The organism is Streptomyces sp. NPDC057280 (genome assembly GCF_042668605.1).
In the GTDB taxonomy this organism is placed as follows: domain Bacteria; phylum Actinomycetota; class Actinomycetes; order Streptomycetales; family Streptomycetaceae; genus Streptomyces.
The window spans coordinates 109,842-333,602 of the sequence record NZ_JBHUYR010000003.1 but is presented as its reverse complement, the minus strand read 5'-3'; the positions used below and the strand labels follow the sequence as shown (position 1 = coordinate 333,602).

Sequence of the window (223,761 nt, the reverse complement as noted above, 5' to 3'; positions counted from 1 at the left end):
CGGGAAGGGTCAGCGTGGCGGGCGAGTTGGCGATGTGCCGTACCTCGGGGCGGACGCCGGCCTGCTCGGCGTACGCGAGCATCTCCCGGAACGTCGAGAGCTGGGCGGCGATGGAGGGATGGCCGGGTTCGTCGGCGCAGGCGAAGTGCGACCAGACCCCGGTGATCCGGATGACTCCGTCGCCCTCGGCGCGCAGGGCCTCGGCGACCAGCTCGGCCCAGTCGGCACCCGGCTGACAGCCGTTGCGCCCGAGCCCGGTGTCGCCCTTGAGCTGCACCCGCGCGGTCTTCCCCACGGCACGGGCCGCGTCGACGACCTCCCGCAGCGCCCACATCCCGCTCACGGACACGTCGAGACCGGCCTCGACGGCCTCCCGCCAGGGCCCGCCCGGCGTCCAGAGCCAGCACATGATCCGTACGCCGTCGATCCCGGCGGCGCGCAGCGCGAGGGCTTCCTCCGGCGTGGCGGTACCCAGCCACTCCGCCCCCGCCTCGACGGCCGCGCGGGCACACGGCACCGCCCCGTGGCCGTACGCGTCGGACTTGACCACGGCCATCAGGGCCGCGCCCGGCGCGAGGGCGCGCAGGGTCCGCACGTTGGCCCGCAGGGCGGCCAGATCGATCTCGGCGCGGGCGCGCAGGGGCGCGCTCGACTGGGCAGCTGTCTCACTCATGGCGCCCCCAGTGTCTCAGAGGGGTCGGACACCCCTTCGTACGCCTACGTCCCGGACCGCCGCCCCCACACGAACACCCGGTCGCCGGTCTTCAGCACGCCCCACAGTTTCCGGGCGTCACCGAGGCGGAGGTTGACGCAGCCCATGGAGCCGACGGTGGTGAAGATGGAGCCGTAGACGGCGTGGAAGGCCTGTCCGCCGTCGAAGAACTGCGCGTAGGGCATGGGCTGGTGGTACAGCGTCGAGACGTGGTTCTTGTGCTTCCAGTAGATCTTGTGCCAGCCGCCCCGGGTCGGGTACGCGGTCCGCCCGCTCCGCATCGGCACGGGCCCGTAGACGACCTTCTTCCCCTTCTGCACCCAGGTGATCTGCCGGGTGAGATCGACGCAGGCGACGCGATACGACCGCACGGGGCACTTCTTGGCGGCGTTGGGATTCTTCCGGGCCGACAGGTACTGCATCCGCGCCCAGGTGACAGGACCCGCGAACCCGATGGCGGGCGTGATCTTCTGCTTCTTCTGAAAGGCGCGGATGGCCTTGCAGTCGGCGGCGGACTGCTTCCCGTCCACCTTCCGCTTCAGCCACTTCTCCACCTGCCGCTGAAAGGGCCCGGTCGACTTCGTGCACGTCACGCGTGCGACGGCGTCCCGGAGCGGCACGTACTCGACCAGGTCGTACGCCCCCACGGCGGCGTCGGCCGGCTCGACGGCGTCCTCGGCGACGCTGGGCGTGTACACCTTCGGCGCGAGCACCTGATCGGGCGTGTCGATCTGCCAGGGCTGATAAACCCCGGGCACCAGCTCCCCCTCGGGCCCGGCAGCGGGCGGCGGCGGTGACTCGGCGGCGGCGACACCGACGGGCAGGAGAGCGACGGCGACGATCATGACGGCCAGGCTTCGACGGGCGAAATGTCTACTGATCATGCGATCAGAGAAACGTGCGCGGGGGTGGTGGCGGGGGCGCCGCGCGGCGGGGTCACTCTTTTTGAGGAGCGGCGGGCGTCAACCACCACCCGCCGCCCCGCGCCCTACCCGCCTACCCCCTCACATCCCGCCAGGCCGCCCCCACCGCCCCCGCCACGTCCCCGGCCCCCACCGGCCCCCCGTCCGCCGCGAGCCGTCCGGCCAGCCCGTGCAGATACGCCCCCACACTCCCCGCGTCCAGCGCGGAGAGCCCCGCCGCCAGCAGCGACCCCGTCAGCCCCGACAGCACGTCCCCGCTCCCCGCCGTGGCCAGCCACCCCGTGCCCGTCGGATTCACCCGCACCGCGCCGCCACCGGAGTCGGCGACCAACGTGGTCGACCCCTTCAGCAGCACCGTCGCCCCGTACCGCCCCGCCAGCTCCCGCACGGACTCCAGCCGAGCCCCCTCGACCTCCTCCCGGGCGACCCCCAGCAGCGCCGCCGCCTCCCCCGCGTGCGGAGTCATCAGCGTCGGGGCGCCGCGCCCCCGCACCGCGTCCCGGTCCGCCAGCCGCAGCCCGTCCGCGTCGATCAGCACCGGCACCTCCGCCTCCAGCACCTCCGCCACGGACGCCGCGTCGTCCCCCGCGCCGGGCCCGACCACCCACGCCTGCACCCGCCCGGCCTTCGCCGGCCCCTGGTCCGACACGAGCGTCTCGGGAAACCGTGCGATGACCGCGCCCCCGGCCGGCCCGACGTACCGCACGGCCCCCGCCCCGCCCCGCAGCGCTCCCGCGACGGCCAGCACCGCGGCGCCCGGGTACCGGGCGGACCCGGCGGCGATCCCGACCACCCCCCGCCGGTACTTGTCGCTCTCGGCCCCCGGCACCGGCAGCAGCTCGGCGACGTCCGCGTGCTGCAAGGCCTCGATCTCCGCCTCGCCGGGCAGGGACAGCCCGATGTCCACCAGCCGCACCACTCCGGCGTACTCCCGCGCCGGATCGATCAGCAGCCCCGGCTTGTGCGTCCCGAAGGTGACGGTCAGATCGGCCCGTACCGCCTCCCCGCGCACCTCCCCGGTGTCCGCGTCGACGCCGCTCGGCAGATCGACGGCGACGACGGCGGCCCGCGACCGCTCGACGACGGCGACCAGTGCCGCCGCGTCCGCCCGCAGCCCGCCCTTGCCCCCGATCCCGACGATGCCGTCGAGCACGAGATCGGCCCGCAGGATCGCTTCCTCCGCGCGCCCCGCCGGCACCACGGAACCGCCGGCCCGCCGCAACGCCGCGAGGCCGCCCGCATGAGCCCGCTCCGGAGCGAGCAGTACGGCGCTCACCCCCGCCCCGCGCCGCGCGAGCCGCGCCCCGGCGTACAGGGCGTCGCCCCCGTTGTCCCCGCTCCCGACCAGCAGCACCACCCGGCTGCCGTACACCCGCCCCAGCAAGTCCGCGCAGGCGACGGCGAGTCCGGCCGCCGCCCGCTGCATGAGCGTTCCCTCCGGCAACCGGGCCATCAGCTCCCGCTCGGCCGCCCTGACCGTCTCCACGCTGTACGCAGTACGCATGGGGTCGAGTCTCCCCGGACTAGGGCCTGTCCGGCGACTCATGTCGCAGACGCGGGGTCTCACCAGCGTCAATAAGGGGCCGCAGCTGTCCTGCGACCTGATCCGCCGGACAGGCCCTACCCCTCCGCCACCACCACGGCGGAGGCCACGCCCGCGTCATGGCTGAGCGACACATGCCAGGACCGCACCCCGAGCGCCGCGGCCCGCGCCGCCACCGTCCCCGTCACCCGCAACCGCGGCTGACCGCTGTCCTCGACGTACACCTCGGCGTCCGTCCAGTGCAGCCCGGCCGGCGCGCCGAGCGCCTTGGCGAGCGCCTCCTTGGCCGCGAAGCGGGCGGCGAGGGAGGCGATCCCCCGCCGCTCACCGCTGGGCAGCAGCAACTCGCTGTCCAGGAACAGTCGTTGTGCCATCCCCGGCGTCCGCTCCAGCGCCGCCTCGAACCGCTCGATCTCCGCCACGTCGATCCCGACGCCGATGATGCTCATGCCGAGCACCCTACGAGGAGGCGACCGCCCCGCTCACTCCACCGTCACCGACTTCGCCAGGTTCCGGGGCTGGTCCACCTCGTTGCCCCGGGCCGTCGCCAGCTCGCACGCGAACACCTGCAAGGGAACGGTGGCGACCAGCGGCTGGAGCAGGGTCGGGGTGGCCGGAATCCGGATCAGGTGGTCGGCGTACGGCACCACCGCGTCGTCCCCCTCCTCCGCGATGACGATCGTCCGCGCCCCGCGCGCCCGGATCTCCTGGATGTTGGAGACGATCTTGTCGTGCAGCACCGAGCGCCCGCGCGGCGACGGCACGACCACCACGACCGGCAGATCGTCCTCGATCAGCGCGATCGGCCCGTGCTTGAGCTCTCCCGCCGCGAACCCCTCGGCGTGCATGTAGGCGAGCTCCTTGAGCTTCAGGGCGCCTTCGAGGGCCACCGGATAGCCGACGTGCCGGCCCAGGAACAGCACGGTGTTCTTGTCGGCGAGCGACCGCGCGAGGGCCCGTACCGGCTCCATCGTCTCCAGGACCTTCTCCACCTCGCCGGAGATCTTCGACAGGTCCCGGACGACGGCCACGATCTCGTCGCCCCACTTGGTGCCCCGCACCTGCCCCAGATACAGGGCGACCAGGTAGCACGCCACCAGCTGCGTCAGGAACGCCTTCGTCGAGGCGACCGCGACCTCGGGACCGGCGTGCGTGTAGAGCACCGCGTCGGACTCGCGCGGGATCGTCGAGCCGTTGGTGTTGCAGATGGCCAGCACCTTGGAGCCCTGCTCGCGCGCGTGCCGCAGCGCCATGAGCGTGTCCATGGTCTCGCCGGACTGGGAGATGGCGATCACCAGGGTCCGCGGGTCCAGGATCGGGTCGCGGTAGCGGAACTCGCTCGCCAGCTCCACCTCGCAGGGGACGCGCGTCCAGTGCTCGATGGCGTACTTGGCGATCAGCCCCGCGTGGAAGGCCGTACCGCACGCCACCACCACGACCTTGTCGACCTCGCGCAGCACGTTCGTCGGAATGCGCACCTCGTCCAGCGTCAGGGTGCCGGCCGCGTCGATGCGCCCCAGCAGCGTGTCGGCGACCGCCTTCGGCTGCTCGGCGATCTCCTTGAGCATGAAGTAGTCGTAGCCGCCCTTCTCGGCGGCCGAGGCGTCCCAGTCGACGTGGTACGAGCGGACGTCGGCCGGCCGGCCGTCGAATCCGGTGACCGTCACCCCGTCGCGGCGCAGCTCGACGACCTGGTCCTGCCCGAGTTCGATCGCGGAGCGCGTGTGCGCGATGAAGGCCGCCACGTCGGACGCGAGGAACGCCTCTCCCTCCCCGACCCCGACCACGAGCGGCGAGTTCCGCCGGGCCCCGACCACCACGCCCGGCTCGTCCGCGTGCACGGCGACCAGCGTGAACGCCCCCTCCAGGCGCCCGCACACCAGCCGCATCGCCTCCGCGAGATCCCCGCAGGAGGAGAACTCCTCGGCGAGCAGATGCGCGACGACCTCGGTGTCCGTCTCGGACGCCAGATCGTGGCCGCGCTCGGTCAGTTCGGCCCGCAGCGCGGCGAAGTTCTCGATGATCCCGTTGTGGACGACCGCGACCCGTCCCGCGTTGTCGAGGTGCGGATGCGCGTTGGCATCCGTCGGCCCGCCGTGCGTGGCCCAGCGCGTGTGCCCGATCCCGGTCCCGCCGGTGGGCAGCGGCCGGTCGACGAGCTCCTTCTCCAGGTTGACCAGCTTCCCGGCCTTCTTCCCGGCGGCGAGCCCCCCGTCGGCGAGGACGGCGACACCCGCCGAGTCGTAGCCCCGGTACTCCAGCCGCTTCAGTCCGGCCATCACGACCTCGAGCGCCGACTGCGACCCCACGTATCCCACGATTCCGCACATGCGCGGCAGCCTACGCACCCCCGCCCGGCCGAAAGGGCTTCCGCGTGCCCGATATCGGAAATTCCCACGGCCATACGAACGCGGGCCGCACACGGGTACGGCCACCGGCGTACGGGTCTCGGTCGAGCGTGACGGACCCCACCCGCCATCCCGTTCAAACTCCGTTAACAATGGACTGTGATCTCTCCGGTCTCCTCGACCCCCCGGAGCGCCCACCGGAACAAGCCGGAGGCGACTCCCTACGTCGACCTCACCCGTTCCGAGTGGAGCGCGCTGCGCGACAAGACGCCCCTGCCCCTGACGGCGGAGGAGGTCGAGCGGCTGCGCGGCCTCGGTGACGTCATCGACCTCGACGAGGTGCGGGACATCTACCTCCCGCTCTCCCGCCTCCTCAACCTCTACGTCGGCGCCACGGACGGCCTCAGAGGCGCCCTGAACACCTTCCTCGGCGAGACCGGCGCCCAGACCGGTACCCCGTTCGTCATAGGGGTCGCGGGCTCGGTCGCGGGCGGCAAGTCCACGGTCGCCCGGCTCCTCCAGGCCCTGCTCTCCCGCTGGCCCGAGCACCCGCGCGTCGAGCGCGTCACTACCGACGGCTTCCTGCTCCCCACCCGGGAGCTCCAGGCGCGCGGCCTGATGTCCCGCAAGGGCTTCCCCGAGTCGTACGACCGCCGGGCCCTGACCAAGTTCGTCGCCGACATCAAGGCCGGCAAGGACGAGGTCACGGCACCCGTGTACTCGCACCTCATCTACGACATCGTCCCCGACGAGAAGCTGGTGGTGCGCCGCCCGGACATCCTGATCGTCGAGGGCCTCAACGTCCTCCAGCCGGCGCTCCCCGGCAAGGACGGCCGCACCCGCGTGGGCCTCGCCGACTACTTCGACTTCAGCGTCTACATCGACGCCAATCCCGACGACGTCGAGCGCTGGTACCTCAACCGCTTCAAGAAGCTGCGCCAGACGGCCTTCCAGGACCCCAACTCGTACTTCCGCAAGTACACCCAGGTCTCCGAGGAAGAGGCCCTCGACTACGCCCGCACCCAGTGGCGGACCATCAACAAGCCGAACCTGATCGAGAACATCGCCCCCACCCGGGGCCGCGCCACCCTCGTCATCCGCAAGGGCCCGGACCACAAGGTCCGCCGCCTCAGTCTGCGCAAGCTGTGAACAGGTGACCGACGCCTGTTAAAAAGGGCGTCATGCTGCATCTGCGTCTGATCACGCCGTCCGACACGACGGACGACGTGGTCCGCCTGATCGAGAAGACCGTCGGCACCACGCACCTGGTCGTGGTGCCGGGCGCCGCCCGCAACCCGGTCGGGGACGTGGTGATGTGCGACGTGGCCCGCGAGGCCGGCGACGAACTCATCAGCTCATTGCAGGAGTTGGGGCTCGACAGGACCGGCTCGATCGCGGTCGAGAACATCGACCTGTCCGTGTCCAAGCGAGCGGACAAGGCCGAGAAGGAGGCCCCGGGCGAAGGCGCCGACGCGGTCCTCTGGGACCACCTCACCGACGCCACCCACGAGGAGTCGACGCTCTCCGTCACCTACCTCGCCTTCATCACCCTGGCCACGATGATCGCGGCCTGCGGTGTGGTCCTCGACAACGCGATCCTGATCGTCGGCGCCATGGCCGTCGGCCCGGAGTTCGGCCCCCTGGCCGCCTTCAGCACGGCCATCGTCCAACGCCACCCCCGACTGGCGCTGCGCTCCCTGATCGCGCTGCTGGTGGGCTTCGCGGTGGCGATGGTGGTGACGGTGGGCTTCAGCTTCTTCATGGACGCCGTGCACCTCTTCAGCGACGAACAGCTGGACGCGCCGCGCCCGAACACCAACTTCATCTACCGGCCGGACTGGTTCTCGTTCGTCGTCGCGGTCCTCGCCGGCTGCGCGGGCACGTTGTCCCTCACCTCGGCCAAGTCGGGCGCCCTGGTGGGCGTGGCCATCTCGGTGACGACGGTCCCGGCAGCGGCGAACGCGGCGGTGGCCTTCAGCTACAGCGAGTACAAGCAGGCGTGGGGCTCGACGGAACAACTCCTGCTGAACCTGCTGGGAATCGTCCTGGCGGGAACACTTACGTTGCTTCTTCAAAAGTGGCTGTGGCGACGTACCTGAAGGGGCGCGGGGAACTGCGCGACCAGCCACGACGCACCCGCAGCCCGCAACACACAGAACCCCCCACCCCGAACCCGGAACAGTCCTAGCCCAGCGCCGACTTCACGGCATCAGCCAACCGCCCGGCCACAGACCGCGCCTGATCGATATCCGCGGCCTCGACCATCACCCGCACCAACGGCTCGGTCCCGGAAGGCCGCAACAACACCCGCCCGGTCGCCCCGAGTTCCCGCTCGGCCTCGGAAACGGCAGCAGCAAGCTCAGCCGACTCCCCGACCCGGGACCGGTCCACGTCCGGCACATTGATCAGCACCTGAGGCAACCGCTCCATCACCCCGGCCAGCTCCCGCAGCGACCGCCCGGTCTCCGCGACCCGCGCCGCCAGCATCAGCCCGGTGAGCGTCCCGTCCCCGGTCGTGGCGTGGTCCAGAATGATCACGTGCCCGGACTGCTCGCCCCCGAGCGCGTATCCGTGCTCCTTCATGGACTCCAGCACATACCGGTCCCCCACAGCCGTCTGCACCAGCGTCAGCCCCTCCCGCTCGAGCGCCAGCTTGAACCCGAGGTTGGACATGACGGTCGCGACAACGGTGTCGGCCCGAAGCGCGGAGCGCTCCCGCATGGCCAGCGCGAGGACGGCCATGATCTGGTCCCCGTCGACTTCCTCACCGGTGTGGTCGACGGCGAGGCAACGGTCCGCGTCCCCGTCGTGCGCGATGCCGAAGTCGGCCCCGTGCTCGACGACCGCCGCCTTCAGCAGCCCGAGGTGCGTGGACCCGCAGCCGTCGTTGATGTTGAGCCCGTCCGGGTCGGCCCCGATCGTGATGATCTCGGCACCGGCCCGCGAGAACGCCTCCGGCGACACCCGCGCCGCGGCACCGTGCGCCTCGTCGAGGACGATCTTCAGCCCGTCGAGGCGGTTCGGCAGGACGGCGATCAGATGGGCGACGTACTGGTCGAAGCCCTCCAGGTACTCCCGTACCCGTCCGACGCCCGCCCCGGTCGGCCGCTCCCAGGGCTCGCCGTGCCGGTGGGCCTCGTAGACCGCCTCGATCCGGTCCTCCAGCTCGTCGTCGAGCTTGTGCCCGCCGCGGGCGAGGAACTTGACGCCGTTGTCGGGCATCGCGTTGTGGCTGGCGGAGAGCATGACGCCGAGGTCGGCGCCGAGGACGCCGGTGAGATAGGCGACGGCCGGGGTCGGCAGCACGCCGACCTTCAGGACGTCGACGCCGGCGCTCGCCAGGCCCGCCACCACGGCGGCCTCCAGGAACTCCCCGGACGCGCGCGGGTCCCGTCCGACCACCGCCGTCGGCCGGTGGCCCTCGAAGGTACCCGCCTCGGCCAGCACGTGGGCCGCCGCGACGGACAGACCGAGCGCCATCTCGGCGGTCAGGTCCGCGTTGGCGACGCCGCGCACGCCGTCCGTGCCGAAGAGTCGTCCCACTTGTCCTCCTGATGAAGCGTGATGAAGCTTGATGAAGCGTCACTTTCGAGATCACCGTCGGAGATCACCCAGGATCACCCGATCGCACAAGCCTTTGAGCGTCTTGTGCCGTTATACGCCCACGGCTGTGATAAACGAACGCCCCGGCGGCACTGTGGCGTGCCGCCGGGGCGTTCGGACGTACTGCGTACTGCGAACGTATGCGAGTACGGGCTGCAGGCAGCGAAGCTTAACGCTTGCTGTACTGCGGAGCCTTGCGGGCCTTCTTCAGACCGGCCTTCTTGCGCTCGACCGCACGGTCGTCGCGGCGGAGGAAGCCGGCCTTCTTGAGCGGGCCGCGGTTGTTGTCGACGTCGGCCTCGTTCAGCGCGCGGGCGACACCGAGACGGAGCGCACCGGCCTGACCGGAGACACCGCCACCCGCGATGCGGGCGATGACGTCGTAGCGGCCTTCGAGCTCGAGCACCTTGAAGGGCTCGTTGACTTCCTGCTGGTGCACCTTGTTCGGGAAGTAGTCCTCGAGGGTGCGACCGTTGATCTTCCACTTGCCGGTGCCCGGGACGATCCGGACGCGGGCGATGGCGTTCTTGCGACGGCCCAGGCCGGCGGCCGGCTGCGGGTCGCCGAAGCGGGACGCGAGCGACTCGGAGGTGTACTCGCCCTCGACGGGGACGTCCGACTCGGTGGTGTAGCTGTCGATGTCGACCAGCTCGGTCTCTTCGACCGGCTGCTCAGCGGTGGTCTCGGCCACGATGCTCCTCAGATTTCTTTTCTGTCTTAGGGGGTGGCCGGAACTACTGCGCGACCTGGGTGATCTCGAACGGCACCGGCTGCTGGGCAGCGTGCGGGTGCTGGTCGCCCGAGTAGACCTTCAGCTTCGAGAGCATCTGACGGCCCAGGGAGTTCTTGGGAACCATGCCCTTGATGGCCTTCTCGACGGCCTTCTCCGGGTTGTCACGGAGCAGGTCGTCGTAGCGGACCGAACGCAGACCGCCCGGGTAGCCGGAGTGGCGGTACGCCAGCTTCTGGGTCCGCTTGTTGCCGGACAGGTGCACCTTGTCGGCGTTGATGATGATGACGAAGTCGCCCATGTCCATGTGCGGGGCATAGGTCGGCTTGTGCTTGCCGCGGAGGAGGTTCGCGGCGGTGGTGGCGAGACGGCCCAGGACGACGTCCTGAGCGTCAATGACGTGCCACTGGCGAGTCACATCGCCGGGCTTAGGGCTGTACGTACGCACTTCTCAGCCTTCTTCTTCAGGGATGGGTGCTGACACAAGGCATCCTTGAAGCGATCGTGCAGCTGGGGACGACAGAAGCCGGGAAACGCTGCCCGTATGCCGCCCACTGGTAACTGCTCCAGGGAACCTACGTAAGGGCTTCTGGCGTAAGTACGACCTAGCCAATACGCATAACAAACTGGAAGGGTACTAGCGCTACCCCGGACGGGTCAAAACGAGCGGCCTCGGCGGCCCCACCCGTCCCCCCTCTATGATGCGCCCCATGAGCTTTGGGCAGCAGGGGGGACCCCAGTCCCAGTGGGATCCCTGGAAACCGAATTCCCAGCAGCCGTGGAACGGCGGCACCGACGGCCAGACCCCGGACTGGGCGGCCCTCGCCGAGGCATCGGAGACCCGTAACAGGCGGCGCAAGCTGCTGTTCATCGTCGGCGGCGCCCTCGCCACCGCGGCGATAGGCACCGCCGTCGCCATGGCCGTGGTCTCCGCCGACGGCGGCGGCGACGAGGCGTCCACCACGTCCTCGCTGCCCGCGACGGCGGACATCCCGAGCCAGTCGGCGACGGACCCGTCCTTCGCCCCGACCAGCGCCCCGCCGCCGCTGGACCCGAAGGACTTCATCTCCAGCCGGACCAAGGACACGGCCCCGCTCAGCGCGGAGATCCTCTTCCCCGGCACGCAGCTGACCATGGGCGAGACGGTCTACAAGAAGGGCGCCACGGCCGACACCAAGAAGTGCGCCTCGGCCGCCAACGCCAACGGCACCCTCGGCAAGGTCCTCAGCGCCAACGGCTGCACCAGCGTGATGCGGGTGTCGTACATGAAGGACGGCGTCGCCGTGACGGTCGGCGTGGCCGTCTTCAACACCGAGGCCGAGGCGCGGAAGGCCAAGGGCCAGGCCGACGACAAGAGCGTCATCGCCTCCCTGTCCGGCGACGGGATCAAGCCGTTCTGCAACGCCGCGGTGTGCCGTACGACGACCAATTCCTACGGCCGCTACGCCTACTTCACCACCGCCGGTTTCCTCAACGGCAAGGACGTCACGACGAAGAGCACCCAGGTGGAGAAGACCGGCAACGACCTGGCCGAGTTCACCTTCCGCCAGATCCGCCGCCGCGGCGAGGCCCAGGCCTCGGCGGCGGCGAACCAGTAGGCGCTACCGGGTCTCCACCTGGTCTCTACCTGGTCTCCCAAGAGGCTTCCAGGGAGGTGGTCTCCCAGGAGGTCTCCCAGGGGACGCTCCGCACCGGCTCGGCGGTCGCCGCCCCACCCCGCGCCACCGGCTCGGGGTGTTCCGGCCGCCGGGCCACGGCCCTGAAGACCCACGTCCGGTACGACCAGAACCGGAACAGGGTCGCGACGCCGATGCCGAAGAACTTGCAGACGTTCGTGGCGAGCGTGCCGTCGAGGCCGAGGCCGTACGTGGTGACGTAGAGCACCCCGTTCTCGATGACCAGCCCGATCGCGCTGAAGAAGAGGAAGAGCCCCATCTCCGTGCGCCGGCGCATCGTCGTCTCCTGGTCGCGGTCCCGGTAGGTGAAGTACCGCAGGCCCAGGTAGTTGGTCAGGATGGCGACGGCCGTCGCCAGGACGCCCGCCCGCACCGGCGGCCAGCCGAGGACGCCCGTGACGATGTTGAAGACCCCGAGGTTGACCACGAACCCCGAGGCCCCCACCAGGCCGAACTTGGCCACCTCGCGGTACAGCTTGCCGAACCGCGAGGGAATCGCGTGCCGTCCGCTCATGATCCGCGCTCAGCCCCGCCGGTTGCGCATCCGCAGTCGCAGCGGCACCAGGGCCGACTCGATCTGCGTGGACAGGTTCATCTTGGAGACGCCTTCGGTGCGCTCCTCGAAGCGGATCGGGATCTCGACGGCGCTGTGTCCGGCCCGCACGGCCTTGAACTTCAGCTCGACCTGGAAGCTGTAGCCGGCGCTGTCCAGGGTGGCGAGGTCCACGTCCCGCAGGGTGGCGGCGGACCACAGGTTGAAGCCGGCCGTGATGTCCCGGATCTTGGTGCCGAGCACGGTGCGCGCGTAGCGGTTGGCGAAGCGGGAGAGCAGCACGCGGTGCTTGCCCCACTCCTCGTCCAGCGAGCCGCCCTCGACGTACCGGCTGCCGACGACCAGGCCGACGCCGGAGGCCACGGCCGTGCCGAGCATGCGTGGGACCGCTTCCACGGGGTGGCTGCCGTCGGCGTCCATCTGGACGACGTACGCGGCCCCCTCGTCGAGCGCGGCGGTCATGCCCGCGACGTAGGCCCGCCCGAGCCCGTCCTTCTCGGTCCGGTGCAGCACGCTCATCCGGCGCCGCCCGTCCCAGTTGTACTTCTCGGCGAGCTCCTCGGCGATCCGCCCGGTGCCGTCGGGGCTGGAGTCGTCGACGATCTTCAGATGCAGCCCGTCGATGGGCAGGCCGAGGACCAGCTCCGCCATCCTCGGCAGGTTGGCCGCCTCGTTGTAGGTCGGCATCACGATGGTGACCGGGACGCCGGGGTATCTGTCGTAGCCCGTCATGATCCTTCTTCTTCCCTCCCCTAGAGGCCCCGAAGGGACCTCTCCCCAGCCGGGGCCGGTCTGCCCAGCGCCCGGAACTGCCAGCCCGCCGCGGACCAGCGGCCCCCGTCGAGTACCCCCCGGCCGTCGACGATCCGCGGACGGGCCACGAGCCGTGCCGCCCACTCCGGGTCGATCTCCCGGAACTGCGGCCACTCGGTCAGATGCAGCACGAGGTCGGCTCCCCTGAGCGCCTCCTCGGCGGACATCGCGTACCCGAGGAGCGGGAACGCCTTGCGGGCGTTGTCCAGCGCCTCGGGGTCGTACACCGTGACGTCGGCGCCGTCGAGCCGCAGCCGGGCGGCCACGTTCAGCGCAGGCGAGTCACGGATGTCGTCGGAGTCGGGCTTGAAGGCCGCTCCGAGCACGGTGATACGGGCCCCCAGGACCGCACCCCCGCACAGCTCGCGCGCCAGCTCGACGACCTTGTCGCGGCGGCGCATGTTGATGGCGTCCACCTCGCGCAGGAAGCCCAGGGAGACCCCCAGCTCGTCGGCGCGGTGCGCGAAGGCGCGGATGTCCTTGGGCAGACAGCCGCCGCCGAATCCGACGCCGGCCCGCAGGAACTTCCGGCCGATCCGGTCGTCGTACCCGATCGCCTCGGCGAGGACACCGACGTCGCCGCCCGCGGCCTCGCAGACCTCGGCCATCGCGTTGATGAAGGAGATCTTGGTGGCGAGGAAGGCGTTGGCGGCCGTCTTGACCAGCTCGGCGGTCGGGAAGTCGGCGGTGACCAGGGGGGTGCCGGCCGCGAGGACGGGCGCGTACACCATCCGGAGGATCGTTTCCGCATGTGCGGATCGGACACCGAACACCAGCCGGTCCGGCCGCAGCGTGTCCTCGACGGCGAAGCCCTCGCGCAGGAACTCGGGGTTCCAGGCGACCTCGGCGCCGAGCGTGTCCGCGAGCCGTTCCGCGGTCCCCACGGGCACCGTGGACTTGCCCACCAGCAGGGCGTCCTCGCCCGCGTGCTCGGCGATCGCCGTGAAAGCCGCGTCGACATAGGTCAGATCGGCGCCCTCGGAGCCCTTGCGCTGCGGGGTGCCGACGCACACGAAGTGCACCTCGCCGAAGGCACCGGCCTCGGCGTAGTCGGTGGTGAACCGCAGCCGGCCGCTCGCCGTGTGCTTGGCGATCAGCTCGGGCAGCCCGGGCTCGTGGAACGGCACCCGGCCCGCCTGCAACGCGGCGACCTTGTCGGGGTCCACGTCGACCCCGAGCACCTCGTGTCCGAGCTCCGCCATGCAGGCGGCGTGGGTGGCACCGAGGTAGCCGGTGCCGATGACTGTGAGCCGCATCCAGCGGCCTCCTTCGTAAATCTGTGTCAGCCGGCTACGTGCGCTCGAGCACCTGGACCACGACGTGGTTCAGCTTCACCGTGCGCCCGGCCTTGAAGGACTTCTCGATCGCGTCGGCCGTCTTCTCGTTCATGCCGGTCAGCAACGGGCGTCCGTCGCTGATCGTGGAGACGAGCCACAGCCGGTCGACGCCCTTGAGACAGCTGTCCGGCCTCTTGCACTCACTCGCGCCGTAGGAGCCGTTCTGCTGCGGGGTCCACTCCATGAGCACGTCCTCGGGCGCCTTGCGGTCCCGCAGCTCGTAGGCCATGGCCCGGCGTTCCGACATCCCGCCGTTGAAGATCATCCCGTCGCCGGGCTTCTCGCCGTCGGCGATCACATCGGCGGCGGCCCGGAAGTCCGGCTCCATCGGCAGGTCCTTCTTGGCGTCGCCGACCCCCGGCCAGGCCACGAAGGCGTACCCGGCCGCGACCGCCGCGACCAGTGCCCCACCGAGGACCTGGACGCCGGTGCCCCGGCGGGCCTCGGGATCCAGCCGGCCGACGAGCCGGGTGAGCGCGGCGGCCACCAGCAGCGTCCAGGCCGGGATGGTGAACAGCAGATACCGCGGCAGGAAGAGGTGGAGCTGGTTGGCGGTGACGAAGGTGAGGACCGGCGGCAGCACCGCCCAGGCGGCGAGCAGCACCGAGTACCGCCCGGCCACCAGCAGACCGATCGCGCCGAGCGCCATCACCGCGCCACCGGTGATCCACGAGCCGAACAGGTTCTCCGGGAACGACGTCAGATCCTTGGTCGTCGTGACGTTCCAGGCGATCTGACCGCTCTGCCCGGTGCCCTGGGCAACCATGGGGAACGTGATCGACAGCCCCAGCAGGGCCGCCCCGGCGAAGGCGTAGTGGGCGATGCGGTCGCCGCGCTTCTTGGCGAGGAACACCAGCCACAGGTGCCCGGCGAGCACCGACATCGCCACCAGGTGACTGAACCCGGTGGCCGCGATCGCGAGGGCGTACAGCGTCCAGGTGCGCAGGCTCGGCTTGTCCAGCGCCCTCATCAGCAGCAGGGTGGCCAGCAGCGCGAACATCGTGGCGAAGGCGTACGGCCGGGCCTCCTGCCCGTACCGGGTGATCGCCGGGACCACCGCGAACAGCAGCCCCGCCAGCAGCCCGGTGCGGACCGCGAACATCCGTCGTCCGAGGAGCCCGACCAGACCGGCCGAGACCGCCATGGCGAGCGCCCCCGGCAGCCGCAGCGCCGCCGGCGAGTCACCGGCGACGGCGATCCACAGGTGCATGGACGCGTAGTACGGCGTGAAGACCACGTCGATGTTGTCGATCAGCCGGCCGAGGTCGTGCCAGGACAGCGAGGACGCCCACCAGGTGGCGTGCTCGTCGCGCCACAACTGGCGACCGCCGAGGCCCGGCAGCACACAGGCCGCCGCGGCCAGCGCGGGCAGCAGGAAGACCAGCCACGCGGCAGCCCTGCCGGGCCCGTCCCCGGTCCCGCGCCGCTCGGCGCGCGGACCGCCCTCGTCGGTCGCCCGGTCCCGGGTCTCGTCGACCGATGGTGTGTACGCCGTCATCGCTTCACCCAGATCCGGTACGTCTCCTGCCCGGCGCTCTTGCCGGAGGGCCGGAGCACGGCCAGCAGCCGGTAGTCCTCGTTGCCGCGCAGCGCGTCGGGCACGGTGGCCGTCCGCAGCACGATCGCGTCGTAGGTCCCCTTCTTCACCGCTCCCGCGAGGGCCTCGCCGCGCTCCGCCTGATGCCACTGGGCGGGCCGGGTCTGGGCGCGCAGGTAGTACGCGGAGATCTCCGGGTCGTCGGTCAGGTAGTCGCCCTTGGTGTCCACGACCTCGCGCAGGGCGCCGATCATGCGGGCGGAGTCCGGCGGCCGGTACAGCTCACGGGTCTGCGCCATGCCGATGACCAGCGCGGCGACGTAGATCATGATGCCGATCTGCGGGTACCGGAAGTGGGCCCCCATCATGCGCGAGACACCGAGGCCCGCCATCGGCACCGCGAAGAGCAGTCCGAAGCCGACATGGATGTGCAGCGAGCTGCCGTTGCCCAGCCACGCCTGGTAGAGCGGGGCGAGCAGGGCGGTGGCGCACATGGTCAGGCCCAGCAGGGAACGCCGGACCGCCCCGGGCGCATCGCCCCCGGCCCACGGCATCTCGCCCATGCGGGCCCGCCGGATGTAGCCGACGGCGCCGATCACCGCGACCAGCAGGACGACCCCGCCCCACTGTGCGCTGTCCTTCAGCAACTGCAGGGCACTGTCGGTGCCGTGCGCGTTCCAGCCGCTCGGGCTGCCGGCGAGCTGGACGCCCACGAAGCACAGGGCGCCGGTGGCGGCCGCGAACAGCGCGCCGCGCACGAAGGCGCCGGCGCCGCGGAAGCGGTAGGCGGTCAGCACCGCGAGCACGGTCAGCGTCGGCAGGTACAGCGCCGCCGAGTACGCGGCGAACGGCGCCAGCGCCGCGAAGGGAGCCGCGAGCAGCACGGCCACGGGGCTCGCCTGCCGGGTTCTGGCCAGCAGCCACAGCGCGGCGGCGAGCAGGAAGAGCGACAGGGAGTGCAGGGAGGCGTACCGGCCGGTGAAGGCGGTCGACTCCAGCACGGAGTACATGGCGGCGGCGGCGAGACCGGCCCGGGAGTTGAACAGCATCCGGGTCGCGCCGAACAGCAGCGCGGTCGCGCCGAGCGCCCACGCGAGGCTGAGTGCCCGGACCCCGGACAGGCCGAACTGGGCGACCAGGCCCGACAGCTGCCCGTCGGACATCAGGAACTTCGCCTCCTGGGCGAAGGCGCTCCCGTCGAGCCGGTACGACAGCCCCGCCTGCACGAGCAGGATCAGGACCAGTGCGCCCCGGCTGATCCACGCCGAGCGGCTGTTGTCCACGGACCAGGACGACACCGGGACCTCGGGAAGCACATAGCCCGGTTCGGGCTCCGGCTCCGGCTCCGGCTCGACGACGGTGTACTCCGGGACGTAGTACTCGGCGTCGGCGTACTCGTCGGGCGGTCGCTGGTAGCGCACCTGCGGAGGGGTGTACGCGTGCTGCTGGGCCGTGGGCTGCTGCGGGATGTACGCCTGCTGGCCGTAGCCCTGCTGGTCGCCGTACGTCTGCTGCCGGCCGTAGTACGCCTGGGCCTGCTGGTCGTAGCCCTCGTACCCGTCGTGCCCCTCGTACCCCTGCTGTTGCTGCTCGCTGTACGGCGGGTAGTGCTGCTGCCAGTCCTGCCGGTCCTGGCCCGCCCAGCGCCCGCCGCCCTGATGGTGGGTGTTCACGAGCGCGGCACCTCGAATCCGAAGTCGTCGTCCGCGATCAGTCGCTTGAACTCGGCCAGGGCGAGCGGGCTGCTCTGGATGCGCCAGTCGGCCCGCTTGGGGATGTTGAACCACAGGAAGCCGATGACGTCCTTGTCCTGCTCGACCCCGCCGAGCAGCGCGCGCACATCGGCCCGCCGCCGTTCACCGGGCTCCGAGGAGGTCTCGCTGATCAGCACCGGCTTGTCGGTGAACTCGGCGATCTGGCGCCGTGTCGGCCCGTACAGAGTGTCGAAGGTGTGGGCGCCGGTCTGGGTCCAGTAGCCGACGACACCGACCCAGTCGACGTAGGCGTCGCCGGGCCAGTACGGCTCCAGCTTCACGGACTTCACCGGGTTGATCACGTTCGGGCTCCACACCCAGACGACGTTGGTGGCACCGATCTCCTGGAAGACGTCGTGGATGTGCCGCCAGGCCTTCACGAAGGTCTCGGGCGTGGTGTCCTTGGTGCCCCACGGGTACCAGTGGCCGTTCATCTCGTGGCCGAAGCTGATCGCGACGGGGACGTTGGTCTTGCGGATGCTCTGCGCGTACTTCTTGATGTACGTGTCCTGCGAACCGTTCGCGATCTTGTCGAGACCGGGCTTGAAAGGCTCCCACGACACGTAGAGCAGCCCGCCGTCGTCGAAGACGTTCTGGGCGCCGGTCGCGTTGAAGCCGTCGCCCCACGCCGAGTACGAGCCGACCAGGTTCGGCTTCTTGCCGACGGTCTTGGCGAAGGTGTCCACCGGCTTCATCGAGCTGGGCGCACCTTCGACCGCGACGCCGAAGTACTCCTTGTCGGGGTGCAGCAGCGGCGCCACGTCGTAGGGCAGCTCCTCCTCGGGAGCCTCGGAGGAGTGGGCGGCCGGCTGCTTGGCGGCCTGGGCCGCGGGGTCGTCGTCACCGCCGAGGAGGCCGCAGCCGGAGACTCCCGCGAGGGCCGTCAGCGCCAGGCACAGTGGAAGGAGGGTCTTGCGGATCATGCGGCGTCACCTGCTGAGTGGTGCTCCTTAGGCTGGATCAGCGCTCGGGCCACGACCAGCGCGTAGAACAGTCCGGAGGACAGGACGAGGGCGAAGTCCGGCGGGTAGCCGGTGAAGAGCCGGTACACGGCGGCACCGACCCAGACCACGGCGGTGCCGCCGCTCCAGATCCACAGGCCCAGCCAGAACCGGCGGGTCTTGTTCTTCTTCGCGCCCTTGGAGCCGGTCGGCTGCCAGCCCATGCGCTGCTTGCGCAGGATGTCCCAGATGGCGAAGACATGGGCCCAGCCGTACATCATCCGGGCCGACCAGGCCTCCAGACGGTAGGGGGCCTTGTGCCACATGGGGAAGATCAGGGTGGTGTAGATGATGCTGGGCAGCACCCACACCAGGTGCTTGACCTGGAGCATCTCGGGGCTGGTCAGCAGCAGCATGACGGGGACGAGCGGCGCGAAGAACGTGAACAGCGCCGTGTGGATGTAGTAGAAGAAGCCGGACATGTAGCAGAGCCGGCTGGAGAAACGTATCGGCGCGTCCCAGAACTTCTTGCTGCCGAGCAGCGACATCGAACCGGAGCACCAGCGGTACTGCTGGTTGAAGAAGGCCCCGGCGGTGTCCGGGCACACGCCCGTGGACAGGGCGACCGGGACGTACTTCAGGTCCCAGCCGAGCCCGCGCAGGTCGAACCCGGTGTGCACGTCCTCGGAGTGCTCGATGAGGGTTGTACCGCCGTTGGTCTCCAGCGCCGCGCGCCGGTAGATGGCGCAGGATCCGACGCAGATGGCGCCGTCACTGTTCTGCCGGGACACCTGGACGGACCGGTAGAACAGCTCCTGCACAGCGCCGGCCCCGCGCTCGATCCAGTTCTGCGAGTCGAGGACGCGGAAGTACTGCGGCGACTGCACGATCCCGATGCGTTCGTCCGCCTCCATGTACGGCAGCAGCTCCTCCAGGAGGTCGGAGCGCGGCGTGAAGTCGGCGTCGAGGATGAGGATGTACTTGCCGTCCGACTGCCCGAAGCCGAAGTGCAGGTTGCCCGCCTTCTTGAACCAGCCGCGGTTCTCCCGGGTGCCGTAGCGGAACCCGAAGTCCCGGGCCATGGCGGCCAGTTCGGGGCTCGCCCCGTCGTCCAGGACGAACGGCACGCACCTGCCCGGGTACCGGTCGGCCAGCTGCCGCACATGGGTCCAGGTGTTGTGCAGCACCTCGATGGGCTCACCGCACACCGGCAGGAAGACGTCGACCGTGGGATACACCGCGGGCCGCCAGCCGCGCACCAGCTCCTGGTGGTACTTGAAGTCGAAGTCGCGGGTGAACCCGTTCACCCGAAGCGACACCAGGTAGTAGACGATGGTGAAGAACAGCGGCGGCGCGAAGATCCACATCAGCGGACTGGCCTTCGCGAGCGCCACCTGACTGACCGTCAGACAGCCGAAGCTGACGATCGACGCGAGCGTCAGCACCCACAGGCGCCGCTTGACGTACGAGTACTTCTCCGCATGCGAGGGCGGCGCGGGCAACAGCCCCATCGGCGCCTGCTCGGCACCACGCCTTCCTCCGTGCCGTGCCGACCGGCGCCCCCCGGCGCCCGCCTCTCCGGCCATGCGGGCAGAGTCAATGGATGACATTCCTACCCTCCGGGCCTCCGGCCCGCGTGTTCCCCACCCCAAAGAGCCCCTTTCGAACAAAGGGGCTAGATAGGGAAGGTTATCCGAGAGATGTGAATGCTGTAAGAGATGTGAGGAGACTTAAGTCCTATAAGTCCCTTTGGCGCCTTTACGTTCACCGAAAGTCTGTGTAACCAACAGGTTTCCCACCTGCGTGTCCCGGGCAGAGGGCCCAGGTTGTGCGCTTCTCATCACACTTTTGACGTGTGAATACTGGCTGTCGATCACCGAGCAGCCCAGGGGGGGCACATCTTGACCAGTTCGAACTCACGCCGTTCCGTCCTCAGATCGGCCCTCGCCGTGGGCGGAGTCGCCGTCTCCGCCACCGTGGTCTCCGCCGGCGACGCCGCCGCCGTGGCGGCCGACGCCGGCTGGGTGAACGTGAAGGACCACGGCGCCAAGGGGGACGGCACCACCGACGACACCGCCGCGATCCAGGCGGCACTCGACGCCTGCCAGGCCGGCAACGTCACCGTCCTCCCGGCAGGGGTGTACCGCACGAGCGCTCCCCTGCGCATCGGCCCCTACGTGACCCTCCAGGGCTCGCACGCCGGCGGAGAGGCCCAGCCGGGCGCCGAGAACCCGGTGGTCGGCATCCGCCCCCTCCCGTCGTTCAAGGGAAACGCGGTCGTCGAGATCCTGGACCAGCAGCTGGGCGGCTACTCCCGCGCGGCCAACGCGCAGCGCATCTTCTCCCTGAGCATCGACGGGTCCGACCTGCCCCGCTCCGGGGCGGAGATCGACGGCATCCGTGCGACCGGGCAGATCCAGCACCTTCAGCTCCGGGACGTCCATGTCCGCTCCGTCACCGGCATCGGGATCAACACCTGGTACAACTTCAACGCCACGGGCGGCCCCCAGGCCCCGTTCTGCCTGCACTACGACCGCGTCTCCGTGCTGTGGACCGGCTCCCACGGCATCGTCCTGAACAACTCCACCGACTCCGTCTTCCACGACGTGTACGTCCTGGGCGCCGGCGGCTGCGGCTGGTGGATGTCGGGCGCGGGCAACTCCTCCTTCACCAGCTGCCGGGCGGAGTGGTCGAAGCAGCACGGATTCGACCTCGAGTCCGTGCCGGGAGTGATCCGGATGGTCGCGTGCTCCACCGACCGCAACGGCTGGTACGGCATGTACGTCCACGCGACGGACACCACCGGGGTCCTCATGCTGTCGGCCACCCAGCTCACCCGGGACGGCAAGAACAACGGCACCGGTGGCGGCGGCTACGCGGGCCTGGGCGTGGCGAGCTCACAGTGCAAGGTCATCGCCGACGGACTCGTGGTCCTCACGGGCAAGGACGACGACGGAACGGGCGTGGCGAGCCCCCAGTACGGCGTACGGGCCGACTACTCCGCCTACGTCGTGGTCAACTCGGGCCATCTCCAGGGAGTCTCGTCCCCCTGGCAGAACGGCACCGGCAACACGAAGTTCGTCAAGGGAACCCTCGTGGGCACGGGCTGACCAGACGCCCTGCCGGGAGCGGCCGTTCAGCAGCAGCCCGCTCCCGGCAGCGTCCGCCGGTTCCGCGCCTCCTTGTTCCGCGCGGCCAGCAACTCGTCGGCCGGATACCCGACCTCCTCCAACGTCAGCCCATGCGGCCGTACGACGTGCACGGCGGAGTCCCTGACCCCCGCGGCCAGCACTTTCCCCGGCCAGTCGCTCGCCCGATGTCCGTCCCCCACGAACAGCAGCGCCCCGATCAGCGACCGCACCATGTTGTGGCAGAAGGCGTCCGCGCGCACGGTGGCGGTGATGATCCCGTCCTCGCCCTTGCGCAGGCTCAGTTCCTGGAGGGTACGGATCGTCGTCGCCCCCTCCCGCTTCTTGCAGTACGCGGCGAAGTCGTGCTCCCCCAGCAGCCGTTCGGCGGCCTCGTTCATGGCGTCGACGTCAAGCGGCCAGTCGTGCCAGAGCACGTGATTGCGCAGCAACGGATCCACCCCACCGGGGTTGTCGGTCACCCGGTACGCGTACCGCCGCCACACCGCCGAGAACCGCGCGTTGAACCCGCTCGGCGCCTCCCGCAGCGCCCACACCCGCACGTCCTTCGGCAACCGCCCGGCCAGCCGCTTGAGCAGCTTCTCGTGGTGCTCGCGCCAGACGGCCTCCGGCAGATCGACATGGGCCACCTGCCCCCGGGCGTGCACCCCGGCGTCGGTCCGCCCGGCCACGGTCAGCTCGTACGTCGTCCTGCCCGACCGCGTCACCGTCCGCAGGGCATCCTCGATCTCCCCCTGCACGGTCCGCCGGCCCCCGGCCTGCTTGGCCCACCCGGAGAACTCCGTCCCGTCGTAGGACAGGTCGAGGCGGACACGGACGTAACCGGGCGCTGCTTCATCACTCACGTACAGATCCTCTCAGGTACACGAAAGCGGGCCCGCTCCCCGAAAGGAACGGACCCGCTCAACGCTCAGGCAGAGCCTCAGGCGTCCTTGGACTCCTCGGCGGCAGCGTCCTCGGCCTCGTCGGCCTTGGTCGTGTCGACCTTGGTCTCCTCGGCAGCCGGAGCGGCCTCGGCGTCCTTCGCGGCGCGCTTGGTGGCGGCCTCGGCCTCACCCGTCGCCTGCTGCGCGACCGTCAGCGCCTCGACCAGCTCGATGACAGCCATGGGCGCGTTGTCGCCACGGCGGTTACCGATCTTGGTGATACGGGTGTAGCCACCCGGACGGTTCTCGTACCGCGGGCCGATCTCGGTGAAGAGCGTGTGCACGACGCTCTTGTCCGTGATGACCTGGAGCACCTGGCGGCGGTTGTGAAGGTCGCCCTTCTTCGCCTTGGTCACCAGACGCTCGGCGTACGGCCGCAGACGGCGGGCCTTCGCCTCGGTGGTGGTGATGCGGCCGTGCTCGAAGAGCGACTTCGCGAGGTTCGCGAGGAGCAGCTTCTCGTGCGCGGCGCTGCCGCCCAGACGGGCACCCTTGGTGGGCTTCGGCATTGTTCTTCTCCTGTGTGTCTGCCCCGGCCGTATCAGGTACCGGGGTCAGGAACCCGATGAGCGGATGCTCACCGGCAACGACCGATCACGTACTGATCAGTACTGCTCGGTCTCCACGAAACCCGCGTCCGCGTCGTCGTCGGCGCCGAAGGCGTCGGCGGCGGCCGTGGGGTCGAATCCGGGCGGGCTGTCCTTGAGGGCCAGGCCCATGCCGGCCAGCTTCGCCTTGACCTCGTCGATGGACTTCGCACCGAAGTTGCGGATGTCCAGGAGGTCGGCCTCGGAGCGGGCGACGAGCTCACCCACGGAGTGGATGCCCTCACGCTTGAGGCAGTTGTAGGAGCGGACCGTGAGCTCCAGCTCCTCGATCGGCAGCGCGAGGTCGGCGGCCAGGGCGGCGTCCGTGGGGGACGGGCCCATGTCGATGCCCTCGGCGTCGATGTTCAGCTCGCGGGCGAGACCGAACAGCTCGACCAGCGTCTTACCGGCGGACGCCATGGCGTCACGCGGCCGCATGGCCTGCTTGGTCTCGACGTCGACGATCAGCTTGTCGAAGTCGGTGCGCTGCTCGACACGGGTCGCCTCGACCTTGTAGGTGACCTTGAGAACCGGCGAGTAGATGGAGTCGACCGGGATGCGGCCGATCTCCTGGCCCACCTGCTTGTTCTGCACGGCGGAGACGTAACCGCGGCCACGCTCGACCGTCAGCTCCATCTCCAGCTTGCCCTTGCCGTTGAGCGTGGCGAGGACCAGGTCGGGGTTGTGCACCTCGACACCGGCCGGGGGCGCGATGTCGGCGGCGGTGACCAGACCCGGGCCCTGCTTGCGCAGGTACATCACGACCGGCTCGTCGTGCTCCGAGGAGACGACCAGCTGCTTGATGTTGAGGATCAGGTCGGTGACGTCCTCCTTGACGCCCGGCACGGTGGTGAACTCGTGCAGGACGCCGTCGATGCGGATGCTGGTGACAGCAGCGCCGGGGATCGACGACAGGAGGGTACGGCGCAGGGAGTTGCCGAGGGTGTAGCCGAAGCCCGGCTCCAGCGGCTCGATCACGAACCGGGAGCGGAACTCGTCGACGACCTCTTCGGTCAACGAGGGACGCTGAGCGATCAGCATGTTGCGTTCCTTCTGTCAGGGGCGCCCGCTATTTGACGCCCTGATATGGGACAAGGGTACGGGCGATACGGCCCCGAAGAGCCGTACCGCCCGAAAACCTCAGACCAGGCAGCCGTGCGTCAGACGCGGCGGCGCTTGGGCGGACGGCAGCCGTTGTGCGGGGTGGGCGTGACGTCCTGGATGGAGCCGACCTCGAGACCGGTCGCCTGAAGCGAACGGATGGCGGTCTCGCGACCGGAACCCGGACCCTTCACGAAGACGTCGACCTTGCGCATGCCGTGCTCCTGCGCGCGGCGGGCGGCCGACTCGGCGGCCATCTGCGCGGCGAAGGGGGTGGACTTGCGCGAGCCCTTGAAGCCGACGTGGCCGGCGGAGGCCCAGGAGATCACGTTGCCCGAGGGGTCCGTGATCGAGACGATCGTGTTGTTGAACGTGCTCTTGATGTGCGCGTGGCCGTGAGCGACGTTCTTCTTTTCCTTGCGGCGCACCTTCTTGGCAGCGCCCTGACGACCCTTGGGGGGCATCTACAAACTCCTACGGGGAGGTGGTCGGTCCTACAGCGAAGACCGCTGATGAAGCGTTGTCCGCTGAGGACTACTTCTTGCCCGGCTTCTTCTTACCGGCGATGGCGCGACGCGGGCCCTTGCGGGTGCGGGCGTTCGTGCTCGTACGCTGACCGCGGACGGGCAGACCACGACGGTGACGGAGACCCTGGTAGCAGCCGATCTCGACCTTGCGGCGGATGTCGGCCTGGATCTCGCGACGGAGGTCACCCTCGGTCTTGATGTTGTTGTCGACGTACTCACGAATCGCGACGAGCTGCTCCTCGGAGAGGTCGCGAACGCGGGTGTTCGGGTCGATACCGGTCTCGGCCAGCGTCTGCTGGGAGAGGGTCCGGCCGATGCCGAACACGTAGGTGAGGGCGACCTCCACGCGCTTGTCGCGCGGGATGTCAACACCGGAAACGCGTGCCATTCAATGGCTCCTGGTGATCTTCGGAGGTCTTCCGCAGAACCGGCTCCCAGCCGCCGTACCAGGTACGAACTGGGTCCTCGGCCTCCGAACCGAGGGTGTCAGACGACGTACGCCGCCTGGGTCCTGCGTATGAACAAATTCAGCTCGCGTCGCGCGAATCTCTGCGATGTCGATGCAGAGGGATTGGTCGTGCGTCAGCCCTGGCGCTGCTTGTGGCGCGGGTTCTCGCAGATGACCATGACCCGACCGTGACGGCGGATCACCCTGCACTTGTCGCAGATCTTCTTGACGCTCGGCTTGACCTTCATTGGTGAGGTTCTCCGGGTCAGTGCCACCACCCCGTCCGAGGACGGGATGCGGGCAAGATCTACTTGTAGCGGTAGACGATCCGGCCACGCGTCAGGTCGTACGGAGACAGCTCCACCACGACCCGGTCGTCAGGGAGGATGCGGATGTAGTGCATACGCATCTTGCCGCTGATGTGTGCCAGGACCTGGTGGCCGTTCTGGAGCTCGACCTTGAACATGGCGTTCGGAAGAGACTCGACGACAGTGCCCTCGATCTCGATGGCACCTTGCTTCTTGGCCACGCTTCGCCCTTCGAATCGACTACCTTGATCGACTCCCGCACCTTTTCCCTTACGGGTGCATGCGGACATGCGGGTGCACGAGAGCCGACGAGTCAGTCTACGTCAGCGCACCCGGAAAGACGAATCGAGGAAGAATGCCCCGGCGAGGAGATCCTTAAGCACGCCGGGTACGCAGACGCCGGTAAGGGGCGCGGGGAACTGCGCGACCAGCCCCCACGCACCCGCAGCCGTCATACGACCTATGCGAGCGGATCCGGAGCAGCAACCACGCCATACTCCGCCAGCTTCGCCTTACCCCCGTCGGGAGCGGTAAGCACCAGCGGCCCATCCACCGTGAGCGCCACCGAGTGCTCCCAGTGAGACGACCACGTGCCGTCCGTGGTGATGACCGTCCAGTCGTCCGACAGCACCTCGGTCCGAGGCGTGCCCAGCGACACCATCGGCTCGATCGCGAGGCAGAACCCGGGGACCAGCTTCGGGCCCTTGCCCCGGCGCCGGTCGACGTAGTTCAGCAGGTGCGGGTCCATGTGCATCTCGGTGCCGATGCCGTGGCCGCCGTAGTCCTCGATGATCCCGTACTTGCCGCCGCCCGGCTTCGGCTGGCGGCGGATGTACGTCTCGATGGCGCGGGAGACGTCGACGAGGCGGTTGCCCTGCTTCACGGCGGCGATACCGGCCCACATCGACTCCTCGGTCACCCGGGAGAGCTCGATCAGCTCCGGGGCGTGACCCGAGCCCACGAAGGCCGTGAAGGCCGCGTCGCCGTGCCAGCCGTCGACGATCGCGCCGGCGTCGATGGAGATGATGTCGCCGTCCTTGAGGACGACCTCGTCGGAGGGGATGCCGTGGACGACGACCTCGTTGACGGAGGTGCAGATCGTCGCGGGGAAGCCGCCGTACCCGAGGAAGTTCGACTTCGCGCCGTGCTCGGCGATCACCTTGCGCGCGACCTCGTCGAGGTCCTTGGTGCTGGCGCCGGGGACCGCGGCCTCACGCGTGGCCGCGTGGATGGCGGCGACGACAAGGCCCGCCTCACGCATCTTGGCGATCTGCTCGGGGCTCTTGATCTGCACCATGGGGTCCTGCGCTCTCCGTGACTCGACGGGTTCGGGTTACCTACACAACAGTACGGCCGTGCAGTCCCTCAGGACTCCACGGCCGTACCTGGACGACGACTACTGGTCGTCGCCCTCACGCTTCAGCGCGGCCAGCGCACGAGTGGTGACCTCGTCCACCGGACCCATGGCCTCGATCGTCACCACCAGGCCCTGGGCCTTGTAGTAGTCGATGATCGGCTCGGTCTGCGTGTGGTAGACCTCCAGCCGCGTCCGGACGGTGGCCTCGGAGTCGTCGTCACGCTGGTACAGCTCGCCGCCGCAGACGTCGCAGACGCCTTCCTTTGCGGGCTTCTTGTACGAGACGTGGAAGACGTGCGCGGAGTCGTTGCGGCAGATGCGCCGGCCGGCGATCCGCTTGACGACCTCCTCCTCCGGGGCCTCCAGGTCGAGCACGGCGTCCAGCTTGATGCCCTCGGTGTTCAGCAGCTCGTCCAGCGCCTCGGCCTGCGAGACGTTCCGCGGGAAGCCGTCCAGGAGGAAGCCGTTCTCGGCGTCCGCCTGCTCCATACGGTCCTTGGCCATCGCGATGGTCACCTCGTCGGGGACGAGGTTGCCGGCGTCCATGTAGGACTTCGCGAGTTTGCCGAGCTCCGTCTGCTGGCTGATGTTGGCGCGGAACAGGTCGCCCGTGGAGATGTGCGGGACACGCAGTTTCTCGGCGAGGCGCGTGGCCTGCGTTCCCTTTCCGGCACCAGGCGGCCCGACGAGGACGATTCGCATCAGCGGAGGAACCCTTCGTAATTGCGCTGCTGGAGCTGGCTCTCGATCTGCTTCACCGTCTCGAGACCGACACCCACGATGATCAGGATGCTGGTACCGCCGAAGGGGAAGTTCTGGTTTGCCCCGAAACCAACCAACGCCATCGTCGGGACGAGAGCAATCAGGCCCAAGTACAGCGAACCCGGCCAGGTGATCCGGTTGAGCACGTACGACAGGTACTCAGCGGTCGGTCGGCCAGCCCGGATGCCCGGGATGAAGCCACCATACTTCTTCATGTTGTCGGCGACTTCCTCGGGGTTGAACGAGATAGCCACGTAGAAGAAGGCGAAGAAAACGATGAGCAAGAAGTACATCGTGATGTAGATCGGGTGGTCGCCCTTGGTCAGGTTGGTCTCGATCCACGTCTTCCAGCTCGACGTTCCACTCGAGAACTGCGCGATCAGAGCCGGGATGTAGAGCAGCGACGACGCGAAGATGACGGGGATCACACCCGCCTGGTTCACCTTCAGCGGGATGTACGTCGACGTGCCGCCGTAGGCGCGGCGGCCGATCATCCGCTTCGCGTACTGAACCGGGATGCGGCGCTGGGCCTGCTCGACGAAGACCACCAGGCCGACCATGACCAGGCCGACCGCGATGACGGTGCCGAACTCGATCCAGCCGTCGGCCAGGGTGCCGGACTTCTTGATGGCCCACAGCGCGGACGGGAAGGTCGCGGCGATCGAGATGAACATCAGGATCGACATGCCGTTGCCGATGCCGCGGTCGGTGATGAGCTCACCGAGCCACATGACGACGGCCGTACCCGCCGTCATGGTGACGACCATGACGATCGTGGTGAAGATCGAGCGGTCCGGGACGATGCCCGAAGCGGCCGTGCAGCCGGAGAAGAGGGCGCCGCTGCGGGCGGTGGCGACGAGGCCGGTGCCCTGCAGGATGGCGAGCGCGACGGTCAGGTAACGCGTGTACTGCGTGATCTTCGCCGTACCGGCCTGGCCCTCCTTCTTGAGGGCTTCCAGACGCGGGATCACGACGGTCAGCAGCTGCAGGATGATGCTCGCCGTGATGTACGGCATGATCCCCAGCGCGAAGATCGTGATCTGCAGCAGCGCGCCACCGCTGAACATGTTGACCAGACCGAAGAGGCCCTGGTTCGCGGACGCCTCGTCCACGCACTGCTGGACGGACTTGTAGTCGACGCCCGGGATCGGGATGTGGGTACCGACCCGGTACACCACGATGATGCCCAGCGTGAAGAGGAGCTTCTTGCGCAGGTCGGGCGTCTTGAACGCCCGGGCGAACGCGGTGAGCACGGTGCCTCCTGCGACCCCCGCGCTACTGCGTCAAGGGTGACGGTCTTGAGGTTCGACGGATACAGACGAATGCATAACGGTCAACTGCCGCTCAGGGTGCCTCAAGTGAAGCGCCCTGTGAAAGTGGGCAGTGCAGGCCACCTTACCGGCGAGACTGCCACCCTAGGAACGACCAACCGGGGATACCCCTTTTGTGGGGTATCCCCGGTCGGGATCGCTCAAGTCATCGAGACGCCTGAGTGGTTCAGACGAGCTCGGTGACGGTGCCGCCGGCGGCGGTGATCTTCTCCTTGGCGGAGCCGGAGACGGCGTCGACCGTCACCTGCAGCGCCACGGAGATCTCACCCTGGCCGAGGACCTTGACGAGGCTGTTCTTGCGAACGGCACCCTTGGCCACCAGACCCTCGACCGTGACCTCGCCACCCTCGGGGTAGAGCGCGGCCAGCTTGTCGAGGTTCACGACCTGGTACTCGGTCTTGAACGGGTTCTTGAAGCCCTTCAGCTTCGGAAGACGCATGTGGAGCGGCATCTGGCCACCCTCGAAGCGCTCCGGAACCTGGTAACGGGCCTTCGTACCCTTGGTACCACGACCGGCCGTCTTACCCTTCGACGCCTCACCACGACCCACACGGGTCTTGGCGGTCTTGGCGCCCGGGGCGGGACGGAGGTTGTGGATCTTGAGCGGGTTGTTCTCCGCCATGATCAGTCGACCTCCTCGACCGTCACGAGGTGGCGGACGGTGTGCACCATGCCGCGGAACTCGGGGCGGTCCTCCTTGACGACCTGCGTGTTGATGCCCTTGAGACCAAGGGAACGCAGGGTGTCGCGGTGGTTCTGCTTGCTGCCGATGTAGGACTTGACCTGCGTAATCTTCAGCTGAGCCATGATTACGCACCCGCCCCGGCACGCGCACGGAGCAGAGCCGCGGGGGCGACATCCTCGAGCGGCAGACCGCGGCGGGCCGCGATCTCCTCGGGACGCTGCAGGCCCTTCAGGGCCTCCACGGTCGCGTGCACGATGTTGATCGCGTTGTCGGAGCCGAGCGACTTCGACAGCACGTCGTGAATACCGGCGCACTCGAGCACGGCACGCACCGGACCACCGGCGATAACACCGGTACCCGGGGACGCGGGCTTGAGCAGCACGACGCCGGCAGCCTTCTCACCCTGGATGGGGTGCGGGATGGTGCCCTGGATACGGGGGACCTTGAAGAAGTGCTTCTTGGCCTCCTCCACACCCTTGGCGATGGCGGCCGGCACCTCCTTGGCCTTGCCGTAACCGACACCCACGGTGCCGTCACCGTCGCCCACCACGACCAGCGCGGTGAAGCTGAAGCGACGACCACCCTTCACAACCTTGGCGACACGGTTGATCGCGACAACGCGCTCAACGTAAGCGGTCTTCTCGGCGGCAGCTGCGCCGCCGTCACGGCCCTTCCGGTCCCGCCGCTCGCCGCCACCGGCACCGCCACCGCGGCGCTGGGGTCCAGCCATTGGAATTACCTCTCTCTTTTTCCGCTAGCTACGAACGGCTCAGAACTTCAAGCCGGCTTCGCGGGCGGCGTCCGCCAGGGCGGCGATGCGCCCGGCGTACTGGTTGCCACCACGGTCGAACACGACGGCCTCGACACCGGCGGCCTTGGCACGCTCGGCGACCAGGGCGCCGACCTGCTTGGCCTGCGCGGACTTGTCGCCCTCGCCACCGCGGACCGACGTGTCCAGGGTGGACGCCGACGCCAGGGTGTGACCCTTGATGTCGTCGATCACCTGGGCCACGATGTGGCGGTTCGAGCGGGTAACGACCAGGCGGGGACGCTCCGCCGTACCGGAGATCCGCTTGCGGATCCGGATGTGACGGCGCTTGATCGCGGCGCGCTTGTAGGCGTCGCCCTTCAGGATCTTCTGTCCGTATGCCATGGCTTACTTACCCGCCTTTCCGACCTTGCGGCGGATGACTTCGCCCTCGTACTTGACACCCTTGGCCTTGTACGGGTCGGGCTTGCGCAGCTTGCGGATGTTGGCCGCAACCTCGCCGACCTTCTGCTTGTCGATGCCCTCGACCTGGAAGCGGGTCGGGGTCTCCACCTTGAAGGTGATGCCCTCGGGCGCCTCGACGGTGATCGGGTGGCTGTAGCCGAGAGCGAACTCGAGGTTCGAACCCTTGGCCGTCACGCGGTAACCGACACCGCTGATCTCGAGCTTCTTCACGTAACCCTCGGTCACGCCGGTGATCATGTTCGCCACCAGCGTGCGGGACAGGCCGTGCAGGGCCTTGTTCTGACGCTCGTCGTTGGGGCGGGTGACGTTGAGAACGCCGTCCTCACCCTTGGCGATGTCGATCGGCGCAGCGACGGTGTGGGTCAGCGAGCCCTTGGGGCCCTTGACCGAGACCGTACGGCCGTCGATGGTGACGTCCACGCCGGCGGGAACCGTGATGGGGAGCTTGCCAATACGCGACATAGCTGTTTCCTCCGTTCCCTTCCGCTACCAGACGTAGGCGAGGACTTCCCCACCCACGCCCTTCTTGCCGGCCTGCTTGTCGGTCAGGAGACCGTGCGACGTGGAGATGATCGCCACGCCGAGGCCACCGAGGACCTTGGGCAGGTTGGTGGACTTCGCGTACACCCGGAGACCGGGCTTGGAGATCCGCTTGATGCCCGCGATGGAGCGCTCACGGTTGGGGCCGAACTTCAGCTCCAGGACGAGGTTCTTGCCGACCTCGGCGTCCTCGACCTTCCAGCCCGTGATGAAGCCCTCCTGCTGGAGGATCTCCGCGATGTGAGACTTGATCTTGGAAGCGGGCATCGTCACGGAGTCGTGGTATGCCGAGTTCGCGTTCCGCAGACGCGTAAGCATGTCTGCGATCGGATCAGTCATGGTCATGAATTGGCCTTCGGCCTCTCTCGCCGGGGTTTCCTGATGCGCCATCCCTCTCCCCGATCCGAGACGGGACGGGTGCGGCGCGGTGGACCTACGGCGTAGTAAGTCGTACGGGCAGTCGTCAGACGCCCAACCCTCCCAGCCTAAGCCATGGAGAGGAGGGCGTCTGACACGCCCATTGCTTACCGAGAGCTTCGGGAATCCCTAAAAGCGGGGATTACCAGGAGCTCTTGGTCACGCCCGGCAGCTCGCCACGGTGAGCCATCTCACGAAGGCACACGCGGCACAGGCCGAACTTGCGGTACACGGAGTGCGGGCGGCCGCAGCGCTGGCAGCGGGTGTACGCACGCACACCGAACTTGGGCTTACGAGCAGCCTTGGCAATCAGAGCCTTCTTCGCCATCTCGCTCACGCCTCCTTGAACGGGAAGCCGAGGTGACGAAGGAGGGCACGGCCCTCGTCGTCGTTGGTCGCCGTGGTGACCACGGTGATGTCCATACCCCGGACGCGGTCGATCTTGTCCTGGTCGATCTCGTGGAACATGACCTGCTCGGTGAGACCGAAGGTGTAGTTGCCACGGCCGTCGAACTGCTTGGGGGACAGACCACGGAAGTCGCGGATGCGCGGCAGCGCGAGCGACAGGGTGCGGTCCAGGAACTCCCACATGCGGTCGCCACGGAGCGTGACGTGGGCACCGATCGGCTGACCCTCACGCAGCTTGAACTGCGCGATGGACTTGCGGGCCTTGGTGACGGCCGGCTTCTGACCGGTGATCGTGGTGAGGTCGCGGATGGCGCCCTCGATCAGCTTGGAGTCGCGGGCGGCGTCGCCCACACCCATGTTGACCACGATCTTGACGAGGCCGGGAACCTGCATGACGTTCTCGTACTTGAACTCGTCACGCAGCTTGCCCGCGATCTCCTCGCGGTACTTCGTCTTGAGACGCGGAGTGGTGGTGGTAGCCATCAGATGTCCTCACCCGTCCGCTTGGCAACGCGGATCTTGTTGCCCTCGTCGTCGAAGCGGTAACCGACACGCGTGACGACCTTGTTGCCGTCCTTCTCAACGACCAGCTGGACGTTGGAGACGTGGATCGGCGCCTCGGTCGTGACGATGCCGCCGGCCTGGGAACCGCGAGCGGTCGGGCCGGCCTTGGTGTGCTTCTTGACCCGGTTGACACCCTCGACCAGGACGCGCTCGTCGCGCGGGTAAGCGGCAATGACCTTGCCCTGCTTGCCCTTGTCCTTACCGGTGATGACCTGGACCAGGTCGCCCTTCTTGATCTTCATGCTTACAGCACCTCCGGCGCGAGCGAGATGATCTTCATGAACTTCTTCTCGCGCAGCTCTCGGCCGACGGGGCCGAAGATGCGGGTGCCGCGAGGGTCGCCGTCGTTCTTCAGAATGACGGCGGCGTTCTCGTCGAAGCGGATGTACGAGCCGTCCGGACGGCGGCGCTCCTTGACGGTGCGAACGATGACCGCCTTGACGACGTCACCCTTCTTCACGTTGCCACCGGGGATCGCGTCCTTGACGGTGGCGACGATGACGTCACCGATGCCCGCGTAGCGGCGACCGGAGCCACCGAGCACACGGATGCAAAGGATTTCCTTCGCACCAGTGTTGTCGGCGACGCGCAGTCGCGACTCCTGCTGGATCACGTCTATCTCCTGTTTGTCTGCCGGTTCCCCGGGAGCCGCTCAGCGAGCGGCTCCCGGAGCCTGGCGGAACTGTCCTGCGGGTTTGCCCGCAGGCGTACTTGTTGGAATTCCCTTGCGGGAATTACCTACTTGGCCTTCTCGAGGATCTCGACGACGCGCCAGCGCTTCGTCGCGGACAGCGGCCGGGTCTCCGCGAGGAGGACACGGTCGCCGACACCCGCGGCGTTCTGCTCGTCGTGCGCCTTGAGCTTGTTCGTACGGCGGATGACCTTGCCGTACAGCGCGTGCTTCACGCGGTCCTCGACGGCGACGACGACGGTCTTGTCCATCTTGTCGCTGACGACGAGACCCTCACGGGTCTTGCGGAAGCCGCGGGCCTCTGCGTTCTCAGTCACGTTGCTCTCGCTCATGCGTTCTCCACCGTTTCGATGCCCAGCTCACGCTCGCGCATCAGGGTGTAGATCCGCGCGATGTCCTTACGGACGGCCTTCAGCCGACCGTGGTTTTCGAGCTGACCCGTGGCCGCCTGGAAGCGGAGGTTGAACAGCTCTTCCTTGGCCTCGCGGAGCTTGTTCAGCAGCTCCTCGTTGCCCAGCTCGCGCAGCTCGGACGCCTTGGTACCGGCCGACATCACGCTTCACCTGCCTCGCGCTTGACGATCCGGCACTTCATCGGCAGCTTGTGGGCCGCACGAGTCAGCGCCTCACGGGCGATCTTCTCGTTGGGGTACGACAGCTCGAACATCACGCGTCCGGGCTTGACGTTGGCGATCCACCACTCCGGCGAACCCTTACCGGAACCCATGCGGGTCTCGGCAGGCTTCTTGGTGAGGGGACGGTCCGGGTAGATGTTGATCCAGACCTTGCCACCACGCTTGATGTGACGCGTCATGGCGATACGAGCGGCCTCGATCTGGCGGTTCGTCACATACGCCGGGGTGAGCGCCTGGATGCCGTACTCGCCGAACGCAACCTGCGTGCCGCCCTTGGCAGCGCCGGAGCGCTTCGGGTGGTGCTGCTTGCGGTGCTTGACCCTACGGGGGATCAGCATGTCGGTCAGGCCTCCGTTCCGGTGCTCTCAGCAGCCGGAGCAGCGGCCTCGGCCTGGGGGGCCTCGGCGGCGGGAGCCTGCTGCTGCGGCTTGCGACCGCGCCGCTCGCCACCACGGCCACCACGGGCCGGGCGGTCGGCACCACCACGGGCCGGGCGGTTACCCGCACGGGCCGCAGCGTTCTCGGCGCGGACCTCGGCGATGTTCTTGACGTCGCCCTTGTAGATCCAGACCTTCACACCGATGCGGCCGAAGGTCGTCTTGGCCTCGAAGAAGCCGTAGTCCACGTTCGCGCGGAGCGTGTGCAGGGGCACACGGCCCTCGCGGTAGAACTCCGAGCGGGACATCTCGGCGCCACCGAGGCGGCCACCGCACTGGATCTTGATGCCCTTGGCGCCGGCCTTCATCGCCGACTGCATGCTCTTACGCATGGCGCGACGGAAGGAGACGCGGGAGGAGAGCTGCTCGGCAACGGCCTGAGCAACCAGCTGAGCGTCCGTCTCGGGGTTCTTGACCTCGAGGATGTTCAGCTGGACCTGCTTGCCCGTGAGCTTCTCGAGGTCACCGCGGATGCGGTCGGCCTCGGCGCCACGGCGGCCGATGACGATGCCCGGACGCGCGGTGTGGATGTCCACGCGGACACGGTCACGGGTGCGCTCGATCTCCACCTTCGAGATGCCGGCGCGCTCCATGCCGGACGTCATCATCCGACGGATGGCGACGTCTTCCTTGACGTAGTCCTTGTACAGCTTGTCGGCGTACCACCGGGACTTGAAGTCCGTGGTGACACCGAGCCGGAACCCATGCGGGTTAACCTTCTGGCCCATTACCGGGTTCCTTCCTTGCTGCTGACGACCACGGTGATGTGGCTGGTCCGCTTGCGGATCCGGTAGGCACGGCCCTGGGCGCGCGGCCGGAACCGCTTCAGGGTCGGACCCTCGTCGACGTACGCCTCGGAGATGAAGAGGCTGTCGGCGTCGGTGTGGTCGTAGTTGTGCGCGGCGTTGGCGATGGCGCTGTCGAGCACCTTGCCGACCGGCACGGAGGCTGCCTGCGGAGCGAATCGCAGAACAGCCTGAGCCTCCGTGGCATCCATGCCACGGATCAGGTCCACCACGCGGCGGGCCTTCATGGGCGTGACGCGGATGTACCGCGCCTGGGCCCTGGCTTCCATGGTTGTCCCTCTCAGTTACTTACGTGTCTGAAGTGCGATCCGCTGCTAGCGGCGCTTCGACTTCCGGTCTTCCTTGACGTGACCCCGGAAGGTACGAGTCGGCGAGAACTCGCCGAGCTTGTGACCGACCATCGACTCGGTGACGAACACCGGGATGTGGGTCTTGCCGTTGTGCACCGCGAGCGTGTGGCCGAGCATGGCCGGCACGATCATGGAGCGACGGGACCAGGTCTTGATGACGTTCTTGGTGCCGGCTTCGTTCTGGGCGTCCACCTTCTTGATCAGGTGGTCGTCGACGAAGGGCCCCTTCTTGAGACTGCGCGGCATCTAAACCCGCTCCTAGCGCTTCTTGTTCGTCTTGCGGCGGCGGACGATGTACTTGTTCGAAGCCTTCTTCGGCGAACGAGTACGACCCTCCTTCTGACCCCACGGGGAGACCGGGTGGCGACCACCGGAGGTCTTGCCCTCACCACCACCGTGCGGGTGGTCGACCGGGTTCATCGCGACACCACGGACGGTCGGGCGAACGCCCAGCCAGCGCTTACGGCCGGCCTTACCCCAGTTGATGTTGCTCTGCTCGGCGTTGCCGACCTCGCCGACGGTGGCGCGGCAGCGCACGTCGACCAGGCGGATCTCACCGGAAGGCATGCGGAGGTGAGCCATCTGGCCCTCCTTCGCGAGCAGCTGCACGGAGGCACCGGCGGAGCGGGCGAACTTGGCGCCGCCACCGGGACGGAGCTCGATCGCGTGGATCGTGGTACCGACCGGGATGTTGCGGAGCGCCAGGTTGTTGCCCGGCTTGATGTCGGCCCCGGGACCGTTCTCGACGCGGTCACCCTGCTGCAGGTTGCGCGGGGCGAGGATGTAGCGCTTCTCGCCGTCGGCGTAGTGCAGCAGCGCGATGCGCGCGGTGCGGTTGGGGTCGTACTCGATGTGCGCGACCTTCGCCGGCACGCCGTCCTTGTCGTGGCGACGGAAGTCGATGACACGGTAGGCGCGCTTGTGTCCGCCACCCTGGTGGCGAACGGTCACACGACCGGCGTTGTTACGGCCGCCCTTGCTGTGCAGGGGGCGGACCAGCGACTTCTCCGGCGTGGACCGCGTGACCTCGACGAAGTCGGCGACGCTGGAACCACGACGGCCCGGCGTAGTCGGCTTGTACTTGCGGATTCCCATTTCTCAGTCCTCGTCCGATATCGGACGATCCGGACCGCCCTTAGGCGGTCGGACCGCCGAAGATGTCGATACGGTCGCCCTCGGCGAGGGTCACGATCGCGCGCTTGGTGGCCGCACGCTGGCCGAAGCCGGTGCGGGTCCGCTTGCGCTTGCCCTGACGGTTGATCGTGTTGACCCCGGTGACCTTGACCGAGAAGACCGCCTGGACGGCCTGCTTGATCTGGGTCTTGTTGGCGTTCGGGTCGACGATGAACGTGTACTTGTTCTCGTCCAGGAGCGCGTAGCTCTTCTCCGACACGACCGGCTTCAGCAGCACGTCACGGGGGTCCGTGTACGCCTTGCTGGGCGCGGTGATGACGGTGTTCTTGCCCTCGGCGGCGTGGCGGCGGGCCTTGGCGACGCGCGCGGCCTTGGCCTTCTTCGCAGCCTTGGAGGCAATCGCGGGGTGACGGATGGCCATCAGACCTCAGTCCCTTCGGTGTCGTTGGCCTTCGGGCCGGCGACGAAGGACTCGAGAGCGGCCTGGGTGAAGACCACGTCGTCCGAGACGATCACGTCGTACGTGTTCAGCTGGCCCGGCTCCAGGATGTGCACCTGGGGCAGGTTGCGGGCGGACAGCCACGCGGCCTCGTCGGCGCGCTCGACGACCAGGAGCAGGTTCTTGCGCTCCGAGATCTTGCCGAACAGCGACTTGGCGGCCTTCGTGGAAGGAGCGTCGCCCTCGATCACGCCGGTGACGACGTGGATGCGGTTGTTGCGGGCCCGGTCGGTGAGGGCGTGACGCAGCGCGGCAGCCTTCATCTTCTTCGGGGTCCGCTGCGAGTAGTCACGCGGCACGGGACCGTGCACGACGCCACCACCGGCGAACTGAGGGGCGCGGGTAGAGCCCTGGCGCGCACGGCCGGTGCCCTTCTGACGGTAAGGCTTCTTACCGCCACCACGAACCTCGCCGCGGGTCTTGGTCTTGTGGGTGCCCTGGCGGGCAGCCGCGTTCTGCGCAACGACGACCTGGTGGATCAGCGGGATGCTGACCTTCTCCACGCCGAAGATCTCCGCGGGGAGTTCGACGCTTCCGGTCTTCTCGCCGGCAGGCGAAAGGATGTCAACAGTGCTCATCGGTACCTCAGGCCCCCTTGGCCGCGGTGCGGACCAGGACGAGGCCGCCGTTCGGACCGGGGACGGCGCCCTTGATGAGCAGCAGACCCTTCTCCGCGTCAACGGCGTGGACGGTCAGGTTCTGGGTGGTGACGCGCTCGTTGCCCATGCGACCTGCCATGCGGAGGCCCTTGAACACGCGACCCGGGGTGGCGCAGCCACCGATCGAGCCCGGCGAGCGGTGCTTGCGCTGGGTGCCGTGTCCGGCGCCGAGGCCCTTGAAGTTGTGACGCTTCATGACACCGGCGAAGCCCTTGCCCTTGCTCTTGCCGGTCACGTCGACCTTCACGCCGGCCTCGAACACCTCAGCGGTGATCTCCTGGCCCAGCGTGTACTCGGAGGCGTCCGCGGTGCGGATCTCGACGAGGTGGCGACGGGGGGTGACGTCGGCCTTGGCGAAGTGGCCCTTGAGGGGCTTGTTCACCTTGCGCGGGTCGATCTCGCCGAAGGCGATCTGGACCGACTCGTAGCCGTCGGCGTCGTTCGTACGGACCTGGGTGACGACGTTCGGGCCGGCCTTGACGACGGTGACCGGAACAACACGGTTGTTCTCGTCCCACACCTGCGTCATGCCGAGCTTCTCGCCCAGGATGCCCTTGATCTGCTTAGCCATTCTCAGCTCACCGACCCTCAGAGCTTGATCTCGATGTCGACACCGGCCGGGAGGTCGAGTCGCATCAGAGAGTCAACGGTCTTGGGGGTGGGGTCGAGAATGTCGATCAGGCGCTTGTGCGTGCGCATCTCGAAGTGCTCGCGCGAGTCCTTGTACTTGTGCGGCGACTTGATGACGCAGTACACGTTCTTCTCAGTGGGCAGCGGCACCGGGCCCGCGACCGACGCACCAGTGCGGGTCACCGTCTCGACGATCTTCTTCGCCGAGGAGTCGATGACCTCGTGGTCGTAGGCCTTGAGCCGGATGCGGATCTTCTGTCCCGCCATGGCTACTCAGTAGTCCTTTGTCTCGTAACGCTCTGGTACCCGGTGTTCCTGACCCTCGCTCCGACCCACGCGGTCGGGCGTGTCGCGCTTTCGCTGACACAGATGTCCCTTGTTCGAACATCCCTTGCCTGAGAAAGAGAATCACCGGGCGCCTGGCCGGTGCCGCACCTTGCTTCCCGAAAGATTCCCGTACGTCCGCCCCAGCGCTGCCGTGGTGGCAGTTAGGGCGACGAGTACTGTGGGACTCGCTTCCGGTCCTCCCGGCGGGAGGCGCGCAGCATCAACACTCGACCGAGCAACTCGGACAGTCTGCCATATGGGGTGGGCGGCTGGCCAATCGAAGCCGAGGATCGTACCCCGGGAGTGACGCAGGTCAAACAAGGGGCGCGATCAGATCCTCCAGCGCATGGGCGTACGCCCTGCGCGCCTCCTTCTCCCCCTGTGGTGCCGGTACGTCGGGGCGCAGCACGTTCGGCAGGAAGGCGACCCGCCACATCCGGAACGTGTCCCCCAGCCCCTGTTCGGCATCGCCTCCCAGCAGCGCACGGGCCCCGCGTACGACGCCGGCGACAAGACCCGACGCTTCTTCCGGACCCGGGCCCCGCAGAACCGCCGTACCCACCAGGGCGTTCATGAGGACGGCCGACTGGAGGTCGCCCCCCATGCGCAGCATGCGCCGCAGCACCACGGGGTCGTCCGTGTCGGGCGGGTAGCCCTCGATGCAGCCGGAGTACATCATCAGGTACTCCGGCGTCACCTCGCGGCCCGTGTTCCATCCGCCCTGCCGCTCGAAGATGGACATGCTGTCAGCGGAGAAGTCGCCGATGACGCGCACCGATTCCAGAATGCCGTCCAGCTCCTCCCGCCGGGCGGCCACGAAGCCCTCGAGGGAGACCTCCCCGAGCGACTGCTCCCCCGACGCGGCGACCGCGGCCAGTTCGAGAATTCCCCACAGCGGCGCGAACACGTCGTACGCGAGTCCCGACTCGGATACCGGCGCAAATCTCTCCGTCATGCCAAGTACCTCACTTTTTCACCACAGGCCGGCAAAGAATTTCCCGGTAGCCTCTCGGGTCGGGAGAATTTCGGTGATTCCATTGTTCAGGATTTCCAACCCTTCGGGAGTGTTCACGAAGAACTCTGGTTGATTGTGGTTCGGGCCGCCCAGCTGGAAGATGGACTCCGCGAATTCCTTCGGCACCTTGACCCGCACCATGTGCCCGTCCCGACCGTACGCCGTCGCGGCCCTGGTGAAGTCGTCCGTCAGGTATACACCGGCGTTCGGGGTGCCCGCCCGTTTCGCCTCCTCGGATATGTTCAGCGCGAACTGCGTCCCCTGCCAGTTGTCCGACCCGTGGTAGAGGATCTGGTAGGGGGAAAGACCGAAGGGATCGATCCGGCGGTACGGATTGGGCACATATCCATAGGGATTCGGTGCCGGTTCCAGTCCGAGCGGATCGACGGAGCAATACCGAGCGGTCTCCGGATCGTAATAGCGGTGGTAATTGTAGTGGAGCCCTGATTCGGGATCGTGGTACTGGCCGGGGAACCGCAGGGGTGTATGCGCCGTGCTGTCGGCCTGCCAGGTGGTGAGGCCCCAGAGGGTTCTGCGGGAGCGCCAGGCGATGTCTCCGCCCACGTCGACGAGTTCCGTGGGCGTACCGACCAGGTCCGTGACGATCGCGAAGAATCGGGAGTCGATCTCCTCCTGGGTGGCCCGGTCGGTAAGACGTTCGGTCTGGGCCACCGGGTACAGGCCGTCGTGGTCCCAGGTGAGGGTCACGGGGTGGGGAAGCGTGGAGGCGGTGGTGGTCTGCTCGGCGAGGTTGAAGCCGTCCCACGTGAAGAGGGTCTCCTCCACCACCGTCGCACCGTCTCCGGCAAGGCGCTGCTTGGCCGTTCGGCGGCCGAAGGGGTCGTAGAGATAGCGCCACACCGTCCCGTCGGGCGTGGTCACCGACGTGAGACGGTCCTCCGCGTCCCAGGTGTACCGCCAGACGTCGGGCGTCCGCGACAGCCGGGTCTTCCGGCGCGTCACGATCCGCCCCGCCGCGTCGTACTCGTAGCGGACAGAACCGGCGTGCACGAGCCGGTTGCCCGCGTAGCCGCGGTCGCCCTGTGTCTCCCGGCCCGGGTGACGGCCGGGCCACACCGCCTGCACCTGGTTGCCCGCCGAGTCGTAGGCGTACGTCTCGGTCCAGTCGCGGGCGCTGACCTCGGTCACCCGGCCGACGGCGTCGAGGGTCATGCCGATCTCGCCCCGCAGCGGATCGTCGATGCCGACGAGTGTGTCGTCCGGCCGGAAGGCGTAGGCGCGACGCTGGACCGTGCCCCGCGCGTCGGTCACCGTCTGGTCCGTGGGGCGGCCCGCGGTGTCCCAGCTCTGGGAAAGGCGGAGAGAACCGTCCACCAGGCGGGAGATCTCACGGCCGCCGGCGTCGTGGCTGAAGTCGAGGACGTGATCGGAGGTGAGCAGGGAGGTGGTGTTGCCCGAGGCGTCGTAGCCGTAGACGGCGCGGGCGCCGACGGGCGTCGTCCGTTCGACGCGCCGCCCCGTGGCGTCGTAGCGGAAGGAGAGCCTGCGGCCGTTCACCGTCTCCGCGACGGTCCTGCCGCTCGCGTCCCGCTCCCAGAGCATCTCGCAGTCGACGCTCGCAGCGCGCAGCCGCCGCCCCACACTGTCGTAGGCGTACGAGGTGACCGCGCCGTCCACGCTCTTGGAGACCAGCCGGCCCATGACGTCGTACCCGTAGGTGACCGACTGCCCCAGCGGGTTGGTGCGGGAAACCGCGCGCCCCGCGGCGTCGCGGCGGTAGGTGACCCTGCGGCCGTCGAAATCGGTCTCCGCGACCAGTCGGCCGACCGGGTCGTAGGTGTACTCCCACGTCAGGCCTTGCGGGGCGGTGACCTTGGTCAGGCGCAGCGAGGGGTCGTACGCGAACTCGTAGCGGGCCCCGTCCGGCTGGGTGCGCGCGATCAGCAGGTCGAAGTGGGTGTATTCGTACGTCGTGACACCGCCCGCCGCGTCCGTGTGCCGGACGCGGTTGCCTTCGCCGTCGTACTCCCACGACTGTTCCGCCCCGTCCGGTCCCTGGACCCGGGCGAGCTGTCCCTCCACGGTCCACCAGCGCCGGGTCCGTGCTCCCAGCGCGTCGACGACCAGGTCGACCCGGCCAAAGGCGTCGCGGTGCGCGGTCCTGCGATGGCCCAGGGGGTCGGTCACCTCGACGGCCAGCCCGGCGGCATCGCAGCACACCAGCGTGGTGGCGCCGAGGGCGTCGATGACGCTCGTCAGCCGGCCGGCCGCGTCGTAGGTGAAGCGGGTCGTGGCGCCGGACGCGTCCGTTTCGGTCGTGCGGTTGCCGCGCTCGTCGTAGCCGAACCACCGGCTCGATCCATCGGGCAGCGTGAGTGCCGTGGGGAGCCCGAGTTCGTTGTACGCGATGCGGGTCACCGTTCCGTCGGGGTGCGCGACGGTGTGGGGGCGACCGGTCACGTCGTTGGTGTAGGCGGTGGTGTGCCCCAGGGCGTCCGTCGAGGACACGACGTGGTGATGGATGTCGTACGTGGTGCGGGTGACGCCACCGCATGCGTCGATCTCGGCGACGACCTGGCACGCCTCGTTGATCACGAATCGGCTGGCGGCGCCTTCGGCGGTGGTGAGGGTGGTGACACGGCAGCCGGGCCAGTCGGAGTCGGTGCCGTCGTAGTCAAGGGTGAGGGCGATGTGACCGGCCTCGCCGCCTTCGGCGATGCAACGGTCCTGCTCGTCGTAGGTGTAGGAGTAGCTGCGACGGTTGGTGTCGGTCCAGGAGGTGACACGCAACCGCCCGTCGTACGTGAACTTCAGCGGCAGTCCGGAGGAGTTGATCACCTCGGTGAGGTTGCCGTCGGTGTAGCCGTAGCGCTTGATGACGACGTCCGAGCCGTCCTCGGCCGCACCGGCAAGGCTCAGCGCGGTGACCCGGCCCTCGTCCGTGACGATCTTGAGGTGGTAGCCCCCGGAGTGCCGGATGCCTGTCGGGGCGCCCTGGTCGTCGTAGTCGAAAGTGATCGTGTGGCCGTTGCGGTCGGATATCCGCTCCAGCAGCGCCAGCCCGCCGGAGGGCGGCATGAAGCGGCGGGTGTGCCCGGTCATCGGGTCACTGACCGTGTAACCACCGCTTGCCGAGCGGGTCAGCGGCCAGCGCGGGCCGGTCTCCGGGAGCACCGGTGAGTCCACCGCGTCCGGGTGCGGATAGGCGAGGAGCAGCCCGTCCTCGGTGACGAACACGACACCTTCGGCATCGACCTCCAGTCTCTGGTCCACCGTGGAAGACCAGGACGGGCCGAACCACCAGCCGGTCGCGTACCCCGACTCCACCCGGCGCACGAAAGCGAGCGGAAGGAGTCCCGGAAGCTCGGTGTCGACCAGCGGCAGGAACATCTTGCCGGTGGCCATGTCGACCGGGTCACTGCCACCGCGGCGAACCACGCCCGCAAGACGGTCGAACGCGCCCTTGGCCCCATTGGCGAGCATGCCCCGAGCGCTCTTGCCCAGCCCGCGGACCGCCAGGCTCATGCCCTTCAGGCCGCCCTTGATGCCCTTCATCGCCGCCAGGCCACCCTTGAGCCCCTTGGCGAGACCGCCGAGGGTCGTAAGCCCCTTCATGCCGGGTATGCAGTCCAGCGCCGCAAGTCCCACATCCCACAGGGAGGCCTGGCCCTTGGAATACTTGTAGAGCGTGTCGGCGAGCACGACGAGCGCCGCGATCAGCACGATCGCACCGAGGATCGGCCCACCGATGATCATCGCGATCACGCCGACGACCGCTACGACGATCTTGCAGACGGCGACGATGCTGTCCCAGTTGTCCGTGAACCAGTCCCCCACCTCCTCCCACCACGACCGGTTCTGAATACCCGCATCAGACGCCTCGTCGATCTTCGACTTCGCGGTGTGCGCGGCCTCCTCACGCATCTTGCGCGCGTCCTCGGCCATCTTCTTCGCCGCCGCCAGCGCACCCTGCGCGCTGTCGACGTCCGACTGGGCGCTGGTCTGCGCGGACTTGGCATGCTGGGCATCACGGGTGGCAGCCCGGACCTTGCCCTCGTCCGGCTTGTCACCACCCGACTTGCTGCCGGTCGGGTCGTCCTTGTACTTGTCGGCTTCCTTGTTCGCCCGCGACACCCATGAATCGGCGGACGCCAGGCGGGAGTTGGCGGAGGAGAGATCGCTCTGCGCCTCACGGCCCTTGGCCAGCGCCCGGTCCGCCAACGCCTGCGCCCGCTCCAGCTTCGGCCAGAAGTCGGCGAGCGCGTCGCCGCACAACTCGTAGGACTTCTTCAGCTTCTTGAGGTTCTTCGGGACGTCCCCGAACTCGTCCTTGAAGACCTCCGCGGACTTGCCGGCCCACTCCAGCAGGGTGTCCTCACCCGCCATGCCGTTGACCAGGCGGAGAGCGTCGGACACGTCATCGGCGAAGTCGTGAAGTGTCTTGGCCAGCAGCTTGATCCGGTCCGGATCACCCGGCGTCGGATCCTTCTCCAGATCCAGGACATGCCAGTCCGTGGGCCGATGCCCCGCCATACCGCAACCCCCGTCACGCGCACATCGTCAACAACCGTATGCACACGCGAACTTACCTGGAACGGCCGTTCGGGGAAAAGGTCAGCCGGTCGCTGGGAATCGGTTCGGCGGGTGCAGGTGGATGTCAGCCATCGGCGAGCAGCGCTTCCAACTCCTCGCTGTACGCCCGAAACCCCGCCTTGCCGTGCTCAGGAGCGTCCGACTGCGGGCGCAGAATGCCTGGTAGATGGGCGACCCGCCACGTCCTGTACACCTGTTCCGGTACGACGCCGCCCGTCGCGTCGGCGAGGTCGCAGGCGATCGTGAGTACGTCGGCGATCGCCGCCGCGCCTTGCCGGGGGTCCGTCCGCGCGGCGACGCCAGCCGTGATCACGGCGTGCAGGAACTCCGTGAGTTGCAGGTCCGCCGCGATGCGGCAGATGCGCCGGATCAGGGACGGTTCGTCGAGTCCTTCGATCGGTTCCGGGACTCCCATGACGCCCGCGGACCACAGCAGCAGATGCGCCGCCTCCACCTTGTAGTCGCGGAACCAGCCGACCTCGTCCGCCATCCGCATGGCCGCGTCATCGAATGCGCACGCCGTGCGGACCCCGTCCATCAGCCGCTCGACGTCAGCGTGCCGCCGCGCCAGGAACTCCCCCACAGAGACATCGGCAAGCACCCATGTGCCGATGGCGTTGACCGCCCCGACCTCGACCACTCCGCCGAGCGGCGCGAAGACCTCCCGCGCGAGCCTCATGCTTGTCAGCGGTTCCAGGGGGCGCCCTGCCTGCCGTAGCTGCTCATGACGCCCTCCAAGCCGGCGAGCGGTCGCACGCCGTGAAATCCCTCGACCACAGCTCGTACGTCGAACAAGCCCCCTCACCCCTTCGGACACAGCACTGTACGACCTCGTACGACCACCCGCACCAGCAGCACATCCAGTGACCGACCCGAACCGCCCCCCGTCAGGGACCCTGGACCCCCGAGACCCCCTCCACCACCTGCGCCACCACGTTCAGCACCCCGTGCCCGAACGCGGTCGGCGCCACCAGCACCCCGAACACCAGCGCAAGCCCCACCGTCACGCCCTGATCGGACCGGCTCCGCGCATGCACCGTCCGCCGCAACCGCAGCACGAGGATGACGGCCAACAGCACCGCCACATCGACCGTCAGCATCATCGGGCGAGTCCCTTCCGTCGGCGCAGTCCGCTGAGCCCCAGCCATGGGCGACACACACCGTAAGCAGCCCGCCTAGCGCCCGACTCGCGTCTTGCCCAAGCCACCGGACCACCCTCATGATCACGCCCATGTACCAACGAAGACGCGCCCTCGGCGCCTACCTCGGCACGGTCCTCGCCGCCGCACTGCTCCCCGGCATACGGCCGATCGGCGACAACGTGTTCTGGGCGGCCCTGCTGCCCGCCCTCGTCTTCCTCGTCGTCAACCAGCTGATCTCCAGCTATCCCAGCGGCATCCGCACCGCGCCCCCGATCGCGCTGCTGATCCTCGGCGCGGTCGGCGTCGTCCAGGACACCCTCATCTGGCTGCTCGTCTCCTGGCTCGGCGCGCAGATGGGTTCCGGCCTCGACGTCGACGGGTTCCTCGCCGCGCTGCTCGGCGGAGTCGTCGTACGGCTGACCGTCCTCGCCGCCATGGCCCTCGGCCCGCAGCCGACACCCGAAGCCGCCGTATGACAACGCGAAAGGGCCCGCACGACCGAAGTCGTACGGGCCCCTCACAGAGACCTACCGGTCAGCCCTGTCGGGCCAAGATCACTTCGTGATCTTGGTGACCTGGCCGGCGCCCACGGTCCGGCCACCCTCACGGATGGCGAACTTCAGGCCCTCTTCCATGGCGACGGGCTGGATGAGCTCCACCTTCATCTCGGTGTTGTCACCCGGCATGACCATCTCGGTGCCCTCGGGGAGGGTCACGACGCCGGTCACGTCCGTCGTACGGAAGTAGAACTGCGGACGGTAGTTGTTGAAGAACGGCGTGTGGCGGCCACCCTCGTCCTTGGACAGGATGTAGGCCTGGGCCTCGAACTCGGTGTGCGGGGTGACCGAACCGGGCTTGATGATGACCTGGCCGCGCTCGACGTCCTCGCGCTTGATGCCACGGAGCAGCAGACCGACGTTCTCACCGGCCTGGCCCTCGTCGAGCAGCTTGCGGAACATCTCGATGCCGGTGACCGTGGTGGTGGTCTTCTCGGTCTTGATGCCGATGATGTCGACGGTCTCGTTGACCTTGAGGACACCACGCTCGATACGACCGGTGACGACGGTGCCACGACCGGTGATCGTGAAGACGTCCTCGATCGGCATCAGGAACGGCTTGTCGACGTCGCGCTCGGGCTCCGGGATCGACTCGTCGACGGCCTTCATCAGGTCGAGGACGGTCTGGCCCCACTCCTTGTCGCCCTCAAGGGCCTTCAGAGCGGAAACCTTGACGACCGGCAGGTCGTCGCCCGGGAACTCGTACTCGGAGAGCAGCTCACGGACCTCGAGCTCGACGAGCTCCAGGATCTCCTCGTCGTCCACCATGTCGGCCTTGTTCAGGGCGACGACGATGTACGGAACGCCGACCTGGCGGGCCAGGAGCACGTGCTCCTTGGTCTGCGGCATCGGGCCGTCGGTGGCGGCGACCACGAGGATGGCGCCGTCCATCTGGGCAGCACCGGTGATCATGTTCTTGATGTAGTCCGCGTGACCGGGGCAGTCGACGTGGGCGTAGTGACGGGTCTCCGTCTGGTACTCGACGTGCGCGATGGAGATGGTGATACCGCGCTGGCGCTCCTCGGGAGCCTTGTCGATCTGGTCGAACGCCGAGGCCTCGTTCAGGTCCGGGAACGCGTCGTGCAGCACCTTGGTAATGGCGGCCGTGAGGGTCGTCTTACCGTGGTCGATGTGACCGATGGTGCCGATGTTGACGTGGGGCTTAGTCCGCTCGAACTTCGCCTTCGCCACTGGGTCCTCCTGTGGAGTGGTTCTGGTACGCCTTACTCATCGGCGCCAGGTGATCTTTGCTGGGATGCCGCCCGCCGGGGTTCTCCCGTGCCGGGCGATCCCCGGCGGTCGGTGTCAAGCCTAAAGCGTGTAACGGGAGTGTGTTACTCGCCCTTGGCCTTCGCGATGATCTCCTCGGCGACGTTCCGCGGAACCTCGGCGTAGGAGTCGAACTGCATGGAGTAGCTCGCACGGCCGGACGTCTTGCTGCGCAGGTCGCCGACGTAACCGAACATCTCCGAGAGGGGCACGAGGCCCTTCACGACGCGGGCACCGGCCCGCTCCTCCATGGCCTGGATCTGGCCACGGCGGGAGTTGATGTCGCCGATGACCTCACCCATGTAGTCCTCGGGCGTGGTGACCTCGACGGCCATCATCGGCTCAAGGAGCACGGGGGACGCCTTGCGCGCGGCCTCCTTGAAGGCCTGCGAACCGGCGATCTTGAACGCGAGCTCGGAGGAGTCGACCTCGTGGTAGGCACCGTCGAGAAGCGTGACGCGGACGCCCGTCATCTCGTACCCGGCGAGGATGCCGAACTGCATGGCCTCCTGCGCACCGGCGTCCACCGAAGGGATGTACTCCTTCGGGATACGGCCACCGGTCACCTTGTTCACGAACTCGTACGAGGCGTCGCCGCCCTCGATCGGCTCGATCGCGATCTGCACCTTGGCGAACTGGCCGGTACCACCAGTCTGCTTCTTGTGCGTGTAGTCGACGCGCTCGACGGCCTTGCGGATCGTCTCGCGGTAGGCGACCTGCGGCTTGCCGACGTTGGCCTCGACCTTGAACTCACGGCGCATACGGTCGACCAGCACCTCGAGGTGCAGCTCGCCCATACCACCGATGATGGTCTGGCCCGTCTCCTCGTCCGAGTGGACCTGGAACGACGGGTCCTCCTCGGCGAGGCGCTGGATCGCGACGCCCAGCTTCTCCTGGTCGCCCTTCGACTTGGGCTCGATGGCGACCTGGATGACCGGCGCCGGGAAGTCCATGGACTCCAGGATCACCGGCTGCTTGTCGTCGGACAGCGTCTCACCGGTGGTGGTCTGCTTCAGGCCCATGACGGCGACGATGTCGCCGGCGCCCACCGACTCGATCTCCTCACGCTTGTTCGCGTGCATGCGGTAGATCTTGCCGATGCGCTCCTTCTTGCCCTTGACGGAGTTCAGCACGGCGGTGCCGGACTCCAGGCGACCGGAGTAGATCCGGACGAAGGTGAGCTTGCCGAGGTGCGGGTCGCTCATGATCTTGAACGCCAGCGCCGACAGCGGCTCGTCGTCGGACGGCTTGCGCTTGATGACGACCTCGGGGTCCTTCACGTCGTGGCCCTCGATGGCCTCGACGTCAAGCGGGGTCGGCAGGTAGCGCACGACCGCGTCGAGCAGGGGCTGGACGCCCTTGTTCTTGAACGCGGTACCGCAGAACACCGGGGTGACCGTGGTGTCCTTGGACTTGCCGGAGGCGATGGTGATACGACGGATCGCGGCGTACAGCTGCTCCACGGAAGGCTCCTCGCCCTCCAGGTACAGCTCCATGATCTCTTCGTCGTTCTCGGCGACGGCCTCGATGAGCTTGCCGCGGTACTCCTCGGCAGCCTCGGTGTGCGTGGCCGGGATGTCGACGACGTCGTACATCTCGCCCTTGGCCGCCTCGGCGGACCAGACCAGGGCCTTCATCGTCACGAGGTCGACGACGCCCTTGAAGTCGGCCTCGGCGCCGATCGGGAGCTGCATGACGAGCGGCTGGGCGCCCAGGCGGTCCGAGATCATGTCCACGCAGCGGTGGAACTCGGCGCCGGTACGGTCCAGCTTGTTGACGAAGCAGATGCGGGGCACGCCGTAACGGTCGGCCTGACGCCACACCGTCTCCGACTGCGGCTCCACACCGGCAACGCCGTCGAACACCGTCACGGCACCGTCGAGGACGCGGAGCGAACGCTCCACCTCGACGGTGAAGTCGACGTGACCCGGCGTGTCGATGATGTTGATGGTGTGGTCGACACCCTCAAGCGGCCAGTGACAGGTGGTGGCAGCAGAGGTGATCGTGATGCCACGCTCCTGCTCCTGCTCCATCCAGTCCATGGTGGCAGCGCCGTCGTGGACCTCACCGATCTTGTACGAAACGCCGGTGTAGAACAGGATCCGCTCGGTGGTGGTCGTCTTGCCCGCGTCGATGTGGGCCATGATCCCGATGTTGCGGACCCTGGCCAGGTCAAGCGAAGTGGTAGCCATAAGGCTTCAGTCTTCTCTCGGTCTCGATGTGGACTGCGACTACCAGCGGTAGTGCGCGAAGGCCTTGTTGGACTCGGCCATCTTGTGCGTGTCCTCGCGCTTCTTGACGGCCGCACCGAGGCCGTTCGAAGCGTCGAGAAGCTCGTTGAGGAGGCGCTCGGTCATGGTCTTCTCGCGACGGGCGCGGGAGTAACCGACCAGCCAGCGCAGCGCCAGGGTGTTGGCACGGCCGGGCTTGACCTCGACCGGCACCTGGTAGGTCGCGCCACCGACACGGCGGGACTTGACCTCAAGCGTCGGCTTGATGTTTTCCAGAGCGCGCTTCAGCGTGATGACCGGGTCGTTGCCCGTCTTGTCACGCAGGCCCTCCATGGCGCCGTAGACGATGCGCTCGGCGGTGGAGCGCTTGCCGTTCAGCAGCACCTTGTTGATGAGCGACGTGACCAGAGGAGAACCGTAGACCGGGTCGATGATGACCGGGCGCTTCGGGGCGGGGCCCTTACGAGGCATTCTTACTTCTCCTTCTTGGCGCCGTAGCGGGAACGGGCCTGCTTGCGGTTCTTGACACCCTGGGTGTCGAGGGAGCCACGGATGATCTTGTAGCGAACACCCGGCAGGTCCTTCACACGGCCGCCGCGCACGAGCACGATGGAGTGCTCCTGCAGGTTGTGTCCCTCACCCGGAATGTAAGCGGTGACCTCGATCCCGCTGGTCAGACGCACACGCGCGACCTTACGCAGGGCCGAGTTCGGCTTCTTCGGGGTGGTCGTGAACACACGCGTGCAGACGCCACGACGCTGAGGGGAACCCTCGAGTGCGGGCGTCTTGTTCTTCTCGACCTTGTCCTGCCGGCCCTTACGGACCAGCTGCTGGATCGTAGGCACTACTTCTCCGGTTTCTGTGTGCCGATGGGTACAGCTAACCTGGAACGTCGCCGACCCACGCGGTCGGGTGTGTCGAATCCGGCAGACTCTCGCCGCGAAGCGAAAAGGGCGCAGATTACGGCGGCCGTGTCACGGCTCGCGATGCGGCTGAAGACACGCACGAGAGCCAGGGCACACCCCAGGCACAAGGTCTGAGCGTACCTACCTCATGGACTTCGGTCAAAACAAATGAGACGGGGTGCGACGCGCCGGAATTATCCCCGTTGCCCGCGGCTCCCGACGATCTTCTTCCTGTCCACATCTGTGAATGTTGGTGAACCCCGTTCAGGGCGCCGACGGGTTCAGTACGTTGATGGGTCGCTGCGCAGAGTGACGAGCGCGGTGTCAGGGAGACGGGGGGCTTTCATGACCGCGGCCGACTTACCGGGGGAGAACGGGCTGGACGACCGGGTGCCCTTCCTGGCCCGGCTGGAGCGGGAGGACCGCGAGGCCCTGCTCGCACTCGGCCGCGAGCTGCGCTTCCGCACCCGTGCCGTCCTGCTCCACCAGCACGAACCCTCGTCGTACGTCCTCTTCGTCACCCACGGCTGGACCAAGGTCACCGCCGCCGCCGTCAACGGCTACGAGGCACTCCTCGCCCTGCGCGGCCCCGGCGACATCGTCGGCGAGTCCGCGGCCCTGACCGGTCGGCCCCGCTCGGCGACGGTGACGGCGCTGGAGCCGGTCCGCGCGGTCGCGGTGGACCGGGACCGGTTCACGGTGTTCCTCGCCGACTCCCCGGCCGTCTCGTACGCCCTGCTCGGCCTCACCTCCGACCGGATGCGCGCCGCCGACCAGCGCCGCATCGAGTTCGCCTCCCTGCACGTACGCGAGCGCCTCGCCGTCCTCCTGCTGGAACTGGCCCACACCAACGCCCGCTACACCGAGACCGGCGTCGAACTCCTCGTCCCGCTCAGCAAGCAGGAGCTGGCCGGTTCGGTGGGCGCCTCCCGCGAGATGGTCCAGCGCCTGCTGAAGGACCTGCGGGACCGGGGTGTGGTGGTCACCGGCCGCCGCACGATGCGGATCGTGCGCATGGACGTGCTGCGCAGGATCGCGCGGGCGGATTCCTGAGGCGTACGGGCTTCCGCGCGACCTCTGTGCACACGGTCACAGTTCCAGTGCGTCATCCGCCCTCTCGCCCACCCCGTCCCGAAGGCCACTCTTCTCGCCGTACGCCCGACCCGAAAGGCCACCATGACCGACCCCGTGAGCCGCACGATCCTGCTGCTGGACATCGAGAAGTTCAGCGACCGGGACGACGTGGAGCAGGCCTACTTACGGCGCATGCTCTACGACGTCACCGACCGCGCCCTGGAGAGCGCCGGCATCGAGGAGACGCTGCGACTGCGCGCCGACCGGGGTGACGCGGTGATGGAGCTGATCGACGCGAACGCGTCCGTGACCGCGCTGCTGCGCGCCCTGCTGAGCGAGGTCCCGGCGCAGCTCCGCTCGGTCAACCGCATGGCGTCGAAGTCGGCGCAGATCCGGCTGCGCGGGGTGGTCGCCGCCGGGTACGTCGCCGTCGACGAGCACGAGGGCTGGGTCGGCTCCGACCTCAACCACGCCTGCCGTCTCCTGGACGCGGCCCTCCTGCGCGCGGCCCTGCGCGAACGCCGGGACGACTTCGCCCTGTGCGTCTCGGACGCCGTGCACACCGGGATCGTCCGCCACGACCACCCCGGCATCCCGGCGGACGCCTTCCACGCCGTGACGGTGGACAGCAAGAACGGCCCGCTGACGGCCTGGCTGCACGGGCCGGTGCCCGCGCGGACCGACGACCACAGTGGAACGGGGGCCGGGGGAGCCCCGGTGCCGGGTGCCTCGGGGGACGGCCCGGCACCGGGGCAGGCCCCGCCCGCGGTGTTCCACTTCACCGGGGGTTCCCCCTCCTTCGGCGGCAGCCTCGTCGCCGGGGACCAGCACGGGGTGTCCGGCGGGCAGGTCACCGGGAACGTGCACCTCGGCGGGGGCGGGAACGGGACCGGGGGTGACGCGGCATGACGGTGCCCACCCCGGAGGAGGCGCCGGAAGCCGATCCGGCACCCGGCGAGCCCGAGGAACGTACGCAGGAGGCGCGGGCCGCGCAGCGCGAGCTGTTCGCGCACACCCCGGGGTTCATCCTCGGCTCAGGGGCCGGCTTCGGCGGCAGCCTGGTCGGCGGCGCGCAGCACGGGGTGTCCGGCGGGCAGGTCACCGGGGACGTGTTCCTCGGCGGCAAGACGGAGATCCACCACCACGGTGACCGTTCGGCCGCGTACCGGACCCCGTCCGGGGAGATACCGCGGGAGCACCTGGAAGCGCTCGCGAAGGTCTTCGTCGACGGCCCCGTCTTCGAGACCGCGCTGCGCCGGCTGCGTGAGGAACGCGTCCTGGTCCTCTCCGGCGCCCACGCCTGCGGCCGGTACGCGGCCGCGCGGATGCTGCTGTTCCGCCTCGGCGTAGCGGCCGTGCACGCCCTCTCCTCGGAGACCACGCCCTCCACCCTGACCGCCCAGCTGGACCGCCCCGGCGGGCACGTCCTGCGAGACCTGCCCCTGACCCGCAACCGGCCACTCCGGGAGAACCACCTCTACGCCGCCGTCGACCGGCTGAAGCAGACCGACGGCTATCTGGTGATCACGGTCGAGCGGTCGCCGTTCCTGCCCGGGGTGCCCCCGCTGGCCTGGGAACCCCCGGACGCGGCGGACGTCGTACGGGCTCATCTGCGTCATCGCGAAGACGCGGGCCGGCTGCTCGGCCTCGCCCCGGTGCGGGAGTTCCTCACCCGCGGGCCGCACCGGCCGGTCGAGGCCGCCGAGTTCGCCGAGGTGCTCGCGGGATACGACGGAAGCGCCGCCGCTCAGGCGCGGCTCGCGGACTTCGGGCAGACCGCGGTGGTGAAACAGTGCCGGGACCGGCTCAGCGACACCGGCACCGATCTGCGGGACAAGGCGTTCCTGATCGCGCTGGCCGTCTTCGACCAGGCCCCGTACGTCCTGGCCGCCGAGCTCGCGGACAAGCTGTTCGTGCACTTCCAGCGGCTCCAGGAGCCGGAACAGCCGCCCGAGATCCCGGTGTTCGGCCCCAGCGCCGAGGAGCGGCTCGAACGGGCCGGCGCCGAGGGCGAGGTACGGGACGAGAGCACCGAGTGGGGTCCGGTGCCGCAGTTCACCGCCTACTTCCCGCGCGAGGACACCCCGCATGTGCTGCTGTCGGAGGTGTGGACGGGGCATCCGTCGGCGCGTCCCGCGCTGGTGACCTGGCTGCGCGAGCTGGCCCGGGACGGCCGCCCGGTGGTCCGCACCCGGGCCGCCGCCGCGGCGGCCGTGCTCGCCCGCGCGGACCTGCCCTCGGCCGTGGCCCTGCTGATCGACGGCTGGGCGGTGTCCCGCGCCTTCGGCCCCCGGGTGACCGCGGCGAACACCCTGGTCCTCGCCCAGCTCCTGAACGCCCCGGTCGTGCTGCGGCTGCTGACCGAGTGGTGCACGGACCACCACTGGGCCCGCCGCTGGACCGCGATCCGCGCCCTGGGCCTGCTCGCCCCGCTCCGCCCCGACCTGGCGGCCCCGGCGCTGAGCGCGCTCGCCGCCCGCGCCCGGGTGGACGACAGCAAGCCGGCCGAGAGCGACAACCTCGTCGAGTCGACGGCCCTGCTGCTGTCGGTGGGCTCCCGCCGCGGCGAGATGCTCTCCGAGCTGGTCCGCCTGCTGCAGCACGACACGCCCTCGGTACGGGCCCTCGCCCTGGCCGGCTTCATACGGGCCTGCGACAACGCCGACGAGGGCGCGCTCGTCGAGTGGTACGCCGACACCGGAATGTACGAGACCGACTCGGCCCGCGATGTCGCCGCCCTGTGGCGCGCCGCTCTCGGCGACCGCGCCCACACCCGGCAGGCCCTGAACGCCCTGCGCACCTGGACGCATGTCGCCCAGCGCCGCCCGGACGCCGCCCACGCCCTGGAGCTGCTGCTGCCCGCCCTGATCGTCACGGCGGCCGACCGCGACCGCCTGGACCACGAACTGCGCACGATGCGAGCGGAGGACGGCGGCCCGCGCCCCCTGGTGGCGGACCGCCTGCTCGCCGCACTGCACCCCTCCACACCAGCTCAGCCTAGGAGTTGACCCATGGCGGACTTCCGCCGACAGCCGGAGTGGCAGCAACAGGCCGACCGGCACAGCACGTTGATCGACCCGGTCCTCACCGTGAAGCCCATCTCACGGTTCGACTGGACCGCGCGCCGCCAGATCACCGCGATCGACCACGCCCTGGTCTTCGCGACGGCGGGCGGGGCGTACGACGTCTACGTCCCGCCGCACCGCCCCAGCCGCACGGACGCCGCGACCCGCCGCTACACCTCGGTCTACGAGGTCGACATGGGCAGCCACCCGGTGCGCCTCGACCTCCAGCTGCCCAGCGACGACGACGCGTTCGCCTTCGGCGCGACGGCCGACCTCACCTGGCGGGTGCACGATCCCGAGGCCTTCGTCCGCAGCGGCGAGCGGGACGTGCCGACCCGTCTGACGCGAGAACTCCAGCAGTTCGCCCGTCCGGTCAGCCGCGGCTTCTCCATCGAGGACAGCGCGACGGCGGAGGCGGCGGTGCAGCAGGCCCTGTCCGTCGGCTCCTTCGCGGCCGGCATCGGCCTGACGGTCACCTGCGTCCTCCGGCTCAGCCTCGACGACGAGGCGATCGCCCACCGGCGCCGGCAGCGGGCGCTGCGCTACGAGACGGACATGCTCGACCCCGAGCACGCGTACCGGATGCGGCTGGCACAGCAGAGCTTCGAGCTGGAGGCGCTGCAGCAGCGTCAGCAGCAGCAACTGGTGGCCGAGAAGATCCACTTCTACCAGTACTGGCTCCAGCACGGCGGGGTCGGCGCCTGGGCCCTCCACCTCGCCGCCCACCCCGAGGACACCCAGCTGGTCATCAACAACATCCACCAGGACCAACTGACCTTCATCAAAACCCAGTTGGAACTGATCGGCGGCGACGACCTGGAGGACTACCAGAAGGCCGAGTCCCTGAAACAGATCCGCCAGGAGGTCGACGACCTCCTCCACCGCAGAACCCAGCCCCCAGCCCCCACACCCGGCGAACTCCCCGCCGCCCCCACTCCCCCACCGGGCCCCGCCTACCCGGGAGACACGGCGACACCGGCAACCCCGACACCGGGAACACCGGGAACACCGGGAACACCGGGAACACCGACACCGGCATACGGCCCGCCACCAGGGATGCCGTATGTGCCGGGAGCACCGACGTACGGGCCGGGACCAGGGCCGACACCGGCAACGCCGACACCGGCATACGGCCCGCCGCCGGGGATGCCGTATGTGCCGGGAACCGCCCCGGCACCGGGAGCGCCGTACCCGCCCGTCCCGAGCCCGCCGCATGTGCCGGGCGCCGGTCCGGCCCCCGCCCCGGGCGCGACGCAGCCGCCCGGGACCGGGCCGATACCCGGAACGACGCCTTACGTGCCCGCCCAGGCCCCGGGGACGGCAGTCCCGCCCTCGCCGTACGCACCCACCGGCCCCGTAGGTAGCGGCGGTCCGGTCCCTGGCGGCGCCCCCACGCCCGGGCCGGCGTCCGCCCCGTACGCATCGCCCGCGCCCGCCGCCGGCCCCGCGCCGCACGTCGCAGGCGGCCCCGTGCCGGTGACGCCCCCCGCGCCGGGGTCGTACCCGCCGCCCCCACCCGGCACCTCCGCCCAGCCGGAGCCGCCCGCCGCCGACGCGGACCCCACATGACGGCGCCGGTCACCGCTCCCCCGGGCCGGCCGGTGGCCGAACGTCTCCTCGGCGAGATGCGCGGGGAGATAGCCCGTGCCGACAGCAAGGCGTCCGTGCTGGTCGCGGCGCTCGGCATGACCGCGGGGGTGTTCAGCGGACTCGTGGCGGGGCGCCAGTGGAGTCCCCAGTCGCTCTCGGTTCCCGGTGCCGTCCTGTGGTGGGCCGGGGTCGCCGCGTTCACCCTGTCGCTGTTCGCCCTGCTGCTCGCCGTACTGCCCCGCTACGGCAACGGCGCATGGGCCCCGGGGCGCCCCCTGTGCTACTTCGGCGACGTCCAACGCGCCGCACGCGAAGGCCGGTTGGCCGAGGCCCTCGCCGACACCGAACGCGACCCGGCCGCCGGCCTCACGGCGTCCCTCACCGAGACCAGCCTCATCGCCGCCCGCAAGCACCAGTGGATCCGCGCCGGCCTGATCGCCTTCTGCGCGGGCGCGCTGCTGCTCCCTGCGGGCCTGCTGACCGGCTGAGCCCGCCCCCACACACGTACCCCACCCTCACGCGCGCAGAAGGAGCCCCGTGTCCCAACCACCAGAACCAGCCGCCACTCCGGAACGACAGCACCCCACAGAGCCGCCCCCACCTCTGTACCCCACGGCCGCACCACCACCCCAGTACCCGTCGGCCGCACCACCACCGCAGTACCCCGCGAGCCCAGCACCTGCGTACTCGCCGCCCCCTCCCTCATACCCCACGGCACCACCCCCGCAGTACCCGACAGCGCCCAACGCCCCCTACCCCGCCGACACCGCCCCGCAGTACCCCACCGGACCCGACACCCCCTACCCCGCCGCCGCCACCCCGCAGTACCCCACCGCCCCATCGGCCCCGTACCTCACCACGCCGACGACCCCTGACCCGACCGCCGCACCACCACCCCCGTACCCCACCGCCCCGACGGACGTCCCACCCCCGTACGCGGCCTCCCACGCCCCGTACATCCCCCCGCAGCCCGCTCCCGCCCCGGAACCCGCCCCCGACGACCTCGACTACCGGCACCTCGGCTCCCGGGTCCACGTCGCCGCGCACCAGCGCGGCGCCGACGCCACCGCGATAGGGAGCCTGCTCGTCCACGTGCCGAGCCTCGTCGTGAGCGCGGCCGTGGTCGGCGCGATCGCGTTCGCGCTGTTCGGCACGGCCGGCGGCTGGATCGTCGTCCTCGCCTGGCTGGCCACCGGAGGTCTCGTCTTCCACCGGCCCACCGAGCTCGCCTTCGCCCGCCGTGTCCTCAAGCTCCGCGCCCCGCGGCCCGAGGAGCAGGCCCGGCTCGACCCGATCTGGCGTGAGGTCACCGCCCGCGCCGGCATCGAGGCGCACACCTACGAGCTCATGGTGGAGAACAGCCCCGAGCTCAATGCCTCGGCGGTCGCGGGACATGTCGTCAGCGTCACGACGTACGCCCTCAACGAGATCCCCAGCAGCAACCTGGCCGCCGTACTCGCCCATGAACTCGGCCACCACACCGGCGGTCACGCCTGGGCCGGCCTGCTCGGCTACTGGTACTCCCTGCCCGGCCGGATCGCCTGGACGGTCACGAAGTTCGTGGCGCGGATCGCCCTGGCCATCGCCGCCGTGCTGTCCTGGCGGGCCTACTTCCTGGTCGCGTTCGTCATCGGCATGTGCCTGGTCGGCGGGTTCATGGCGGCCTGGTACCTCACCCTGCCTCTCGTCCTCGCCCCCTACCTGCTCGCGTTCATGGGCCGCAAGGCCGAGCTGCGCGCCGACCAGCAGGCCGCGGTGCTCGGTTTCGCCGGGCAGATGACCCAGGTGCTGCACCAGCTGCAGGCGGAGGAGGACCGCGAGAAGGCACAGATCGTGGCGGCCGGCCACCACCTCAAGGAGCCCGGCACCTTCGCCCGGCTGCTCTCCACCCACCCCGACCACCACACCCGCATCCAGGCCCTGGAGCCGTACCTGCGCACCGGCCTCTGAACCCGGACACGCCGAAGGGCGGTCACCCCGTACGAGACGAGGTGACCGCCCTTCAGAACTTCAGGACTTCAGACCTTCAGAACCAACTACTACTGGTTGTACGGCCCGTAGTCGTAGTCCTCCAGCGGAACGGCCTGGCCGGAGCCCGTGCCGAACGGCGAGTAGTCGATGTCGTCGTAGCCGACGGCCGAGTACATCGCGGCCTTCGCCTCCTCGGTGGGCTCCACCCGGATGTTGCGGTAGCGGGACAGACCCGTACCGGCCGGGATGAGCTTACCGATGATGACGTTCTCCTTGAGGCCGATGAGGCTGTCGGACTTGGCGTTGATCGCCGCGTCCGTCAGGACTCGGGTCGTCTCCTGGAAGGAGGCGGCCGACAGCCAGGATTCCGTCGCCAGCGAGGCCTTGGTGATACCCATCAGCTGCGGACGACCGGAGGCCGGGTGACCGCCCTCCTGGACCACACGACGGTTCTCGGTCTCGAACTTCGAGCGCTCGACCAGCTCGCCGGGCAGCAGCTCGGCGTCGCCGGACTCGATGATCGTCACGCGGCGCAGCATCTGCCGGATGATGATCTCGATGTGCTTGTCGTGAATCGACACACCCTGCGAGTTGTAGACCTTCTGGACCTCGCCGACCAGGTGGACCTGGACGGCACGCTGGCCCAGGATGCGCAGCACGTCGTGCGGGTTGGTGGCACCCACGGTGAGCTTCTGGCCCACCTCGACGTGCTCGCCCTCGCTGACCAGAAGACGCGCGCGCTTCGAGATCGGGTACGCCGTCTCGTCGCTGCCGTCGTCCGGGGTGATGACGATCTTCTTGGTCTTCTCCGTCTCCTCGATGCGAACGCGGCCGCTCGCCTCGGAGATGGGAGCAACACCCTTCGGGGTACGGGCCTCGAAGAGCTCGACGACACGCGGCAGACCCTGGGTGATGTCGTCACCGGCCACACCACCGGTGTGGAAGGTACGCATCGTCAGCTGGGTGCCGGGCTCACCGATGGACTGGGCGGCGATGATGCCGACCGCCTCACCGATGTCGACCAGCTTGCCGGTGGCCAGGGAGCGGCCGTAGCACATGGCGCAGGTGCCGACGGCGGACTCACAGGTCAGGACCGAGCGGGTCTTGACCTCGGAGACACCGTGCCGGACCAGCTCGTCGATGAGGACGTCGCCGAGGTCGGTGTTGGCCGGGGCCAGCACCTTGCCGTCGACGGTGATGTCCTCGGCCAGCGCACGGGCGTACACGCTGGTCTCGACGTTGTCGGCCTTGCGCAGCACACCGTCCGCGCCGACCTCGGCGATCGCCAGCTTGAGACCGCGCTCGGTGCCGCAGTCCTCCTCGCGGATGATGACGTCCTGCGAGACGTCCACCAGACGACGGGTCAGGTAACCCGAGTCGGCGGTACGCAGGGCGGTGTCGGCCAGACCCTTACGGGCACCGTGGGTGGAGATGAAGTACTCCAGGACGGACAGGCCCTCACGGAAGGACGCCTTGATGGGACGCGGAATCGTCTCGTTCTTGGCGTTCGACACCAGACCACGCATACCGGCGATCTGCCGCATCTGCATCATGTTTCCTCGGGCACCCGAGTCAACCATCATGAAGATGGGGTTCGTCTTGGGGAAGTTCTCGTTCATCGCCTCGGCGACCTCGTTGGTCGCCTTGGTCCAGATCGCGATGAGCTCCTGAGTGCGCTCTTCCTTGGTGATCAGACCGCGCTCGTACTGCTTCTGGACCTTCTCGTCCTGCGCCTCGTAGCCCTTGACGATCTCCTTCTTCGCCTCGGGAACGACGACGTCGGAGATGGCGACGGTGACACCGGAACGGGTCGCCCAGTAGAAGCCGGCCGCCTTCAGGTTGTCGAGCGTCGCCGCCACGATGACCTTGGGGTAGCGCTCGGCGAGGTCGTTGACGATCTCGGAGAGCTGCTTCTTGCCGACCGAGTAGTCGACGAACGGGTAGTCCTCGGGCAGCAGCTCGTTGAAGAGCGCGCGGCCCAGGGTCGTACGCAGCCGGAAGCTGTCGCCCGACTGGTACTCCGGCTCGCCCTCCTCGGCCGCCGGCGGCGTCCAGCCACGCGGCGGGATGGTGCCCACCGGGAAGCGGATGTCGACCTGCGACTGCAGCGCCAGCTCGCCGGCGTCGAACGCCATGATCGCCTCGGCCGTGGAGCCGAACGCACGGCCCTCGCCCTTGGTGTCACGCAGCTCACCGTCGGTGGTGAGGAAGAACAGACCGAGGACCATGTCCTGGGTCGGCATCGTCACCGGACGGCCGTCGGCGGGCTTGAGGATGTTGTTCGAGGACAGCATCAGGATGCGGGCCTCGGCCTGCGCCTCCGCGGACAGCGGCAGGTGCACGGCCATCTGGTCACCGTCGAAGTCCGCGTTGAACGCGGTGCAGACGAGCGGGTGGATCTGGATGGCCTTGCCCTCGACCAGCTGCGGCTCGAAGGCCTGGATGCCGAGGCGGTGCAGGGTGGGAGCACGGTTCAGCAGCACCGGGTGCTCGGCGATGACCTCTTCGAGGACGTCGTACACGACGGTGCGGCCGCGCTCCACCATGCGCTTGGCGCTCTTGATGTTCTGCGCGTGGTTGAGGTCCACGAGCCGCTTCATCACGAACGGCTTGAAGAGCTCCAGCGCCATCGCCTTGGGCAGACCGCACTGGTGCAGCTTCAGCTGCGGACCGACGACGATCACGGAACGCGCGGAGTAGTCCACACGCTTACCGAGCAGGTTCTGACGGAATCGACCCTGCTTACCCTTCAGCATGTCGCTGAGGGACTTCAGCGGGCGGTTACCGGGACCGGTGACCGGCCGGCCGCGACGACCGTTGTCGAAGAGGGCGTCAACAGCCTCCTGAAGCATGCGCTTCTCGTTGTTGACGATGATCTCGGGCGCGCCGAGGTCGAGGAGCCTCTTCAGACGGTTGTTGCGGTTGATCACACGGCGGTACAGGTCGTTCAGGTCGGAGGTCGCGAAGCGGCCACCGTCCAGCTGCACCATCGGGCGAAGGTCCGGCGGGATGACCGGGACGCAGTCGAGGACCATGCCCTTGGGGCTGTTGGAGGTCTGCAGGAACGCAGACACGACCTTCAGCCGCTTCAGCGCACGGGTCTTCTTCTGGCCCTTGCCGGTACGGATGATCTCGCGGAGCTTCTCGGCCTCCTCGTCGAGGTCGAAGGACTCCAGGCGCTTCTGCAGCGCCGCGGCACCCATCGAGCCGTCGAAGTACGTGCCGAAGCGGTCACGCAGCTCGCGGTAGAGGAGCTCGTCGCCCTCGAGGTCCTGGACCTTGAGGTTCTTGAAGCGGGTCCACACCTCGTCGAGACGGTCGATCTCGCGCTGCGCACGGTCGCGCAGCTGCTTCATCTCACGCTCGGCACCCTCGCGCACCTTGCGGCGCACGTCGGCCTTGGCGCCCTCGGCCTCCAGCTCGGCCAGGTCGCTTTCCAGCTTCTTGGCGCGGGCCTCGAGGTCGGCGTCCCGGCGGTTCTCGATCTGCTGGCGCTCCACGGAGACGTGCGCCTCCAGGGAGGGCAGGTCGCGGGTGCGGCGCTCCTCGTCGACGTACGTGATCATGTACGCCGCGAAGTAGATGACCTTCTCCAGGTCCTTCGGGGCGAGGTCGAGCAGGTAACCCAGCCGCGACGGAACGCCCTTGAAGTACCAGATGTGCGTGACGGGGGCGGCCAGCTCGATGTGGCCCATCCGCTCACGGCGCACCTTGGCGCGAGTGACCTCGACGCCACAGCGCTCACAGATGATGCCCTTGAAGCGGACGCGCTTGTACTTGCCGCAGTAGCACTCCCAGTCCCGGGTCGGACCGAAGATCTTCTCGCAGAAGAGTCCGTCCTTTTCGGGCTTGAGGGTGCGGTAGTTGATGGTCTCGGGCTTCTTGACCTCGCCGTGGCTCCACTGACGGATGTCGTCAGCGGTGGCCAGACCGATCCGGAGCTCATCGAAGAAGTTGACGTCGAGCACTATGCGTCAATCCCTCTCAGGGTTGTAAGTCTTGGGGTCTGAAACGGGGGTCCTGGGGCCGGCCGGAGGTTCCTCACCAGTTCCTCCGGCCGGACTCCCGTCAGACCTCTTCGACGCTGCTCGGCTCGCGCCGGGACAGGTCGATGCCGAGCTCCTCCGCAGCGCGGAAGACATCCTCGTCGGTGTCGCGCATCTCGATGGACATGCCGTCCGAGGACAGCACCTCCACGTTGAGGCACAGGGACTGCATTTCCTTGATGAGCACCTTGAAGGACTCGGGAATGCCGGGCTCGGGGATGTTCTCGCCCTTGACGATGGCCTCGTAGACCTTCACGCGGCCGGTGACGTCGTCGGACTTGATGGTCAGCAGCTCCTGGAGGGCGTACGCGGCGCCGTATGCCTCCAGCGCCCACACCTCCATCTCACCGAAGCGCTGGCCACCGAACTGAGCCTTACCACCCAGCGGCTGCTGGGTGATCATCGAGTACGGACCGGTCGAGCGGGCGTGCAGCTTGTCGTCGACCAGGTGGTGCAGCTTCAGGATGTACATGTAGCCGACCGAGATCGGGTCCGGGAACGGCTCACCGCTACGGCCGTCGAACAGCCGCGCCTTACCGGTCGGGAGCACCATGCGCTCGCCGTCGCGGTTCGGGATGGTGTGGTTCAGCAGACCCGCGAGCTCGTCCTCACGCGCACCGTCGAACACCGGGGTGGCGACGTTGGTGCCGGGGGCGACCTGGTCGGCACCGATGTTCTGCAGGCGCTGCGCCCACTCGTCGGCGAGACCGGAGACGTCCCAGCCGCGGCTGGCGAGCCAGCCGAGGTGGATCTCCAGGACCTGTCCCGGGTTCATTCGGGACGGCACACCGAGCGGGTTGAGGATGATGTCGACCGGGGTCCCGTCCTCGAGGAACGGCATGTCCTCGATGGGCAGGATCTTGGAGATGACACCCTTGTTGCCGTGTCGGCCGGCGAGCTTGTCACCGTCCGTGATCTTGCGCTTCTGCGCCACGTAGACACGAACCAGCTGGTTCACGCCCGGCGGCAGCTCGTCGCCTTCCTCACGGTCGAAGACGCGGACGCCGATGACCTTGCCGATCTCGCCGTGCGGCACCTTCAGGGAGGTGTCACGGACCTCGCGCGCCTTCTCACCGAAGATCGCGCGGAGCAGGCGCTCCTCGGGGGTCAGCTCGGTCTCACCCTTGGGCGTGACCTTGCCGACGAGGATGTCGCCGGCGACGACCTCGGCACCGATCCGGATGATGCCGCGCTCGTCGAGGTCGGCGAGGACCTCCTCGGAGACGTTCGGGATGTCCCGGGTGATCTCCTCGGGGCCGAGCTTGGTGTCACGGGCGTCGACCTCGTGCTCCTCGATGTGGATCGAGGAGAGGACGTCGTCCTGTACGAGGCGCTGCGACAGGATGATCGCGTCCTCGTAGTTGTGACCCTCCCACGGCATGAACGCCACGAGCAGGTTCTTGCCCAGCGCCATCTCGCCGTTCTCGGTGGCCGGACCGTCGGCCAGGACCTGGCCCTCGATGATCCGGTCGCCCTCGTTGACGATGACCTTCTGGTTGACCGAGGTGCCCTGGTTGGAGCGGGCGAACTTGGCCAGGCGGTACGTGATGTACGTGCCGTCGTCGTTGGCCGTGGTGATGTAGTCCGCGGAGACCTCCTGGACCACACCCGCCTTCTCGGCCTTGACCACGTCGCCGGCGTCGACGGCGGAGCGGTACTCCATGCCGGTGCCGACGAGCGGGGACTCGGACTTAATCAGCGGCACGGCCTGACGCATCATGTTCGCGCCCATGAGGGCACGGTTGGCGTCGTCGTGCTCGAGGAACGGGATCATGGCGGTCGCGACCGACACCATCTGGCGCGGCGAGACGTCCATGTAGTCCACGTCGTCACCGGGGACGTAGTCGACCTCGCCGCCACGACGGCGGACCAGGACGCGGTTCTCGGTGAAGCGCATGCCCTCGTCGAGGGTGGCGTTGGCCTGCGCGATGACGAATCGGTCCTCTTCGTCGGCCGTCAGGTAGTCGACCTCGTCGGTGACGACACCGTCGACGACCTTGCGGTACGGCGTCTCCACGAAACCGAACGCGTTGACGCGGCCGTAGGAGGCGAGCGAACCGATCAGACCGATGTTCGGGCCTTCGGGCGTCTCGATCGGGCACATACGGCCGTAGTGAGACGGGTGCACGTCACGGACCTCGAAGCCGGCCCGCTCACGGGACAGACCACCAGGGCCCAGCGCCGAGAGACGACGCTTGTGCGTCAGACCCGACAGCGGGTTGTTCTGGTCCATGAACTGCGACAGCTGGCTGGTGCCGAAGAACTCCTTGATGGAGGCGACGACCGGCCGGATGTTGATCAGGGTCTGCGGCGTGATCGCCTCGACGTCCTGGGTCGTCATGCGCTCGCGGACGACTCGCTCCATACGCGCCAGACCCGTACGGACCTGGTTCTGGATGAGCTCGCCGACGCTGCGCAGACGACGGTTGCCGAAGTGGTCGATGTCGTCGGTCTCGACGACGATGTTCGCGCCGCTGTCGCCGACCGTCTCGGTCTCGCCCGCGTGCAGCTTCACCAGGTACTTGATCGTCGAGATGATGTCCTCGACGGTCAGGACGCCCGCGTCGAGCGGAGCCTCCGCACCCAGCTTCTTGTTCACCTTGTAGCGGCCGACCTTGGCGAGGTCGTAACGCTTCGGGTTGAAGTAGAGGTTCTCCAGCAGCGTCTGCGCGGCCTCACGCGTGGGGGGCTCGCCTGGACGCAGCTTGCGGTAGATGTCGAGCAGCGCGTCGTCCTGGCCCTGGGTGTGGTCCTTCTCCAGGGTGGCGCGCATGGACTCGTACTCGCCGAACTCCTCCAGGATCTGCTCGGTCGTCCAACCGAGAGCCTTGAGCAGGACGGTCACGGACTGCTTGCGCTTGCGGTCGATGCGCACACCGACCATGTCGCGCTTGTCGATCTCCATCTCCAGCCAGGCACCCCGGGACGGGATGATCTTGGCGGAGAAGATGTCCTTGTCGGACGTCTTGTCGATCGAGGAGTCGAAGTAGACACCCGGCGAACGGACCAGCTGCGACACCACGACACGCTCGGTGCCGTTGATGACGAAGGTGCCCTTGTGGGTCATGAGCGGGAAGTCGCCCATGAAGACCGTCTGGGACTTGATCTCGCCGGTCTCGTTGTTGGTGAACTCAGCCGTCACGAAGAGCGGGGCCGCGTACGTGAAGTCGCGGTCCTTGCACTCGTCGATGCTGTTCTTCGGCGGCTCGAAACGGTGGTCGCGGAACGTCAGCGACATCGACCCGGAGAAGTCCTCGATCGGGGAGATCTCCTCGAAGATCTCCTCCAGACCGGACTTCGTGGGGACGTCCTGACCGGACTCCAGAGCCTCCTCGACCCGACTCTGCCAGGCGGTGTTCCCGAGCAGCCAGTCAAAGCTCTCGGTCTGCAGCGCGAGCAGGTTCGGAACCTCGAGAGGCTCCTTGATCTTTGCAAAGGAAATGCGCAGCGGGGCGGTGCTGGCGCCGTTGTTCGTATTCGCGGTCGAGGCGTTGCGCGAGGCGGCCAAGAGGGGGTCCTTCCGAGGGCTCGGACTCACTACGCGCGTACCGGTCCCTCTCCGGCGCACGAGGACAGGCTCCCCTGATTTGGCTTTTGGGCCAGGTCAGGGCGTTCCGGTCGTCGTTGCTGAGGCGAGGGCAGACCCCTGGTGACGGGCAGGGGGCAGCTAACAGGCAGCGCAAAGGGTCAGTGTAGCCACTTGGCGCACTGATGTCCAGCCCCGATTTTCTTTGACCCTCGTCACCCTCAACGCCTTCGGCACGCCTGCCCTCAACGCACGTTGATACTGCCCTCTTCGTCGCCGATCCATGCCTCGGATTCGGACCGTTCTGGCGACGCGTCCTGAGAATTGCGCGCTGCGTGCGGTTCGTCAAGGCCTGTCTCGCCCAAACCGGTCGCCACCTGGGGTGCTCGGAGGCACGGCGAAGATCACCATACCCCTCAGGTCCTCGGGTACAACTCAGCCGCCACTGGAACCCCGGGAACGCCGAAGAGCGACCACCCGGATGGATGATCGCTCTTCAGCGCTACTGCGTTACAGGCCAGTCAGGCCTGCGAAAGGTCTTACTTGACCTCGACGGACGCGCCCGCGGCCTTGAGGGACTCGGCGGCCTTGTCAGCGGCCTCCTTGTTGACCTTCTCGAGGACCGGCTTCGGGGTGCCGTCGACGAGGTCCTTGGCCTCCTTCAGACCCAGGGAGGTCAGCTCACGCACGACCTTGATGACCTGGATCTTCTTCTCGCCGGCGCCGGTGAGGATGACGTCGAACTCGTCCTTCTCCTCGGCGGCCTCGGCGCCACCGGCGGCACCGCCGGCAGCCGGGGCGGCGACAACGGCGGCAGCGGCGGCCGTGACGTCGAACTTCTCCTCGAACGCCTTCACGAACTCGGAGAGCTGGATGAGGGTCATGCCCTCGAACTCGGCGAGCAGTTCGTCCTGGGTGAGAGCCATGATGGCTTCCTTCCAAATCAATTCGGCTGGTGCCGGATGTACATGTCTGGCGGGCGTACGTTCGGCCCGCTACGACCACTTCCTGGGGCGGAGCGCCTCAGGCGGCGGTCATGATGCGAGCCGAGTTACTCGGCACCGCCCTGCTCGTCCTGCTTGGCGCGAAGGGCGTCCACGGTGCGGACGAGCTTCGTCGGAAGCGCCTGGAAGAGCTGAGCAGCCTGCGTCTGCTTGCCCTTCAGGGCGCCCGCCAGCTTGGCGAGCAGAACCTCGCGGGACTCGAGGTCCGCAAGCTTCTTGATCTCGTCGGCGGACAGCGCCTTGCCGTCAAGGACACCGCCCTTGATGACGAGGTTCGGGTTGTCCTTGGCGAAGTCACGAAGACCCTTCGCCGACGTCACCGGGTCACCGGTGATGAAGGCGACCGCCGTCGGACCGTTGAACAGGTCGTCGAGCGTGTCGATCCCGGCCTCGTTGGCCGCGATCTTGGTCAGCGTGTTCTTCACCACGGCGTACTGGGCGTCTTCACCGAGCGAACGACGCAGCGTCTTGAGCTGCGCCACGGTGAGACCCCGGTACTCGGTCAGCACGGCGGCGTTCGAGCTGCGGAACTGGTCCGCGAGCTCGGCTACCGCGGCAGCCTTGTCGGGCCTTGCCATAAGCGTGGCCTCCTTCCGGGTGATGAGGACCGCTCAGAAGGAGCTGCGAAAAACGAAACGCCCCGGCGCAGGCGCACGGGGCGTAGCTCTACCACGCGGACGAATCCACACGGGAGCAACTTCCACAGTCACCTGCGCGGGTCGTCCGCGGTAATCAGCGGATCCTTCGGCCACCGCGCCCTCTCACGAGCACACGGCAACGACCAGCGGTCTTTGGCTTCTGAAGGAGAGTACGCGACCGGATCGCCGCGAGGCAAATCCGGTCGTACGGTGATCAGCCGCTCTGGGCTTCCTTCATCATCTCGGCGAGGTCGACGGTGTCCTTGGCGGGCGGCGCCGTGACCGTGACCGGCTTGTTGATGTCGAGGAAGGTGATGGTCAGGTCGAGCGTGCCCTTGTCGGCGGCGCCCTTCATGCGGAACTGCTTGGTGTGGTCCTCACCGTCGATCCACATGTCCATCGCGAGCTTGTCGACGCCCATCTTCTCGTACTGCTCGACGCTCTTCTCGCGCTTCTCGCGGGTCGCCTTGTCCTCGTCCTTGAAGGAGTCGCGGAGCGCGTCGAGGGTGAGGGTGCCGGTGTAGTGCGTGGTCTCGACTCCGTCGACCTTCTCGGTGCCGACCTTCTTCACGTCCTTGGCGCCGGTCATGAAGGTGGACTCGGCGGCCGGGTTCTGCTCGGCCTGTCCGGCGCCGGCGGCGCCCCCGCCGAGCTGCTCGTCGCTCAGCGCGGACATGTCGAACTTCATCCAGGTCTTGCCGTCCATCTCCTTGGCCATCTCGGGGTTGCCCCCGATGTACATGGCCTTGTCGACGAGCCGGATCTCCGCGGAGCCGTCCTTGCCCTGGTCCAGCGCCGTCATCTTCATGCTCATGGCGACGGTGGGCTTGATCCGCATCGAGGCCTCGGCCTTGATGCGCCCCTGCTCCGGGTACTCACCGGTCATCCGGTAGCGCAGGGACGAGATGTCGTCCGAGTTCTTCGCCGCCTTGGCCACCGCGGCGGCCGGCGACATCTTCGGCGACTCCTCGGAGGACTCCCCCTTGGAACAGCTCACGGCACCGGCGGCGAGGGCCACGGCGGCCAGACCCACGCCGACCGTCCGACAGCGTGCGGACCGGCAAGAAAGTCGTACAGAAATCCCCATCGATTCCCCCCAAAGGAACGCAAGAAGTGCGACGACCACAAGGAACACATGGTCGATTCACAGCGGGATCGCGAGCCTAACCGATGGGGCGCAAGCGGTCTTGTGAATTCCGTGTGGCTCAGGAGGTGGTGCCGGCGACGCTGCCGCCCTGCTTCTCCAGGAGCGTCTTGAAGTCCTCCGTGTCGCTCGCCGGGGGCTTCTCGGCGGAGACCTTCACGCCGTAGTCGCTGTAGTAGGCGGTCTGGGTCAGCTCTCCGGTGGCCATCTGGCCCTTCTCCACCTTCTTGACCAGGAGGTCCTGGTCGTCGACCCAGATGTCGACCGTCTCGGTGGTGACCCCGGCCTGTTCGAGCTGCTTCTTCAGGTCGGCGAGCTGGCTCTCACTGAGGCTGGAGTTCTTGCCGGCGAGGTCGGCGACGTCGACGGTGCCCGAGTAGTGCGTGGTGTCCTTGCCGCGGACCTTCTCCTCGCCGACCTTCTTCACGTCCCCCGAGGCCAGCAGGAGCTTCACCGACTGGTTGGGGGTGGCGTTCTGCATCTGGTCCTTGAGGTACGCGCCGGAGCCGCCCGCGAGGTCCGCGAGGTCGTCGTAGTCGTACCTGATCCAGTGCTTGCCGCCGGCCTGCTCGGCGAACGCGTCGCCCATCTTCGCGTAGTAGGCGTCGGAGAGGTACCGGGCCTCCATCTTGGTGGTGCCCAGCTGGCGCATGGTGTCGGTGAGCGTGCCGCCGGTGTACTCGATGGTGACGGTGCCGGAGATCCCGTCGGCCCAGCCGAGGGCGCCGTCGGCGGTCATGGACATCATCGAGCCCATGACGGTCGTGGACTCGACCTTGGCGGAGTCGGCGGCGTCGGTGGACTTCTCGGCGGAGCGCAGCGCGGCTATGGGGCTGACCTTGGTGGCGCTTTTGCCGGTTCCGGAGGTCCGGTCGTCCTTGTCGGAGCCCCCCGAGTCCCCCGCCGACGAACAGGCCGCGAGGCCCGTCAGCGCGGTCGTCGCGGCGATCGCGAGAGCCATCCGGCGCACACTCGTGCTCTTCATTCGTCCCACCCCTATGTGATTCCTGTCCCGCACGTTAGCGCGGGCCACTGACACACGTACCCGGATATGGGACGGGCCCCGCACCTCGAAAGGTTGCGGGGCCCGTGACCTGACTTCGGTGAGCCTCAGGCTCAGACCGCCGCCGGGTCCTCCTCGACGAGGAGGTTGCGGGTGCGGTTCGGGTCGACCGGAATGCCGGGGCCGATCGTGGTGCTGATCGCGGCCTTCTTGATGTAACGACCCTTGGCGGCGGACGGCTTCAGACGGAGGATCTCCTCCAGCGCGGCGCCGTAGTTCTCCACCAGCTTGTCGTCCTCGAAGGACGTCTTGCCGATGATGAAGTGCAGGTTCGAGTGCTTGTCGACGCGGAACTCGATCTTGCCGCCCTTGATGTCGTTGACAGCCTTGGCGACGTCCGGGGTCACGGTGCCGGTCTTGGGGTTCGGCATGAGACCACGGGGGCCGAGGACGCGGCCGAGACGGCCGACCTTGCCCATGAGGTCCGGGGTGGCGACGACGGCGTCGAAGTCCAGGCGGCCCTTCGAAACCTCGTCGATGAGCTCGTCGGCGCCGACGATGTCGGCGCCCGCGGCACGCGCGGCCTCGGCACGGTCGCCGGTCGCGAAGACCAGGACCCGGGCGGTCTTACCGGTGCCGTGCGGAAGGTTCACGGTGCCACGGACCATCTGGTCGGCCTTGCGCGGGTCGACACCCAGACGGAAGGCGACCTCGACGGTGCCGTCGAACTTGGTCGTGGAGGTCTCCTTGGCGAGACGGACGGCCTCGAGCGGGGCGTAGAGCTTGTCCCGGTCGACCTTGGCGTCCGCAGCGCGGAGAGACTTGCTGCGCTTGCTCACTGCTTCTCCTGGTGAGTCTTAGGAGTCGTGGTCCGGGCCGAGCAGGCCCTGCCACTTCTGCTTGATGTACGGGTGTTGGGGCTCAGCCCTCGACGACGACGCCCATGGAACGCGCGGTGCCGGCGATGATCTTCGCGGCGGCGTCCAGGTCGTTGGCGTTGAGGTCGGGGAGCTTGGTCGTGGCGATCTCGCGGACCTGCGCCTCGGTGATCTTGGCGACCTTGGTCTTGTGCGGCTCGCCGGAGCCCTTCTCGATACCCGCGGCCTTGAGGATCATCTTCGCGGCCGGCGGCGTCTTGGTGATGAAGGTGAAGGAGCGGTCCTCGTAGACCGTGATCTCCACCGGGATCACCCAGCCACGCTGCGACTCGGTCGCGGCGTTGTAGGCCTTGCAGAACTCCATGATGTTGACGCCGTGCTGACCCAGCGCGGGGCCGACCGGCGGAGCCGGGTTGGCCGCACCGGCCTGGATCTGGAGCTTGATGAGCCCCGTGACCTTCTTCTTCTTGGGAGGCATGCTCTCTCCGGGTCCTTACTGAGAGTTGGTTACCACCTGCGTCATTCGGATGAATCATCAGGCAGATGGCATACCGCACCACGATAGCCGCTCTTCCCTCAGGACATGAAATCGGCAGCTCAGGAAGGCTGGGGCGACGACCAGGGCGAGAACGGCGGCCGCCCCCGCAGGACGGCGACCAGGGTGCCCACCCCGAAGATCAGCAGGATCACGACGGGCAGCGAGAGCGCGGCGGTGATGGCACCGACGTACCCGTACCCGTCCTCCTCGGCCGCCCGCGTCGGGTCCGAGGGCAGGTACCGCACGACGATCTCCTCGCCGTCCCGCGAGACCTTGTTCTCCCGGGTCTCGGTGAGGGCCGGAAGGTCGGCCTCCACCCGCTTGCCGCCGGCCTCGAACTCGACCCAGCAGCGGTGCCGCCAGCAGTTGGCGCCGTCGGCGTGGAAGGTCCCCACCGCGCGGACCCCGCCCTGCACCTCGGCCACCCGCTGCCACTGCGTGATGCCCACGGAGAGCGGGGCGGCGGCGAAGACGGCCGCCAGCACGAAAAAGACGAGAGGCCAGCGGAAACGCCGAAGGCGCCCCTGCCCGGAATCCACCGGCGGGGCGCCCTCACTGCTTATGTCGGCCGGCAAAGGGCCTGACTCAGTTCTTCTGGATCTGGTCGAAGGACAGCTCGACCGGGGTCTCGCGGCCGAAGATCTCGACGAGGCCCTTGACCTTCTTGGAGTCGGCGTTGATCTCGTTGATCGTGGCCTGCAGCGTGGCGAACGGGCCGTCGGTGACGGTGACCGAGTCGCCGACCTCGAAGTCCAGCACCTGGACCTCGACCTTGCGCTGCGGAGCGGGCTTGCCCTCGGCCTCGGCGGCCTCGCGGGCGGCCTTCTCCTCGGCCTCCGGGGCGAGCATCTTGACGATCTCGTCCAGGGTCAGCGGGTACGGGTCGTAGGCGTTGCCGACGAAGCCGGTGACGCCCGGCGTGTTGCGGACGACACCCCACGACTCGTTCGTCAGGTCCATGCGGACCAGGACGTAACCGGGCAGCTTGTTCTGCTTGATCGTCTTGCGGTCGCCGTTCTTGATCTGGACGACCTCTTCCTGCGGCACCTCGGCCTGGAAGATGTAGTCCTCGACGTTCAGCGAGACGGCGCGCTGCTCGAGGTTGGTCTTCACGCGGTTCTCGTAACCGGCGTAGGTGTGGATGACGTACCACTCGCCGGGGAGGGTGCGCAGTTCCTCACGCAGGGCGACGACGGGGTCGACCGGCTCGGCCGGCTCCTCCTCGACAGCCTCTTCCTCGTCCTCGACGGCCTCGACGTCGCCGCCGGACTCGTCCTCGGCGTCCTCGTCGGATTCGTCCTCGACGTGGAGGGCGGCTTCCTCGGCGGGGTCGCCCGCCTCGTCATCGGCAGCCTCGACCTCGTCCAGGTCCTCGTCCGCGCCCTCGACGATGTCGAGCTCGTCTTCCACGGACTCGTCCGGCTCGATGGCGTCGTTCAGGTTCTGGTCAGACACGGTGGCTGCTTCTTCCTGGATACATAGGGGTGGAACATGCGAAAGGGGCGCCGGTAACCACGGCGCCCTTCGCAACATTGCTCAGCCGAAGACGTACTTGGCAGCGTGGTTGAGTCCATAGTCAATCACGGTGACCAGGCCGATCATGACGATCACGAAGACGATCACCACGGTCGTGTAGGTCGTCAGCTGGCTGCGCGTAGGCCAGACGACCTTGCGAAGCTCTGCGACGATCTGCCGGTAGAAGATGCCGAGGCGCTTCAGCGGGCCCTTCTTGGCACGCTTGCCACCCTTGCGGGCCTTCTTCTTCGACTCCTGCGCCTCGTCCTGGGCATCAGGCGTGTCGATGGAGCCCACGGCGTCCGCCATTCGTCCTCACCTGTTCCCGGGTCGTGGCCGTGCCGCGCCCGGTCTGAGCCGCACGGCGGTGCATTGCTGTACGTACATGCGCACACATCCTGGCGAAGGTGTGTGTAGCAGGGCCGGAGGGACTTGAACCCCCAACCGCCGGTTTTGGAGACCGGTGCTCTACCAATTGAGCTACGACCCTTTGTGGTTCCTCCCAAACGTACCGCATCCGTCCGAGTGCTCGGTGTGCATCGGATGAGTGCGGCCGTTGTGAGGCCAACGAGGTGAGAGTGTACGTGCTCCGGAGCCCAGCGTCGAACAGAAAGGGCCTGTGGAGACCGCGACGGCCGAAGATCGTCCCGCGCACGGCCGCCCGGGCGCCGAAGATCACCCAGGCCACCGCGCCAATACCCCGGTGAATCCGGACGGTTGTTCAGTGGTTGTTCAGTCTGTGAAACCCGCGTGCCGGGGGCGTTTCCGGTCTGAAACGATGGGCCCATGAGCGCTGCAACCTCTCCCACCGAGCGCCGGGTCTCCGCCCGAGTCGGCGCGATCTCCGAGTCCGCCACCCTCGCCGTGGATGCCAAGGCCAAGGCCCTGAAGGCCGCCGGGCGCCCGGTGATCGGCTTCGGCGCCGGTGAGCCGGACTTCCCGACCCCGGACTACATCGTCCAGGCCGCCATCGAGGCCTGCTCCAACCCGAAGTACCACCGGTACACCCCGGCCGGCGGTCTCCCCGAGCTGAAGGCCGCCATCGCCGCGAAGACGCTGCGCGACTCCGGCTACGAGGTCGACGCGAGCCAGGTCCTCGTCACCAACGGCGGCAAGCAGGCCATCTACGAGGCCTTCGCCGCGATCCTCGACCCGGGCGACGAAGTCATCGTCCCGGCCCCGTACTGGACGACGTACCCGGAGTCGATCCGTCTCGCCGGCGGTGTCCCGGTGGAGGTCGTCGCGGACGAGACCACCGGCTACCGCGTGAGCGTGGAGCAGCTGGAGGCGGCGCGCACGGAGAACACGAAGGTCCTCCTCTTCGTCTCCCCGTCCAACCCCACCGGCGCCGTCTACACCCGCGCGCAGATCGAGGAGATCGGCCGCTGGGCGGCCGAGAAGGGCCTGTGGGTCCTGACCGACGAGATCTACGAGCACCTGGTCTACGGCGACGCCGAGTTCCACTCGCTGCCGGTGGTCGTGCCCGAGCTGGCCGACAAGACCATCGTCGTGAACGGTGTGGCGAAGACGTACGCCATGACGGGCTGGCGCGTGGGCTGGGTCATCGGTCCGAAGGACGTGGTCAAGGCCGCGACGAACCTCCAGTCGCACGCCACCTCGAACGTCTCCAACGTCGCCCAGGTGGCCGCGCTGGCCGCCGTCTCCGGCGACCTGTCGGCCGTCGAGGAGATGAAGGAGGCCTTCGACCGCCGCCGCAAGACGATCGTGCGCATGCTCAACGAGATCGACGGCGTCCTGTGCCCCGAGCCCGAGGGCGCGTTCTACGCCTACCCGTCGGTGAAGGCCCTGATCGGCAAGGAGATCCGCGGCAAGCGTCCGCAGGACTCGGTCGAGCTGGCCGCGCTGATCCTGGAGGAGGCCGAGGTCGCGGTCGTCCCGGGTGAGGCCTTCGGTACGCCGGGCTATCTGCGGCTGTCGTACGCGCTGGGCGACGAGGACCTCGTCGAGGGCGTGAGCCGCATCCAGAAGCTGCTGGCGGAGGCACGGGACTGACGTTCCGCCATGAAGGGCCACCTACCGGGGACGGTAGGTGGCCCTCTGTCGTTTGTGCGAGCAAGACCACGTTCGGGGAAAGCGCTACCGGGACGGCGGTGGCGTACGGCAGGATCGGCGAATGGAGCGTGTACGTGATGTCTCTGAGCTGCCGAAAGCCCATCTGCACCTGCACTTCACCGGGTCCATGCGGCCCGGGACGGTTCTGGAACTGGCCGACAAGTACGGCGTACGGCTGCCCGACGCGCTGACGGAGGCGCTGACCAGCGGGGAGCCGCCGCGGCTGCGGGCCACGGACGAGCGGGGCTGGTTCCGGTTCCAGCGGCTCTACGACGCGGCGCGTTCGTGCCTCAGGCAGCCCGAGGACATCCAGCGTCTGGTGCGGGAGGCGGCCGAGGAGGACGTCCGGGACGGCTCGGGGTGGCTGGAGATCCAGGTCGACCCCACGTCGTACGCCCCACGCCTCGGCGGGCTGATCCCGGCGCTGGAGATCATCCTCGACGCGGTGGAGACGACCTCGCGGGAGACCGGGCTCGGGATGCGGGTGCTGGTCGCCGCGAACCGTATGAAGCACCCGCTGGACGCGCGCACGCTGGCCCGGCTGGCCGTGCGGTATGCCGACCGGGGGGTGGTCGGCTTCGGGCTGTCCAACGACGAACGCCGGGGCATGGCGCGGGACTTCGACCGGGCCTTCGCCATCGCCCGGGAGGCCGGGCTGCTGTCGGCGCCGCACGGCGGGGAGCTGGCCGGGCCGTCGTCCGTACGGGACTGTCTTGACGACCTCGACGCGCACCGGATCGGGCACGGAGTGCGGGCCGCGGAGGACCCCAGGCTGCTCAAGCGGCTGGCCGACCGGGGTGTGACCTGCGAGGTCTGTCCGGCCTCGAACGTGGCGCTCGGGGTGTACGAGAAGCCGGAGGACGTGCCGCTGCGGACGCTGTTCGAAGCGGGGGTGCCGATGGCGCTCGGCGCCGACGACCCGCTGCTGTTCGGCTCACGGCTCGCGGCCCAGTACGAGATCGCCCGACGGCATCACGGTTTCACGGACCGGGAGCTGGCGGAGCTGGCCCGGCAGTCGGTACGGGGCTCGGCGGCGCCCGAGGACGTGAAGGCGAAGCTGCTGGCGGGGGTCGACGACTGGCTCAGCGGCCCGGTGTCCTGAGGTCGCGGTCGCGCGGCCCTGGTCCTTTGGGGGCGCCCGGCCTCTTGAAGTGGGTGTAGGGCGGATACGGCTTGAAGCAGATGTCCACCTCCAAGGGGTGCCCGCCGGTTCCGGGCGGCTCGGCGAGCGTGAAGGCCGTCATGAACGCCATGTGCCCTGTGACGGCGTGCTTGTGCAGCGGTCCCCAACCGGCCGCGTGGGCGAACGCGGTGGCCATCTCGACGAAGAGGTCCCTGGTGCCGAAGAGGAACAGCGTCCGCGCGTGGGTGGCGTGCCGCAGTTCGCTGCGGGCGTCCGCGTGGGACCGGCGGGTGCGCCAGGACTCCATGTCCCGCGCGGTGCGGGCCTCGTCGGTGCGTACGGTCAGCGGGGCGCCGCGGGTGAGACGGCGGCGCAGCTCCGGCCACTGACTCGCGCGCAGGCCGGCGCTGTCGTGGGCCAGGACCAGGTCGACGCGCTCGCCCCATCCCTCGTCGGGCGGGACGCCGTCGCGCAGCGGGACGTGGACGATCGTGCGGCGCGAGTAGGCGGCGAAGGAGCAGAGGCCGGCGAGCCGGTTCAGCCCGTCGTGATCACCGAGGAGCAGGCCGATGGGGTCGGGGGCGCTCAGTGAGGTGTGGCGCAGGGGGGTGCGGGGGCGGACGACGCGGTGGGAGTGGGGGCCGATGCGGGGGGTGAACTCGGTGAGTCGCAGGCGCATCGCTCAAGCGTTCCGGGTGGTTGCCGGGCCCGGCAACTGAGATTCCGCGGGGCTACGGGAGTGCAGGGCTGCGGGCCTACGGACCGGACCTACGGGCCTACGGGCCTACGGGCCTACGGGCCTACGGGCCTACGGGCCTGCTAAAGGGTCACGCCGACCGTCACCGGTTCGTTGACGAGGGTCACGCCGAAGGTGCGGTGGACTCCGGCGACCACCTCCCGGGCGAGGGCGAGGAGGTCCTCCGTGGTCGCCTCGCCGCGGTTGGTGAGGGCGAGGGTGTGCTTGGTGGAGATGCGGGCGGGGCCGGTGCCGTAGCCCTTGGTGAAGCCGGCCTTGTCGATCAGCCAGGCGGCGGAGGTCTTGGTGTGGCCGGGGCCGGCGGGGTAGGCGGGCGGTTCGGCGTCCGGGCCGAGGTGCTGCTTCACGCGCGCGTGGAAGGCGGCGAAGTCGCTGTCGCTGAGGATCGGGTTGGTGAAGAACGAGCCGGCCGACCAGGTGTCGTGGTCGTCGGGGTCGAGGACCATGCCCTTGCCGGAGCGCAGCTTCAGCACGGTCGCGCGGGCGTCGGCGAGGGGGACGCGGTCGCCGGGTTCGACGCCGAGGGCGCGGGCGGTCTCGGCGTACTTGAGGGGCGCGGAGAGACCGCCGGCGTCCTCGAGTTCGAAGCGGACGCGGAGGACGACGTACCGGTCGGGGTCGGCCTTGAAGCGGCTGTGGCGGTACGAGAAGGCGCAGTCGGCGTTGGTGAGGGTGACGGTGTCGCGGGTGACGCGGTCGTAGGCGATCACGTGGGTGATCGTGGCGGAGACCTCCTGGCCGTAGGCGCCCACGTTCTGAATGGGGGTGGCCCCCGCGGAGCCGGGGATGCCGGCGAGGCACTCGATACCGGCGAGCCCGGCGTCCACGGTGCGGGCGACGGCGTCGGTCCAGACCTCACCGGCGGCGAGCTCCAGGCGGGTGCCGTCGAGCTCGATGCCCTTGGTGGCGATCAGGAGGGCGGTGCCGTCGAACCCCTTGTCGCCGATGACGAGGTTCGATCCGCCGCCGATGAGCAGGAGGGGCGTACCCGAGTCGTCCGCCTCGCGCACGGCGTCGATCACCTCGGCGTCGGTGGTGGCGGTGACCAGCCGGGTGGCGGGGCCGCCGAGACGGAAGGTGGTGAGCGGGGCGAGGGGGGCGTCGTGTCGTTCCTGCACGGGTCAAGGGTACGTGGGCGCTGCCGCTGGGCTGAGCGCGGTTCGGCGCGTTGTGGGTCGGGGCCGCGCCGGGGGGTGTCCGTCCTCGGAACGGCGCGGAACGGGTCTCCTAGAAAGGGCGCCCGTGTTGACGCGCCAACCGCTGCGGGCGGACACCCCCCGACACGTCCCCTCACCGCCATACGCGGGTGCCGCGCCGCGGGGGTGCGCGCCTCCTGTCACGCCGGGGACTGCAACGCCCTCAGGGGCGCGGGGAACTGCGCGACCAGCCACAACGCACCCGCAGCCGACCGACTGCCGTCCCCCTCATGCCTCCGACGGCCCCGCCCCCACCAGAGGGACGGAGCCGTTCGCACGGTCAGGCCGCGACCGTTTCGCGTACGGACGTCGTGTCGTCCAGGGTTACGTCCCGTCCGGCACGCGCCCGGGGAATCATCAGCGCCGCGACACCCGCCAGCGCCACAACCCCCGCCCCGGTCACCAGCGCGGGCCGCAGCCCCTCGACGAACGTCTGGCCGGTCTCGTAGCCGCCCTGCGCCGAGAAGATCGACCCCATGATCGCGATTCCGAGCGCGCCGCCCACCTCACGCAGCGCGTTGTTCGCCCCGGAAGCGATCCCCTGCTCCGAACGCCGCACGCTGGACATGACCAGGTTGGAGGCGGGTGCGAAGAACAGCCCCATGCCGATGCCGCTGATGATCAGGCCGGGCAGCTGGACGCCGTACGACGCGTCGACGGTGATGACCGACGCCAGGTACGCGAGCCCCGCCGCCTGGAAGAAGAGGCCGGTGGCGACCACGGGGCGGCCGCCGATCCGGTCGGAGAGGATGCCGGCGATCGGCGCGACGAGCATCGGCATGCCCGTCCACGGCAGCATCCGCAGCCCCGCCTCGGTCGGCGAGTACCCGAGCACTCCCTGCATGTACTGGCTGAGCAGGAAGATCGACCCGAACATGCCCAGGAACATCAGCAGACTGGCCGCGTTGATGCCGGAGAAGGCCCGCGAGCGGAACAGCCGCATCGGCAGCATGGGGTTCTTGGCGCGGGTGCTGTAGATCACGAAGCCGGCCAGGAGGGCGGCGCCCGCGAACAGGGCCGTGAGGACCAGGCCGTCCGTCCAGCCGTCCGCCGGGCCGCGGACCAGGCCGTAGACGATCCCGAAGAGGCCGCCGCTGGCGAGCAGCGTGCCGGGGATGTCGAGCGGGGCGCCGGTGCCGTACGACTCGGCGAGGCGCAGTCGGGCCAGCGGCAGCAGGGCGACGCCCAGCGGAACGTTCAGCCAGAAGATCCACTGCCAGGAAATGTGCTCGGTCAGGCTCCCGCCGATCAGCGGTCCGGAGGCCACGGCGAGTCCGTTGACCGCGCCCCAGATGCCGTACGCCATCCCGCGCTTCGCGGCCGGCACGGCGGCGGTGAGCAGGGTGAGCGTCAGCGGCATCATGATCGCCGCCCCCACGCCCTGGACCGCGCGGGCGGCGATGAGGCTGTCGATGCCGGGTGCGAGGGCCGCTCCCGCGGAGGCGAGGGTGAAGATCATCACGCCGGTGAGGAAGAGCCGTCGGCGGCCGAAGCGGTCCCCGAGAGCCGCGCCGAACATGAGCAGGACGGCGAAGGTGAGGGTGTAGGCGCTCACCGTCCATTCCAGGTCGTGCAGTCCGCCCCCGAGGTCCTCGCGGATGGAGGGCAGGGCGGTGGTGACGACGAGGTTGTCGAGGGCCGCCATGAACCCGGCGACGCTGGTGATGACGAGGGCCCAGATCATTCCCCCGCGTGACGTCTTGTCTGCGACTGGCTGTGACATTGCTCCCCCAAGAGCTGCCTAGGTAGTTATGGATTACTAACTTTCGCGCTCATGAAAAGGCGCCGCTGACGCCTTGTGACTCACTTCTCCAGCAGACCCGTGTCCCCCGCGGACGGGTACATCCCCTCCCACACCCGGTGCCCGGGCGGAAAGCCCATCGCGACCAGGCAGTTGATGAGCATCCCGTGCGCCAGGAAGTCCGTCGTCTGACCGACGTCGGCACCGAGCGGCAGATGGACCGTGTCCCACAGCCGCATCCACCCCTCCCGTACCGCCGCCCCGAACTCGTGGTCGCCCTCTCCCTCGGCGGCGCCCACGGCGACGTACATCTGCATCTGCATCAGCAGCCGCTCCGGATGCTCCGAGATGACCCTGGTGTACGCGTTCGCCATGGCCAGCAGGGCCTCTTCGCCCTGGAGCCCCTTGGAGGCCTCCTCGAAGGTGCGGATGGTTTCCTCCACACACCGCTCCGACGCCGCCAGGAAGATCGCCTTCTTGCCGGAGAAGAGCCGGAAGAGATACGGCTGCGAGACCCCGACCCGCTTGGCGATCGCCTCGGTCGAAGTGCCGTGGTAACCGCCGCGGGCGAACTCGATCGTCGCCGCGCGGATCACGCTCTCGCGCCTCTCCTCTGCGCTCATCCTGGCCATGAAGAGAAAGTTAGTACTCAATCACTAACTAAGTCAAGGGCTTCCCCGTAACTCAGTCCTGGGTCCTCTCGGACAGTCACGGCTCGGCTCCCTCGGACAGTCACGGGTCCCTCGGAACGACTTCACCGCACCGGCCGTTCGGGCCGGTAGGGGGCCTCACACCAGTAAGGGGCGCCCCACCATGGAGGGCGCCCCTTACCCACGCATGCTGCCCGTCAGGCCAGTCGTACGACCGCCCGGGACATCCCCAGCACCTTCTGTCCGGCGCTGGTCGCCGTCAGGTCCACGCGGACCGTGTTGTCGTCGAGCTTGGCCGCTACCTTGCCGCTGACCTCGATCACGGCGCCCTGGTCGTCGTTCGGGACGACGACGGGCTTGGTGAAGCGGACGCCGTACTCGGCGACGGCCCCCGGGTCGCCGACCCAGTCCGTCACCACGCGGATCGCCTCGGCCATGGTGAACATGCCGTGCGCGATGACGTCCGGCAGTCCGACCTCCTTGGCGAACTTCTCGTTCCAGTGGATCGGGTTGAAGTCCCCGGAGGCACCCGCGTACTGGACGAGGGTGGCGCGGGTCACGGGAAAGGTCTGGGCGGGCAGCTCGGTGCCGACCTCGACGTCGTCGTATGCGATCTTCGCCGTCATCGTCTTCCTCACGCCTCCTCGGCCGCGCGCGCGACGAGCTTGGTCCAGGCGGTCACCACGTGCTCGCCGGCCTCGTCGTGGACCTCGCCGCGAATGTCCAGGATGTCGTTGCCCGCCAGGGACTTGATCGCCTCGATGGTGGAGGTGACCGTCAGCCGGTCGCCCGCGCGGACCGGGCGGCTGTAGGCGAACTTCTGGTCGCCGTGCACCACACGGCTGTAGTCCAGGCCCAGTTGCGGGTCGGCGACGACCTGGCCGGCGGCCCTGAACGTGATCGAGAACACGAAGGTCGGCGGAGCGATCACATCGGGGTGACCGAGCGCCTTGGCCGCGTCCGGGTCGGTGTACGCCGGGTTGGCGTCCCCCACGGCCTCCGCGAACTCACGGATCTTCTCCCGGCCCACCTCATAGGGGTCGGTGGGCGGGTAGGTCCGCCCCACGAAGGACTGGTCGAGCGCCATGGACTCGGCACCTCCTGATCGCTGGGTCATCGCAGTACTGGCCGGTATCGGCCCATGAACGACGCGAGGCCGCCCCCCTGACTGCTGGGGGCGGCCTCGCGTACGAGCCTGATTTATCGCGTTTCGCGGTGCGCGGTGTGCGCGTTGCAACGCGGGCAGTGCTTCTTCATCTCCAGTCGGTCCGGGTTGTTACGCCGGTTCTTCTTGGTGATGTAGTTCCGCTCCTTGCACTCCACGCAGGCCAGCGTGATCTTCGGGCGGACGTCGGTGGCAGCCACGTGAGTGCTCCTTGACGAACGGATAGGACTGATTTAACGCAAAGAAGAGTAGCCGATCGAAGGACCGACCCCACAATCGGCTACTGTCAGTAGCGGTGACCGGACTTGAACCGGTGACACAGCGATTATGAGCCGCTTGCTCTACCGACTGAGCTACACCGCTGTGATGCGATCCGTCCCCGCCTTGCGACGGGAACCTCACACACCAGAGCCCCAATACGGAATCGAACCGTAGACCTTCTCCTTACCATGGAGACGCTCTGCCGACTGAGCTATTGGGGCGAGCGATGAAGACATTACACGGTCCGCAGCGGTTCACCCAAATCCGTTTCGAGGCCCCGCCCGCGCCCGCTCCGGCACCCTCCCCACCAGCCTCCGAGGCCCCTCCCGTACGGCGGACCACACCCGGACCACACCGGTACGACTATTGCGCTCCTCCGCGCCGTGAGCGGATCGCCACCCTAGGCTCGACTCACTCTGCGTGATCTTGCGTCCCCGCCACGAGCCTTGACCTTGAGCCCCTGGAGCGCGATGCCCGACAGCCAGCCGCAGCCGCACCCCTCGTCGTCCTCGTCCGGCGCCTCCGACACCACCTCTCTGCTGCTGTGCGGGGCACAGCTGACCGACGGCAGGACCGTGGACGTGCGGCTCGGCGGCGGGCGCATCGAGGCGGTGGGCACGGCGGGCAGCCTGGCGGCGGGCGGCACGCGCGCGTGCGGGACACGCGTGGACCTGAGCGGCTATCTGCTCCTCCCGGCCCCCGCCGAGCCGCACGCCCACGGCGACACCGCCCTCTCCGCCGACACCGGCGGGCCGGTCTCGTACGACCCCCAGGACGTCCAGCGCCGGGCGACCGAGGCCGCGCTGCTCCAACTCGGCCACGGGGCGACCGCGTTGCGGGCCCATGTGCGGGTGGGCGACGTCCAGGGGCTGGGCGCGCTGGCCGCCGTGCTCCAGGCCCGGCGTTCGCTGCGCGGGCTCACCGAACTGACGGCGGTGGCGATGCCACGGCTGCTGACCGGCGTGGCCGGGGCGGAGGGGCTCGCGATGCTGCGGGACGCGGTGAAGATGGGCGCCTCGGTGGTCGGCGGCTGCCCGGACCTCGACCCGGACCCCACCGGCTATGTGCAGGCGGTCCTGGACGTGGCCTCGGAACACGGCTGTCCGGTCGACCTCCACACGGACGCCGGCGACCCCGCCCGCCTGTCCCGCCTGGCCGCCATGGCCGGCGGCCTGCGCCCCGGCGTCACCCTGAGCCCCTGCGGCAGCCTCGGCCGCCACCCCTCCGAGATCACCTCCCGCACCGCCGACCAGCTCGCCGCGGCCGGCGTGACGGTCGTATGCCTGCCGCAGGGCGGCTGCGGAGGCGTGGAACGGCGCGCCACGGCTCCCGTACGGCTGCTGCGCGCCGCCGGTGTGCGGGTGGCGGCCGGCAGCGGCGCGCTGCGGGACGTCTCCAACCCGGTGGGCCGCGGCGACCCGTTGGAGGCGGCGTACCTCCTGGCCTCGCGGCACGGCCTGCGTCCCGAGGAGGCGTACGACGCCGTCAGCATGTCCGCGCGCGCCGCGCTGGGGCTGCCGGAGGTGCGCGTGGAGGCGGGTTTCCCGGCCGAGCTGCTCGCGGTGCGTGGGGAACGGCTGGCGGGGGCGCTGTCGCTCGCCTACAGCCGCATCGTGGTACATCGGGGGCGGGTGGTGGCGCGGACGAGCGCGGTACGGGAGTTCTGCGACTCGGCGGCTGCTGTGGAGTTGGGGCTGCCTCGGCAGGGGCGGGTTGAGCCGTCTTGAGGGGCGCGGGGACGTGTCCGGCACGGAGGCGCGGGGGTCTCCGGCGGGCGTGAGCGTGAGTTGGTGGCGGCGGGGGCCGATCCGGCTGGGCCGGGGGCCCGGGGCGGCGGGTGCCGTCGCGATGGCCGGATCGGAGCTCAACTCTCCCGGCCGGCGCGGTCGTACGCCTGATACCGGCGCGTGCCGGACACGGTCGTACGGCGGATGTCGGCGTACGGGCGTACGGTCGAAGTCATGCGCATCGTCATCGCTGGTGGTCATGGTCAGATCGCGTTGCGGCTGGAGCGCCTGCTCGCCGCGCGTGGGCACGAGGTCGCGGGCATCATCCGCAAGGCGGAACAGGGTGACGCCCTGCGGGAAGCCGGTGCCGAACCGGTTCTGCTGGATCTGGAGTCGGCCTCCGTCGAGGAGGTCGCGGCCCATCTGCAGGGGGCGGACGCGGCGGTCTTCGCGGCGGGCGCGGGTCCGGGCAGCGGCGTGGCCCGCAAGGACACGGTGGACAAGGGCGCCGCGGTGCTGTTCGCGGACGCGGCGGTCCGGGCTCGCGTACGGCGTCACGTGGTCGTGTCGTCGATGGGCGCCGATCCCGAGCACAAGGGCGACGACGTCTTCGACGTCTATCTGCGGGCCAAGGGCGAGGCCGACCGCTACGTCCGTGGCCTGGACGCCCTGGACTGGACGATCCTGCGCCCCGGCCAGCTGACGAACGACGCCGGCACCGGTCTGGTGCGGCTGGAGGCCCACACCGGCCGTGGCCCGATCCCGCGCGACGACGTGGCCGCAGTGCTGGCGGAGCTGCTGGAGACTCCGGCGACGGCCGGCCTGACGCTGGAACTGGTCGCTGGGTCGGTGCCGGTGTCGGTGGCGGTGAAGTCGGTGGCCGGGAACTGAGGGCGGGGGCGGGACCTGGGGCGGCGGTGCGTGCGGGGTTTGTGCGCGAGCCGTACCGCGGCTAGAACAGCGGCATCTGCCCGGGGAACTCGGGAACGGCGTACCCGTCCAACGCGGGCTGCGCGGCTCCCAGTTGGGCCTGTCGGCGGGAGCCCGCGCAGGAAGTGAGCTCGCCGCTCTCCCGGGCCCCGGGCGGGTCGTGCCGCGCGAAGCGCCCGGCGACCACGGCGATCTCGCGCTGACATTCGGGGCAGTTTCTGCGACGGCTGGACATGGGGTCAGTGTGCCCCGGACGAGCGTTCGCCCCACATCGTGAGGCACATCACCACTCGCTTTCCTCACGTTGCCCAGGAATACGAAGAGACCCCCTCCGCGCTGCGTTTCCGCAGTTCGGAGGGGGTCTTCCCCAGTGTGGCGGCGCCAGGATTCGAACCTGGGAAGGCTGAGCCGGCAGATTTACAGTCTGCTCCCTTTGGCCGCTCGGGCACACCGCCGGGGTTTGCTGCCCTTCGAACCGCTTTTCGGCGGTGCTCCGTGGCAACGACGTAAACAATACCCGATGGAGCGGGGTGCTTCGCCACCCGATTGATCAGCGCTCGGGGGCGGCGGGGTGGCTAGGCTTGTCCGGATGCGGCCCGGGGACTGTGCCCGGCTCGGCGGCAGCCCCGCGCACGCCGAAACGCACCCGGTACGCACCCCGATACGCACCCCGATACAAGGAGCCACAGGACATGGCCGACTCCAGTTTCGACATCGTCTCGAAGGTCGAGCGGCAGGAGGTCGACAACGCCCTCAACCAGACCGGCAAAGAGATCTCCCAGCGCTACGACTTCAAGGGCGTCGGCGCCTCCATCTCGTGGTCCGGCGACAAGATCCTGATGGAGGCGAACTCCGAGGACCGGGTCAAGGCCGTTCTCGACGTCTTCCAGTCCAAGCTGATCAAGCGCGGCATCTCGCTCAAGGCCCTGGACGCCGGCGAGCCGCAGCTGTCCGGCAAGGAGTACAAGATCTTCGCGTCGATCGAGGAGGGCATCTCCCAGGAGAACGCGAAGAAGGTGGCGAAGATCATCCGCGACGAGGGCCCGAAGGGCGTGAAGGCCCAGGTGCAGGGTGACGAGCTGCGCGTCAGCTCCAAGAGCCGCGACGACCTTCAGGCCGTCATCAGCCTGCTCAAGGGCAAGGACTTCGACTTCGCCCTGCAGTTCGTGAACTACCGGTAGTCCACGGCCGGTTCACGGCTCGTGCCGTGTCGTACGAGGAAGGGTGGGCACCTGGCCGGCGCCCACCCTTCTCGCCTGCTGGCCGCGGTCCGGGGTGGATCAGTCGCGCGAGTTGCCGAACAGGATGCGGTAGCCGATCAGGAGCACGAGAGAGCCTCCGATCGCCGCTGCCCAGGTGGTGCCGTCGTAGAAGTCCTTCGTGATCGGGTGGTCCAGCCAACGGGCCGAGATCCAGCCGCCGATGAACGCGCCCGCGATGCCGATGAGGGTCGTGCCGATGAAGCCGCCCGGGTCGCGGCCCGGCAGCAGGAACTTGGCGATGGCTCCGGCCAGAAGCCCCAGGATGATCCAACCGATGATGCTCATGCCCTGAACCTGCCCTTCCGCACTGTGCCTGCACTGTTCCGGCCCTGTGATCTACGTCCGGTCGGACTGTGCGCCTGGGCGGATGCGCGAGTGCGTCCCCACCTCGGCGGCAGCGCGAGTTCGTGCCGTGTTGATGAAGAGGACGTCACGGGTGCACCGGTTGGTTGCACTGCTCAGTAGGGTGCGGCGCATGGCACCTTCCCCACCCCGTTCCAGCTCGGATTCGGAACTGCGACGCACCCTCGGCGTGGGTGACGCCGTCGTCATCGGGTTGGGCTCGATGGTCGGGGCCGGCATCTTCGCCGCGCTCGGCCCCGCGGCGCGCGCGGCCGGCTCCGGGCTGCTGATCGGGCTGGCGGTCGCCGCGGTGGTCGCCTACTGCAACGCCACCTCGTCGGCCCGACTGGCCGCGCTGTATCCGGCTTCCGGCGGCACGTACGTGTACGGCAGGGAGCGGCTCGGGCCTTTCTGGGGTTATCTCGCGGGCTGGTCGTTCGTGGTCGGGAAGACGGCCTCCTGTGCGGCGATGGCACTCACCGTGGGCGCGTACGTCTGGCCGGGGCATGCGCACGCCGTGGCGGTGGCGGCGGTCGTGGCGCTGACCGCGGTGAACTACGGCGGTGTCCAGAAGTCCGCTCTGCTCACGCGGGTGATCGTGGCGGTCGTGCTCGCTGTCCTCGCTTCCGTCGTGGTCGTGTGCCTGGGGTCGGGGGCTTCCGATGCCGGGCGGCTGAGCAGCGGGGCCTCGGGCGGTGCGGGCGGCGTGCTGGAGGCCGCCGGTCTGCTGTTCTTCGCGTTCGCGGGGTACGCGCGCATCGCGACCCTCGGGGAGGAGGTGCGGGATCCGGCGCGCACCATCCCCCGCGCGATCCCGCTGGCTCTGGGGATCGCGCTGGCCGTGTACGCGTGTGTGGCGGTGGCTGTCCTTTCCGTGCTGGGGGCCGAGGGTCTGGGGCAGGCCGGTGCGCCGCTGACCGACGCCGTGCGGGCGGCCGGGGTGCCGGGGCTGGTGCCGGTGGTGCGGGTCGGTGCTGCCGTGGCCGCGTTGGGCTCGCTGCTCGCTCTGATCCTGGGTGTCTCACGGACGACGCTGGCCATGGCACGTGACCGGCATCTGCCCGGCGCCCTGGCGACTGTGCACCCACGTTTCCAGGTGCCCCACCGGGCCGAACTGGCCGTGGGTGCGGTGGTCGCGGTGCTGGCCGCCACGGTGGACGTGCGGGGCGCTATCGGGTTCTCCTCCTTCGGGGTGCTGGCGTACTACGCGGTGGCCAACGCCTCGGCCTGGACGCTCGATCCGGCTCCGGCGGCACGGGCGGTACCGGCGGTGGGGCTTCTCGGGTGCGTGGTGCTGGCGTTCGCCCTGCCGGGGGTGTCGGTGGTTGTGGGCGCGGGTGTTCTGGTCGTGGGTGTGGTGGCGTACGGCGTGCGGCGACGGGTGGGCGGGGCGTCGCGGTAGCAGGGCGGTCGCAGGGCCCGCCGATGCTCCCGCACGAAGGGCGTGGCCCGGATCGGCGTTCAGCGCCCTGGCTGGGCTGATACGGCCGTGGCTCTGGCGGCCGTGGTCCCCTCAGTCCCTCGTGAAGTGCGGGCCTGCAGACGGGCATTGCACATCCTGGCTGCCCCCTGTGCCCGCGTCTGCTCGTGCGCGGTCATGTGTTCATGGTGCAGGCGGGCACTGACAATCGGGGCGAGCTGTGGATAACCGTCCCGCTGTGGACAACCGCCGGACCGTGAGCAACCGGCGCGGTGGCCGGGAGCTCTACCGAGTCCTACCAGCCCGACGACGCGAACGGCCTGTCGGTCGAGACGATTTCGCGGCCCAGCGGGAACAGCGAAACCGGGATGAGCTTGAAGTTGGCGATGCCGAACGGGATGCCGATGATCGTGACGCACAGCAGGAGACCGGTGACGATGTGGCCGAGGGCCAGCCACCAGCCCGCAAGGATCAGCCACAGCACGTTGCCGACGCAGGACGGGGCGCCCGCGTCGCGGCGCTCGACCGTCGTGTACCCGAAGGGCCACAGGGCGTAGATGCCGATGCGGAAGGCGGCGATACCGAAGGGGATGCCGATGATCGTGATGCACAGCAGCACGCCGGCGGCGAGATAGCCGAGGAACAGCCAGAAGCCGCTGAGGACGAGCCAGATGACGTTCAGGATTGTCTTCACTGGTGGCGACCTGCCATCTTCTCGAGGCGGGCAATGCGTTCCGCCATCGGCGGGTGCGTGGAGAACATCTTCGAGAATCCCTGGCCCGGGCGGAAGGGGTTCGCGATCATCATGTGGCTCGCGGTCTCGATGCGGGGCTCCGGGGGCAGCGGCAGCTGCTTGGTGCCGATCTCGAGCTTGCGCAGCGCGCTGGCCAGGGCGAGGGGGTCCCCGGTGAGTTGGGCGCCGGAGGCGTCGGCCTCGTATTCGCGGGAGCGGCTGATGGCCAGTTGGATCAGGCTCGCGGCGAGCGGGCCCAGGATCATGATGAGCAGCATGCCGAAGATGCCGGGGCCGTCGTCGTCGTTGGAGCGGCCGACCGGGATCAGCCAGGCGAAGTTGACGAGGAACATGATGACGGAGGCGAGGGCTCCGGCGACCGACGAGATCAGGATGTCGCGGTTGTAGACGTGACTGAGCTCGTGGCCGATGACGCCGCGCAGTTCGCGCTCGTCGAGGATGCGCATGATCCCTTCGGTGCAGCAGACCGCGGCATTGCGTGGGTTACGGCCCGTCGCGAACGCGTTCGGTGCCTCCGTCGGAGAGATGTACAGGCGCGGCATGGGCTGGCGGGCCTGCGTGGAGAGCTCCCGGACCATGCGGTACAGCGCGGGGGCCTCGAACTCGCTGACAGGGCGGGCGCGCATCGCGCGGAGCGCCAGCTTGTCGCTGTTCCAGTACGCGTACGCGTTGGTCCCCAGGGCGACCAGGACCGCGATCACGAGCCCCATACGGCCGAAGAAGCTGCCGATGACGATGATGAGTGCGGACAGTCCCCCGAGGAGTACTGCGGTCCTGAGCCCGTTGTGCCGGCGGTGCACGGTACGCCCTCCAAGTCGTGCAGCAGGGGAACCCTTTGCTTGCTGATCTGCGGTCCTTCTGGTGTATGTCCAGTGGACCCTCCCGTTCTGGTCAACGCCAGGCGAGAGCCGCTAGTTCCCTTGTGCGTGCGGGGCGGGGTGTGAGCCGTCCGGGTGAGGGTCCGGAAGCGGCCTGGTCGTGCGGTGGTGGGTGCCCTCAGAAGAGTCCGGTGTCGGCGAAGCGCAGGACCAGTTGGGGAACCCCCGACAGGGCGATGCCGAGGACGCCGGTGAGGGCGAGTGCGGCGGTGAGGGGCGCGGGGACCCTGTGGCGTACGGCTTCGCCCTCGGGCGCGCGGAACAGCAGTGCCGTCCACTGGAGGTAGTAGTACAGCGCGATCACGACGTTGGCGGCCATGACCACCGCGAGCCAGCCGAGACCGGCGTCGACGGCGGCCGAGAAGACGGTCACCTTGGCGAAGAGGCCGATGATGCCCGGCGGAAGTCCGGCGAGGCACAGCAGGAAGAACGCCAGGAGGAGCGCGGCGAGGGGGTTGGTGGCGTACAGGCCCCGGTAGTCGCTGAGGCGGTTGCGGGACTTGGTACGGCCCACCAGTGCGGCCACCGCGAAGGCGCCGAGGTTCACGGCGGCGTACATGAGGGCGTAGGCGACGGTGGAGCCGATGGAGTGCTCGGCGTCGTCGGAGTAGGCGGCCGCGGCGATCGGCACCAGCAGGTAGCCGGCCTGGCCTACGGAGGACCAGGCGAGGAGGCGTACGGCGCTGTACGCGCGCGTGGCCTGCTGTCGGAGGGCGCCGACGTTGCCGACGGTCATGGTGAGGGCGGCCAGGGCGGCCAGTGCCGGGCCCCACACGTCGGCGTAGGAGGGCAGGGCGACGACGGTGAGGAGGATCAGGCCGGAGAAGCCGACCGCCTTGCCGACGACCGACAAGTAGGCGGCGATCGGGAGGGGCGCCCCGACGTAGGTGTCCGGAACCCAGAAGTGGAAGGGCACGGCGGCCGTCTTGAAGGCGAAGCCGATGAGGGTGAGGACCACGCCGGTCTGGGTGAGGGTGTGGAGCTGACCGTCGACGTGCTGGACGCGGTCGGCGATCTGGGTGAGGTAGAGGGTGCCCGTGGAGGCGTACACGAAGCTGATGCCCATGAGGCTGACCGCGGTCGCGGTGACCGAGGACAGGAAGAACTTCAGGGCCGCTTCCGAGGACTTGCGGTCGCCTTGGCGCAGGCCTACGAGGGCGAACGCCGGCAAGGAGGCGACTTCCAGGGCGACGATCAGGGTGGCCAGGTCGCGGCAGGCGGGCAGGAGGGCGGCACCGGCGGCGGAGGAGAGCAGCAGGAACCAGTACTCCCCTTCGGGGAGTCCCTTGTCGGCGTCCCTGAGGGCCGTGACCGACAGGAGGGCGGCGAGCAGCGCTCCGCCGAGCACCAGGAGCTGGAGGACGAGGGTGAAGCGGTCCGCGGTGTAGCTGCAGACGTCTGCTTCGCCGGACAGGCAGAAGGTGGCCCGGTCGCCGTCCAGGAGGGGCAGCAGCATGAGCGCGGAGGCGGCCAGGCCCGCGACGGACAGCCAGCCGAGCAGTGCCTTCTTCGCGTCACCGACGAAGAGATCCGCTACGAGGACGGCAAGGCCGACGACCGCCGCGATGGTGGGCGGTGCGATGGCGAGCCAGTCGACCGACTGGACGAGGTTCGCGGCCAGGGAGCTCATCGGGTGCCTCCTGCGAGGAGCTGCTGCACGGCCGGGTCGGTCAGGCCCAGGAGGGCCTTCGGCCACAGGCCGGCTACGACGGTGAGGGCGACGAGCGGCGTCCAGGCCGCGAACTCGTACGCGTGGACGTCGGCGAGCTTCGGCGCGTCCTGCGGTACGGCGCCCATGCAGACGCGACGGACCACGGCGAGGAGGTAGGCGGCCGTGAGGAGGGTGCCGAAGGCCGCGATCGCCATGAAGGTGAGGAAGGCGGGGCGGCTGAGGTCGTCGGCGGGGTCGAACGCGCCGAACAGGGCCAGCATCTCGCCCCAGAACCCGGCGAGGCCGGGCAGGCCGAGGGAGGCGACCGCGGCGAACGCGAGCAGGCCGCCGAGCCGCGGGGCCTTGCCGTAGAGCGCGGCGCCGGTCTGTTCGGCAAGGGTGTCGAGGTCGGTGGTGCCCGTGCGGTCCTTCAGGGCGCCGACCAGGAAGAAGAGCAGGCCGGTGATGAGGCCGTGGGCGATGTTGGCGAACAGGGCGCCGTTCACGCCGGTCGGGGTCATGGTGGCGATGCCGAGGAGGACGAAGCCCATGTGGCCGACGGAGGAGTAGGCGATGAGGCGCTTGAGGTCGCCCTTCGCGCCCTGCTTGGCGAGGGCCAGGCAGGCGAGGGATCCGTAGATGATCCCGACGACGGCGAAGGCGGCGAGGTAGGGCGCGAAGTCGGCGAATCCGTCGGGCGCGATCGGCAGCAGGATCCGGACGAACCCGTACGTGCCCATCTTCAGCAGGACGCCGGCCAGCAGGACCGAGCCGACGGTCGGCGCGGCGGTGTGGGCGTCGGGCAGCCAGCTGTGCAGCGGCCACATCGGGGTCTTGACCGCGAGTCCGAGCCCGATCGCCAATACGGCGATGACCTGCACGGATGTGGTCAGCGACCGGCCGTTGTCAGTGGCGAGTGCCACCATGTCGAACGTGCCCGCCTTGATTCCGATCAGGAGCAGGCCCAGCAGCATGACGACCGAACCGAGCAGCGTGTACAGGATGAAACGCCAGGCGGCCGCCGTCCTGCCCTCGCCACCCCAGCGGGCGATGAGGAAGTACATCGGGATGAGCACCATCTCGAACGCCAGGAAGAACAGCAGCAGATCGAGAACGGCGAAGGTCGCGAGGGTGCCGGACTCGAGGACGAGCAGCAGTGCGACGAAAGCCTTCGGGGTGGGACCCGCAGGCATCTTGAAGTACGAGTAGAGCGCGCAGAGGAAGGTCAGCAGCGCGGTCAGGACCAGAAGGGGGAGGGAGATGCCGTCGATGCCGAGGTGGATGCGCACGTCGAGTGCGGGGATCCAGCTGATGTCGGTCGTGGCCTGCATCTTCGACGGATGGTCGTGGTCGAAGCCGAGCGCGAGGACGATCGCGGCGACGAGAATCGCGCCGGTCACCGTCACACCGTGCCGGAGCACGGCCTGCTCGGGCGACTTCCCCTTCAGCCCGGGCGGTGCGGGCAGCAGGGCGGCGACGGCACCGAGGAGTGGGCCGACGACGACGAACGCCAGAAGGAACTGCATCACGGACTCGTTGATATCGATCACGCCTGCTCACGCTCCCGTGGCGACGAGGACAGCGGCGACCGCCAGGACGACGGTGCCGGCGAGCAGCGCGCTCACATAGGTCTGCACATTGCCGGTCTGTGCCCGCCGTACGGCCCAGCCCAGCGCCCGGGGCGTGGCCCCGGCGCCGCGTACGTAGGTCTCGACGACCGCGCGGTCGAGGAACCGGACGAGGGTGGCGCCGGCCTGGACCGGGCGGACGAAGAGGGCCGAGTAGACGGCGTCGAGGTGGAAGCCGACGGCCGCGTGCCGGTGCAGCGGGCCGAGCAGGAGCCGGCCGGGATCGGCGGGGTCGGGCGCGTAGGCGATGTCCCCGTACGCCGGCTCGTGACTGGCGATGGCCTCGGCTTCGACGAGGGCGGCGTCGCCCTCCGGGTGGGCGGCGACCGCGCCCAGCGGCACGCGGGCCGCGAGGGCGGTGGTGTGCCGCCAGGCGGCGTAGGTGACGATGCCGCCGACCAGGGCGACTCCCGTGCCGACGACGGACGTGGTGAGGGTCGGGGTCAGGTCGCGGCCGTCGAACCAGTCGGGGAGCACGCGGTAGGCGAATCCGCCGACGGCGAGGGACGGGACGGCGAGCACCCACAGGACCACGTTCATGGTGAGGGGCTGGCGGCCGTGGTCGGGGGCCTCGACGCCCTGGCCGCGGAAGGCCAGCAGCCACAGGCGCGTCGCATAGGCCGCGGTGAGGAGGGCCGTGAGCAGGCCGGCGACGAGGACGACCCAGCCCGCAGCGCCGGGGGCGAGCTCGGTGTGGCCGGTGGCGGCGTGCTCGGCGGCGCCGAGGACGGACTCCTTGGAGAAGAAGCCGCTGAACGGCGGGATCGCGGCGAGCGCGAGGAGTGCCACGGTCATCGTCCAGTAGGCGTCGGGTACGCGGTCGCGCAGGTGGCCCATGCGGGACATGGCGGCCAGTGAGTTGGTGCCGGCGGCATGGATGATCACGCCCGCCGCGAGGAACAGCAGCGCCTTGAAGACGCCGTGCGACAGGAGGTGGAAGACGGCGGCACCGCGGTCGCCGACGGCGAGGGCGCCGGTCATGTAGCCGAGCTGGCCGATGGTCGAGTAGGCGAGAACGCGCTTGATGTCGTCCTGGGCGAGCGCGGCGAGCGCCGAGCCCGTCATCGTCACGGCTGCCATGACGGCGAGGACGACCATCGCGGCCTGCGAGGCCTCGAAGACGGGGAGGAGACGTGCGACGAAGTAGACACCGGCGGCCACCATCGTCGCGGCGTGGATCAGCGCGGAGACGGGCGTGGGGCCCGCCATCGCGTCCGGGAGCCAGGTGTGCAGCGGGAACTGCGCCGACTTTCCGGCCACGCCCGCGAGGAGCAGCAGGGCGATCAGGGTGGGGTGGTCCAGTCCTCCGCTCGCGACGGCGTCGAGCACCTTCGTGATGCGGAACGACCCGGCGTCGGTGGCCAGCGCGAACAGGCCGATGAGGAAGGGGACGTCACCGAGCTTGGTGACCAGGAAGGCCTTGATGGAGGCGGCGCGGGCCTCCGGGGTCTCCCAGTAGTGGCCGACCAGGAAGTACGAGCAGATGCCCATGACCTCCCAGCCCACCAGCAGCACCATCAGGTCGCCGGAGTAGACGACGAGGAGCATCGCGGAGGTGAAGAGGGAGACCAGAGCCGCGTACGACGGGTAGCGCGGGTCGTCGCGCAGATAGCCGGTCGAGTAGATCTGCACGCAACTCGCGACGAGCCCGACGAGCACGGCGACGAGGGCGGCGAAGCCGTCGATGTGCAGGGCGAGTTCGATCGGGACCGAGCCGGTGGGCGTCAGCTCGGTGGCGGCGTTCACCGCCTCGTCCCCACCCTGGCGTACGGCGACGATCGCGGCCAGTACGAGAGAGGCGAGCGTCGGCATCACCGCGAGCGGGCGGACGAACCCGGGGGCCGTGCGCCCCAGGAGCAGGCCGGTGGCCGCGCCCAGGAACGGAAGGAGGGGGACGAGGACGGCGAGGGTGGTGGTGGTCACGCGGTGGCCTCTGCCTTCTCGGCCGCGGGGGCGTCGCCTTCGGAGTCGTCGGAGTCGGGGCCGTCGGACTCGTGGCCCTCGGCGGTGTCGCGGAGCCTGTCGATGTCCGAGGTGCCGCGGTTGCGGTAGACGGCGAGGACGATCGCCAGGCCGATGCCGATCTCGGCGGCGGCGATGGCGATGGTGAACAGGGTCAGGGCCTGGCCGGAGTGCAGGGTCTCCTCGGCGGTCCGGCTGAGCCAGACGTCGAAGGCGACGAGGTTGAGGTTGACGGCGTTGAGCATCAGCTCGACCGACATCAGGACCAGGATCGCGTTGCGGCGGGCGAGGACGCCGTACAGGCCGGTGCAGAAGAGGAGGGCGGAGAGTACGGCTGGATAGGCGAGGTGCATCAGCGGACGCCTTCCTGCTCGGCCGACTCGGCTGCCGGGCCCGGCGTGGTTCCGGCGGCGGGCTCGGCTCCCGTGGCGGGTCCCACGCCTGTGGCGGTCCCCGTGCCTGTGGTGGATCCGGTGCCTGGCGCGGACCCGCTGCCTGGCATGGATCCCGTAGATGCGGTGGATCCAGTACCTGTGGTGGGCCCGGTGGCTGCGGTCGATCCGGTGGCTGCGGTAGCTCGAGTTCCCGTGACCGGCTCTTTTCGCCGGATCGGGTGATTGCGGGAATCCGGGACGGATGGGGAACCACCGGACACGGGCCGGGAGTTCACAGGGGGCGAGGCCGACTCCGCCTTCGCCTTGCGGGACAGGACGATCGCGCCGACCAGCGCCGCGAGGAGCAGGACGGAGAGCGCCTCGAAGGGGAGCACCCAGTTCTGGAAGAGGCTCGCTCCGGTGGCCTCCGTCGAGCCGGCGGCGGGGCCGTCCAGATCGATCCAGGTCGCGCGGAAGGCGTCGACGACGACCCAGATCAGGGCGGCGGCCGAAGCGACGGCGACGGTCAGGGCGGCCCAGCGGTTGCCTGAGTCGGCGTCCGGGGAGCGGCCGATGGGGGCCTTGGTGAGCATCAGACCGAAGAGGAGGAGCACGACGACGGAACCGACGTAGATGAGGACCTGCACCCAGGCGATGAACTCGGCCGTGAGAAGGAGGTATTCGACGGCGAGACCCCCGAGGGCCACCACCAGCCACAGGGCGGCGTGCACCAGCTGCCGGGTGGTGACGGTGACGAGGGCGGCGCCGAACGTCACCAGTCCGACGAGGAGGAAGGCGATCTCCACACCGGTCGGGGAGAGGAAGCCGTGCGTTTCGGCGGCGAGGCTCACGACTCTCCCTCCTGCTGTTCCGCCTGGGCAGCCAGCTTCTCGGCGGTCTTGCGGGCGGCGGCGATCTCCTTCGGCTCCTCGGCGGCGGGGTCGAGGGCCGGCGGGGCCGGGACGGTCCACATCCACTCGCGGAGCTTGTCGCGTTCGTGGGTGAGGTCGCGGATGTCGGTCTCGGCGTACTCGAACTCCGGGGACCAGAACAGGGCGTCGAAAGGACAGACCTCGATGCAGATACCGCAGTACATGCACAGGGAGAAGTCGATGGCGAAGCGGTCGAGGACGTTGCGGCTGCGCTCGCGGCCACCGGGGGCGGCGGGCGGGACCGTCTCCTTGTGGGAGTCGATGTAGATGCACCAGTCCGGGCACTCCCGGGCGCAGAGCATGCAGACCGTGCAGTTCTCCTCGAACAGGCCGATGACGCCGCGGGTGCGGGGCGGGAGGTCGGGCTGGACGTCGGGGTACTGCTCGGTGACGGTCTTCTTCGTCATCGTGCGGAGGGTGACGGCCAGGCCCTTGGCGAGGCCACTGCCAGGAATGCGGGGCCGGGTGGGCGGGAGAGGCTCAGCCATGGTTACTGGATCACCACCTTGACGATGCCGGTGAGGGCGATCTGGGCGAGAGAAAGGGGGACGAGGAGGGTCCAGGAGAACTTCTGGAGCTGGTCCTCGCGGAGCCGGGGGTAGGTCACGCGGAGCCAGATCACGATGAAGGCGAGGACGGCCGTCTTCAGGAGGGTCCACACCCAGCCGAGGCCGTCGGCGCCCCAGGGGCCGTGCCAGCCACCCAGGAAGAGGACGGTGGTCAGGCCGCACAGGACGATGATCCCGGCGTACTCGGCGAGGAGGAACAGAGCGAAGCGGAGGCCGGTGTACTCCGTGTACGCCCCGAAGATGATCTCCGAGTCGGCGACGGGCATGTCGAACGGCGGGCGCTGGAGTTCGGCGAGGCCGGCGACGAAGAAGACGATCGCGCCGACGATCTGCCAGGGCAGCCACCACCACTCGAAGGCGTCGACGATGCCGGGGAGGGAGACCGTGCCGGCCGCCATGGCGACGGAGGCGGCGGTCAGCAGCATCGGGAGTTCGTAGGCGAGGAGCTGAGCGGCGGTGCGGAGGCCGCCGAGGAGGGAGAACTTGTTGGCGGAGGCCCAGCCGGCCATGAGGGAGCCGAGGACGCCTACGCCCATGACGGCCAGGACGAAGAAGACGCCGGCGTCGATGACCTCGCCGACGGCGCCCTCGCCGGGGCCGATGGGGATGGCCAGGAGGACCAGGAGGTAGGGCAGGAGGGCTACGGCGGGGGCGAGTTGGAAGATGCGGCGGTCGGCGCCCGCGGGTACGACGTCTTCCTTCTGCGCGAACTTCACGCCGTCCGCGACGAGCTGGGCCCAGCCGTGGAAGCCACCGGCGTACATGGGGCCGAGGCGGCCCTGCATGTGTGCCATGACCTTGTGCTCGGTCTGGCCGACGATCAGGGGGAAGGTGAGGAAGACGACGAAGACGATCAGGAGTCGCAGGGCGACGTCGAGAGCGTCGTTCACTGCGGGCCTCCTGCGGGGTCTTCGGGGGTGTTGCGGGTGTTGCGGGCGTTGGGGGAGCTAGGGGCGTCAGCGGTGCTGGGAGTGTCGGGGACTTCGGTGGTCCCGGGAGACTCGGGGGCGCCGGAAGACGCGGGGTGGCCGGGAGGCTCGGAGTCATCGACGGGGGTGCCGCGTGTCTCCGGGGCTTCAGGCGCCGCTTCGGGGGCGGGGGGCTGATCGGCCTGAGCCTCGCGGCCTGGGCCCGGCTCGGATTCCGGGCGGGGCTCGGCCTGGGCCTCGGGGCGCGGTTCGGCCTCGGGCTCCGGCCGCTGCTCGGCGCCGGATTCCCGCCCGGTGTCCGTCCCAGGCTCCGCTTCCCTTCCGGTGTCGGACTCGGCATCCCGTCCGGATTCGGGTTCGTCGAAGGCTGGGCGGGCGTGATGCCACGGAGCGTCGGCGCTGCGGGGAGCGCGCGAGGTGGGCTTCGGGGGCGTGGCGGCCGGGGTCGGCGCGTCAACCTGCTCGTCGGCCGGGGTGGTGCCGGAGGGCATGGGGTCAGGTGCCGGGCGCTGGCTCGCGGAGCCTTCCGAGGCGCTGCGGGAGCGACGCGGGCCGGTGGTGGCGGAGCCAGTGCCAGGGGCGCCGGCGGCCGAGCCCTCGCTCGGAGTGGCGGCGCCGCCGTCCGCCGTCTGGCTCGCCGAGCCTTGGGCAGCCGAACGCGACCGACGCGGACCGGCAGCCGGAGCACCCGGCACCGCCGAGGTCCCAGCCCCCTCCACCTGACTCGCCGAACCCTCGGCCGCCGAACGGGAGCGGCGCGGACCGGCAGCCGGAGCACCCGGCACCGCCGAAGTCTCCGCCCCCTCCACCTGACTCGCCGAACCCTCGGCCGCCGAACGGGAGCGGCGCGGACCGGCAGTCGGAGTGGTCGGGGGGGCTACCCCCTCCACCTGGCTTGCCGAACCCTCTGATGCCGTGCGGGTTCGGCGGATGGGGCGGTCGGTTGTTGCCCTCGGGGCTGTTGGGCGGGTGGGGCGGGTTGGGGCAGGGGGGAGTTGGCCCTTTTGGGGGCCCCAGTCGTTGGGGTCGGGGACGCCTGGGGGGAGCATCTGGCGGCGCTTGGGGCCGCCGTGGTCGGACTCGCCCGGTTCCTTCGCGCCGGGCCAGGCCTTGGCGACGCGGGCGGCCAGGACGAAGTCCTTGCGGAGGGGGTGGCCTTCGAAGGTTTCCGGGAGGAGGAGGTGGTCCAGGGCCGGGTGGCCCTCGAAGACGACGCCGAACATTTCGTGCGTCTCGCGTTCGTGCCAGGCCGCGCCGGCGAAGACGTGGACGGCGGTCGGCAGGGTCGGGGCGTCGTGCGGGACCGTCGTGCGCAGGAGGAGGCGGCGGACCGGGGAGAGGGCGGCGAGGTGGGCGGCGACGCGGAAGCCGGTGCCGGGTTCGTCGACGGCGCTGAGCCAGTCGAAGTAGGTGCAGCCCAGTTCGTCGCGGGCCGTCTGGAGGGCGGTGGTCCAGGAGGCAGGGGGGACGTCGACGGTGAGGACGTCGTAGGACTCCTCGGCGGTGGCGTCGGAGCCGAAGAGGTCCTCGGTGGGGGCGGGCAGCCAGCCGGTCGTGGTCATCGTTCCTCCCCCGGGGCGGGAGAGGGGGCCTTCAGCAGGTCGCTCTGGAGGGCGGCCGGGGAGGGGCGGGCGCCGGTGCCGTTGCCGTAGCGCTCCCCCAGCGACTCGCGGGCGATCTTCTCCTGGAGCTTGAGGATGCCCTGGAGGAGGGCCTCGGGGCGGGGCGGGCAGCCGGGGACGTAGACGTCGACGGGGATGATCTGGTCGACGCCCTTGGTGACGGAGTAGGAGTCCCAGTACGGGCCGCCGCAGTTGGAGCAGGCGCCGAAGGAGATGACGTACTTGGGTTCCGGCATCTGTTCGTAGAGGCGCTTCACGGCGGGAGCCATCTTGTCCGTCACCGTGCCCGACACCACCATGAGGTCTGCCTGCCTCGGGCCCGGCGCGAAGGGGATCACGCCGAGGCGGATGAAGTCGTGGCGGGCCATCGACGCGGCGATGAACTCGATCGCGCAGCAGGCGAGGCCGAAGTTGAAGACCCAGAGCGAGTAGCGGCGGCCCCAGTTGAGGACCACCTTCATCGGCTCGGGGGCCAGGCGGGCGAGGGCGCCCAGGCGCTTGGGCTCCGGCAGCAGCACGGGCTCCGGCGGGGTCGGGCCGGGAGCCGCTTCAGCGGTCGCGTCAGGAAGCGATTCGGGAGTCACGTCCGGCGTCACGTCCATGTGAGGACGCCCTTCTTGTAGGCGTACAGCAGGCCCACGGCCAGGAAGCCGAGGAAGATGAACATCTCGACGAGGGTGGTGGCGCCGTATCCGGGGGCGGCGAAGATCGTGGCCCAGGGGAACAGGAAGATCGAGTCGACGGCGAAGATGACGTAGAGGAAGGCGTAGACGTAGTAGCGGACCTGGGTGTGGGCCCAGCCCTCGCCGACGGGGTCGACGCCGCACTCGTACGTCAGGAGTTTCTCGGGGGTGGGGACCACCGGGCGCAGCAGTCGTCCGGCGCCGAAGGCGACCGCGACGAACAGCACGCCGACGACGGCGAGCAGCCCGACGACGGAGTACGACTGGAAGTAGTCCGAGTAGTCCGACGCCACGACAGTGGTCGGTTCTCGCACGTCCGCCCCTCGCTCCCTGTGATCTACCTCGTTCGACGATCTGTACGCACGGGAGTCTAGGGCCTGCTAAAGAGCGCGTAAGCAGCCCGTCACTGCTTGAGATGCCTCTATGAGAGAGCAAGGGGGGCAGGGTGGGGTTTTCCCCCGGGCGGCGCGGCGGTCCACCTCATGGCGCCGCGGCGCGCCGCGCGGCACGCTAACCCATATGACCGAACGCCCCAGCCCTTCACCGGCCACGACCTACCGGGACGACGCCTTCGACGGCGGTCCCGAGCCCCTGCCGCCCGTCCGGTTCGCTTATGACGCGCACACCTGGAAGGAGATCGCGCATCTCCTGCTGAACCTTCCGGCGGCGTTGCTCGGGTTCGTGTATGTCACGACGGTGCTGTTCACCGGTTTCGGGATGACCGTGACGGTGGTCGGGTTCCCGTTGCTGGCGGCCGGGCTGATGGGGGCGCGGAAGCTGGGCGCGCTGGAGCGGTGGCGGGCCCGGGCGTTGCTGGGGGTGCGGATCGACGAGCCGAGTCCGCTGCCGCTGAAGTCCGGCAACGCGGGCTTCTTCCAGAAGCTGTGGATGATGCTGAAGGACCCGGTGGGCTGGCGGACGGTCCTGTACGACTTCATCCGGCTGCCCTGGGGGATCCTCACCTTCACCGTCACGCTGACCTCGCTGTTCGTGCTGTGGCCGGTGCTGCCCTACCTGGCGCGGGGGCTGACCAACGCCGACCGGGCGATGGTGCGGGGACTGCTGTCGCCGTCGGACGAGCTGGAGCGTCGTATCGCGGAACTGGAGTCCGACCGGGGGGTCGTGGTCGACACGGCCGCGGCGGATCTACGGCGGATCGAGCGCGACCTGCACGACGGGGCGCAGGCCCGGCTGGTCAACCTCGCCATGGGTCTCGGGCTGGCGAAGGAGAAGCTGCTGGAGGACCCGGAGTACGCGCAGGCGATGGTCGCGGAGGCGCACGGCGAGGTGAAGCTGGCGTTGCAGGAGCTGCGGGATCTGGCCCGCGGCATCCATCCGGCGGTGCTGACGGACCGGGGGCTGGACGCGGCGCTGTCGTCGGTGGCGTCGCGGTGCACGGTGCCGGTGAAGGTGACCGCCGACCTGGGCTCCCGGCCGGCCGCGGCGATCGAGGGCATCGCCTACTTCACCGTCTCCGAGCTGCTGCAGAACATCAGCAAGCACAGTGGGGCGAGGTCGGCGTCGGTGGAGGTGTGGCGGTCGGGCGACCGGTTGCTGATCCAGGTGTGGGACGACGGCCGGGGCGGCGCCCGGCTCGACGGCGGCACGGGTATGCGAGGGCTCGCGGAGCGGCTGGACGCCGTCGACGGATTGTTCGTCATCGACTCGCCGGTGGGCGGGCCCACGACGGTGACGGCGGAGCTGCCGTGGCGGGACCGGTCGCAGGACGCCGGTCGACGCTGAGGCGTCCGGCGGACACACCGGGGTAGGGAAAACCCCCCTTCCAAGACGCCGACGGCCTCCATGGTCCGCTGACCTGCGGTCGAGCAGGGTGGAGATACGACAGGCAACCGGTACGACACCCAGGCGCGGGACGAGAGAAGGACGACGTCGATGGCCACGGATTACGGACAGAGCTACGGGTTCCTCGAGGAGCCGCGGCGGCGTCGGCTGCCGGCCGGGCTGCGGGCGCCGTTCGAGGGGCGCACCTGGCGCGAGTTCGGATATGTGCTGCTCAGCCTGCCGGTCAGCATCCTGCTGTTCACGTACGGCGTCACGATGGTCTCGATCGGTGCCGGGCTGCTGGTGACGTTCCTCGGGGTTCCGGTGCTGGCGGCGGGGCTGGCCGGGTGCCGGGGGCTCGGGGCGATGGAGCGGGCGCGGGCGCGCGGGCTGCTGGGCCTGGAGGTCGCGGACCCGGAGCCGCTGCGGATGCGGGGGCACGGGTTCCTGGCGTGGATGGGGGCCGTGTTGAAGAACGGTGCCTCGTGGCGGGCACTGCTGTACGCGGTGATCCAGTTGCCGTGGTCGGTGTTCTCGTTCGTGGTCGCGGTGAACTTCTGGGCGTACGGGTGGGCACTGCTGACGTATCCGCTGTGGTTCTGGCTGTTCCCGGCGTACGGCGGGCAGGACGGGCTTCAGCTGTACGGCGACGAGACGCATCACATCTATCTCGACAACCCCTTCGAGATCGGCGTGACGGCGTTGGTGGGGCTGTTGTTCACGCTGGCCACGCCGTGGATCGTGCGGGCGCTGACCCAGGTCGACCGGGTGCTGGTGCACGGGCTGCTGGGGCCGTCGCGGCTGGCGACGCGAGTGGTGGAGCTGGAGTCGGACCGGGGGGTCGTGGTGGACACGGCGGCGGCGGACCTGCGGCGGATCGAGCGCGACCTGCACGACGGGGCGCAGGCCCGGCTGGTGGCGCTGGCGATGGATCTGGGGCTGGCGAAGGAGAAGCTCACGGAGGATCCGCAGGCGGCGGCGCGGATGGTGGACGAGGCGCACGGTGAGGTGAAGACGGCGTTGCAGGAGCTGCGGGATCTGGCGCGCGGGATTCATCCGGCGGTGCTGACGGACCGGGGGCTGGATGCGGCGCTGTCGGCGGTGGCGTCGCGGTGCACGGTGCCGGTGCAGGTGGAGGTGGACCTGGTGGAGCGGCCGGCGCCGGCGATCGAGGGGATCGCGTACTTCACGGTGTCGGAGCTGCTGCAGAACATCAGCAAGCACGCGCGGGCGACGTGGGCGGGCGTGGATGTGTGGCGGGTGGAGAACCGGCTGATGTTGCAGGTGGTGGACAACGGGGTGGGTGGCGCGAGTGCGTCCGGCGGGTCGGGGCTGGCGGGGTTGGCTGAGCGGCTCGATGCGGTGGACGGGATTCTGGTGGTGGATTCGCCGGTGGGGGGGCCTACGCGGATCACTGCGGAGTTGCCTTGGCGGGGGGAGCGGGGCTGAGGGGGTTCAGCCGGGGGGAGCGTGGCTGAGGGGGTTCAGGGCCGGAGGGACCGGGCCTGAGGGGGTTCAGGGCCGGGGGGGGGAGCGTGGCTCAGAGGGCTTAGGTCCGTGGGGGCCGGCGTGGGGCTCTTCTCGCCCCCGCCGCCCCTACCCGTCCCATCCTCCAGGGGCTGCCGCCCCTTCGACCCCGCGTCCCTGGGGGCTCCGCCCCCAGACCCCCGTCGGCCCAGAAAGGGCCTCGTCCTCAAACGCCGGACGGGCTGGATGACGCGGGCCGACGATGAAGGGGCGGCGGGCTGGATGACGCGGGCCGACGATGAAGGGGCGGCGGGCTGGATGACGCGGGCCCACGATGAAGAGGCGGCGGGCTGGATGACGCGGGCCCACGATGAAGAGGCGGCGGGCTGGATGTCGCGGAGCGGCGATGACGGCCGGACGTCAGTCTCGGGATGCGCCGACCCTCAGGACCGTCTTCCCCCCCTGTTCCGGCCCTCCCCCAGCAGGCGGTGGGCCTTCGCCGCGTCCGTCAGGTCGTGTTCCTCCGTGATGTCCAGCCGTACCGCTCCCTCGACCGCCAGGCTCAGTGCGTTCAGAGCGTGGGTGCGCAGGGTTTCGGGGGCTCGGCGGGCCAGGTCGCCGATGTTGTAGCCGGTCAGGGTGCGGTTGTTCTTCCAGAGGGGGAGGACCGGAAGGTGCAGGTCCGGGTGGCGGGCCGCCTCGCCGTAGACCGCGACCCGGCCGAAGGGGGCCAGCACGTCGAGGCTCGCCAGGCGGGTCGGGCCGCCCACCGGGTCCAGTACGACGTCGACGCCGCGTCCCGAGGTCGCCGCCGTCACCGCCGCCGGGAAGCCGTCCCGGACGAAGACCTCGTCGTAACCGAAGGCGTCGCGGGCGTACGCGGCCTTCTCCGGCGTGCTCACCGTGCCGTACACCGCCCGCGCTCCCAGCGCCCGGGCCAGCTGTGCCGCCACGCCCCCGACACCGCCCGCGGCGGCGTGGATCAGGACCGTGTCGCCGGGCGCGAGACGGGCCGCCCCGGCCAGTACGCCGTACGCCGTGGTCAGTACGAGCGCGGCGGCGCCGCCGGTGCGCAGGTCCAGGGCGTCGGGGAGCGGGAAGGCGAAGGCGGCGGGGACGACGACGTACTCGGCGTAGCCACCGCCGTCGGGGAGATACGCGGCGACCCGGTCCCCGACCGACAGGCCCACGGCCGCCCTCTCCCTCACCGGCACATCCGCAGCCGCCCTCTCCCCGACCGGCAGACCCGCGCCCCCAGCCGCCCCCTCCCCCACCGGCAGACCCGCGCCCCCAGCCGCCCCCTCCCCCACCGGCAGGCCCGCGCCCGGAGCCGCCCTCTCCCCCACCGCGGCCACCACCCCCGCCGCCTCCAGCCCCGTCACCGTCTGCCCCTCCGGCTCGCCAAAGTCTCCGAGGCGGTGCTGGATCTCCCCGTAGTTGACCCCGGCGTACGCGACGCGCAGGAGGATCTCGTCGGGGCCCGGGGTGGGGGTGGGGAGGTCGACGAGGTGCAGTACCTCCGGTCCGCCGGTCTTGTCGAACGCCATCGCCCGCACAGGGCCTCCCCCTCGCTCGCCGGGCGCCTCTCGCCCGTGACGAAGGCGCGAACCCTCCCCTGAGCTGCCTGCATTCCCCGCCCACCCGTCACCCTGGCACTTTTCACACCCCGTTCATCGGCCTCGAATCCCGTCGCTCCGGCACGAGTCGCTGGGAATACTGGAATGCTGGACTTTGCCTCGTCGGGGAGACGGGTGCGGAGTCGGGCTGTCGGGGGGCCGAGGATCGTGGAGGACAGGGTGCGGGTGGTCATCGCCGAGGATTCAGTGCTGCTCAGGGAGGGGCTGACCCGGCTGCTGACCGACCGTGGGCTTGATGTCGTCGCGGGGGTGGGGGACGGTGAGGCGCTGGTCAAGACCATCACCGAGCTCGATGCCCAGGGCGAGCTGCCGGACGTGGTGGTGGCGGATGTGCGGATGCCTCCCACCCACACCGACGAGGGGGTGCGGGCCGCCGTGCAGCTGCGCAAGGCCCATCCCCGGCTCGGGGTGCTCGTCCTGTCGCAGTACGTCGAGGAGCGGTACGCGACCGAACTTCTCGCCGGGTCCAGCCGTGGCGTCGGCTATCTGCTCAAGGACCGGGTAGCCGAGGTGCGTGAGTTCGTGGACGCGGTGGTACGGGTCGCCGAGGGCGGTACGGCGCTGGACCCGGAGGTCGTCGCGCAGCTGCTGGGGCGCAGCCGCAAGCAGGACGTGCTCGCGGGACTCACCCCGCGGGAGCGGGAGGTGCTGGGGCTGATGGCCGAGGGGCGGACCAATTCGGCGATCGCCCGGCAGCTGGTGGTGAGCGACGGGGCGGTCGAGAAGCACGTCAGCAATATTTTTCTGAAGCTGGGGCTGTCTCCCAGTGACGGGGATCACCGCCGGGTGCTCGCGGTCCTCACCTACCTGAACTCCTGATGAGCTGACACCGTGTCAGCCATATGGGTGTAGCGGTCAGCGAGGCCGGTACCGACGACAGAACCGAACGGGAGCACCGCGCGTCTTGTAGGGAAGCGCCGGGGGGCGAGTAAGTCATGACAAGTCAGGGCAACGGGGCGTCTCAAAATCGTGTCCATCATGCGATTGGCCACAGGAAGGCGACCCTTACGGACGTAGGGTTGATCCAGGGAAGGCCTGCGGGAAGGCCCGTCCCGGACAGCCGCCTCGAGGGAGGTCCAGTTCAGTGACCAGCCAGGTCAGTAGCCCAGCGGAGCAGGCCGACGAAGCCGTCGTGGGAGAGCAGCGCAAAGCAGCAGGGACGAAGGACGTCCGCCGCCTCGACCGGGTGATCATCCGCTTCGCGGGGGACTCGGGCGACGGCATGCAGCTCACCGGCGACCGCTTCACCTCCGAAACGGCCTCCTTCGGCAACGATCTGTCCACTCTCCCCAACTTCCCCGCCGAGATCCGGGCGCCTGCCGGAACGCTTCCGGGTGTCTCGTCCTTCCAGCTGCACTTCGCCGACCACGACATCCTCACCCCGGGTGACGCGCCGAACGTCCTGGTCGCGATGAATCCGGCGGCCCTGCGGGCCAACATCGGCGATCTGCCGCGCGGCGCCGAGATCATCGTCAACACCGACGAGTTCACCAAACGGGCGATGCAGAAGGTCGGGTACTCCGAGAGTCCCCTGGAGGACGGGTCGCTCGACGGGTACAGCCTCCACCCTGTACCGCTGACGACACTCACGGTGGAGGCACTCAAGGAATTCGACCTGTCCCGCAAAGAGGCCGAGCGCAGCAAGAACATGTTCGCGCTCGGCCTCTTGTCGTGGATGTACCACCGGCCCACCGAGGGCACGGAGCGGTTCCTGGCCTCGAAGTTCGCCAAGAAGCCCGAGATCATGAAGGCGAACCTCGCCGCCTTCCGCGCGGGCTGGAACTTCGGCGAGACGACCGAGGACTTCGCGGTCTCCTACGAGGTCGCCCCGGCGGCCACCGCCTTCCCTGTCGGCACCTACCGCAACATCTCCGGGAACCTGGCGCTGTCCTACGGGCTGATCACCGCGTCCCGCCAGGCGGACCTGCCGCTGTATCTGGGCTCGTACCCGATCACCCCGGCGTCCGACATCCTGCACGAGCTGAGCAAGCACAAGAACTTCGGTGTCCGCACCTTCCAGGCGGAGGACGAGATCGCCGGCATCGGCGCGGCGCTGGGTGCCGCGTTCGGCGGCAGCCTGGCGGTGACGACGACGAGTGGTCCGGGGGTGGCGCTGAAGTCGGAGACGATCGGTCTTGCGGTCTCCCTGGAACTGCCGTTGCTCGTCATCGACATCCAGCGCGGGGGTCCGTCCACCGGTCTGCCGACCAAGACCGAGCAGGCGGACCTGCTCCAGGCGATGTTCGGCCGCAACGGCGAGGCACCGGTCCCGATCGTCGCCCCCCGCACCCCGGCCGACTGCTTCGACGCGGCGCTGGAGGCGGCCCGGATCGCGCTGACCTACCGCACCCCGGTGATGCTCCTGTCGGACGGCTACCTGGCCAACGGCAGCGAACCCTGGCGCATCCCGGAACTCGACGAACTCCCGGACCTGACCGTGCAGTTCGCGCAGGGACCGAACCACACCCTGGACGACGGCACCGAGGTCTTCTGGCCGTACAAGCGCGACCCGCAGACCCTCGCCCGCCCCTGGGCGGTCCCGGGCACGCCCGGCCTGGAACACCGCATCGGCGGCATCGAGAAGCAGGACGGCACGGGGAACATCTCCTACGACCCCGCCAACCACGACTTCATGGTCCGCACCCGGCAGGCCAAGATCGACGGCATCGACGTACCCGACATCGAGGTCGACGACCCGCACGAGGCGCGCACCCTCGTCCTGGGCTGGGGATCGACGTACGGGCCCATCACCGCCGCCGTCCGCAGACTGCGCGCGGCCGGCGAGTCCATCGCCCAGGCCCACCTGCGCCACCTCAACCCCTTCCCGAAGAACCTCGGCACGGTTCTGCAGCGCTACGACAAGGTGGTGATCCCCGAGATGAACCTCGGGCAGCTCGCCACGCTGATCCGGGCGAAGTACCTGGTGGACGCCCACTCGTACAACCAGGTCAACGGAATGCCGTTCAAGGCCGAACAGCTCGCCACGGCTCTCAAGGAGGCCATCGATGGCTGAGACGTCCACGGAAGGCACGGGCACGATCGAGGCGCTTTCCCTCGTCCCCAAGGCCGAGGGACGCCAGGCGATGAAGGACTTCAAGTCCGACCAGGAGGTCCGCTGGTGCCCCGGCTGCGGGGACTACGCGATCCTCGCCGCCGTCCAGGGCTTCATGCCCGAACTCGGCCTGGCCAAGGAGAACATCGTCTTCGTCTCCGGCATCGGCTGCTCCTCCCGCTTCCCGTACTACATGAACACGTACGGCATGCACTCCATCCACGGCCGCGCCCCCGCCATCGCCACCGGACTGGCCACGTCCAGGCGGGACTTGAGCGTGTGGGTGGTCACGGGTGACGGCGACGCGCTGTCGATCGGCGGCAACCACCTCATCCACGCCCTGCGCCGCAACGTCAACCTCAAGATCCTCCTGTTCAACAACCGGATCTACGGCCTGACCAAGGGCCAGTACAGCCCGACGTCGGAAGTCGGCAAGATCACCAAGTCGACGCCGATGGGTTCGCTGGACGCCCCGTTCAACCCGGTGTCCCTGGCGCTCGGCGCGGAGGCGTCGTTCGTCGCCCGGACGGTGGACTCCGACCGCAAGCACCTCACGGAGGTGCTGCGCCAGGCCGCCGCCCACCCGGGCACGGCACTGATCGAGATCTACCAGAACTGCAACATCTTCAACGACGGCGCCTTCGAGGTCCTCAAGGACAAGCAGCAGGCGGAGGAGGCGGTGATCCGCCTCGAACACGGGCAGCCGATCCGCTTCGGCGCGGACGGCGCGAAGGGCGTCGTCCGGGACCGCCTGACGGGCGACCTGAAGGTGGTGGCGGTGACGCCCGAGAACGAGGCGGACGTCCTGGTGCACGACGCCCACGCGGCGTCCCCGACCACGGCTTTCGCCCTCTCCCGCCTGGCCGACCCCGACACCCTGCACCACACCCCCATCGGTGTGCTGCGGTCCGTGGACCGCCCGGTGTACGACACGCAGATGGCGGACCAGCTCGACACCGCGATCGAACAGAACGGCAAGGGGGATCTGGCGTCCCTGCTGGCGGGTGGGGACACCTGGACCGTGGTGGGCTGACGGCGTCCGGAGTTTCGGGGCCTGGGTGCGGATCGCGCGCCCAGGCCCGTCGGCCGGATCAGGCGTCGGGGATGTCCCGCTTGGCCCTGATCAGCGTCTCGCGGGTGATGACGACGATGCGTTCGTAGTCGGCGCGGGCGGCGTCGGAAGGAAGGTGGGGGTCGAGTTCGGCGGTGGCCTCGGTGCCGATGACGGCGAAGTTGCCGTCGGTCAGTTCGAAGACGTCGGGGCAGGTCTCGCCGGTCACGCTGCCTCGCTGGCGGGGGGTCCAGCCCAATCTTCGGGAGATGAGACGGACTTGGGGTTCGTCGAACACCACGGTGGGCTCCTCTGGGGGTGCAATGCACGACTCGGCAGCGACAAGATCGTCACATAGGCGGACCTGACGCTGGTTACTCATAGATGACCCGCCAAACCTCGCTTTAGACCCACTCGTTAGCGTGATCACATCAGCGGCGAACCCACCACCCACCACTCGTCCGGGTCATCCACCCGCTCTTCCAGGAAGGTGTCGACCTCCCGCCCGGCCCTCGCCCCGAACGAGTCCTCGGGCAGCGGGCGGCGGTGCTCGGCGGTCCGTTCCCAGTACTCCGCGAAGGCGCCACCGCGGCACAACACCCGCAGATTGCCGAGGAGTTCGTCCCGGTCGACCGAGCCGATCCGGCAGGAGAGCAGGGTGGCCGCGTACCAGCGGTTCACGAACATGATCTGGCGGCACCGTTCCTCGGACACCCCGGTCAGCGAGCCGCCCGCTCAGAGCTCAGGCACGGGTCTTCGTCTCGTCGTACACCTGCCGCGCCTTCTCCACGTCCCCCATCCGCCGCTCCGTCCACGCCGCCAGCCCCCGCACCTGCTCCGCCGCCTCGCGGCCCAGGTCGGTGAGGGAGTAGTCGACCCTCGGGGGGATCACCGGGTGGGCGTCGCGGTGGATCAGGCCGTCGCGTTCCAGGGTCTGCAGGGTCTGGGTCAGCATCTTCTCGCTGACGCCCCGGCCGTAGCCGCTGACCGCGCGGCGCAGTTCGCTGAAGCGGTACGGGCGGTCCATGAGCTCGATGAGGATCAGGACGCCCCATCGGCTCGTGACGTGTTCCATGACGAGGCGGTACGGGCACATCGCCTCGGCATTCGTCGCCTCGGCACGCGTCACGGCCGTCGCCTCGGTGTTCGTCCTGGTATTTGCCTCTGTAGCACTTACTGCCATGCAAGTACCTTACTTCAAAGTGGGTACTTTCCAGCAGTTAGCGCTTCTCCTACGGTTAGTGCCATCCGCACCCCACAAGGAGAACGCAGATCATGAGCATCGTCGTCACCGGAGCCAACGGCCACCTGGGCCGCCACGTCATCGAGCAGCTGCTGGAGAAGGTGCCGGCCGACCAGGTCACCGCGGTCGTGCGCAGCGCGGAGAAGGGCGCCGACCTCGCCGCGAAGGGTGTGAAGCTCGCCGTCGCCGACTACAACGCCCCGGAGACGTTCGACACCGTCTTCGCCGCCGGCGACAAGGTGCTCCTCATCTCCGGCAGCGAGGTGGGCAACGACCGCCCCGGCCAGCACACGGTCGTGATCAACGCCGCCAAGGCCGCCGACGTCGCCCTGCTCGCCTACACCAGCGCCCCCGGCAGCCTCAGCGCCGCGCTCGCCGACGACCACCGCGCCACCGAGAAGGTGCTCCTCGCCTCCGGCCTGCCCTACGTGCTGCTGCGCAACGGCTGGTACCACGAGAACTACACCGAGAACCTCGGCCCGGTCCTGGAGCACAACGCCGTCGTCGCCGCCGCCGGCGAGGGCCGGGTGTCCTCCGCCGCGCGCGCCGACTACGCCGCCGCCGCGGTCGCCGTCCTCACCGGCGAGGGGCACGAGAACAAGACGTACGAGCTCGGGGGCGACACCGCGTGGAGCTTCGCCGAGTACGCGGCCGAGCTCAGCAAGCAGACCGGCAAGGAGATCGCCTACAACGACGTGCCCGCCGAGGTCCTCGTCGGCATCCTGACCGGTGCCGGGCTGCCCGAGCCGGTCGCCGCGGTCTTCGCCGGTGTGGACGTCTCCATCTCCAAGGGCGAGCTGGTCGTCGACTCCGGTGACCTCTCCCGTCTGGCCGGCCGTCCCACCTCGCCGATCTCCGACGCGATCGCCGCCGCGCTCAAGGGCTGACCCGCCGAAGGGCCCCGCGAACGGCCTCCGAAAAGCCCTCACCCCCGCCTGTCATGACCGTATGGCGATACGGGCATGACAGGCGGGGGTGCTCGGCGTTACCTTCGTGCAGGCGATACAGGCGATTGCGTGCGAGAAGGAGGGCCTGTGACCGGGAAGCCGAGCGGTGAGCGGCGTATAGGACTGCTGAACGGCTTCGCGGCGTACGGGATGTGGGGGCTGTTCCCCCTGTACTTCCCGCTGCTCAAGCCCGCCGGACCGTTCGAGGTGCTGGCCCACCGGATGGTGTGGTCGCTGCTCGTCGTGGTCCTGGCCCTGCTCGTCCTGCGTCGGTGGAGGTGGGCCGGCGAGCTGCTGCGCCAGCCCCGCCGCCTCGCGCTGATCGCGGTCGCCGCGGCCGTCATCGCCGTCAACTGGGGCGTCTACATCTGGGCCGTGAACAACGACCGGGTCGTCGAGGCCTCGCTCGGCTACTTCATCAACCCGCTGGTCACCATCGCGATGGGCGTGCTGCTCCTCAAGGAGCGGCTGCGGCCCGTGCAGTGGGCGGCGGTCGGGGTCGGCGCCGGCGCGGTGGTCGTGCTCACGGTCGGGTACGGGCGGCCGCCGTGGATCTCGCTGATCCTCGCCTTCTCCTTCGCGACGTACGGCCTGGTGAAGAAGAAGGTCAACCTCGGCGGCCTGGAGTCGCTGGCCGCCGAGACCGCGCTGCAGTTCCTGCCCGCGACCGGCTATCTGATCTGGCTGGCCTCGCACGGCGACGCCACCATCCTCACCGAGGGCCCCGGCCACGCCGCGATGCTCGCCGGGACCGGCCTGGTCACCGCGCTCCCCCTCATCTGCTTCGGTGCCGCCGCGATCCGCGTGCCGCTGTCGACGCTGGGGCTGCTCCAGTATCTGGCGCCGGTCTTCCAGTTCCTGCTCGGCGTCCTCTACTTCGGCGAGGCCATGCCGCCCGAGCGCTGGGCAGGCTTCGCGCTGGTCTGGCTGGCGCTGTCGCTGCTGACCTGGGACGCCCTGCGTTCGGCCCGCAGGCTGAGGGCGGAGATCGGCAGGTCCGCCGCCACCCTCGCGACCGGCACCGGCACCGGCGGCGCCGCGCGGACGGCCGGGAGCCTCGCCGCCGCACCCGACCCGGTCGCCGCCAAGCCGTCGGCACCGGTCACCGCCGGCGACGCCACGCCGTAGACGGCGGTCACCGGCGAGATCCCGATCGCCGAGCCGAACTGCGTCGACCGAGGCCCTTTAGGACAGCTCCTGGCCGCGGGCGGCGCTATAAGTGGCCGTATGACATCGACATCGACCACCCCCGCCCCCGCCCCCGTGCACTGGAAGCTCGTGATCGACTGCGCGAACCCGCAGTCCCAGGCCGACTTCTGGGCCGCCGCGCTGCACTACACGATCGAGGACAACGACGCCCTGATCCAACGGCTTCTGGAGCTCGGCGCGCTGCCGCGCGAGGCCACCGTCGAGTTCCACGCCCGGCTCGCCTTCCGTGACCTGGTGGCCGTACGGCATCCCGCGGACCCGTACGACAAGGACAGCGGGACCGGGCTCGGGCGGCGGCTGCTGTTCCAGCGGGTGCCGGAGGAGAAGACCGTGAAGAACCGGCTCCATCTCGACCTCCACCCCGGTGACGGGCTGCGGGAGGCCGAGGTCGGGCGGCTGACCGGGCTCGGCGCGCGCGTGCTGCGGGAGGTGAAGGAGCCCTCCGGGGCATGGGTGGTGATGGCGGACCCGGAGGGGAACGAGTTCTGCGTGCAGTGACCGACCACAGGGACGCAGCCCGGTATACGAACACCCCTGTCCTGATACCGCTCTTGACGGAGAGTCAGCCACAGCTTCACCATCCAGGCACCCCATTCACTGTGGAATCCCTGTGATTCCCACGGAATTCGGAGCCCCCCACATGAAGCTCTCGGTTCCCGGACGCGCCACGGCCACCGCCGTCACCGCGGCCGCGACACTCCTGGTCGGCGGATCCATAGCCGGGGCGGCCCCCGCCCCGCACCCCGCGGTGGCCGCCGCCCCGGACATCCCCGTCGCCAACGTCAAGGCGCACCTCACCCAGCTCCAGTCCATCGCCACCGCCAACGGCGGCAACCGCGCGCACGGCCGCGCCGGCTACAAGGCCTCACTCGACTATGTGAAGGCGAAGCTCGACGCCGCCGGATTCACCACCACGATCCAGCAGTTCACGTCCTCCGGCCGCACCGGCTACAACCTGATCGCGGACTGGCCGGGCGGGAACACCAACCAGGTCGTCATGTCCGGCTCGCACCTCGACAGCGTCACCGCCGGGCCCGGCATCAACGACAACGGCTCCGGCTCGGCGGCCGTCCTGGAGACCGCGCTGGCCGTCTCCCGCGCCAACTACCAGCCCACCAAGCACCTGAGATTCGCCTGGTGGGGCGCGGAGGAGCTGGGGCTGGTCGGCTCCCGCTACTACGTCAACAACCTCTCGTCGACGAACAGAGCGAAGATCAGCGGCTACTTGAACTTCGACATGATCGGCTCCCCCAACCCCGGCTACTTCGTCTACGACGACGACCCCACGATCGAGAAGACGTTCAAGGACTACTTCGCCGGCCTCGGCGTCGCCACGGAGATCGAGACCGAGGGCGACGGCCGCTCCGACCACGCCCCGTTCAAGAACGCCGGGGTGCCGGTCGGCGGGCTGTTCAGCGGCGCCGACTACACCAAGACGGCGGCGCAGGCGGCCAAGTGGGGCGGTACGTCGGGGCAGGCCTTCGACCGCTGCTACCACTCGTCCTGCGACACCACGTCCAACATCAACGACACGGCGCTGGACCGGAACAGCGACGCGATCGCGTACGCGGTGTGGGCGCTGTCCTCGTAGCCCGCCCTGCTCACTGACCGAGCTTGCGGGCGCGGTCGGCGAGGCGGTTCATCCGGGCGTGGGCGGACTCCAGCTGCTCGATGTCCTCGGCCGCCGGACCCTCCTCGCGCGTCAGCTCGGTCCACAGCCCGATCAGGTCCACGCCCATTCGCAGGCCCAGCTCCGGGTCGCGTACGGCACGCCAGGCGGTCGCCGCGCTCTGGACGTTGCCGTACGCGGCCTCCGCGTCCCGGGCCCGGCGGCGGGTCCTCGCCAGGTCGAGGGAGAGTCCGAAGGCACGCACCGGCTCGCCGGCCAAGTAGGCGATGTAGGCCGTGAGTTCGAGCAGCCGCAGCACTTCGGGGTGCTCGGCGCCGAGTGCTGCGGTGGCCTGCGCCACGGTCTGCTCGGACAGCCGCGCGGCCTCCTCCGTGCGGCCCTCCTTGACGGCCTCGTTGATCCGGGTCATCGGCTCGGCGAGGATCGCGGTGCCGCCGCCGTCGTAGGCGGTCGCCGGATCGTCCCCGAGGACCGCCTCGGCCACGGCGTCGAAGCCGCGCGGAGGGGTGGGCTTGGGGTCGGGGTCGTCGAGACGGGCGGACGCGCCGAGGTCGAGGAGGGGCTTCGGCGCGGCGGACGCGGAAGGTGCGAAAGGCGCTGAGGACGCGGAAGGCGCTGAGGACGCGGAAGGTGCGGAGGACGCGGAGGACGGCTGGGGTTCGGCGTCCGCCGGGGATACGCCAGTCCGCGGCGCGTCCATCACCGGCGGGGGGCCGAACTGTCCCGTCGGGGGCGCGACCATGCCGGGCGCCGCGTTCTCCACCCACTCGGGTACGGCCCGCAGCCGGAACGTCGGCGCGGCGTCGCGGGGCGCGTGCCCCTCACCCTCCGCCTCGCCGTCCGCCTCGCCGTCCGTCGCGGCCTCCTCCGGGAGGGATCGCAGCAGGAAGGTCGGCGGCTCGGAGGGGGCGCGCAGGAGGTGGGTGGGCTTGTCGCGCTGGGGCCGGTCATCGGCCACGGGCGTGTGCGGCTGGGGCCGGCCGTCGGTCATGGGCACGGGCGCGGGTGGTGCGACCGGTGTCACGGGCGCCACGGGTGCCGTGGGCACCGGAGCCGGCTCTTCCTGCCCCGCCGCGGTCGGCCACGCCGTCTGTCCCACCCCGGTCGGCGGAGCCGTGGGCCGCGGCTCCGCCGTGAACTGGCTGGAACCGTCCCGCTCGATCCGCAGGGCGACGACATAGCCGATGCGCTCGTCGCGGACCGTCGCGTGGACGGGATGACCGGTGGCGAGGGCGATACGGTGCAGGTGGTTCAGGACGGTCTGCTGGATCTCCTCCCCCGCGACCGCTCCGACCGGCACCCCGCCGACCGTGGCACCGCCGGGTCCGACGAGCACGTCGAGCGGCGCCGCCGCGAGCACGGCACTCTGCTGTTCCCGCTTCTCGCGGCCAAGTCGCGACATCGTTCCCTCACTCGGTGCGTCGGGGAGTGGGCGGACGGCGTGTTCGCGTTCCATGGTGCTCCCTCCGGCCGTCGGCCATCCGCTCCCCGGCGTCAAGAGCCGGTCGTACACGTACTGTTGAGTAGTCTCTCCGCTCGCTCCCGGTACTCACGTCACCGTGGCGTCACAGACTCGTCCCAGGCGGGCCGGGAGAGTCCTCTGGAAGGAGACCGTACGTGCAGCAGGGACCGGAGATCTGGATCCGCGGGCCGGTGGCCGTACCGCAGGACCCACCGCCGGAGCCCTCCCCTGCCCCCACGGCACGGCGTTTCTCCTGGGTCGGCACCCACGGCGGGGCCGGCACCTCCACTCTCTCATTCGTCTACGGCGGCCACGACTGCGGCCGCGACTGGCCCGGCCCCGCCGATCCCCGGTCGGTGCTGCTGGTGGCCCGCACCCATGCGGCGGGGCTGGCCGCCGTGCTGGGTGCCCTGGAGGTCTTCCGGCGCGGCGCGGCTCCGCAGGGGCTCGACCTCGACGCGGTGGTGCTGGTCGCGGACGCCCCGGGCCGGCTTCCGAAAGCGCTCGCCCAGCATGTGAAGGTCATCGAGTCGGTGATCGACGTGTACCGGGTGCCGTGGGTCCCGGCCTGGCGGCTCGGCGACCTGTCCGGGCATCCGCCGCGCGAGACGGCGTCGTTGGCCAGGCTGACGGGCGCGGGTGCGCGGGTGCGCTGAAAACCCCCTTGGACAATTGCTTGCGCGTGCATATGATGCAGGTGCAGGTAATCGTCGTACGCCACTACCGCCTGGAGTCCTCATGACCCGCAGCTTCCTGTTCCTCCTGGCCAGCAGCCGCAGCGACGGCAACACCGAGCTGCTGGCCCGGCGGGCCGCCGAGCAGCTGCCCGCGGACGTCGAGCAGCGCTGGATCGACCTCGCGCGGCATCCGCTGCCCGACTTCGAGGATCTGCGGCACGACAGCGACCATGTACGCCCGACGGACGGAAACACGGGGCTGCTCTTCGACGCCACGATCGCCGCGACGGACATCGTGATCGCGTCGCCCCTGTACTGGTACTCGCTCTCCGGCCAGGCCAAGCGCTACCTCGACTACTGGTCGGGCTGGCTGCGCACTCCCGGCATCGACTTCAAGGCGACGATGGCGGGCCGCACCCTGTGGGGCGTCACCGCCCTCGCCCACGAGGAGTTCGAGGTCGCCGACCCGCTGGTCGGCACCCTCAACAACTCGGCGGCGTACATGCGGATGCGGTTCGGCGGAGTACTGCTCGGCAACGGCAGCAAGCCGGGTGACGTGCTGCGGGACACGGAGGCGCTGGCGCGCGCGAAGACGTTCTTCGCGCAGGAGGCACCGCTCGCGCGCTTCCCGTACGAGACCCACTAGGGGCCCGTAGGGGCTCAGGCCGTGATGTCCTTCGTCGTGAACCTCGCCCACGCCGCCGAGCCGAACACCGCCGCGTACAGGGCCTGGAGGCCGAGGTTCTTCTGGAGGTCGTCCCAGTAGACGGGCTCGCGCATGAGGTCGGCGAAGGACAGCCAGTAGTGCGAGAAGAAGTACGGCTGGAGCGCGTGCAGTTGGGGGATCTGGTCGAGGATCTGGACCGTGATGAGCAGGCCCACGGTCGTCGCCATCGCCGCGATGCCGCTGCCGGTGAGCGTCGAGACGAACAGGCCGAGGGCCGCCACGCCGGTCAGTGACGCGGCGACGACCAGGGCGATGAGGAGGGCCCGGCCCAGCCCTTCGGCGAAGGTGATCCGCGTACCGGAGATGGTCGTCAGATCGCCCAGCGGGAAGAGGAGGGCGCCCACCGCCAGTGCCGAGATCGCCACGACCAGGGTGGCGACCACGCAGAACGTCATCACCGTCGCGTACTTGGTGAGCAGCAGGCGGGTGCGGCCCGCCGGGGCGACGAGCAGATAGCGCAGGGTGCCGGCGTTGGCCTCGCCGGCGATCGCGTCGCCCGCGATCACGCCGATGGCCATGGGGAGGAAGAAGGGGAGGGTCGCCGCCAACGCCGTGAAGACCAGGAAGAGGCCGTTGTTGGTGACCTGGGAGATGAAGGCGGGGCCTTCTCCGCCGCGGCCCTGTCCCACGCCGCCGCCGTCGCTGGTCTCGATCTTGATGGCGATGCCCACGAGGATGGGGACGGCGGCGAGGACGGTGAGCAGGGCGAGGGTGCGCCAGCGGCGGAAGGTGGTCAGTAGTTCGTTGGCGAAGAGGGTGCCTCGTAGGGTTGTTCGGCGACTGACGGTGCGTTGGGGCTGGTCGCGCAGTTCCCCGCGCCCCTTGAGGTCCGTCATGTCAACCTGCGACATCGAAGCCCTCCCCCGTCAGGGCCACGAAGGCCTCTTCCAGGGAGGCTCGTTCGACTGCGAAGCCTCGTACCCGAACTCCCGCCTCCACCAACGCGGCACTGACGTCCGCCAGTTCGCCCTCCGGCGGGTCTGCCGTCACCCGGTCCTCCGCCACCACGACGTCACTGACCCCCTGTTCCTTCAGGACCCTCGCCGCCTCCCCCGTGTCCGGTGTCGTCACCACCAGGCGGCTCTTGGCCGCCAGGTCCGTCACCGGGCCCTGGGTGATCAGGCGGCCCTGGGCCATCACCGCCGCGTGGGTGCAGACCTGCTCGATCTCGTCGAGGAGGTGGGAGGAGAGGAAGACCGTGGTGCCGTCGGAGGCCAACTCGCGGACCAGGGAGCGGATCTCGCGCATGCCCTGGGGGTCGAGGCCGTTGGTGGGCTCGTCCAGGACCAGGAGTCTGCGGGGCTGGAGGAGGGCTGACGCCAGGCCCAGGCGCTGTTTCATGCCCAGCGAGTACGCCTTCGCCTTCTTGCCGGCCGCCGCCGACAGGCCCACCCGGTCCAGGGCCGTGGCGACGCGGGCGCGCCGGGTGCGGGGGTCGGCGGTCGGGTCGGCGGCGTCGTAGCGGATCAGGTTGTCGCGGCCGGAGAGGAAGCCGTAGAGGGCCGGGCCCTCGATCAACGCGCCCACGTGCGGAAGTACGGCGCGGGTGGCGCGCGGCATGGGGCGGCCCAGGACGCGGGCCGTGCCCGAGGTGGGCTCGATCAGGCCCATCAGCATGCGGATGGTCGTCGTCTTGCCGGAGCCGTTGGGGCCGAGGAAGCCGAAGACGCTGCCCGCCGGGACGGTCAGGTCGAGACCGTCGACGGCGAGCTGCCCGCCGCGGTAGCGCTTGGTGAGCGCGCGGGTGTGGATGACGCTGTCACCCGCGCCCTCGGGATGCGGCTCCGTGGCGGGCGGTTGGTCCATCGGCTCCCTCTCTTCGTCCCCGGGCGGTGCGTACGGTGGCTACTGCGCCGCGTCCGCCGCCTTCACCAGCGCGTCCTTGGTCACGGCACCGACGTAGACCTTGCCGTCGTCCGTGATCAGGGCGTTGATCAGCCGCGTCTTGAAGACGGTGCCCTCGCCGAACTTGCCGCTCGCCTTGTCGCCGAGCGAGTCGAGGAAGCCGCCGAAGTCGCCGCCGACCTCGGAGCCGGACGGGATGCCCTGGCCGCCGGTGTCGAAGGTGGCGATGGAGTCCCAGCCGTCCCCGATGACGTTCAGCCCGTCGAGGCCGCCGAGACCGCCGAGCCCCTCCGGTCCGCGCTTGTCCCGCGGGGCGGCGGTGCCGTCGCTGTCCTCCTCCGTGACCTTCGCGCCCTTCGGCGGGGTGAAGTCGAAGGTGGAAGCGGCCGGCTTGGCGAAGCTGACCTGGGTGAAGCCGGCGTCGACGACGGCCGCGCCGCCGCTCGACGGGGTCAGCGTGAACTTCAGCGGCAGCCCGGTCCCGGCGTCCACGGCGACGGTGATCTGGCCGATCGTGGACCCGTCGTCCTTGGGCTTGATGACGAGCCGGTAGGCGTCCCGGCCGGCCACCTGCGCGGTGCCCTCGACCGTCACGGACGTGGTGTCGTCGACCGCCTTGAGGGCGTCGTCGGCGAAGTCCTTGGGCGTGGCCGGTGCTTCCTCGTCGTGCTTCGCGCTCTCGTCGGCGGTGCCGTGGAAGACCTCGTTGGACTTGCTGTCGTAGCCCCAGACGTCCTTGCCGTTGTGGATGAGGCTGTACTCGGCCGCGTCCTCCAGGATCGAGACCTTCTGCTTGTCGGGGCCGTCGGAGGCGACGCGCAGGGTGTGGGTGCCGGTGGCGAGTTCGGTCAGCTTGGTGGACGGGTCCGCGGACGACCCGTCGCCGCCGGAGCGCGCCCCGCCGCCGGTGAAGGCGTCGCCCAGGCCGCCGAAGTCGGGCAGCCCCAGATCCGTGGTGATCTTCACGGTGCCGGACAGCTGCTGTACGTCCGACGCGGCGATCTTCTCGACGAGTTCCTGTGCGCTGATCTTCGGCAGGTCGGGGTCGCCGGAGTCGGCGAGTGCCGGGACGAGCCCGATGGTCGCCGCGGCCACCCCCACGACCGCGACCGGGACGACGTACCGCGCGGCCTTGCGGCGCCCGGCGCGCAGGTCGTCGGCCTCCTCCGCGAGCGTGCTGTCGTCGGATTCGTACGGTGCCATGTGTGCCTTACCTCCGTCGTCGGCGGCGGCGTCCTCTGAGGCTCCCCCTGTTGGGAGGTGCTCACTCGTCCATCCCGTAGCCGCCATTCTCACCCGAATCGGTGAGGATTGGTGTTTTCCCGTGGTTCCCATCTGACCAAATCGGCGGGGTCCGGGCGTCAGCCCGCGGGCTCAACTCCGCGTACACCTGGGGTATGACACACGGAGGCGGCGCCTCCCCCGACCCGTAGGGGTCGTACGGAGGACGCCGCTCCGGTCGGACGCGTCAGTCGCGCAGGAACACGTAGTCCGCGTGGTACGGCACCCCGACGATCTCCCCCGGTGTGCAGGAGCCGGCCGGGGCGACACCGCCGACGGTGTTGAGGCGCAGGATCTCGGTCGTACGGGCCAGCAGGCCGTGGTGCCTGCCGGACTGAGTGGCCTTCAGGTCCAGCTCGGCGATGTTGCCGTCGCCGTTCGGGGTCCGGGACAGGACGGCACCGGTGACCGCGCTGCGGTCGGGCGCGACCCACTGCGGCGTGCCGGAGTTGGGGGCCACGAACGAGTGCGCGATACGGCCGCCGAGCACGGCGCTGACGTCCCGTTGGGCGAACGCCCAGCCGCCGCCCGTGGCCGCCTTGCACTCGTAGATCTGCTCGCCCTTCACCACGGACGCCTGGAAGTTCTTCAGCGCGCCGCGGAAGTCGAACCCGGCGACGGTGACCTTGTGGAGCTGGCCGCGGACGGCACCGGCGGGGAACTGCTTGGTGTGCAGGTTGGCGTAGAACGACCCCGGGTCGGACTTCAGCGCGTCGAGCAGCGCCGCGTCCTTCACCGTCACCGTGCCGGTGACGCTGTGCCGCTTGGCCTTGCCGAGCACCTTCGTGAAGTCGACCTTGACGCCACCGTTGGTCCCCTTGGCGCCCTGGTGGATGTGCAGGGCGGTGGGCCGGTCGAGCCCCCGCCACTTCACGGCGACGGAGACCTGGTCGCCTTGCACCTTGACGAACTCGAGCGCGGCCCCGTCCGCGTCCCCGGCGGGCACCTCGTTGGCACCGCGCAGGCTGGTGGCGAGGACGGTGGCGGTTTCGGTGGTGCCGCCCCCGCCGGTGGCGAGGGCCGAGCCGGGAACAGCGGCAACGGCCAGGGCAACGGCACTGACGATCAGCGTCTTGCGCATGAACTTGTCTCCCCGTTTCGAAGAGCCGGCACCCCCTGCGCCGGCTTCCATGGAGACATACGGAACGGATCTCAGCTTGGACTCAGTCCAGCTATGTGAGTGGCGTCACACCCGCCAACGAACACCAAGCGGCAGAACCTACCCCGCCCGATGCACCACGGCGTCACAAAGCTCCGTCAGCGCAGCCTTCGCATCACACTCCGGCAACGGAGCAAGCGCAGCCCGCGCCTCCTCCGCGAAGCGGACCGTGTCCCGCCGCGCCTGCTCCAACGCGGGATGCGCCCGCAACGCGGCCAACGCCTCCGCGAGCCGCTCGTCGTCCGCGAGGTCGGAGTCCAGCAGCTCGCACAGCGCCGCGTCCTCGGCCAGCCCCAGCCGCGCGGCGCGCTCCCGCAGGCGCAGCACCGGCATCGTGGGGATGCCCTCACGCAGGTCCGTGCCGGGCGTCTTGCCCGACTCGTGGCCCTCGGAGGCGATGTCGAGGACGTCGTCCGCGAGCTGGAAGGCGACGCCCAGCCGCTCCCCGTACTGGGTGAGCACGTCCACCACCGACTCGTCGGCGCCCGCCATCATCGAGCCGAACCGGCAGGAGACGGCGATCAGCGAGCCGGTCTTGCCGGCGAGGACGTCGAGGTAGTGCTCGACGGGGTCGCGGCCGTCCACCGGCCCGGCGGTCTCCAGGATCTGCCCGGTCACCAACCGCTCGAACGCCTCGGCCTGGATACGGACCGCCTCGGGCCCGAGGTCGGCGAGGATCTGCGAGGCGCGGGCGAAGAGGAAGTCTCCGGTGAGGACGGCGACGGAGTTGCCCCAGCGGGTGTTCGCGCTGTCCACGCCCCGCCGGACGGCCGCCTCGTCCATGACGTCGTCGTGGTAGAGCGTCGCCAGATGGGTCAGCTCGACGACCACCGCCGAGGGCACCACTCCGGGGGCGTAGGGGTCACCGAACTGGGCAGTGAGCATCACGAGAAGCGGCCGGAAGCGCTTGCCGCCCGCGCGGACCAGATGCTGTGCGGCCTCCGTGATGAAGGGGACCTCGCTCTTGGTGGCTTCGAGCAAACCCTCCTCGACAGCAGCCAATCCGGCCTGGACATCGGCTTCGAGAGCCTGGTCCCGCACGCTCAGCCCGAACGGCCCGACGACGGTCACGAGGGGTCTCCTGTCTGCTGGTGTCTTCTGGCGATTACGCGGTATGTCGATAGGTCGCTGCCTTCACTCAAGTCAGCGTATCCGGTCACCTTTCGATCACCGTCGCCCCCCACCAGTACAGCGGGGGCGGTATCGGATCACGGCCGGTATGTTTCTGATCACCTGAAAAGTACGGATATCCATCGACTTACCCGGAAGCGGTGGAGCGTGTCGCGAACCACTGTCGATGTCGACCCAGGAAACCAGCCGCCCGCCGAGGACGACACCGCCTTCTTCGGCCAGCCGAAGGGTCTGCTCACCCTCTCCGGCCTGGAGGTCTGGGAGCGGTTCTCGTTCCTGGGCATGCAGGCCATCCTCGTCCTGTACTTCGCCGACTCGGTGGCGCACGGGGGCATGGGCATGGCGGCCGGAACCGCCGCCTCCGTCTCCGCGGCCTACGGCACCCTCGTCTACCTGGTCTCCGTCGCCGGCGGCTGGCTCGCCGACCGCATGCTCGGCTCGTACCGCGCGGTGCTGTGGGGCGGGATCCTGATCGCCTGCGGGCACTACTCCATGGCGGTGCCGACCGCGACCATGACCTGGGTGGGACTGGGCCTCATCAGTGCGGGAACAGGCCTGCTCAAGCCCAATGTGGCCACCATGGTCGGCAAGCTCTACCGGACCGACGACGAGCGGCGCGACGCCGGGTTCGCGCTCTACTACATGGCGATCAACATCGGCGCCTTCGCGGGCCCGCTGATCACCGGCTGGCTCGGCGACCACAAGGGCTGGCACTGGGGTTTCTCGGCCGCCGCGATCGGCATGACCTTCGGCCTGGTCCAGTACGTCGCCGGGCGCCGTCACCTGGCCGGGCGCAGGCACGCCGCGGAGTTCGCGCTCGCGCCGGAGACGATGCGGCGCGCGGTGCGGCTGATCGTCGTAGGCGTCGTCGTGGGGGGTGTGCTCGCCACCGCGCTCGCCCTCGCGGGCTGGCTCACCATGGACCGGTTCGTCGACCTGCTCACGCTGATCTCGGTGATCGCGCCGGTCGTCTACTTCGCGGTGATGTTCCGCAGCCCCCGGGTCACCGCAGAGGAACGCGGCCGGCTGAAGCCGTACATCGTCCTCTTCCTGGCCTCGACCGTCTTCAACTTCATCCTCTTCCAGGCCTACAGCACGATGATGCTGCTGGCCTCCACGAACGCCGAGACCACGATCCTCGGCTTCGACTTCCCGGCCAGCTGGTACGCCTCCGCGCTCGGTGCCTTCGAGGTCGGGCTCGCGCCCTTCGTGGCCGCCCTGTGGGTGCGGATGGGACGCAGTCAGCCGCACGCCTCCAACAAGATCGCCATCGGGGTGGTGCTGGGCGGTCTGTCGTTCCTGCTGATGGTCCTGCCGACCGCCGGGCACTCCTCCGACGACTACCTCATGTCCGCCTGGTGGATCGTCGGGTCGTACCTGCTCCTGGGGCTCGGAGACGTGCTCCTGGAGACCTCGGGCATGTCGGCCACCACCAAGCTCGCCCCGGCCGCCTTCTCCAGCCAGACCATGTCCCTCTGGTTCCTCTCCCTCGCCCTCGCCAACGGCATCCAGGCGCAGACGGTGAAGCTCTACGACGACGTCTCCCACCCGGCCTACTTCGGCGTCAACGGCGCGATCGCGGTGGCCGCGGGCCTCGCGGTGATGGCCGCGGCGCCCTGGCTGCGCCGCACCATGCACCCCGTCCACTGAGGTCACAGCGATGAGCCTGCACATCCGTACGTCCTTCCCCTACGAGACGGCCCACGAGGACCTGCGTATCCCGCTTGCGGACGGAACGCAGTTGTACGCGCGCGTGTGGCGACCGCTCACCCAGGAACCGGTACCCGCTCTGCTCGAATACCTGCCCTACCGTCTGACCGACTGGACCGCGCCCCGCGACTTCCAGCGCCATCCCTGGTACGCGGGCCACGGCTACGCCTCCGTGCGCGTCGACGTCCGCGGGCACGGCAACAGCGGCGGTCTGCCGACGGACGAGTACTCGGCGACGGAGCTGGCCGACGGGGTCGAGGTGGTCAACTGGCTGGCTGCGCAGCCCTGGTGCGACGGCAAGATCGGCATGTTCGGGATCTCCTGGGGCGGCTTCAACTCCCTCCAGATCGCGGCCCTCGCACCCGAGCCGCTCAAGGCGGTCGTCACGGTCTGCTCCACGGACGACCGCTATGACAACGACGTGCACTACATGGGAGGTTCCGTCCTCGCCGTCGACATGCACGCCTGGGCGGCCACCATGCTGGCCTTCGTCTCCCGACCGCCGGACCCGCAGTACGCCGGCCTGGCCTGGCGGGACATGTGGCTCAAGCGCCTGGAGCACGTCGACCCGTTCATCCACACATGGCTGGACCACCAGACCAGGGACGCCTACTGGCGGCACGGCAGCGTCTGCGAGGACTACGGCGCGATCGACGCGGCGGTCCTGGCGGTGGGCGGCTGGCACGACCCGTACCGCGACACGGTGCTCAGGCTGGTCGAGCACCTGCCGCCGGACCGGGTCCGCGGGCTGATCGGCCCCTGGTCCCACCAGTACCCCGACCGCGGGCTGCCGCCGGGCCCGGCGATCGGCTTCCTCCAGGAGACCCTGCGCTGGTGGGACCAGCACCTCAAGGCCGTCGACACCGGCGTCATGCGGGAACCGCTGCTGCGGTCCTGGGTCAGCGACTCCCACCGCCCCGCCACGGTCTACGACACGCTCCCGGGCCGCTGGGTCGGCGAGCCGGCCTGGCCCTCCCCCCACGTCACCACCATCTCGTACGGTCTCCAGGGCGCCCCCGTCCTCGTCCGCTCCCCGCAGCACACGGGTGTGGACGCCGGGCGGTTCTTCCCGTTCGGGAACGACGCCGATCTGCCGCCGGACCAGCGGGAGGAGGACGCCCGGTCGGCCTGCTTCGAGTTCGCGGTGGGTGAGGAGACGTGGGTGCTGGGGCGGCCCCGGGTGCGGTTGCGGGTGACCTGCGAGGTGCCGCGCGGACAGGTGATCGCACGGCTCTGCGATGTGGCGCCGGACGGGGCGTCGACGCTGGTCACCCGGGGCGTGCTGAACCTGTCGGCACGGCACGGGCGGGACCGGGCGGTGCCGTGGGAGCCGGGGGCGACCGGGGAGGTCGCCTTCGAGCTGAACGGCATCGGGCACGCCTTCCCGCCCGGGCACCGTATCCGGCTCGCGGTCTCCTCCGCGTACTGGCCGTGGATCTGGCCGCAGCCCGAGTCCGAGGCCGGCTTCACGCTGGACCCGGCGGGCAGCTTCCTCGAACTGCCGGTCAGGGCACGTGACGTGGACCCGGACACCGATACCGGCACTGGCACTGGCACTGGCACGGGCATCGGCACGGACACCGGCATCGGCACGGGCACGGACACCGGCATCGGCTTCGCCGAGCCCGAGCAGGCCGAGCCGCTGGGCGTGAACGTCCCGGCCACCCTCGACGAGCCCCGCCCCGAGCGGCTGGTCGTGCGGGACGTCGCCAAGGGCGAGTGGCGGCTGGAGGTCGACCCGCGCTACGGCGGCACCCGCTTCTACCCCGACGGCCTGGAGTTCACCGAGGACGCGCTGGAGACGTACACGATCCAGGAGGCGGACCCGCTGTCGGCCCGCGCCCGCTCGGACTGGTCGATCCGGCTGCACCGGCCGGAGCTGGGCTGGGACACCACCGTCCGCACCCGCTCGGAGATCACCTGTGAGGCGGCCGAGTTCCTCACCTCCAACGAGGTGATCTGCACCGAGGGCGGCGAGGTGGTCTTCCACCGGACCTGGGAGAAGCGGATTCCACGGACCGCCGGTTAACTGCCAGTTGAGGGTTGATTGCCCGATTTGCCACTCTCGTTCCCGACGGTGAGTTGGCTCACTTCACCCTGTCCTCACCTTGCCCGAAAACCCCGGAATTCCGGGGCACACAAGCCGGACACCAAGGTCAACAGGTGCGATCTGTGAATCCGGTACTTGTTTCGGACATGTGCAGTCGCATACGTTCCGGGCCCGGGTGGACGCCGAATCCTGCCGCCACCCGTAGACCGCTCACCTCACTCAGAGAACTTCACGGCAGGAGCGGGGGACCCAGGTAAGTCGCCGGGCCGGACGTCTTCGGACATACCGGTACGGCTCGGGGTGAAGTCATGCCTTCTTCGGCATGGCCGGGCAGCTCCCGCCCGAACCCGACAGCTCACCTCGCAGGCGCCGGAGAGGAATTCGTCATGCGCCTGTCCCGCAAGCTCGCCGTCACCGGTGCCGCCGTCGCCGCACTCGCCTTCCCCGTCGTCGGCGCGACCACCGCGTCCGCGGCCACCACGACCACGGTCACCGCCACCTCGCTCGGCTACTCCAACACCCTCGACGGCTGGATCCGCGCCTCGCTCCAGGTCATGGCGCAGAACGGCATTCCCGGCACGTACGACGGCATCTACCGCAACGTCATCCGCGAGTCCTCGGGCAACCCGTACGCCATCAACAACTGGGACTCCAACGCCGCCGCCGGCACGCCCTCCAAGGGCCTGCTCCAGGTGATCGACCCGACGTTCAACGCGTACCACGTGGCCGGCACGTCGTGGGACTCCTACGACCCGGTCGCGAACATCACCGCGGCCTGCAACTACGCGGCCGCGGTGTACGGCTCGATCGACAACGTGTACGGCGCCTACTGAGGTCTGCCGAGGGCTGGTTGCACGGTCCCCCGCCGACGGCTGCTTGAAAAGCCTTTCACGGAGGTCTGGTTGAACAGCCTTTCGCCGGGGGCTAGTTGAAAAGTCTTTCGAGGACGACGGCGATGCCGTCGTCCTCGTTCGACAAGGTCACCTCGTCGGCCACGGCCTTGAGTTCGGGGTGGGCGTTGGCCATCGCGACGCCGTGGGCCGCCCAGTCGAACATCGGGATGTCGTTGGGCATGTCGCCGAAGGCGAGGGTGTCCCGCGGGCCCAGCCCGAGGTGATCGGCGGCCAGTGCGAGGCCTGTCGCCTTGGTGATGCCGCATGGCTGGAGTTCGACCGTGCCGGGGCCCGACATCGTCACCGTCGCGAGGGAACCGACGACTCCGCGCGCGGTCGCCGCCAACTCGTCGTCGGACAGGGCCGGGTGGCGCAGCAGCACCTTGCTGATCGGCTCGCACCACAGGTCGTCGCGGCGGCCCACCCGCACGGCGGGCAGGGTCGGGTGCGGCATCAGATACCCCGGCTCGATGAGCGTGAGCCCGTCGACCCCGTCCTGGTCCACGGCCGCGTACACCTGCCCCACCTCGGCCTCGATCTTGCCGAGCGCGGTCTCGGCCAACTCCCGGTCCAGGGTGACCGACCACAGCAGACGGTCCGCGCCGGCGTCGTAGACCTGCGCGCCCTGACCGCACACCGCGAGTCCGGTGCTGCCCAGGTCGTCGAGGAGCGGCCGCACTCTCGGGGCCGGTCGGCCGGTCACCACCAGATGCCGGGCCCCGGCCGACGTCACCCGCGCGAGTGCGGCGAGCGACCGGTCGGAGAGTGTGTCGTCGCCCCGGAGGAGGGTCCCGTCCAGGTCGGTGGCGACGAGTGAATATGCGGTGGGTGCGGCCATGATCAGAGAATACGGATGGAATCCCCCACCGACTCGACGCGAACCGGACGGCCGCACCTTTCACATCCGTTGACATCGGCTCCGGTTGGGAGTTGAAGGGGAACCGGCTGCCGCCGGTTCCGTCGGCCCGTGGGTGAGATGCTCGCGGGGTGACCGATCATCCGGAGACCTTCCTGAACCATCTGCGGACCGCCGCGGTCGGCATCCTCGAACGCTTCCCCGAAGAGCTCAAGCCGGAGATCTACGCCCTGTCCTTCCGTATCTGGCGCATCGACGGCGACGACCGCCACCCGTACGTGGCCATCGGCTACAACACCGAGAGCCAGTACGAGCGGGAGAAGTACCCGGGTGACGAGGGCGAGGTCCGCTGGAACTACGCCTACTGGCTCCTCGACGGCTTCGAGATGCTCGGCAACATCCCCGAGGACCCGGTCGGCAGCCGGGTGTACGTGGAGGAGGTCAAGCGTCTCGGCGCCTGGTACGAGGGCGAGTTCGACCTCGACCGGGTTCTGGACGACGACGACCTCCGCGCCCGCGCCGACCTCCTCCGCCGGCACTTCTACGACGCCGCCATCGACCTCGCCCGCCACCTCCACGCCGACGCACTGATCGAGAAAACGCTCGGCCGCCCGCTCCCGGTCGTCGTCTTCGACATGGAGTGCCCCGGCTGGGAGGCGCACGCGACGGAGTACGCCAACCCGCCCGAGCTGATCGAGGAGTTCATGGCGTGGCTGCGGGAGTCCGGGGAGATCTGATCCGCCGCCCGGCCCTATCCGTGGGCCGCCACCAGATGCCGCGCCAGCCTCGGTGAGGCGAACTCCGTGCCGCACACGAAGCGCATCACCGGTCCGTACGACGACGCCGACGGCAGGCCCGTGAAGTACAGGCCCGGCACCGAGGAGACGTATCCGGCGCCGAGCTTGGGGGCGCCGCGGCTCACCGCGAGCCGGGTGCGCAGTTCGGGGCCGAGGAAGTCCATCGCGGCGAGGTCGACGCGGTAGCCGGTCGCGGCTATGACGTGGTCCGCGGCCAGACGTTCGGTGTGGCCGGTGTGGGTGAGGACGGACAGGGACGGGTGGCCGTCCGCGGTGTCGGCCTTGAGGACCCGGCGGACCTCGCTGACCTGGACCTTGTCCTCGAAGCGGTCGCGCAGCCACCAGGCGCCGAGTGGCCCGAGGACGCGGCGGACCAGGTAGTGGCGGGCCTGGGCCGGGAGGCGGCGGTAGGGATGGGGGTAGTAGCTGAGCGCCCACAGGGACCAGGCGCGGCCGAACGGGGACTCCGGGCGCAGCCGGGGCTGCTTCCAGGGCGGGGCGCCGAAGGCCACGCTGTCCCGGCCGCGCGCCACGACCCTGACCTGGGCGCCGGCCTCGGCGGCGAGGGCCGCCGTCTCCAGCGCGGACTGACCGGCCCCGACGACGATGAGCTCGCGGCCGGAGAAGCGGCTGAGGTCGTGGTGCTGGGAACTGTGGGAGACGGGGCCGGTCGGGCTGGGCCCGTCGGGCACGGTCAGCTCCGGGGGCAGATGCGCGAGGCCCGAGAGCCCGGTGGCGACGACGACCGCGCGGGCCCCGAACGACTCGCCCGAGTCCAGCTTCAGTTCGAAGCCCTGGCTCTTGTCGCGGTCCACGGACACGACCCGCACCCGCTCCAGCTCGGGCACCAGCTTCTGTTGGAACCACTCGCCGTAGGCGATGAAGGTCTCCACGGGGATGATGTCCTCGTCCGTCACCAGCCGCGGTATGCCCGCCGCGTCGCAGTAGTCGACCAGGCCGTGGCCCGGCTGCGGGGCGTCGAGGCTGGAGGCCACCGGGGTGGACTTGAGGAGCATGCCGGCGGGCATGTGGTCGCGCCAGCTCACCATGGGTTCGCCGAAGACGCGGACCGGGATGCCGCGGGCCCTGAGATGTGCGGCGGTCGACAGCCCGAAGGGCCCGGCGCCGATGACTGCGACTGGTCGGATCACGAAGTCCCTCCCCAGGACATCACTTCGTCACTTCGTGGTGGTGCGTGTGCTGTTGTCGGGCTCGGCTCGGCAGGTCAACGGGTGGCTGCGCCGCGGTGGTTGGTCCGCCACAGCTGATACAGGTGCTTCGCGCCCGGTCGTACGAAGCGCGCGAGCATCGTGAGGAACGGCAGCGGGTCGTCACCCGCGAACCAGGCCAGCTCGGTCCCGCTCGCCCGCCCCGGCGCGTGCGGCGTCGTATAGCCGCTGCGGCGGTAGGCGAGGAGGGCGGGCAGGTCGATGTTCTCCACGATGTACCGGTGCCCGGCCCGCTGTTCCCCCTCCGGAACGGAGCGGCCGGTCAGATCCAGGTGCATGGCGCGGACGACGTCCACCCCCGACTCGTTCTCGAAGAGGCGGAACTGGGCGCCCATGCGGGGGTTGAAGTCGAGGAGCTTGTACAGTCCGTCGCGCCGGTCGAAGCGCAGGTCCAGGTCGATGATTCCGGTGAAGCCGATCTGTTTGATGAAACGGGCGGCGAGGTCCGCGAGTTCCGGATTGTCGACGACGTACGCGTTCGCCGTCATTCCGGCGTGCGGCGGCCAGGAGCGGACCTTCACGCCGGTGAACATCGCGAGCGGGGTGGAGTCCGCGTCGAAGTAGGCGTGCACGATCCAGTCCTCGGCGTCCTCCCGGGGCAGGTACTCCTGGAGGATCACGGCGGGCTGCTCGCCCCAGTCACGGGCGAGGGCGAGCAGCCCCTCCCGGGTGCCGATCCGGGTCGTGCCGTTCACGGCCGGCCGGGTGCGCCGTACGAACGCCTCACGGTTCTTGGCCACCACCGGGAAGCGGGCCTTGTCGGCGAACGCGACGACGTCGTCGTAGGACTGCGGGAAGGCGGCCGTCGGGCTGGGTATGCCGTGTTCCACGCAGAGTTCGTGCAGCCCCTGCTTGCTGGCCAGCCGGCGGGGCAGGCCGCGCTCGACGGGCGGCACGAGGAAGCGGGCGCCGAGTTCGACGCGGTGCTCGGCGATCAGCACTGCGGCCTCCTCGTCGGTCGGCACCAGGACGGCGGGCCGTCCGATCCTGCGGCCGATCCTGAGCAGGCCCGCGACGAGCCGCTCCGGCTCCTCCGTCCCCGTCGTCGGCCAGACGAACGCCCGCTCGAGGTAACGGGATGTCGCGGCGGGCGTGTAACGGTCCTCCGTGATCGCATACATCGGGACGCCGAGACGGCCCAGGCTGCGGATCGCGCCGACCCCGCCGTGGTGCAGCGGATAGTCGCCGAACTTCACGATCAAGCCCGGTACCTCTCTGTCGGGCTCGAACGGCACACGCACGTCTGCACTCCTGGCCACGGGTCCCCCCACGTGTCCCGTCCACGGAACGGCCCCACCCCGCCCGTTGTCCCCAAAGGAAGCTAAGCCGGAATTGCCGCCTCCGACCGATGCTTATCAGGACATTGCTAACTCTTTAGGCACTGCCGAGACAGGCAACTCGGCCGTAACGTGTGGCGCGACCACATGCGTCACGCAGTGTTCCGACCTACGAAGCGATGGAGAGCGAGGCAGCACCCCATGCCCCCGTTCGATCTGCCCGAGGGCGACCCCTTCGGCCCGCACAACCTCCCCTACGGCGTCTTCTCCGCACCCGGCTCCACCGACCGGACCGTCGGTGTCCGCCTCGGCGACCACGTCCTCGACGCGGGCGCGGCCGCCCTGGCGCTCGGCTCGCCCTACGCCTCCCTCCTCGCCCGGCCCTCCCTGAACCCGCTGCTCGCGGCCGGCCGCACCACCTGGTCGGACGTCCGGCGCGCGCTGACGGCGTGGGTGACGGTGCCCGCCCATCAGTCCGCCGTCGCGGAGTTCCTGCACCCCCTGTCGTCCGTGACCCTGCACCTTCCCTTCGAGGTCGCCGACTATGTCGACTTCTACGCCTCCGAGAACCACGCCCGGAACGTCGGCCGGATCTTCCGCCCCGACGCCGCGGACTCCCTCACCCCCAACTGGAAGCACCTCCCCATCGGCTACCACGGCCGCTCGGGCACGGTCGTGGTCTCCGGCACCGACGTCGTACGCCCCTCCGGGCAGCGCAAGGCCCCCACCGACCCGGCGCCGGTCTTCGGGCCCTCGGTGCGCCTGGACATCGAGGCGGAGGTCGGCTTCGTGGTGGGCACGCCGTCCCCCATGGGCTCCCCCGTGGCCCTGGCCGACTTCCGGGACCACGTCTTCGGCCTCTGCCTGCTCAACGACTGGTCGGCGCGCGACATCCAGGCCTGGGAGTACGTCCCCCTCGGCCCCTTCCTCGGCAAGTCCTTCGCCACGTCCGTGTCGGCCTGGATCACCCCGCTCGACGCGCTGGAGGAGGCCCGGGTGGCCCCGCCCGAGCGGACGCACGAGCTGCTTCCGTACCTCGACGACACCGGCGCCGACGCCGAGCCCGGCGGGTACGACCTCCGTATCTCCGTCGCCGTGAACGGCCACGTCGTCTCCGAACCTCCCTTCTCCTCCATGTACTGGACGGCCGCCCAGCAGTTGGCCCACATGACGGTCAACGGGGCGTCCCTGCGCACCGGCGACCTCTACGGCTCCGGCACGGTGAGCGGCCCCGCGGAAGGAGAGCGCGGCTCGCTGCTGGAGCTGACCTGGAACGGCCGGGACGCCCTCGAACTCCCCGACGGCAAGCGGACCTTCCTGGAGGACGGCGACGTGGTGACCCTGTCGGCGTGGGCCCCGGGCCCGGACGGGGTGCGGGTCGGGCTGGGCGAGGTGGTGGGGCGGGTCGTGGGACGGGCCTCGGGGCAGGCCCAGGGATAGATGGCGTCATGGGGAACCGAGGCGGTCGAGGGTGAGTTGAGGTGACGGGCAGGGTGCCGTCGAAGGTCTGCCATGAGCCGTCCGTCGCCGTCATACTGACGGCGACGGACGGTGTGCGCAGGACCCGGCACGACCCCGTACACCCCAGCACCACCCCGTACCCAGCTCGACCCGAACACCCAGCACCACCCCGTACGCAGCTCGACCCGAACACCCAGCACGACCCGGTACGCCCCGCACGACCCGCACCCCCGTCGCACGCCCCCTCGCCGCCCCTTACGCCGACCAGGATCCGGAGCCCGTGGCATGACTGTCTGCCTGCTCCTGCTGAGCGCCGTCGCCCTGACGGCCGCCGTTCCGGTGCCGCGCGCGCTGACCCGGGCCGACTGGCCCGAGCGGGAGCCCGTGGTCGCGCTGTGGGTGTGGCAGTGTCTGGTCGCCACGGTGCTGATGTGCAACCTGACCGCCCTGGTCCTCGGCGCGGCCGCCGTCTTCCACACGGTCCGCGACCATGTCTTCGCCCCGGCGCCCCCGGCCGTGACCGCCGCGTACGACCTGTCCGCCGCGCCGGTCTGGGCCACCGTCCTCACCCTGCTGCTGGCCTGCGGCGCCGCCTGGACGACGGCGATGCTGGCCCGCGAGCTGGTCGAGGCCCGCCGGCGTCGCGGCCGGACGAGGGCGCACCTGCGCGAGCGTGCTCCCGAACTCCCCGGCGGACTGGAGAAAGCCGCGCGAGGCCCGCTGCTGGTGCTGGAGGACGAGTACCCCGACGCCTGGTGGATGCCGGGCAGCCCGCCGCAGCTGGTGGTGACGACCGGGGCGCTGCACCGCCTCACCGACGTACAGCTGGACGCCGTCCTCACCCATGAGCGCGACCACGCCCGCGCCCACCACGACTGGCTGCTGCACCTGTCGACGGCCCTGGCGACCGGCTTCCCCCGGGTGCCGCTCTTCGCCCACTTCTGCGAGCAGACCCACCGCCTGGTGGAACTCGCCGCGGACGACACGGCCTCCCGCCGCTGCGGCCATCTGACGACCGCACTGGCCCTGATCGAGCTCAACCAGCACCGGGGCGTGCTGTCCTGCGCCTCCAGCCACCGGCTCCTGGGCGAGCGCGTGGACCGACTGCTGGAGCCGCGCCCCCGGCTGGGCCGCCGGCATCGAGCGGTCACGGCCACGGTGGCGGGGCTGGTGCCCCTGGTGCCGCTGCTGATCGCTTTCGGGCCGGGACTGACCGCGCTGGCCTGAGCGGCGGCGCACCTCGCCGCGGACGATGGTCCCGGCGTCCAGGGGTGGCAGATCTCTCCCTCACCACCAGAAAACCGCAGGTGAACGCCTGAATCGGCAGTCCGGCCCGTGGCGCAACACTCCCGCAACACTCCTTTCCCTACCCCCTCGGTATGGTTCCGGCCATGCCTTCTTCCGACCGCATCCGGGACCACGCCGGCCAGGGCGCGACCACCGTCGCCGCCCACCGCGCACGGCGTCGGCTGCGCGCGGACCAGGCGCGGCAGCTCGCCGATCTCCTGCGCCACCAGCTCCTCTCCGGCGGCTTCGAGGACGGCACGCTCCCGCACGAGACGACCCTCGCCACCGACTACCGCGCCTCCCGCAACACGGTCCGCCAAGCCCTGGACCTGCTGCGCGCCGAAGGTCTCGTCGAACGCCTCCCCGGTGTCGGCACCGTGGTCGTCGCCCAGAAGTACCCCCACGGCCTCGACCGTCTGATGGGCCTCGCGGAGACCCTGCGCGAACACGGCACGGTCACCAACGAGGTCCGCACGATGGGCCCGGCCCCGGCACCGCACCCCGTCGCCGAACGCCTCCATGTCCCGCCCGGCACCGATGTCCTCTACATCGAACGCCTTCGCCGTCTCAACGGCCTCCCCCTCTCCCTCGACCTCACCTACATCCCGCTCGACATCGGCACCGCCCTGCTCGGCGCCGACCTGGAGAACACCGACGTCTTCCGGCTCCTGGAGTCGATCACCGGCCAGGGACTCGGCCACGCCGAGATCACGCTGGAGGCGGTGAACGCGGACGCCCATTCCGCCGCCGTGCTCGAAGCCCCACGCGGCGCGGCCGTCCTGATGCTGGAGCGCCTGACGCATCTCGCCGACGGCCGCCCCGTCGACCTGGAGTTCATCCGCTTCCGCGGCGACCGCATCACGATGAGCGGCCTGCTGCACAGGTCCCTCTGACCGCCTCCCTGCTTCTTCCCGCTCGCGTCTCTTCCCCCCTCACCTCTTCATCGTTCGGCAGGTCCTCCGCGGTTCACTGCCGCGCCGGAAATCTCAGCGAATCTCCATCAATCTCAGGACATCCCCGGAGACAGCCATGCCCTTGGTGCCCCAGCGGGCCGACGTGCCCGTGACCATCGACGAGTCGAAGTGCATCGACGGCTGCACGCTCTGCGTCGACATGTGCCCGCTGGACTCCCTCGCCATCGACGAGAGCAGCGGCAAGGCCTACATGCACGTCGACGAGTGCTGGTACTGCGGCCCGTGCGCGGCCCGCTGTCCCACCGGAGCCGTCACGGTCAACATGCCCTATCTGCTCCGCTGAGAGGTCCCGACTCCCATGAAGAACAAGGCAGTTGCCGCAGCCGCCCTCCTCCTGCTCACCCCCCTGACGGCCTGCGGCGGCAACGCGGCGGCCGGTGACGGTTCCACGGTCACCGTGACCGTCGGCTACCAGTCCAGGACCATCAACACCGTCACCGCCGGCACCCTGCTCCGCTCCCTCGGCTCCTTCGAGAAGGAACTGAACGCCCTCGGCGACGGCAGGACCTACAAGGTCGACTGGCAGGACTACGCGACCGGCGCCCCGATCACCGCCCAGATGACCGCCGGGAAGATCGACATCGGTTCGATGGGCGACTTCCCGCTCCTCATCAACGCGGCCCGCGGCAAGCAGCTCGGCAAGTCCACCCACCTGGTCTCCGTCACCGGCTACAACCTCCGCGGCGGCCTCAACACCATCGTCACGGCGCCCGACTCGAAGCTCGCCACGCTGACCGACCTGCGCGGCAAGAAGGTCTCCACCAGCGTCGGCTCCGCCGCCGACGGCACCCTCGTACGGGCCCTCCAGCGCGCCGGCCTCGACCCGGACAAGGACATCGAGAAGCTCAACCAGCAGCCCGCGGTGGGCGCTTCGGCCCTCTCGGCGGGCAGCGCGGACGCGCTCTCCCAGTTCGTCGCCTGGCCCGGCCTGCTCACCTACCAGGGCAAGGCGAAGGCCCTCTACGACGGCGCCGAGCTGAACCTCCCCACCTTCCACGGCGTCACCGCCCGCGAGGACTTCGCACGGCAACGCCCCACCGTCCTGGAGGCCTTCCTCAAGGCCCAGGCCGAGGCCACGGACTACCTGAACGACCACCCCGTCCAGGCCGCCGAGAAGGTCGCGAAGGCCACCGGCCTGCCCGCCGAGGTCGTCTACCTCTACAACGGCGCCCACGGCATCTCCACCTTCGACCCCGCGATCAAGCCCCAGCTGGTCTCCGCCCTCGAGGACGACGTGGCGATCCTGAAGTCGGCCAAGCTGACCGGCGACATCGACGTGGACGCCTTCGTCGACGACCGTTACGTCAAGAAGGCCCTCGGCACGTCGTACGCCGAGCAGCTCACCGCCGCTCCGCCCGCCGCCGCGAGCGAGGTCTGGCCCAAGGGCGCCTCCGCGACCCGCGCCTTCAAGACGCCCGCCGAACTCCTCGCGTACGTCTCGGCCCACCGGGACGGCATCCGCGCCGCCTACGTCCCCGACGCCACGACCGGCACCCTCTGGTTCGCCGACAAGGCGGTGTGGGTGGCCGACGGCGACAAGCTGCTGCCGTTCGTCGCACCGGCGACCGCGAAGGCGTACGTCGCCGAGCGCGGCGGCGCCCGCGTGGTGACGTATGCCGACGCGCTGGAGCGGGCGTCGTGAGCCGGCCCCTGCCCGCCGCCGGCCGCTACGCCCTGCGGGTGGCTTCCCTGGTGGCCGCCCTCGGTGTGTGGCAGGCGCTGACCGGCCTCGACATCGACCTGTGGCTGCGCTTCTCGCAGTTCCCCACGGCCACCGACGTGGCCCACGCCTTCGCCGACCGGCTGGCCGGGCCCGACTACTGGACCGACCTCACCGACAGCCTGACCCGCATCCTCAGCGGCTTCCTGCTGGCGGCGGTGCTCGGTGTGGCGACGGGCGTGCTCGTGGCGCGCTCCCGCCTCGCCGAGGACCTGCTCGGACCGGTGCTGGAGGTCGTCCGCCCGATCCCGGCCATCGCCCTCGTCCCCGTCGCGATCCTCCTGTTCCCCTCCAACGAGCAGGGCATCGTCTTCATCACCTTCACCGCCGCCTACTTCCCCGTCCTGGTCTCCACCCGGCACGCGGTCCGCGCGCTGACGCCTGTCTGGGAGGAGGCGGTGCTGACGATGGGCGGCGGGCGGTGGCGGATCCTGGGCTCGGTCGTCCTGCCGGGTGCGCTGCCCGGCATCTTCGGCGGACTGTCGGTCGGCATCGGCGTCTCGTGGATCTGTGTGATCTCCGCCGAGATGATCTCCGGCCAGTACGGCGTCGGCTACCGCACCTGGCAGGACTACACGGTCGTCGACTACCCGGGCGTCTTCGTCGGCATGGTCACCATCGGCGTCCTCGGCTGGCTCACCTCCACGGCCGTGGAACTTCTGGGCCGCCGCCTGACCCGCTGGCTGCCCCGGACGTCGTACGACACCGGAAGCCGCCCGCGGACCGTCCGCACAGCGCCTTCCGCGCGGGGGCCCGAGTCCGCCGTCCCCGCTCCGAAGACCGAGGAGGCACGCGATGAGCACCTCGTCTGAGACGGCCGGCACCTCCACCGGGACGACCGCCCGCGGCACCCGGCTCACCCTGCGCGCCGCCGCCCTCGGCCGCCCCGACGCCCCCGCCGTCACCGGCGTCGACCTCGATGTCGCCCCCGGCGAGATCCTCACCGTCGTAGGACCCTCCGGCTGCGGCAAGTCGACGCTGCTGCGCACGCTGGCCGGCCTGCTGGCCCCCCTCGGCGGCGAGGCCGCCCAGGACGGCCGCCCGCTGACGGGCCCTTCCGCCGACCGCGCCCTGGTCTTCCAGGAGGACGCCCTGCTGCCCTGGCGCACCTTGCGCGCGAACGTGGAACTCCCGCTCGCCATCGCGGGGTTGGCCCGCACCGACCGCAGGCGGCAGGCCGAGTCCTGGCTCGCCCGCGTCGGGCTCACCGAACAGTCCCGGCACCTGCCGCACCGCGTCTCCGGAGGCCAGCGCCAGCGCGCCCAGCTGGCCCGGGCGCTGGCCTGCCGGCCGCGCGCGGTGCTGATGGACGAACCGTTCGGCGCCCTCGACGCCCAGACCCGCGCCGGCATGCAGGACCTGCTCGTGGAGGTGCTGCAGGGCACGGGCGCGACCGTCGTCTTCGTCACCCACGACGTCGACGAGGCGCTCTTCCTCGGCGACCGCGTCGCGCTCCTCGACAACGGCCGCCTCACCGCCGTACGCGAGGTGCCGCGCCCCCGCGACCGCACCGCGCGCGACGACCCGGCGCGGCTCACGCTGCGGCGTGACGTCCTGTCCTCCCTCGGTTCCTGAAAGGTCTCTCGGTGACCAGCCCCGCGAACACCCCCCTGGCGATCCCCGCCCTCACCGACGCCGAGGAACTCTCCTGCGACGTCCTCGTCATCGGCGGCGGCACCGCCGGCACCATGGCCGCGCTGACCGGCGCCGAGCACGGCGCCGACGTGATCCTCCTGGAGAAGGCCCACGTCCGGCACTCCGGCGCCCTGGCCATGGGCATGGACGGCGTCAACAACGCGGTCGTCCCCGGCCGCGCCGAGCCCGACGACTACGTCGCCGAGATCACCCGCGCCAACGACGGCATCGTCGACCAGTCCACCGTCCGCCAGACCGCCACCCGCGGCTTCGCCATGGTGCAGCGCCTGGAGTCGTACGGCGTGAAGTTCGAGAAGGACGAGCACGGCGACTACGCGGTCCGCCAGGTCCACCGCTCCGGCTCCTATGTGCTGCCGATGCCGGAGGGCAAGGACGTCAAGAAGGTGCTGTACCGGCAGTTGCGGCGGCGTGAGATGCGGGAGCGGATCCGCATCGAGAACCGGGTGATGCCGGTGCGGGTGCTGACGGCCGACGGGCGGGCCGTGGGGGCGGTCGGCTTCAACACCCGTACGGGCGCCTTCGTGACGGTCCGCGCGGGCGCGGTCATCCTGGCGACCGGCGCCTGCGGCCGCCTCGGCCTGCCCGCCTCCGGCTACCTCTACGGCACCTACGAGAACCCCACCAACGCGGGCGACGGCTACGCCATGGCCTACCACGCGGGCGCCGAGCTCACCGGCATCGAGTGCTTCCAGATCAACCCGCTGATCAAGGACTACAACGGCCCCGCCTGCGCCTACGTCGCCAACCCCTTCGGCGGCTACCAGGTCAACCGGCACGGCGAACGCTTCGTCGACTCCGACTACTGGTCCGGCCAGATGATGGCGGAGTTCGCGGCGGAGGTGGCGTCCGACCGGGGGCCGGTCTACCTCAAGCTCAGCCACCTCCCGGAGGAGTCGGTCTCCGCCCTGGAGTCGATCCTGCACTCCACGGAGCGGCCCACGCGCGGGACCTTCCACGCGGGCCGGGGCCACGACTACCGCACCCACGACATCGAGATGCACATCTCCGAGATCGGCCTGTGCGGCGGCCACTCCGCCTCGGGTGTACGGGTCGACGACCACGCGCGGACGACCGTCCCCCGCCTCTACGCCGCCGGCGACCTGGCCTGCGTGCCGCACAACTACATGATCGGCGCGTTCGTCTTCGGCGACCTCGCCGGCGCGGACGCCTCCCAGTACGCGGCGTACGAAGGGGAGTTGCCCGCCGACCAGCTCCGTGAGGCGCACGAACTGATCTACCGCCCGCTGCGCAACCCGGACGGCCCGCCGCAGCCCCAGGTCGAGTACAAGCTGCGCCGCTTCGTGAACGACTACGTGGCCCCGCCGAAGTCGGGGGCCCGGTTGTCCCTCGCCCTGGAGTCCTTCGAACGGATGCGGGACGACATCGCCGCGATGGGCGCCCGCACCCCGCACGAGCTGATGCGCTGCGCCGAGGTCTCCTTCATCCGCGACTGCGCGGAGATGGCCGCGCGCGCGTCCCTGGCCCGCACGGAATCCCGCTGGGGCCTCTACCACGACCGCCTCGACCACCCCCATCGCGACGACGCCTCCTGGTTCCACCACCTCGATCTGCACAAGTCCCCCTCTGGTGCGATGGAGTTCACGGCCCGTCCCGTGGCTCCCTATCTGGTCCCGGTCGAGGAGTTCACCCCGACCGGCGGTCCCTCCCGGCACCTCGGCGAGGTGCACCCGGAGGAGGTGGCGACGGCGGGGTCCCGGGACCGGGCCCCGGTGGCGGCGGGGGCCGGGGACGGCGTGCCGGTGGCGCCTGAGGCCGAGGACAGCGGCCCTGACCGTTCCCACAACGACGCCACTGCCGCCGACCGCACCGGGCACGACTCCCCTCCCGCCGCCGAGCAGTCGACCGCCCGGCTCCTGGAGCTGGTGGCCCTCGCCGAGGAGGAGCCGGAACTCGACGCCCTCCGGCCCTACTTGACCGACCCGGCGGCCACGGTCCGGCGTGAGGCCGTCGCCGTGCTCACCGAGACCCTGCCGCCGGGCACCGGCCCCGCCCTGGCCGACGCGCTCCGCGATCCCGCCGCCGAGGTCCGTGCCGCGGCCGCGGCCTCGCTGCGCGAGCTGGTCGAGACGCTCCCGCCCGAGCCCACCCTGCGCGAGGGCCTCGCCGCCGCCCTCCGTGAACCCGACCCCGTCGTGCGCGCTGCCGCCCTCGACGTCCTGCGTGCCCTGCGGCTGGGTGACACCGCGCTGTTCACGGGCCCGCTCACGGACGAGGACATCGCCGTCCGCATCGAGGCCGTACGCGCCCTCGTCTCGGTCGACGCCGCCGAAGAACTGGCCCGCGCGGCGACGTCCGACCCGTCCCGCGAGGTCCGCGTCACCTTCGCCAAGGCCCTGGCGACGGTGTCCCCAGGACGCCCCGACGCCGTCCTGCCCGCCCTCGCCACGCTCACGGCGGACGCCGACGCCTTGGTACGAGGCGCCGCCTACGCCGCCCTGGGCGCCACCGGCTGCCCCGGACCGCTCGCCGAGCGCGCCGTCTCCGCCTTGGCCGACGCCACCTGGCAGGTGCGGTCCGGAGCGGCGACCGCCCTGTCCGGAGCGGAGGCCGAAACCGCCGTCCCCGCCCTGGCCAAGGCCCTCGCCGACCCGAACGCCGACGTCCGCAAGGCGGCGGTCCTGGCCCTGACCCGGCACACGGCCACCGAGGGCGCCCGCGCCGCCCTGGCCACGGCCACGGCCGACTCGGACGCGGACGTCAGGGCGTACGCGTCACGAGCGCTGTGACGGGCGTACGCGTCACGAGCGCTGTGACGGGTGCCGGGCCCACGGCTACGTCCAGTCGGGCTCCGGCTCCTCGTCCATCTCGGGCCAGTCGTCCGGCTCCGGCGCGGCCCCGTCGTCGGCCTTCTGAGCCTGCGCCGTCGGCTCCCCCATCCCCGCCAACACGGCCAGGACGCCTTCCCCGTACGTCGCCAGCTTCTTCTCGCCGACCCCGCCGATCTCACCGAGCTGTCCCACCGAGGTCGGCCAGGCGGTCACGATTTCCCGGAGCGTGGCGTCGTGGAAGATCACGTATGCCGGGACGCCCTGTTCCTTGGCCTGCTCGGCACGCCAGGCCCGCAGCGCCTCGAAGGCGGGCAGCAGTGCCTCGGGCAGCTCGACCGCGGCGGCCTTGGACTTGCCCCTGCCGGAGGACGAGGAGCCCGACGTCTTCGCCACCGTCGGCTTCTTCGGTTCCTTCCGCAGCGGCACCTCCCGCTCCCGCCGCAGCACCGCCCCGCTGGCCTCGGTCAGCGTCAGCGTGCCGTACTCCCCCTCGACCGCGAGCAGTCCCTGCGCCAGCAACTGCCGTACGACACCGCGCCATTCGGCCTCGGTCAGCTCCTCGCCGATGCCGAAGACGGACAGCTGGTCATGGTCGAACTGGATGACCTTGGCGGTGCGCCGGCCCAGCAGGATGTCGACGATCTGCACCGCGCCGAACTTCTGCCCCCGCTCCCGCTGGAGCCGCACCACCGTCGACAGCACCTTCTGCGCCGCGATGGTGCCGTCCCAGGTCTCTGGTGGGGTGAGGCAGGTGTCGCAGTTGCCGCAGCCCACCGGGTCGGGGTCCTGCCCGAAGTAGTTCAGCAGCTGCCCGCGGCGGCACTGCGCGGTCTCGCACAGTGCCAGCATCGAGTCCAGGTGGGCGGCTGCGCGGCGGCGGAACGCCTCGTCGCCCTCGCTCGACTGGATCATCTTGCGCTGCTGTATGACGTCGTTGAGGCCGTAGGCCATCCAGGCCGTCGACGGCAGTCCGTCGCGTCCCGCGCGGCCGGTCTCCTGGTAGTAGCCCTCGACCGACTTCGGCAGGTCGAGGTGGGCGACGAAGCGGACGTCCGGCTTGTCGATGCCCATGCCGAAGGCGATCGTCGCGACGACGACCAGGCCGTCCTCCCGCAGGAACCTGGACTGGTGCGCCGCGCGGGTGCCCGCGTCCAGGCCGGCGTGGTACGGGACCGCCTCGATGCCGTTCTTGGCGAGGAACTCGGCCGTGGCCTCCACCGACTTGCGCGACAGGCAGTACACGATGCCGGCGTCGCCCTCGTGCTCCTGGCGCAGGAAGCTCAGCAGCTGCTTCTTGGGGTCGGCCTTGGGCACGATCCGGTACTGGATGTTGGGCCGGTCGAAGCTCGCCACGAAGTGCCGGGCGGCCGGCATGTTCAGCCGCTGGGTGATCTCCTGGTGCGTCGCGTGCGTGGCCGTGGCGGTCAGCGCGATGCGCGGGACGTCGGGCCAGCGCTCGCCGAGCAGGGACAGGGCGAGGTAGTCGGGGCGGAAGTCGTGGCCCCACTGGGACACGCAGTGCGCCTCGTCGATGGCGAAGACCGCGATCTTGCCGCGGGAGAGCAGGTCGAGGGTGGAGTCCAGCCGCAGCCGCTCGGGCGCCAGATAGAGCAGGTCCAGCTCGCCCGCGAGGAACTCGGCCTCCACGACCCGCCGCTCGTCGAAGTCCTGCGTGGAGTTCATGAACCCGGCGCGCACGCCGAGCGCCCGCAGCGCGTCCACCTGGTCCTGCATCAGCGCGATGAGCGGCGAGACGACGATGCCCGTACCGGGTCTGACCAGGGACGGGATCTGGTAGCACAGGGACTTGCCGCCGCCGGTCGGCATGAGCACGACGGCGTCGCCGCCCGCGATCACATGCTCGATGACGGCTTCCTGCTCGCCGCGGAAGCTGTCGTACCCGAAGACCCGGTGCAGCGCGGCCAGCGCCTCGCTCCCGGGTGCCCCGGCGGGTCCTGCCACCTCGGTCAACCCTGGCATCTCGCTGATCCCGCCCATCCCACCCATAGTCCTGTCCCCCGTACGTCGTCCCTCGACCACTGCCTCCACGATAGGGGCCCGCACCGACAGCGCCGGAGTTATCCACAGGCCCGTCCCGTGACGCTCCGCGTTCACTCCAATGGTCCGCGTCACATGGAGGGGCTCCGGCCTGCGGGGACATGCTGCTCAGGCGGGCAGGGGAGGCCCGTCTCCCGGACAGCGCGCCTCGACCGGTGCGCGCCCCTTCCGCTTCAAGGAGCCCCAGCATGTTCTCTCGGCCCCTCAAGGCCGCCGTCGCCGCGGCGATAGCCGGTGCCTTCTCCCTGACCGCCGCGCCCGCGCAGGCCGCGCCCACGGACGACACCGACCCCTGGTCCGCCTTGGTCCCTACGTACGCGGCGACGGGCAAGTACGCCTACGAGCCGTTCGCCCCCGGCGGGGGCTACGCCCGCACCAGCACGTGCGTGCCCAACATGGGCTACCACTACGTCAACGCCACGCTGCTGGAGGACCCCGCCGTCGACCCCGCCGAGCCCGAGGCCCTGCTGTATGAGGGCGGCCCCACCACCAGCACCCGCAAGCTGGTCGGGGTGGAGTGGATCGTTCCGGACACGGCCGTGACGGCGGCCCCGACGCTGTTCGGCGAGATCTTCTCCCACGACGCGGTCCTGCACGTCTACTCGCTCCACGCGTGGATCTACAAGAGCAACCCCAACGGGCTCTTCGAGACCTTCAACCCGAAGGTGACGTGCCCGGCCTGAGCGCACGCGAAAGGGCCCCGGTCCCCGCACGGGGAACCGGGGCCCTGCGCACTTACCCGCAGGTCAGCGCACAAACACTCCCGCCTGGTTGGCCAGGTCCAGGAAGTACTGCGGCGCCACACCGAGCACCAGCGTGACCGCGACACCGACGCCGATCGCCGTCATCGTCAGCGGTGACGGCACGGCGACCGTCGGGCCCTCGGGCCGCGGCTCGCTGAAGAACATCAGCACGATGACGCGGATGTAGAAGAACGCGGCGATCGCCGACGAGATCACACCGACCACGACCAGCGGCGCCGCCCCGCCCTCCGCCGCCGCCTTGAACACGGCGAACTTCCCGGCGAACCCGGAGGTCAGCGGGATGCCGGCGAAGGCCAGCAGGAACACCGCGAACACGGCCGCGACCAGCGGTGAACGCCGGCCGAGCCCCGCCCACTTGGACAGGTGCGTGGCCTCGCCGCCGGCGTCGCGGACCAGCGTGACCACGGCGAACGCGCCGATCGTCACGAACGAGTACGCGGCCAGGTAGAAGAGGACGGACGACACCCCGTCCGGCGTGGTCGCGATGACGCCCGCGAGGATGAAGCCCGCGTGGGCGATCGACGAGTACGCCAGCAGCCGCTTGATGTCGGTCTGCGTGATCGCGACGATCGCGCCGCCGAGCATGGTGACGATGGCGACGGCCCACATGACCGGCCGCCAGTCCCAGCGCAGGCCGGGCAGGACGACGTACAGCAGTCGCAGCAGGGCACCGAACGCGGCCACCTTCGTCGCCGCCGCCATGAACCCGGTCACCGGCGTCGGCGCGCCCTGGTAGACGTCCGGCGTCCACATGTGGAACGGGACCGCGCCGACCTTGAACAGCAGGCCCATCACGATCATCGCGCCGCCGACCAGCAGCAGCGCGTCGTTGCCCATGGTGTCCGCGAGCGCCGGGTCGACGTTCGTGACCGTGCCGTCGACGACCTGGGCGATCGTGGAGTACGACACCGAGCCCGCGTAGCCGTAGAGCAGCGCGATGCCGAACAGGGTGAACGCGGAGGCGAAGGCGCCGAGCAGGAAGTACTTGACCGCGGCCTCCTGCGACATGAGCCGCTTGCGGCGGGCGAGCGCGCACATCAGGTACAGCGGCAGGGAGAAGACCTCCAGGGCCACGAACAGCGTCAGCAGGTCGTTGGCCGCGGGGAAGATCAGCATGCCGGCGACGGCGAAGAGCAGCAGCGGGAACACCTCGGTGGTGGTGAACCCGGCCTTCACGGCGGCCTTCTCGCTGTCGCTGCCGGGCACAGAGGCGGCCTGCGCGGCGAAGGAGTCGACCCGGTTGCCGTGCGCCTCGGGATCGAGTCGGCGTTCGGCGAAGGTGAACAGGCCGACCAGGCCCGCCAGCAGGATGGTGCCCTGCAGGAACAGCGCCGGTCCGTCGACGGCGATGGCGCCCATCGCCGCGATCCCGGCCTTCGTCGTCGCGTAGCCGTCTGCCGCGAGGGCGACGACCGCGGCGAAGGCGGCGGCCAGTGCCACGGCGGACAGGAACACCTGGGCGTAGTACCGCTGCTTGCGCGGGACGAACGCCTCGACGAGCACCCCGACGATCGCCGCACCGACGACGATCAGCGTGGGCGACAATTGTCCGTATTCGATCTTCGGCGCATCGATCTTCGAGATCGGATCGGCCGCGGTTGTCCACAGGCTGTGGACGGCTGTTGCGCTCACTTGGCCGCCTCCACCTCGGGCTGGGGGTCCTTCTTGTGTACGTCGGACAAGGTCGACTTGACCGCCGGGTTGACGATGTCCGTGACCGGCTTCGGGTAGACCCCGAGGAAGATCAGCAGGACGATCAGCGGCGCGACGACCACGAGCTCACGGACCCGGAGGTCCGGCATCGCGGACACCTCGGCCTTCACCGGGCCCGTCATCGTCCGCTGGTAGAGGACGAGCGTGTAGAGAGCGGCCAGCACGATGCCGAAGGTGGCGATGATGCCGATCACCGGGTACCTGGAGAACGTGCCGACCAGCACCAGGAACTCACTGACGAACGGCGCCAGTCCGGGCAGCGACAGGGTCGCGAGGCCACCGATCAGGAACGTGCCGGCGAGCACCGGGGCGACCTTCTGCACACCGCCGTAGTCGGCGATGAGCCGCGAGCCGCGCCGCGAGATCAGGAAGCCCGCGACCAGCATCAACGCGGCCGTGGAAATACCGTGGTTGACCATGTAGAGCGTCGCGCCGGACTGGCCCTGGCTGGTCATCGCGAAGATGCCCATGATGATGAAGCCGAAGTGCGAGATCGACGCGTACGCCACCAGCCGCTTGATGTCCCGCTGGCCGACGGCGAGCAGCGCCCCGTAGACGATGCTGATCAGCGCCAGGACGAGGATCGCGGGCGTCGCCCACTTCGACGCCTCCGGGAAGAGCTGGAGGCAGAAGCGGAGCATCGCGAAGGTGCCGACCTTGTCGACGACCGCCGTGATGAGGACGGCGACCGGAGCGGTGGCCTCGCCCATGGCGTTGGGCAGCCAGGTGTGCAGCGGCCACAGCGGCGCCTTCACCGCGAACGCGAAGAAGAAGCCCAGGAACAGCCAGCGTTCGGTGTTGGTCGCCATGTCGAGCGAGCCGTTGGCCCGCGCCTCGGCGATCTCCTGGAGGCTGAAGTTCCCGGCGACCACGTACAGGCCGATCACCGCGGCCAGCATGATCAGACCGCCGACCAGGTTGTAGAGCAGGAACTTCACGGCGGCGTACGACCGTTGCGTGGATGCCGCCTCTTCACCGTGCTCGTGGGCCCGGTCCCCGAAGCCGCCGATGAGGAAGTACATCGGGATCAGCATGGCTTCGAAGAAGATGTAGAAGAGGAAGACGTCGGTGGCCTCGAAGGAGATGATCACCATCGCCTCGACGGCCAGGATCAGGGCGAAGAAGCCCTGCGTCGGCCGCCACCGCTTACTGCCGGTCTCCAGCGGGTCGGCGTCGTGCCAGCCCGCCAGGATGATGAACGGGATCAGCAGGGCGGTGAGCGCGAGGAGCGACACCCCGATGCCGTCCACGCCCAGTTCGTAGCGGACCCCGAAGTCCTTGATCCAGGAGTGGGATTCGGTGAGCTGGTAGCGGTCGCCGTCCGGGTCGAAGCGGACCAGGACGACGATCGCGAGGGCGAGGGTGGCGAGCGAGACGAGGAGCGCCAGCCACTTGGCGGCGGTGCGCTGCGCGGCCGGTACGGCGGCCGTGACGACCGCCCCGATCGCGGGGAGCGCCGCCGTCGCTGTCAGCAGAGGAAAGGACATCGGTATCAGACCGCCCTCATCAGCAGGGTCGCGGCGATGAGGACCGCCGCACCGCCGAACATCGAGACCGCGTACGACCGCGCGTAGCCGTTCTGAAGCCTGCGCAGCCGTCCGGAGAGGCCGCCGACCGAGGCCGCCGTGCCGTTGACGACTCCGTCGACCAGGGTGTGGTCGACGTAGACCAGGGACCGCGTGAGGTGCTCGCCGCCGCGGACCAGGACCACGTGGTTGAAGTCGTCCTGGAGCAGGTCGCGCCGGGCGGCCCGGGTGAGCAGCGACCCGCGCGGGGCGACGGCCGGGACCGGGCGGCGGCCGTACTGGAGCCAGGCGAGGGCGACGCCGAGGACCATCACGGTCACCGTGGCGGTCGTGACCGTCGCCGCGCTGATCGGCGCGTCACCGTGGTCGTGCCCGGTGACGGGCTCCAGCCAGTGCAGGAAGCGGTCGCCGATGCTGAAGACGCCGCCCGCGAAGACCGAGCCGAAGGCCAGCACGATCATGGGGATCGTCATGGACCGGGGCGACTCGTGCGGGTGCGGTTCCGCGTGGTCGCCCTGGTGCTCGGCGGCGGGCTCCGCGCTGGGCGCCTCCGGGGAGCGCGTCGGCTGGTTGCGCCAACGCTCCTCTCCGAAGAACGTCATCAGCATCACGCGCGTCATGTAGAAGGCGGTGATGGCCGCGCCGAGCAGGGCGCAGGCGCCGAGGATCCAGCCCTCGGTGCCGCCCTTGGCGAAGGCCGCCTCGATGATCTTGTCCTTGGAGAAGAAGCCGGACAGGCCCGGGAAGCCGATGATGGCGAGGTAGCCGAGGCCGAACGTCACGAAGGTGACCGGCATGTACTTGCGCAGGCCGCCGTACTTGCGCATGTCGACCTCGTCGTTCATGCCGTGCATGACCGAACCGGCGCCGAGGAACAGCCCGGCCTTGAAGAAGCCGTGCGTCACCAGGTGCATGATCGCGAAGACGTAGCCGATGGGGCCGAGGCCCGCGGCGAGGACCATGTAGCCGATCTGCGACATGGTCGACCCGGCGAGCGCCTTCTTGATGTCGTCCTTCGCGCAACCGACGATCGCACCGAACAGGAGCGTGACGGCACCGACGACGGTGACGACGAGCTGGGCGTCCGGGGCGAGGTTGAAGATGTTGGCGGAGCGGACGATCAGGTAGACGCCCGCGGTCACCATGGTCGCGGCGTGGATGAGGGCCGAGACCGGGGTCGGGCCCTCCATCGCGTCCCCGAGCCAGGACTGCAGCGGCACCTGGGCGGACTTGCCGCAGGCGGCGAGCAGCAGCATCAGGGCGATGCCGGTGAGGGTGGCCTCGGAGGCGCCGGTGACGAGTCCGGGCTCCTCGTGCGAACCGAGGACCGGGCCGAAGGCGAACGTCCCGAACGTCGTGAACATCAGCATGATGGCGATCGACAGGCCCATGTCGCCGACGCGGTTGACCAGGAAGGCCTTCTTCGCGGCGGTGGCGGCGCTGGGCTTGTGCTGCCAGAAGCCGATGAGCAGGTAGGACGCGAGGCCCACGCCCTCCCAGCCGACATACAGCAGCAGGTAGTTGTCGGCGAGGACGAGGACCAGCATCGCCGCGAGGAACAGGTTCAGATAGCCGAAGAAGCGGCGGCGCCGCTCGTCGTGCTCCATGTACCCGACCGAGTACAGGTGGATCAGTGAGCCGACGCCCGTGATCAGCAGCACGAACGTCATCGACAGCTGGTCGAGGCGGAAGGCGACGTCCGCCTGGAAGCCCTCGACCGGGACCCAGCTGAACAGGTGGCTCGTCAGGGTCCGGTGCTCGGCGTTCTTGCCGAGCAGGTCGGCGAAGAGGACGAGGCCGAGCACGAAGGAGACGGCGGCGAGCAGGGTGCCGATCCAGTGGCCGACGCGGTCCAGGCGCCGGCCGCCGCACAGCAGTACGGCCGCTCCGAGCAGGGGCGCCGCCACCAGCAGCGCAATCAGGTTCTCCACGATTCTTCCGACCCCTCAGAGCTTCATCAGGCTGGCGTCGTCGACCGAGGCCGAGTGGCGGGAACGGAACAGGGACACGATGATCGCGAGCCCGACGACGACCTCGGCGGCGGCGACGACCATCGTGAAGAACGCGATGATCTGGCCGTCGAGATTGCCGTGCATCCGGGAGAAGGCGACGAACGCGAGGTTGCAGGCGTTGAGCATGAGCTCGATGCACATGAACACGACGATCGCGTTGCGCCTGATCAGTACGCCGGTGGCGCCGATCGTGAACAACAGGGCCGCGAGGTAGAGGTAGTTGACGGGGTTCACTTCGACGCCTCCTCGGCCCGCTTGAAGGTGGCCGGTTCGATCGCGGTGCGCTCCAGGCGTTCCTCGGAGCGCTGCTCCAGCACCTTGAGGTCGTTGAGCGCCTCCTGGGAGACGTCCCGGATCTGGCCGCGTTCACGGAGCGTCTTGCTGACCGTGAGCTCCGACGGGGTGCCGTCGGGCAGCAGGCCCGCGATGTCCACGGCGTTGTGCCGGGCGTAGACGCCGGGGGCCGGCAGCGGCGGTACGTGCTTGCCCGCGCGGACGCGCTCCTCGGCCAGCTCGCGCTGGGTCTTGGCGCGCTCGGTGCGCTCGCGGTGGGTGAGCACCATGGCGCCGACGGCGGCCGTGATCAGCAGTGCGCCGGTGATTTCGAAGGCGAAGACGTACTTGGTGAAGATGTAGGTCGCGAGGCCCTCCACGTTGCCGTTCGCGTTCGCCTGCGCCAGGCCGTTGAACTCCTTGAGGGAGGCGTTGCCGATGCCCGCGATCAGCAGGATGCCGAAGCCGAGCCCGCAGAGAAGGGCCAGCCAGCGCTGGCCCTTGATGGTCTCCTTCAGGGAGTCGGCGGCCGTGACGCCGACGAGCATCACCACGAACAGGAACAGCATCATGATCGCGCCGGTGTAGACGACGATCTGCACGATGCCCAGGAAGTAGGCGCCGTTGGCGAGGTAGAACACCGCCAGGATGATCATGGTCCCGGCGAGCGACAGCGCGCTGTGCACGGCCTTCTTCATGAACACGGTGGCCAGGGCGCCGAGCACGGCGACGGTGCCGAGGACCCAGAACTGGAAGGCCTCTCCGGTGGAGGTGGAGTAGGCGGCGAGCTGCACGGGAGCGGTCATCGGCCGATCACCTTCTCCGACGCCGGCTCGTCAGGACCGAAGGTGGAGGCGGCCTCCTGGACCACCTCGCCCTTGGAGACGGCCACTTGGCGCTCGGTGCCGGGCGCGGCCTCCGTCACCAGCCCTCGGTAGTAGTCCTGCTCGTCGGTCCCCGGGTAGATCGCGTGGGGCGTGTCGACCATGCCGTCTTCCAGACCGGCGAGCAGCTGCTCCTTGGTGTAGATCAGGTTCGCGCGGCTGGAGTCGGCGAGCTCGAACTCGTTGGTCATCGTCAGCGCGCGCGTGGGACACGCCTCGATGCACAGGCCGCACAGGATGCAGCGGGCGTAGTTGATCTGGTAGACGCGGCCGTACCGCTCGCCCGGCGAGTAGCGCTCCTCGTCCGTGTTGTCGGCGCCCTCCACATAGATGGCGTCGGCGGGGCAGGCCCAGGCGCACAGCTCGCAGCCGACGCACTTCTCCAGGCCGTCCGGATGGCGGTTGAGCTGGTGCCGTCCGTGGAAACGGGGAGCGGTGGTCTTCTGCTGCTCCGGGTACTGCTCGGTCAGCCGCTTCTTGAACATGGCCTTGAAGGTCACGCCGAAGCCGGCGACGGGGTTCATGAAACCGGGCTCGGTCTCCTTGGGCTCCTCAGCCATCGGACGCCTCCTTTCCATCCAGAGATCCGTCGTCACTCTGAGTATTCACGCTGCCACTGACAATCAGCTCCCGCTCCTGCCGCGAGCGACGCCTCGGCACCGGCGGCAACTCCTGTCCGGGCAGCGGCGGTACGGGGAATCCGCCGGCCATCGGGTCGAATCCGACGGCCGCCGCGGGCTCCTTCTCGTCCTTGGACTTGCCGCGGAACATGTCGGCGACGAAGGAGAGCAGCAGCAGGACCAGCACACCGCCACCGATGTAGAGGGCGATGTCGGCGAAGTCGTAGTTCTCGTTCCTGAGAGTCCGCACGGTCGCGACGAGCATCAGCCACACCACGGAGACCGGGATCAGAACCTTCCAGCCGAGCTTCATCAGCTGGTCGTAGCGGACGCGGGGGAGCGTGCCGCGCAGCCAGATGAAGAAGAACAGCAGCAGCTGGACCTTGATGACGAACCAGAGGAGCGGCCACCAGCCGTGGTTGGCGCCTTCCCAGAAGGTGCTGACCGGCCAGGGCGCCCGCCAGCCGCCGAGGAAGAGGGTCACGGACACCGCCGAGACCGTCACCATGTTCACGTACTCGGCGAGCATGAACAGCGCGAACTTGATCGACGAGTACTCGGTGTTGAAGCCGCCGACCAGGTCGCCCTCGGACTCCGGCATGTCGAAGGGGGCGCGGTTGGTCTCGCCGACCATGGTGACGATGTAGATGATGAAGGAGACCGGCAGCAGGACGATGTACCAGCGGTCCTGCTGCGCCTCGACGATCGCCGACGTCGACATCGACCCCGAGTAGAGGAAGACGGAGGCGAAGGCGGCGCCCATGGCGATCTCGTACGAGATCATCTGCGCGCAGGAGCGCAGACCGCCGAGGAGCGGGTAGGTCGAGCCGGAACTCCAGCCCGCGAGCACGATGCCGTAGATGCCGACCGAGGCGACCGCGAGGATGTAGAGCATCGCGATCGGCAGGTCGGTGAGCTGCATCGTGGTGCGCTGACCGAAGATCGAGATCTCGTTGCCGGCCGGGCCGAAGGGGATCACCGCGATCGCCATGAAGGCCGGGACGGCCGCGACGATCGGCGCGAGGACGTAGACCACCTTGTCCGCGCGCTTGACGACGACGTCTTCCTTGAGCATCAGCTTCACGCCGTCGGCGAGCGACTGGAGCATGCCCCAGGGGCCGTGCCGGTTGGGGCCGATGCGCAGCTGCATCCAGGCGACGACCTTGCGCTCCCAGACGATGGAGAACAGCACGGTCACCATCAGGAACGCGAAGCAGAAAACGGCCTTGATGACGACGAGCCACCAGGGGTCGGTGCCGAACATCGAGAGGTCTTCTGCGGCGAGGTACGGGCTCATGCCTCCACCTCCTGGGGGGCTTCGGCTGCGGGCGTCGCCGGGCCGATGCGGACGAGGGAGCCGGGCAGCACACCGGCGTCGGAGGCGACGCCCCCACCCACGGAGTTCAGCGGCAGCCAGACCACGCGGTCGGGCATCTCGGTGACCTGGAGCGGGAGTTCGACGATCCCGGAGGAGCCGGTCACGGCCAGGACGTCGCCGTCCTTGACTCCCGCCTCCAGGGCGGTCGCGGCGGACACGCGCGCGTGGGCCGCGTGCCGGGTCCCGGCGAGTGCCTCGTCGCCCTCCTGGAGGAGGCCCTGGTCGAGCAGCAGCCGGTGTCCGGCGAGGACGGCCTCTCCGGCGGCGGGCCGCGGCAACTGGGCGCCGGTCTCCAGCGGTTCGGTGGCCCGCGGGCCGTCCCAGGGGCCGAGCCGGTCGATCTCGCCGCGCACGGTCCGCAGGTCCGGCAGACCCAGGTGTACGTCCATGGCGTCGGCCAGCATCTGCAGCACGCGCGCGTCGGTCGGCGCGAGGCGGCGGGTCATCTGGTCGGGCTTGAGCGCGGCCTCGAAGAAGCGCACCCTGCCTTCCCAGTTGAGGAAGGTGCCGGCCTTCTCGGCGACCGCGGCGACGGGCAGGACGACATCAGCGAGCTCGGTGACCTCGCTGGGCCGCAGCTCCAGCGACACCAGGAAGCCGACCTCGCCGAGCGCTTCACGCGCGCGTGCCGGGTCGGGCAGGTCGGCGACCTCGACGCCGGCGACGACCAGCGCCTGGAGTTCGCCGGTGGCGGCGGCCTCGATGATCTGCGTGGTGTCCCGGCCGTAGCGGTGCGGGAGTTCGGCGACGCCCCAGACGGCGGCGACCTCCTCACGCGCGCGCGGGTCGGTGGCCGGACGGCCGCCCGGCAGCAGTGTCGGCAGCGCACCGGCCTCGACAGCACCGCGCTCCCCCGCCCTGCGCGGGATCCACACCAGCTGGGCGCCGGTCGCGGACGCGGCCCGTACGGCGGCGGTCAGTCCGCCCGCCACGGCGGCCAGCCGCTCGCCCACGACGATGACCGCGCCCTCGGCCCGCAGCGCCTCGGCGGCCTGCGCGCCGCCCTCCTCCAGGCCGACGCCGCTCGCGAGCGCGTCCAGCCACTCGGTCTCGGTGCCGGGAGCGGCGGGGAGCAGCGTGCCGCCGGCTTTCTCCAGGCCGCGCGTGGCGTAGGTGGCCAGCGAGAAGACCTTCTGTCCGTGCTTGCGCCAGGCCTTGCGCAGCCGCAGGAAGACGCCGGGCGCCTCCTCCTCGGCCTCGAACCCGACCAGCAGGACCGCGGGCGCCTTCTCCAGCGCGGTGTACGTGACGCCCGTACCGTCGAGGTCCCGGCCGTGGCCGGCGATCCGGGCGGCCAGGAAGTCGGCCTCCTCGCCGCTGTGCACGCGCGCGCGGAAGTCGATGTCGTTGGTGTCGAGCGCCACGCGCGTGAACTTGCTGTACGCGTAGGCGTCCTCGATGGTGAGCCGGCCGCCGGTCAGCACCCCGGTCCGGCCGCGCGAGGCGAGCAGCCCCTGCGCGGCGATCTCCAGCGCCTCCGGCCAGGAGGCCGGGACGAGTTCACCCTCGGGATTGCGCACCAGGGGCGTCTGAAGCCGGTCGCGCTGCTGCGCGTACCGGAAAGCGAAGCGCCCCTTGTCGCAGATCCACTCCTCGTTGACCTCCGGGTCGTTGGCGGCCAGCTTGCGCATGACCTTGCCGCGCCGGTGGTCGGTGCGGGTGGCGCAGCCGCCGGAGCAGTGCTCGCACACGCTCGGGGAGGACACCAGGTCGAAGGGGCGGGAGCGGAAGCGGTACGCCGCCGAGGTGAGCGCGCCGACCGGGCAGATCTGGATGGTGTTGCCGGAGAAGTACGACTCGAACGGGTCACCCTCACCGGTACCGACCTGCTGGAGCGCGCCGCGCTCGACCAGCTCGATCATCGGGTCGCCCGCGACCTGGTTGGAGAACCGGGTGCAGCGGGCGCACAGCACGCACCGCTCCCGGTCGAGCAGCACCTGCGTGGAGATCGGCACCGGCTTCTCGTACGTCCGCTTCTTGCCCTCGAAGCGGGACTCGGCCTGCCCGTGGGACATCGCCTGGTTCTGCAGGGGGCACTCGCCGCCCTTGTCGCAGACCGGGCAGTCCAGCGGGTGGTTGATGAGGAGCAGCTCCATCACGCCGTGCTGGGCCTTCTCGGCGGCCGGCGAGGTGAGGTGGGTCTTCACCACCATGCCGTCGGTGCAGGTGATGGTGCAGGACGCCATCGGCTTGCGCTGGCCCTCGACCTCGACGATGCACTGGCGGCAGGCACCGGCCGGGTCGAGCAGGGGGTGGTCGCAGAAGCGCGGGATCTCGATGCCGAGCCGCTCGGCGGCCCGGATGACCAGGGTGCCCTTGGGCACGCTGATCTCGGCGCCGTCGATGGTCAGCGAGACGAGATCTTCCGGCGGGACCGCCGCCTCTCCCCCACCCGAGGGGGAACTGGTGGTCACCGTCATGCGTTCACCTCCGTGCGGGAGTCGGCCCAGACCGTGGACTTGGCCGGGTCGAAGGGGCAGCCGCGGCCCGTGATGTGCTGCTCGTACTCCTCACGGAAGTACTTCAGCGAGGAGAAGATCGGCGAGGCGGCACCGTCGCCGAGGGCGCAGAAGGACTTGCCGTTGATGTTGTCGGCGATGTCGTTCAGCTTGTCGAGGTCGGACATGACGCCCTTGCCGGCCTCGATGTCGCGCAGCAACTGCACCAGCCAGTACGTGCCTTCGCGGCAGGGCGTGCACTTGCCGCAGGACTCGTGGGCGTAGAACTCGGTCCAGCGGGTGACGGCGCGGACGACGCAGGTCGTCTCGTCGAAGCACTGCAGAGCTTTGGTGCCGAGCATGGAACCCGCGGCACCCACTCCTTCGTAATCAAGAGGGACGTCGAGGTGCTCGTCGGTGAACATCGGTGTCGAGGAGCCGCCCGGCGTCCAGAACTTGAGCCGGTGTCCGGGGCGCATGCCGCCGCTCATCTCCAGCAGCTGGCGCAGGGTGATGCCGAGCGGGGCCTCGTACTGGCCGGGGCTGGCGACATGGCCGCTGAGCGAGTAGAGCGTGAAGCCCGGGGACTTCTCGCTTCCCATCGACCGGAACCATTCTTTGCCCCGCTGCAGAATCGCGGGAACCGACGCGATCGATTCGACGTTATTCACCACAGTCGGGCAGGCATAGAGGCCTGCGACCGCAGGAAAGGGGGGACGGAGCCGCGGTTGACCACGGCGGCCTTCGAGCGAGTCGAGGAGTGCGGTCTCCTCACCGCAGATGTACGCGCCCGCGCCCGCGTGCACGGTGATGTCGAGATCGAGCCCGCTGCCCAGGATGTCCTTCCCGAGGTAGCCGGCCGCGTAGGCCTCGCTCACGGCCGAGTGCAACCGCCGCAGCACTGGCACCACTTCACCACGCAGATAGATGAAGGCATGCGACGACCTGATGGCGTAACACGCGATGATCATGCCCTCGATGAGGCTGTGCGGGTTCGCGAAGAGGAGCGGAATGTCCTTGCAGGTTCCGGGCTCCGATTCGTCGGCGTTGACAACTAGATAGTGCGGCTTTCCATCCCCCTGGGGAATGAACTGCCATTTCATTCCCGTGGGGAATCCCGCGCCGCCGCGGCCGCGCAGACCGGAGTCCTTGACGTACGCGATCAGGTCGTCCGGTGACATCGAGAGCGCCTTGCGCAGGCCCTCGTATCCCTCGTGCCTCTTGTAGACGTCCAGCGTCCAGGACCTGTCCTCGTCCCAGAAGGCCGACAGCACGGGTGCGAGCAGCTTCTCGGGGCTGGTGTCTTTCAGCTCGGGTGCCAAGGTCATCACTCCCCCTCCTCGGCGACAGGCCCCGCCGGGTGGGTCGGGTCGGAGGCCGACGTGTCCTGCGGCGCGTCGTGCGAACTCAGGTGCTCGGTCGGCGACGGCTCGTGCACGTCCCGGTCCTGCGGCGCCCTGTCCTGCGGCTCGTCGTACGGACCGGCGTCGGGCGAGCCGGCGTCGTGCGGACCGCCGTCGCGCGGATGGACCACGCGCGCGGGTGCGGCCTCTCCCCTGGCCAGGCGGAGGCCCACCAGCGAAGCGGGGCCTGCCGCGCCGCTTGCCTCGACGGCCCCTGGCCGCTCGTCGGGGAAGCCGGCGAGGATCCGCGCGGTCTCCTTGAAGGTGCACAGCGGCGCCCCGCGCGTCGGCTGTACCGGACGGCCCGCGATCAGGTCGTCGACGAGGCGCTTGGCGCTGCCCGGGGTCTGGTTGTCGAAGAACTCCCAGTTGACCATCACGACCGGCGCGAAGTCGCAGGCCGCGTTGCACTCGATGTGCTCCAGCGTGACCTTGCCGTCCTCGGTGGTCCCGCCGTTGCCGACGCCCAGGTGCTCCTGGAGGGACTCGAAGATCGCGTCGCCGCCCATCACCGCGCAGAGGGTGTTGGTGCAGACGCCGACCTGGTAGTCGCCGCTCGGCCGGCGCCGGTACATGGTGTAGAAGGTGGCGACCGCCGTGACCTCGGCCGTGGTCAGGCCGAGGACGTCCGCGCAGAACTGCATCCCGGTGCGCGTGACATGGCCTTCCTCCGACTGCACGAGGTGCAGCAGCGGAAGGAGCGCGGACCGGGAGTCGGGGTAGCGGGCGATGATCTCGCGCGCGTCCGTCTCCAGCCGGGCTCGGACGTCGTCCGGATAGGCGGGCGCGGGCAGTTCGGGCATGCCCAGGCTGACGCCCCGCTCCGAAGAAGAGGTGGTCACCGGTCGACGCCTCCCATCACGGGGTCGATGGACGCGACGGCGACGATGACGTCGGCGACCTGGCCGCCCTCGCACATCGCCGCCATGGCCTGCAGGTTGGTGAAGGACGGGTCGCGGAAGTGGACCCGGAAGGGGCGGGTGCCGCCGTCGGACACGGCGTGCACCCCGAGTTCACCCTTGGGCGACTCGACGGCCGCGTACGCCTGTCCCGGCGGTACCCGGAAGCCCTCGGTGACCAGCTTGAAGTGGTGGATCAGGGCCTCCATGGAGGTGCCCATGATCTTCTTGATGTGGTCGAGGGAGTTGCCGAGACCGTCGGGGCCGAGCGCGAGCTGGGCGGGCCAGGCGATCTTCTTGTCGGCGACCATGACGGGGCCGGGCTGGAGCCGGTCCAGGCACTGCTCGACGATGTGCAGCGACTGGCGCATCTCTTCCAGGCGGATCAGGAACCGCCCGTAGGAGTCGCAGGTGTCGGCGGTCGGGACCTCGAAGTCGTAGGTCTCGTAGTCGCAGTAGGGCTGCGACTTGCGCAGGTCGTGCGGCAGGCCGGTGGAGCGCAGGATCGGGCCGGTGGCGCCGAGGGCCATGCAGCCGGCCAGATCGAGGTAGCCGACGTCCTGCATGCGGGCCTTGAAGATGGGGTTCCCGGTGGCGAGCTTGTCGTACTCCGGGAGGTTCTTCTTCATCTTCTTCACGAACTCGCGGATGTGGTCCACCGCGCCGGGCGGCAGGTCCTGCGCGAGTCCGCCGGGGCGGATGTACGCGTGGTTCATCCGGAGGCCCGTGATGAGCTCGTAGATGTCGAGAATCATTTCACGATCACGGAATCCGTAGATCATGATCGTGGTGGCGCCGAGCTCCATGCCGCCGGTGGCGATGCACACCAGGTGCGAGGAGAGCCGGTTCAGCTCCATGAGGAGCACCCGGATGATCTTGGCGCGCTCGGTGATCTGATCCTCGATGCCGAGGAGCTTCTCGACGGCGAGACAGTAGGCGGCCTCGTTGAAGAAGGACGTCAGGTAGTCCATGCGCGTCACGAACGTGGTGCCCTGCGTCCACGTGCGGAACTCGAGGTTCTTCTCGATGCCGGTGTGCAGGTAGCCGATGCCGCAGCGGGCCTCGGTGACCGTCTCGCCCTCGATCTCCAGGATCAGGCGCAGCACGCCGTGGGTGGACGGGTGCTGGGGACCCATGTTGACGACGATGCGCTCGTCGTCGGCGCGGGCCGCGGACTGGACGACCTCGTCCCAGTCGCCACCGGTGACCGTGTATACGGTGCCTTCCGTGGTCTCGCGAGGAGAGGCTTGCGAAGTGCTCACGAGTACGACCTCCGCTGGTCCGGAGCCGGGATCTGGGCGCCCTTGTACTCGACGGGGATGCCGCCGAGGGGATAGTCCTTGCGCTGCGGATGGCCCTGCCAGTCGTCCGGCATCATGATCCGCGTCAGGGCCGGGTGACCGTCGAAGACGATCCCGAAGAAGTCGTAGGTCTCGCGCTCGTGCCAGTCGTTGGTCGGGTACACGGAGACCAGGGACGGGATCTTCGGGTCGGCGTCCGGGGCGCTGACCTCCAGGCGGATCAGCCGGTTGTGGGTGATCGAGCGCAGGTGGTAGACGGCGTGCAGCTCGCGGCCCTTGTCGTGCGGGTAGTGGACGCCGCTGACGCCGGTGCAGAGCTCGAAGCGCAGGGCCGGGTCGTCGCGCAGGGTGCGGGCGACGCGCAGCAGATGCTCGCGCTCGATGTGGAAGGTGAGCTCGCCGCGGTCGACGACCGTCTTCTCGATGGCGTTGTCGGGCAGGAGGCCCTGCTCCTCCAGCGCGCCCTCCAGCTCGTCGGCGACCTCGTCGAACCAGCCGCCGTAGGGGCGGCTGGCCGCTCCCGGGAGCCGGATGGAGCGGACCAGGCCGCCGTAGCCGGAGGTGTCGCCGCCGTTGTCGGCGCCGAACATGCCGCGCTGGACACGGATCTCCTCGCCGCCCTCGCCCCGCTGGCCGGGGAGGTTGGAGGAGGCCAGGTCCTTCTCGGGGTTCACGCCGTTCGACGCCCCGTTCGCGTCGCTCATCGCAGCAGCCCCTTCATCTCGATCGTGGGCAGGGCCTTGAGCGCCGCTTCCTCCGCCTCCCGGGCCGCTTCCTCGGCGTTCACGCCGAGCTTGGAGCCCTGGATCTTCTGGTGGAGCTTGAGGATGGCGTCCATGAGCATCTCCGGCCGCGGCGGGCAGCCGGGGAGATAGATGTCGACGGGCACGATGTGGTCGACGCCCTGCACGATCGCGTAGTTGTTGAACATGCCGCCCGAGGAGGCGCAGACCCCCATGGAGATGACCCACTTGGGGTTCGGCATCTGGTCGTAGACCTGCCGCAGCACCGGCGCCATCTTCTGGCTGACCCGGCCGGCGACGATCATGAGGTCGGCCTGGCGGGGTGAGCCGCGGAAGACCTCCATGCCGAAGCGGGCCAGGTCGTAGCGTCCGGCGCCGGTCGTCATCATCTCGATGGCGCAGCAGGCCAGGCCGAAGGTGGCCGGGAAGACGGACGCCTTGCGCACCCAGCCCGCGGCCTGCTCGACGGTGGTCAGCAGGAAACCGCTCGGCAGCTTTTCTTCGAGTCCCATGAGTCAAAGGCCTCTCAGTCCCATTCCAGGCCGCCGCGCCGCCATACGTACGCGTACGCGACGAAGACGGTGAGCACGAAGAGCAGCATCTCCACGAGCCCGAAAACACCCAGGGCGTCGAAGGTGACGGCCCAGGGGTAGAGAAAGACGATCTCGATGTCGAAGACGATGAAGAGCATCGCCGTCAGGTAGTACTTGATGGGGAAGCGCCCGCCGCCGGCCGGCGTGGGGGTCGGCTCGATCCCGCACTCGTAGGCCTCGAGCTTGGCCCGGTTGTACCGCTTCGGACCGATCAGCGTGGCCATGACCACGGAGAAGATCGCAAAGCCTGCCCCGAGGGCTCCCAGTACGAGGATGGGCGCATACGCGTTCACCGCTCCTCGCTCCTCTCAGTCGGCACTGACTGCTGGCGATGGCGTCGGGTTCACTTCCCCCTCACGTGCCCCACGAGCCCCGTTCGTCCCGACGAAGATCGCGAACATGTGAAGCAGGTCACAAGCCCAACTGACCCGCATCTTATGCCCGCCGGTCTGTGATCTGCGACACGGGGTATTGCACAAGCTTTGTGATCTCCACCACCTGACGAAGGATCATGAAGTCGGATGAGCGGTGATCTTCGTACGTGAAGCGTCCGAGCGATCACCAGAGGTGACAATTTGGCTCGTCGGCGCAGTTGAAACGGGGTGCGGAAGCGGCGTCTCAATATCAAGAGACTTCCCGTGCATGCAAATTGGCGCTGGACGTCACCGCTTGATAGTGCGCGGCATTCACACCCGGGAGGGGATCGCGGGGCGCGATGTGGACGCGTGCACGCTTTCACGAGCGGGTGACGGCGAGGGGTGCGCGCGTGACGCAGCCGCTGCCGTAACCGTTGCGTGACCTCCACCACATCGATGAGAGACCTCTGAGAAGCGGGCTTGGCCATCGGTCCCAACCGGTGGTAGGTGCGGGGCAATTCGGGCGTAACGATGAAAGACCGTGATCACGGCCGTGATGGGCCGTGCCCGCAATGTCCGTTACGGCGTCAATAAAGAACGCCACGCCCGGAATTCGAGGGACTGGATGAACAACTGTGGCGCAGGACACGTTTCTTGAAGGTATGGAGGAGCCCCTGATACCGGTTGTTCTCATGTCCCACACCGCTCACATACGCAGCCACCGGAAACCCCGCCGCAGCGCGACGACTTCGCTCGCCGTGCGTGCCGGTGTCGCCGGTGGCGTTCTCAGCATGGCGGCGGCGGGCGCGTCGGCCTCGGCGAGCGCCGCCGAGACGACGCAGACGCTCGAACTGCCCACCCTCACGGCCGACCTGGCCGCGCAGGTCGCCCAGTCCGCGGACGCCACGCAGCAGGCCGCCGCGAACTACGAGCTGCAGGCCGAGCGTGACGCGGCCGCCGCCGCGGCCGCCAAGGAGGCCAAGAAGGACCTCGCCGAGGCGAAGAAGAAGGCGGAAGCCAAGAAGAAGGCCGAGGAGGCCCGCAAGGCCGCCGCCGAGGCCGCCGTCTCGCGTTCCTCGGAGCGGACCACCCTCTCCGCGTCCACGACCGCCTCGGCGCCCGCCAGCGGCTCCGTCGCGACCGTCATCGCCTTCCTCAAGGCCCAGGTGGGTGACGCCTACGTCATGGGCGGCACCGGCCCCAACGCGTGGGACTGCTCCGGCCTGGTCCAGGCCGCGTTCAAGCAGGTCGGCGTCGACCTGCCGCGCGTATCGCAGGACCAGTCGATGGCCGGCACGGATGTCTCGCTGTCCAACCTGCAGGTCGGCGACATCCTCTACTGGGGCGCCAAGGGCTCCGCGTACCACGTGGGCGTCTACATCGGCAACGGCCAGTACCTGGACGCGGCCAACCCGTCCAAGGGCGTTGTCATCCAGGACCTGTCGGGCTACCCGGCGACGGGTGCCGTACGCGTACTCTGACACCACGCGCACACAAAACGCCCACGGGCGTACAGAACGTCGGAAGGGCCGCAGCCGCTCGGGGGCAGCGGCCCCTCCGCTTGCGCCGAAACCGGTCTGGCCCCCGGCCTGCCGGGTGTGATCTGTTGCTGTCGTCCATCCTCAGACGACAGGAGACTCACTCGTGCCCAGCGTTTTCGTACAAGGCAGGCCCGTTGACTCGTATCCGCGCCTCGCGCCCGACGCCCGCCGTGGAAAGGTGCGGCGCATCACGGAGGTCGGCGAGCAGGTCCTGCACAAGCCGTGCCGGGACGTGACCGAGTTCGGGCCGGATCTCGCCGCTCTCATCGACGACATGTTCCTGACGATGTACATCGCGGACGGAGCCGGCCTCGCGGCCAACCAGGTCGGCGTCGATCTGCGGCTGTTCGTCTACGACTGCCCGGACGACGACGGGGTCCGGCACGTCGGGCACATCGTCAACCCGGTGCTCGACGCGGCCCCGGCCGGGCGCAGGCTCCTCGACGACCACGAGGGCTGCCTGTCCGTCCCCGGCGCCGTGATGGACGTACCCCGCCCGGAACGGGCCGTCGTACGCGGGTACGACAAGGACGGCGAGCCGATCACCCTCGAGGGAACGGGATACTTCGCCCGCTGCCTCGCCCATGAGACCGACCACACCGACGGGCACGTCTACCTGGACCGCCTGTCGAAGCGCGAACGCAGGGAGGCGCTGCGGCAGGTGGCGGACCGGCGGGACGAGGTCCTCGCGCGCCGGGCCGCCAACATCGAGGCTCTGAGCGGCTAGTTACGCCTTCGGTGCCACCTTGCTCAGCCCGTTGATGATCCGGTCCATCGCGTCGCCCCCCGTCGGGTCGGTGAGGTTGGCCAGCATCTTCAGGGTGAACTTCATGAGCAGGGGGTGCGTGAGGCCGCGCTGGGTCGCGATCTTCATGACCTTCGGGTTGCCGATGAGCTTCACGAAGGCGCGGCCCAGCGTGTAGTAGCCGCCGTAGGTGTCCTTGAGGACCTGCGGGTAGCGCTGGAGCGCGATCTCACGCTGGGCCGGCGTGGCCCGCGCGTGGGCCTGGACGATGACGTCGGCGGCGATCTGGCCGGACTCCATGGCGTAGGCGATGCCCTCGCCGTTGAAGGGGTTCACCAGGCCGCCGGCGTCGCCGACGAGCAGCAGCCCGCGCGTGTAGTGCGGCTGGCGGTTGAAGGCCATGGGGAGGGCCGCGCCGCGGATCGGGCCGGTCATGTTCTCCGGCGTGTAGCCCCACTCCTCCGGCATCGAGGCGCACCAGGCCTTCAGCACCTCGCGCCAGTCCAGCTCCTTGAAGGAGTCGGAGGTGTTGAGGACGCCGAGGCCCACGTTGGACGTGCCGTCGCCCATGCCGAAGATCCAGCCGTAGCCGGGGAGGAGGCGCGGCTCGGGGCCGCGGCGGTCCCACAGCTCCAGCCAGGACTCCAGGTAGTCGTCCTCGTGGCGCGGCGACTCGAAGTACGTCCGTACGGCGACGCCCATCGGGCGGTCCTCGCGGCGGTGCAGGCCCATCGCCAGGGAGAGGCGGGTGGAGTTGCCGTCGGCGGCGACGACCAGCGGGGCGTGGAAGGTGACCTCCCGCTTCTCGCCGGCCTCGCCGAGCTTGGCGTGGACGCCGGTGATGCGGCCGGTGCGGTCGTCGATGATCGGGGCGCCGACGTTGCAGCGCTCGTACAGCCGGGCGCCCGCCTTCTGGGCCTGCCGGGCGAGCTGCTCGTCGAAGTCGTCGCGCTTGCGGACGAGGCCGTAGTCCGGGAAGGAGGCGAGTTCCGGCCAGTCGAGCTGGAGCCGGACACCGCCGCCGATGATGCGCAGGCCCTTGTTGCGCAGCCAGCCGGCCTCCTCGGAGATGTCGATGCCCATGGCGACGAGCTGCTTGGTGGCGCGGGGGGTGAGGCCGTCGCCGCAGACCTTCTCGCGCGGGAACGCCGTCTTCTCCAGCAGGAGGACGTCGAGACCGGCCTTGGCGAGGTAGTACGCGGTCGTGGAGCCGGCCGGCCCCGCGCCGACGACGATGACGTCGGCGGTGTTCTCGGAAAGGGGCTCGGAGTGGGGCTCGGTCACGGCGGTCACGGCGGGATCTCCCCAAGTTCGAAATCTGCGTGCCGACTAGCACTGGACATGGGCAGTCTATTCAGCACGATTGATCACCCGGCTGAAGGGCTGCCCCGTGAACCGAACTCTCCCCGTAGTACGGCTGCGTGTCCCCACCGACGAGGACGCCGTCGCCTGGCACCGGATCTTCGACGACCCGGACGTCATGGAGTTCCACGGCGGCCGTTCCGCCGAGCTGTACGTGTACGAGGAGCTCACGGCACGGCAGCGCCGGCACGACGCCGAGCTGGGCTTCTGCCTGTGGACCATGCTCGACGAGGACGACCGGGTCATCGGCTTCACCGGGGCCCAGCCGTGGCCGCAGGAGTGGGGGCCGAAGGGCGAGATCGAGATCGGCTGGCGGCTCGGACGGGCGTACTGGGGCAAGGGATACGCCACCGCCGCCGCGCGGGAGACGCTGGAACGGCTCCGGGCGGCGGGCGTGCCGGACGTGGTGGCGATGGTCAGACCGGGCAACGAGCGCTCGGTCGCGGTCGCCCGGCGCCTCGGCATGGAGCTCGCGGAGACCTTCCCGCACCCGCGGCTGGCGGAGGACGCGCTCTGCTTCCGGCTCGACCTTCGCAACGGTCACGCACAGTAACTAACTGTTACAGAACGCCACTTGACGCTTCCGGACGGCACCCCCGGGCGGTTACCCTGCTAGTACCGCTGGGGGTGACATCTTGCGCATAACACCCAAAACACCCGAAGTGCGCGTGCCGCGGCTCGTCGGACTGATGGCCATGGACGCGCGCAGGACGGCCGAGGCGACCGGCCTCTTCCTCAACGCTCCGGACCGGCCCGACTTCCGCCAGACGGTGGTCGAGTACGTCGTACGGCAGTACCCGCAGCCCAATGCCGAGGTGCCCCGGGACTCCGTGATCTACGTGTGGTTCGACTTCGGCGAAGGGGAGGGCGGCGGAGGGGTGCGCGAGCCGCGCATCCCCCGGCCTCCCACGGGCGGCCTCCAGCGCGAGCTGGACGAGCCGGGCGACCCGTACGTGACGGTCAGCTCTGCCTGAAGCCGACCGCCCCACCTGCCTCAGGCCTGCTTGAAGCCCCGGTGCAGGGCCACGACCCCGCCCGTCAGGTTCCGCCACGCCACCTTCGACCAGCCGGCCTTCTGCAGATGCCCGGCGAGTGCGGCCTGGTCGGGCCAGGCGCGGATCGACTCGGCGAGGTAGACGTACGCCTCGGGGTTGGAGGAGACCGCGCGCGCGACCGGCGGGAGGGCGCGCATCAGGTACTCGGTGTAGACCGTGCGGAAAGGCGCCCAGGTCGGGTGCGAGAACTCGCAGATCACCACCCGGCCGCCGGGCTTGGTCACCCGGTACATCTCGCGCAGCCCGGCGTCGAAGTCCTGCACATTGCGCAGCCCGAAGGAGATGGTGACGGCGTCGAAGGTGTCGTCCTTGAACGGCAGCCGCGTCGCGTCGCCGGCCGTGAGCGGCAGCCACGGGTGGTTCCGCTTGCCGACCTTGAGCATGCCCAGCGAGAAGTCGCACGGGACGACGTACGCGCCGGTCCGCGCGAAGGGCAGCGAGGAGGTCGCCGTCCCGGCCGCCAGGTCCAGGATCTTCTGGGCGGGCCGGGCGTCGACCGCCCTCGCGACCTCCTTGCGCCACACCCGGTCCTGCCCGAGCGACAGCACGTCGTTCGTCAGGTCGTACCGTTCCGCCACGTCGTCGAACATCGAGGCGACTTCGTGCGGCTGCTTGTTCAGGGAAGCGCGGGTCACGGGCCCATTCTTGCAGCCGCCCTCAGGGAACAAGCCTCGGCCTCTGCTTCGCCGCCACGTCCTCCACCCATCCGCACGCCACCACGAACCCCGCGATCAGCACCCAGCCGATCCCGAACATGAACCACTGGCTCTCCAGCGGCAGGTACCTCTCGAAGGCCGGGACGTTCCAGAACCGGTCGATCAGCGGTACGGCGAGGATCAGCGCGATCTCGTGCCAGAGGTAGATCGTCACGGCCCGCGCGTTGAAGACCGTGACGACCCTGTCCAGCCGCTTGAAGCGGGTCAGCCACGCGAAGTCGGTCCCGAAGTACGCCTTGGCCCAGAACAGCAGCATCACGAACCCGGCCGACCAGAAGGCCTGCGCGAGCGGGATCTCGTCGAGGTCGTACGTCCCGGCCTCGCCCTGGTGGGCGAAGGCGTACCAGCCGCCGTAGCCGACGGCCGCGAGCGAGAGCGCGACGACGGTCGCGGGCCGCAGCCGCTCCAGCACCCCGTCGCGGTGCGCGAAGCCGAGGATCCAGCAGAAGAGGTACGTCGAGAAGTCCCACAGCCCGTCGCCGAGCCGCCCCTCGGGGCCTGACCACACGAAGGTGAGGACCAGGATCGGGACGAGGGACAGCAGCAGCACCGGCACCCGCGCCGACCGGAAGAGCTTCAGCAGGAGCGGGGACAGCAGCACGAACCACAGGTACGTCCGCAGGTACCAGAGGATCTCCCAGGCCTGGACGCCCCACTTGTCGCCGGGTGGATCGCCGAACGGGACGATCCAGAAGACGATGTCGTAGTGCCTCGGCATCCAGCCGTGGACCAGCATCGCCAGCACCACGAAGAAGCCCCAGAACCAGAACGGCGGCAGCAGGCGCCGCAGCCTGCTTCTCACCACCGTGAGCGCGGGGCGCTCCAGGGACTTCGCCATCAGCGTGCCGGCGAGCCCGAACATGATCCCCATGGAGGGGAAGACCATGCCGCACCAGGCCCACCCGAAGGTGTGATAGGTGACGACACGGATCAGGGCGACGGCGCGGACGGTGTCGAAGTAGCGGTCGCGTACAGGGAGTTGGGGGCGGGCGCCGGTGAGCAGCGGTTGCTCGTCCACCAGCACGGGCCCGCCTCTGCGGTGCGCGCCCATCTCAGCTCACCCCCGCCGGCGTCCCGACCTCGCCGGTCCGCTTCAGCTTCTGCCACCTGAGGCGGCCGCCGGTCAGCGCCGTGATACAGGAGTGGATGAGGACGAGGTACATCATCTGCCGGTAGGCCAGCTGCTGGAGCGGCATCATCAGGAGATAGCGGTACTTCTCCTTGTCCAGCCGGAACGCGTAGGCCGCGCAGACCAGTTGGACGCCCAGCACCGCGAGCCACGCCAGCAGGGCGGCCCGGAAGTCGATGAAGATCATCGAGTACGCGGTGAACACGTCGATGAGCGGCGCGCAGACCGGCGTGACGATCTGGAAGATCACCACCAGCGGCATGCCGACCCGGCCGAAGCGGCCCGAAGGACCCTTGTCGGTCAGGGACTTGCGGTGCTTCCACAGCGCCTGCATGGTGCCGTACGACCAGCGGTAGCGCTGCGACCACAGCTGCTTGAGCGAACCGGGCGCCTCCGTCCACGCCTTGGCGTGCTCCTGGTAGACGACCCGCCAGCCCGCGCGGTGCATGGCGATGGTGATGTCGGTGTCCTCGGCGAGGGTGTCCTCGCTCATGCCGCCGACCTGGAGCACCGCGTCGCGGCGGAACGCGCCGATCGCGCCCGGGATGGTGGGCATGCAGCGCAGCAGGTCGTACATGCGGCGGTCGAGGTTGAAGCCCATCACGTACTCGATGTGCTGCCAGGCGCCGATGACGGTGTCGCGGTTGCCGACCTTGGCGTTGCCCGCGACCGCACCCACCCCGGGGTCGGCGAAGGGCTGCACCAGCTGGTGCACGGCGTCCGGTTCGAAGACGGTGTCGCCGTCCATCATGACGACGATGTCGTGACGGGCATTGCGGACACCGTTGTTGAGGGCGGCGGGCTTGCCCGCGTTCTCCTGGCGGACGACCCGGACGTTCGTCATGCCGAGTGCGGACGCCGCGTCGCGCGCGATCTCCGACGTACCGTCCGTCGAGCCGTCGTCGACCACGATGATCTCGATCGGATGGGTGCTCCGCGCCAGCGATGCCAGGGTGTTGGCGATGCACTCCTTCTCGTTGTACGCCGGGACGATCACGCTCACCGGGCGGGTGACGGTCGGGCCCCAGCCGAAACGGCGTCTGTTGCGCTGTCTGTGGTGGTGGCGGGCGAGGATCAGCATCATCCCGAACCGGCCCATGACGGCGACGCCGACGACCATGAGGCCGGCCGACAGCGCGGGCACCGCCCACTCCGCGACGGCGACGGCGGCGACGAGGGCCTTGCCCTCGTAGAGGGTGGCGCCGGTGGCCTTGCGGTGGGCGGCCTGGAGGTCGTTGGCACCGCCGACCGGCTGCTGCTTTTCCAGCACCCCGCTGATGGTGGTGAAGGTGTACCCCTTCGCCTTCATCTTCTCGATGTACTTCGGGAGCGCCTCGATGGTCTGCGACCGCTCGCCACCGGCGTCGTGGAAGAGGACGGACGCACCCTTGCCCTTGGACGGAGTCGCCCACCGCACGATCTTCGCGACGCCCGGCTTCTTCCAGTCGTCGCTGTCGGTGTCGACGAAGACGCTGGTGTAACCGTCCTGGCCGAGCTTCTGGTAGACGGGCCAGCTGTAGTTGTCGATGGCGTCCGTCTCCGAGGAGTACGGCGCCCGGAACAGCGTGGTGGTGATGCCGGCCGCGCCCGCCAGCGCCAACTGGGTCTGCTGCATCTCGCGGTCGACGCGGGCGTCGCTCTGGTAGGAGAGGTCGACGTGGGTGAAGGTGTGGATGCCCACCTCGTTGCCTTGCTCGACCATGTCCTGCACGATGCCGGGGTAGCGCGACACCATCGAGCCGACCACGAAGAACGTGGCGGGGACGTCGTACTTCTCCAGGATCTCCAACACCTGCGGGGTGTAGGTGGGGTTGGGGCCGTCGTCGAAGGTCAGGGCGATGGTCTTGTCCGGGACGGAGACGGTCGTGGCCTGTCCGCCGCGGAAACTGAGGATCGGCCCGCCGTCGAGGATCGTGTCGGGGACCTTGCTGGAGCCGGCCCCGTCACGGACGCGCTGGTCGCCGCCGACCTCGGCGCGCAGATAGCCGTCCAGCAGCATCACGCTGGTCAGCGCCAGCAGGAGCAGCAGGGCGAGCAGGACGCGCGGTTTCTGCAGGGCCGCGGCCTTGCCCGCGGCGCGGCCTATGCGGGAGGGGGCGCGGCGCCGGCCCCGGCGGGATGTCGTGGTCGTCGTCATCACGGTGCCTGCGCTCCGGTCAGCCGGCGTTCGCGGACGCGGACGGCGTGGGGACGCCCGAGGGCAGCGCGGGCGGGCTGCCGCTGGGCTGGACGACGTCACCGGCGCCGCCCTGCGGGCGGGCGTCCGGGCCGGTGCCGCTCTGGCCGGCGGGGCCGCCCTGGCCGCCGCCGAAGGGCAGCAGCGAGGACGGGCTCGACGTGCCGATTCCCAGGAACGCCAGGCCCAGGACGACGGCGTACCCGAGACACAGCACGCCGACGAGGACGCCGATCCGGCGCAGCAGCTTCGAACGGCGTCCGGAGGTGTCGACGAACACGGGTCCCTCGCCGTCGGACCCGTTGCCGCGTTTGCGGCGGCGACGACACGGGGCGTGGTTTTCGATGGCAGGCTCGGAATGCATTCCCCGGATGTTAGGGACGCTTTATGTGCCGAAAACTCGCCTTCTCGTGTGAGACGCGTATGAGAAACGCCTTGTCCTGTCTCTTCTCTGAGAGTTTGCAGCTTTCCTCATGAAACTCAGCCGCGTGTGAGACATTTCCCCTTCACGGACATCACGAGAGCGGGTGCATGCACGATGCGGCGTTTCCTGAGGCCGGCGGCGGGGCTCGCTTGCCTGTTCGCCCTGTCCACGGCGGGGTGTTCGGCGGACACCGACGCGGCGGCCGACCCGGCGCCGGCGAAGAGCTCCGCGGCACCCTCGCAGACGTCGTCCGTCACCTCGTACGCCCCCTACGTCAGCGCCACCGAGGCCTCCGACAACGACTCGGCGGGGGCGCCGACGACGTACAACCTGGCCTTCGTGATCTCGGACGGCAGCAGCTGCACCCCGAAGTGGAACGGCACGACGGCGATCGGCAACTCGGCCGCCGTGTCCCGGATCTCGGCGCTCAAGGAGGACGGGGCGAGCGTCCGTGTCTCCTTCGGCGGGGCGTCCGGTCCGGAGCTGGCGGAGGTCTGCGACAGCGCGGAGGAGCTGGCGGAGGCGTACGGCGCCGCCCTCGACGCGGCCGGCTCCACCCAGGCCGACTTCGACATCGAGGGCGACACGCTCGCCGACTCCGCGTCGGTGGAGCTGCGGTCGGAGGCGATCGCGCTGCTCCAGGAGGAGCGCAGCGAGGTGACCGTGGCCTTCACGCTGCCCGTGATGCCGGCGGGGCTCGACGCTGACGCCCTCGCGTTGCTGGAGTCCGCCAACAACAGTGGGGTGCAGGTCTCGACGGTCAATCTCATGACCATGAACTACGCGGAGTCGTACGACGGGGACATGGGCGACTACGCGATCACCGCGGCGAAGGCGGCGCACACGCAGTTGCGGGACGTCTTCGGTACGTCCGCCGCGACCGCGTGGGGTGGCATGGCGCTCACGTCGATGATCGGCACGAATGACGTGGACGGGGAGACGTTCACGCTGTCCGATGCCGCTCAACTGCGGGAGTTCGCGGAGGAGAAGGGGGTGGGGTGGGTGTCGATGTGGGCGACGTTCCGGGACCAGGAGTGCACGGGGGACGAGGATGCGCTGGTCAACTGCAGTGGGGTGGAGCAGAGTTCGGGGGCGTTCGGGGAGGCGTTGGCGGGTTAGCGGCGTCTGTGTACGAGTCGGCCGGAACAGACCGTCGCGATGCACTCGCCGTCCTCGGCGAACACGGCCAGGTCGGCGCGGCCGGTCAGCCGGATCAACGTCCACTGCATCCGCGGCAGCACGACCACGTCGTTCCGCTCGGCCGCCGCCCGGAGTTCGGGCGTATCGGCGTACTCCTCCAGGACCGCCACCGCACCCGACTTCAGCACGGCGTGGATGCGTTCGCGCGGGCTCGGGGCGTCGGGAAGCGGGCCCTCGTGGATACGGGCCGGGCCCAGAACGCCCGGCCACATCCGCACCCGGGCGTCCGGGAACCGCTCGCGCAGTTCGGCCAGCGTGCCCACGGCGGCGACCCGGTTCTGCTCCACCACTACGGCGCCGTCCTTGATGGGCTCACCCGTCCACGTGTGCCGCACCTCGTCGGCGGCATGCAGCGTGCGCACTAGTTGGACGCGAGGATCTTCAGCTCGGGGTGAGCCGTGCCGCCCTCGATCGCGGTCGAGGAGATGTGGGACATCACGCGCGCGTCCACCGGGTCGTTCGCCGGGTCGTCGTGGACGACGAGGTGCTCGTACGTCGTGGAGCGCTGGGCCGGGGTGCGGCCCGCCGTGCGGATCATGTCGATCATTTCCTGGAGGTTGGAGCGGTGCTTGGCACCGGCCGCCGAGACGACGTTCTCCTCCAGCATCACCGAGCCGAGGTCGTCCGCGCCGTAGTGCAGCGTCAGCTGGCCCGCGTCCTGACCGGTGGTGAGCCAGGAGCCCTGGATGTGGGCGATGTTGTCCATGAAGAGCCGGGCGACCGCGATCATCCGCAGGTACTCGAAGATCGTGGCCTGGGTGCGGCCCTTGAGGTGGTTGTTCATCGGCTGGTAGAGGTACGGGATGAAGGCGCGGAAGCCCCCCGTCCGGTCCTGTACGTCACGGATCATCCGCAGGTGCTCGATGCGCTCGGCGTTCGTCTCGCCGGTGCCCATGAGCATGGTGGAGGTGGACTCGACGCCCAGCCGGTGGGCGGTCTCCATGATCTCCAGCCAGCGCTCGCCGGACTCCTTCAGCGGCGCGATGGCCTTGCGCGGCCGCTCGGGCAGCAGCTCCGCACCGGCACCGGCGAAGGAGTCGAGACCGGCGGCGTGGATCCGCTGGATCGCCTCCTCCACACTCACCTTGGAGATGCGGGCCATGTGCTCGACCTCGCTCGCCCCCAGGCTGTGGATGACGAGCTGCGGGAACGCCTCCTTGATCGCGGCGAAGTGCTTCTCGTAGTACTCCACGCCGTAGTCCGGGTGGTGCCCGCCCTGGAACATGATCTGCGTGCCACCGAGCTCGACGGTCTCGGCACAGCGCCGCAGGATGTCGTCCAGGTCGCGCGTCCAGCCGTTCTTCGTGTCCTTCGGCGGCGCGTAGAAGGCGCAGAACTTGCACGCCGTGACGCACACGTTCGTGTAGTTGATGTTCCGCTCGATGATGTACGTCGCGATGTGCTCCGTGCCCGCGTACCGCCGGCGGCGTGCCGCGTCGGCGGCGGCGCCCAGCGCGTGCAGCGGGGCGTCGCGGTAGAGGTCGAGCGCCTCTTCAGGGGTGATCCGCCCACCGGCGGCGGCGCGGTCGAGGACGGACTGAAGGTCGGCCTTCTCGGTCACCGGAGCGTCCCTTTCGTCAAGGGTTGTGGACAGAAGCATCCGTGTGCACGGACCCGGCCAGCCTACGCCAGGCCGTCTTCCGCACCGACGTCAGGCCGCGTACGCCCCGATCAGCACGCCCAGGAACGCCCCCATGATCAGGAACGGGCCGAACGGAATCGCCGTCTTCCGCCCCGCTTTCCGTACGACGATCAGCGCGCCCCCGTACAGCGCCCCCAGCAGGAACCCGGCGAACGTCCCCAGCATGACCGTCGCCCAGCCGTACCAGCCGAGCACCGCCCCTGTCCCGAGCGCCAGCTTCACGTCGCCGAAGCCCATGCCGGCCGGGTTGATGAGGAACAGCACGAAGTAGCCGCCGCCGAGGGCCAGGGAGCCGTAGAGGGCGTGGAGCCAGTCGCCGGTGTGCTCGGGGACGAAGGAGAGCGCGCCGAGCAGGGCGAGCGCGGCCGCGGCGAAGGGCAGGGTCAGGGGGTCGGGCAGCCGCTGCACCTTCAGGTCGACGACCGCGAGCAGCACGCCGACCGGCGCCAGCAGCAGCCAGACGCCGATCTCGGGCCGGGTACCGGTGGCGGCGGCGAGGGCGGCGCAGACGAGCGCGGTGACGAGGGAGAGGAGGGGGGCGGAGGGGCCGTAGGACTGGGGGCAGAGGACGCATCGGCCGCGGCCGAGCCACCCCCGTACCGGATGCCCGCCGTCCGGACAGGCCTCCCGCCACGGCTCCCCCGCGGGTGCCGAGAACCGGTAGGCGGCTCTCGGCAGCAGCGCGCCCGCCGCCGCGCCCCAGAGCGCGGCGGCGATCACGAGGAACGACGTGCTCGTCCCGAACGCGCTCATCCCGAACGTGACCATCCCGAACGTGCTCAGCCCGAACGTGTGCATCCCGAACGTGCTCATCCCACGGCCGCGACGCCATCTCGCCACGTCGGCAGCAGCTCGTCGAGCAGCGCTTCGGTGCGCGGCGGCAGCCCGCGGGCGCCGCTGCGGGAGATGAGGTCCGCGGCGAGGGCCTGGAGACGGGCGGTGTCGCCGGTGGAGTGGGTGGCGCGGAGCAGCTCGTGCCACAGGCGCTCGTCGCCGGGCGCCGAGTTGAGGGCCGCGTTCAGCGCCTCGATGGCCTTCTCCGCGCGGTCCTTGACCAGGTGGAACTCGGAGAGCGCGAGGCCGATGTCCGCGACCAGCAGCGGGAGTTGGGCGTCGATGATCTCGTGGGTGAGCCAGCCGTAGCGCCCCTCGGGCCGGTCGGCCAGGAGCGGACCGCGCACCAGCACGAGCGCGTCGGTGAGCAACCGGCCGCGCACGACCCGGCTGTCGACGCCGCGCCCCTGCGTGGCCTCGTGGTAGAGCGAGCGCAGCACATCGAGGTCGGAGACGACGGACTTGGCGAGGGTGAGCCGCCCGGTCGCGTCGGTGCGGAGCCGCGGGCTGCCGTCGGGGTCGGTGCCGAGCCAGGCGCGCAGCCGGTCGAGCAGGGCCTCGCGGACGTCGTCGGTGACACCGCGCGGCCACAGCGCCGAGGACAGCACGCGCGGGTGGACGCCCTCGCGGTGCAGGAGCAGCAGGGCGAGCGCCTCGTGGAGGAGGGCGCTCCGGTCGCCGTCCGGGGTGTCGAGGCCGATGATCTCGTACGGCCCCACGAGGCGCGCGTAGACGGCCGGCCGGCCCTGCTCGCTGATGTCGACGAGGAACGGCGGCGCGGTGACCGGCCCCTGCGGATCGCGCTCCGGGTCGGACTCGACGAACAGCTCGACGACCGCGCGCTGCAACGGCACGGGCAGCAGCTGGGCTTCCAGTTCGAGGCCGAGCAGCGGGGCGAGCAGCTTGCCCTCGCCGGTGACCTCCATCTCCCAGGCGGCGCCGGGCAGATCGCCGCTCTCGGTGCCCACGAGGTAGCCGATGCCGAGCCGGCTGGCGTCGGCGGCGAGTTCGGCGAGCTTCATCGCGTCGTCGGCGGAGGGCTCGGCGGCGAGGAGGACGAGGTGCGGGGCCCAACGGGTGTGCTGGGCGGGCCCGGTGCGCCCGGTGAGGACGGAGTCGTGCCCGGCGGCACCGAGTGCGCTGCGCCGCTGCCGGGTCTCGGCGTCCATCGTCTCGATCAGATCGTCGATGCTCTCGAGGTGGCGGAGCCGGTTGGGTGCGAGCGGCGTGAGGTCCTCGCCGAAGCCGACGAGGGTGATGGTCATGCGGTCCGACCAGCCGTTCGTCGCGAGTTCGGCGGCGACGGAGGCGAAGACGGCGGCACGGTCGGCCTCGCTGCCGGAGAGGGAGACGAGGCCGGGCACGGACTCCAGGTTCAGCAGCAGCCGGGAGTCGTCCATGGTGCCGAGGCTGACGAGGCCCGGGTACGGGGCGGCGGCGTCGGTGTCCTCGTAGCGCTCGGCGTCGGTGCGGGCGAGCATCCAGAACGTCTGGTCCTGGCCGAGCTGCCAGGGCGCGGGCGGGTTCCCGGACGGCTGGGCGAGCTGCAGATGCAGGTCGCCGTTGCCGCTCAGCCAGGCCGCGTACGCGGTGGGCAGCGGGCGGGACTCGGCACCGAGGGACGCGGCGAGTCCGCGCAGGGAGCGGTCGAGCAGGCGTACGCCTTCGGGGTCGGCGCCCACGAGAAGGGCGTCCTGCGCGTCGGCCGCGTCCCCGGTCGGCGTGGGCGGCTCCATACCGCGCCGCCCGCCGACGGCACCGAACGCCGACTGCCACAGGGCCTGACGGCGACGCCGGCCGAGGGCGCCGAGGAGGCCGGCGGCGAGGAGGGGGGCGCCGATGAGGGCTTGGGGCAGGCCGAAGGAGGATTCCTCGGTGGCGGCGGTGGCGTGCTGCGCAGGCTGGTGCTGGTGGCTGGGCTGCTGGTCGGGGGCGGGGCGCTGTTCGGGGAGGGAGACGTGGGAGGCGCCGCCTCGGTGGCCTCCGCCTTGGGCGTGGTCGCCTTGAGCGTGGTCGCCGGTCTTGCCGTAGTCGTGGATCTGCTGCTGGGCGGCGGAGCCACCGGCGGCCTCCGGCATCTCGACGAGGTCGCCGCCGCGCGCGTCGCCCGGCATCTCCATGATCCAGCCCGGGCGGATGAGGCTGGCCTCGGACAGCTTGGAGCCGTCGGGCTGCACGCGGTCCTTGTTGAGCTCGAAGATCTCCTTGTACCGGCGGCCGTCGCCGAGGTGGCGCTCGGCGATCTCCCAGAGGGAGTCGTGGTGCCGCCCCTCGGGGGGCTGGATCCGATAGAACTTCGTGTCGTCGCTCTTGGCGGTGCTGCCGCCTTGCGCGTCCGCGTGGGCGGCGGCCTGGGAGGCCTGCTCGGCGAGGGCGGCGGCGGTGGAGGCCGCCTGCTCCTGCTGCTGGGCGAAGAGGCCGGGGGTCTGCTGGGCGGCGGCGACGGTACCGCGCTGGTTCCCGTCGAGACTGTGCTGCCCGATCTGCGACAGCCCCGGCGTGAGGCTGGCGGCCGTGGCGCCGACGAGGAGCAGCGCGGCCACGAGCTGCCGGGCGAGGATCTGACTGGGCCCGGCGCCCGGGACGCGTCCCGGTACCCCGACTCCCGAGACGGCGGCCTTTATCTCCACGAGCACACAGGCGGTGAACTGCGCCCAGGCGAGCCAGACGATGACGGTGAGGATGTGGAGGAAGGTGCCGGTGGTGATCGGCTGCTGAAGCCACTCCACCTTCGGCATCCCGCTCGGCAACGGCCACCCGACCGTGATGGCGAGCGCACCCGGGACTCCGACGACCAGGACGGCGAGCGCGACGAACGCGAAGAACGCCTTGACGAAATCCCCGAACGTACGCCGCCGGATCCGCACGGGTTGCGGGGTGCGGTTGCGTGGCGTGGCCGAGGTGGTGGTGCTTCCCGTCGAGCTTGACGAGCTTGAGCTGCGGCGTCGTGGCATGGCGGGTGTCCTGGGTCGTGTGAGGAGGGGGTGGATACGGGTGAGTTACGAGGGAGTACGGAAGTGCACTGAGCGTACAGAGATCTTATGTACGGCGTCGAAGAGCGGGCAGGCCTGTGGATAACCTCGCCCTCTCTCCGCCGGCTCACTTCCTCACGACCTGTCGGAGAGGCCGGAGTTGCCCTGTTTTCCACCGAGGCTCATGTGCGGTGTTCGCAACCGCCACGCGACACTCTCACGTTCCCCACACATTCCCCCGTTGCCTGTCAAAGGTGCATCACCCGCCCCTGATAGCTTCGTTCTCTATTGCACACATGCCTGCACACGCCGAACCTCGGGGGAGATCCATCGTGTCCCGCCGCACCCTGCCCGTCACCGCCGCCGCGTTCGCCATGTCGGCGGCGCTTCTGCTTTCCGCGTGTGGCGGGGGTGACGACTCGTCGTCGGATGACATCAAGGGGGCGGACACGGGGGCGGGGAGCCCGTCAGCTTCGGCTTCCGCGGCGGCGTCGCCCGCGGCGGACAGACCGGATGTGAGTCTCCCGAAGGACCTGGAGCTGGTCTTCGAGTTCGAGAAGCCCTCGAACGCGGACAACGCCGCAGCGCTTGTCGACGCGGAGAACTACATCCGTGCGCTCAGCCACGGCATCACGGAGCAGGACCCCTCCGACCCCGCCTATCAGTACTACTCCGCCGGGGACGCGGCCAGGTACGCGAACACGCAGATCAAGGAGTACGTGAAGGGCGGCTGGACGCTCACCGGTAAGGACCGCTACTTCCGGGCGGAGACCACCGCGGCCGGCGAGTCGAAGTCGGTGAAGCTCGTACGTGTGGCCTTCTGCGAGGACCAGTCCAAGGTCTATGGCAAGGAAGTGAAGAGCGGAAAGGTCCTGAAGACCGAGGGAAGCTCCAACGACTTCCTCAAGTTCGACCTCCTCATGGCTTTCCCGAAGGGTTCGCAGGTGTGGCGCGCGCAGCAGATCACCGTGAAGGAGAAGGCCACGGAATGCGCGGGGTGACCTCAGTGCGGCGAGCAGGCTCGGCGGTTCTGGCGCTCGCCGCGGGGGTCCTTGTCTGGGGTGCGGGTGCCGCGTACGCCGCCAAGCCCGTGCCCGGCGGTCACGACACCACTGAGGGCAGCGCCCACGGCAAGACCCTGCTGGCCTCCGCCGGTCAGTCCCGTATCAAGGTCACCCAGGTCAGCGGCCCCAAGGGCGGCAAGCGCGGCGCCGTATCCTCCGCGGACGTCAACTGGAAGCCACCGGCGTGCTGGTACGAACCGGTCTTCACGCCCGCGATGCTGAAGGACTTCTCGGAGAACACCGGAGTCGGGGACGTCGGCATCCACGAGTACTGGGCCGGCAAGGAACTCTGGACGGACTACTACCGGGACGAGAAGTCCACGATCAACTACTTCGAGGACGGGAAGACGGTCGAGGGCTACAAGAACTACAACCTCGGCCAGGACGGGTACTTCTGGCGCAGCGTCGCCCCGGACATCTCCGACCCGGACTCCTGGGACTGCACCCGCATCATGTTCTGGCAGCCCGCGGGCCAGATCCCGAAGATCGCCCACGCGCCGACTCCCGAGACGCTGGCGGCCTACGCCTACGACAAGGTCACGGTCCCCGACACGGAGATCGAACTGAAGCCGGCCACCAAGTCCACGGTGAACCTGCCGACTTGGGTCTGGCTGGACAAGGGCACGTTCCAGGAGGTCAAGGTCCGCGCCGAACTCCCCAACACGGGGCTGTGGGCAGAGACGACGGCCAAGCCGGTCGCCCTGCACCTGAACCCCGGCACGGAGGACGCCCAGACCTTCCCCGCCTCCGGGGACTGCGAAATCAACGCGGACGGCTCGATCGGCACGCCGTACTCCGCGGGCGACGCCGACAAGACCCCGCCCTGCGGCATCCGCTACCTGAAGGCCACGAACGGCACGCCCTACCACCTCTCCGCGTCCGTGACCTGGCAGATCACGTGGGAGGGATCGGGCGGCACGGGAGGCGACCTCCCGGACGGCACCTTCGAGACGACGCAGGACATGAACGTCCAGGAGATCCAGGCGATCAACCGCTGACCTGGGAGAAACCGACCGTGCCCCGCCCGCTGAGGAGACAAGAACCCCGACGATGCCCCCGCGCCCTCCGCCTGATCAAACCCGCGCTCGGCATGGCCACCGCGGTCACCCTGGCCACCCTCACCGCATGCGACGGCGCCTCGGACGCCGACGGCGCGAACGGTGACGCGTCCGCGAGCGCCGCCGCGCCCCAGGGCGTACTGACCGCGAAGGCCGCCGCCGCGGTGGTCGACAACTACGAGAAGGTCACAACAAGGCGAACGCGGCGTTGGACAAGGACCTCCTCGGCACGGTCGAGGCCGGGCAGGTCTACGCCATGGACAAGGCGACGTACACCTCGTGCCGACCTTCTCGAAGAAGGAGCAGAAGGCCTACCGTTCCCGCGACTTGATCCACCGGTTGACGAGGGAGCTGTGAGGCATTCCATGGACACCCCCGGCATCTGGCGAAAGTCGTCCTACTCCGGCGGAGGCGAGGGCAACGCCTGTGTGGAAGTGGTTGACCGTCACACCCACATAGCCATCCGCGGCTCCAAGGCCCCGACCCGGGCCACCCTCTCCTTCCCGCTCACCACCTTCACCGCCTTCATCGAAGCCGTCAAAACGCAGCGGTGACCTTCGGTCACGTCTCGCCTCCTCAGGAATCGTCCGAGAAGGGGGATTCAATGCCTCCCCAGCGAAAGCTGTAATTCCCGCCTCCCTCTCCCAAGGAGACGCCGAATCCTCGATCAGGGAGATCGAACTCCCGCCGAAGCCAGCCGTCCATTGCCAACGCGGCCACTTCCGATCGGAAATCGGCCAGCGGGAAGGTGAAGGACACAACCCTGACGATCATGCCCCCGGGCTTGAGGTTCATCAGGTCGGGCGCGTGGGCGGCAAGGCCGAAGGAAAGCCAAGCCGCATCTCGCCAGTTGATGCCCTTGGGGAGCGCCAGGTGCACTCTTCGGTCGATCTGCAGCGAAAATCCGGCTTCGGAGTCCGGCGGATCACACTCAGCCACCAGATCCGCGGCGAGTCCGCCGAGAGGGCCCTGAAATCGGTACGCGAAGTCACTTCTCACGACGACCGCGTACAAACTTCCACGCGTCCTCGGCCGCATACGTCACGGTCAACCGCCAGGTCTCCAGTTTGTCCCACACCTTTGACGCGACCTTCCGCCACTTGAACCACAGAGGCAGTTGCCGGAACGGCACGTAATCCAAGGTGTCGTCGATGGCGTTCCCGGCGATCCCACGATGCCCCTCCGCACGTAGCGCGGCGTACAGCTCCGGTGTCAGCGCACCATTGAGCCGGGCCGCCGTGCCGGCCGCGGTGTAGGCGAAACCTCGCTGACCGCGGTCCGGCAACCCCATCGCCTTGATGATGCGGGACGAAGCCTCTTCCAGGGAGCAGTTGAAGGCCAGTCCGATCGCCGCCGTACCGAGGTGCTGCTCACCGCGCTCGTAGGCCGCGTCCCAGTCCGCGGGGTCGTCGAGACCCAGCAGACCCTCGCCGCTTTCCCAGTTCCACTCGGACGGCATGACTGGTCGTCTTCCTTCTTTCGTTCCTCACCCGTCGCACGGAGGCGGGAGCACCTTCTGCTTCTTCTTGTTGTTGATCATCTTGAGCCTCACCATCTTGGCCAGGACGTTTTCCTTGACGGCGCTGGACGGGTACGAGGCCTGGACGTGGCCATGGTAGATCTCCTTGACGATCTTGCCGTTCTTGTCGGTGACGTAGTCATGCCGGTCGAGCACCACGATCTCGTTGTTGACGTGGTCCACGCCGACGCGTCGGAAGTCGTCCGCGGTGGCGGAGTCGCCGCGTGTGATGGACCGATCCAGCGCGGCCTGGCCGTTCGTGGGAGCGCGGCCGATCTCACCCTTGGCCGACGAAGAGGAGCTCGAACCGTGCTTGTCGTATGTCGAGTCGTCGTAGATACGGACCGGCTCGTCGCCCTCCAGGCCGAGCGGGTCGCTCCAGCGCAGCGGGTTGTCGACGTACGCGTGGTGGTTCGGGGCGGGCTCCAGGCCCAGGGGGTCCGGTGAGAGGTAGCTCGCGGTGTCCGGGTCGTAGTAGCGGGACAGGTTGTAGTGCAGGCCCGTCTCCGGGTCGCGGTACTGGCCCGGGAAGGCCAGCGGGCACAGGCCTCCGTCGGTGCCGCCGGACAGCGGGCGTCCCCACAGGCTCGTCGTCGACCGCCAGGCGATCTCCCCGTCCTCACCGATCAGTTCGCTGGGCGTGCCGACCAGGTCGGTGACGATCGCGTAGAACTGCCGGTCGACCGAGGTCGGATCCGCCGTCTGCCACCTGCTGCGTACCTGCGCCGCCGCCCGGTGCGTGCCCGGCTCCCAGTCCCAGGTATCCGCCTCCGCCATCCCGTCCCGCAGCGTCTGCTGCTCCGCGAGGTTGCCGGCGTCCCAGGTGAAGAGGGTCTCGTCGGTAACGGAACCGTCCTCGTGCACCCGAGCCTTGGACGTGCGGCGGCCCAGCACGTCGTAGCGGTAGCGCCATACGCCGTGGTCCGGCGTCGCGGCCTCGATGAGGTGGTCGTCCGCGTCCCAGACGTAGGTCCAGACGCGCCGCAGTCCGGACAGCGTGCGCCGGATCACCCTGGTCACCCGCCCCTGGGCGTCGTGCTCGTACGAGGTGCGGCCCGCCGAGGTGACCTTGGTACCGGAGTGGAGCGCCGGGCCCTGGGCGTCCTGGCTGCCCGGCGCCGGGTGCTCGGCGGCGGTGAGGTTGCCGAGCGCGTCGTAGGCGTAGGACTCGGTCCAGGTGTCCGCCGAAACCCGGGTGACGCGGCCCACGGGGTCAAGGTCGAAACGGCGGGTGCCGGAGAGGCGGTCGGTGATCGCGGTCAGGTGACCATCGGCGCGGTAGGCGTAGGTGCGGGCCTGGCGGACCGTGGGAGCGCCCTGCTGGCTGCCACCCCGGGTGGCCGTCGCCGCCTGAACGATCTGCTCCACCAGGCGGTGGCCGGAGTCCCAGGACTGGGTGAGGGTGGCGGCCGCGCCCAGACCCCGGGTGGTCTCCCGGCCGGCCGCGTCGTAGGCGAAGGTGAGTTCACCGGCCGCGGTGACGAGCGAGGAGGGCAGGCCCACGGAGTCGTACGACCACTGCGACACCGCGCCCGAGGGCGTGGTCCGGCGGATGCGCCGCCCCAGCAGGTCGTAGGCGCTGGTGACGGTCCGGCCGTCCACGGACTCGGCGACGATCCTGCCTGCCGCGTCATACGCGTAGGCGACACGGCTGTCGGCGTTCACGGCCTCGGTCAGCCGTCCGGACACGTCGTAGCGCAGCTCGGTGACCGCGCCGCTGTCGGTGCGCGCCGTCACGACCCGGCCGGCGATGTCGCGGGTGAGCAGCACTGTCTGACCGGCGCCGTTCCCGCGTTCGATCGCGCGGCCGGTCGGGTCGTAGGCGTAGGTCAGTCGGCGGCCGTCGAAGTCCGTCTCGGCGAGCAGGTTGCCCGCGGCGTCGTAGTCGTAACTCCACTGACCACCCTGCGGGTTGGTCACGGCGGTGAGCCGCAGTTCGGCGTCGTGGGTGAAGACGTAGCGGGTACCGTCCGGGTCCGTGCGGGCGCTGGGCAGGTCGAACGCGCCGTACTCGAAAACGGTGGCCGACCCGCCCGGCTCGCGGTGTTCGGTGAGGTTGCCCTCCACGTCGTAGGACCAGGACTCCCGGCCGCCGTCCGCGCGTTCGCGCCACAGCAGCAGGCCTTCGGGGTTCCAGCTCTGGCGGACGGTGCCGCCGACGGGGTCGTCGATGCGTACGACACGGCCGTACACGTCCCGTTGCACGGTCACGACGCTGCCGCGCGGATCGACGATCCGCACCGGCATCCCGGTCCCGTCGGTGTCGTACCGGAACGTGTTGCCGAGCGCGTCGGTGTGCGCGATCCGGTGCCCGCGTTCGTCGTACGCGTACGAGGTCACCGCGCCCAGAGGATCGGTGCTGGTGAGCAGGTTGCCCCGGTCGTCGTAGGCGCATTCCCAGCGCGACCTGTCGGGCTGCGTGACGGCGACGGGCTGGGCGTCGGCGTCGTACTCCACTTCGATGCTGGTGCCGTCGGGTCGGTCCATGCGCACCGGCTCGCCGTGCGCTCCGAGCGTGAAACGGGTCGTACGGCCCAGCTCGTCGGTGCGGGAGAGCATCCGCCCGTAGCGGTCCCACTCGGTGTACGTGCGGTGGCCGAGGGGGTCGGTCTCGGCGGTGAGCTGGAGGAGTTCGTTGTAGTGGTACGTCGTCGTATGGCCGAGCGCGTCGGTGTAGCGCGTCTCGCGGCTCTCGGTGTCGTACGTGATCGAGGAGGCGAGGCTGCCGTCCGCCCCCGTACCGCCGATGCAGCGGTCCAGGGCGTCGTACGTGAAGCGGTAGGAGTAAGCGTTGCGGTCGGTCCACGACGTGATGCGTCCGCGAGCGTCGTAGGTGAGCTTCCGGGGCAGCCCGCTGGAGTTGTGGATCTCGGTCAGGTTGCCGTCGGAGTCGTAGCCGAAGCGCCTGAGCGTCGTGCCGTCGGGGCCGTCCTCCGGGTTGTGGAGGCGGAGTGCGGTGACACGTCCGTTGTGGGTGTCGACGTACACATGACGGCCCGCCGAGTCCCGTACGGCGACCGGTGTGCCGTCGTCGTCACGGTCGAAGTCGATGCGGAAGCCGTTGCGGTCGGTGATCGCGGCGAGGGGGAGGGCGAAGACGTCGTCTGCGGCCGTGGGGCGTCGGCGCGGGGCGAAGTGGCGGGTGATGCCGCTGCCCGGATCGGTGACCCGCACGGGGGTGCCAGGGGCGCCGTCCCAGTCCAGCAGGAGGCGCGGGCCCTCCAGCGGCAGGACCGAGGTGCCCGGCGTGGGCACCGGGTAGAAGAGGAGCATGCCGTCCTCGGTGGCGAAGACGGCGCCCTCGTCGTCCAGTTCGAGACGCTCGTCCAGGGTCGAGGCCCAAGACTGCCCGAAGGAACGGCCGTACGGGTAAGTCGACAGGTGTGTGCGACGCAGGACGGTCGGGAGCAGGCCTGGCAGGTCGACGTCGGTCTCCTGCATCAGCATCTCGCCGGAGATCATGTCGATCGGGTCGCCGTTCTTGCATCGGCCCTTCGGGGGCTTGCTGTGCGCGGCGGCTTCGTCGGCCTCCTTGCGCAGGCCCTTCTTCCCCAGCCCCTTGGCCATGGCCTTGAGGCCACCCTTGCCGAGCATCTTCAGGCCCTTGGCGAGGCCGCCGAGGGTGGTGAGGCCCTTCATGCCGGGTATGCAGTCGAGGGCGGCCAGGCCTACGTCCCACAGGGATGCCTGGCCCTTGGAATATTTGTAAAGCGTGTCGGCGAGGACGACGAGGGCCGCGATCAGCACGATCGCACCGAGGATCGGCCCGCCGATGATCATCGCGATCACACCGACGACGGCTACGACGATCTTGCAGACGGCGACGATGTTGTCCCAGTTGTCCGTGAACCAGTCGCCAACCTCCTCCCACCACGACCGGTTCTGGATGCCGGCATCGGAGGCCTCGTCGATCTTCGACTTCGCGGTGTGCGCGGCCTCCTCGCGCATCTTGCGCGCGTCCTCGGCCATCTTCTTCGCCGCCGCCAGCGCACCCTGCGCGCTGTCGACGTCCGACTGGGCGCTGGTTTGGGCGGACTTGGCATGCTGGGCATCACGGGTGGCGGCACGGACCTTCGACTCGTCCGGCTCGTCACCGCCCGACTTGCTGCCGGTGGGATCGTCCTTGTACTTGTCGGCTTCCTTGTTCGCCCGGGTCACCCACGAATCAGCCGAGGTGAGACGGGAGTTGGCGGAGGAGAGATCGCTCTGCGCCTCACGGCCCTTGGCCAGCGCCCGGTCCGCCAACGCCTGCGCCCGCTCCAGCTTCGGCCAGAAGTCCGTGAGAGCGTCGCCGCACAACTCGTACGACTTCTTCAGCTTCTTGAGGTTCTTCGGGACATCCCCGAACTCGTCCTTGAAGACCTCCGCCGACTTACCCGCCCACTCCAGCAGCGTGTCCTCACCCGCCATGCCGTTGACCAGGCGCAGGGCATCCGAGACATCGTCGGCGAAATCGTGAAGCGTCTTGGCCAGCAGCTTGATCCGGTCCGGATCACCCGGCGTCGGATCCTTCTCCAGATCCAGGACATGCCAGTCCGTGGGCCGATGCCCCGCCATACCGCAACCCCCGTCACGCGTGCATCACGTTCAACAGCTATGTGCACACGCGAACCTACAGGGAACGGTCGTTCGACGCGACAAACAGCATGTCATCAGGTCCGACGGCGTTCGCGCATAGCGCGCCACGCTTCACCGACCGTCTCCAACGGCAGCAGCCACCATCTCAGCAGCGTCTCCCGGACGGTCACGTACACCCACCGCCGCTTCAGCCACAGCGGCAGGTCCCGGAACGGTACGAACGTCAGCGTGTCGTCGATCGCATGGTCGGCGGCGCTGCCCAGGCCCTCGGCGCGCAGGGCGTCGTACAGCTCCGGAGTCAGGCGGCCGTCGAGGCGGGCCAGGTGGGCGATCGCCGTGAAGGGGAAGTCTCGGCCCCTGCCGGGCAGCAGCTCCAGGGCGCGGATGATCCGCGGAGACACCACCTCCGGCGGGCAGTTGAGGGCCAGGCCGATCACCGCGGCGCCCAGGTGGTCGTCGTTGCGGTCGAGCGCGGCGTCGACCTCGGCGGGGTCGTCCATGCCGAGCAGGCCTTTGCCGGTTTCCCAGTCCCACCTCGACGTCATGCCGATTCCTCACTGCCCGTGCTTTCCCCAGCCACCACCCAGGCCTTCATCCTGGCAACGGACCGAGCCAGTTGCCTTCCATCGGTCAACTCGAGCGTCTCATCGCTCACTTCGCCGCTCGCTGCGTCCGCCAGCTGGAGCTGCGCCTCCCCGCTGTCCCAGACGATCAACGCGCCGAGGCGGTCCGGGCCGTCCAGGCCGAGGCACGCGCTCTGTTTGGGGCGGTTCGGGACCGGTGGCTGCCAGGTCACCTCGAAGCGCGTCCCTTCCAGCTCCACCAGCAAGCGGTCGTACCACATGCGCAGTTCAGCCAGATCTATCACGTGCACCCCCAAGTCCACGGCTGTCAGCCGGTGAACCGGAACGTCGACGTGATCGCGTCGAAGATGTCGAAGAAGGAGTCCGCGAGGTCCAGGACCTGGCTGCTGCCGCCCACCAGGGCGACCTTGCCCTCCTGGCCGGGTACGGGGATGTACGTCTGCATCAGGACCGCCCGGATCGTGCGGTTCAGGGCGTCGCCGGGTACGGCGATGTCCTCGATGCCGTAGGTGCGGGCCGCCGGGCCGACGCCCGGGATGTCCACCGTCGTCACCTTGCGCCAGGAGTCGCCCTCCTTCTTCCCCTCCTTCACGGCGAGTTGGCTCGCGATGACGGACGGGTCGGTGGAGAGGGGCTCGCCGCGTTCGTTGCGGCCGCCGACCATCGACACCGTCACCGATCCCGTGATCGGGGTGTCGCCGCCGAAGTTCTCCGCCATGCAGCCGCAGTACAGGGCGCCCGACTTCCAGGCGTCGGCGGCGGCCTTGCGAAGGAAGTCCATGTACACGTCCTTGTACTGGGACAGTTCCGGGCGCTGGGCTATGCGCTCGTTCACCATGCGGCGGATCGAGTCGTCCCGGGATTCCGGGCGCACGTCGAACTCCCACCACGACTCGGGGACCTTGATCCGGAAACCCCCGCGCTCGACCGTGAGCGCCTCCATGTAGCGGGCCATGACGTCGACCTTCCCCGTTCTGCGTACTTCTCCGTTTGCTCGATCGCTCGCTGCAACCGTTGCGTTGTACCGTGCACGTCAGACTACGAGATCCAGATCGGCACCGGGGGACGCGGCTATGGGACAGAACGGCAAGAGTGACCTCTCGCTCCCGCTGAGCGAGCTCGAGGACTACGGGCGCCGGCTGCGGTCGATCAAGACCCGCCTCAACCACACCAAGAAGCTCTTCGAGCAGTACAAGGACGACATCGGCGACGGCAGCGTCAACGACGCCCTCGACGACTTCGAGTCCAACTGGGAGGACGGCCGCGAGGACATCACGCAGCAGCTCGACGCGCTGTCGAAGATGTCGGACGCCGTCGTCCGGGAGTTCAAGAAGCTCGACGACGAGCTGGCCAAGCAGGTCAACGACAAGATGAAGACCGAGGACAAGCGGCCGAAGAAGGACAAATAGCCAGGCACGCCTTCGGTCTCACACGCCGCCCAGCAGAGCGGCCAGCCCCTCGTCGACGACCGGTTCCAGCGGCTCGCCGCCCGGCTCCGTGATCGTGTACGTGCGGAGCAGGAAGCGGTGCAGCGTCTTCGTGTCGAAGAGGACGATCGCCACGCCCTCCGGGGCGCGGAACTCCACCGCCGTGCGCGTCGGGTCGTACGGGCGGACGTGTACGTTCCCCACGCCCGCCGGGCTGCCCATGCCCTCCTCCAGGAGGCTGCGGGCGAAGGTCCAGGTCAGTTCCTCGCCGTCGAGCGAGATCCACGCGGGGAAGAGGAGGTGGACTGCCAGGGGGTCGGCCGAGGTGTAGCGGAGGGTCAGCGTGATCGCCAGCTCCTCGTCGTCGGGGGTGAGCAGGCTGGCGCCGGTGGTCTGTTCCAGCGTGATCGACATGGCGGGCGGTCTCCGTTGCGAGGTGGGGTACAGCAGGGAGGGGCGGCGGCAGGTTGGCCGACGTACCTGTATGAGCACGCAAGTGGCCTGTGGATTACGCCGGTTACGCAAGATGTTGGTGTGACGTGCGCCACTTTCAGTCACCTTTGAAACTTTGATTGAAAGTTTCGCCATCTACGCTGACAAATCTTCCCCGCATCTCCCTCCCCACGCAGGCCCTGGAGCGTCCCGCCCATGTCCGACGGTCCCACTGCTTCGACTGCTTCGACTGCTTCGGCCTTCTCCTACGCCCAGGTGTACGAGGAGCAGCAGCCACGCCTCATCGCGTATGCCCGCTCCCTCACGCGGAATTCCTGGACCGCCGAAGACCTCGTCGCCGAGGCCCACTTCAGGGTGTGGCGGCGGCTGGCCGAGGGACACGAGATCGAGAACGTTCCCGCGTATCTGATGACGACGGTGCGGCATCTCGCGAGCGCCGCGGCCGGAACTGCCGTACGGGAGACTCCTCGGGACCCGCAGAGCGACGAGCGTGTCGTCGTCCCCGCGCAGGCGCAGGCCCCGGAGGACGGCGATCCGGCGGAACGGGTGTCCGCCGTCGATCTGCTGGTGCGGGTGCTGGGGCAGTTGCCCGAACGGTGGGTCAAGGCGCTGTGGCTGGCGGAGGCGGAAGGGCAGCCGCTGGCGGCGATCGGCCCGCAGGTGGGGACGAAGGACGGGGCCACGGCCGTGCTGTTGCACCGGGCCCGGGAGGGCATGCGGCAGGCGTTCCTGCGCGTCCAGACGGGGGCGCCGGACGATCCCGCCTGCCAGGTCCACTGGGCGCGGATGCCCGCGTATGTGCGGGGTGCCGCCACGGCACGGCAGTCCGCGCGGCTGCTCGGGCACGTGGACGCGTGCGACGACTGCCGGGCACGGCTGGCCGCGCTGATGAGCGCCAACGATCGGTTGCCGGCGCTGATCGGGCCCGCGCTGCTGGTGTTCGCGGTGGGGGGTGCGGGCAAGTACCTGCTCACGGCGACCGTGGCGGGGGCCGGCGGGGCCAAGGCCGGGGTGCTCGACGGAGTACGTCATGTCACGGCCGGAGGCGCCAAGACGGCGGTGGCGGCCGGTGCCGTCGTCACGAGCGCCGCCTTGCTCATCCTCGCCCTCGGGCCGGGCTACTCCACACCGACTCCGGCCGAGCGGACGCCTGTCGCGGAGGCGCCGGCCGCTCAGGTGCCGGTGGCGGAAGGGCCGGTGGCGGGTACGCCGGTGGCGGGCGCGCGGAGTGACGACGAGGGTAGTAGCAGTGGCGGTACGCCGGTGCAGGCGGCCAGTGCTCAGCGAGGTGGCGGGTCGTCGGTCGGCACGCGTACGCGGGGCGGCGATGCGCCCGCGGAGGCTCCGAGAGGGCCGAGGGACGACTCCGTTCCGCCGTCGACGGAGCCCGCCCCGGAACAGCCGGCGCCTCCGGCCGACGACACTCCGGAGCAGCCCGCGCCTCCGGAGCAGGGCACCCCCGGGGAGCCGACACCGCCCGCCGACAACACGCCGACGCAGCCCGCGCCTCCTGCCGACCCCACCCCTGCTCCCGGCGAGCCGAGCACACCGGCACCCGCCCCTGTGCCCAACCCGGACCCTGTGCCCAACCCCGCCCCCGTGCCAGATCCCGCGCCCCCGGCAGACCCGAAGCCCAGTCCGGAGGACCCCGCCCCCGTGTCCCCGACTCCCGTGAACCCGGCTCCCGTGAACCCGCCGCCAGTCGAGGATCCCGCCCCGGTCGGCCCCCCGGCATCCACCCCGCCCCCGACCCCGACCACGCCACCGCCCACCACCACGACTCCCGAGCCCACCGAGCCTCCGGCCACGCCAGCCCCTGCCCCCGACCCCGAGCCCACCGAACCCCCGCCCACGGCAGCCCCCACGCCCGACCCCGAGCCCACCCTCCCGGGAGACGGCTGCCCCGGCCCCAGAAGAGACCTTGACTCACCCGCCCAGGACTGAGCGCCCCGACGTCAAGGGCAGCCGGAACACCTCGGGCGCCGAGCTCTCAGCCGCGGCACCCCCGCGGCGCGGCAGCCGCGTACGGCGGTGAGGGGACGTGTCGGGGGGTGTCCGCCCGCAGCGGTTGGCGCGTCAACACGGGAGCCCTGTTATAGCTGCCCAATTCCGCGCCGTTCCGAGGACGGACACCCCCCGGCGCGGCCCCGACCCACGACGAAACCGCCCGCGCGAACCCGCACCCGCACCCAGCCGCACCCGCGCCGGCGCCCGCCTCAGCCCACCTCGTTCTCCGCCGGCGCCCGCCTCAGCCCACCTCGTTCTCCGCCGGCGCCGCCTCAGCCCACCTCGTTCTCCGCCACCGCCTGCCCATGCACCACCACATCCCCGCCGTAGAACATCCCCGTGAACACCGGCGAGTACGTCAACTGCACCTCGACCTCGACCTGCTCCGCGTCCGCCGCCACGCAGTGCGTCGCGGCGATGTCCGCGCCGGACATGTTCATCTCGCGGGCGAACGCCTTCACGCGGGCGTCGCAGTTGCCGAAGTTGATCGGGGCCGGGCCGTTCTCGTCGTCGTAGAGGGATTCGAGGTCGATGTCCTGGGCGGCGTAGCGGGCGGCCTGTTCGGCGATGTCGGCGGCGCGCTCGCGCTTGCTGATGGACAGGCCGCCGTCGATCACGAAGGCGGAGAGGGAGAGGAAGACGAGGGCGAAGATGATGACCGCGCCGGCTCCCGAGCCGCGGTCGTCCATCGCGGCCGCCCGGGAGGACAGCCAGGTGCGCAGGACGTCTCTCATCTCCGTCACGCTGTCCATACCCGTCACGCCGTCCTCCGGAAGGGATCCAGTGGGGAGCTGAAGCTCGCGGTCAGGGTCGTCGGAACGTCCAGTCCGAGCATGGCCAACCCCCGTACCTGGCAGCTCACTTCCACCGTGAAGAACGTGGCAGCCTCGAAGCCCGCGCTCGTCTGGTTGACCGTCACCGGACCCGAGCAGACGTCCGCGAGGTCGGCCTCCGCCGCCTTGCGGGCCTCGGACATCGCCGTCGCGTGGTCCTTCTGGATCGACCCGGCACGCGCCGCGTCGCGCGCGGCACCGTCGATCGCGCCGCGGCCGTCGACGAGTTGCCCGAAGGCGACCAGGACCAGGATGAACAGGATCATCACGGGGGCGAGGATCACGACCTCGACCGTGGACAACCCCTGGTCACCGTGGCCGAAGCGGCGGCCGAGCCGGTCGGCCACCCTGCGCAAGGAGGACTTCATCGTCTAGTTCCCGTCGTCCTGGACGAACCTCTCCACCGGCCCCTGCGACTGCGCATGCACCGTCAGATCCAGGCCCGGAAACACCGTCGGCACCTTCGCGGTGATCTCCACGCCCACCGTGTTCTGCTCGGGCTGGAGCATCGTCACCCGCGGCGACAGCACCAGCTGCGGGCCGAGTTGGCTGATGTAGCTGTCGACGACGTCCCGCGCCTCCCCGCGCCAGCCGCCCGGCTGGGCGTCGGCCGTGGCGCGGGCCTTGCGGGCGCCCGCCTGGGCCGCCGCCTGGGCGACGTGGTCGGCGAAGAAGTACAGCGCGAACTGGACCGTCGCGAAGATCATGAAGAAGAGCACCGGGGTGAGCAGCACGAACTCGATCGCGGTCATGCCGGAGTCGCCGCGCGTCGCGGCGGCTTCTCGTCGACGGCGTACCCACGCCCGCATGCGCTGCACCTGACCCCGTGTCCTCGTTGATTACCGCTGCGTCAGCAGGTACCGGACGCCTTGGCCCCGTCGATGCAAGTGCCGACCTTCGTGGCGCCCTTCTCCAGCGCGGCGTTGATGATCGCGGCCACCACGCCGACGATCGCCACCACAACTGCGGAAATGATGACCCACTCGACGGCAGAGGCACCGCGGTCGAGCTCACCAGAGCGAGCACGCTGCACTCGGCCCTGGAGGAAGGTGACAAGGAAGTCCACCGCCGGGATTCCGGTGTTGAAGTTCCGCTGGTTCATGGTCGTTGTCCTTTCGAGAGAGTGAGACGGCATCAGACCTGAAACACGCGCATGGCCGCCGGATAGATCAGGAACACCAGGAAGCCCGCACACAGCAATAGCTGGGCGACGAGCATTGACTGCGACTTCTCGCCCGCGCTGCCCTCAATCTCGGCCATCTCCCGATGCCGCATGGTCTCGGCGCGGGATGCGAGCGACTCACGGACCTTCGCGCCGTCGTCCGCCACCAGGGCAAGGGAGGCCGAGAGGTCCTTCAGCTCCTCAACGCCCAATTCCTCACCGAGCTGGCCCAGCGCCTGCCACTGGCTGATACCGGTGATACGGGCGTCGGCCAGGGCATTGTGGATGCGCTGATTGGCCCAGCCGTCCGACACATCGGCCGCCGCCATCAACGCCTCAGGCAGACCGCGGCCACCGGCAAGACTCATCGACACGAGGTCGAGGTACGCGCCGATCACCCGCCGCAGGTCGCGACGCTTGTCGGCTGCGTCCCGTCGTACCTCCAGGTCGGGGAGGAAGAAGAAGAGACTTGCGAACAGCAGCGCCAGCCAGACCGGAATGATCGGGCTGGAGCCGAACCCAAGCGTCCACACGATCGCGAACAAGAACGGGCCGAAGAACAGCCCTGCGACGCCGAGCAGCACCTTCGTCGCCAGGAACTTCTCCCAGCTGCGGTCCAGTACGGCGAGGTCCGCGCGCAGCGACCGCTGCTCCCACCCCTGCTGCATGTAGAACTCGGCGACGCGCTGCCCGACATCGGCCCGCATCGAACCGAGGCGGCCCTTGTCGGAGGCGGCCCGGGGAGACTCATACGCCGTCCCTCGCGCCCGCATCGCATCGATCCGCGCCACCTGCGAGACCACGCTCCGCTTTGTCGGCATGAGGGCGCGGACGAGGGCGTAGATGCCCAGGCCGATGATCGCGCCGACGACAATCGGCATGGTGATGTCGCTCATCGACGTACCCCCTCCTCCGGAACCGCCTGGTGCTGGGTCGGCGTGCGGGGACGCACGAACTGAACTCTTGACTCGTCCTTGACCAGGAAGCGTTCGGGCGTCTCGATGGTCGACAGCTTGCGCAGCCACCAGAAACCGAGCGCGAACAGACCGCAAACCAGGGCGAGTACGACCTGGCCGACTGCGGTGCCGTACGGCGCGACGAACTCCCGGTTGAACACGGACAGTCCGAGGACGAAGGCGACGGACACCGCGACGACGATCTGCACGGACCGCCGTGTCGACGCCCGCTGCGCCATCACGCGCTGCCGCATGTCGACCTCTTCACGGGCCGACTTGGCGAGCGCGCCGAGCACCTGTCGCAGACCGGGGCCGCGCAGGCGGGCGTTGAGGATGAGGGCGGCGACGATGATGTCGGCGGACGCGTCGTCGATCTCGTCGGCGAGGTGCTGGAGCGCGTCGGGCAGCGGGGTGCGGGCGCGTAGGCGGTCGACCAGGGCGTCCAGGTGCGGGCGCAGCACCGGGGCGGACGCGCGCGCGGACGCCGGGATGGCCTGTTCCAGGCCGACCGCGCCGGCGATGGTGTCGCGCAGGGACTCGGTCCAGGAGGCGAGCGCCTCCACCCGGCGCATGGCGGCCCGCTCCTCCGCGGCGCCGCCGAACAGCCGGTCCCAGAAGAAGACGAGCACACCGGCCGCGATGCCGGCGACGGCCCAGCGGGTGAGCAGGAGGACGACGAGACCGACGATGGCGGCGAGCGAGCCGCGCTGTCCGGCGAACCGGATCAGCTCGCTCGCCCGCTCGGCGGCCTTCTGCTTCTCGTGTTCGGGCTTGGCCGGCAGGCCGCGTACGGCGACCAGGAACAGCGCGAGCCCGCCGCCGACGGCGACACCGCAGGCGAGGGAGTAGAGGACGGTGGTGGAGAAGAGCCCGCCCATGGAGCCGAGAGAGCCCAAAGCTGCAAGATTCATGATTACCCCCACGTTCCCGTGGGCCGGTAGCCCTGTGCGATCAGGTCGTCCACGCAGGCGATGGGCGCGTGCGGCACGATCCGACCGTCGTGCGCCTCGGCGAACACCTCGCTGGACAGCACCCGGCCGTCCACGCCGTTGACCTCGCGGACCGAGGTGACCATGCGCTGGAGGCGGCCGCCCGTCTGGTAGTTGTTGCGCCGCTGGATGAAGACGACGAAGTTCACGGCGCCCGCGATGAGCATCTGGCTGGCCTCGATGGGCAGTCGCTCGGCGGCTTGGAGCGCGTACGTGGAAATACGGTTGAAGACCTCGTGCGAGCTGTTGGCGTGGATCGTGGAGAGCGAGCCGTCGTTGCCCTGCGACATCGCGTTGAGCATGGTCACGATCTCGTCGCCGAGCACCTCACCGACGATGACGCGGGAGGGGTTCATGCGCAGCGAACGGCGGACCAGCTCGGCCATCGAAATCATGCCCTGGCCCTCGGAGTTGGGCAGGCGTTCCTCGAAGGCGACGACGTTGGGATGCAGGTCGGGGAAGGTGTCGAGGCCGAGCTCCAGGGCGCGCTCGACGGTGATGAGGCGCTCGTGCGGCGGGATCTCGTTGGCGAGGGCCCGCAGCAGCGTCGTCTTGCCGGCGTTGGTGGCGCCCGCGATCATGATGTTCTTGCGGGCGCGGACCGCGCAGGCGAGGAAGTGCGCGACCTCCGGGCTCAGCGTGCCGTTGCCGACGAGGTCGGAGATGAAGACCTTGCCCATGCGGGCCCGGCGGATGGACAGCGCGGGGCGCCGGGTGACGTCCATGACCGCCGACAGACGCGAGCCGTCCGGGAGGCGGAGGTCGAGCTGCGGGTTGGCGGAGTCGAAGGGGCGGGAGGACAGGCCCGAGTACGCGCCGAGCACCTGGATGAGCTCGATGAGCTCCTCGTCGGACTCGGCGACCGGATCGCCCTTGACTTCACGGCCATCCGAATAGCCGACGAAGACCTGGTCGTACCCGTTGATGTCGATGTTCTCGACGTCCGGGTTGTCGAGGAGGGGCTGGAGCCGCCCGACGCCGAACAGCGCGGCGTGCACGGCGGCGGCGTACTGCTCCTCGGTCTCCGCATCGAGCGGGGTGCGCCCGGCGTTGATCTCGGTCCGCGCGTAGTCCTCGAGGATCTGGGCTATGACCGCGCGGGCGTAGTGCCGTTCGTCCTCGCCCGACATCGGCGTGACACCGGCGACCTGGTCCTGACGCCGCTGCTCGGCGATCCGGTCACCGGCCTCCTGCCGGAACCGCTTGACCAGTTGATGGTCGACAGCGGTCATCGCCCGGCCTCCGCATGGCCGTTCATCTGGCCGAGCGGCTGACCGTGCTGGGCCTGGGTGGGTACGGACCAGGCGGCGCCGTACTGCTGGTACAGGTCGGCGGTGACCTTGCGGGCGGAGCGGATGAGCAGCGACTTGTCGAGGCGCCCGCGCTTGCGTCCGGCCAACTGGTCGGCGCCGGCGGGGTCGTCGGCGATGGTGCCGACGACGCGGGCGCCGGTCTGGGCGTGCACGAGCATGTCGTTGACCTGGCCCGCGATCTTCGCCGCGTTGTTGGTGTCCGCGACGAGGACGACACCGATCATCGGGTTGCCCATGGTCGCGACCCCGCGCTGACCGCCGTGGAGCCGGTTGCCGAGGGCGGCGGCACGGTCGCGGACGCGCGCGATGGCCTCGGGCTCGGTGCGGGAGAGGAGCAGTACGAGGGAGGCGTGCGGGAACAGGTCGACGACGGGGGTCTCACCGGCGATGCGGCCGCAGTCGGCGATGACGTCGGCGGCGGCGTGCGGGGACTCGGCGAGGGCGGCGAAGGAGTGGCCGAGGGTCGGCCAGAGCCCGGCGAGACCGGCGGCCTGCTCGGCGTTGCCGAGACCGACGAGGACTTCGAGTCCCCCGCTCAACGGCTGCACGTGGTCCCAGATCTGGTCGGGGACGAGGCCGCGGCGCGCGGTGGCGGCGATGGACAGCATGCCGGTGTTCGGGTTGAGCGGGCCTCCGTGCGCGGCGGCACTGCGGTACACGAGGTCGCCGCCCGCCGGGTCGGTCTCGGCGAGCAGCACACGCCGCGGCCAGACCGCGGCGAGGGCGACGGCTGCGGTGGTGACGCCGGGGGAGCCTTTGTCGGCGGCGAGAGCGATGAGCGCCATGGGACTGGGGCCGCCTTCTAGTTGCTGCTGTTGTTGGGGACGAGGACGAGGACGACCTGACCGTTGGCGGCGGCCTGCGCGAGGTCGGCGGCGACGTCGGAGTCGACGGCGAGTGTGTAGGCGGAGTTGGCGCTGCCGACGATCTCGTCGCTGTCGGCCTTCGGCACGTTGGTCACGGTCGCCTTGTCGACGAGCACCGAGTCGCTGTTGCCGGTCGTGGAGGCGGAGCTGTTGCCGCGGGAGCCGCCGTCGGCGACGCGGTAGGCGGCGACGGTGTCGCCCACCTTGATGCCCGCCGGGAACTGGCCCGCCTTGAGGGAGAGACCGACGAGGGTCTTGCCCTCGGAGGCGCCCGCCTCGTCGCCGAACATCTGGCCCATGACGACCGTGTCCTTGGGAATGGTCGTGACGGCCTTCAGCGTCTTCAGGGTGCCCAGCTGGGACCACTTGACGTAGTTGATGGCGGAGTCCTCGGCGACCATCACCGACGTCACGTCGCTGTCGGTGACCTTCCCGCCGACGGGAATCTCCTCGGTCACCTTGACGACCTCGATCCGATCCCCGGCCTGCAGCACCAGCATGGTCGCACCCAGCGCCCCCACCAGAATCAGCAGCACCGCCAGCGCGGCCAACGCAGGTTTGCGCTCGCGAGGCGGGGTGGGAAGGCGGTCACCGGCCGACGGCTGAGCCGGAGCGGCGGAACGACCCTGACCCGCCCCCGTACGCTCTTGGATCTTCACGCAACCGCTCCCCGTACACCCAAGAAAAAGTCTGCCAAATAAGCTGGAAATTAGGACACTTCACCCAGGTCCACTCGACTCATGCGAATAGCCATCGGTGGGGTGAGTGTCAAGCCATGGCACCGTATCAGCCGCACATAAGCCCCTCAAGGCGCGTTCGAGGTCACGCATCTCACCCCGCACCCTGTTATCCATCTGCAACTTCAGGCGCGCGGCGCCCAGTTATCCAGGTGCCCGAAAGGGCTTGCCACCTGTGCGCGAGCGAACCGTGGACTCCTGTCCCGCCCGGCCCGTGATGCGACGTCCGTCACCACCCGCCCATGAGGCCTGCACGATTCACTCACGAAGCCCGACAGGCACCGTGCCATGATCTTTCCTCGGTTTCACGGACACGGGGGCGTTGGACACATGGCAAAGGCAAGCGCAGACCTTCTGCCCATCGGCGGGGCGGCACTGGCGTCCGACCTCCGGGTCCTGGCGGCGGCCCGCGCGATCGGCGCCCGCACCGGGGTCGACTACACGAACGACACGGCGGTGTCGGCGTTGCTGGCGGAGCGGCGCAAGGCGGCCCACGACGCCCAGTACCGGCCGTTGGCGTGGCTGAGCGGCCTGATGATGGCCGCGGCCGTGGTCTGGGCTGTGGTGGCGCTGGACGTACCCGCGCTCGACCGGAGGACGGCACTCGCGGCGGTCCCGGTCCTCATCGTGGCCATCGCCCTGTACGTCCGGGTCCGCAAGGGCTGGAGGCGCGAGCTGACGCACCCCGCCCTCGCCGGTTACCGCGAACTGCTGGGCGTTGCCCTGGCCCACGGGCTGCCGCTCGCGCATGTGCCGCCGTGGCTGGAGGGGCGGCCGGAGTACGACTCGACGAGCACGGACCAGGCGGGGAACCGGAAGGGAGCGACGCCGATCCCGACGTACCCGAAGGTCGATACGGCCGCCGCACCGACTCCCACCCCGCCGGCCCCCGCGGTGGTCACCGTCCCCCCGAAGCCGCCCGCCGTCTCCGAGTACGAGCGCATCGCCGACGCCGGCGGCTGGCACGACGAGGCGGGCTGTCTGCTGATCTTCGCGGGCGCCATCGGCGCAGGGTGGGCCTGGCAGGAGACCGAGCCGCTCGGTTACGGCCTCCTGGCCCTGATCCCGCTGGCGGTCGCCGTCTGGCTGGCCGGCAGCAGGCAGGGCAACGAGAAGACCCGGCTGCGGGCGGAGGCGACGGAGTACGTCAGGGCGGTCGCGGCGGCGCAGGCGGCGGGCGCGCAGGTGCCCGAACTGTCGCCGCAGCTGAAGAAGTTGCTGCGCGGCACATACGCCCCGTAAGCACACAGAAGACCCGACCCAAGGCCGAGGAGTCCCCCCATGAAGCGCGCCGCACCGGCCGCCCTCTCCCTCGTCTCCGTTCTGTCCCTCGCCACGCTGACGGCGTGCGGCGGAGCGGGCGGAGGTTCGGACGCGAAGACGACCGACCAGGCGAAGGCCACGCCCACGCCCTCGGCCACCGCCTCTGTGGCCAAGCCCGCCGCGGACCCGGCGAAGGAACTGGCGAAGCTGCTCGTCACGAAGGTCAAGTCCGACGACAACGACTACACCGTCACCGAACCGGCCGCGGGCGACGCGATGGCCACCAGCCAGGAACAGTTGACGCTCGACAAGAAGGTCTGCGCCCCGATGGCGTACGCCACGAACTACCTCCCGCTCGGCGACCCCGACGCGTCACTGGTCCGCCTCGCCGACAACGGCAGGACCGTCTACACCTACATCACCCTCGCCAGCTACTCGGCGGGCAAGGCCGAGGCGGCGATGAAAGGCCTGGCCGAGGCGGCCTCCGCCTGCACGGCGGGCTACACCGCCAAGTCCGCCAAGGCCTCCACCACTTACTCCTCGGTGAAGAAGGAGACGGCTCCGGCGGCTACGGGCGCGGACGAGTCGATCGCCACCGTCTCGACGGCCCCGTACAAGGGCACCCAGACGATGCGCACCCAGACCTTCCGCTTCGGCGACACGATCGTCAACTACTTCTCGATCGACAGCGGTGGCTTCATCAACGGCCGCTCGGCCCAGGCCACGGTCCCCGCGGATGTGGTCAAGGCGCAGAACGCGAAGCTCGGTTAGTACCGCGCAGGTTTCGCACTAGCGAACCACCTCAGTAGAGTGCCGCGCGTGACATCAGGCGGGGAGCGGGGGAACTCGGCGATGCGGACGACGAAGAGGGCAACCAGGACCGGAATCGGAGCCACAGGAACCACCGGAGCGAGACTCCTCGCGACCCTCGCCTTCCTGTTCACCCTCTTCGCGACCGCCACCCCACCGGCCCAGGCATCGCCTTCCTCCCCCGACACCCAAGCCGCCTACCTGGCGGAGCAACTCCGCACCGAACCGGTCTACGTCACCGACCAACTCCCCCGCGAGATCCCGAAGTCCACCACTCCCGCCTTCGCCACCCTCGCGAAGCGCACCGGCGTCCCGACCTACGTCCTCGTCCTCCCCGGGGAGGCCGCCGCCGGCGAGGCCCTCCTCGGCACGGTCCACGACCGCCTGGGCGAGGACGGCCTCTACGTCCTGATCGACGACTCCTCGGTCACGGACGCCACGGCGTACGGCGTGACCGCCCCCGCCGACGACGCGGTCACCGTCGCCCAGTACGAACTCCCCTTCGACGCAGGCCCGTTGCGCAGCTTCGAGCGCTTCGTCGACGTGATCACTGAGGGCGGCGAGAAGGCCGCCGCATGTGCGAAGGCGGCTCGCGAGAAGTACGACGCCGACGGCGAACCGGCCGACATGTACATCGGCCCGAGCGACCGCGACAACCAGTCGTTCCTCACGGGCATGGCGATCACGGGCATACCGCTGGCGATGCTGCTCCTGATCCCGTACGTACGACGCTGGTGGCGCCGTAGGCCAGGAGCCCCGGTCTCCCTCAACAAGCCGAGGACCCACCGCCGTTGGCACCGACGGCTGCTTCCGGCCGCCGCCCTCGCCACCGCCGCCGCGCTCGCCGCGACCGCCCCCCACGTCTTCGACCAGACGACGTCGAGCGCGTCCCCGCGCCCCCGGGCGATCGACCTGAACGCCCGCCTGGACCGGGTCGCCGAGGGCCTGTCCCTGGACCCGATCTACCAGGACCCGGAAAGCCCCCGAGCCCTCGACAAGACGCGGCTGGCCCAACTCCGCTCCCGCATCGCGAGGTTCGAGTCCTCGACGGGCGGCGGCCCGGTCTTCATGGCCCTCGTCCCGCAGCTGTACGAGGACGAGTCCGGAAGCGACGAGGACTACTTCGCGTACGCCGTCCACGACAAGCTGGGCAAGGACGGCGTGTACATCGTCGCCGACCCCCTGGACGGCTACATCCACACCTTCACCTACGGCCTGGACCTGGACTCCTACGGCCCCTTCTACGACCTCCCGGAGTCCGTCACCTACGGCGACGAGAAGTCGGACCAGGCCGACGACCACCTCCTCGGCGAGCGCCTCACCACGCTCATGACCGCCCTGGACAAGACGGAGCGCACGGACACCACGGCCACCACGGACACTCCGACCGCACCCGACCCCGACGACGCGTACCCGTTCACCGACCCGATCACCGAGGACGACCTCAACCCGCTCTTCTACGGCGACTTCTGGCCGGGCCTGATCATCGGCGCCCTGGCCGCCGGAGCGTTGTTCGCCCTGGTGGCGGCGGCGTTGGGCATCGCCCGCAAGTCCCTCCTGCGCCGCAATCCGGAGCCGTTGCAGGCCTCGGACCTCCCCACCAAGTCACCGGCGATGCCGACGACGACGTACCTGCGCGACACGGCCCGCGCCGAACTCCAGTCGATGGCACGGGACTTCGGCACCGGCGAGAAGGCGGACACCCGCGCCCGCAACCGCTACGACGCGACGCTGCTCCTGGCGCAGCAGGGCGAGAACGTGGACGGTCTGCCCCCGTCCACCCTCACCGCGGTCATCATCCTGGCCCGAGCCACCCGCGCCGCCCTCGCCGGCGACGACAGCACCCTGTGCTGCGGCGTGAACCCGTTGCACGGATCGGCGAAGACCAGCCGCCACGTCCGGACGTCCAGCGTGGAGAGCCGGAGGCGGATGCTCCCGGTGTGCGAGGTCTGCCTCGACGACCCCCACAAGATCCCGGCCCGCCTGCTCAAGCTGCCGCCGAACGGACGGCCGTACTACGAGGACGAGTTGCTGTCGGAGGCCCCCAAGGGCTTCACCAAGCTGGCCCGGAAGGTACGGGAGGCGGTGCATGTCCCATAGGAGCTTGAGGGGCACCTTGGCGGCGCTCATGACCGTGCTGCTCCCGACCGCCCCCTCCCAGGCAGCCGAATCACCCGGCGAACACATCGCGAACGCCCTGCGCGACTCGCCCGTCTACGTGGCCGACGCGTACGCGGACGCCGTACCCCCGTCCAGGCAACGCGAGTTGACCGCGCAAATCGCGGCAACCGGCCTTCCCCTCAAGGTGGTCCTCACCCCACTCACGAAGGGCGACGCCTTCGACGGCGAGGCGGACACCCTGGCCTCGGTGGTCCACGACCGCCTGGGCCTCCGCGAGTTCATCCTCATCACCACGGACGGCGACTTCACCGACGCCCTCAACGGCTACGAGTGGCCGTCCGACACCCACCAGACGAGGGATGCCGTGGCGGCGGCCGGCTTCCTGGACGAGACGCGGGACGCGGGCTTGGCGGACCTGACGTCGAAGGCGGTGGAGCTGGTGGCGGAGGGGGACGGTACGAGGGTGTACGAGGAGTCGACACAGAACTTGGGAGACCCGGCCACCTCCCCCACCCTCAAAACCCTCACACCAGGCCCGGAGAAGGAGAGTCGGGCGACCTGGCCGCCACGGGCAGCCATCACGCTGACGCTGCTCACCCTGCTGACGCCGGGCGCCGCCCTGCTGCTCGTACGAAAGCGCCGTAGGACAACCGGCCCCCCGCCTTCCCCCTTCGCATACCCCCAGACGGTGTTCGCGGCGGCCGGAGCAGCCGACGAGAGCGCCCTGCGCCGCCGGGCGGAGGCGGAGGTCATCGCACTCGGCGAGGCGGCGGCGCGGCCCGAAACGCCCTCACCGCAGAGGGCGTTGGACGCGTACACCGCCGCAGGCACGGTCCTCGACTCCGCACGCGGCCTGCCGGACCTGGCGGGCGTCCTGGCCCTGGTGACAGAGGGCCGCGACGCCCTGACCGCCACGTCCCCCGCGCCTCTCCCCCTCTGCTTCTTCAACCCCCTGCACGGCCGCGCGACCCACCGCACCACCTGGCGCCCCCTGGGCCGCCAGAACCGCGCCCAGGTGGCCACCTGCCCCACCTGCACCGAGGCCCTGCACCACCACCGCGCCCCCGAAGTCCTCACCGACACCACGCCGGACGGCCGCCAGGTCCCGTACTTCGAGTTGCCGGCCGAGTCGAGCGTGTGGGCGGCGACGGGGTACGGGTCGCTGGTGCGGGACGGGGATTCGCTGACGGAGAGGGTGACACGGGGCGACTTCACGCGAACCCAGGACAGGCGCTTGGACTCGCGCTGATCTCGCCGACAGAGGTCGCGGCACCCATTGCCCCACCGCTCCCGAATTCCCTCCTCAGATTTCATGTCTCACAGGAAGTGCACCCTTGAAGCCCCACCACCTGCCCATCGCTGCTGCCCTCACTGCCACAGCGACCCTGCTCCTCACCGCCTGCGGCAACGGGGAGAGCGAATCCTCCGGACCCGCCCCGGCAGCAGAGACACCGAGAAAGTCGGCAACGCGGGCGGTTGAACCCACTGAACCCGCTGGAGACAAGCCGGACGGCGTGGACATCTCGCTGCCCGAGGACATCAACCTGGTCTTCGACTGGACCAAGCCCGAGGACGAGAACGAAGCGGCGGCCATGGACGGTGCCGCGAACTTCCTTCAAGCCATCTTTCGGGGCGTCGACAAGGGCACCACTGAGGACGCGGCTGTCACTACGTACGCCACCGGCGGCGGCCTGAAGTACGCGACCACGCAGATCAACGCCTACATCGACGGTGGCTGGACTGTCACCGGCACCCGGCGCCATTACGACGCCACCACACGGTCCACCTCGAACGGTGAGTCGGTGGAGGTGGCGTTCTGCTCGGACTCGACCAAGTTCTACGGCAAGGAGACCAAGACGGGGAAAGTCCTCAAGACCAAGCCCAGCATCGAGGACTTCAGCCACTTCGACATCATCATGGTCAAGTACCCCACGGGCACGGACCTGTGGCAGGCGTCAAAGGTGTACGTCCAGACGGAATCGGCGAGGTGCCGGGACCGGAGCTCGCAGGTCCGAACGCAGCCCGTCGGCACGCCCAGGGCCGTCGCCCGTTCGGGCACGATCAGGACACAGCTCACACCCGCAGACGCCCCATATGACTGGTATTGACCCCGTTCGCAGGGAACTTCGCTGTGGCGAAAGCGGGAACCTCACCGATAGCGTCAGACCTCTTGACTGAACTGATTTCTCACGGGGAGTTCACTGTGAAGCGCCGCACTTTGCCCGTTGCCGCCGCGCTGGTGGCGACGGCTTCGCTGCTGTTGACGGCCTGCGGCAGCGGGGATGACGGCTCGAAAGACAACGACAAGATCGCAGGCGCGGACCAGGGATCACAGACGCCGAGCGCGTCGGCGTCGACCTCCGGAGCACCGGCGGAGGACAAGGCTGATGGCGTGGATCTGTCGCTCCCCAAAGACCTGACCATGGTCTTCGACTGGACCAAGCCGAAGGACAAGAACGAGGCAGCGGCGATGGACGACGCCGCGAACTTCCTCCGAGCCATCTACCGAGGCATCGACAAGCGCACCACCAAGGACGCGGCCTTGACCACGTACGCCACCGGCGACGGACTCCACTATGGAGAGGTGCAGATCAACGCCTGGATCAAGGGCGGCTGGACGGCGACCGGCACGGAGCGCCACTACGACGTCAGTACCCGGTCCGCCACGAACGACCAAGCCGTGGAGGTGGCGTTCTGCGTGGACTCGACCAAGTTCTACGGCAAGGAGATCAAGACCGGAAAGGTCTTGAAGACCGAGCCCAGCATCAAGGACTTCGACTACTTCAAGATCATCATGACCAAGTACCCCACAGCTGACGACCTGTGGCAGGCGTCCAAGGTCTACGTCCAGACCAAGGCGGCGAAGTGCCAGTGAGCGGACCCCGACGCATACTGAGCGGCACCGCAGCCCTGACTCTGGCCCTCAGCGGCCTCCTCCTCGCGCAGCCGGCCTACGCGGCAGGGCCGGCGGGCAAGGACGAGGGTGCCAGTACGGAGCAGTCCGGCGGAGGAGATTCGACTGGCATCCACGCCGCCGCCAAAATCCAGTACTCCGGCTCCGTCACCAAGAACGGCAGCACCGGCAACGTGACGTCCGCCGACGTCAACTGGACGCCCCCGCCCTGCTGGTACGCCCCCTACCTCGGTGCCAAGGACTTCAAGAAGAAGATGTCCGAGGAGATCGAGCAGGCGAAGAACACCCCCGGCATGGGCGGCACCGCCGGAACGGCGATCGGCCAGGTGCAGCAGCACTACGAGGACGACTACGGCTGGACCGACCACCCCGGCTACAAGGACTACAACGTCGACAAGGACGGCGAGGGAATGTTCTGGGCCGGGGTGGAGAACCCCAACGAGCCCGACGTCCTCAAGCGCAACTCCTGCAACGAACTCCCCTTCTGGGTCGAGAACGGCGACACCCCGCCGCCCCAGTACCCGGAGGCGATCAAGCCGGAGATCCTCGCGGCCCTGGCGTACCAGCACATGACGCTGCCGGACACCAAGGTCACCCTCGCCCCCGCGGCCACGACCAAGGTGAACCTCCCGACCTGGGCCTGGCTCGACAAGGCAGTGTTCGACGAAGTCCAGGCGACGGCGGCCGTCAACGTCCCCGGCTTCAACATCCAGGCGACGACAACGGCCAAGCCGGTGTCCCTGAAGCTGGAGCCGGGCACGGACGACGCCCAGACCTACCCGGCTTCGGGCGAGTGCACGATCAACGCCGACGGCTCGATCGGCGAACCGTACGCCAAGGGAAAGTCGGACGAGACCCCGCCCTGCGGCCTCAAGTACCTGCGCTCCTCGGGCGACGGAACGTACAAGCTCCGCGCCACGATCACCTGGCAAATCTCCTGGACCGGCACAGGCGGCGCCGGCGGCGACCTGCCCGACGGCACCTTCGGCAACGAACAGGCCGTGACCGTCCAGGAAATCCAGGCCGTCAACCGCTGATCACCGAACCGTCACACGCAGGGGGAGGGTACTGAGTGTCCGACTCAGACCTTATTGTCGACTACGAGTTTCTCGCCGAGTCGGAGAAAAAACTCGGCCAGCTGAAGAAGACGTTCGAGGACATCGAGCACCGTCGCGATGACATGCGCGAGCACTGGGGTTCCGGAAAAATCGCCGACGTCATGAATGACTTCGTCGACAACTGGGACGACTACCGCGCGAAACTCATCGATAACCTCGAAACCGTCGGCCAGATGGTGGCGGGCACCAAGAAGGCATTCGAGGATCTCGACAACCAGTTGGCCAAGCGCGACAAGAAGAAGCAGAAGTGACGCCGAAATCCAAACGCCGCCCACTCGACTGGCAACCGCTCCGCGATTCCGACCCTGTACCCGGAGACCCGGAGGAAATCCGCGCCGAGGTCGCGCACATGGTGTCGGTCGCCGCGAAGCTGAGAGAACAGGCCAAGAACCTCCAGACGATCAGCAACGAGGACAAACTCAAGGGCAAGTACGCCAAGAGCCTTCATGAGGAGTCCTCCACGCTGGAGAAGCACATGCGGGAGGTGGCCAGTCGCTACGAGCGCGTCCACACCCATCTCACCACGTGGTCCAACGAGTTGGAGGACTTCCAGACCGAGGCCGACAAGGTCCTGCGCCGGGCCAAGGAAAGACAGGACGAGCTTGAGGCCGAAAAGGCCAAGGAGGCCAAGGAATCCGAATCCGGCGACAAGAGCACTCCCAAGCCCTCTGTCAGCGGGACCGACCACGATCCATATGTGACATACCGGAATCAGCTGAACACGATCACTGATGCCCGCGACGGCCGCGCCGAACACCACGAGGGCAAGATCCGGGCGGAGATCGAAGACATCATCGAGGACTCCTGGTGGGACAACGTAAAAGGCTGGGTCCATGAGCATGCGGACGCGATCAAGGCCTTTATGGATGTCCTCGGCTGGGTCGCGACATTCGCGGGCTTTTTGGCACTCGCCATTCCCGGTTTGAACATGCTCGTCCTTGGCATCGCTGGGATCACAATCCTGCTCAGACTTCTCTTGGTGGCATCCGGTGACGCCACCTGGACGGATGTCATCTTCGATGTCGTGGGTGGGCTGCTCGTCGTGGGTGGCATCGGGGCTGCCGCGAAGCTCGCCAGTGGCGCCAAGGCCACCGTGGGCGCCGCTCAGGCCGCCAGGACCGCCGGCCTGAGCCGAGGACTCAGGGGCGTCAAGGGCATCATGGACGACATGGGACGCTTGATGTCCAAAATGCCGGAAGGGGCAGGGCGACAGGTAGTCAGTACGGCCCGTAACGGCATGCGCAAGTCCATCTCCCAGAACGTCGGCCTGGTGGTCAAGGGGCCTCTGCGGGTCAGCCCGCTGTCGACCCTGGTGCACCTCGGCGACAAGGAGATGGCAGGCATGGCCAAAATGCTGCAGGCGAACAAGGCCGCCTTCCCGGAGGCCGCAGGGGCTGCCGCAGACAAGGCGTACAAGTCCTACCAAGTGGGCCTCGGGATCGCGTGGACCGGCATGGGGATGGACGTCATGGACAAGGCACTTGGCAAGAGCGACCTGACAAGCTGGACCCACGAGAACCTGGGGACTGGTGAAAAGCCATACAACGAGGGCTATTCCGACTGGAAGGACAACACCCTGAAGCCCGCGCCCGACACCCACTGGTGAGGAACAATCATGGACCTGAACTCGGCGCAACGCATTGCCGAAGCAGAAGCCGCCCGCACGGGACTCGGCACCGGCCCCAACCGGCGGCTCAGGCTGACTTTGTTCATCGGCATGCCAATGGTCTTTGCGGTGATCGGAATCATGATCCTCGTACCGGACTTCCTGAGGAAATACGTTCTTTACGCCTACGAGGCCGGGATCATCTGCTGCCTTCTTCACTACGTCTGGGTCTTCGCGAAGTATCCCCGATATTCGGGTCGTCCGCCCTACCTCACCCGGGATCTCGCCATGGGCGGCGGTTTCTTCCTGCCTTCTTTGATGCTCGGCTTCTGGCCGGGCATCATCGCCGCCCCGGCATGGGCGCTCTTCGTAGGTGTCACCTACGCCGTACAAGTAATGCGGGGGCACGATGACCACCGCTGAGCACCGCCGAGCCCCGAACGGATTCAACCTCGTGCCGCCACCTGGCTGGGACGTGATTCCGCTGCGTACGGGTACCGCGGAAGCGATGGACCGCATCGTCCTGAAGGCCGTTGCACAGCTGCCTGTCGGCTTTTCCAAGGACGACATCCCGAAAGCCCGGCTGAAGCTCACCCAGGAGATGAAAAAGGTCGTCCGCCGAGCCAGGGCCAAGGGAGGCATGACCCTCTATCTCCCCACCGAACGCCTTCACGGCATCGCGCTGCCTGTTTCGTTCGTGGCTTCGGAGCCGGTCGAGATCCCCCGGGTCAGGCCCGACAGCGGCCCGGAAGCGGTCCTTGCCGCACTGGCCTCCGAGATCCCCGGTGCTGAAATACGGGAACTCGACGACACCGCGGCCCTGCGCTCCGAGCGAGAGGTACCCGCCGACGCAGCCCAGGGCGTCGACGTCGCACACCGCCAGGTCGAGTACTTCGTTCCCGTCCCGGACAGTGCACCCGACCAGTACCTCACCTTCTCCTTCAGCGCCCTGATCGCGCCCGGCTCGGATCCCAGCTTCTACGACACCCTTGTGGAGTTGTTCGATGCCGTGATGAGCACCTTCCGCTGGAGCTACGCCTGAGGGCGTCCCGACCCGCCGACCCGCGCCCCGACGAAAGAGATCACTTATGTCCGAAGGCCCCCTGTGGAGCGCCGACCTCGGTGCGCTTCACATCGACACGGATGCCAATAAGGGCCTCTGGGGCTACCTCTGGCTCCAGATGGACAAGAAGACCTTCAAGGAGTGGCTGGACGCGTCCCTGACCGATCTGGCCGCCGCTCACAACATAGAGCTCACCCGAAAACTCCGCCGATTCCACAAGAACTTCTACGAGCAGACCATCGTCACACTCCGGGACAAACTCCAGGCCGACGAGGCGTTCATCTACCACCCTGTCCCCCTGACGTACATGCCGCTCGTGATGCACGCCACCCGCATCCACTGTGAGGCCCTCGACGCGGCTTCCTGCGAGGAAATCACCGCGCTCACAGTGCCGCACCCGGAAATCCCCGAGTGGCACCAGCGAACCGGCAGTGTGCCGTTCGCCTCTCCGTACCTGGGCGCGGACGGGGTCCGGGTCACCCGTTCCTACCCTGCGGACAGCAGCATCATGATGACCTCGGTGACGTACCACTGGCACACCCAGCCCGGCCTCCCCGACGTCCTGCTCCGCGGCCACCACGACGATCCGGAAGTGATCGCCGCCGCAATGGGGGCACTGGACGACTTCGCACGGACGCTCCGCCTTCCCGCGCAGGCCCATTGAGGTGTTTCGGCATTGCCGCTCCGCCAGGATCGGCAGCCCTCGGCGTTCACAGCTCCTGATCCTCTGATCGGTATGGGCAGGCATGTGCCGACTTATCTCCTCCTGCTCATGCCCGACATGCAGGGCAGTGCGAAAGGGCAGCGAACCGCCTGAGCGCAGACGGCCCCGGACACTACTCCCTGACACATCCGTGGCCGCCGCCCGTTTGAGAACGATCAGGACACAGCTCACACCCGCGAGGACCCCATACGCCCGACTTGCCCCCGTTCACAGGCAAGTTCGCTCTGGCGAAACAGGGAACGTCACCGATACCGTCAAGATCTCTTGACTGAACTGATGTCTCACGGGAGTCACTGTGAAGCGCCGCACCTTGCCCGTCGGGGCCGATACCGGCGATGCGGATACACCGGCACCTCCGAACCCGGGCGCTGACGACTCGGCGGCACCGTCGAGAACAGCCAAGCCATGAGAATCCAGGAAATCCAAGCCGCCAACCGCTGAGCTCGCACGTGAGCGGCTGACTGGCTCCGAGGCGTCTGCCGCACGAGGAATCCGGAACAGTACATGAGTGATCTGCGGCTCGAAGACACCATCTTCGAGCACCTGAAGAAGACCTTCTCCTCCATCAGCGATCGCATGGAGGACGCCCGCCGCGATCTCAAGGGCACCGACGCCACGGCCGTGGGCGAGAGCAAACTCATTGAGGACGTACAGGACTTCGCCGACGACTGGGGCTACGGCATCAAGCAGCTCGGCAAGCACACGCACGGCGCGGTGAAGATGATCAACAAGATCAGCGAGACCTTCGACAAGCTCGACCTGGAGCTGGCCGAGTCTCTCAAGGTCAAGAAAAAGGGCAAGTGACGTGGCGGGCCAGCGGACCTTCCCGCACATAGGTTGGGACCCCACTCCGGGAAATGTGGAGGACACGCGCGAACTCGCCAAGCGCCTCGGCAGGTTGGCCGGCGAGCTGGGCACGGCGGTACGCGAGCTGGAGCGGATCGAGTGCGGCGCCTGGAAGGGCAAGACCGCCATCGCCTTCACCGAGTACATAGGCGAGGACGTCACCCCTCTCATCCGCAAGAGCCACGAGTCCTTCGACAAGGCCTCCCGCGCCCTGCACCGCTGGGCGAACGAACTCCAGGACTTCCAGGACGAGGCGGATCGGCTGGAGAAGTCGGCGGGCGAGAAGCTCGAGGCCAAGGGCAACGCCAAGGAAGGAACGGAGGAGTACGGCAAGGCCTCCGGCGACGTCAACGAGGTCACCAGCAAGGTCCACGACCTCGAGGACCGCTACAAGCTGGCCGCCGGCAAGATCGGCAAGGAGCTGGACAAGGCCGCCGACATCGCCCCGGACGAGCCCGGCTTCTGGGACAAGCTCGGCAAGGGCATCGCGGACGCGTGGGACGCCACCGGCGACTGGCTGAAGGAGCACGCCGATCTGATCAAGGAGATCGGTGATGTGCTGAGCCTGGTGAGTGGCGCCTTGGGTCTCCTCGCCATCATCACCGCGCCCTTTGAACCGGTCGGTGCCTTCTTCGCTGCTGCGGCGATGATCGCGAGCGGCGCAGCCCTCCTGACCCACGTGGTCGCCAAAGCGGCTGGCGCGGACGTCAGTTGGGCCGACATCGGACTAGATGCACTCGGCATCCTCCCTGGTGTGAAGGGCCTCCTCGGCACCGCCGAACTCGCCAAGGGCACGAACGCCGCGGCACGCGCAGCAAAGCTCGGGGCGGGCTACGAAGGAGCCATGGAGTCGAAGAAACTCTTCATCCTTTTCGGCCCGGCGAAGGAAGTCCCGGTCGTCAAGCTTGCCCAGGGCGGCAGTCGCATGAAGCTCGCCGTCGAGAGCGGGCTGCAGAACTTCCGCCAAGGCCAATGGCTGGGCACCCAGGGAGCGAACCTCATCGCCTCCAAACTGCCCTTCGTGAAGAGCGCCGAAGCAATCGCGCCCATGGGAAATCTGGGGCGCGGCATCGATGCCGCCATCAAGGCAGGTCTCGTCGGACACAAAGCAAACACCATCGCCACTGCGAACTGAGCACGTCCGTACGTACGTGAACGCCGCGGAGTCTCAAGAAGAAGAGTCACAGCATGGACAGTGCCGAACAGCCCCAGGTACTCAGTGTGGAGGGCATGGCCCTGCCCCCCATGGCCATCCGCCTCCCCCGAGGCATGCACGCGATCGAGGTCTCGCTGGACGAGACCGAACGGACCGCAGCTGTGGAACAGCTGGTCCGGGACATCTATCCACGAGGCGAGGTGCCCTTGTGGCAAGCCATGAGCGCCTTGTACAGCGCAAGTGCACTGGAGATGTTGTCGGCCGGTGTCTCCTTCTTCGGCATCGGCCTGTACGACATCGAGGACGGCGGCGGCGTAGCCCACTGTTCGCTCACTGTGGCGGTGTTCGAGTCCGGTGAGGTGGAGCAGGACACCGTCGCGCAGGGCATCTTCGCCCTTCTCTCCGATCCCCTGCGTGACGTGACATGGCTGGACCTGCCTTGCGGGCCGGCGGTTTCGGCGATCTCCTTCCGTAAGCTCGTGATCGACGGCCAGTACACGAAAAGCGGTAAGGACGAGGAACTGTCGATGGGGCAGATGCAGGTGCACATCCCCTTCTCGACCGGCCCGTACACGGCTGTGATCACCTTGGACACAGCCTCGGTCGAGCAGTGGGAGGAATTCACACACGCCATGGCCGGGATCGTTACTTCGTTGGAGTTTCCGATGGATGACTCAGAAAGGGTGACACGCTGATGGGATGGCGCCCCGGGACCGATGAGGAACTCCTCTTCCGGATCACCGTCAAGTTCGCCACCGGCGTGGCACCCGCGGTGGCCGACAGCAGATGGTTCCGCGACCCCCAACGCAACGACATCCAGGATGAGTTGAACGGCTGGCCTGCCGGTCCGGTGTTCGCTCCTCATACGACAGGCGATCAGGCTGCTCGTCGCACCCGTCGCGGCCTCCTCGGTGCCGTCCAGGTCATCGCGAACGTCGTCGCCAACGTCGGCGGTGCCGCTGGTTCACCGTTCGGCAGCGCTGCCGGTGGGGAAAAGCCCGAGGAACCTGAGAACGAGGTTCACGACTTCCCGGTGATGTGGGCCGCTCCCAGCACTCTCGCCCGTTCCGTTCCATGGCAGTTGGACCCTGGGCGACAGCCGGACGGCTACCACACTGATCTTGTCTTGACCACTCGACGAATGCTTTTCCTCGGCGTTCAGGGCGACGATCTCGGCAACACGAATGAACTGGCCGAATACTCCCGGGAAACGATCTCGGGGGCTCAGAAGATGAAATTCAGCAAGTCCAGTGCGGACGTACGCATCACCTTCTTTGATGAATCCTGGATCCGCCTCTTCACTGGCAATCCGAATTGCGCCGACCGAATCGTCGGCATCCTCTCCGGTAGCGAGCAGGCTGTGCCTGAAAGCATGCTTACGGAGGGACAGCACCGACGAGTTGCCCAGTTCCTTTCAGGCCATCGCGACACGACACAACGTCCGGTGTACATCAAGCTGAACAGCGGAATCGTCTTCGTGGAGGCCTACGTTCCGTCAAAGGCGGGCAAGGATCTCGTCAATGCGGTCGGAATTATGATGGACGCCGCAGGTGAACCGGCGCAACCGCATCCAGGAGACCTTTGAGCGCCGCACACTCGACCGGACACAGATCGGTGCGGCAGAGCGCCCCGCGCCCCACCGCACCGTCCCGTAGGCGTCAGTCAGACGTCACTTACGAGCCGACTTGGCCAGCTCCTCATCGATCTGCTCGAACTTGTCCGCCGCGGTCGTCAGGTAGTCCCCCATCCCGTCCAGACCATCCAGCGTGTCCTTCGTGCCCCGCACGAACTCGTCGAAGTTCTCGTCGAAGGCCTTGGACGAGCTCTTCGTCACGTAGCCGGACTGGACGAGGTTGTTGATGTACTTCTTCAGCCCGTCGAGCTTCTCCTGGAGCTTTTCCTTCTCCTTGACGACGTGCTTCGCAGCGTCGCGCATGTCCTGATATGTGACATCAAGGTCCTTGGCCATGTGGCCGCTCCCATCAAAACGCCGCAGGGCCAACCCCCGTGGCTCCCTGTTTGCAGAGCGATCGGCAGCCGGGCCGCCCTGGAGGCCCCGGAGGCAACCGGGGCAGCCGGTGTGATCGTCCGCTCTTGGTGCAGCAGCTTACGGGTGGGGCCTGAGGTGTCACATCCCCGGTGGTGAACAAGACGTCGTGAAGACGTCACGAACTCGTGCACACGGCCGTTGCCATCGGGAAGTTGCGGGAGGCTGGGCGAGGTTGGAGCAGGCTGCCGGAAGTTGTCCACAGCTCCGCACCCACCCCCCGCCTCCCCGCTCCCCAGTTGTCACACCCACCCGATATCGTCGATTCCTGCCGTGGCCTGCGTTGCAGAAGCAGCCACGGGGGCCACAGTGGCCGTGGGGAGGACATACCGTGCGCCTGACTCTGACCGTCGTCGACCCGTTCGGCGGCGTCACCGCCGATGTCGTGCTCGACGCCGATCCCGAGTCCACCGTCGGGGACATCGCGCAGGAACTGGCCAAGCAGGTCGGGGCCCACGGGGGCGCTCAGGTCATTCCGCTCGGCCACTCCCAGCGCCACATCCCTGCCAACAACGCCCCCCTCGTCTACGTCGACGGTTACGGCGTCGATCCCTCCGCCACCGTCGTCAACTCCCCGCTGCGCGACGGCGCGGTCGTCTCGCTCCATGACCCCGCCGGGTGCCTGCCCGGCGAACCCACCGGTCTCGTCGAGCTCCGCGTCGTCGGCGGGCCCGTCGCCGGATTCGTGCACCGGCTCGGCGTCGGGCGGTACGACATCGGCAGCGGGCCGGCCTCGTACATCCGCATCGATGACCCCGAACTCGACGCCCGCGCCCTCACCTTGTCCGTCAGCACGGACGGCACCTGCCAAGTCGCCGTCCACACCAAGGCCGAGAGTGACGACGATCCCGCACCCGTCACCCTCGACGGCGAACCCGTCAAAGAGGAAGAAGGCGACAAGGCCGACTGGCCCCTCGGCGGGCAGATCGCCGTCGGCAACACCCTTCTGGAGCTGGCCCGTTACTCGCCGCCCAACGCCGCCCTCAAGTGGTCCGACGACGGCATCGGGCTCGACTACAACCGGCCCCCGCGGCTGCGGCCACCGGACCGGCAGACCAAGTTCCGGCTGCCGTCGCCTCCCCGCGAGTACGAAGCCCGGCCGCTTCCCTGGCTGATGGCGCTCACGCCTCTCGTCGGTGCCATCGTCTCCGTGCTGATCTTCCAGCGCTGGTACTACCTGATCATGGCGGCGCTCAGCCCCCTCCTCCTCTTCGCCAACTACTTCAACGACAAGAAGCACGGCCGCAAGTCCCACGCCAAGCAGGTCAAGGAATACGAAGAACAAAAACAAAAGGTCGAGAAGGACGCCCAGGACGCCCTCGTCGCCGAGCGGACCGACCGGCGGCACGCCATTCCCGACCCCGCCACCGTCCTCTCCCTCGGCACCGGGCCCCGTACCCGGCTCTGGGAGCGGCGGCGCACGGACCGTGACCATCTCCTCATCCGCGTCGGGACCGGGCAGATGGATTCGGAGGTCGTCCTCGACGATCCCGAGCAGCTCGATCACAAGCGGCAGGTGACCTGGAAGATCGAGGACGCTCCCGTCGCGCTGTCGCTGCGGTCCCTCGGGGTCATCGGCATGGCCGGACCCGGTGACTCGGCGCGCGCCATGGGGCGTTGGGCCGTCGCGCAGACCGCCGCCCTGCACAGCCCCATGGACGTCCAGTTCTACGTCCTGAGCGAGAACAGCGCGCAGGAGTCCTGGGACTGGACCCGGTGGCTGCCGCACGCCAAGCCCGGTTCCGGGCAGGACGTCAACGTCCTCATCGGCACCGACGCCGAGACCGTCGGCGCCCGCATCGGTGAGCTGACCCAGATCCTCGACGCCCGCAAGAAGGCCGCCGAGCAGAACAAGGGGCAAGGCACAAGCTTCAGCGACCCGGACATCGTCGTCGTATGGGACGGGTCTCGGCGGCTTCGCTCCCTTCCCGGTGTCGTCCGGATTCTGCGGGAGGGGCCCGCCGTCAACCTCTACGCCCTCTGCCTCGACGCCGAGGAGCGGTTCCTGCCGGGTGAGTGCCAGGCGTACGTCGTCGCCGAGCCGCCCGCGCAGGAGTACGACTATCTTCAGCAGGCCCAGGCGCAGGCCCAGCAGCAGGTCGCCGGCGGCGGCTTCCCCTCTTTCCAGGCCTGGCATCAGAACACGGCCGAGGACTCCGGACAGAACGCCGCTCCCGAGAAGCTGCGGCTGCGCGTCGAGGAGGCCGGGGCCGAGCGGATCAAGGACGTGCGGCCCGACTTCGTGTCGCCGGCGTGGTGTCTGCGGCTGGCCCGCGCGCTCTCGCCGCTGCGGGACATCAGCGGGGAGACCGAGGACTCCGCCCTGCCCTCCTCCTCGCGGCTCCTCGACGTCCTCCAGCTCGAACCGCCGACCAGTGACGCCATCGTCGCCCGTTGGCGGATGGGCGGGCAGTCGACGCTCGCCGTGATCGGTGAGTCGTACGACGGGCCCTTCGGCATCGACATCCGCAAGGACGGCCCGCACGGCCTCATCGCCGGTACCACCGGTTCCGGCAAGTCCGAGCTGCTGCAGACCATCGTGGCCGCGCTCGCCGTCGCGAACACGCCCGAGAACATGACGTTCGTGCTCGTCGACTACAAGGGTGGCGCGGCGTTCAAGGACTGTGTCCATCTGCCGCACACCGTCGGCATGGTGACCGACCTCGACGCCCACCTCGTCGAGCGGGCCCTGGAGTCCCTCGGCGCCGAGCTGCACCGCCGCGAGCACATCCTCGCCGCCGCCGACGCCAAGGACATCGAGGACTACCAGGATCTGGTGCGCCGCGATCCGTCCCACGCGCCCGTGCCCCGGCTCCTCATCGTCATCGACGAGTTCGCGTCGATGGTGCGTGACCTGCCGGACTTCGTGACCGGCCTCGTCAACATCGCCCAGCGAGGGCGTTCCCTCGGCATTCATCTGCTGCTCGCCACACAGCGGCCCTCGGGTGTCGTGTCCCCCGAGATCCGCGCCAACACCAACCTGCGTATCGCGCTGCGCGTGACGGACGGCGGTGAGTCGTCGGACGTCATCGACTCCCCCGAGGCCGGGCACATCAGCAAGAGCACGCCGGGTCGGGCGTACGTCCGGCTCGGGCATGCCTCGCTGGTGCCGTTCCAGTCGGGGCGGGTGGGTGGCCGGCGGCCAGGCGCCGCGGATCCCGCGGTGCTCATGCCGTGGGTGGGGCCGCTGGCCTGGGAGGATCTCGGGCGGGCCGCACTGGTCAAGCCGAAGGCCGAGTCGCGTGAGGACGAGGAGATCACCGACCTCAAGGTCCTCGTCGACACCATCCGGGACGCCAACCGCTCGCTCGGCATCCCGCCGCAGCACAGCCCGTGGCTGCCGGCGCTCGACGAGATGCTGCTGCTCGACGACATCCAGCTGCCCGCGTTCGCCGGCGGACCCGGAAAGCTCGCGCCCGCGCCTTACGGCGTCGAGGACCTGCCCGCGCAGCAGGCCCGCCGCCCGGTCGCGGTCGACTTCGCCTCCTTCGGGCATCTGATGATCGGCGGTGCCCCGCGCAGCGGCCGTTCGCAGGTGCTGCGCACGCTCGCGGGCTCGATCGCGCGGACCCACTCCGTCGCCGACGTGCACATGTACGGCATCGACTGCGGCAACGGCGCGCTCAACGCGCTGACCCGGCTGCCGCACGTGGGCGCGGTCGTCGGCCGTAACCAGACCGAGCGGGTCGTACGGCTCGTCAACCGCCTCAAGGCCGAGATGGACCGCCGGCAGAACCTCCTTGCCGACAAGGGGTTCGCGGACATCGGCGAGCAGCGTGCCTCGGTCGCCGAGGACGAGCGGCTGCCGCACATCGTGGTGCTCCTGGACCGCTGGGAGGGCTGGGTGCCCACGCTCGGCGAGGTCGACCACGGCTCGCTGACGGACGAGTTGCAGACGATGATGCGCGAGGGCGCCTCGGTCGGCCTCCACCTCGTCCTCACCGGTGACCGCACCCTGCTGGTGGGCCGGATCGCGACGCTCACGGAGGACAAGTACGGTCTGCGGCTCGCCGACCGCAGCGACTTCTCGGCGCTGGGCATCCCGGCCCGCAAGGTGCCGGAGGAGATTCCGCCGGGCCGTGGTTTCCGCAACGAGTTCGGTACGGAGACGCAGTTCGCGCTGCTCTCCGAGGACACCACCGGTCAGGGCCAGGCAGCCGCGCTGGCGGCGATCGGCGAGGCGGCCGCCGCGCGCGACGCCGCCGTGCCCCGCACGCACCGCCCCTTCCGCGTCGACAGCCTGCCGAGCCGGGTCTCCTTCCCGGAGGCCTGGGAGATGCGCGACCCCGACGCGTCCCGCGCCCGGCTGTGGGGTCTGGTCGGCATCGGCGGCGACGAGATCGTGGGCTTCGGTCCGGACCTGTCGCAGGGTGTGCCGACGTTCGTGGTCGCGGGCCCGGCCAAGTCCGGTCGCTCGACGGTCCTGATGAACTTCGCGCAGTCGTACCTGACGCAGGGCGTACGCCTGGTCATCGCGGCCCCGCGCCAGTCCCCGCTCCGTCAACTGGACGGCACGGACGGCGTGTTGAAGGTCTTCACCGGTGACGACATCGACGAGGACGAGTTCGAGGAGCTGTTGGACGAGGCGAGCCCGGAGGAGCCGGTCGTCGTCCTCGTCGACGACGGCGAGATCCTCGAGGACTGCGACGCCGCGAGCCAGTTCAAGAAGCTCGTCTCACGCGGCGCCGAGCGCGGTCTCGCCATGGTCATCGCCGGTGACGAGGAGGATGTCTGCTCCGGCTTCTCCGGCTGGCAGGTCGACGCCAAGAAGGCCCGCCGCGGCATCCTCCTCTCCCCTCAGGAGACCTCGTCCGGCGACCTCATCGGCGTCCGCCTCAACCGCGGCCTGGTCGGCGGCCAGATCACCCCGGGCAAGGGCATGCTGCATCTCGGGGACGGGGAGCTGCGCACGGTGGTGGTGCCCGGCTGACGCCGGAGACCGAAGAAGGGGCCCCGGCAGACCGACTGCCGGGGCCCCTCTCGCACAACCAACCAACCGCCTAGTAGTACGAGTTGTAGGCCTTGCCGCTGTAGCAGGTCGACTGCGGGCTCGTACCGTGCACGTCCTCCACCTGGACCCGCGCGCTGACGATGCCGTCGTCGTGGGTGGCGGTGGTCGTCCAGGTCTTGTTCGAGCCGTTGCCGTCACGGAGCTCGTGCCACTTGTACGTGTAGCGGTCGCCCTGACCGGTGGTGATGTCGAGCCGGATGCGCACCCAGTTGCTGTCCGCGTCGGTGTCGGCCAGAAGCAGCGCGACATCCATGCTCTTCTTGCTGTTCCAGTCCCACTGCATACCGCCGGTGGCTCCGCCGTCCGAGGTCGAGCAGCTCTTCACCAGTGCTGCCGCCGACGACGACGGTGCCCCCGTCAGGACGAGTCCGGCCGTGGCCGCGGCCGTCAGGAGCGCGACGCTGATACGACGCACATGTCCTCCCGTAGTTACCCCGTGGTAGATCGACAGCGGGACTCTACCCCAACAGACGTTCGAACTACGGGAATTGACCGCCCGTCGCCCAGGGCCACCGTCGCCCAGGGCCACCGCCGTCCACGGCCACCGCCGTCACCGGCCACCGGCGCCCAGGGCCACCGCCCCGACTACGGCTGAAGCAGCTCGACCTTCACATCCGCCGGAAATCCCGTCGTCGGCCCCACCCGGCGGGCGAACTCCGCGACCGCCTCCAGCTGCGGGCCGCCGAAGCGGAAGTCGAGGGTGGTGAAGTACTGCTCCAGGACCCGCTCGTCGAAGGCCTCCCAGCGGGCGGCCTGTTCGGCGACCTTGCCGACCTCGTCGAGGGACAGGTTCCGGGAGGTGAGGAAGGCCTCGTGGACCCGGCGGGTGATGACCGGCTCGCGCTCCAGGTAGTCCCGGCGGGCGGCCCACACGGCGAAGACGAACGGCAGCCCCGTCCACTCCTTCCACAGCGAGCCGAGGTCGTGGACCTCCAGGCCGTACTTCGGCCCGTCGAGCAGGTTGGCCCGCAGCGCCGCGTCGCCGATGAGCACGGCGGCCTCCGCCTCCTGCATCATCACGCTGAGGTCGGGCGGGCACGTGTAGTAGTCGGGCTGCACGCCGTACCGCTCGGACAGCAGGAGCTGGGCGAGGCGGACGGACGTGCGGGAGGTCGAGCCGAGGGCCACGCGGGCGCCGTCGAGCTCGTCCAGCGGGACCTGCGAGACGATCACGCAGGACATCACCGGGCCGTCGCACCCGACAGCGATGTCAGGGAAGGCGACCAGGTCGTCGGCGTTGCGCAGGAACTCGACGAGGGTGATGGGACCGATGTCGAGATCACCCTGCACCAGCTTCTCGCTGAGCTTCTCCGGGGTGTCCTTCGTGAGCTCGAAGTCGAGGAGCGTGCCCGTTCTCGCCAGCCCCCAGTACAGGGGCAGACAGTTCAGGAACTGGATGTGGCCGACGCGCGGCCGGGTGCGGTAATTGTCCACATCGTGAGGCTAGACCCTGGGGTCTGACGTACGATGGCCACCCCCGCCGTCAACCCGGCACGAGCGAGATCAAACATCCGGGTGACGTGATCTTGACCTCTGTTGCATTCGGCTGCCCGCATGCTAGGCTCGCCGCAAGTTGCAGTTTGGTTTCCCTTGCAGTACAGAGCCTGCGGAGCATGTAACCGCGGGCTCTAGTCGTTTTCAGACGTATGCAGTTGTGCAGCACTGTTTTCACAATCGCAGGTTCTGGAGCAGGGCAACCCTTTGGGCCCAAGGAGGGCTTATGGCTACCGGAACCGTGAAGTGGTTCAACGCCGAAAAGGGCTTTGGCTTCATTGCCCAGGAGGGCGGCGGCCCGGACGTCTTCGTCCACTACTCCGCCATCAACGCGAGCGGCTTCCGTTCGCTGGAGGAGAACCAGCAGGTCTCCTTCGACGTGACCCAGGGCCCGAAGGGCCCGCAGGCGGAGAACGTCACCCCCGTCTGAGACTTTTCGAGTCTCTGATCCGGACCTGAGAGCAGTACCCAAGGAGCCCCGCGCCGCAAGGCGACGGGGCTCCTGCCTTTCCCCGCGCCCTCACATGTGCTGCATGACCAGCACGAACGTCGTCCCGGGGGCGAGCGCCTCGTACGAGTGCGGCACATCCCCGCGATATGTCATGTAGTCCCCGGCCGCCAGCTCCACCGTCTCCGCCACCGGGCCGGCCTTCAGCCTCCCCGTGCTCACGATCAGATGCTCCACACTCCCCGGAATGTGCGGCTCCGACTCCCGTACGGCCCCCGGCTCGGCCCGCAGGTGGTAGATGTCCCGCCGCGCCCCGGGCGGGCTGGCGGACAGCAGCGTGGCCGCGTACTCGGCCTTCTCGGACGCCACCGTGGGCCCCTGCCCCGCCCTGATCACCTGCACGGCCGGCACCGGCGGCTCCACCAGGGCGCTGAACGGTACGCCCAGCGCCACCCCCAGCGCCCACAGCGTCTCGACGCTCGGGTTCCCGCCACCTGCCTCCAGCTGGGACAGCGTGGACTTCGCGATCCCGGCCCGCTTCGCGAGCTCCGAGAGCGACAGCCCGGTGCGCGCGCGCTCGCGCCGCAGCGAAGCGGCGATCCACTCCAACGGAAGACGGCTCTCGGCCATGTTCGTTCGCTCCATCGGTACGACTGTTCGCCTTGACGAACACAACACTCCTTGTTCATTGTAGAGAACATGCGTACGGCAGAGCGAACAGAGCGAACACCTCACCTGGAGTTGGTACGGGACGCTTCCCTGGTCTGGCTGGCCAGCGGTGTCGTCGGCGTCTCCTTCGGCGCGATCGCCGTCGCCGGGGGCCTGCCGGTCTGGGTGCCGGTGGTGATGTCCCTGGTCGTCTACGCGGGCTCCGCGCAGTTCAGCGCGGTCGGCGTCCTGCTGGCGGGCGGCGGCCCGCTCGCCGCCGCGACCACCGGCCTGCTCCTGAACACCCGCACGGCCGCCTACAGCCTCGCCGTCGCCGAGACCCTCGGCCAGGGCCGCTGGGCCCGGCTCCTGGGCGCCCATCTCGTCACCGACGAGACGGTCGCCTTCGCCCTGGCCCAGCCCGATCCGGTACGACGCCGTACGGCGTTCTGGGTCTCCGGGCTCGGCCTGTTCGCCGTCTGGAACACCGGCGTCCTGATCGGCGCCCTCGCCGGGGACGCGATCGGTGACACGGCCCGCTACGGCCTGGACGCGGCCTTCCCGGCGGTCCTGGTGGCGCTGGTCCTTCCCGCGCTACGACAGGACGCTCCCGTACGACGATCAGCCCTGCTCGGCGCATGCCTGGCCCTCGCCCTCACCCCGGTCGCCCCGGCGGGCGTGCCGGTACTGCTGGCGCTGGCCGGCCTCCTGGCCTTCGGGAAGGGGCGTACGGCATGAGCGCGACGGTGGCCATGATCCTGGCGCTCGCGGTGGGCACGTACGCCTTCCGGCTGGTCGGCCCCGCACTGCACGGCCGAATCGAACTCCCGGGCCGCGTCCAGGAGTTGCTGTCGGCGGGCGCGATCGTCCTGCTGACCGCGCTGCTGGCGACCGGGGCGCTGACGGAGGGCGGCGGCTTCGCGGGGTGGGCGCGGCCGACGGGCGTCCTGGTCGGGGCGGTCCTGGCGTGGCGCAAGGCGCCGTTCGTGGTCGTGGTGCTCGGGGCGGCGGGGACGGCGGCGGTGCTGCGGGCGGTGGGGGTGGCGTAGCGGCCGGAGGAGGAGGGAGTGTCAGTGGGGCGATGTAAGGTCGCCCGCCATGACCGACTCCGACTTCCTGACCCGTACCCGGGTGTTCTACGACACCGTCGCCGAGGACTATGCCGAGCGGTTCCGTGAGCCGTTCGCGGGGGCGCCCGTGGACCGGGCGATGTTCGCCGCGTTCGCCGAACTCGTGGGGCCCGGAGGGGCGGTGGCCGATCTCGGGTGCGGTCCCGGGCGGGCCACCGGGCATCTGCGGTCACTGGGCCTGGACGTGTTCGGGGTCGATCTGTCGGAAGGGATGCTCGCCATCGCCCGGCGGGAGAATCCGGACCTGCTGTTCGTGCAGGGGTCGATGCTGACGCTGGACGTGGCGGACGGTTCGCTCGCGGGGGTGGTGTCCTGGTACTCGTCCATCCACACCCCTGTGGACGAACTGCCGTCGCTGTTCGGCGAGTTCCGGCGGGTCCTCGTCCCCGGCGGCCATCTGCTCATCGGCTTCCAGGTCGGCGACGAGCCGAAGCGTCACGACAGGCCCTTCGGGCATGACGTGATCCTCGACTTCCAGCGCCGGCAGCCGGAGTTCATCGGCGGTCTGCTGGAGGCCGCCGGGTTCGAGGTCGTGTCACGGACCGTACGGGCCGCGCAGGGCACGGAGTTGACCCCACAGGCGTTCCTGATCGCCCGCGCCTGATCACTCGGACGGGGAGAGCTGTTCGCGCACCCACCGGGGATCGGGGTTCGTGTGCGGCCGGCCCGCCACGACGACGGTCGGCACGGTCTCGTTGCCGTCGTTGGCCGCCCGCACTGCCTCGGCCCCTGCCGGATCGCTCCAGATGTCGACCCAGTGCAACCGGCGGGCGCTGCGGCCCAGCCGGATGCGCAGCCGCATGCAGTACTTGCAGCCGGGCCGCCAGAAGACGACCGGTCGGCCGTCGACCGCGCTGCGGCGTCGTGCCTCCCGCGCACCGATCGACCTCGGGAAGAACAGGGGTGAGTGCACCCCGGCGAGCGCCAGGAACAGCAGCAGGAGGGCCGCTGCCGTGCCGGGGCTCCCCGTGAGGATCAGCCCGGCCGAGAGGGCTGAGCCGCTGAGCACAAACAGCATCGGCAGGATCCAGCCCCGGGCTCGATGCGTGGTCACGTGGCCGACCCGGCGTACGGCCATCGGGCTCCCGTCCCTTGCGGTGCTGTTACAGCTTGAGCGATCTTACTGAGCCCCCGCGATGTCGCGCGCCGCGATGTAGCCGAACGTCATCGCCGGGCCGATCGTCGAGCCCGCGCCCGCGTAGCTGTGGCCCATGACGGCGGCGCTGGCGTTCCCGGCCGCGTACAGGCCCGGGATCACCGTGCCGTCGTCGCGCAGGACGCGGGCGCGGGCGTCGGTGACGAGGCCGCCCTTGGTGCCGAGGTCGCCGGGGACGATGCGGAACGCGTAGTACGGGGGCAGCCAGAGGGGGGCGAGGCAGGAGTTGGGGAGCACCGAGGGGTCCGTGTAGTAGTGGTCGTAGGCGCTGTCGCCGCGGTGGAAGTCGGGGTCCTTGCCTTGCAGGGCCTGGGAGTTGAAGCGGGAGACCGTGGAGCGGAGGGCGGCGGGCGCGATGCCGATCGCGGAGGCGAGGGCGTCGATGCTCCAGGCCTTGTGGACGGCCCCCGAGCTGTACCAGTCGTCGGGGAAGACGAACGTCGGGCTGACGTCCTTGAAGAGGTACCGGTTGCGGTAGTTCTGGTCGACGATCAGCCAGGCCGGGATGTCGGGGTCGGTCGGATTCCGGTCGTACATGACGTGGACGACGTCGCTGTAGGGGGCGGCCTCGTTCACGAACCGTCCGCCGGCCGCGTTGACCATGAGGCCGCCCGGGAGGGTGCGTTCGGCGAGGCAGAAGTAGGGCTGGTCGGGGAGCGGGATGGCCGGTCCCCACCAGGCGTCGTCCATCAACCCGAGTGCGGCCCCGGCCCGTTGCCCGGCGCGGATGCCGTCCCCGGTGTTCTCCTTCGCGCCCACGGTCCAGTCGGTCCCGATGGGCTGCCGCTGGTACTGCGTGCGCATGGCGAGGTTGTGCTCGAAGCCGCCGGAGCCGACGACGACGGCGCGCCGGGCGCGGTAGAGACCGGCGGGGGTGACGGCACCGGTGACGGTCCCGCTCTCGACGAGGAGGTCGGTGAGAGGCGTGTTGAGCCGGACGGGCACCCCGGCGTCCATCAGTCCCTTCCTGAGTCCGCCCGCGAGGGACTGCCCCATGGTGAGCGGCGCCTGCCCGAGCGTGAGGGCTTTGGTCCCCCGCGCCAGACACTCCGTGGCGACAGCGAGCCCCTTGACGCTCACGGCGGCGAGGGTGAGCCACTTGTAGTCGGCGGAGAACACCACCATGCCGGTCGGGACCGCCATGTACGACGGGTTCAGACGGGCGAGTTCGGCGCCGAGGATGTGGCCGTCGAGGTAGTCGGGCTCGATGGAACGCCCGTTGGGAAGGCCGCCGGGCAGCTCGGGGTAGTAGTCGCTGTACCCCTCCATCCAGCGGAAGCGCAGCGGGCTGTTGGCCATGACGAAGGAGATCATGGCGGGACCGTGGGCGAGGAAGGCCTGCTGCCGGGCGACGGGGACGTCGGGGCCGACGACGGCGGCGAGGTAGGCGGCGGCCTTGGCGGGGGTGTCCGGGACGCCGGCGGCGAGGATCACCGGATTGTTGGGAATCCAGATCCCCGCCCCGGAACGGGCGGCGGACCCACCGAAGGTGGGGGCCTTCTCCAGCACGACGACCGACAACCCCTGCTTGGCGGCGGTGAGCGCGGCGGTCATCCCTGCCGCTCCGGAGCCGATGACGACCACGTCGTAGGTGCCCTGGAGGGGGAGGTCGGCGGCGCGTGCGGTCTGTGGAGCCACGGCGGCGACGGCGAATCCGGCGGCCACGGAGGTGCCGAGTACCTGTCTGCGGGTCGGTCTTGCGGCGTCCGGGCTGCCCGTCATGGGTCCGCCCCCCTGTCTGATACATCGTCAGATGTGATGCCGGAAAGGGGAATGTGACGCGGGGATGTTGTGAAGTCAAGGGCCGGGGAGGAGGGCCGTGCAGTCCTCCCAGGCCGGTCGGCTCAGCAGCGGGCGGAAGCGGGTGAAGAGCGCGAGGAGGGCGGGGCCGTGGCGGTCGCGGAAGGCCGGGTCCTCGGCGGCGAGGTCGAGTTCGTTGGCGGCGGTGAGCTCGGCGAAGTCCCGGCGGAGGGCCGGGGCGGGGGTGTGGGTGCGGCCGGTGAAGCGGTCGTGGAATGCGCCGGTGGGGGTGGCGAGCGTCGGGTAGGTCGCCTCGCGGTCGCAGCTCGCGTAGAGGTGGACGATCGCCTCCGCCTCTTCGCCGATCGCTTCCCTGAGCTCGCGGCGGCGGCCGAGCGGGAGCAGCGGGTGCGGGAAGCCGTCGGTGCCGTAGAAGGCGTGGCAGAGGCCCGCGAGTTGGAGGGCGGGGCGGGCGTTCCAGACGGCGAGACGGGCGCGTACGCGGTGGAGGTGGGTGAGGAGGGTGCCGCCGGGGTGGGGGGTCTGCTCGGCGCCCGACTCCCTGAGCAGTGCGTCGGCTTGGGCGAACGCGTCGTACGCCATGAAGAGGTCCCTTCGCGTGGGTGGGTCGGCACCCGCTCCGTCCCGGGTGGAGCGGGTTGCCGCCCGTTGGGCCCTGTGGAGATCGTCGTACGGACCAGGAGTGCAGTCAATCCTTGGGATTTATGAGGGGAATCCAAGTGTTAGCTTGGGTCTATGACCCTCGATGACCTGCGGGTGTTCGTGGCGGTGTGCCGGGCCGGGAGCCTGAGTGCGGTGGCGCGGGAGCTCGGGTGCACGCAGTCCGCGGTGAGCCAGCATGTGAAGCGGCTGGAGCGGGAGACGGGCCTCGCGCTGGTGGAGCGCCGGCCCCGGGGTGTCGTACCGACGCAGGCGGGGCGGGTGCTGGAGACGGCGGCGTCCGAGGGGATCGCCGGACTGGACCTGGCCGTACGGCAGTTGCGGGATCTGGTCGACGGGGCGAGCGGGTTCGTGCGGGTGGCGACGGGCGCGACGACCGTACGGCACTTCATGGGGGACGCGGTGGTGGCGTTCCGGCGCCGCCATCCGCGCGTGAACCTGGAGTTCCGGACGGTGAGTTCGGGCCGCGGCAGCTTCGACGCGCTCGCGGACGGTTCACTGGACCTGGCGTGGATCACGCTCGGCCGGCCGGTACGGGGGATCGAGCAGCGGGCGGTGGCCGAGCTGCCGTGGGTGCTGGCGGTACGGGCCGACGACCCGCTGGCGGAGCGGGAGCGGCTGGGTGTCGCCGAGTTGGCGGACGTGCGGCTGATCCGGCTGCCGCCCAATTCGGCGTCGGCCGCACAACTGGAGTCGGCGTGCGCCGAGTCGGGCGTCGGACTGGCCTACGACACCAACGTGGCCGACTGGGACACGGCCCTGCTGCTCGCCGAGTTGGGGGTGGGGCGAGCGGTCGTACCGGAGCTGTCCGGACTGGCCGCGACGGGCGACGGTCTTCGGCTGATCCCGGTGCCGGAGCTGCGGCCGCTGCCGGTGGGGTGGGCCGTACGGCGCTGGGACGCGCTCAGCCCGTCGGCCCGGGCGTTCGCGGACCTGGTGGAGAAGTTCCGCCGGACGCCCGGGCGTTAGCGGACGAGGCCGCGGACCACTACTGCGGGAAGGACGCCACCACCGGCACGTCCTTCGCGCCCGACCCCGTGATGCCGGAGCCCGTCCCGGGAAGCAGCACGCCACCGCCGTAGTAGTCGCTGGACACCAGCAGGTCCTTGTCGCCGTCACGGTCGATGTCACGCAGCCGGACGAGCTGGCCGAAGCAGCCGAACTCGCTCGGGGAGCCCGGGACCCCGGCGGTGGCCCGGGTGAACCAC

General features: G+C 69.4%; 218 protein-coding genes, 4 tRNA genes, 2 pseudogenes and 1 riboswitch (2 of these 225 running past the window's edge). Of the genes and pseudogenes, 73 read left to right on the top strand and 151 right to left on the bottom strand.

The annotated features are described in order from the left end of the window. From alr to glmS, 5 genes are all read right to left on the bottom strand, one after another. Positions 1 to 673, bottom strand: partial view of an alanine racemase gene (gene alr, locus ACFUO4_RS20065; RefSeq protein ID WP_383486423.1) — the 5' portion only. Its footprint begins 494 nt before the window's first position; the window shows 673 of its 1,167 coding nt (coding positions 1-673); the start codon lies at positions 671 to 673; the stop codon falls past the left edge of the window. Positions 674 to 717: 44 nt separating this feature from the next. Then, a complete protein-coding gene (locus tag ACFUO4_RS20060) occupies positions 718 to 1,596 on the bottom strand; it encodes a L,D-transpeptidase family protein (RefSeq protein ID WP_383486420.1) in 879 nt (292 codons plus the stop codon). A 112-nt stretch (positions 1,597 to 1,708) separates the two neighbouring features. After that, positions 1,709 to 3,139, bottom strand: a complete 1,431-nt coding sequence (locus ACFUO4_RS20055; protein ID WP_383486418.1) for an NAD(P)H-hydrate dehydratase — start codon at positions 3,137 to 3,139, stop codon at positions 1,709 to 1,711. Between the two features lie 116 nt (positions 3,140 to 3,255). Next, positions 3,256 to 3,627: a holo-ACP synthase gene (locus ACFUO4_RS20050; protein ID WP_256786375.1), complete on the bottom strand. Its 372-nt coding sequence runs from the start codon at positions 3,625 to 3,627 to the stop codon at positions 3,256 to 3,258. A gap of 33 nt (positions 3,628 to 3,660) precedes the next feature. Next, a complete protein-coding gene (glmS, locus tag ACFUO4_RS20045) occupies positions 3,661 to 5,508 on the bottom strand; it encodes a glutamine--fructose-6-phosphate transaminase (isomerizing) (RefSeq protein ID WP_383486414.1) in 1,848 nt (615 codons plus the stop codon). Positions 5,509 to 5,685: 177 nt separating this feature from the next. Between glmS and coaA the strand changes: the two genes are divergently transcribed. After that, on the top strand, positions 5,686 to 6,675 hold the full coding sequence (gene coaA / locus ACFUO4_RS20040; protein ID WP_079308644.1) for a type I pantothenate kinase: 990 nt from the start codon (positions 5,686 to 5,688) through the stop codon (positions 6,673 to 6,675). A gap of 32 nt (positions 6,676 to 6,707) precedes the next feature. Continuing rightward, on the top strand, positions 6,708 to 7,625 hold the full coding sequence (locus tag ACFUO4_RS20035) for a DUF389 domain-containing protein (protein WP_383486411.1): 918 nt from the start codon (positions 6,708 to 6,710) through the stop codon (positions 7,623 to 7,625). 85 nt (positions 7,626 to 7,710) lie between these two features. Here the strand turns inward: ACFUO4_RS20035 and glmM are convergent, their stop codons facing one another. The 3 genes from glmM to rplM all read right to left on the bottom strand — a co-directional run bounded on the left by glmM (position 7,711) and on the right by rplM (position 10,307). Then, the gene (gene glmM, locus ACFUO4_RS20030) at positions 7,711 to 9,069 is read right to left on the bottom strand and encodes a phosphoglucosamine mutase (protein WP_079308646.1); all 1,359 of its coding nucleotides are present in this window, start codon (positions 9,067 to 9,069) and stop codon (positions 7,711 to 7,713) included. Between the two features lie 229 nt (positions 9,070 to 9,298). Next, positions 9,299 to 9,820, bottom strand: coding sequence for a 30S ribosomal protein S9 (gene rpsI, locus ACFUO4_RS20025; RefSeq protein WP_059192889.1), 522 nt, complete (start codon positions 9,818 to 9,820; stop codon positions 9,299 to 9,301). A gap of 43 nt (positions 9,821 to 9,863) precedes the next feature. Continuing rightward, positions 9,864 to 10,307 (bottom strand): 50S ribosomal protein L13, encoded by a 444-nt coding sequence (gene rplM / locus ACFUO4_RS20020; RefSeq protein WP_059192890.1) that lies wholly within the window; start codon positions 10,305 to 10,307, stop codon positions 9,864 to 9,866. Between the two features lie 262 nt (positions 10,308 to 10,569). On the opposite strand from rplM, the gene ACFUO4_RS20015 reads away from it, so the two are divergent. Then, positions 10,570 to 11,457, top strand: a complete 888-nt coding sequence (locus ACFUO4_RS20015; protein WP_079308673.1) for a hypothetical protein — start codon at positions 10,570 to 10,572, stop codon at positions 11,455 to 11,457. Positions 11,458 to 11,482: 25 nt separating this feature from the next. On the opposite strand, the gene ACFUO4_RS20010 is transcribed toward ACFUO4_RS20015, so the two are convergent. From ACFUO4_RS20010 to ACFUO4_RS19980, 7 genes are read right to left on the bottom strand one after another with little or no spacing between them, the layout of a single operon-like run. Further along, complete coding sequence (locus ACFUO4_RS20010) at positions 11,483 to 12,049, bottom strand: GtrA family protein (RefSeq protein ID WP_383486407.1); 567 nt, start codon at positions 12,047 to 12,049, stop codon at positions 11,483 to 11,485. Between the two features lie 9 nt (positions 12,050 to 12,058). Next, complete coding sequence (locus ACFUO4_RS20005; protein WP_079308648.1) at positions 12,059 to 12,820, bottom strand: polyprenol monophosphomannose synthase; 762 nt, start codon at positions 12,818 to 12,820, stop codon at positions 12,059 to 12,061. Between the two features lie 20 nt (positions 12,821 to 12,840). After that, positions 12,841 to 14,157 (bottom strand): UDP-glucose dehydrogenase family protein, encoded by a 1,317-nt coding sequence (locus ACFUO4_RS20000; protein ID WP_383486404.1) that lies wholly within the window; start codon positions 14,155 to 14,157, stop codon positions 12,841 to 12,843. A 34-nt stretch (positions 14,158 to 14,191) separates the two neighbouring features. After that, positions 14,192 to 15,736, bottom strand: coding sequence for a glycosyltransferase family 39 protein (locus ACFUO4_RS19995; RefSeq protein ID WP_383486401.1), 1,545 nt, complete (start codon positions 15,734 to 15,736; stop codon positions 14,192 to 14,194). Next, positions 15,733 to 17,448, bottom strand: coding sequence for a hypothetical protein (locus tag ACFUO4_RS19990; protein ID WP_383486398.1), 1,716 nt, complete (start codon positions 17,446 to 17,448; stop codon positions 15,733 to 15,735). Before ACFUO4_RS19990 ends, ACFUO4_RS19995 begins: the two co-directional genes overlap by 4 nt. Beyond that, positions 17,445 to 18,452, bottom strand: coding sequence for a glycoside hydrolase family 26 protein (locus ACFUO4_RS19985; RefSeq protein WP_383486395.1), 1,008 nt, complete (start codon positions 18,450 to 18,452; stop codon positions 17,445 to 17,447). Before ACFUO4_RS19985 ends, ACFUO4_RS19990 begins: the two co-directional genes overlap by 4 nt. Then, positions 18,449 to 19,981: a glycosyltransferase family 2 protein gene (locus tag ACFUO4_RS19980; RefSeq protein WP_179143336.1), complete on the bottom strand. Its 1,533-nt coding sequence runs from the start codon at positions 19,979 to 19,981 to the stop codon at positions 18,449 to 18,451. Before ACFUO4_RS19980 ends, ACFUO4_RS19985 begins: the two co-directional genes overlap by 4 nt. A 390-nt stretch (positions 19,982 to 20,371) precedes the next feature. Here ACFUO4_RS19980 and ACFUO4_RS19975 point away from each other — a divergent pair, with 390 nt between their 5' ends. Beyond that, the gene (locus ACFUO4_RS19975) at positions 20,372 to 21,580 is read left to right on the top strand and encodes a glycosyl hydrolase family 28-related protein (RefSeq protein WP_383486392.1); all 1,209 of its coding nucleotides are present in this window, start codon (positions 20,372 to 20,374) and stop codon (positions 21,578 to 21,580) included. Positions 21,581 to 21,606: 26 nt separating this feature from the next. On the opposite strand, the gene truA is transcribed toward ACFUO4_RS19975, so the two are convergent. The 35 genes from truA to ACFUO4_RS19800 all read right to left on the bottom strand — a co-directional run bounded on the left by truA (position 21,607) and on the right by ACFUO4_RS19800 (position 45,653). After that, positions 21,607 to 22,464, bottom strand: a complete 858-nt coding sequence (gene truA / locus ACFUO4_RS19970) for a tRNA pseudouridine(38-40) synthase TruA (RefSeq protein ID WP_383486389.1) — start codon at positions 22,462 to 22,464, stop codon at positions 21,607 to 21,609. Positions 22,465 to 22,541: 77 nt separating this feature from the next. Beyond that, positions 22,542 to 23,054, bottom strand: a complete 513-nt coding sequence (gene rplQ / locus ACFUO4_RS19965) for a 50S ribosomal protein L17 (RefSeq protein ID WP_079308653.1) — start codon at positions 23,052 to 23,054, stop codon at positions 22,542 to 22,544. Positions 23,055 to 23,150: 96 nt separating this feature from the next. Beyond that, positions 23,151 to 24,173 carry a DNA-directed RNA polymerase subunit alpha gene (locus tag ACFUO4_RS19960; protein ID WP_003966937.1) on the bottom strand — a complete coding sequence of 341 codons (1,023 nt, stop codon included), beginning with the start codon at positions 24,171 to 24,173 and terminating at the stop codon, positions 23,151 to 23,153. A gap of 119 nt (positions 24,174 to 24,292) precedes the next feature. After that, positions 24,293 to 24,697: a 30S ribosomal protein S11 gene (rpsK, locus tag ACFUO4_RS19955; RefSeq protein WP_003956432.1), complete on the bottom strand. Its 405-nt coding sequence runs from the start codon at positions 24,695 to 24,697 to the stop codon at positions 24,293 to 24,295. 70 nt (positions 24,698 to 24,767) lie between these two features. After that, entirely contained in the window at positions 24,768 to 25,148 is a 381-nt protein-coding gene (rpsM, locus tag ACFUO4_RS19950) for a 30S ribosomal protein S13 (protein ID WP_030571236.1), read from the bottom strand. A 194-nt stretch (positions 25,149 to 25,342) separates the two neighbouring features. Beyond that, a complete protein-coding gene (gene rpmJ / locus ACFUO4_RS19945) occupies positions 25,343 to 25,456 on the bottom strand; it encodes a 50S ribosomal protein L36 (protein WP_003998809.1) in 114 nt (37 codons plus the stop codon). 59 nt (positions 25,457 to 25,515) lie between these two features. Next, positions 25,516 to 25,737, bottom strand: a complete 222-nt coding sequence (gene infA, locus ACFUO4_RS19940; protein WP_003948620.1) for a translation initiation factor IF-1 — start codon at positions 25,735 to 25,737, stop codon at positions 25,516 to 25,518. A 239-nt stretch (positions 25,738 to 25,976) separates the two neighbouring features. Further along, positions 25,977 to 26,813 carry a type I methionyl aminopeptidase gene (map, locus tag ACFUO4_RS19935; protein ID WP_079308654.1) on the bottom strand — a complete coding sequence of 279 codons (837 nt, stop codon included), beginning with the start codon at positions 26,811 to 26,813 and terminating at the stop codon, positions 25,977 to 25,979. A gap of 99 nt (positions 26,814 to 26,912) precedes the next feature. Then, a complete protein-coding gene (locus tag ACFUO4_RS19930) occupies positions 26,913 to 27,575 on the bottom strand; it encodes an adenylate kinase (RefSeq protein WP_059192900.1) in 663 nt (220 codons plus the stop codon). After that, complete coding sequence (gene secY, locus ACFUO4_RS19925) at positions 27,575 to 28,888, bottom strand: preprotein translocase subunit SecY (RefSeq protein WP_079308655.1); 1,314 nt, start codon at positions 28,886 to 28,888, stop codon at positions 27,575 to 27,577. Before secY ends, ACFUO4_RS19930 begins: the two co-directional genes overlap by 1 nt. 244 nt (positions 28,889 to 29,132) lie before the next feature. Beyond that, positions 29,133 to 29,588 (bottom strand): 50S ribosomal protein L15, encoded by a 456-nt coding sequence (gene rplO, locus ACFUO4_RS19920; RefSeq protein WP_067018996.1) that lies wholly within the window; start codon positions 29,586 to 29,588, stop codon positions 29,133 to 29,135. Between the two features lie 2 nt (positions 29,589 to 29,590). Then, positions 29,591 to 29,773 (bottom strand): 50S ribosomal protein L30, encoded by a 183-nt coding sequence (gene rpmD, locus ACFUO4_RS19915; RefSeq protein ID WP_003974250.1) that lies wholly within the window; start codon positions 29,771 to 29,773, stop codon positions 29,591 to 29,593. A gap of 2 nt (positions 29,774 to 29,775) precedes the next feature. Beyond that, positions 29,776 to 30,381: a 30S ribosomal protein S5 gene (rpsE, locus tag ACFUO4_RS19910; protein ID WP_009190144.1), complete on the bottom strand. Its 606-nt coding sequence runs from the start codon at positions 30,379 to 30,381 to the stop codon at positions 29,776 to 29,778. Between the two features lie 39 nt (positions 30,382 to 30,420). Continuing rightward, complete coding sequence (rplR, locus tag ACFUO4_RS19905; RefSeq protein WP_055632352.1) at positions 30,421 to 30,804, bottom strand: 50S ribosomal protein L18; 384 nt, start codon at positions 30,802 to 30,804, stop codon at positions 30,421 to 30,423. A gap of 3 nt (positions 30,805 to 30,807) precedes the next feature. Next, positions 30,808 to 31,347: a 50S ribosomal protein L6 gene (rplF, locus tag ACFUO4_RS19900; RefSeq protein ID WP_079308656.1), complete on the bottom strand. Its 540-nt coding sequence runs from the start codon at positions 31,345 to 31,347 to the stop codon at positions 30,808 to 30,810. Between the two features lie 24 nt (positions 31,348 to 31,371). After that, complete coding sequence (rpsH, locus tag ACFUO4_RS19895; protein ID WP_007384075.1) at positions 31,372 to 31,770, bottom strand: 30S ribosomal protein S8; 399 nt, start codon at positions 31,768 to 31,770, stop codon at positions 31,372 to 31,374. A 214-nt stretch (positions 31,771 to 31,984) separates the two neighbouring features. Next, positions 31,985 to 32,170 carry a type Z 30S ribosomal protein S14 gene (locus tag ACFUO4_RS19890; RefSeq protein WP_003956452.1) on the bottom strand — a complete coding sequence of 62 codons (186 nt, stop codon included), beginning with the start codon at positions 32,168 to 32,170 and terminating at the stop codon, positions 31,985 to 31,987. A 5-nt stretch (positions 32,171 to 32,175) separates the two neighbouring features. Beyond that, a complete protein-coding gene (gene rplE / locus ACFUO4_RS19885; protein WP_079308657.1) occupies positions 32,176 to 32,733 on the bottom strand; it encodes a 50S ribosomal protein L5 in 558 nt (185 codons plus the stop codon). After that, positions 32,733 to 33,056 carry a 50S ribosomal protein L24 gene (gene rplX, locus ACFUO4_RS19880; protein WP_053674523.1) on the bottom strand — a complete coding sequence of 108 codons (324 nt, stop codon included), beginning with the start codon at positions 33,054 to 33,056 and terminating at the stop codon, positions 32,733 to 32,735. Before rplX ends, rplE begins: the two co-directional genes overlap by 1 nt. A gap of 2 nt (positions 33,057 to 33,058) precedes the next feature. Further along, a complete protein-coding gene (rplN, locus tag ACFUO4_RS19875; protein ID WP_003998823.1) occupies positions 33,059 to 33,427 on the bottom strand; it encodes a 50S ribosomal protein L14 in 369 nt (122 codons plus the stop codon). Positions 33,428 to 33,552: 125 nt separating this feature from the next. Further along, entirely contained in the window at positions 33,553 to 33,837 is a 285-nt protein-coding gene (rpsQ, locus tag ACFUO4_RS19870) for a 30S ribosomal protein S17 (RefSeq protein ID WP_058923761.1), read from the bottom strand. Continuing rightward, the gene (rpmC, locus tag ACFUO4_RS19865) at positions 33,834 to 34,058 is read right to left on the bottom strand and encodes a 50S ribosomal protein L29 (RefSeq protein ID WP_059079052.1); all 225 of its coding nucleotides are present in this window, start codon (positions 34,056 to 34,058) and stop codon (positions 33,834 to 33,836) included. The genes rpsQ and rpmC overlap by 4 nt, the downstream gene beginning before the upstream one ends. After that, the gene (gene rplP, locus ACFUO4_RS19860; RefSeq protein WP_009327094.1) at positions 34,058 to 34,477 is read right to left on the bottom strand and encodes a 50S ribosomal protein L16; all 420 of its coding nucleotides are present in this window, start codon (positions 34,475 to 34,477) and stop codon (positions 34,058 to 34,060) included. Before rplP ends, rpmC begins: the two co-directional genes overlap by 1 nt. 5 nt (positions 34,478 to 34,482) lie before the next feature. Further along, positions 34,483 to 35,304: a 30S ribosomal protein S3 gene (rpsC, locus tag ACFUO4_RS19855; protein ID WP_079308658.1), complete on the bottom strand. Its 822-nt coding sequence runs from the start codon at positions 35,302 to 35,304 to the stop codon at positions 34,483 to 34,485. After that, positions 35,304 to 35,651, bottom strand: a complete 348-nt coding sequence (rplV, locus tag ACFUO4_RS19850; RefSeq protein WP_003974262.1) for a 50S ribosomal protein L22 — start codon at positions 35,649 to 35,651, stop codon at positions 35,304 to 35,306. Before rplV ends, rpsC begins: the two co-directional genes overlap by 1 nt. A gap of 45 nt (positions 35,652 to 35,696) precedes the next feature. Further along, positions 35,697 to 35,978, bottom strand: a complete 282-nt coding sequence (gene rpsS / locus ACFUO4_RS19845; RefSeq protein ID WP_023547380.1) for a 30S ribosomal protein S19 — start codon at positions 35,976 to 35,978, stop codon at positions 35,697 to 35,699. A 12-nt stretch (positions 35,979 to 35,990) separates the two neighbouring features. Then, entirely contained in the window at positions 35,991 to 36,827 is an 837-nt protein-coding gene (gene rplB, locus ACFUO4_RS19840) for a 50S ribosomal protein L2 (RefSeq protein ID WP_059192905.1), read from the bottom strand. 40 nt (positions 36,828 to 36,867) lie between these two features. Beyond that, entirely contained in the window at positions 36,868 to 37,287 is a 420-nt protein-coding gene (gene rplW / locus ACFUO4_RS19835) for a 50S ribosomal protein L23 (RefSeq protein WP_079308659.1), read from the bottom strand. Continuing rightward, on the bottom strand, positions 37,287 to 37,943 hold the full coding sequence (rplD, locus tag ACFUO4_RS19830) for a 50S ribosomal protein L4 (RefSeq protein WP_097267808.1): 657 nt from the start codon (positions 37,941 to 37,943) through the stop codon (positions 37,287 to 37,289). The genes rplW and rplD overlap by 1 nt, the downstream gene beginning before the upstream one ends. Positions 37,944 to 37,950: 7 nt before the next feature. Further along, complete coding sequence (gene rplC / locus ACFUO4_RS19825) at positions 37,951 to 38,595, bottom strand: 50S ribosomal protein L3 (protein ID WP_055517290.1); 645 nt, start codon at positions 38,593 to 38,595, stop codon at positions 37,951 to 37,953. Between the two features lie 17 nt (positions 38,596 to 38,612). Further along, a complete protein-coding gene (gene rpsJ / locus ACFUO4_RS19820; protein WP_003948644.1) occupies positions 38,613 to 38,921 on the bottom strand; it encodes a 30S ribosomal protein S10 in 309 nt (102 codons plus the stop codon). Between the two features lie 373 nt (positions 38,922 to 39,294). Then, entirely contained in the window at positions 39,295 to 39,936 is a 642-nt protein-coding gene (locus tag ACFUO4_RS19815; protein ID WP_383486375.1) for a hypothetical protein, read from the bottom strand. Positions 39,937 to 39,954: 18 nt separating this feature from the next. Continuing rightward, the gene (locus ACFUO4_RS19810) at positions 39,955 to 44,490 is read right to left on the bottom strand and encodes an RHS repeat-associated core domain-containing protein (RefSeq protein WP_383486373.1); all 4,536 of its coding nucleotides are present in this window, start codon (positions 44,488 to 44,490) and stop codon (positions 39,955 to 39,957) included. Between the two features lie 124 nt (positions 44,491 to 44,614). Continuing rightward, positions 44,615 to 45,229, bottom strand: coding sequence for a hypothetical protein (locus tag ACFUO4_RS19805; protein ID WP_383486370.1), 615 nt, complete (start codon positions 45,227 to 45,229; stop codon positions 44,615 to 44,617). A 208-nt stretch (positions 45,230 to 45,437) separates the two neighbouring features. Further along, positions 45,438 to 45,653, bottom strand: coding sequence for a hypothetical protein (locus tag ACFUO4_RS19800; protein WP_383486367.1), 216 nt, complete (start codon positions 45,651 to 45,653; stop codon positions 45,438 to 45,440). 128 nt (positions 45,654 to 45,781) lie between these two features. Between ACFUO4_RS19800 and ACFUO4_RS19795 the strand changes: the two genes are divergently transcribed. After that, positions 45,782 to 46,168: a phage holin family protein gene (locus tag ACFUO4_RS19795; RefSeq protein ID WP_179143337.1), complete on the top strand. Its 387-nt coding sequence runs from the start codon at positions 45,782 to 45,784 to the stop codon at positions 46,166 to 46,168. A gap of 78 nt (positions 46,169 to 46,246) precedes the next feature. Here the strand turns inward: ACFUO4_RS19795 and tuf are convergent, their stop codons facing one another. The 4 genes from tuf to rpsL all read right to left on the bottom strand — a co-directional run bounded on the left by tuf (position 46,247) and on the right by rpsL (position 50,594). After that, positions 46,247 to 47,440, bottom strand: coding sequence for an elongation factor Tu (tuf, locus tag ACFUO4_RS19790; RefSeq protein WP_079308664.1), 1,194 nt, complete (start codon positions 47,438 to 47,440; stop codon positions 46,247 to 46,249). Between the two features lie 143 nt (positions 47,441 to 47,583). After that, positions 47,584 to 49,710: an elongation factor G gene (gene fusA / locus ACFUO4_RS19785; RefSeq protein ID WP_079308665.1), complete on the bottom strand. Its 2,127-nt coding sequence runs from the start codon at positions 49,708 to 49,710 to the stop codon at positions 47,584 to 47,586. A gap of 39 nt (positions 49,711 to 49,749) precedes the next feature. Then, positions 49,750 to 50,220 (bottom strand): 30S ribosomal protein S7, encoded by a 471-nt coding sequence (gene rpsG / locus ACFUO4_RS19780; RefSeq protein WP_009330725.1) that lies wholly within the window; start codon positions 50,218 to 50,220, stop codon positions 49,750 to 49,752. Positions 50,221 to 50,222: 2 nt separating this feature from the next. After that, positions 50,223 to 50,594: a 30S ribosomal protein S12 gene (gene rpsL, locus ACFUO4_RS19775; RefSeq protein ID WP_003948652.1), complete on the bottom strand. Its 372-nt coding sequence runs from the start codon at positions 50,592 to 50,594 to the stop codon at positions 50,223 to 50,225. Between the two features lie 405 nt (positions 50,595 to 50,999). On the opposite strand from rpsL, the gene ACFUO4_RS19770 reads away from it, so the two are divergent. The 6 genes from ACFUO4_RS19770 (at position 51,000) to ACFUO4_RS19745 (ending at position 58,333) form a co-directional block, all read left to right on the top strand. Further along, positions 51,000 to 51,707 carry a Crp/Fnr family transcriptional regulator gene (locus ACFUO4_RS19770; protein ID WP_383486362.1) on the top strand — a complete coding sequence of 236 codons (708 nt, stop codon included), beginning with the start codon at positions 51,000 to 51,002 and terminating at the stop codon, positions 51,705 to 51,707. A 123-nt stretch (positions 51,708 to 51,830) separates the two neighbouring features. Further along, positions 51,831 to 52,637, top strand: coding sequence for a hypothetical protein (locus ACFUO4_RS19765; RefSeq protein WP_383486359.1), 807 nt, complete (start codon positions 51,831 to 51,833; stop codon positions 52,635 to 52,637). After that, entirely contained in the window at positions 52,634 to 54,736 is a 2,103-nt protein-coding gene (locus ACFUO4_RS19760) for a hypothetical protein (protein WP_383486356.1), read from the top strand. The genes ACFUO4_RS19765 and ACFUO4_RS19760 overlap by 4 nt, the downstream gene beginning before the upstream one ends. 3 nt (positions 54,737 to 54,739) lie before the next feature. After that, positions 54,740 to 56,362, top strand: a complete 1,623-nt coding sequence (locus ACFUO4_RS19755) for a hypothetical protein (RefSeq protein ID WP_383486353.1) — start codon at positions 54,740 to 54,742, stop codon at positions 56,360 to 56,362. Next, a complete protein-coding gene (locus tag ACFUO4_RS19750) occupies positions 56,359 to 56,871 on the top strand; it encodes a Pycsar system effector family protein (protein WP_383486350.1) in 513 nt (170 codons plus the stop codon). Before ACFUO4_RS19755 ends, ACFUO4_RS19750 begins: the two co-directional genes overlap by 4 nt. A 49-nt stretch (positions 56,872 to 56,920) precedes the next feature. Next, positions 56,921 to 58,333 (top strand): M48 family metalloprotease, encoded by a 1,413-nt coding sequence (locus ACFUO4_RS19745; RefSeq protein WP_383486347.1) that lies wholly within the window; start codon positions 56,921 to 56,923, stop codon positions 58,331 to 58,333. Positions 58,334 to 58,422: 89 nt separating this feature from the next. Here the strand turns inward: ACFUO4_RS19745 and ACFUO4_RS19740 are convergent, their stop codons facing one another. From ACFUO4_RS19740 to ACFUO4_RS19685, 12 genes are all read right to left on the bottom strand, one after another. Further along, positions 58,423 to 62,322, bottom strand: a complete 3,900-nt coding sequence (locus tag ACFUO4_RS19740; RefSeq protein ID WP_126273778.1) for a DNA-directed RNA polymerase subunit beta' — start codon at positions 62,320 to 62,322, stop codon at positions 58,423 to 58,425. A gap of 100 nt (positions 62,323 to 62,422) precedes the next feature. After that, on the bottom strand, positions 62,423 to 65,908 hold the full coding sequence (gene rpoB, locus ACFUO4_RS19735) for a DNA-directed RNA polymerase subunit beta (protein ID WP_079312384.1): 3,486 nt from the start codon (positions 65,906 to 65,908) through the stop codon (positions 62,423 to 62,425). Between the two features lie 557 nt (positions 65,909 to 66,465). Then, entirely contained in the window at positions 66,466 to 66,855 is a 390-nt protein-coding gene (rplL, locus tag ACFUO4_RS19730) for a 50S ribosomal protein L7/L12 (RefSeq protein ID WP_383487861.1), read from the bottom strand. Positions 66,856 to 66,977: 122 nt separating this feature from the next. Further along, the gene (gene rplJ, locus ACFUO4_RS19725; RefSeq protein ID WP_383486342.1) at positions 66,978 to 67,508 is read right to left on the bottom strand and encodes a 50S ribosomal protein L10; all 531 of its coding nucleotides are present in this window, start codon (positions 67,506 to 67,508) and stop codon (positions 66,978 to 66,980) included. A gap of 274 nt (positions 67,509 to 67,782) precedes the next feature. Next, positions 67,783 to 68,655: a DUF1396 domain-containing protein gene (locus tag ACFUO4_RS19720; RefSeq protein ID WP_079312380.1), complete on the bottom strand. Its 873-nt coding sequence runs from the start codon at positions 68,653 to 68,655 to the stop codon at positions 67,783 to 67,785. A gap of 118 nt (positions 68,656 to 68,773) precedes the next feature. After that, entirely contained in the window at positions 68,774 to 69,697 is a 924-nt protein-coding gene (locus tag ACFUO4_RS19715) for a hypothetical protein (protein WP_079312378.1), read from the bottom strand. 131 nt (positions 69,698 to 69,828) lie between these two features. Continuing rightward, complete coding sequence (rplA, locus tag ACFUO4_RS19710) at positions 69,829 to 70,554, bottom strand: 50S ribosomal protein L1 (RefSeq protein ID WP_079312376.1); 726 nt, start codon at positions 70,552 to 70,554, stop codon at positions 69,829 to 69,831. A gap of 82 nt (positions 70,555 to 70,636) precedes the next feature. Further along, a complete protein-coding gene (gene rplK / locus ACFUO4_RS19705; protein ID WP_079312374.1) occupies positions 70,637 to 71,071 on the bottom strand; it encodes a 50S ribosomal protein L11 in 435 nt (144 codons plus the stop codon). Between the two features lie 119 nt (positions 71,072 to 71,190). Beyond that, positions 71,191 to 71,670 (bottom strand): DUF3592 domain-containing protein, encoded by a 480-nt coding sequence (locus ACFUO4_RS19700; RefSeq protein ID WP_383486337.1) that lies wholly within the window; start codon positions 71,668 to 71,670, stop codon positions 71,191 to 71,193. 46 nt (positions 71,671 to 71,716) lie between these two features. After that, a complete protein-coding gene (gene nusG / locus ACFUO4_RS19695; RefSeq protein WP_079312370.1) occupies positions 71,717 to 72,586 on the bottom strand; it encodes a transcription termination/antitermination protein NusG in 870 nt (289 codons plus the stop codon). A gap of 81 nt (positions 72,587 to 72,667) precedes the next feature. Continuing rightward, positions 72,668 to 72,955 (bottom strand): preprotein translocase subunit SecE, encoded by a 288-nt coding sequence (gene secE / locus ACFUO4_RS19690; RefSeq protein WP_079312368.1) that lies wholly within the window; start codon positions 72,953 to 72,955, stop codon positions 72,668 to 72,670. A 108-nt stretch (positions 72,956 to 73,063) separates the two neighbouring features. Continuing rightward, positions 73,064 to 73,136, bottom strand: a tRNA-Trp gene (locus tag ACFUO4_RS19685). Between the two features lie 296 nt (positions 73,137 to 73,432). On the opposite strand from ACFUO4_RS19685, the gene ACFUO4_RS19680 reads away from it, so the two are divergent. Continuing rightward, on the top strand, positions 73,433 to 74,659 hold the full coding sequence (locus ACFUO4_RS19680; RefSeq protein ID WP_059192927.1) for a pyridoxal phosphate-dependent aminotransferase: 1,227 nt from the start codon (positions 73,433 to 73,435) through the stop codon (positions 74,657 to 74,659). 121 nt (positions 74,660 to 74,780) lie between these two features. Continuing rightward, positions 74,781 to 75,821 carry an adenosine deaminase gene (locus ACFUO4_RS19675; protein WP_079312366.1) on the top strand — a complete coding sequence of 347 codons (1,041 nt, stop codon included), beginning with the start codon at positions 74,781 to 74,783 and terminating at the stop codon, positions 75,819 to 75,821. Here ACFUO4_RS19675 and ACFUO4_RS19670 read toward each other — a convergent pair. The 9 genes from ACFUO4_RS19670 to ACFUO4_RS19630 all read right to left on the bottom strand — a co-directional run bounded on the left by ACFUO4_RS19670 (position 75,802) and on the right by ACFUO4_RS19630 (position 81,833). Then, complete coding sequence (locus ACFUO4_RS19670; protein WP_383486330.1) at positions 75,802 to 76,521, bottom strand: hypothetical protein; 720 nt, start codon at positions 76,519 to 76,521, stop codon at positions 75,802 to 75,804. The two genes, ACFUO4_RS19675 and ACFUO4_RS19670, sit on opposite strands and share 20 nt — an antisense overlap. A 140-nt stretch (positions 76,522 to 76,661) precedes the next feature. Further along, positions 76,662 to 77,717: a UDP-N-acetylmuramate dehydrogenase gene (locus ACFUO4_RS19665; protein WP_383486327.1), complete on the bottom strand. Its 1,056-nt coding sequence runs from the start codon at positions 77,715 to 77,717 to the stop codon at positions 76,662 to 76,664. Between the two features lie 358 nt (positions 77,718 to 78,075). Further along, positions 78,076 to 79,518 (bottom strand): MFS transporter, encoded by a 1,443-nt coding sequence (locus ACFUO4_RS19660; protein ID WP_383486325.1) that lies wholly within the window; start codon positions 79,516 to 79,518, stop codon positions 78,076 to 78,078. An 80-nt stretch (positions 79,519 to 79,598) separates the two neighbouring features. Beyond that, entirely contained in the window at positions 79,599 to 80,168 is a 570-nt protein-coding gene (locus tag ACFUO4_RS19655; protein WP_179143574.1) for a TetR family transcriptional regulator, read from the bottom strand. A gap of 215 nt (positions 80,169 to 80,383) precedes the next feature. Continuing rightward, a complete protein-coding gene (locus ACFUO4_RS19650; RefSeq protein WP_097267757.1) occupies positions 80,384 to 80,812 on the bottom strand; it encodes a MaoC family dehydratase in 429 nt (142 codons plus the stop codon). Positions 80,813 to 80,820: 8 nt separating this feature from the next. Next, complete coding sequence (locus ACFUO4_RS19645; RefSeq protein ID WP_079312084.1) at positions 80,821 to 81,273, bottom strand: MaoC family dehydratase N-terminal domain-containing protein; 453 nt, start codon at positions 81,271 to 81,273, stop codon at positions 80,821 to 80,823. A gap of 113 nt (positions 81,274 to 81,386) precedes the next feature. Continuing rightward, complete coding sequence (rpmG, locus tag ACFUO4_RS19640) at positions 81,387 to 81,551, bottom strand: 50S ribosomal protein L33 (RefSeq protein ID WP_003948671.1); 165 nt, start codon at positions 81,549 to 81,551, stop codon at positions 81,387 to 81,389. 90 nt (positions 81,552 to 81,641) lie between these two features. After that, positions 81,642 to 81,714, bottom strand: a tRNA-Met gene (locus ACFUO4_RS19635). Between the two features lie 46 nt (positions 81,715 to 81,760). Continuing rightward, a tRNA-Thr gene (locus ACFUO4_RS19630) sits at positions 81,761 to 81,833 on the bottom strand. Between the two features lie 249 nt (positions 81,834 to 82,082). On the opposite strand from ACFUO4_RS19630, the gene ACFUO4_RS19625 reads away from it, so the two are divergent. Both ACFUO4_RS19625 and ACFUO4_RS19620 read left to right on the top strand, forming a co-directional pair. Continuing rightward, the gene (locus ACFUO4_RS19625; protein ID WP_383486321.1) at positions 82,083 to 83,339 is read left to right on the top strand and encodes an amidohydrolase family protein; all 1,257 of its coding nucleotides are present in this window, start codon (positions 82,083 to 82,085) and stop codon (positions 83,337 to 83,339) included. Between the two features lie 234 nt (positions 83,340 to 83,573). Continuing rightward, entirely contained in the window at positions 83,574 to 84,230 is a 657-nt protein-coding gene (locus tag ACFUO4_RS19620; RefSeq protein ID WP_079312091.1) for an NAD(P)H-binding protein, read from the top strand. Between the two features lie 61 nt (positions 84,231 to 84,291). Here ACFUO4_RS19620 and ACFUO4_RS19615 read toward each other — a convergent pair whose 3' ends face one another. Together ACFUO4_RS19615 and ACFUO4_RS19610 are read right to left on the bottom strand one after the other, a co-directional pair. Then, the gene (locus tag ACFUO4_RS19615) at positions 84,292 to 84,504 is read right to left on the bottom strand and encodes a hypothetical protein (protein ID WP_079312082.1); all 213 of its coding nucleotides are present in this window, start codon (positions 84,502 to 84,504) and stop codon (positions 84,292 to 84,294) included. Between the two features lie 138 nt (positions 84,505 to 84,642). Beyond that, a tRNA-Tyr gene (locus tag ACFUO4_RS19610) sits at positions 84,643 to 84,724 on the bottom strand. Between the two features lie 237 nt (positions 84,725 to 84,961). On the opposite strand from ACFUO4_RS19610, the gene ACFUO4_RS19605 reads away from it, so the two are divergent. After that, positions 84,962 to 85,450, top strand: a complete 489-nt coding sequence (locus ACFUO4_RS19605; RefSeq protein WP_079312080.1) for a YajQ family cyclic di-GMP-binding protein — start codon at positions 84,962 to 84,964, stop codon at positions 85,448 to 85,450. Between the two features lie 99 nt (positions 85,451 to 85,549). On the opposite strand, the gene ACFUO4_RS19600 is transcribed toward ACFUO4_RS19605, so the two are convergent. After that, a complete protein-coding gene (locus tag ACFUO4_RS19600) occupies positions 85,550 to 85,816 on the bottom strand; it encodes a GlsB/YeaQ/YmgE family stress response membrane protein (RefSeq protein ID WP_079312078.1) in 267 nt (88 codons plus the stop codon). 190 nt (positions 85,817 to 86,006) lie between these two features. Between ACFUO4_RS19600 and ACFUO4_RS19595 the strand changes: the two genes are divergently transcribed. Then, a complete protein-coding gene (locus ACFUO4_RS19595) occupies positions 86,007 to 87,275 on the top strand; it encodes an APC family permease (protein ID WP_383486316.1) in 1,269 nt (422 codons plus the stop codon). 313 nt (positions 87,276 to 87,588) lie between these two features. Here the strand turns inward: ACFUO4_RS19595 and ACFUO4_RS19590 are convergent, their stop codons facing one another. The 12 genes and pseudogenes from ACFUO4_RS19590 to ACFUO4_RS19535 form a co-directional block, all read right to left on the bottom strand. Then, the gene (locus ACFUO4_RS19590; protein WP_079312074.1) at positions 87,589 to 87,987 is read right to left on the bottom strand and encodes a YccF domain-containing protein; all 399 of its coding nucleotides are present in this window, start codon (positions 87,985 to 87,987) and stop codon (positions 87,589 to 87,591) included. Further along, a complete protein-coding gene (gene htpX / locus ACFUO4_RS19585; RefSeq protein WP_079312073.1) occupies positions 87,984 to 88,847 on the bottom strand; it encodes a zinc metalloprotease HtpX in 864 nt (287 codons plus the stop codon). The genes ACFUO4_RS19590 and htpX overlap by 4 nt, the downstream gene beginning before the upstream one ends. Positions 88,848 to 89,043: 196 nt before the next feature. After that, positions 89,044 to 90,555, bottom strand: coding sequence for an NADH-quinone oxidoreductase subunit N (locus ACFUO4_RS19580; protein ID WP_383486311.1), 1,512 nt, complete (start codon positions 90,553 to 90,555; stop codon positions 89,044 to 89,046). Further along, positions 90,552 to 92,126 carry an NADH-quinone oxidoreductase subunit M gene (locus ACFUO4_RS19575; protein WP_383486308.1) on the bottom strand — a complete coding sequence of 525 codons (1,575 nt, stop codon included), beginning with the start codon at positions 92,124 to 92,126 and terminating at the stop codon, positions 90,552 to 90,554. Before ACFUO4_RS19575 ends, ACFUO4_RS19580 begins: the two co-directional genes overlap by 4 nt. A 6-nt stretch (positions 92,127 to 92,132) precedes the next feature. Continuing rightward, positions 92,133 to 94,127 (bottom strand): NADH-quinone oxidoreductase subunit L, encoded by a 1,995-nt coding sequence (locus ACFUO4_RS19570; protein WP_383486305.1) that lies wholly within the window; start codon positions 94,125 to 94,127, stop codon positions 92,133 to 92,135. Next, the gene (nuoK, locus tag ACFUO4_RS19565) at positions 94,124 to 94,519 is read right to left on the bottom strand and encodes an NADH-quinone oxidoreductase subunit NuoK (RefSeq protein ID WP_079312067.1); all 396 of its coding nucleotides are present in this window, start codon (positions 94,517 to 94,519) and stop codon (positions 94,124 to 94,126) included. Before nuoK (ACFUO4_RS19565) ends, ACFUO4_RS19570 begins: the two co-directional genes overlap by 4 nt. 203 nt (positions 94,520 to 94,722) lie before the next feature. Next, a pseudogene (locus tag ACFUO4_RS19560) lies at positions 94,723 to 95,391 on the bottom strand (NADH-quinone oxidoreductase subunit J); the annotation flags it as partial. Continuing rightward, a complete protein-coding gene (locus ACFUO4_RS19555) occupies positions 95,388 to 95,960 on the bottom strand; it encodes an NADH-quinone oxidoreductase subunit I (RefSeq protein WP_079312065.1) in 573 nt (190 codons plus the stop codon). The gene ACFUO4_RS19555 and the pseudogene ACFUO4_RS19560, both read right to left, overlap by 4 nt. Positions 95,961 to 95,962: 2 nt before the next feature. After that, a complete protein-coding gene (locus tag ACFUO4_RS19550) occupies positions 95,963 to 96,931 on the bottom strand; it encodes an NADH-quinone oxidoreductase subunit H (RefSeq protein WP_383486300.1) in 969 nt (322 codons plus the stop codon). Beyond that, on the bottom strand, positions 96,928 to 98,532 hold the full coding sequence (locus ACFUO4_RS19545; protein WP_383486297.1) for an NADH-quinone oxidoreductase subunit C: 1,605 nt from the start codon (positions 98,530 to 98,532) through the stop codon (positions 96,928 to 96,930). The genes ACFUO4_RS19550 and ACFUO4_RS19545 overlap by 4 nt, the downstream gene beginning before the upstream one ends. After that, on the bottom strand, positions 98,529 to 99,194 hold the full coding sequence (locus tag ACFUO4_RS19540) for an NADH-quinone oxidoreductase subunit B (RefSeq protein ID WP_383486294.1): 666 nt from the start codon (positions 99,192 to 99,194) through the stop codon (positions 98,529 to 98,531). The genes ACFUO4_RS19545 and ACFUO4_RS19540 overlap by 4 nt, the downstream gene beginning before the upstream one ends. Continuing rightward, entirely contained in the window at positions 99,185 to 99,589 is a 405-nt protein-coding gene (locus tag ACFUO4_RS19535) for an NADH-quinone oxidoreductase subunit A (protein ID WP_059192949.1), read from the bottom strand. Before ACFUO4_RS19535 ends, ACFUO4_RS19540 begins: the two co-directional genes overlap by 10 nt. Positions 99,590 to 99,794: 205 nt before the next feature. On the opposite strand from ACFUO4_RS19535, the gene ACFUO4_RS19530 reads away from it, so the two are divergent. Beyond that, positions 99,795 to 101,018 carry a sensor histidine kinase gene (locus ACFUO4_RS19530; protein ID WP_383486291.1) on the top strand — a complete coding sequence of 408 codons (1,224 nt, stop codon included), beginning with the start codon at positions 99,795 to 99,797 and terminating at the stop codon, positions 101,016 to 101,018. A 150-nt stretch (positions 101,019 to 101,168) separates the two neighbouring features. After that, positions 101,169 to 102,506 carry a sensor histidine kinase gene (locus ACFUO4_RS19525; protein ID WP_383486289.1) on the top strand — a complete coding sequence of 446 codons (1,338 nt, stop codon included), beginning with the start codon at positions 101,169 to 101,171 and terminating at the stop codon, positions 102,504 to 102,506. Between the two features lie 461 nt (positions 102,507 to 102,967). On the opposite strand, the gene ACFUO4_RS19520 is transcribed toward ACFUO4_RS19525, so the two are convergent. Beyond that, positions 102,968 to 104,071, bottom strand: a complete 1,104-nt coding sequence (locus ACFUO4_RS19520; protein ID WP_383486286.1) for a zinc-binding alcohol dehydrogenase family protein — start codon at positions 104,069 to 104,071, stop codon at positions 102,968 to 102,970. A 249-nt stretch (positions 104,072 to 104,320) separates the two neighbouring features. Here ACFUO4_RS19520 and ACFUO4_RS19515 point away from each other — a divergent pair, with 249 nt between their 5' ends. The 3 genes from ACFUO4_RS19515 (at position 104,321) to ACFUO4_RS19505 (ending at position 108,246) form a co-directional block, all read left to right on the top strand. Then, positions 104,321 to 104,980: a response regulator transcription factor gene (locus tag ACFUO4_RS19515; protein WP_281200199.1), complete on the top strand. Its 660-nt coding sequence runs from the start codon at positions 104,321 to 104,323 to the stop codon at positions 104,978 to 104,980. A gap of 265 nt (positions 104,981 to 105,245) precedes the next feature. Then, positions 105,246 to 107,174, top strand: coding sequence for a 2-oxoacid:acceptor oxidoreductase subunit alpha (locus tag ACFUO4_RS19510; protein WP_383486283.1), 1,929 nt, complete (start codon positions 105,246 to 105,248; stop codon positions 107,172 to 107,174). Further along, positions 107,167 to 108,246 carry a 2-oxoacid:ferredoxin oxidoreductase subunit beta gene (locus ACFUO4_RS19505; RefSeq protein WP_383486280.1) on the top strand — a complete coding sequence of 360 codons (1,080 nt, stop codon included), beginning with the start codon at positions 107,167 to 107,169 and terminating at the stop codon, positions 108,244 to 108,246. The genes ACFUO4_RS19510 and ACFUO4_RS19505 overlap by 8 nt, the downstream gene beginning before the upstream one ends. Positions 108,247 to 108,304: 58 nt before the next feature. Here ACFUO4_RS19505 and ACFUO4_RS19500 read toward each other — a convergent pair whose 3' ends face one another. From ACFUO4_RS19500 to ACFUO4_RS19490, 3 genes are all read right to left on the bottom strand, one after another. After that, positions 108,305 to 108,535 carry a hypothetical protein gene (locus ACFUO4_RS19500; protein WP_383487856.1) on the bottom strand — a complete coding sequence of 77 codons (231 nt, stop codon included), beginning with the start codon at positions 108,533 to 108,535 and terminating at the stop codon, positions 108,305 to 108,307. Between the two features lie 155 nt (positions 108,536 to 108,690). After that, positions 108,691 to 108,978, bottom strand: a complete 288-nt coding sequence (locus ACFUO4_RS19495; RefSeq protein ID WP_383486277.1) for a DUF6082 family protein — start codon at positions 108,976 to 108,978, stop codon at positions 108,691 to 108,693. A 28-nt stretch (positions 108,979 to 109,006) separates the two neighbouring features. Continuing rightward, positions 109,007 to 109,360 (bottom strand): helix-turn-helix domain-containing protein, encoded by a 354-nt coding sequence (locus ACFUO4_RS19490; protein ID WP_128112347.1) that lies wholly within the window; start codon positions 109,358 to 109,360, stop codon positions 109,007 to 109,009. 179 nt (positions 109,361 to 109,539) lie between these two features. Here ACFUO4_RS19490 and ACFUO4_RS19485 point away from each other — a divergent pair, with 179 nt between their 5' ends. The 4 genes from ACFUO4_RS19485 to ACFUO4_RS19470 all read left to right on the top strand — a co-directional run bounded on the left by ACFUO4_RS19485 (position 109,540) and on the right by ACFUO4_RS19470 (position 113,254). Then, positions 109,540 to 110,394 (top strand): SDR family oxidoreductase, encoded by an 855-nt coding sequence (locus tag ACFUO4_RS19485; protein ID WP_383486274.1) that lies wholly within the window; start codon positions 109,540 to 109,542, stop codon positions 110,392 to 110,394. 147 nt (positions 110,395 to 110,541) lie between these two features. Further along, the gene (gene rarD / locus ACFUO4_RS19480; RefSeq protein WP_383486271.1) at positions 110,542 to 111,582 is read left to right on the top strand and encodes an EamA family transporter RarD; all 1,041 of its coding nucleotides are present in this window, start codon (positions 110,542 to 110,544) and stop codon (positions 111,580 to 111,582) included. Positions 111,583 to 111,681: 99 nt separating this feature from the next. Further along, positions 111,682 to 112,161 (top strand): VOC family protein, encoded by a 480-nt coding sequence (locus ACFUO4_RS19475; RefSeq protein WP_383486268.1) that lies wholly within the window; start codon positions 111,682 to 111,684, stop codon positions 112,159 to 112,161. Between the two features lie 142 nt (positions 112,162 to 112,303). Then, positions 112,304 to 113,254 (top strand): M28 family metallopeptidase, encoded by a 951-nt coding sequence (locus ACFUO4_RS19470; RefSeq protein ID WP_383486265.1) that lies wholly within the window; start codon positions 112,304 to 112,306, stop codon positions 113,252 to 113,254. 10 nt (positions 113,255 to 113,264) lie between these two features. On the opposite strand, the gene ACFUO4_RS19465 is transcribed toward ACFUO4_RS19470, so the two are convergent. Continuing rightward, positions 113,265 to 114,695 carry a tetratricopeptide repeat protein gene (locus ACFUO4_RS19465; protein WP_383486263.1) on the bottom strand — a complete coding sequence of 477 codons (1,431 nt, stop codon included), beginning with the start codon at positions 114,693 to 114,695 and terminating at the stop codon, positions 113,265 to 113,267. A gap of 215 nt (positions 114,696 to 114,910) precedes the next feature. Between ACFUO4_RS19465 and ACFUO4_RS19460 the strand changes: the two genes are divergently transcribed. Further along, positions 114,911 to 115,411, top strand: coding sequence for a DUF6668 family protein (locus tag ACFUO4_RS19460; RefSeq protein ID WP_383486260.1), 501 nt, complete (start codon positions 114,911 to 114,913; stop codon positions 115,409 to 115,411). An 82-nt stretch (positions 115,412 to 115,493) separates the two neighbouring features. After that, on the top strand, positions 115,494 to 116,078 hold the full coding sequence (locus ACFUO4_RS19455; protein WP_079311718.1) for a flavodoxin family protein: 585 nt from the start codon (positions 115,494 to 115,496) through the stop codon (positions 116,076 to 116,078). Positions 116,079 to 116,092: 14 nt separating this feature from the next. On the opposite strand, the gene ACFUO4_RS19450 is transcribed toward ACFUO4_RS19455, so the two are convergent. The 5 genes from ACFUO4_RS19450 to ACFUO4_RS19430 form a co-directional block, all read right to left on the bottom strand. Next, positions 116,093 to 117,010, bottom strand: coding sequence for an ABC transporter permease (locus ACFUO4_RS19450; RefSeq protein ID WP_383486257.1), 918 nt, complete (start codon positions 117,008 to 117,010; stop codon positions 116,093 to 116,095). Then, a complete protein-coding gene (locus tag ACFUO4_RS19445) occupies positions 116,997 to 117,965 on the bottom strand; it encodes an ATP-binding cassette domain-containing protein (RefSeq protein ID WP_383486254.1) in 969 nt (322 codons plus the stop codon). Before ACFUO4_RS19445 ends, ACFUO4_RS19450 begins: the two co-directional genes overlap by 14 nt. Positions 117,966 to 118,004: 39 nt before the next feature. Continuing rightward, positions 118,005 to 119,207, bottom strand: coding sequence for a sigma-E factor regulatory protein RseB domain-containing protein (locus ACFUO4_RS19440; RefSeq protein ID WP_079311720.1), 1,203 nt, complete (start codon positions 119,205 to 119,207; stop codon positions 118,005 to 118,007). 265 nt (positions 119,208 to 119,472) lie between these two features. Then, the gene (locus tag ACFUO4_RS19435) at positions 119,473 to 120,366 is read right to left on the bottom strand and encodes a CHRD domain-containing protein (protein WP_383486250.1); all 894 of its coding nucleotides are present in this window, start codon (positions 120,364 to 120,366) and stop codon (positions 119,473 to 119,475) included. A gap of 138 nt (positions 120,367 to 120,504) precedes the next feature. Further along, on the bottom strand, positions 120,505 to 121,515 hold the full coding sequence (locus ACFUO4_RS19430; RefSeq protein WP_079311721.1) for a polyprenyl synthetase family protein: 1,011 nt from the start codon (positions 121,513 to 121,515) through the stop codon (positions 120,505 to 120,507). A gap of 207 nt (positions 121,516 to 121,722) precedes the next feature. Between ACFUO4_RS19430 and ACFUO4_RS19425 the strand changes: the two genes are divergently transcribed. The 3 genes from ACFUO4_RS19425 to ACFUO4_RS19415 all read left to right on the top strand — a co-directional run bounded on the left by ACFUO4_RS19425 (position 121,723) and on the right by ACFUO4_RS19415 (position 126,168). Continuing rightward, the gene (locus ACFUO4_RS19425) at positions 121,723 to 123,225 is read left to right on the top strand and encodes a peptide MFS transporter (protein ID WP_383486247.1); all 1,503 of its coding nucleotides are present in this window, start codon (positions 121,723 to 121,725) and stop codon (positions 123,223 to 123,225) included. A gap of 16 nt (positions 123,226 to 123,241) precedes the next feature. Continuing rightward, positions 123,242 to 125,314, top strand: a complete 2,073-nt coding sequence (locus ACFUO4_RS19420) for a CocE/NonD family hydrolase (RefSeq protein ID WP_383487853.1) — start codon at positions 123,242 to 123,244, stop codon at positions 125,312 to 125,314. A 218-nt stretch (positions 125,315 to 125,532) separates the two neighbouring features. After that, positions 125,533 to 125,717, top strand: a riboswitch (cyclic di-AMP (ydaO/yuaA leader). A 4-nt stretch (positions 125,718 to 125,721) separates the two neighbouring features. Beyond that, positions 125,722 to 126,168 carry a transglycosylase SLT domain-containing protein gene (locus ACFUO4_RS19415; protein ID WP_383486245.1) on the top strand — a complete coding sequence of 149 codons (447 nt, stop codon included), beginning with the start codon at positions 125,722 to 125,724 and terminating at the stop codon, positions 126,166 to 126,168. Between the two features lie 91 nt (positions 126,169 to 126,259). Here the strand turns inward: ACFUO4_RS19415 and ACFUO4_RS19410 are convergent, their stop codons facing one another. Beyond that, on the bottom strand, positions 126,260 to 127,066 hold the full coding sequence (locus tag ACFUO4_RS19410; RefSeq protein ID WP_079311724.1) for an HAD family hydrolase: 807 nt from the start codon (positions 127,064 to 127,066) through the stop codon (positions 126,260 to 126,262). Positions 127,067 to 127,215: 149 nt separating this feature from the next. On the opposite strand from ACFUO4_RS19410, the gene ACFUO4_RS19405 reads away from it, so the two are divergent. Beyond that, positions 127,216 to 127,821, top strand: coding sequence for a hypothetical protein (locus ACFUO4_RS19405; RefSeq protein WP_383486241.1), 606 nt, complete (start codon positions 127,216 to 127,218; stop codon positions 127,819 to 127,821). Between the two features lie 14 nt (positions 127,822 to 127,835). On the opposite strand, the gene ACFUO4_RS19400 is transcribed toward ACFUO4_RS19405, so the two are convergent. Together ACFUO4_RS19400 and ACFUO4_RS19395 are read right to left on the bottom strand one after the other, a co-directional pair. Then, on the bottom strand, positions 127,836 to 129,032 hold the full coding sequence (locus ACFUO4_RS19400) for an FAD-dependent oxidoreductase (protein WP_383486238.1): 1,197 nt from the start codon (positions 129,030 to 129,032) through the stop codon (positions 127,836 to 127,838). A 74-nt stretch (positions 129,033 to 129,106) separates the two neighbouring features. Beyond that, complete coding sequence (locus tag ACFUO4_RS19395; RefSeq protein WP_383487850.1) at positions 129,107 to 130,345, bottom strand: ATP-grasp domain-containing protein; 1,239 nt, start codon at positions 130,343 to 130,345, stop codon at positions 129,107 to 129,109. Between the two features lie 243 nt (positions 130,346 to 130,588). Here ACFUO4_RS19395 and fahA point away from each other — a divergent pair, with 243 nt between their 5' ends. The 8 genes from fahA to ACFUO4_RS19355 all read left to right on the top strand — a co-directional run bounded on the left by fahA (position 130,589) and on the right by ACFUO4_RS19355 (position 140,232). Further along, a complete protein-coding gene (gene fahA / locus ACFUO4_RS19390) occupies positions 130,589 to 131,827 on the top strand; it encodes a fumarylacetoacetase (protein ID WP_383486235.1) in 1,239 nt (412 codons plus the stop codon). A gap of 306 nt (positions 131,828 to 132,133) precedes the next feature. After that, positions 132,134 to 133,075: a M56 family metallopeptidase gene (locus tag ACFUO4_RS19385; RefSeq protein ID WP_383486232.1), complete on the top strand. Its 942-nt coding sequence runs from the start codon at positions 132,134 to 132,136 to the stop codon at positions 133,073 to 133,075. A 164-nt stretch (positions 133,076 to 133,239) separates the two neighbouring features. After that, positions 133,240 to 134,028, top strand: a complete 789-nt coding sequence (locus tag ACFUO4_RS19380; RefSeq protein ID WP_383486229.1) for a GntR family transcriptional regulator — start codon at positions 133,240 to 133,242, stop codon at positions 134,026 to 134,028. Between the two features lie 136 nt (positions 134,029 to 134,164). Continuing rightward, positions 134,165 to 134,392 carry a ferredoxin family protein gene (locus ACFUO4_RS19375; protein ID WP_009338563.1) on the top strand — a complete coding sequence of 76 codons (228 nt, stop codon included), beginning with the start codon at positions 134,165 to 134,167 and terminating at the stop codon, positions 134,390 to 134,392. Between the two features lie 15 nt (positions 134,393 to 134,407). Next, positions 134,408 to 135,751: an ABC transporter substrate-binding protein gene (locus tag ACFUO4_RS19370; RefSeq protein ID WP_383486225.1), complete on the top strand. Its 1,344-nt coding sequence runs from the start codon at positions 134,408 to 134,410 to the stop codon at positions 135,749 to 135,751. Next, positions 135,748 to 136,641, top strand: a complete 894-nt coding sequence (locus tag ACFUO4_RS19365; RefSeq protein WP_383486222.1) for an ABC transporter permease — start codon at positions 135,748 to 135,750, stop codon at positions 136,639 to 136,641. Before ACFUO4_RS19370 ends, ACFUO4_RS19365 begins: the two co-directional genes overlap by 4 nt. Beyond that, complete coding sequence (locus ACFUO4_RS19360; RefSeq protein WP_383486218.1) at positions 136,625 to 137,404, top strand: ABC transporter ATP-binding protein; 780 nt, start codon at positions 136,625 to 136,627, stop codon at positions 137,402 to 137,404. The genes ACFUO4_RS19365 and ACFUO4_RS19360 overlap by 17 nt, the downstream gene beginning before the upstream one ends. An 11-nt stretch (positions 137,405 to 137,415) precedes the next feature. After that, entirely contained in the window at positions 137,416 to 140,232 is a 2,817-nt protein-coding gene (locus tag ACFUO4_RS19355) for a fumarate reductase/succinate dehydrogenase flavoprotein subunit (RefSeq protein ID WP_383486215.1), read from the top strand. A gap of 45 nt (positions 140,233 to 140,277) precedes the next feature. On the opposite strand, the gene recQ is transcribed toward ACFUO4_RS19355, so the two are convergent. Continuing rightward, a complete protein-coding gene (gene recQ / locus ACFUO4_RS19350; protein WP_383486212.1) occupies positions 140,278 to 142,281 on the bottom strand; it encodes a DNA helicase RecQ in 2,004 nt (667 codons plus the stop codon). A 239-nt stretch (positions 142,282 to 142,520) separates the two neighbouring features. Between recQ and ACFUO4_RS19345 the strand changes: the two genes are divergently transcribed. After that, positions 142,521 to 143,015 (top strand): hypothetical protein, encoded by a 495-nt coding sequence (locus ACFUO4_RS19345; protein ID WP_383486209.1) that lies wholly within the window; start codon positions 142,521 to 142,523, stop codon positions 143,013 to 143,015. A gap of 63 nt (positions 143,016 to 143,078) precedes the next feature. On the opposite strand, the gene nuoN is transcribed toward ACFUO4_RS19345, so the two are convergent. From nuoN to ACFUO4_RS19275, 14 genes are read right to left on the bottom strand one after another with little or no spacing between them, the layout of a single operon-like run. Continuing rightward, complete coding sequence (nuoN, locus tag ACFUO4_RS19340; protein ID WP_079306596.1) at positions 143,079 to 144,728, bottom strand: NADH-quinone oxidoreductase subunit NuoN; 1,650 nt, start codon at positions 144,726 to 144,728, stop codon at positions 143,079 to 143,081. After that, on the bottom strand, positions 144,725 to 146,296 hold the full coding sequence (locus ACFUO4_RS19335; protein WP_079306598.1) for an NADH-quinone oxidoreductase subunit M: 1,572 nt from the start codon (positions 146,294 to 146,296) through the stop codon (positions 144,725 to 144,727). The genes nuoN and ACFUO4_RS19335 overlap by 4 nt, the downstream gene beginning before the upstream one ends. A 5-nt stretch (positions 146,297 to 146,301) precedes the next feature. After that, the gene (nuoL, locus tag ACFUO4_RS19330; protein WP_383486205.1) at positions 146,302 to 148,266 is read right to left on the bottom strand and encodes an NADH-quinone oxidoreductase subunit L; all 1,965 of its coding nucleotides are present in this window, start codon (positions 148,264 to 148,266) and stop codon (positions 146,302 to 146,304) included. Positions 148,267 to 148,281: 15 nt separating this feature from the next. Beyond that, positions 148,282 to 148,581 (bottom strand): NADH-quinone oxidoreductase subunit NuoK, encoded by a 300-nt coding sequence (gene nuoK / locus ACFUO4_RS19325; RefSeq protein ID WP_003974374.1) that lies wholly within the window; start codon positions 148,579 to 148,581, stop codon positions 148,282 to 148,284. Next, positions 148,578 to 149,426: an NADH-quinone oxidoreductase subunit J gene (locus ACFUO4_RS19320; RefSeq protein ID WP_079306602.1), complete on the bottom strand. Its 849-nt coding sequence runs from the start codon at positions 149,424 to 149,426 to the stop codon at positions 148,578 to 148,580. The genes nuoK (ACFUO4_RS19325) and ACFUO4_RS19320 overlap by 4 nt, the downstream gene beginning before the upstream one ends. Continuing rightward, on the bottom strand, positions 149,423 to 150,064 hold the full coding sequence (nuoI, locus tag ACFUO4_RS19315) for an NADH-quinone oxidoreductase subunit NuoI (RefSeq protein WP_079306604.1): 642 nt from the start codon (positions 150,062 to 150,064) through the stop codon (positions 149,423 to 149,425). Before nuoI ends, ACFUO4_RS19320 begins: the two co-directional genes overlap by 4 nt. Next, positions 150,057 to 151,421 (bottom strand): NADH-quinone oxidoreductase subunit NuoH, encoded by a 1,365-nt coding sequence (gene nuoH / locus ACFUO4_RS19310; protein WP_383486201.1) that lies wholly within the window; start codon positions 151,419 to 151,421, stop codon positions 150,057 to 150,059. Before nuoH ends, nuoI begins: the two co-directional genes overlap by 8 nt. After that, the gene (locus tag ACFUO4_RS19305; RefSeq protein WP_383486198.1) at positions 151,418 to 153,922 is read right to left on the bottom strand and encodes an NADH-quinone oxidoreductase subunit G; all 2,505 of its coding nucleotides are present in this window, start codon (positions 153,920 to 153,922) and stop codon (positions 151,418 to 151,420) included. The genes nuoH and ACFUO4_RS19305 overlap by 4 nt, the downstream gene beginning before the upstream one ends. Then, entirely contained in the window at positions 153,919 to 155,268 is a 1,350-nt protein-coding gene (nuoF, locus tag ACFUO4_RS19300; protein ID WP_079306608.1) for an NADH-quinone oxidoreductase subunit NuoF, read from the bottom strand. The genes ACFUO4_RS19305 and nuoF overlap by 4 nt, the downstream gene beginning before the upstream one ends. Beyond that, positions 155,268 to 156,185, bottom strand: coding sequence for an NADH-quinone oxidoreductase subunit NuoE (nuoE, locus tag ACFUO4_RS19295; protein WP_383486194.1), 918 nt, complete (start codon positions 156,183 to 156,185; stop codon positions 155,268 to 155,270). Before nuoE ends, nuoF begins: the two co-directional genes overlap by 1 nt. Next, complete coding sequence (locus tag ACFUO4_RS19290) at positions 156,182 to 157,504, bottom strand: NADH-quinone oxidoreductase subunit D (RefSeq protein WP_383486191.1); 1,323 nt, start codon at positions 157,502 to 157,504, stop codon at positions 156,182 to 156,184. The genes nuoE and ACFUO4_RS19290 overlap by 4 nt, the downstream gene beginning before the upstream one ends. Beyond that, complete coding sequence (locus tag ACFUO4_RS19285; RefSeq protein WP_079306612.1) at positions 157,501 to 158,247, bottom strand: NADH-quinone oxidoreductase subunit C; 747 nt, start codon at positions 158,245 to 158,247, stop codon at positions 157,501 to 157,503. Before ACFUO4_RS19285 ends, ACFUO4_RS19290 begins: the two co-directional genes overlap by 4 nt. Then, a complete protein-coding gene (locus ACFUO4_RS19280; RefSeq protein ID WP_030494814.1) occupies positions 158,244 to 158,798 on the bottom strand; it encodes an NADH-quinone oxidoreductase subunit B family protein in 555 nt (184 codons plus the stop codon). The genes ACFUO4_RS19285 and ACFUO4_RS19280 overlap by 4 nt, the downstream gene beginning before the upstream one ends. A gap of 14 nt (positions 158,799 to 158,812) precedes the next feature. Then, the gene (locus ACFUO4_RS19275; RefSeq protein ID WP_007383963.1) at positions 158,813 to 159,172 is read right to left on the bottom strand and encodes an NADH-quinone oxidoreductase subunit A; all 360 of its coding nucleotides are present in this window, start codon (positions 159,170 to 159,172) and stop codon (positions 158,813 to 158,815) included. Positions 159,173 to 159,897: 725 nt separating this feature from the next. Here ACFUO4_RS19275 and ACFUO4_RS19270 point away from each other — a divergent pair. Together ACFUO4_RS19270 and def are read left to right on the top strand one after the other, a co-directional pair. Continuing rightward, positions 159,898 to 160,716, top strand: coding sequence for a C40 family peptidase (locus ACFUO4_RS19270; RefSeq protein WP_079306614.1), 819 nt, complete (start codon positions 159,898 to 159,900; stop codon positions 160,714 to 160,716). 163 nt (positions 160,717 to 160,879) lie between these two features. Beyond that, the gene (gene def, locus ACFUO4_RS19265) at positions 160,880 to 161,503 is read left to right on the top strand and encodes a peptide deformylase (protein WP_079306616.1); all 624 of its coding nucleotides are present in this window, start codon (positions 160,880 to 160,882) and stop codon (positions 161,501 to 161,503) included. On the opposite strand, the gene ACFUO4_RS19260 is transcribed toward def, so the two are convergent. After that, positions 161,504 to 162,805 carry a geranylgeranyl reductase family protein gene (locus ACFUO4_RS19260; protein ID WP_079306810.1) on the bottom strand — a complete coding sequence of 434 codons (1,302 nt, stop codon included), beginning with the start codon at positions 162,803 to 162,805 and terminating at the stop codon, positions 161,504 to 161,506. A gap of 106 nt (positions 162,806 to 162,911) precedes the next feature. Here ACFUO4_RS19260 and ACFUO4_RS19255 point away from each other — a divergent pair, with 106 nt between their 5' ends. Continuing rightward, a complete protein-coding gene (locus tag ACFUO4_RS19255; protein WP_383486185.1) occupies positions 162,912 to 163,436 on the top strand; it encodes a GNAT family N-acetyltransferase in 525 nt (174 codons plus the stop codon). Positions 163,437 to 163,545: 109 nt separating this feature from the next. Further along, entirely contained in the window at positions 163,546 to 163,857 is a 312-nt protein-coding gene (locus ACFUO4_RS19250; protein WP_079306618.1) for a PASTA domain-containing protein, read from the top strand. Between the two features lie 20 nt (positions 163,858 to 163,877). On the opposite strand, the gene ACFUO4_RS19245 is transcribed toward ACFUO4_RS19250, so the two are convergent. The 4 genes from ACFUO4_RS19245 to ACFUO4_RS19230 are packed head-to-tail and all read right to left on the bottom strand — an operon-like array spanning position 163,878 to position 168,323. Then, the gene (locus ACFUO4_RS19245) at positions 163,878 to 164,573 is read right to left on the bottom strand and encodes a demethylmenaquinone methyltransferase (protein WP_383486181.1); all 696 of its coding nucleotides are present in this window, start codon (positions 164,571 to 164,573) and stop codon (positions 163,878 to 163,880) included. A 22-nt stretch (positions 164,574 to 164,595) separates the two neighbouring features. Beyond that, positions 164,596 to 165,705, bottom strand: coding sequence for an acyltransferase (locus ACFUO4_RS19240; RefSeq protein WP_383486178.1), 1,110 nt, complete (start codon positions 165,703 to 165,705; stop codon positions 164,596 to 164,598). Between the two features lies 1 nt (position 165,706). After that, a complete protein-coding gene (locus tag ACFUO4_RS19235) occupies positions 165,707 to 167,920 on the bottom strand; it encodes a bifunctional polysaccharide deacetylase/glycosyltransferase family 2 protein (protein ID WP_383486175.1) in 2,214 nt (737 codons plus the stop codon). Positions 167,921 to 167,939: 19 nt separating this feature from the next. Then, a complete protein-coding gene (locus ACFUO4_RS19230) occupies positions 167,940 to 168,323 on the bottom strand; it encodes a hypothetical protein (RefSeq protein WP_079306625.1) in 384 nt (127 codons plus the stop codon). A gap of 174 nt (positions 168,324 to 168,497) precedes the next feature. Here ACFUO4_RS19230 and ACFUO4_RS19225 point away from each other — a divergent pair, with 174 nt between their 5' ends. Beyond that, on the top strand, positions 168,498 to 169,502 hold the full coding sequence (locus ACFUO4_RS19225) for a chitinase (RefSeq protein ID WP_383486171.1): 1,005 nt from the start codon (positions 168,498 to 168,500) through the stop codon (positions 169,500 to 169,502). Here ACFUO4_RS19225 and ACFUO4_RS19220 read toward each other — a convergent pair. The 4 genes from ACFUO4_RS19220 to ACFUO4_RS19205 all read right to left on the bottom strand — a co-directional run bounded on the left by ACFUO4_RS19220 (position 169,499) and on the right by ACFUO4_RS19205 (position 175,013). Further along, positions 169,499 to 169,945 carry a hypothetical protein gene (locus tag ACFUO4_RS19220; RefSeq protein ID WP_079306627.1) on the bottom strand — a complete coding sequence of 149 codons (447 nt, stop codon included), beginning with the start codon at positions 169,943 to 169,945 and terminating at the stop codon, positions 169,499 to 169,501. The two genes, ACFUO4_RS19225 and ACFUO4_RS19220, sit on opposite strands and share 4 nt — an antisense overlap. Then, positions 169,945 to 171,144 (bottom strand): cyclic dehypoxanthinyl futalosine synthase, encoded by a 1,200-nt coding sequence (gene mqnC / locus ACFUO4_RS19215; RefSeq protein WP_383486167.1) that lies wholly within the window; start codon positions 171,142 to 171,144, stop codon positions 169,945 to 169,947. Before mqnC ends, ACFUO4_RS19220 begins: the two co-directional genes overlap by 1 nt. A 90-nt stretch (positions 171,145 to 171,234) precedes the next feature. Then, positions 171,235 to 171,978, bottom strand: coding sequence for a prepilin peptidase (locus ACFUO4_RS19210; RefSeq protein WP_383487847.1), 744 nt, complete (start codon positions 171,976 to 171,978; stop codon positions 171,235 to 171,237). Positions 171,979 to 172,034: 56 nt separating this feature from the next. Further along, positions 172,035 to 175,013 (bottom strand): BTAD domain-containing putative transcriptional regulator, encoded by a 2,979-nt coding sequence (locus ACFUO4_RS19205; protein ID WP_383486164.1) that lies wholly within the window; start codon positions 175,011 to 175,013, stop codon positions 172,035 to 172,037. A gap of 533 nt (positions 175,014 to 175,546) precedes the next feature. Here ACFUO4_RS19205 and ACFUO4_RS19200 point away from each other — a divergent pair. From ACFUO4_RS19200 to ACFUO4_RS19190, 3 genes are all read left to right on the top strand, one after another. Then, positions 175,547 to 176,032: a hypothetical protein gene (locus ACFUO4_RS19200; RefSeq protein ID WP_383486161.1), complete on the top strand. Its 486-nt coding sequence runs from the start codon at positions 175,547 to 175,549 to the stop codon at positions 176,030 to 176,032. Next, a complete protein-coding gene (locus tag ACFUO4_RS19195) occupies positions 176,029 to 177,093 on the top strand; it encodes a hypothetical protein (protein WP_383487844.1) in 1,065 nt (354 codons plus the stop codon). Before ACFUO4_RS19200 ends, ACFUO4_RS19195 begins: the two co-directional genes overlap by 4 nt. Positions 177,094 to 177,518: 425 nt before the next feature. Then, the gene (locus ACFUO4_RS19190) at positions 177,519 to 177,707 is read left to right on the top strand and encodes a DUF397 domain-containing protein (protein ID WP_383486158.1); all 189 of its coding nucleotides are present in this window, start codon (positions 177,519 to 177,521) and stop codon (positions 177,705 to 177,707) included. A gap of 22 nt (positions 177,708 to 177,729) precedes the next feature. Here ACFUO4_RS19190 and ACFUO4_RS19185 read toward each other — a convergent pair whose 3' ends face one another. The 6 genes from ACFUO4_RS19185 to ACFUO4_RS19160 all read right to left on the bottom strand — a co-directional run bounded on the left by ACFUO4_RS19185 (position 177,730) and on the right by ACFUO4_RS19160 (position 184,789). Continuing rightward, positions 177,730 to 178,152 carry a hypothetical protein gene (locus ACFUO4_RS19185; protein WP_383486155.1) on the bottom strand — a complete coding sequence of 141 codons (423 nt, stop codon included), beginning with the start codon at positions 178,150 to 178,152 and terminating at the stop codon, positions 177,730 to 177,732. Then, the gene (locus ACFUO4_RS19180) at positions 178,142 to 178,612 is read right to left on the bottom strand and encodes a hypothetical protein (protein WP_383486152.1); all 471 of its coding nucleotides are present in this window, start codon (positions 178,610 to 178,612) and stop codon (positions 178,142 to 178,144) included. The genes ACFUO4_RS19185 and ACFUO4_RS19180 overlap by 11 nt, the downstream gene beginning before the upstream one ends. Positions 178,613 to 178,639: 27 nt before the next feature. After that, the gene (locus ACFUO4_RS19175; protein WP_383486149.1) at positions 178,640 to 183,229 is read right to left on the bottom strand and encodes a DUF6531 domain-containing protein; all 4,590 of its coding nucleotides are present in this window, start codon (positions 183,227 to 183,229) and stop codon (positions 178,640 to 178,642) included. A gap of 95 nt (positions 183,230 to 183,324) precedes the next feature. Next, the gene (locus tag ACFUO4_RS19170) at positions 183,325 to 183,795 is read right to left on the bottom strand and encodes a hypothetical protein (RefSeq protein ID WP_383486146.1); all 471 of its coding nucleotides are present in this window, start codon (positions 183,793 to 183,795) and stop codon (positions 183,325 to 183,327) included. After that, complete coding sequence (locus ACFUO4_RS19165; RefSeq protein WP_383486143.1) at positions 183,792 to 184,124, bottom strand: hypothetical protein; 333 nt, start codon at positions 184,122 to 184,124, stop codon at positions 183,792 to 183,794. Before ACFUO4_RS19165 ends, ACFUO4_RS19170 begins: the two co-directional genes overlap by 4 nt. A gap of 17 nt (positions 184,125 to 184,141) precedes the next feature. Then, the gene (locus ACFUO4_RS19160) at positions 184,142 to 184,789 is read right to left on the bottom strand and encodes a hypothetical protein (protein ID WP_383486140.1); all 648 of its coding nucleotides are present in this window, start codon (positions 184,787 to 184,789) and stop codon (positions 184,142 to 184,144) included. Positions 184,790 to 184,907: 118 nt separating this feature from the next. On the opposite strand from ACFUO4_RS19160, the gene ACFUO4_RS19155 reads away from it, so the two are divergent. Further along, a complete protein-coding gene (locus ACFUO4_RS19155) occupies positions 184,908 to 185,243 on the top strand; it encodes a hypothetical protein (protein ID WP_079306647.1) in 336 nt (111 codons plus the stop codon). An 18-nt stretch (positions 185,244 to 185,261) separates the two neighbouring features. Here the strand turns inward: ACFUO4_RS19155 and ACFUO4_RS19150 are convergent, their stop codons facing one another. Then, positions 185,262 to 185,675 (bottom strand): SsgA family sporulation/cell division regulator, encoded by a 414-nt coding sequence (locus ACFUO4_RS19150; RefSeq protein ID WP_079306649.1) that lies wholly within the window; start codon positions 185,673 to 185,675, stop codon positions 185,262 to 185,264. Between the two features lie 234 nt (positions 185,676 to 185,909). Here ACFUO4_RS19150 and ACFUO4_RS19145 point away from each other — a divergent pair, with 234 nt between their 5' ends. Next, complete coding sequence (locus ACFUO4_RS19145) at positions 185,910 to 187,658, top strand: sigma-70 family RNA polymerase sigma factor (RefSeq protein ID WP_383486135.1); 1,749 nt, start codon at positions 185,910 to 185,912, stop codon at positions 187,656 to 187,658. Positions 187,659 to 187,993: 335 nt separating this feature from the next. Here ACFUO4_RS19145 and ACFUO4_RS19140 read toward each other — a convergent pair whose 3' ends face one another. Genes ACFUO4_RS19140 through ACFUO4_RS19100 form a run of 9 tightly spaced genes read right to left on the bottom strand, consistent with a single transcriptional unit; the run spans position 187,994 to position 194,499 of the window. Further along, the gene (locus ACFUO4_RS19140; RefSeq protein WP_383487841.1) at positions 187,994 to 188,455 is read right to left on the bottom strand and encodes a pilus assembly protein TadG-related protein; all 462 of its coding nucleotides are present in this window, start codon (positions 188,453 to 188,455) and stop codon (positions 187,994 to 187,996) included. Between the two features lie 23 nt (positions 188,456 to 188,478). Beyond that, positions 188,479 to 188,922 (bottom strand): TadE/TadG family type IV pilus assembly protein, encoded by a 444-nt coding sequence (locus ACFUO4_RS19135; RefSeq protein WP_079306653.1) that lies wholly within the window; start codon positions 188,920 to 188,922, stop codon positions 188,479 to 188,481. Between the two features lie 3 nt (positions 188,923 to 188,925). Further along, positions 188,926 to 189,363 (bottom strand): TadE family protein, encoded by a 438-nt coding sequence (locus tag ACFUO4_RS19130; protein ID WP_383486132.1) that lies wholly within the window; start codon positions 189,361 to 189,363, stop codon positions 188,926 to 188,928. 41 nt (positions 189,364 to 189,404) lie between these two features. Further along, on the bottom strand, positions 189,405 to 189,656 hold the full coding sequence (locus ACFUO4_RS19125; protein ID WP_361532167.1) for a hypothetical protein: 252 nt from the start codon (positions 189,654 to 189,656) through the stop codon (positions 189,405 to 189,407). A 32-nt stretch (positions 189,657 to 189,688) separates the two neighbouring features. Further along, a complete protein-coding gene (locus ACFUO4_RS19120) occupies positions 189,689 to 190,612 on the bottom strand; it encodes a type II secretion system F family protein (RefSeq protein WP_383486128.1) in 924 nt (307 codons plus the stop codon). Beyond that, positions 190,609 to 191,583, bottom strand: coding sequence for a type II secretion system F family protein (locus tag ACFUO4_RS19115; RefSeq protein WP_383486125.1), 975 nt, complete (start codon positions 191,581 to 191,583; stop codon positions 190,609 to 190,611). Before ACFUO4_RS19115 ends, ACFUO4_RS19120 begins: the two co-directional genes overlap by 4 nt. A 2-nt stretch (positions 191,584 to 191,585) precedes the next feature. Continuing rightward, positions 191,586 to 192,893, bottom strand: a complete 1,308-nt coding sequence (locus ACFUO4_RS19110; protein WP_079306662.1) for a CpaF family protein — start codon at positions 192,891 to 192,893, stop codon at positions 191,586 to 191,588. Then, a complete protein-coding gene (locus ACFUO4_RS19105; protein WP_383486121.1) occupies positions 192,890 to 193,759 on the bottom strand; it encodes a hypothetical protein in 870 nt (289 codons plus the stop codon). The genes ACFUO4_RS19110 and ACFUO4_RS19105 overlap by 4 nt, the downstream gene beginning before the upstream one ends. 17 nt (positions 193,760 to 193,776) lie before the next feature. Further along, positions 193,777 to 194,499, bottom strand: coding sequence for a hypothetical protein (locus ACFUO4_RS19100; protein WP_383486118.1), 723 nt, complete (start codon positions 194,497 to 194,499; stop codon positions 193,777 to 193,779). A gap of 408 nt (positions 194,500 to 194,907) precedes the next feature. On the opposite strand from ACFUO4_RS19100, the gene ACFUO4_RS19095 reads away from it, so the two are divergent. The 16 genes and pseudogenes from ACFUO4_RS19095 to ACFUO4_RS19020 all read left to right on the top strand — a co-directional run bounded on the left by ACFUO4_RS19095 (position 194,908) and on the right by ACFUO4_RS19020 (position 209,783). Further along, the gene (locus ACFUO4_RS19095; RefSeq protein WP_383486115.1) at positions 194,908 to 195,819 is read left to right on the top strand and encodes a hypothetical protein; all 912 of its coding nucleotides are present in this window, start codon (positions 194,908 to 194,910) and stop codon (positions 195,817 to 195,819) included. A gap of 39 nt (positions 195,820 to 195,858) precedes the next feature. Beyond that, on the top strand, positions 195,859 to 196,611 hold the full coding sequence (locus ACFUO4_RS19090) for a hypothetical protein (RefSeq protein ID WP_383486112.1): 753 nt from the start codon (positions 195,859 to 195,861) through the stop codon (positions 196,609 to 196,611). Positions 196,612 to 196,692: 81 nt separating this feature from the next. Further along, the gene (locus tag ACFUO4_RS19085; protein ID WP_383486109.1) at positions 196,693 to 198,750 is read left to right on the top strand and encodes a hypothetical protein; all 2,058 of its coding nucleotides are present in this window, start codon (positions 196,693 to 196,695) and stop codon (positions 198,748 to 198,750) included. A gap of 28 nt (positions 198,751 to 198,778) precedes the next feature. Continuing rightward, entirely contained in the window at positions 198,779 to 200,020 is a 1,242-nt protein-coding gene (locus ACFUO4_RS19080) for a hypothetical protein (RefSeq protein ID WP_383486106.1), read from the top strand. A gap of 85 nt (positions 200,021 to 200,105) precedes the next feature. After that, positions 200,106 to 200,765: pseudogene (locus ACFUO4_RS19075) on the top strand (hypothetical protein); the annotation flags it as partial. Positions 200,766 to 200,974: 209 nt separating this feature from the next. Then, complete coding sequence (locus ACFUO4_RS19070) at positions 200,975 to 201,646, top strand: hypothetical protein (protein WP_383486103.1); 672 nt, start codon at positions 200,975 to 200,977, stop codon at positions 201,644 to 201,646. Next, on the top strand, positions 201,643 to 202,722 hold the full coding sequence (locus ACFUO4_RS19065) for a hypothetical protein (RefSeq protein ID WP_383486100.1): 1,080 nt from the start codon (positions 201,643 to 201,645) through the stop codon (positions 202,720 to 202,722). Before ACFUO4_RS19070 ends, ACFUO4_RS19065 begins: the two co-directional genes overlap by 4 nt. A 35-nt stretch (positions 202,723 to 202,757) precedes the next feature. Then, on the top strand, positions 202,758 to 203,054 hold the full coding sequence (locus tag ACFUO4_RS19060; RefSeq protein WP_383486097.1) for a hypothetical protein: 297 nt from the start codon (positions 202,758 to 202,760) through the stop codon (positions 203,052 to 203,054). Then, complete coding sequence (locus tag ACFUO4_RS19055; RefSeq protein ID WP_383486094.1) at positions 203,051 to 204,409, top strand: hypothetical protein; 1,359 nt, start codon at positions 203,051 to 203,053, stop codon at positions 204,407 to 204,409. The genes ACFUO4_RS19060 and ACFUO4_RS19055 overlap by 4 nt, the downstream gene beginning before the upstream one ends. Before the next feature lie 9 nt (positions 204,410 to 204,418). After that, positions 204,419 to 204,832 carry a hypothetical protein gene (locus tag ACFUO4_RS19050; protein WP_383486092.1) on the top strand — a complete coding sequence of 138 codons (414 nt, stop codon included), beginning with the start codon at positions 204,419 to 204,421 and terminating at the stop codon, positions 204,830 to 204,832. Next, positions 204,819 to 205,451: a hypothetical protein gene (locus ACFUO4_RS19045; protein ID WP_383486089.1), complete on the top strand. Its 633-nt coding sequence runs from the start codon at positions 204,819 to 204,821 to the stop codon at positions 205,449 to 205,451. The genes ACFUO4_RS19050 and ACFUO4_RS19045 overlap by 14 nt, the downstream gene beginning before the upstream one ends. Before the next feature lie 46 nt (positions 205,452 to 205,497). Then, positions 205,498 to 206,136, top strand: coding sequence for a hypothetical protein (locus tag ACFUO4_RS19040; RefSeq protein ID WP_383486086.1), 639 nt, complete (start codon positions 205,498 to 205,500; stop codon positions 206,134 to 206,136). A 564-nt stretch (positions 206,137 to 206,700) separates the two neighbouring features. Next, positions 206,701 to 207,000, top strand: a complete 300-nt coding sequence (locus ACFUO4_RS19035; RefSeq protein WP_383486083.1) for a hypothetical protein — start codon at positions 206,701 to 206,703, stop codon at positions 206,998 to 207,000. 1 nt (position 207,001) lies between these two features. Then, positions 207,002 to 208,177 (top strand): enoyl-CoA hydratase/isomerase family protein, encoded by a 1,176-nt coding sequence (locus ACFUO4_RS19030; protein ID WP_383486080.1) that lies wholly within the window; start codon positions 207,002 to 207,004, stop codon positions 208,175 to 208,177. Between the two features lie 53 nt (positions 208,178 to 208,230). Beyond that, positions 208,231 to 208,893: a hypothetical protein gene (locus ACFUO4_RS19025; RefSeq protein WP_383486078.1), complete on the top strand. Its 663-nt coding sequence runs from the start codon at positions 208,231 to 208,233 to the stop codon at positions 208,891 to 208,893. Further along, positions 208,893 to 209,783 (top strand): hypothetical protein, encoded by an 891-nt coding sequence (locus ACFUO4_RS19020; protein ID WP_383486075.1) that lies wholly within the window; start codon positions 208,893 to 208,895, stop codon positions 209,781 to 209,783. Before ACFUO4_RS19025 ends, ACFUO4_RS19020 begins: the two co-directional genes overlap by 1 nt. 84 nt (positions 209,784 to 209,867) lie before the next feature. On the opposite strand, the gene ACFUO4_RS19015 is transcribed toward ACFUO4_RS19020, so the two are convergent. Then, a complete protein-coding gene (locus ACFUO4_RS19015; protein WP_059193207.1) occupies positions 209,868 to 210,134 on the bottom strand; it encodes a WXG100 family type VII secretion target in 267 nt (88 codons plus the stop codon). Positions 210,135 to 210,576: 442 nt separating this feature from the next. On the opposite strand from ACFUO4_RS19015, the gene ACFUO4_RS19010 reads away from it, so the two are divergent. Next, positions 210,577 to 215,175 carry an FtsK/SpoIIIE domain-containing protein gene (locus ACFUO4_RS19010; RefSeq protein ID WP_383486071.1) on the top strand — a complete coding sequence of 1,533 codons (4,599 nt, stop codon included), beginning with the start codon at positions 210,577 to 210,579 and terminating at the stop codon, positions 215,173 to 215,175. Positions 215,176 to 215,245: 70 nt separating this feature from the next. Here the strand turns inward: ACFUO4_RS19010 and ACFUO4_RS19005 are convergent, their stop codons facing one another. Both ACFUO4_RS19005 and ACFUO4_RS19000 read right to left on the bottom strand, forming a co-directional pair. Then, positions 215,246 to 215,671 (bottom strand): hypothetical protein, encoded by a 426-nt coding sequence (locus ACFUO4_RS19005; protein ID WP_079306694.1) that lies wholly within the window; start codon positions 215,669 to 215,671, stop codon positions 215,246 to 215,248. A 170-nt stretch (positions 215,672 to 215,841) separates the two neighbouring features. Then, positions 215,842 to 216,690 carry a menaquinone biosynthetic enzyme MqnA/MqnD family protein gene (locus tag ACFUO4_RS19000; protein ID WP_079306696.1) on the bottom strand — a complete coding sequence of 283 codons (849 nt, stop codon included), beginning with the start codon at positions 216,688 to 216,690 and terminating at the stop codon, positions 215,842 to 215,844. Between the two features lie 286 nt (positions 216,691 to 216,976). Here ACFUO4_RS19000 and ACFUO4_RS18995 point away from each other — a divergent pair, with 286 nt between their 5' ends. Then, positions 216,977 to 217,180 (top strand): cold-shock protein, encoded by a 204-nt coding sequence (locus ACFUO4_RS18995; RefSeq protein ID WP_003992177.1) that lies wholly within the window; start codon positions 216,977 to 216,979, stop codon positions 217,178 to 217,180. A 90-nt stretch (positions 217,181 to 217,270) separates the two neighbouring features. Here ACFUO4_RS18995 and ACFUO4_RS18990 read toward each other — a convergent pair whose 3' ends face one another. After that, the gene (locus ACFUO4_RS18990; protein ID WP_383486066.1) at positions 217,271 to 217,843 is read right to left on the bottom strand and encodes a helix-turn-helix domain-containing protein; all 573 of its coding nucleotides are present in this window, start codon (positions 217,841 to 217,843) and stop codon (positions 217,271 to 217,273) included. A 54-nt stretch (positions 217,844 to 217,897) separates the two neighbouring features. On the opposite strand from ACFUO4_RS18990, the gene ACFUO4_RS18985 reads away from it, so the two are divergent. The 3 genes from ACFUO4_RS18985 to ACFUO4_RS18975 are packed head-to-tail and all read left to right on the top strand — an operon-like array spanning position 217,898 to position 219,580. Beyond that, positions 217,898 to 218,584: an AzlC family ABC transporter permease gene (locus ACFUO4_RS18985; RefSeq protein ID WP_383486063.1), complete on the top strand. Its 687-nt coding sequence runs from the start codon at positions 217,898 to 217,900 to the stop codon at positions 218,582 to 218,584. After that, positions 218,581 to 218,895 (top strand): AzlD domain-containing protein, encoded by a 315-nt coding sequence (locus ACFUO4_RS18980; protein WP_383486060.1) that lies wholly within the window; start codon positions 218,581 to 218,583, stop codon positions 218,893 to 218,895. The genes ACFUO4_RS18985 and ACFUO4_RS18980 overlap by 4 nt, the downstream gene beginning before the upstream one ends. 49 nt (positions 218,896 to 218,944) lie before the next feature. Continuing rightward, entirely contained in the window at positions 218,945 to 219,580 is a 636-nt protein-coding gene (locus ACFUO4_RS18975) for a class I SAM-dependent methyltransferase (protein ID WP_383486057.1), read from the top strand. On the opposite strand, the gene ACFUO4_RS18970 is transcribed toward ACFUO4_RS18975, so the two are convergent. From ACFUO4_RS18970 to ACFUO4_RS18960, 3 genes are all read right to left on the bottom strand, one after another. After that, entirely contained in the window at positions 219,581 to 219,994 is a 414-nt protein-coding gene (locus ACFUO4_RS18970) for a glutaredoxin domain-containing protein (RefSeq protein WP_383487838.1), read from the bottom strand. A 102-nt stretch (positions 219,995 to 220,096) separates the two neighbouring features. Continuing rightward, entirely contained in the window at positions 220,097 to 221,854 is a 1,758-nt protein-coding gene (gene kstD, locus ACFUO4_RS18965) for a 3-oxosteroid 1-dehydrogenase (RefSeq protein WP_383486054.1), read from the bottom strand. Positions 221,855 to 221,929: 75 nt separating this feature from the next. Continuing rightward, positions 221,930 to 222,475 (bottom strand): DUF6817 domain-containing protein, encoded by a 546-nt coding sequence (locus ACFUO4_RS18960; protein WP_383486051.1) that lies wholly within the window; start codon positions 222,473 to 222,475, stop codon positions 221,930 to 221,932. A 153-nt stretch (positions 222,476 to 222,628) separates the two neighbouring features. Between ACFUO4_RS18960 and ACFUO4_RS18955 the strand changes: the two genes are divergently transcribed. Beyond that, on the top strand, positions 222,629 to 223,522 hold the full coding sequence (locus ACFUO4_RS18955) for a LysR family transcriptional regulator (protein ID WP_383486048.1): 894 nt from the start codon (positions 222,629 to 222,631) through the stop codon (positions 223,520 to 223,522). A 19-nt stretch (positions 223,523 to 223,541) separates the two neighbouring features. On the opposite strand, the gene ACFUO4_RS18950 is transcribed toward ACFUO4_RS18955, so the two are convergent. Next, positions 223,542 to 223,761 carry the final stretch of an FG-GAP and VCBS repeat-containing protein gene (locus ACFUO4_RS18950; RefSeq protein WP_383486044.1) on the bottom strand. The gene runs 1,172 nt beyond the window's last position, so 220 of the gene's 1,392 nt are visible here — the last part of the coding sequence; its start codon lies off the right edge, out of view — the gene reads right to left on this strand; its stop codon occupies positions 223,542 to 223,544.

Excerpts from the sequence above, each read along its gene's own strand:
- fusA (WP_079308665.1), bottom strand. The coding sequence starts at position 49,710 with ATGGCTACCACTTCGCTTGACCTGGCCAGGGTCCGCAACATCGGGATC.
- ACFUO4_RS19470 (WP_383486265.1), top strand. The coding sequence starts at position 112,304 with ATGAAGCTCTCGGTTCCCGGACGCGCCACGGCCACCGCCGTCACCGCG.
- ACFUO4_RS19670 (WP_383486330.1), bottom strand. The coding sequence starts at position 76,521 with ATGCGCCTGCGACTCACCGAGTTCACCCCCCGCATCGGCCCCCACTCC.
- ACFUO4_RS19980 (WP_179143336.1), bottom strand. The coding sequence starts at position 19,981 with ATGGGGCTGTTGCCCGCGCCGCCCTCGCATGCGGAGAAGTACTCGTAC.
- kstD (WP_383486054.1), bottom strand. The coding sequence starts at position 221,854 with ATGACGGGCAGCCCGGACGCCGCAAGACCGACCCGCAGACAGGTACTC.
- map (WP_079308654.1), bottom strand. The coding sequence starts at position 26,813 with ATGGTGCAGATCAAGAGCCCCGAGCAGATCGCCAAGATGCGTGAGGCG.
- ACFUO4_RS19625 (WP_383486321.1), top strand. The coding sequence starts at position 82,083 with ATGCCCGACAGCCAGCCGCAGCCGCACCCCTCGTCGTCCTCGTCCGGC.
- rplV (WP_003974262.1), bottom strand. The coding sequence starts at position 35,651 with ATGGAAGCCAGGGCCCAGGCGCGGTACATCCGCGTCACGCCCATGAAG.
- nuoH (WP_383486201.1), bottom strand. The coding sequence starts at position 151,421 with ATGAGCCCGTACCTCGCCGCAGAAGACCTCTCGATGTTCGGCACCGAC.
- ACFUO4_RS19605 (WP_079312080.1), top strand. The coding sequence starts at position 84,962 with ATGGCCGACTCCAGTTTCGACATCGTCTCGAAGGTCGAGCGGCAGGAG.
- ACFUO4_RS19205 (WP_383486164.1), bottom strand. The coding sequence starts at position 175,013 with ATGCCACGACGCCGCAGCTCAAGCTCGTCAAGCTCGACGGGAAGCACC.
- rpmJ (WP_003998809.1), bottom strand. The coding sequence starts at position 25,456 with ATGAAGGTCAAGCCGAGCGTCAAGAAGATCTGCGACAAGTGCAGGGTG.
- rpsE (WP_009190144.1), bottom strand. The coding sequence starts at position 30,381 with ATGGCTGGACCCCAGCGCCGCGGTGGCGGTGCCGGTGGCGGCGAGCGG.
- ACFUO4_RS19815 (WP_383486375.1), bottom strand. The coding sequence starts at position 39,936 with ATGACGGAGAGATTTGCGCCGGTATCCGAGTCGGGACTCGCGTACGAC.
- ACFUO4_RS18980 (WP_383486060.1), top strand. The coding sequence starts at position 218,581 with ATGAGCGCGACGGTGGCCATGATCCTGGCGCTCGCGGTGGGCACGTAC.
- ACFUO4_RS18955 (WP_383486048.1), top strand. The coding sequence starts at position 222,629 with ATGACCCTCGATGACCTGCGGGTGTTCGTGGCGGTGTGCCGGGCCGGG.
- nuoI (WP_079306604.1), bottom strand. The coding sequence starts at position 150,064 with ATGGCTGAGGAGCCCAAGGAGACCGAGCCCGGTTTCATGAACCCCGTC.
- ACFUO4_RS19190 (WP_383486158.1), top strand. The coding sequence starts at position 177,519 with ATGGACACCCCCGGCATCTGGCGAAAGTCGTCCTACTCCGGCGGAGGC.
- ACFUO4_RS19755 (WP_383486353.1), top strand. The coding sequence starts at position 54,740 with ATGGCGGACTTCCGCCGACAGCCGGAGTGGCAGCAACAGGCCGACCGG.
- ACFUO4_RS19675 (WP_079312366.1), top strand. The coding sequence starts at position 74,781 with ATGGAGCGTGTACGTGATGTCTCTGAGCTGCCGAAAGCCCATCTGCAC.
- ACFUO4_RS20010 (WP_383486407.1), bottom strand. The coding sequence starts at position 12,049 with ATGAGCGGACGGCACGCGATTCCCTCGCGGTTCGGCAAGCTGTACCGC.
- ACFUO4_RS19380 (WP_383486229.1), top strand. The coding sequence starts at position 133,240 with ATGCCTTCTTCCGACCGCATCCGGGACCACGCCGGCCAGGGCGCGACC.
- ACFUO4_RS19025 (WP_383486078.1), top strand. The coding sequence starts at position 208,231 with ATGGACAGTGCCGAACAGCCCCAGGTACTCAGTGTGGAGGGCATGGCC.
- rpsJ (WP_003948644.1), bottom strand. The coding sequence starts at position 38,921 with ATGGCGGGACAGAAGATCCGCATCCGGCTCAAGGCCTACGACCACGAG.
- ACFUO4_RS19660 (WP_383486325.1), bottom strand. The coding sequence starts at position 79,518 with ATGTCACAGCCAGTCGCAGACAAGACGTCACGCGGGGGAATGATCTGG.
- ACFUO4_RS19545 (WP_383486297.1), bottom strand. The coding sequence starts at position 98,532 with ATGACCACGACCGGCTGGCTGCCCGCCCCCACCGAGGACCTCTTCGGC.
- fahA (WP_383486235.1), top strand. The coding sequence starts at position 130,589 with ATGCCCCCGTTCGATCTGCCCGAGGGCGACCCCTTCGGCCCGCACAAC.
- glmS (WP_383486414.1), bottom strand. The coding sequence starts at position 5,508 with ATGTGCGGAATCGTGGGATACGTGGGGTCGCAGTCGGCGCTCGAGGTC.
- ACFUO4_RS19090 (WP_383486112.1), top strand. The coding sequence starts at position 195,859 with ATGAAGCGCGCCGCACCGGCCGCCCTCTCCCTCGTCTCCGTTCTGTCC.
- ACFUO4_RS19320 (WP_079306602.1), bottom strand. The coding sequence starts at position 149,426 with ATGACCGCTCCCGTGCAGCTCGCCGCCTACTCCACCTCCACCGGAGAG.
- ACFUO4_RS19615 (WP_079312082.1), bottom strand. The coding sequence starts at position 84,504 with ATGTCCAGCCGTCGCAGAAACTGCCCCGAATGTCAGCGCGAGATCGCC.
- ACFUO4_RS19580 (WP_383486311.1), bottom strand. The coding sequence starts at position 90,555 with ATGAGCTCCCTGGCCGCGAACCTCGTCCAGTCGGTCGACTGGCTCGCC.
- rplC (WP_055517290.1), bottom strand. The coding sequence starts at position 38,595 with ATGGCTAAGCAGATCAAGGGCATCCTGGGCGAGAAGCTCGGCATGACG.
- rpsH (WP_007384075.1), bottom strand. The coding sequence starts at position 31,770 with ATGACCATGACTGATCCGATCGCAGACATGCTTACGCGTCTGCGGAAC.
- ACFUO4_RS19135 (WP_079306653.1), bottom strand. The coding sequence starts at position 188,922 with ATGAAGTCCTCCTTGCGCAGGGTGGCCGACCGGCTCGGCCGCCGCTTC.
- ACFUO4_RS19555 (WP_079312065.1), bottom strand. The coding sequence starts at position 95,960 with ATGGCTGAGCCTCTCCCGCCCACCCGGCCCCGCATTCCTGGCAGTGGC.
- ACFUO4_RS19800 (WP_383486367.1), bottom strand. The coding sequence starts at position 45,653 with ATGATGCTGACGGTCGATGTGGCGGTGCTGTTGGCCGTCATCCTCGTG.
- ACFUO4_RS19445 (WP_383486254.1), bottom strand. The coding sequence starts at position 117,965 with ATGGACCAACCGCCCGCCACGGAGCCGCATCCCGAGGGCGCGGGTGAC.
- rpsK (WP_003956432.1), bottom strand. The coding sequence starts at position 24,697 with ATGCCCCCCAAGGGTCGTCAGGGCGCTGCCAAGAAGGTGCGCCGCAAG.
- nuoK (WP_079312067.1), bottom strand. The coding sequence starts at position 94,519 with ATGCACCTCGCCTATCCAGCCGTACTCTCCGCCCTCCTCTTCTGCACC.
- ACFUO4_RS19280 (WP_030494814.1), bottom strand. The coding sequence starts at position 158,798 with ATGGGACTCGAAGAAAAGCTGCCGAGCGGTTTCCTGCTGACCACCGTC.
- ACFUO4_RS19140 (WP_383487841.1), bottom strand. The coding sequence starts at position 188,455 with ATGAGAGACGTCCTGCGCACCTGGCTGTCCTCCCGGGCGGCCGCGATG.
- ACFUO4_RS19120 (WP_383486128.1), bottom strand. The coding sequence starts at position 190,612 with ATGAGCGACATCACCATGCCGATTGTCGTCGGCGCGATCATCGGCCTG.
- ACFUO4_RS20015 (WP_079308673.1), top strand. The coding sequence starts at position 10,570 with ATGAGCTTTGGGCAGCAGGGGGGACCCCAGTCCCAGTGGGATCCCTGG.
- ACFUO4_RS19175 (WP_383486149.1), bottom strand. The coding sequence starts at position 183,229 with ATGGCGGGGCATCGGCCCACGGACTGGCATGTCCTGGATCTGGAGAAG.
- ACFUO4_RS19105 (WP_383486121.1), bottom strand. The coding sequence starts at position 193,759 with ATGGCGCTCATCGCTCTCGCCGCCGACAAAGGCTCCCCCGGCGTCACC.
- rplW (WP_079308659.1), bottom strand. The coding sequence starts at position 37,287 with ATGGCCATCCGTCACCCCGCGATTGCCTCCAAGGCTGCGAAGAAGGCC.
- ACFUO4_RS18985 (WP_383486063.1), top strand. The coding sequence starts at position 217,898 with ATGCGTACGGCAGAGCGAACAGAGCGAACACCTCACCTGGAGTTGGTA.
- ACFUO4_RS19645 (WP_079312084.1), bottom strand. The coding sequence starts at position 81,273 with ATGGCGCTCGACCAGTCCTTCGTGGGGCGGACCTACCCGCCCACCGAC.
- ACFUO4_RS19985 (WP_383486395.1), bottom strand. The coding sequence starts at position 18,452 with ATGATCCGCAAGACCCTCCTTCCACTGTGCCTGGCGCTGACGGCCCTC.
- ACFUO4_RS19600 (WP_079312078.1), bottom strand. The coding sequence starts at position 85,816 with ATGAGCATCATCGGTTGGATCATCCTGGGGCTTCTGGCCGGAGCCATC.
- ACFUO4_RS19360 (WP_383486218.1), top strand. The coding sequence starts at position 136,625 with ATGAGCACCTCGTCTGAGACGGCCGGCACCTCCACCGGGACGACCGCC.
- ACFUO4_RS19795 (WP_179143337.1), top strand. The coding sequence starts at position 45,782 with ATGTACCAACGAAGACGCGCCCTCGGCGCCTACCTCGGCACGGTCCTC.
- ACFUO4_RS18990 (WP_383486066.1), bottom strand. The coding sequence starts at position 217,843 with ATGGAGCGAACGAACATGGCCGAGAGCCGTCTTCCGTTGGAGTGGATC.
- ACFUO4_RS19015 (WP_059193207.1), bottom strand. The coding sequence starts at position 210,134 with ATGCGCGACGCTGCGAAGCACGTCGTCAAGGAGAAGGAAAAGCTCCAG.
- ACFUO4_RS19525 (WP_383486289.1), top strand. The coding sequence starts at position 101,169 with ATGGCCACGGATTACGGACAGAGCTACGGGTTCCTCGAGGAGCCGCGG.
- ACFUO4_RS19085 (WP_383486109.1), top strand. The coding sequence starts at position 196,693 with ATGCGGACGACGAAGAGGGCAACCAGGACCGGAATCGGAGCCACAGGA.
- rplQ (WP_079308653.1), bottom strand. The coding sequence starts at position 23,054 with ATGCCGAAGCCCACCAAGGGTGCCCGTCTGGGCGGCAGCGCCGCGCAC.
- ACFUO4_RS19335 (WP_079306598.1), bottom strand. The coding sequence starts at position 146,296 with ATGTCCTTTCCTCTGCTGACAGCGACGGCGGCGCTCCCCGCGATCGGG.
- ACFUO4_RS19045 (WP_383486089.1), top strand. The coding sequence starts at position 204,819 with ATGACCACCGCTGAGCACCGCCGAGCCCCGAACGGATTCAACCTCGTG.
- nuoF (WP_079306608.1), bottom strand. The coding sequence starts at position 155,268 with ATGACCTTGGCACCCGAGCTGAAAGACACCAGCCCCGAGAAGCTGCTC.
- ACFUO4_RS19130 (WP_383486132.1), bottom strand. The coding sequence starts at position 189,363 with ATGCGGGCGTGGGTACGCCGTCGACGAGAAGCCGCCGCGACGCGCGGC.
- ACFUO4_RS20035 (WP_383486411.1), top strand. The coding sequence starts at position 6,708 with ATGCTGCATCTGCGTCTGATCACGCCGTCCGACACGACGGACGACGTG.
- ACFUO4_RS19160 (WP_383486140.1), bottom strand. The coding sequence starts at position 184,789 with ATGGCCCGCTACATGGAGGCGCTCACGGTCGAGCGCGGGGGTTTCCGG.
- ACFUO4_RS19410 (WP_079311724.1), bottom strand. The coding sequence starts at position 127,066 with ATGGCCGCACCCACCGCATATTCACTCGTCGCCACCGACCTGGACGGG.
- ACFUO4_RS19765 (WP_383486359.1), top strand. The coding sequence starts at position 51,831 with ATGACCGACCCCGTGAGCCGCACGATCCTGCTGCTGGACATCGAGAAG.
- ACFUO4_RS19960 (WP_003966937.1), bottom strand. The coding sequence starts at position 24,173 with ATGCTGATCGCTCAGCGTCCCTCGTTGACCGAAGAGGTCGTCGACGAG.
- ACFUO4_RS19540 (WP_383486294.1), bottom strand. The coding sequence starts at position 99,194 with ATGGACGTGACGCCGGACGTGACTCCCGAATCGCTTCCTGACGCGACC.
- ACFUO4_RS19225 (WP_383486171.1), top strand. The coding sequence starts at position 168,498 with ATGCGGCGTTTCCTGAGGCCGGCGGCGGGGCTCGCTTGCCTGTTCGCC.
- rpsQ (WP_058923761.1), bottom strand. The coding sequence starts at position 33,837 with ATGAGCGAGAGCAACGTGACTGAGAACGCAGAGGCCCGCGGCTTCCGC.
- ACFUO4_RS19235 (WP_383486175.1), bottom strand. The coding sequence starts at position 167,920 with ATGACGACGACCACGACATCCCGCCGGGGCCGGCGCCGCGCCCCCTCC.
- ACFUO4_RS19345 (WP_383486209.1), top strand. The coding sequence starts at position 142,521 with ATGTTCTCTCGGCCCCTCAAGGCCGCCGTCGCCGCGGCGATAGCCGGT.
- ACFUO4_RS18960 (WP_383486051.1), bottom strand. The coding sequence starts at position 222,475 with ATGGCGTACGACGCGTTCGCCCAAGCCGACGCACTGCTCAGGGAGTCG.
- rpmD (WP_003974250.1), bottom strand. The coding sequence starts at position 29,773 with ATGGCTCAGCTGAAGATTACGCAGGTCAAGTCCTACATCGGCAGCAAG.
- rplE (WP_079308657.1), bottom strand. The coding sequence starts at position 32,733 with ATGGCTACCACCACCACTCCGCGTCTCAAGACGAAGTACCGCGAGGAG.
- rplD (WP_097267808.1), bottom strand. The coding sequence starts at position 37,943 with ATGAGCACTGTTGACATCCTTTCGCCTGCCGGCGAGAAGACCGGAAGC.
- ACFUO4_RS19595 (WP_383486316.1), top strand. The coding sequence starts at position 86,007 with ATGGCACCTTCCCCACCCCGTTCCAGCTCGGATTCGGAACTGCGACGC.
- ACFUO4_RS19230 (WP_079306625.1), bottom strand. The coding sequence starts at position 168,323 with ATGCATTCCGAGCCTGCCATCGAAAACCACGCCCCGTGTCGTCGCCGC.
- ACFUO4_RS18995 (WP_003992177.1), top strand. The coding sequence starts at position 216,977 with ATGGCTACCGGAACCGTGAAGTGGTTCAACGCCGAAAAGGGCTTTGGC.
- ACFUO4_RS19760 (WP_383486356.1), top strand. The coding sequence starts at position 52,634 with ATGACGGTGCCCACCCCGGAGGAGGCGCCGGAAGCCGATCCGGCACCC.
- rplO (WP_067018996.1), bottom strand. The coding sequence starts at position 29,588 with ATGGCGGAGAACAACCCGCTCAAGATCCACAACCTCCGTCCCGCCCCG.
- ACFUO4_RS18975 (WP_383486057.1), top strand. The coding sequence starts at position 218,945 with ATGACCGACTCCGACTTCCTGACCCGTACCCGGGTGTTCTACGACACC.
- rplR (WP_055632352.1), bottom strand. The coding sequence starts at position 30,804 with ATGGCATACGGACAGAAGATCCTGAAGGGCGACGCCTACAAGCGCGCC.
- rplK (WP_079312374.1), bottom strand. The coding sequence starts at position 71,071 with ATGCCTCCCAAGAAGAAGAAGGTCACGGGGCTCATCAAGCTCCAGATC.
- rplJ (WP_383486342.1), bottom strand. The coding sequence starts at position 67,508 with ATGGCAAGGCCCGACAAGGCTGCCGCGGTAGCCGAGCTCGCGGACCAG.
- ACFUO4_RS19650 (WP_097267757.1), bottom strand. The coding sequence starts at position 80,812 with ATGACGGCGAAGATCGCATACGACGACGTCGAGGTCGGCACCGAGCTG.
- ACFUO4_RS19890 (WP_003956452.1), bottom strand. The coding sequence starts at position 32,170 with ATGGCGAAGAAGGCTCTGATTGCCAAGGCTGCTCGTAAGCCCAAGTTC.
- ACFUO4_RS20060 (WP_383486420.1), bottom strand. The coding sequence starts at position 1,596 with ATGATCAGTAGACATTTCGCCCGTCGAAGCCTGGCCGTCATGATCGTC.
- ACFUO4_RS19810 (WP_383486373.1), bottom strand. The coding sequence starts at position 44,490 with ATGGCGGGGCATCGGCCCACGGACTGGCATGTCCTGGATCTGGAGAAG.
- ACFUO4_RS19040 (WP_383486086.1), top strand. The coding sequence starts at position 205,498 with ATGTCCGAAGGCCCCCTGTGGAGCGCCGACCTCGGTGCGCTTCACATC.
- ACFUO4_RS19170 (WP_383486146.1), bottom strand. The coding sequence starts at position 183,795 with ATGACGTCGAGGTGGGACTGGGAAACCGGCAAAGGCCTGCTCGGCATG.
- ACFUO4_RS19370 (WP_383486225.1), top strand. The coding sequence starts at position 134,408 with ATGAAGAACAAGGCAGTTGCCGCAGCCGCCCTCCTCCTGCTCACCCCC.
- secE (WP_079312368.1), bottom strand. The coding sequence starts at position 72,955 with ATGGCGGACGCCGTGGGCTCCATCGACACGCCTGATGCCCAGGACGAG.
- ACFUO4_RS19415 (WP_383486245.1), top strand. The coding sequence starts at position 125,722 with ATGCGCCTGTCCCGCAAGCTCGCCGTCACCGGTGCCGCCGTCGCCGCA.
- ACFUO4_RS19440 (WP_079311720.1), bottom strand. The coding sequence starts at position 119,207 with ATGGCACCGTACGAATCCGACGACAGCACGCTCGCGGAGGAGGCCGAC.
- rplX (WP_053674523.1), bottom strand. The coding sequence starts at position 33,056 with ATGAAGATCAAGAAGGGCGACCTGGTCCAGGTCATCACCGGTAAGGAC.
- ACFUO4_RS19770 (WP_383486362.1), top strand. The coding sequence starts at position 51,000 with ATGACCGCGGCCGACTTACCGGGGGAGAACGGGCTGGACGACCGGGTG.
- ACFUO4_RS19210 (WP_383487847.1), bottom strand. The coding sequence starts at position 171,978 with ATGAGCGCGTTCGGGACGAGCACGTCGTTCCTCGTGATCGCCGCCGCG.
- ACFUO4_RS20055 (WP_383486418.1), bottom strand. The coding sequence starts at position 3,139 with ATGCGTACTGCGTACAGCGTGGAGACGGTCAGGGCGGCCGAGCGGGAG.
- ACFUO4_RS20000 (WP_383486404.1), bottom strand. The coding sequence starts at position 14,157 with ATGCGGCTCACAGTCATCGGCACCGGCTACCTCGGTGCCACCCACGCC.
- ACFUO4_RS19490 (WP_128112347.1), bottom strand. The coding sequence starts at position 109,360 with ATGTGCCCGTACCGCCTCGTCATGGAACACGTCACGAGCCGATGGGGC.
- rpsC (WP_079308658.1), bottom strand. The coding sequence starts at position 35,304 with ATGGGCCAGAAGGTTAACCCGCATGGGTTCCGGCTCGGTGTCACCACG.
- rpsM (WP_030571236.1), bottom strand. The coding sequence starts at position 25,148 with ATGGCACGCGTTTCCGGTGTTGACATCCCGCGCGACAAGCGCGTGGAG.
- ACFUO4_RS19035 (WP_383486083.1), top strand. The coding sequence starts at position 206,701 with ATGAGTGATCTGCGGCTCGAAGACACCATCTTCGAGCACCTGAAGAAG.
- ACFUO4_RS20050 (WP_256786375.1), bottom strand. The coding sequence starts at position 3,627 with ATGAGCATCATCGGCGTCGGGATCGACGTGGCGGAGATCGAGCGGTTC.
- ACFUO4_RS19125 (WP_361532167.1), bottom strand. The coding sequence starts at position 189,656 with ATGAACCAGCGGAACTTCAACACCGGAATCCCGGCGGTGGACTTCCTT.
- ACFUO4_RS19805 (WP_383486370.1), bottom strand. The coding sequence starts at position 45,229 with ATGAGGCTCGCGCGGGAGGTCTTCGCGCCGCTCGGCGGAGTGGTCGAG.
- ACFUO4_RS19450 (WP_383486257.1), bottom strand. The coding sequence starts at position 117,010 with ATGTCGCAGGTTGACATGACGGACCTCAAGGGGCGCGGGGAACTGCGC.
- rpsS (WP_023547380.1), bottom strand. The coding sequence starts at position 35,978 with ATGCCGCGCAGTCTCAAGAAGGGGCCCTTCGTCGACGACCACCTGATC.
- ACFUO4_RS19150 (WP_079306649.1), bottom strand. The coding sequence starts at position 185,675 with ATGTCGATCACGCTGGAACAGACCACCGGCGCCAGCCTGCTCACCCCC.
- ACFUO4_RS19720 (WP_079312380.1), bottom strand. The coding sequence starts at position 68,655 with ATGGGGATTTCTGTACGACTTTCTTGCCGGTCCGCACGCTGTCGGACG.
- ACFUO4_RS19680 (WP_059192927.1), top strand. The coding sequence starts at position 73,433 with ATGAGCGCTGCAACCTCTCCCACCGAGCGCCGGGTCTCCGCCCGAGTC.
- ACFUO4_RS19180 (WP_383486152.1), bottom strand. The coding sequence starts at position 178,612 with ATGCCGTCCGAGTGGAACTGGGAAAGCGGCGAGGGTCTGCTGGGTCTC.
- ACFUO4_RS19285 (WP_079306612.1), bottom strand. The coding sequence starts at position 158,247 with ATGAGCGACGCGAACGGGGCGTCGAACGGCGTGAACCCCGAGAAGGAC.
- ACFUO4_RS19715 (WP_079312378.1), bottom strand. The coding sequence starts at position 69,697 with ATGAAGAGCACGAGTGTGCGCCGGATGGCTCTCGCGATCGCCGCGACG.
- ACFUO4_RS19385 (WP_383486232.1), top strand. The coding sequence starts at position 132,134 with ATGACTGTCTGCCTGCTCCTGCTGAGCGCCGTCGCCCTGACGGCCGCC.
- ACFUO4_RS19455 (WP_079311718.1), top strand. The coding sequence starts at position 115,494 with ATGACCCGCAGCTTCCTGTTCCTCCTGGCCAGCAGCCGCAGCGACGGC.
- ACFUO4_RS19505 (WP_383486280.1), top strand. The coding sequence starts at position 107,167 with ATGGCTGAGACGTCCACGGAAGGCACGGGCACGATCGAGGCGCTTTCC.
- ACFUO4_RS19375 (WP_009338563.1), top strand. The coding sequence starts at position 134,165 with ATGCCCTTGGTGCCCCAGCGGGCCGACGTGCCCGTGACCATCGACGAG.
- ACFUO4_RS19305 (WP_383486198.1), bottom strand. The coding sequence starts at position 153,922 with ATGACGGTGACCACCAGTTCCCCCTCGGGTGGGGGAGAGGCGGCGGTC.
- ACFUO4_RS19655 (WP_179143574.1), bottom strand. The coding sequence starts at position 80,168 with ATGGCCAGGATGAGCGCAGAGGAGAGGCGCGAGAGCGTGATCCGCGCG.
- rplB (WP_059192905.1), bottom strand. The coding sequence starts at position 36,827 with ATGGGAATCCGCAAGTACAAGCCGACTACGCCGGGCCGTCGTGGTTCC.
- rpsG (WP_009330725.1), bottom strand. The coding sequence starts at position 50,220 with ATGCCTCGTAAGGGCCCCGCCCCGAAGCGCCCGGTCATCATCGACCCG.
- recQ (WP_383486212.1), bottom strand. The coding sequence starts at position 142,281 with ATGGGTGGGATGGGCGGGATCAGCGAGATGCCAGGGTTGACCGAGGTG.
- ACFUO4_RS19465 (WP_383486263.1), bottom strand. The coding sequence starts at position 114,695 with ATGTCGCGACTTGGCCGCGAGAAGCGGGAACAGCAGAGTGCCGTGCTC.
- ACFUO4_RS19620 (WP_079312091.1), top strand. The coding sequence starts at position 83,574 with ATGCGCATCGTCATCGCTGGTGGTCATGGTCAGATCGCGTTGCGGCTG.
- rplF (WP_079308656.1), bottom strand. The coding sequence starts at position 31,347 with ATGTCGCGTATTGGCAAGCTCCCCATCACGGTTCCCGCCGGCGTGGAC.
- ACFUO4_RS19530 (WP_383486291.1), top strand. The coding sequence starts at position 99,795 with ATGACCGAACGCCCCAGCCCTTCACCGGCCACGACCTACCGGGACGAC.
- ACFUO4_RS19240 (WP_383486178.1), bottom strand. The coding sequence starts at position 165,705 with ATGGGCGCGCACCGCAGAGGCGGGCCCGTGCTGGTGGACGAGCAACCG.
- ACFUO4_RS18970 (WP_383487838.1), bottom strand. The coding sequence starts at position 219,994 with ATGCTGTTTGTGCTCAGCGGCTCAGCCCTCTCGGCCGGGCTGATCCTC.
- ACFUO4_RS19145 (WP_383486135.1), top strand. The coding sequence starts at position 185,910 with ATGTCCGACGGTCCCACTGCTTCGACTGCTTCGACTGCTTCGGCCTTC.
- ACFUO4_RS19020 (WP_383486075.1), top strand. The coding sequence starts at position 208,893 with ATGGGATGGCGCCCCGGGACCGATGAGGAACTCCTCTTCCGGATCACC.
- ACFUO4_RS19155 (WP_079306647.1), top strand. The coding sequence starts at position 184,908 with ATGGGACAGAACGGCAAGAGTGACCTCTCGCTCCCGCTGAGCGAGCTC.
- ACFUO4_RS19115 (WP_383486125.1), bottom strand. The coding sequence starts at position 191,583 with ATGAATCTTGCAGCTTTGGGCTCTCTCGGCTCCATGGGCGGGCTCTTC.
- ACFUO4_RS19475 (WP_383486268.1), top strand. The coding sequence starts at position 111,682 with ATGACATCGACATCGACCACCCCCGCCCCCGCCCCCGTGCACTGGAAG.
- ACFUO4_RS19095 (WP_383486115.1), top strand. The coding sequence starts at position 194,908 with ATGGCAAAGGCAAGCGCAGACCTTCTGCCCATCGGCGGGGCGGCACTG.
- rplP (WP_009327094.1), bottom strand. The coding sequence starts at position 34,477 with ATGCTGATCCCCCGTAGGGTCAAGCACCGCAAGCAGCACCACCCGAAG.
- ACFUO4_RS19080 (WP_383486106.1), top strand. The coding sequence starts at position 198,779 with ATGACCGTGCTGCTCCCGACCGCCCCCTCCCAGGCAGCCGAATCACCC.
- ACFUO4_RS20005 (WP_079308648.1), bottom strand. The coding sequence starts at position 12,820 with ATGACGGGCTACGACAGATACCCCGGCGTCCCGGTCACCATCGTGATG.
- ACFUO4_RS19110 (WP_079306662.1), bottom strand. The coding sequence starts at position 192,893 with ATGACCGCTGTCGACCATCAACTGGTCAAGCGGTTCCGGCAGGAGGCC.
- ACFUO4_RS19995 (WP_383486401.1), bottom strand. The coding sequence starts at position 15,736 with ATGACGGCGTACACACCATCGGTCGACGAGACCCGGGACCGGGCGACC.
- ACFUO4_RS19270 (WP_079306614.1), top strand. The coding sequence starts at position 159,898 with ATGGAGGAGCCCCTGATACCGGTTGTTCTCATGTCCCACACCGCTCAC.
- ACFUO4_RS19050 (WP_383486092.1), top strand. The coding sequence starts at position 204,419 with ATGGACCTGAACTCGGCGCAACGCATTGCCGAAGCAGAAGCCGCCCGC.
- ACFUO4_RS19930 (WP_059192900.1), bottom strand. The coding sequence starts at position 27,575 with ATGCGAATCGTCCTCGTCGGGCCGCCTGGTGCCGGAAAGGGAACGCAG.
- ACFUO4_RS19485 (WP_383486274.1), top strand. The coding sequence starts at position 109,540 with ATGAGCATCGTCGTCACCGGAGCCAACGGCCACCTGGGCCGCCACGTC.
- ACFUO4_RS19750 (WP_383486350.1), top strand. The coding sequence starts at position 56,359 with ATGACGGCGCCGGTCACCGCTCCCCCGGGCCGGCCGGTGGCCGAACGT.
- rpmC (WP_059079052.1), bottom strand. The coding sequence starts at position 34,058 with ATGTCGGCCGGTACCAAGGCGTCCGAGCTGCGCGAGCTGGGCAACGAG.
- ACFUO4_RS19520 (WP_383486286.1), bottom strand. The coding sequence starts at position 104,071 with ATGGCGTTCGACAAGACCGGCGGACCGGAGGTACTGCACCTCGTCGAC.
- ACFUO4_RS19435 (WP_383486250.1), bottom strand. The coding sequence starts at position 120,366 with ATGCGCAAGACGCTGATCGTCAGTGCCGTTGCCCTGGCCGTTGCCGCT.